Below are 221,240 nucleotides of genomic sequence, written 5' to 3' on the forward strand. Positions count from 1 at the left end.
TTGCCGAACGACGCCGTCTCCGAGGTGAACCTGTCACCCGTCAGCTGCATACCGTCACCGGAGTCACCGGCGAACCGAATGATCACCCGATCGAGTCGGCGGACTTCCTTCTCGTCGCCGTGGTGGGGCGCCGCCGGGGCGCTGCGCTGCTCCCCGACCAGGGCCTCACCGGCCTCGCTACTGACCTGGCTGGTCACTGAACTGGACCTCCCTCGCGGCAAGGGTCTCTCCGCCAGAGGCGGGAGAAGGCTCGCGGGGCGGACGGAGATCCGCCCGGCCCCGTGGCCCACCCTACGACGGTGGGATGGCCCCTCCCGGGACTTCTCGCATCGTGGACCTCGTTTTGAGATGCCCTATTGCCATGAATCGTCACGTTCTGTCTCCCCCCAGAATCTTCCGGAAAGTCGCGTTCCGCTCGTTCTTTGGTCTTAGGTCCAAATCAGGCCATCTGACACGGTGTCAGATAAGCAGGTATTCATGAATTCAGGTAGGTCAGCACGGCGAGCACCCGGCGGTGATCCCCGTCACTCGGCGACAGGCCCAGCTTGAGGAAGATGTTGCTGACGTGCTTCTCCACCGCGCCGTCGCTCACGACCAGCTGTTTCGCGATCGCGGAATTGGTCCGGCCCTCCGCCATCAGGCCCAGGACCTCGCGCTCCCGCGGGGTCAGGTTCGCCAGGACGTCCTGCTTGCGGCTCCGGCCGAGCAGCTGCTGGACGACCTCCGGGTCGAGCGCCGTACCGCCCCTGGCCACCCGGACCACGGCGTCCACGAACTCGCGGACCTCGGCCACCCGGTCCTTCAGGAGATAGCCCACGCCCCGGCTGGATCCGGCCAGGAGCTCGGTGGCGTACTGCTCCTCCACGTACTGCGAAAGGACCAGGACCCCCACTCCCGGGAAATCCTTGCGCAACCGCACCGCCGCCCGGACGCCCTCGTCCGTGTGGGTGGGCGGCATCCGTACGTCCGCCACCACCACGTCCGGCAGCGCGTCCTCGCCCGCCAGCTCGGCCACGGTCTTGACCAGGGCTTCCCCGTCACCCACACCGGCGACGACGTCGTGCCCCCGGTCGGTCAGCAGCCGGGTCAGGCCCTCGCGGAGCAGCACTGAATCCTCGGCGATGACCACACGCACCCTGTCCGCCACGTCTTCCACGACCCTGAAGCCCCCATGTTCCGCTGATCGATCCGGGCTCCAGCATCGCACTCCACGGCCCCGTTGTGGGATATGCCGAAGACAGGGGCGACAGCCCGCCACACGCCGCGCGCGTGGGCGGTCGTCCCGCCGGGCGGATAACGCGCCCGGCGGGACGACCGCCCCCACCGCTCCGACCGGAGGGCTCACGCCCTCCAGGGCAGCTCCGCCGTGATCGTCGTCGGACCGCCCGCGGGCGAGTCCACGGCCAGGATCCCGTCGACCGCGTCGAGCCGCTCCGTGAGCCCGGCGAGCCCCCGGCCCGCCGCCGTCTCCGCGCCGCCCCGGCCGTCGTCCCGCACCTGGAGCAGCAGCCGGTCGCCGACCCGCCACACGTCCACCCAGGCGCGCCGCGCCTCCGCGTGCTTGGACACGTTCTGCAGCAGCTCGGACACGGTGAAGTACGCGATGCCCTCGATCGCGGGCACCGGCCGGGACGGCAGGTCCACGTCGACCGAGACCGGGACCGCGCAGCGCGAGGCGACCGCGGAAAGGGCCGCGTCCAGGCCCCGGTCGGTCAGGACCGCCGGGTGGATGCCCCGGGCCAGGTCCCGCAGCTCCTGCAGCGCCGTCTTCACCTCGCCGTGCGCCTCGTCGACCATCCGCGCCGCCGCCTTCGGGTCCTCCGCGAGCTTCTCCTTCGCGAGCCCCAGATCCATGGCGAGCGCGACGAGCCGGGCCTGCGCCCCGTCGTGCAGATCGCGCTCGATGCGGCGCAGATCGGCGGCGGCGGTGTCCACGACCACGCCCCGGTCCGACTCCAGCTCGGTGACGCGGTTCGCGAGCCGCGACGGGCCGAGCAGCCCGGAGACCATCAGCCGGTCCACCGAGGTCAGCGCGCGGATGATCCACGGCCCGACGAGCACGAACACCAGGCCGACGGCGCTGGTCACGGCGATCTCGAAGGGGGAGTCCAGGTAGAAGGCGTGCGTCCGGTCGCCGTACAGCTGGATGCCGTCCTGCCCCGCGTACATCGGGAAGACCCACTGCCACAGCGGGTACGTGAACATCGCCCAGCCGTACATCCAGAAGGCCACCGAGACCGTGAAGGCGAAGATCGCCCACGGCATGTGCAGCAGCGCGTACAGCAGGTGCCGCCAGGACGCGCCGCTCTTGAGCGTCGCCCCCATCCACGACAGGGCCCCGCCGGTACGGCCCCGGGCCGGCTCGGGCGGCGCCACGTCGAGACCGAGCAGCCCGCGCGCCCGGGCCCGCTCCACGGCACCGAAGCCCCGGCCGAGCGCCAGGGCGCCGGCCAGGACCGGGATGCCGAGGAAGGTGACGAGGAGGCCAGCGCCCGCCGCGACGAGGGCGATGGAGAGGGAGAAGTAGACGCAGCTGAGCGGCAGCCCGAGCAGCAGGTAGCCGAACTCGCGCCAGGTACGGCCGGCGAACGGCGCGCGGATCGCGGCGGGAAGGCGGGAGGAGGCGGCCATCGCGGTGGTCCGTTTCTGCTCGGGAGTGACTCAGGGGTGGAGAGATAAGGGGAAGCGGTACGACACAAGGTTTCCGCGCGGGCGGGCCCGGGACCATGAGGGAGGTGGGCCTCTCGGTGCGGGGGTTTTCCCTACCTAGGGGGCGGCGGCTGGGGCACGGGGCCGGCCCGCCAACGCGGCGGCCCGGGCAGCGACGGAAGACCGTCGCTGCCCGGGCCGTAACTGGGGGGTGTTACGACCCCGTCGGCCGGCCCCGCCAAGGCAGTTCCGCCGTGACCGTCGTCGGGCCGCCCTCCGGCGAGTCGAGGACGAAGAGCCCGTCGACCGCGCCGAGCCGCTCCGCGAGCCCCGACATTCCCGTACCGCCGTCGAGCCGCGCGCCGCCGCGCCCGTCGTCCTGGACCTGGAGGAGCAGCCGGTCGTCGCGCCGCCAGACGTCCACGGAGGCGGACCGGGCCCGGGCGTGCTTGGACACGTTCTGGAGCAGCTCGGAGACGGTGAAGTAGGCGATGCCCTCGATCGCCTCGGCGGGCCGCTCGGTCAGGTCGACCGTGACCTTCACCGGGACGGTGCACCGCGCCGCGATCGACGAGAGCGCCGCGTCCAGGCCCCGGTCGGTGAGGACGGCCGGGTGGATGCCGCGGGCGAGGTCGCGCAGCTCCTGGAGCGCGAGCTTCACCTCGCCGTGGGCCTCGTCGACCATCGCGGCCGCCGCCTCCGGGTCTTCGAGGAGCTTCTCCTTCGCCAGGCCGAGCCCCATCGCGAGCGCGACGAGCCGGGCCTGCGCGCCGTCGTGCAGGTCGCGCTCGATGCGGCGCAGATCGGCCGCGGCGGTGTCGACGACCACGCCCCGGTCGGACTCCAGCTCGGCGATCCGCCGCTCCAGCTCGTCCGAGGGCGACAGCAGCCCGCGCACCATGGCCCGGTCGGCGGTGGACAGACCGCGCGCCACGAACGGCAGCAGCGGCCAGAGCACGATCAGCGAGACGAGCGTGACGGTGAAGGTCACGATGCCCCAGGGCAGCCGGATGAAGCCGTACAGCATCGTCCGCCACGCCACCGGGTCCTTCAGCGCGGTCCAGAGCCAGTTGAAGAAGCCGTGCCTGCGGGGGAGCGGGCTGGGCTCGTCCACCCGTACGGAGAGCAGCGCGCGGGCCCTCGCCCGCTCGGACCGGCCGATCCCGCGCGCCCCGGCGAGGCCGAGCGCGAGCAGCGGCAGGCCGACGACCGTGACGGCCAGGCCCACGCCGATCGCGACCGCCACCACCGTGTAGACGAAGCCGACCAGGGTGGTCAGCAGATTGGAGAGAAGGAAGGAGATCTCCTTCCAGGTCTGCCGGCCGTAGGCGGGGCGGACGGGCGGCAGCGGGGTGTCGGTCTCGGCGCTCATGTGCCAAGCGTGCCGGTCGGCGGGCCCGGCCCGCCATGGGGTACGTAGGTGAAGGAGAGTAGGGGTAACCCCACCGTTCAGTCCGTGACACACCGCTTACGGGATCTTTAGCAGGGCCTAGACTCCCGTGCGTACAGAACGTGCGTGCAGATCACCAGAACGGGCAGGAAGCGAGGGGTGGACGTGCCGGATCCGACCGTGCGGGCGGGAATCGGACTCGCGGCGGACTACTTCGAGTCGTACTCCGTCGTGGGACTCCTCGCCGTCGTCGGCGTGCTCTTCGTCGCCGTGGCGTTCGGCGCGGGCCGGCTGCTGCGGCCGGTCGTCCCGACGCCGGAGAAGCTGCTGACGTACGAGTGCGGTGTCGACCCCGTGGGCGAGGGCTGGGCACACACCCAGGTCCGCTACTACGTGTACGCCTTCCTGTACGTGATCTTCGCCGTCGACTCGATCTTCCTCTTCCCCTGGGCGACCGTGTTCGCCGCGCCCGGGTACGGCGCGACGACGCTGGTCGAGATGTTCATCTTCCTCGGCTTCCTGGCCGTGGGCCTGCTCTACGCGTACAAGAAGGGCGTCCTGACATGGACGTGACCCCGACCCCGCTGCCGGCCCCGACGCTGGGCCCCTTGGCCCGCCTCGCGCCCGAGCCGATGAAGGTGGTCCTGAACTGGGGCCGCCGCTACAGCCTCTGGGTCTTCAACTTCGGCCTCGCCTGCTGCGCGATCGAGTTCATCGCCGCGTCGATGGCCCGCCACGACTTCATCCGGCTCGGCGTGATCCCCTTCGCGCCCGGGCCGCGCCAGGCCGACCTCATGATCGTCTCCGGCACGGTGACGGACAAGATGGCGCCCGCGGTGAAGCGTCTGTACGAGCAGATGCCGGAGCCCAAGTACGTCATCTCCTTCGGCGCCTGCTCGAACTGCGGCGGGCCGTACTGGGACTCGTACTCGGTGACCAAGGGCGTCGACCAGATCATCCCGGTCGACGTGTACGTGCCGGGCTGCCCGCCGCGTCCCGAGGCGCTGCTCCAGGGCATCCTCAAGCTCCAGGAGAAGATCGCGCGCGAGTCGCTGGCGGCGCGGTACTCGGGCCCGTCGGTCGGCCAGCTGACCAGCGGCCTGGTGGCCGCGCCCGAGCCGGGCGGTGAGAAGTGACCGGGAACGCGTACGACGCCCTGCCCGAGGCCGTGACCGAGGTCTTCGGCGAGGAGGCGACGGCGGAGCGGGCGTACGACCTGCTGACGGTGGACGTCCCGGTCGGCTCGTGGATCGCGGCGCTGGAGATCGCGCGGGACAAGCTGGGCTGCACGTACTTCGACTGGCTGAGCGCGGTCGACGAGCCGGGCGTGGGCTTCCGCGTCTGCGCGCACGTCGTGGCCCTCGAGGGCCGCACGGTGCGTCGGCTCCTGGTACGGACGACGGTGAGCCACGAGGCGGCGGTGCTGCCGACGGCGGTGCCGATCTACGCGGGCGCGGAGTGGCACGAGCGCGAGACGCACGAGATGTTCGGCGTCGCGTTCACCGACCACCCCAACCTCGTACCCCTGCTCCTGCCGGAGAACTTCGAGGGCCACCCGCTGCGGAAGGACTTCGTGCTCGCGGCGCGCGTCGCGAAGGCGTGGCCGGGCGCGAAGGAGCCGGGCGAGTCGGACCACGGCGGCCCGAAGCGCCGCCAGATGCTTCCCCCGGGCGTCCCCGACCCCAACGACTGGGGCCCGATGAAGGGCCAACTCCCACCGGCCCCGGCCCGCCCGGCCCGGACGCCGCGTGCGGGTGCTGGCGCGGGCGCTGGAGCGGCCGCGGGTGCCGGCGCTGGTGCGGGTGCCGGTGCCGCTGCAGGCGTGGAGCGCCCGGTGCGCCGTGCCCGCACGGCAGCCGGGGGCTCGGCGAGCCAGGCCCCCGAGACGACGACCCCGGCCGCGGAAGGCGCCCCGGAGGCCGCGGCCCCGGCGCGCCCGCCGCGGCGCAGCCGCTCGGCGGCTGAGGGCTCCGCGAGCCAGGCGGGCACGCCGGCCGAGGAGCAGGTGCCTGGCGCGGCCGAGGGCACCCCGGAGGCCCCGGCGGCCCGTCCGCCGCGCCGCTCCCGCAGCGCGGCCGACGGCTCCGCGAGCCAGGCGGCCACCCCCGAGTCGCCCGCCTCGCCGCCCCGCACCCGGAGCTCGGACGCGCCCTGGCACCACGCCCGCCCGGCGTTCGACGACGAGGCCGCCCAGGCCCCCGAGCCCGCACCGGATGCCGACGCGGCACCCGCCCCCGAAGCGGACGCCGAAACGCGCTCCGACGCCGAGCCCACCGCCCCCGAGCCCACCGACACGAACCCCGCCCCCGAAACCGACACCGACCCCGACGCCGACCCCACCCACCCCGCCGGAGGCGATCCCGCGTGAACGACGTACTGGACGTCGCCCTCCGGCTGCTCGTCGTCTTCGCCGTGTTCCTCGTGCTGCCCCTCGTGGTCGGGCAGACCGAGCACAAGGTCATGGCGCACATGCAGGGTCGCCTCGGCCCCATGTACGCCGGTGGGTTCCACGGGTGGGCCCAGCTCGTCGCCGACGGGGTCAAGTTCGCGCAGAAGGAGGACGTGGTCCCGGCCAACGCCGACCGCCGCGTCTTCCAGCTCGCGCCCGCCGTCGCCCTCCTCCCGTACCTCCTGGTCCTCGTCGCCATCCCCATCGGCCCGAGCGAAGGCGCCGTCGGCCAGGTCGTCGACGCCGGCATCTTCTTCGTGCTCGCGGTCATGGGCGTCGGCGTGCTCGGCAGCCTCATGGCCGGCTGGGCATCGGCCAACAAGTTCTCCCTGCTCGGCGGCTTGCGCACCGCCGCCCAGCTGCTCGCCTACGAGCTTCCGATGCTCCTCACCGCCGCCTCCGTCGCGATGGCCGCCGGCACGGTCTCCCTGCCCGGCATCCTGAACGCCTTCGAGTGGTGGTGGCTGCCCTGGCAGATCGTCGGCGCCCTCGTCTTCTTCGTCGCGGGCCTCGCCGAGCTGCAGCGCCCGCCGTTCGACATGCCGGTCGCCGACTCGGAGATCATCTTCGGCGCGTACACCGAGTACACCGGCCTCCGGTTCGCGCTCTTCCTGCTCGCCGAGTACGCCGGCATCGTCGTCCTCTGCGGCCTCACCACCGTCCTCTTCCTCGGCGGCTGGCACGGCCCCTTCGGTGCCGACGGCCTCGGCTGGGTCTGGACGCTGCTCAAGACCGCGGTCCTCGCCTTCATCGTCATCTGGCTCCGCGTCAGCTACCCGAGGCTCCGCGAGGACCAGCTCCAGAAGCTCGCCTGGACGACCCTCGTCCCGCTCGCACTCGCGCAGATCGCGCTCACCGGCATCGTGAAGGTGGCGATCCAGTAATGCCTCCCATCCCCGGCTCCGGCCTCGCCAAGGGCCTCGCCGTGACGCTCCGTACGATGACGAAGCGCTCGCACACCGCGCAGTACCCGGACAAGCAGCCCGAACTCCCGCCCCGTACCCGCGGTGTCATCGGGCTCTTCGAGGAGAACTGCACCGTCTGCATGCTCTGCGCCCGCGAGTGCCCCGACTGGTGCATCTACATCGACTCCCACAAGGAGACGGTGCCCGCCGCCGCCCCCGGCGGCCGTGAGCGCAGCCGCAACGTCCTCGACCGCTTCGCGATCGACTTCGCCCTCTGCATGTACTGCGGTATCTGCATCGAGGTCTGCCCCTTCGACGCGCTGTTCTGGTCGCCGGAGTTCGAGTACGCCGAGACGGACATCCACGAGCTCACCCACGAGCGCGACAAGCTCCGCGAGTGGATGTGGACGGTTCCGGAACCGCCCGCGCTCGACCCGCGCGCCGAGGAGCCGAAGGAGATCGGCGCGGCCCGCAAGGCGGTCGAGAAGGCCGCCGCCGCGGCCGCCGCGGCCGAGGCCGAGGCCGAGGGGGACCAGGAGTGAACCTCGCCGCCACCCGTGCCGCCGAAGCCGCCACCACCCCCGGTTTCCTCTCGCCCTCCGGCGTCGAGGTCGCCTTCCTGCTCGTCGGCCTCGTCACCCTCGGCGCCGCCGTCGTGACCGTCACCACCCGCCAGCTCGTGCACGCCGCGCTCTGGCTGGTCGTGGCGCTCGGCGGGCTCGCCGTCGAGTACCTGCTCCTGACCGCCGAGTTCATCGCCTGGGTCCAGGTGCTGATCTACGTCGGTTCCGTCGTCGTCCTCCTCCTCTTCGGGCTCATGCTCACCAAGGCCCCCATCGGGCGCTCCCCGGACGCCGATTCGGGCAACCGCCCCGTCGCCCTCGCGGTCGCGCTCGTCGCGGCCGTCTCCCTTGTCTGGGTGGTCGTCGACGCCTTCCGTACGACCTGGATCGACCTGGACGGACCGGCCCAGGGCTCCACCAAGGTGACCGGCGAGATGCTCTTCCGGCACTGGGTGCTGCCCTTCGAGGCGCTCTCCGTCCTGCTGCTCGCCGCCCTGGTCGGCGCGATCGTCCTGTCCCGCAAGAACGCCAAGGAGGCCCGGGACTGATGCATCTCGCCTACCCCGCCGTCCTCGCCGCCCTGCTCTTCTGCGTCGGCCTCTACGGCGTCCTCGCCCGCCGCAACGCGATCCTGGTCCTGATGTCCGTCGAGCTGATGCTCAACGCCGTCAACCTCAACCTCGTCGCGTTCGACGTCTGGCTCCGCGACACCCTGCACGCCGGCCAGGCGCTCACCCTCTTCGTCATCGCCATCGCGGCGGCCGAGATCGGCATCGGCCTCGCGATCGTCCTGATGGTCTACCGCAACCGCGGCACCTCGGACGTCGACCGCCTCCGCGACACAGCCGAGACCGAGACCGGGACGGATCCCGAGGCCGCGGCCACCGCGCCCGACGAGAAGGCCGAGGCCACCGCGTGACCACCACGACCCTCGCCGTCCTCGTCCCCCTCCTCCCCTTCCTCGGCTCGGCCGCAGGCCTGCTCCTCGGCCGGACCGCCCCCGGCTTCGTCCGCCCGCTCGCGGTCCTGCCGACGCTCGCCGCCGCCGTCCTGGCCGCGCTCGTCGCCGTCCGGCAGGGCGGCGGGAAGCCCATCGAGGCCGCCACCCAGCTCACCCCCACCGGCTCGGTCCCCATCGACCTGGCCCTGAACATCGACGGCTTCGCCGCGCTCGTCGCCGTCCTCGTCGGCGTGGTCGCCACCTGCGTGCAGGTCTACTCGACCGGCTATCTGCGCGACGACCCGCGCTACCCCTCGTACGCCGCGCTCGTCTCCCTCTTCACCTCCGCCATGCTGCTCGTCGTCTACTCCGGCGACCTGATGGTGCTCCTGGTCGGCTGGGAGATCATGGGCATCTGCTCGTACTTCCTCGTCGGCCACTACTGGGAGACCCCCGAGGCGCGCGCCGCCTCCCTGAAGGCCTTCCTGGTCACCAAGCTCGGCGACGTCCCCTTCCTGATCGGCCTGTTCGCGCTCGCCACCGACGCGGGCACGTTCCGGATCGACGGGATCCTCGGCGCCGTCGCCGCGGGTGCCCTCGACCACCCCACGCTCATCGCGCTGCTGCTCCTCGCGGGCGTCGCGGGCAAGTCCGCGCAGTTCCCGCTGCACACCTGGCTCCCCGACGCGATGGCCGGCCCCACCCCCGTCTCCGCGCTCATCCACGCGGCGACGATGGTCGCCGCCGGTATCTACTTCGTCGCCCGGCTGCTGCCCGTCTTCGCCGCGTCGGCCGCCGCGATGACGGTGCTCGCGGTGATGGCCGCCGTGACGATGGTCGGCTCGGCGCTCGCCGCGCTCGCCCAGGACGACATCAAGCGCGTCCTCGCCTACTCGACCATCGGTCAGCTCGGCTACATGGCCGGCGCCCTGGCCGTCGGCGACCGCGGCGCCGCCGTCTTCCACTTGATGTCCCACGGCGCCTTCAAGGCCCTCCTCTTCCTCGCCGCCGGCGTCGTCATCCACGCCGCCGGTACGAACTCGCTCTCGGCCATGTCCCGGATGGGCGGCCTGACGAAGCGGATCCCGGACGCGTACTGGACGATGACCGTCGCCCTCCTCGCGCTCGCCGCCCTGCCCCCGTTCGCCGGCTTCTTCTCCAAGGAAGCCGTCCTCGTGGCCGCCGAGCACACCGCCCTCGGGGACCGCACCGTCGCCCCCGCCGGGGCCGGCTGGGCCGTCCTCGTCGCGGGCCTGCTCACCGCCCTCCTCACCGCCGCCTACGCGATGCGGCTCTGGCTCCTGGCCTTCCGCGGCCGAGGCGCCGAGGTCCCGGACCACGGTCGCCAGCCGCTCGCCATGACCGCCGTGCTGTGGGTGCTCGCCATCCCCTCCCTCGGCTTCGGACTGACCGTCACCTACCTCGACGACTGGTTCGACGGCCACGCCCTCACCCCGACCGTCACCACGGCCGTCCTCGGCACGGGCATCGCCCTCGTCGGCGCCGTCGTCACATACGCGGTCTGGCGCACCCTCGCCACGAAGGCCGTCGCCGCCCCGGCCGGCCCCGCCCGCGAGGCGGCCGCAGCGCACGTCGCCCACCCCGACGCCGAAGCGGGCAAGGTCGAGGCCGAGGCGCTGCACCTGCCGCACCCCGCCGAGGACCCGCGCGACCCCGGTCGCGCCCTGCTCGGCCCCCTGCACGCCCCCGCGGCCGCCGGCTTCCACCTGGACGCCCTCTACGCCGCCGTGTTCGTCCGCCCCGTCCTGGCCGCCGCCTCCCTGGTCCGCTTCCTGGACCGCGAGGTCGTCGACACCTACGTACGCGGCGCGGGCACCGGAACCCAGTGGCTCGGCTGGCTCGTCCGCCGCGCCCAGACCGGCAACGTGCAGACCTACCTGAGCGCCCTGCTCGCCGGCTCCGTCGTCCTGGCGATCGCCGCCGTACTCGTCGCCGCCGGAGCGTGAGACGTGATCGATATCAGCGAATCCGTGATGCAGTTCCTTCTCGCGTTGATCGTCGCCGGCCCGCTCCTCGGTGCCGTCGCCGCTCTCCTCCCGGCCCCGCCCGGGCTGAAGGGGAAGTCGCCCGACCAGGCCGTGCTGCGCCACGGCGTGGTCGTGACCGGCGTGATCCTGCTCGCCGCGATCGTCCTCATGCTCGGCTTCGACCACGACCAGCCGTCGAAGATCCAGGCGAGCACGGACATCAAGTGGATCCCCGCACTCGACGTGCGGCTCCACCTCGGTGTCGACGGCATTTCCCTCCCCCTCCTGGTCATGACCGCGCTGCTGACCTTCCTCTGCGCGCTCTACAGCTACTTCAAGATGCCCAGCGGCCCTTCCCCCAAGGGCTTCGTGGCGCTCCTCCTCGTCCTCGAGTCCGGCACCCTCGCGACCTTCGCCGTCCTCGACCTCATCCTGTTCTTCCTGGCCTTCGAGATGGTCCTCATCCCGATGTACTTCCTGATCGCCCGCTGGGGCGGTGCGGGCAGGCAGGCCGCGGCCTGGAAGTTCATCCTCTTCACGCTGCTCGGTTCCGTCGTCATGCTGCTCGGCCTGCTCCTCATCGGCGTGAAGGCGGGCACGTTCGACATGGTGGCACTCGCCTCTGACAACGGCCGTGGGCTCTCCACATCCGTGCAGGTCATCGCCGTTCTCGCGATCGGGATCGGGCTCGCGGTGAAGACCCCGATGTGGCCGCTGCACAGCTGGCTCCCGGACGCGCACACCGCCGCCCCCACCGTCGGCTCGGTCCTCCTCGCGGGCGTCCTGCTGAAGATGGGCACGTACGGCTTCGTGCGGATCCTCCTGCCGATCACCCCGGACGGGATGCGGACCTTCGCTCCGTACCTGGCCGCCTTCGCCGCCGTCGGCATCATCTACGGCTCCCTCGCCTGCCTCGCCCTCACGCGCCCCGGCATCAACGGCGACCTCAAGCGGCTGATCGCGTACTCCTCCGTCGGCCACATGGGCTTCGTGCTCCTCGGCATCGCGACCATGACCCCCACCGGCGTCAACGGCGCGCTCTTCGCCAACATCGCCCACGGCCTCATCACCGGCCTGCTGTTCTTCCTGGTCGGCGCGCTCAAGGACCGGTACGGCACCGCCGACCTCGACACCCTCGCCGGCGCCACCGGCGCCGCCCTCTACGGCCGCGCCCCGCGCCTCGGCGGACTGCTCGCCTTCGCCGCCGTCGCCTCCCTCGGGCTGCCCGGCCTCGCAGGCTTCTGGGGCGAGATGCTCGCCCTGTTCGGCGCCTTCGAACCGGCCGAGGGCCTCAGCCGACCCGCCTTCCTCACCTTCATGGTCATGGGCGGCATCGGCACCCTCCTGACCGCCGCGTACCTCCTCCTCGTCGTCCGCCGCGTCTGCATGGGCGGCCCCCGGCCGAGCGGGGAGAGCGCGATCGCCGACGTCCAGGGGTACGAGTTCGCAGCCTGGACCCCGCTCGTCGCCCTCACCGTCCTCGCCGGCCTCTGGCCCGCGATCCTCCTCGGCCTCACCGACCCGGCCGTGCAGCAGCTCCTCGCGGGAGGAAACTCGTGAACCCCACGAACCTCGTCCAGTCCGTCGACTGGCTCGCGATCGCGCCGCCCACCCTCACCGCCGTGGTCGCGCTCGCCGTCCTCGTCGCGGACCTCTTCCTCCCCGAGCGCCACAAGCAGCTCCTCGGCTGGACCGCGATCGCCGGGCTCGTCGCCTCGATCGCCCTGCTGATCCCGCTGCGCGCCGGGAACCGCTCGACCTTCTGTCTCACCACCGAACCGGCCGCGACCGCCGCCTGCAGCTACACCGTCGACCGCTTCACCCTGGTCATCCAGTTCCTGGTGTTCGGCGGCGCCCTGCTCACGGCCCTGCTGTCGCTCGCGGACACGCGTGACCGGCTGCCGGCGGGGGAGTACTGGTTCCTGCTGCTCTCCTCGGCCGCCGGCGCGGCCCTGCTGCCCGCCTCCCGCGACCTCGCGACCCTCGTCGTCGCCCTCGAAGTGGCCTCCCTGCCCGCGTTCGCCCTGGTCGGCATGCGTCGCGGCGACCGGCGGTCCAGCGAGGCGGCACTGAAGTTCTTCCTGTCCTCGGTCACCGCGACCGCCGTGACCCTGCTCGGCGTGAGCTTCGTGTACGCGGCGACCGGCACCCTCCACCTCACGGAGCTCGCCCAGGCGCTCGACGACGTCCCCGGACAGCTGGAGACCCTCGCCGGGGCGGGCGTGGCGCTCACGCTCGTCGGCTTCGCCTTCAAGACGGCCGCCGTCCCCTTCCACTTCTGGGTCCCCGACACCTACGTCGGCGCCCCGCTGCCCGTCGCCGGCTACCTCTCCGTGGTCGGCAAGGCCGTCGGCTTCACCGGCCTCATCCTGGTGACGGTCGTCGCGTTCCCCTCGTACGCCGACATCTGGGGCCCGGCCCTCGCCGTGCTCGCCGCGCTCACCATGACCGTCGGCAACGTGGCCGCCCTGCGGCAGGTCTCCACACGCGCGTGGAGCGCGGTCCGGCTGCTCGCCTGGTCCTCCGTGGCCCAGGCCGGCTACCTCCTGGTCCCGATCGCCGCCGCCGCGTACTCCAGCGACGACGCGATCGGCGCCACCCTCGCGTACGCCCTGATGTACGCCGTCGTGAACCTCGGCGCCTTCGCGGTCGCCGCCCTGGTCGCCCGTACGCACCCCGAGAACCGGATCGCCGACTACCGCGGCCTCTACGCGGCCAGCCCCCTGCTTGCGCTCACCATGGGCTTCTTCCTGCTGAACCTGGCGGGTCTGCCCCCCGGTATCATCGGCCTCTTCGCCAAGGTCACCGTCTTCTCGGCCGCGGTCGACGCCGGCCTCGGCTGGCTGGCCGTGATCATGGGCGTGAACGTCGTGATCGGCCTCTACTACTACCTGCGGTGGACAGCCCTGCTGTTCCGCGAGCCGGTCGGGGAGCGGCCCCACGCGCGCGTGCCAGCCGCGATCACCCTGGCGGTCGGCCTCGCGGCCGTCGCGGGCGTCGTGCTCTCGGGCTACCCGCAGTTCGTCCTCCGCTTCGCGGCGGACACCCTGTTCTGACCGAGCGAAACCCCCTCATCCCCCCACACAGAATTGCATCAAGGAGCTTCACCCGTGCTGACCGGTTTCAAGGACTTCATACTCCGCGGGAACGTCGTCTCGATGGCCATCGGTCTGGCCGTCGGATCCGCTTTCACCGCCGTCGTGACCGGCTTCAGCAAGGCCTTCATCACGCCGCTCATCGGTCTCGCCACCGGTTCGGTCGGCGACTTCAGCGAGGCGAAGTTCAAGGTCGGGCAGACGATCTTCCCGTACGGCCTGGCCATCTCCGCCGCCATAGCGTTCGTGATCACCGCCGCGGTGCTCTACTTCTTCATCGTCGTCCCCATGACGAAGGTGCAGGAGAAGTTCGCCAAGGAGGAGGCCGCCGAGAAGTTCGAGATGCGCGACTGCCCCCGCTGCTTCACCGAGATCCCGGCCGTCGCCACCCGCTGCGGGCACTGCACCAGCGAGGTCGAGCCCTTCGACGCCGCCCTGGAGAAGGCCGGCCTCCCGGCCCCGCGCTGACCCGGCCACCGCGGGCCTCACCCGTACGGCCCACACCGGCCCCCCGTGGGGGCAAGGGAACCGGAGCATCCCGCCTGGCGTTGACCAGTACGGGAGGTTCCACTGGATGGGGGTCCCCCTGACGAAGTCCAAGGGGAGGACGACCACCGAGCAAAGGGTTCCCCTGCCGCACCACTTGGAGGGCGTACCGTGCACCGCCGGCACAACGGGCTGAGGACCGCCGTACTCCTCGGAGGGCTCTCGGCCCTCATCATCGTCATCGGCAGCTTCTTCGGCCGTACGGGGCTGATCGTCGCGCTCTTCGTGGCGCTCGGCACCAACGCGTACGCCTACTGGAACAGCGACAAGCTGGCCCTGCGGGCCATGCGGGCGCGCCCGGTGAGCGAGTTCGAGGCCCCCGCGCTCTACAAGATGGTGCGCGAGCTCTCCACCCAGGCCCGCCAGCCGATGCCCCGGCTCTACATCTCGCCCACCCAGGCGCCGAACGCGTTCGCGACCGGCCGGAACCCGCGCAACGCGGCCGTGTGCTGCACCGAGGGCATCCTCGCCATCCTGGACGAGCGCGAGCTGCGCGGGGTCATCGGCCACGAGCTGAGCCATGTCTACAACCGGGACATCCTGATCTCCTCGATCGCCGGAGCGCTCGCCTCCGTGATCATGTTCCTGGTCAACTTCGCCTGGCTGATCCCGGTCGGCCGGTCCAGCGACGACGACGGCCCCGGCCTGCTCGGCATGCTCCTGATCATGATCCTCGGCCCGGTCGCCGCCTCGGTCATCCAGCTCTCCATCAGCCGCTCCCGGGAGTACGAGGCGGACGCCTCGGGCGCCCAGCTCACCGGCGACCCGCTGGCCCTGGCGAGCGCCCTGCGCAAGCTCGACGCGGGCACGAAGCAGCTGCCGCTGCCGCCGGAGCCGAAGATCGAGACAGCGAGCCACATGATGATTGCGAACCCCTTCGGAGCGGGCAGAGGCGTATCGAAGCTGTTTTCGACGCACCCGCCGATGGCGGAGCGCATCGCCCGACTCGAACAGATGGCAGGTCACCGCCCGTGAAGACAATTCTGAACATCATCTGGCTGGTTCTGTGCGGCTTCTGGATGTTCCTCGGCTACATGCTGGCGGGCATCCTGCTGTGCATCACCATCATCGGCATCCCCTTCGGGCTCGCCGCCTTCCGGATCGGCATCTACGCCCTCTGGCCCTTCGGCTACACAGTCGTGGACCGGCGGGACGCGGGCGCGCCCTCCTGCGTGGGCAATGTCCTGTGGCTGATCCTCGCGGGCTGGTGGCTCGCGCTCGGCCACATCACGACCGGCATCGTCCTGTGCATCACGATCATCGGCATCCCGCTGGGCATCGCGAACTTCAAGCTGATCCCGGTCTCGCTGCTCCCCCTGGGCAAGGAGATCGTCCCCTCGGACCAGGCGACGTACGGCTACCAGTCCCACTGACGGCGTCGGCCCACGGCCTCACGGACGTGGGCGATGGTGGCGTCGTCCCTGGCTGACCGCGTACGCGACCGTGCCCACCGCGAGGACGCCGAGGCCCGCCAGGACGGCGCCCGGGGGCAGCGCGAAGGCGAGGGCCACGCAGCCGGCCAGGCCCAGGGCGGCGAGGGGGCGGTGGGCGCGGCCCAGGGTCCACGCGGAGGCGTTGGCGATGCCGTAGTAGACGAGCACGCCGAAGGACGAGAAGGCGATCCCGCCCCGCACGTCCGCCGTGGCCGCCACCACGGCCACCACCGCGCCCACCGCGAGCTCCGCCCGGTGCGGCACCTGGAAGCGGGGGTGGACGGCCGCGAGCGCCGCCGGCAGATGGCCGTCCCTGGCCATCGCGAGCGTCGTACGGGACACCCCGAGGATCAGCGAGAGCAGCGAGCCGAGCGCGGCGACGGCCGCCCCGACCACGACGACGGGCACCAGCCACCCCGCGCCGGCCGCCCGGGCCGCGTCGACCAGCGGGGCGGGGGAGTCGGCGAGGGCCTGCGGCCCGAGGACGGCGAGGACGCACACCGCGACGGCCGCGTAGACGGCCAGCGCGATGCCGAGGGCGAGCGGTACGGCGCGCGGGATGGTCCGGGCCGGATCGCGCACCTCCTCGCCGAGCGTGGCGATCCGCGCGTACCCCGCGAACGCGAAGAAGAGCAGCCCGGCGGCCTGAAGCACCCCGCTGACCGTCACCTCGGTGTCGAGCGCGAGGCGCTGGAAGTCGGCCTCCCCCGACCCGAGCACGGTGACGACGAGGGCGGCCAGTACGGCGAGCACGAGCGCCACGACGACCCGTGTCAGGAGCGCGGACTTGTGGACTCCGCCGTAGTTCAGCGCCGTCAGCGCGACCACGGCCGCGACCGCCACCGCGTGGGCCTGTTCCGGCCACACGTACGCCCCGACCGTGAGCGCCATCGCCGCGCAGGAGGCGGTCTTGCCGACGACGAACGACCAGCCCGCGAGGTACCCGAAGAACGGCCCGAGACGTTCGCGACCGTACACATACGTGCCGCCGGAGGCCGGGTAGCGGGCGGCGAGCCGGGCCGAGGCCATCGCGTTGCAGTACGCGACGAGCGCGGCGAGCCCGAGCGCCGGCAGCAGCCCCGCTCCCGCCGCCCCGGCGGCCGGGCCGAGCGCGACGAAGATGCCGGCGCCCACCATCGAACCGAGCCCGATGACGACGGCGTCGAAGACGCCGAGGGAGCGGCGCAGTTCGGGTGTCATGCACGGCACACTACGTGCGGACGGACGGTCGCGTGGACGGGCGTCGGCGGGGCGCCCGTGGGGCGTCGGTGGGGCCCGCCGCAACCGTGCCCGGCGCCCTGGCGTCTTTCCTGCCATGAACGTCATCAGCTGGATCGTCCTGGGCCTGCTCGCGGGCGTCGTCGCCAAGGTCCTGCTCCCGGGCCGCGACCCGGGCGGGCTCATCGGCACGACCCTCATCGGCATAGCCGGCGCCTTCACCGGTGGCTGGATCTCGTCCACGTTCCTGGACCGCCCGATCACCACCGGCTTCTACGACACGGCGACCTGGATCTCGGCCATCGGCGGCGCGCTGGTGCTGCTGATCGCGTACCGCATCTTCTTCGGCCACTCGCGCTCGCGCTGACGCTAGAGCCGCGGGAGCCGCGGGAGCCCCGTCTCGCGGAGGGTGATGTTGAGCCGCCCGCTGAGCCCGAGCGCGGGATCGCCGGTGCCGGGAAGGACCTTGGGGACGCCGTGATAGGCGAACCGCGAGGCCCCACCGAAGACAAAGAGATCCCCGGAAGCCAACTCGACATCCGTATACGGCTTCCCGCGGTTCTCGGTGTTCCCGAACCGAAACACGCAACGATCCCCGAGGCTCAACGAAACGACCGGAGCCCCGGACCGCTCTTCCTTGTCCTGATGGAGCCCCATCCTGGCGCCTGCACCGGCGTCGTAGAAGTTGACGAGACAGGCGTCGGGCGCGAAGGAGGAGTCGACCCCATAGGCCTCACGAACCCCGTCCCGCCCCAAATCACCCAGCCAAGCGGGCAGTTCCACTTCCACGACATCGAGATACCGATACGGAACCCAGCGCCGCCCGAGGCAGAGCGACCGTACGGACATGACGCCGCCGCCCGGCAGCACGGTGTGCTCGTACGTCAGGGGCCCGCGCCCCCACTCCCGGCAGGCCGCCACCAACTCCCGCTGCCGGTCGAGGGAGAGCCACCCGGGCACGTGCACGGCACCGGGGGCGACGACGGCCCGCGCACGCGGAAAGAGCCCGTCCATCAGCCGTCCCGCTCGAGCCCGAGCAGCAACTCCTTGCGCTCCAGGCCGGCCGCGTACCCGCGCAGGCTCCCGTCCGCGCCGACGACCCGGTGGCAGGGCCGCACCACGAGCAGCGGATTGCGCCCGATCGCGGTCCCGACGGCGCGCACGGCGGCGCCGGAGGACCCGACCTTCCGGGCGATGTCTCCGTAGGAGACGGTGGCCCCGTACGGGATCTCCTCCAGGGCATGCCAGACACGCCGCTGGAACTCCGTACCGCCGTCCGCGAACGGGATGTCGAACCGCTCGCGCCGCCCGGCGAAGTACTCGCCCAGCTGCCCGGCGATGCCCTCGAACGCCTCGGGCGCGTGCCGCCACCCGTCCTCGACGGCGGCGCCACCCTTCTGCTCGGGCAACGACAGCGAAACCAACTCGACGCCCCCGCCCTCGCCGCCGTCCCGCCCGACGAGCAGCATCCGCCCCAGGGGCCCGTCGACGTACGCGTACACGGTCATGGCGGTTCCTCTCCTCGCACTCGCTTCCCGTCCAGTGTGCGAGGCTCCACAGGCCCAAAGCTGGCGGTTTTCGGACACGGCTATCGCCGCCCGCCGAACCCCGGGCCCGGGGGAGTCGGACTCAGCGGTAGTTGACGAACTGGATCGCGAAGTCGAAGTCCTTGCCCTTGAGCAGCGCCTGCACCGCCTGCAGGTCGTCACGGCTCTTCGAGCTGACCCGCAGCTCGTCGCCCTGGACCTGCGCCTTGACGCCCTTGGGGCCCTCGTCACGGATGGCCTTCGCGACCTTCTTGGCGTTCTCCTGCGAGATGCCCTCGACGACCGACGCGAAGAGCTTGTACTCCTTGCCGGACAGCTGCGGCTCACCGTCGACGTCCAGCGACTTCAGCGAGATCCCGCGCTTGATCAGCTTGGTCTGGAAGATGTCGAGGATCGCCATCACGCGCTCCTCGCCGTTCGCCTGCATCAGGATCTTCTCGCCCGACCAGGAGATCGAGGCGTTGGTGCCCTTGAAGTCGTAGCGCTGGGAGATCTCCTTGACGGCCTGGTTGAGGGCGTTGTCGACCTCCTGCCGCTCGACCTTGGAGACGATGTCGAAACTGGAGTCGGCCATGACGTGTGGCTCCTTGCGTCGAATGCGTTGCGGTTGCTTGGCGTACGGGCCAAGCCTAGTCAGTCGATCACCCTCGAACCGCTGATCAATCCGGTGGCGAAGCACCCCTGAGGATCAGGTATCGTTTACGTCGTTGCCCCGGAGCACCGCCGAAAAGCGGCTCCGAGCAGCGACATCCCATGGCGGTGTGCCCGAGTGGCCAATGGGAGCGGACTGTAAATCCGTCGGCTTAGCCTACCCAGGTTCGAATCCTGGCGCCGCCACGCGATAGAGAAGGTCCCCGGTGTTCGCACCGGGGACCTTCTTCGTTGTTCGGGGAGCGGGCGGGGTGGGGGTCAGTTGCCGGCCACGGCCTTTACCGCGACCGTTACCGGCGTCGAGCCGCCGATCAGTTCCAGGGTCAGGCCTGCCGTTGCCGGGGTGTCCAGGAGTTCGGAGAGGACCGCTGCCACGTCGTCGCGGGCGATGGGGCCCCGGCCCGTGGCCGCCTCCAGGCGGATCAGGCCCGTGCCCGCGTCGTTCGTCAGCATGCCGGGGCGCAGGATCGTCCAGTCCAGGGCGCCACGCGCGCGTACGTCGTCGTCCGCCGCGCCCTTGGCGCGCAGGTAGGCGTCGAAGATCTCGTCGCCCTGGTGGGACGCGTCCGCGCCCATCGAGGAGACGACGATGTAGCGGCGCACGCCCGCCCGTTCCGCCGCGTCGGCGAAGAGGACCGCCGCCCCGCGGTCCACCGTGTCCTTGCGGTCCACGCCGCTGCCCGGGCCCGCGCCCGCCGCGAAGACCGCCGCGTCCGCGCCCCGCAGAGCCGCCGCGACGTCCTCGACGCTCGCCGACTCCAGGTCCAGGACGATCGGTTCCGCGCCGGCCGCCCGCAGGTCGTCCGCCTGGTCCGGGTTTCTGATGAGCCCCGCGGGCTCGTGCCCCGCCGCCGAGAGCAGCCGCTCCAGACGCAGGGCGATCTGACCGTGTCCTCCAGCGATGACAATGCGCATACTCACGACCGTACGACGGGACCGGCCGGAGGGCTTCCCGGCTCAGGACGTTCCGGCCGCACCTGGCGCGGCAGATCGAGCGCCGCCGCCGAATCGCAGTACTCCCGTACGGCGCTGGTGCGCGCCACCACCCGACCCCGGTGCACCACGATCCGGCTGTACGCGAGCGACAGCACGCCCGAGAGACGCTCACCGCGGACGGCCAGCAGCTCGGCCGGGAACCCGGCCTCCACCCGTACCTCCGCGAGACCCATCGCCGTGCGCGCCGCCGCGCTCACCGCCCCGTACGCGTCCTCGACCGCCATCCCGCCCAGCGAAGCCAGCAGATACGCGGCCTCCAGCGGGTCCCCGCGCCCCACCGGGTTCGAGACGTCCCGCAACGCCCCGCTCCCGGCCGCGAGCCGCACCCCCGCCGACCGCAGCAGCCGCACCGGCGCCGCGCCCCGCCGCTCGGTCGCCTCGCAGCCGCCCTGCGGCAGGCAGACCACCGTCACACCGGCCGCCGCCAACTGGTCCGCGGCCCGCCGCGCCGCGTCCGGGGGCAGCCGGGAGAGGCCCGCGCACGGGCCGATCGTCACGCCGGGCCGCAGCCCGCCCGCCATGGCCGCGAACCGGGCCAGCCGCGCCGGGTCGTCCGCGTCGGTGTGCAGGTCGACCGGGCAACCCTGCTCGGCCGCCACCTCCAGGACCGCCTCCACGTACCCCGCCGGGTCCGGATCGAGGTCCGGGCAGCCGCCCACCACGCTCGCGCCCATCTTCACGGCGTCCCGCAGCATCGCCAGCCCGTCCGCGCCCGCCGTGCCGGTCAGCAGCCGGGGCACCGCGACCGTGGTCAGGTCCACCAGGCCGCGCAACGAGCGCCGGGCCTGGAGCACGGCCTCCAGCGGGCCGAGGCCGTGGACGTCTCCGATCCGGACGTGCGCGCGCTGCGCGGTCGCGCCGTGGCCGAGCTGGAGCAGCGCCGCCTCGGTGGACCGCCGCTGCACCTCGTCGGGGGCGTACGAGACGGGGCCCGGGGAGTCGGCGCTGAGCGCGGTGTCGGCGTGGGCGTGCGGCTCGGCGGGGGCGGGGAGCAGCAGATAGCCGGCCAGGTCCACGCGCGCGCCCACGGCGGTGAGGCTGCCCGCCGTGCCCACGGCCTCGATCCGGCCGCCGACAAGGCGTACGTCGACCGTCCGGCCGTCCGTGAGCCGGGCGTTGGAGAGCAGCAGCGAGGTGGTGTCGGCGGTGGCGGCGGACCGGTCGTCGGGCGGCTGGGGCTGCTTGCTGTCGGCTGACATCGGCCTCCTCAAGGCTCCTCGAGCTCACGGTCAGGTTCAGCTCAAGATCAAGATCACGCAGCGTGGGGCCGAGCCTAGGGGCGGGGCGCCCGCCCTTCGAGGAGGTGGGCAATAGTCGTACTGATGAGTGCCACGTGTGGCGTACGTGTGGCGTACGGGACGGGCGTGGCGAGCACCCGCGCGGGCCCGTTCGAGGCACGCGCGCGTGCCCGTCGGTGGGGCTTCGAAACGGATTTGGGCGATCGGCGGAGGACCGTGTAATGTCTTCATCGCTCGCCCCAATAGCTCAGTCGGTAGAGCGTCTCCATGGTAAGGAGAAGGTCTACGGTTCGATTCCGTATTGGGGCTCTGGTGAGAAGGAACCCACCCTCGGGTGGGAACCGGATCATCAAAGCGGTGTAGCTCAGTCGGTAGAGCAAGCGGCTCATAATCGCTGTGTCACCGGTTCAAGTCCGGTCACCGCTACAGACAGTAGCCCGATTGTGGGGTCGGTCCTTCGATCGGCTACTCTTCTATGCGTTCATCCGTCCATCCGTCCGTCAAGGAGCACTCACGTGGCTGCCACCGACGTCCGCCCGAAGATCACGCTGGCCTGCGTGGAGTGCAAGGAGCGGAACTACATCACCAAGAAGAACCGGCGTAACAACCCGGACCGTCTTGAGATGAAGAAGCACTGCCCTCGCTGCAACTCGCACACTGCGCACCGCGAGACGCGTTAATCAGGCTCGTTCACGAGGCCGTCCCCGCCAGGGGGCGGCCTCGTGTCGTTTGTCGGCAACAAATCCAGGAGGTATCGAGTCCATGGCGCTCGACCAGTCCTTCGTGGGCCGGACCTATCCGCCCACCGCGCCCTACGAGGTCGGCCGGGAGAAGATCCGCGAGTTCGCCGAGGCGATCGGCGACGCGAATCCCGCCTACGTCGACCAGGAGGCGGCGAAGGCCCTCGGCCACCCCGATGTGATCGCCCCGCCGACCTTCCCGTTCGCGATCACGTTCAAGGCGGCCGGTCAGGTCGTCGAGGACCCGCAGCTGGGCCTGGACTACAGCCGCGTCGTGCACGGCGACCAGAAGTTCGCCTACACCCGTCCCGTACGGGCCGGGGACCGGCTCTCGGTCGTCACGACCATCGAGGCGATCAAGTCGATGGCGGGCAACGACATCCTGGACATCCGCGGTGAGGTCCACGACGCGACCGGCGAGCACGTCGTGACCGCCTGGACCAAGCTCGTGTCCCGCGCGCCCGAGGAGGCCTGAGTCATGACCGCGAAGATCGCCTACGACGAGGTCGAGGTCGGCACCGAGCTGCCGGCGGCCACCTTCCCCGTGACGCGCGCCACGCTCGTCCAGTACGCCGGTGCCTCCGGGGACTTCAACCCGATCCACTGGAACGAGAAGTTCGCCCGCGAGGTCGGCCTGCCGGACGTCATCGCGCACGGCATGTTCACCATGGCCGAGGCCGTCCGCGTCGTCACCGACTGGGCCGGCGACCCGGCCGCCGTCGTCGAGTACGGCGTGCGCTTCACCAAGCCCGTGGTCGTGCCGAACGACGACGAGGGCGCCCTGATCGAGGTCAGTGCCAAGGTCGCGGCCAAGCTGGACGACGGACTGGTCCGGGTGGACCTGACCGCGATGTCGGCCGGCCAGAAGGTCCTGGGCATGTCCCGGGCCGTGGTCAGGCTGGCGTAACGCATCGTGACGGGAAGGGGCGGCCGCCTGTGCGCGGTCGCCCCTTCTTCGGGGTTGCGTTGTTAGTGATTGAGTACTAACTTCGAAGTATGGCCAGGATGAGTGCGGAGGAGCGACGCGAGAGCGTGATCCGTGCCGCCATGAGCGAGTTCAGTCGCGGCGGGTACTACGGCACGTCCACCGAGGCCATCGCCAAGCGCGTCGGCGTCTCGCAGCCGTACCTCTTCCGGCTCTTCCCCGGTAAGAAGGCGATCTTCCTCGCCGCCTCCGAACGCTGCATCGCCGACACCATCAAGGTCTTCGCGGATGCCGCCGACGGGCTGTCGGGGGAGGAGGCCATGCGTGCCATGGCCAACGCGTACACCAGGATCATCGCCGAGGACCCGGACCGGCTCCTGATGCAGATGCAGGTGTACGCGACGGTCGCCGCCGCCGAGGCGGCCGGTGACCACGAGTTCGGCGAGGCCGTGCGCGCGGGCTGGATGGAGCTCTGGGAGACCGTCCACCTCGCGCTCGGTGCCGAAGTGACCGAGACCACGACCTTCCTGGCGTACGGGATGCTCATCAACACCCTCGTCGCCATGGGATTCCCGCCCGAGCACCGGGTCTGGGAGGGCCTCTACCCCTCCGCCCGGAGCCTCGGACGGCTGGAGAAGTAGCGCCACGCGTCGTCCATCTCCGCGGATTCTCATGATCGCGGAAGTTAGTCATCAATAACTAAGTGGCGTCGGGAGAGGTAGAGCCATGAACCAGCCCGCAGCCCACCGCGGTTCCGCCGTCTGGGCCCTCGTCATCACCAGCGTCGCCGGATTCATGGCGGCCCTCGACAACCTCGTCGTCACCACCGCCCTGCCCTCGATCCGCGAGGACCTCGGGGGCGCGCTGGACGACCTCGAATGGACCGTGAGCGCGTACACCCTCACGTTCGCCGTCCTGCTGATGTTCGGCGCCGCCCTCGGCGACCGCTTCGGCCGCCGCCGGCTCTTCGTCGTCGGCATCGCGATCTTCACCCTCGCCTCCGCCGGCGCCGCCCTCGCACCCGGCATCGACGCGCTGATCGCCGCCCGGGCCGTCCAGGGCGTCGGCGCCGCGATCATGATGCCGCTCACCCTCACCCTGCTCACCGCGGCCGTCCCGGCCGCCAAGCGCGGGATGGCCTTCGGCATCTGGGGCGCCGTCAACGGACTCGCCGTCGCCTCCGGACCCCTCATCGGCGGCAGCCTCACCGAACACATCTCCTGGCAGTGGATCTTCTGGCTGAACGTTCCGCTCGGCCTCGCCCTGCTGCCGCTCGCCCGACTGCGCCTCGCCGAGTCGTACGGCACCGGCGCCCGCCTCGACGTCGTCGGCACCCTCCTCGCCAGCGGCGGCCTCTTCGGCATCGTGTACGCGCTGATCCGCGGCCCGATCGACGGCTGGGCCTCCGTCACCGTGCTCACCGGGCTCGTCGCCGGCGGCGCGCTCCTCGCCGCCTTCGTCCGCCACGGCATACGCGGCAGGGCGCCGATGTTGCCCATGCGGCTCTTCCGGAACCGCGCCTTCGCCGGGATCAACGCGGCCAGCCTGCTGATGTTCCTCGGCATGTTCGGCTCGATCTTCCTGCTCAGCCAGTACATGCAGGGCGTCCTCGGGTACTCGCCCACCGAGGCGGGGCTGCGGATGCTGCCCTGGACCGGCATGCCGATGCTCGTCGCGCCGATCGCGGGCGCCCTGTCCGACCGGATCGGCGGCCGCCCGGTCGTCGCGGCCGGTCTCGCCCTCCAGGCCCTGGGCCTCGCCTGGTTCGCGCTCGTCGTCACCGCCGACGCCTCGTACGCCGTCCAGCTCCCCGCCCTGATCATCAGCGGCATCGGCATGGCGCTGTACTTCGCCCCGGCGGCGAACCTGGTCATGTCCAGCGTCCGCCCGTCCGAGCAGGGCATCGCCTCCGGCGCGAACAACGCGCTGCGCGAGGTCGGCGGCGCGCTCGGCGTCGCCGTGATGGCCTCGATCTTCGCGGCGCAGGGCGGCTACGGCTCGGCCCAGCAGTTCGTCGACGGCCTGCAGCCCGCCCTCTGGGTCGGCTCGGGCGCCGTCGCCCTCGGCGCGGTGGCGGTCCTCTTCGCGCCGTCGAGGCGGCAGCGGGAGCGGGAGAAGGAGGGGGCGGAGGCGGTCGGCGCCGACGGCGAGGCCGGCGACCGGGACGTGGTCGCCGCCTGACGCCGATCGAGCCGAGCCCGGGCCGCAGCCGATCCGGCTGCGGCCGGGCCCGGCCCGGTTGCTCACGGCAGGGCGCCTCACGGCCGCCCTGCCAGCGGCCCATAACCCATTGCGCGCAATAGGTTATGGGCCGCTCGGCCCTTACCCTTGGGCCCGTGCAGGAACTCCACGACGCCCCCCTCGCCCCCCTGACCACCTTCCGGCTCGGCGGCCCCGCCGCGCGGCTCGTCACGGCCGTCACCGACGACGAGGTGATCGCCGTCGTCCGCGAGGCCGACCGCGCGGGCACCCCGCTGCTGGTCATCGGCGGTGGATCCAATCTGGTCATCGGCGACAAGGGCTTCGACGGAACCGCCCTGCGCATCGCCACCACCGGCTTCACGCTCGACGGTACGAAGCTGGAGCTGGCCGCCGGCGAGGTCTGGACGGACGCCGTCGCCCGGACCGTCGAGGCCGGGCTCGCCGGGATCGAGTGCCTGGCCGGGATCCCCGGCTCCGCGGGCGCCACCCCGATCCAGAACGTGGGCGCCTACGGGCAGGACGTCTCCGCGACGATCACCGAGGTCGTCGCGTACGACCGCCGGGCCGACGAGACCGTCACCCTCACCAACGCCGAGTGCGCCTTCTCGTACCGCCACAGCCGCTTCAAGGACGACCCGGACCGCTACGTCGTGCTGCGCGTCCGCTTCGAGCTCGAGGACGCGGACGGGCTGTCCGCGCCGATCAAGTACGCGGAGACCGCCCGCTCCCTCGGCGTCGAGGCCGGCGACCGCGTCCCGCTCGCCCGGGCCCGGGAGACGGTCCTCGGCCTGCGCGCCGGGAAGGGCATGGTCCTCGACCCGGCCGACCACGACACCTGGTCCGCCGGATCCTTCTTCACCAACCCGATCCTGACGGCGGGGGAGTACGAGACCTTCCTCACCCGCGTCGCCGGGCAGCTCGGCCCGGACGTGACCCCGCCCGCGTACCCGGCGGGCGAGGACGGGCAGGTCAAGACGTCGGCCGCCTGGCTCATCGACAAGGCCGGCTTCACCAAGGGGTACGGCTCCGGTCCCGCCCGTATCTCCACCAAGCACACTCTCGCGCTCACCAACCGGGGCGAGGCGACCACCGAGGACCTCCTCGCGCTCGCCCGTGAGGTCGTCGCCGGCGTGCGGGACGCCTTCGGGGTCACGCTCGTCAACGAGCCGGTGACGGTCGGCGTCAGCATCTGACCCTTTGGATCCCCTACATCGGATCCAATCCCTCTCCTCTTCTCTTTTGGATCCGATGTATTGGATCCAATATTTCCGTGGAACCCTTCGGGTCCCCCACGTTGTCGAGTGAGTGACAGGCTCCCGGGAAGCGGGGCCGCACGCTCGTCGAGGGGGGGAGCCGTGGAGGGGAACAGCCCACCGGAGTTCGCCGACTTCGCGGAGTCGGCGTACGCCTCGCTCCTGCGCACCGCCCGGCTCCTGACCGGGGACCCGCACGCCGCCGAGGACCTCGTCCAGGCGGCGCTGGTCAAGGTCTACCTGCGCTGGGGCGGCGCGGGCCGCTGGGACTCGCCGCAGGCCTACGCCCGCAAGGTCGTCGTCAACCTGTACGCGACCTGGCGTCGGCGCCGCTGGCACACCGAGGTCGTGCGCCCCGGCGACGACGGCGCGTCCGTGCCCGGCGCCCACGACATGGCCGCCGGTGTCGACGCCCGCCTCGAACTGGCCCGCGCGCTCGCGACCCTGCCCCGCGGGCAGCGCGCGGTCGTGGTGCTCCGTTTCTACGAGGACCTGTCCGTGGAACAGACGGCCGCACTGCTCGGCTGCTCGCCCGGCACGGTCAAGAGCCGGACCAACAGGGCCCTGGAACGGCTGCGGGCCGCCGGCGCGCTCGCCGGATACGCGGAAACGGGAAGGGGCGCGTGATGGACGGTTCCGAGGACTCCCTGCGGCGCGGACTGCGCGACCTGGTTGAGGAGACGGACGCGGCCACCGCGGCCGTGAACACGGTCAACACGGAAAATGCGGTCAACACCGTCATCGGACGCGGGCGGCGGATCCGGCACCTGCGGCGCTCCCTCGCCGCCGGCGCGGCGACGCTCGCGATCGCGGGCGGCTCGGTCCTGGGCGTCCAAGGCCAAGGGGCGGACCCGGGCCCGCCGACCGCACCCTCGCCTTCGGAGCCCGTCGCCCCACCCTCGTACCCGTACGAGGGGAAGTACCGGCCCCAGCCGCCGTCGGGCCCCGACGACCCGCTGGACACCGGTCCCCGCGCGCCGGTCGAGAACACGCGCTACCGCTACGACCTGTCCGCCGTCTGCGACCTGCGGTACGCCGTCTTCGGCGGGCGCGTCTGGGAGCGGGTCGACGACGGGGCCGCGGTCACGGTGCGGTGGGCGGGCGACCGCATGCGCGGGTACATGAGCTGGTCGGACGGCCGCAAGGACCGCGCCGAACCCGACACCGCGGTCTTCGAGACCGACACGGCCGACCTGACCGAACTCCGCTTCCGCCTGCTGGCCGGGCCCGCGCCGGAGTGCCTCGGCCAGGAGCCCGCGCGGCGGTACCGGGACGCGCCGGCGGCCACCCTCGGCCCGGAGCGGCCCGAACGGGGTGTGCGGTACCCGTACGACATGACCAAGGAGTGCGACCTGCGGTACGCGGTCTTCGCGGGGCGCCTCTGGCAGGCCGAGAGCGACGGGCGGTCGCAGACGATCGTCGACTGGGCGAACGACCTCCCTCTGGCGGCCTTCATGACCCTGAAGTCCGATCGGCAGGCGGTCCTGGAGTGGCCGGCCGGTGCCGACGAGACCCCGCGCACGACCAACTACCGCCCGGTGGAGGCGCGGGGCGACGACTGCCAGTAGGGCCCGTAAGGGGCGCCCCGCGCTCTCCCGCCTCAGTACGCGACCCCCACGCCCTGCCCGACCGTCGCCCGGTCGTCGATCATCGCCAGCATGGCGTGGGCGACGTCGGCGCGGGCGAGGGAGCGGCCCCGGGGCGGGTTGCCGCCGACGACCGAGCGGTAGCGGCCGGTGACGGGCTTGTTCGTCAGCTTGGGCGGGCGTACGGAGGTCCACTCCGTGGCGCTCGCCGCCACCTCGGCCTCCATCACGCGCAGGTCGTCGTAGATGTCCTTCAGGACCGAGTTGATGATCGCGAGCACGGCCTTGTCGACGACGGTCTGGCCGTCCGGGACGGGGCCGAGCGGCGCGGCGCTGACCACGAGGAGGCGCCGGACGCCCTCGGCGTCCATCGCGGCGAGGACCGAGCGCGTGAGCTTCGCGGCGATTCCGGCGTCGGCGCGGCTGCGGGCGCCGATCCCCGAGAGCACGGCGTCCTTGCCCGCGACCGCTCCGTGCAGCGCGCCGGGGTCCGTGAGGTCGGCGCGGAACACCTCCAGGCGCTCGCCGGTGACGGTGAGCCGTGCCGGGTCGCGGACGACGGCCGTCACCTCGTGTCCCGCGTCGAGTGCCTGGCGGACGATCTCCTGGCCGACTCCGCCGGTCGCTCCGAAGACGGTGAGCTTCATGGCACACCTCGCATTCGATGGGGTGGGTAAGTGTTCACTCACCCACTAGGGTGGGTGAGTACTCACTCACCCGTCAAGTGTGGTTGGAGCCTGCATGGACCAGAAGCCGACCCGTGTCCGGATCATCGACGCGGCCCACAGCCTCATGCGCACCGCAGGCCTGGCCCGCACCACCACGAAGGAGATCGCCAAGGCGGCGGGCTGCTCCGAGGCGGCGCTCTACAAGTACTTCCCGAGCAAGGAAGACCTGTTCGTGACCGTCCTCAACGAGCGGCTGCCCCAGCTCGGCGGACTCCTCGGCACCCTCGTCACCGACCCCGGCGGCCGGAGCGTCGAGGAGAACCTCACCGAGATCGCCCGCCAGGCCGCGCGCTTCTACGAGCAGACGTTCCCGATCGCCGCCTCGCTCTACGCGGAGCCGAGCCTCAAGCGTCGCCACGACGCGGTGATGCGCGAGCTCGGTGTCGGCCCCCACCGCCCGATCGAGGGCCTCGCCGCCTACCTCCGGGCCGAGCAGCAGCACGGCCGCATCGGCCCCACCGCCGACCCGCTGGCCGCCGCCTCCCTGCTCCTGGGCGCCTGTGTCCAGCGCGCCTTCGCCTGGGAGATGACCGGCGACGGCCGGCCCCCGCAGGACGTCGACACCTTCGCGGCCGCGCTCGCCCGCACCCTCATGACGGGGATCAGTTAGCCGGTGTCGCCAGCCAGTCGTCGACGCCCGAGAGCAGCTTCCGCCGTACGTCCTCCGGAGCCGCCGAGGCGCGGATCGACTGCCGGGCCAGCTCGGCCAGTTCCGCGTCCGTGAAGGCGTGGTGGCGGCGGGCGATCTCGTACTGGGCGGCCAGCCGGGAGCCGAAGAGCAGCGGGTCGTCCGCGCCCAGGGCCATCGGGACGCCGGCCTCGAAGAGGGTCCGCAGCGGGACGTCCTCGTGCTTCTCGTAGACCCCGAGCGCCACGTTGGACGCCGGGCAGACCTCGCAGGTCACGCCCTTCTCGGCGAGCTTGCGCAGCACGCGGGGGTCCTCCGCCGCCCGCACCCCGTGGCCGATCCGCGCCGCCCGGAGGTCGTCCAGGCAGTCACGTACGGACGAAGGCCCCGTCAGCTCGCCGCCGTGCGGGGCCGCAAGGAGGCCGCCGTCGCGGGCGATCGCGAAGGCCCGGTCGAAGTCGCGGGCCATGCCCCGGCGCTCGTCGTTGGAGAGCCCGAAGCCGACCACGCCCCGGTCCGCGTACCGCACGGCGAGCCGGGCGAGCGTACGGGCCTCCAGCGGGTGCTTCATCCGGTTCGCCGCCACCACGACCCGCATCCCGAGACCGGTCTCCCGCGCGGCCGAGTCGACCGCGTCCAGGATGACCTCCATGGCCGGGATCAGACCGCCGAGCAGCGGGGCGTACGAGGTCGGGTCGACCTGGATCTCCAGCCACCCCGAGCCGTCCCGCACATCCTCCTGGGCCGCCTCGCGCACGAGCCGCCGGATGTCCTCGGGCTCCCGCAGGCAGGACCGGGCGATGTCGTACAGCCGCTGGAAGCGGAACCAGCCGCGCTCGTCGGTGGCCCGCAGCTTCGGCGGGGTGCCGCTGCTCAGCGCCTCCGGCAGATGGACGCCGTACTTGTCCGCCAGCTCGATGAGCGTCGTGGACCGCATAGAACCCGTGAAGTGCAGGTGCAGATGCGCCTTGGGCAGCAGATTGATGTCGCGGGAAACGTGCTCGGAAACGTGCTCCATTGAAGGATCTTGCCGCACCCGAATGGACGAACACAGCCCCTTTCCCCGATCGGGACCTTGCTAGAACGTAAAAACGGGCCCCTGGTTCCGAAGAACCAGGGGCCCGGGAGCGGAGGCGCGACTAGTCGCGGGCCTCCGCGAGCAGCTTCTGGATCCGGGACACGCCCTCCTTGAGGTCGTCGTCACCGAGCGCGTACGAGAGCCGCAGGTAGCCCGGCGTGCCGAAGGCCTCGCCCGGGACGACCGCGACCTCGGCCTCGTCCAGGATCAGCGCGGCCAGCTCGACCGAGGTCTGCGGGCGCTTGCCGCGGATCTCCTTGCCGAGCAGCCCCTTCACCGACGGGTACACGTAGAACGCGCCCTCGGGCGTCGGGCAGTAGACGCCCTCGATCTCGTTGAGCATGTGCACGATCGTCTGCCGGCGCCGGTCGAAGGCGTGGCCCATCTCCTCGACGGCCTTCAGGTCGCCCGAGACGGCGGCGAGGGCGGCGGCCTGCGCCACGTTGCTCACGTTCGACGTGGCGTGCGACTGCAGGTTCGTCGCGGCCTTCACGACGTCCTTCGGGCCGATGATCCACCCCACGCGCCAGCCGGTCATGGCGTACGTCTTGGCGACACCGTTGACCACGATGCACTTGTCGCGCAGCTCGGGCATGACCGCCGGCAGGGAGACGGCGGAGGCGCCGCCGTAGACCAGGTGCTCGTAGATCTCGTCCGTCAGCACCCACAGACCGTGCTCGACGGCCCAGCGGCCGATCGCCTCGGTGTCGGCCTCGCTGTACACGGCGCCGGTCGGGTTCGAGGGGGAGACGAAGAGGACGACCTTGGTCCGCTCCGTGCGCGCCGCCTCCAGCTGCTCCACCGAGACGCGGTAGCCGGTGGTCTCGTCGGCGACGACCTCGACCGGGACACCGCCCGCGAGCCGGATCGACTCGGGGTACGTCGTCCAGTACGGGGCCGGGACGATGACCTCGTCGCCCGGGTCGAGGATCGCGGCGAAGGCCTCGTAGATCGCCTGCTTGCCGCCGTTGGTCACCAGGACCTGGGAGGCGTCGACCTCGTAGCCGGAGTCGCGCAGCGTCTTGGCGACGATCGCGGCCTTCAGCTCGGGCAGGCCGCCGGCCGGCGTGTAGCGGTGGAACTTCGGGTTCTTGCACGCCTCGACGGCGGCTTCGACGATGTAGTCAGGCGTCGGGAAGTCGGGCTCACCCGCGCCGAAACCGATCACCGGGCGCCCGGCGGCCTTGAGGGCCTTGGCCTTGGCGTCGACGGCGAGGGTGGCGGACTCGGAGATCGCACCGATGCGGGCGGAGACCCGGCGCTCGGTCGGAGGGGTAGCAGCGCTCATACGGCCCATGCTCCCAGACCCGCTTCCCGCCCGGCACACAGGTTTCAGGGAGCGGACAGGAACGGTCATTCCTGGTCGCGGGTGGGGTGGCCGGGACGCTTGGCCGCTTTCTGTTCGACGTGGGGCTCATGAACACGTACACTCACTGCTCGTTGGCCCTCACCGACCACGTCTCACGATGCGGTAGGTTGGGGAAGCCACAAAGGGTCGTAGCTCAATTGGTAGAGCACCGGTCTCCAAAACCGGCGGTTGGGGGTTCAAGTCCCTCCGGCCCTGCTACACACACCGCCAGGATGTGTGCGCATGTACGTACTTCTATGCACCGCCGTGCGGATCCACCCGGCACGGCACTGCCATGACCCGGGATCAGGTGAGAAGCGTGACGGACGCCGTGGGCTCCATCGACATGCCTGATGCCGAGGACGAGGCTCCGGACTCGAAGAAGAAGGCCCGCAAGGGCGGCAAGCGCGGAAAGAAGGGCCCCCTGGGCCGTCTCGCGCTCTTCTACCGCCAGATCGTCGCGGAGCTTCGCAAGGTCGTCTGGCCCACTCGCAGCCAGCTGACGACGTACACCACGGTAGTGATTGTCTTCGTTGTCATCATGATCGGCCTTGTCACCGTGATTGACTATGGCTTCCAGGAAGCAGTCAAGTACGTCTTCGGCTGACTTCTTGTTCCACCCCATCAGTAACCAGGAAGAAGCAGCCACCGTGTCTGACCCGAACCTGAACGAGTCTGTGTCCGAGGACGAGCTCGACATCCTCGAGGCGGCCGACGAGGACCAGGCCGAGGCTGCTGACGCCGCTGCGGGCGAGGCTGCCGAAGAGGCCGCCCTCCAGATCGAGGACGACTCCGACGCGGACGAGTCCGACGACGAGGTCGAGTCCGACGAGGACGACTCCGACGACGAGGACGACTCCGACGACGAGGCCGAGACCGAAGAGGTCGACGAGGTCGTCGAGGTCGAGGACGAGGTCGAGGAGGAGCCCGCCGCTCCCGTCGACCCGATCCAGGCGCTGCGTGACGAACTCCGCGGCCTGCCCGGCGAGTGGTACGTGATCCACACCTACGCGGGCTACGAGAAGCGCGTGAAGGCCAACCTGGAGCAGCGCGCCGTCTCGCTGAACGTCGAGGAGTTCATCTACCAGGCCGAGGTGCCCGAGGAAGAGATCGTCCAGATCAAGAACGGCGAGCGCAAGAACGTCCGGCAGAACAAGCTGCCCGGCTACGTGCTCGTCCGCATGGATCTGACGAACGAGTCCTGGGGCGTCGTCCGCAACACCCCCGGCGTCACCGGCTTCGTGGGCAACGCCTACGACCCGTACCCGCTGACCCTGGACGAGATCGTCAAGATGCTCGCCCCCGAGGCCGAGGAGAAGGCCGCTCGCGAGGCCGCCGAGGCCGAGGGCAAGCCGGCTCCGGCCCGCAAGGTCACCGTCGAGGTCCTGGACTTCGAGGTCGGCGACTCGGTCACCGTCACCGACGGCCCCTTCGCCACCCTGCAGGCCACGATCAACGAGATCAACGCCGACTCGAAGAAGGTCAAGGGCCTCGTTGAGATCTTCGGTCGCGAGACCCCGGTCGAGCTCAGCTTCGACCAGATCCAGAAGAACTGACCCCTACGGGGCACATCTTCACATCGGTTTTCCGACCAGGTCAGAGTGGCTCACAGCCGCTCTGACCTGCTCGGTTTTTAGCCGCACGTCTATACCCGTTATCGTTGTGCGGTATGCCTCCATCCGGATGACCGGATGGCGGGCTGAACACTCTCACTAGGACCCGGAGAGAGCAATGCCTCCCAAGAAGAAGAAGGTCACGGGGCTTATCAAGCTCCAGATCAACGCTGGTGCGGCCAACCCGGCCCCGCCGGTCGGCCCCGCGCTCGGCCAGCACGGCGTCAACATCATGGAGTTCTGCAAGGCCTACAACGCCGCGACCGAGTCGCAGCGTGGCATGGTCGTGCCGGTGGAGATCACGGTCTACGAAGACCGCAGCTTCACCTTCATCACCAAGACTCCGCCGGCCGCCAAGCTGATCCTCAAGGCCGCGGGTGTGGACAAGGGCTCCGGCGAGCCGCACAAGACCAAGGTCGCCAAGCTGACGGCTGCCCAGGTCCGCGAGATCGCCACGGTCAAGCTCCCCGACCTGAACGCCAACGACCTTGACGCCGCGTCGAAGATCATCGCCGGCACCGCCCGTTCCATGGGCATCACGGTCGAGGGCTGATCACCCCCCTCGTGACCTCCAGTGGTAGGGCCTGCGCGGCCCGCACCACGACTCCATACCTGAACCAACAGGAGCAGAAGTGAAGCGCAGCAAGGCTCTCCGCGGCGCGGACGCCAAGATCGACCGGGAGCGTAACTACGCCCCCCTCGAGGCCGTCCGTCTCGCCAAGGACACCGCCACCACCAAGTTCGACGGCACCGTCGAGGTCGCCTTCCGCCTGGGCGTCGACCCGCGCAAGGCCGACCAGATGGTCCGTGGCACCGTGAACCTCCCGCACGGCACCGGTAAGACCGCCCGGGTCCTGGTCTTCGCGACCGGTGACCGTGCCGAGGCCGCAGTTGCCGCTGGCGCCGACATCGTCGGTTCCGACGAGCTCATCGACGAGATCTCCAAGGGCCAGCGCCTGAACGAGTTCGACGCCGTCGTCGCCACCCCGGACCTCATGGGCAAGGTCGGCCGCCTCGGCCGCGTCCTCGGCCCGCGTGGTCTCATGCCGAACCCGAAGACCGGCACCGTCACCCCCGATGTCGCCAAGGCTGTCAACGACATCAAGGGCGGCAAGATCGAGTTCCGCGTCGACAAGCACTCGAACCTGCACTTCATCATCGGCAAGGTCTCCTTCGACGAGACGAAGCTGGTCGAGAACTACGCCGCGGCTCTGGAGGAGATCCTCCGTCTGAAGCCGTCCGCCGCCAAGGGCCGCTACATCAAGAAGGCGACCCTGGCGACGACGATGGGCCCCGGCATCCCGCTGGACTCCAACCGCACCCGCAACCTCCTCGTCGAGGAGGACCCGGCCGCGGTCTGAGCCCCATCGGCTCACTGAGTGGTCAGCCGGCCCCCAGCCCCTCTCCGGAGGGGCTGGGGGCCGGCTTTTTTTCGTACGGGGCTGTCGGCGCGGTGGGATACCGTTCGGATGACCGAGTAGCTGAAGATTTTTTGGGGTGGGGACTCATGCGCAAGACCGCGTGGAAGCGCGCCGGCGTCTCGCTGGTCGCCGTGGCCGTCGTGGCCGGTGTCGCGGGCTGTCAGGACGGCGACGAGGGGAAGAAGAAGGCCGCGGACGCGCCCGCGAAGCCGCAGCTGCAGACCCAGGCGGCCGTCACGAAGGTCATCCAGGCCGCGTACGAGAAGACCTCGGCCGCGAAGTCGGCGAAGGTCAAGATGACCATGACGATGCCGGCCGGCCTCGAGGGCGGCGGCACCATGGAGATGACCGGCGTCCAGGGCTGGGACCCGGCCGCGATGGACATGACGGTCAAGGGCTCGATGCTCGCCGCGGGGGACCCCGACGCCCCCGAGCAGGTCCGCATGATCATGCTCGACGGCGCGATGTACATGGACCTCGGCACCAAGATGGCCGCCGAGACCGACGGCAAGCGCTGGATGAAGCTCGACCTCAAGGCCGCCGCGGACATGTCCGGGGACAAGGACCTCCAGAAGTCGATGACCGGCGGCCTGGAGAACATGAACCAGGACCCGGCCAAGCAGATCGCCCTGATGCTGGACTCGCCGAACCTGAAGCACGTGGGCCCGGAGAAGGTCGACGGTGTGGAGGCGCAGCACTACAAGGGCTCACTGACCCTGGAGCAGATGGTCGCCACGAACAAGTCCCTCGACGTGCTCTCCGAGCAGGAGCGCAAGGACCTGATCGCGAACATCAAGAAGTCCGGCATCACGGGGTACGACACCGAGCTGTGGGTGAACGGCGCCGGCTACCCGGTGAAGATGGACATCGGCATGAAGACGCTGCAGGGCGCGGTCTCGATCGTGGCCCACTACTCGGACTACGGCGCCAAGGCCGCGGTCGAGGCCCCGCCGGCCAAGGACACCGTCGACCTCTTCAAGATGCTCAAGGAGATGGGCGAAGCGGGCGGCGAGGGCGGCGGCGAGGGCGAAGGCCAGGCCTGAGCCGGCTGAGCGCCGACTGAGCCGTACGGGCGGATTTGCTCCCGGCCGCCACCGTCACGTACTCTTCCACAGAAGCCAAAGACCGCTGGTCGTTGCCGTGCTCTCGCAAGAGGGTCCGGTGGCCGAAGGTTCGCTGAGATGCGAACGGCCCGCGTAGGTGATCGTGGAAGAGTTCCCGGTTCGTTTCGATCCGGTCGAGCTGAGCCCCGTGCGCCTGCGCCGGGGCGTTTCTCTTTGTTCAGCCCCTTCTGAGCGGTCCTCATCACCCGGAAGGAGGCCGACGCTCTATGGCAAGGCCCGACAAGGCTGCCGCGGTAGCCGAGCTCAAGGACAAGTTCCAGAGCTCGAGCGCCGTCGTGCTGACCGAGTACCGGGGTCTCACCGTGGCCCAGCTCAAGACGCTGCGCCGTTCGCTCGGTGAGAACGCCCAGTACGCCGTGGTGAAGAACACGCTGACCAAGATTGCGGCCAACGAGGCCGGGATCACCTCGCTCGACGACCAGTTCACCGGTCCGACGGGCGCTGCCTTCATCACCGGTGACCCGGTGGAGTCGGCGAAGGGTCTTCGTGACTTCGCCAAGGACAACCCGAATCTCATCATCAAGGGCGGTGTCCTTGATGGTAAGGCGCTCTCCGCCGATGAGATCAAGAAGCTTGCGGACCTCGAGTCCCGCGAGGTTCTGCTCAGCAAGCTGGCCGGTGCCTTCAAGGGCAAGCAGTCCCAGACTGCTTCGCTCCTCCAGGCGCTGCCGTCGAAGTTCGTCCGCACCGCGGAGGCGCTTCGCGTCAAGCTCGCCGAGCAGGGCGGTGCCGAGTAATTCGGCTCGCGCACTGATCCGCGCCGCCTAGTGCGTGGGTCGTAGCGGGCCGTTACGCCCGCCTCTATATACATCCGGCACCTGCCGATTTAGTGGAAGGATCGCCCATCATGGCGAAGCTCTCTCAGGAAGACCTCCTCGCCCAGTTCGAGGAGATGACCCTCATCGAGCTCTCCGAGTTCGTGAAGGCGTTCGAGGACAAGTTCGACGTCACCGCCGCCGCGGCCGTCGCCGTTGCCGGCCCCGCCGTCGGTGGCCCGGCCGCCGAGGCCGCCGAGGAGCAGGACGAGTTCGACGTCATCCTCGAGGGTGCGGGCGACAAGAAGATCCAGGTCATCAAGGTCGTGCGTGAGCTCACCTCCCTGGGTCTGAAGGAGGCCAAGGACCTCGTCGACGGCACCCCGAAGCCGGTTCTCGAGAAGGTCGCCAAGGAGGCCGCGGAGAAGGCTGCCGAGTCCCTCAAGGCCGCCGGCGCCTCCGTCACGGTCAAGTAAGACCCTGCGAGTCTCCTGACTCGTTCTGGCGCCTCTCAGGCGCCTCGCCAAGGGCGATCACCCATCCGGGTGGTCGCCCTTCGGCGTACCCGGGGACGGGCGTGGCGGCGGGTGTGAGAGCCCTCCCGGGCGGAGTATGGTGATCTTCGCCGTGCGCCCCCGCTGACCGGGGGGCCTTGACGAACCGCACGCAGCGCGCAATTCTCAGGACGCGTCGTCACAACGATCCGTATCCGAGGCATGGATCGACGGCGGAACGGGCAGTATCGAGGTGCGCCGCACGGCGCGAGGTACCGCGGAGTTGAGAACAACGAGGGTCGCGAAAAACTCGCCCTGGACATCAGTGGGCCAAGTGGCTACACTGACCCTTTGCGCTGCCTGTTAGCTGCCCCCTGCCCGTCACCTGGGGCATACCCTCGCGAGAGCATTGTCGGCAGACCTGACCTGACCTGGGCTTTTGACCATATCGGGAAATGTCTGTCCCTCTGCGTCGCTGGGGACCGGTACGCGCGTAGTGAGTCCGAGCCCTCGGAAGGACCCCCTCTTGGCCGCCTCGCGCAACGCCTCGACCAATACGAACAACGGCGCCAGCACCGCCCCGCTGCGCATCTCCTTTGCAAAGATCAAGGAGCCCCTCGAGGTTCCGAACCTCCTCGCGCTGCAGACCGAGAGCTTTGACTGGCTGCTCGGCAACGCCGCCTGGAAGGCTCGCGTCGAGGCAGCTCTCGAGTCGGGACAGGACGTCCCCAGGAAGTCGGGTCTGGAAGAGATCTTCGAGGAGATCTCGCCGATCGAGGACTTCTCCGGGTCGATGTCGCTGACCTTCCGCGACCACCGCTTCGAGCCCCCGAAGAACTCGATCGACGAGTGCAAGGACCGTGACTTCACGTACGGCGCCCCGCTCTTCGTCACCGCCGAGTTCACCAACAACGAGACCGGCGAGATCAAGTCCCAGACGGTCTTCATGGGCGACTTCCCGCTCATGACGAACAAGGGCACCTTCGTCATCAACGGCACCGAGCGTGTCGTGGTCTCGCAGCTGGTGCGTTCGCCGGGCGTCTACTTCGACTCCTCGATCGACAAGACGTCCGACAAGGACATCTTCTCCGCCAAGATCATCCCGTCCCGGGGTGCCTGGCTGGAGATGGAGATCGACAAGCGCGACATGGTCGGTGTCCGCATCGACCGCAAGCGCAAGCAGTCCGTCACCGTCCTCCTCAAGGCTCTCGGCTGGACCACCGAGCAGATCCTGCAGGAGTTCGGCGAGTACGAGTCCATGCGCGCCACCCTGGAGAAGGACCACACCCAGGGCCAGGACGACGCGCTGCTCGACATCTACCGCAAGCTCCGTCCGGGCGAGCCGCCGACCCGCGAGGCCGCTCAGACGCTGCTCGAGAACCTCTACTTCAACCCGAAGCGCTACGACCTCGCGAAGGTCGGCCGCTACAAGGTGAACAAGAAGCTCGGCGCGGACGAGCCGCTGGACGCCGGTGTCCTGACCACCGACGACATCATCGCCACGATCAAGTACCTGGTGAAGCTCCACGCGGGCGAGACCGAGACGATCGGCGAGTCGGGCCGGGAGATCGTCGTCGAGACCGACGACATCGACCACTTCGGCAACCGTCGTCTGCGCAACGTCGGCGAGCTCATCCAGAACCAGGTCCGTACGGGTCTGGCTCGTATGGAGCGCGTCGTGCGTGAGCGCATGACCACCCAGGACGTCGAGGCGATCACGCCGCAGACCCTGATCAACATCCGGCCGGTCGTCGCCTCCATCAAGGAGTTCTTCGGCACCAGCCAGCTGTCGCAGTTCATGGACCAGAACAACCCGCTGTCGGGTCTGACGCACAAGCGTCGTCTCTCGGCGCTGGGTCCCGGTGGTCTGTCCCGTGAGCGGGCCGGCTTCGAGGTCCGAGACGTGCACCCGTCCCACTACGGACGCATGTGCCCGATCGAGACCCCCGAAGGCCCGAACATCGGTCTGATCGGTTCGCTCGCCTCGTACGGCCGCGTCAACGCGTTCGGCTTCATCGAGACGCCGTACCGCAAGGTCGTCGACGGCCAGGTCACCGACGAGGTCGACTACATCACCGCCGACGAGGAGGACCGCTTCGTCATCGCCCAGGCGAACGCGACCCTGAACGACGAGCTCCGCTTCACCGAGCCGCGCGTTCTGGTCCGCCGCCGTGGTGGCGAGGTCGACTACGTCCCGCCGACCGAGGTCGACTACATGGACGTCTCGCCGCGCCAGATGGTGTCGGTCGCGACGGCCATGATCCCCTTCCTCGAGCACGACGACGCCAACCGTGCCCTCATGGGCGCGAACATGATGCGTCAGGCGGTGCCGCTGATTAAGTCCGAGGCCCCGCTCGTCGGCACCGGCATGGAGTACCGCTGCGCCACCGACGCCGGTGACGTGCCGAAGGCCGACAAGGACGGTGTCGTCCAGGAGGTCTCGGCCGACTACATCACCGTCGCCAACGACGACGGCACGTACACCACGTACCGGATGGCCAAGTTCTCCCGCTCGAACCAGGGCACCTCGGTCAACCAGAAGGTCGTCGTCTCCGAGGGCGACCGGGTCATCGAGGGCCAGGTCCTCGCCGACGGTCCGGCCACCGAGAACGGTGAGATGGCGCTCGGCAAGAACCTGCTCGTGGCGTTCATGCCGTGGGAGGGTCACAACTACGAGGACGCGATCATCCTGTCGCAGCGCCTCGTGCAGGACGACGTCCTCTCCTCGATCCACATCGAGGAGCACGAGGTCGACGCCCGTGACACCAAGCTCGGCCCGGAGGAGATCACCCGGGACATCCCGAACGTCTCCGAGGAGGTCCTCGCCGACCTCGACGAGCGCGGCATCATCCGGATCGGTGCCGAGGTCGTCGCCGGCGACATCCTCGTCGGCAAGGTCACGCCCAAGGGTGAGACCGAGCTGACCCCGGAGGAGCGTCTGCTCCGCGCGATCTTCGGTGAGAAGGCGCGTGAGGTCCGTGACACCTCGCTGAAGGTGCCGCACGGCGAGACCGGCAAGGTCATCGGCGTCCGCGTCTTCGACCGCGAGGAGGGCGACGAGCTTCCCCCGGGCGTGAACCAGCTGGTCCGCGTCTACGTCGCCCAGAAGCGCAAGATCACCGATGGTGACAAGCTCGCCGGCCGTCACGGCAACAAGGGTGTCATCTCCAAGATCCTTCCGATCGAGGACATGCCCTTCCTCGAGGACGGCACCCCGGTCGACATCATCCTGAACCCGCTGGGTGTCCCGTCCCGAATGAACCCGGGACAGGTCCTGGAGATCCACCTCGGCTGGCTCGCCAGCCGTGGCTGGGACGTCTCCGGTCTCGCGGACGACTGGGCGAAGCGCCTGCAGGCCATCGGCGCCGACCAGGTCGCCCCGGGCACCAACGTCGCCACCCCCGTCTTCGACGGTGCGCGTGAGGACGAGCTCGCGGGTCTGCTCCAGCACACGATCCCGAACCGCGACGGCGAGCGCATGGTGCTCCCCTCCGGCAAGGCGCGTCTGTTCGACGGCCGCTCCGGCGAGCCGTTCCCGGACCCGATCTCGGTCGGGTACATGTACATCCTCAAGCTCCACCACCTGGTCGACGACAAGCTGCACGCCCGGTCGACCGGTCCGTACTCGATGATCACCCAGCAGCCGCTGGGTGGTAAGGCCCAGTTCGGTGGCCAGCGCTTCGGTGAGATGGAGGTGTGGGCGCTCGAGGCATACGGCGCCGCGTACGCCCTCCAGGAGCTGCTGACGATCAAGTCCGACGACGTGACCGGCCGCGTGAAGGTCTACGAGGCCATCGTCAAGGGCGAGAACATCCCTGAGCCCGGCATCCCCGAGTCCTTCAAGGTGCTCATCAAGGAGATGCAGTCCCTGTGCCTCAACGTGGAGGTGCTGTCCTCGGACGGCATGTCCATCGAGATGCGCGACACCGACGAGGACGTCTTCCGCGCAGCGGAGGAGCTCGGTATCGACCTGTCCCGGCGCGAGCCGAGCAGCGTCGAAGAGGTCTGACGGGAGTCCGGTACGGGGGCTCAGCAATGAGCCCCCGGCCGGCCCCAGGACCCCCGTTTCAGACCCCAAGACTTACAACCCTGAGAGGGATTGACGCATAGTGCTCGACGTCAACTTCTTCGATGAGCTCCGGATCGGTCTGGCCACCGCTGACGACATCCGTCAGTGGAGCCACGGCGAGGTCAAGAAGCCCGAGACCATCAACTACCGCACGCTCAAGCCCGAGAAGGACGGACTCTTCTGCGAGAAGATCTTCGGTCCGACCCGGGACTGGGAGTGCTACTGCGGCAAGTACAAGCGTGTCCGCTTCAAGGGCATCATCTGTGAGCGGTGTGGCGTCGAGGTCACCCGCGCCAAGGTGCGCCGTGAGCGGATGGGCCACATCGAGCTCGCCGCTCCCGTCACCCACATCTGGTACTTCAAGGGCGTCCCGTCGCGCCTCGGATACCTGCTCGACCTCGCGCCGAAGGACCTCGAGAAGGTCATCTACTTCGCCGCGTACATGATCACGTTCGTCGACGACGAGCGTCGTACGCGTGACCTGCCCTCGCTGGAGGCGCACGTCTCCGTCGAGCGTCAGCAGATCGAGAACCGTCGCGACTCCGACCTGGAGGCCCGCGCCAAGAAGCTCGAGACCGACCTGGCCGAGCTCGAGGCCGAGGGCGCCAAGGCCGACGTGCGCCGCAAGGTGCGCGAGGGCGCCGAGCGTGAGATGAAGCAGCTGCGCGACCGTGCGCAGCGCGAGATCGACCGTCTCGACGAGGTCTGGAACCGCTTCAAGAACCTCAAGGTCCAGGACCTGGAGGGCGACGAGCTCCTCTACCGCGAGCTGCGTGACCGCTTCGGCACGTACTTCGACGGTTCGATGGGTGCCGCGGCGCTGCAGAAGCGCCTGGAGTCCTTCGACCTGGAGGAGGAGGCCGAGCGCCTCCGCGAGATCATCCGTACCGGCAAGGGCCAGAAGAAGACCCGTGCGCTCAAGCGCCTCAAGGTCGTCTCCGCGTTCCTGCAGACCGCGAACAGCCCCAAGGGCATGGTTCTCGACTGCGTGCCGGTGATCCCGCCGGACCTGCGTCCGATGGTGCAGCTGGACGGTGGCCGCTTCGCGACCTCCGACCTGAACGACCTGTACCGCCGTGTGATCAACCGCAACAACCGTCTGAAGCGTCTGCTCGACCTCGGTGCCCCCGAGATCATCGTGAACAACGAGAAGCGGATGCTCCAGGAGGCGGTCGACGCCCTCTTCGACAACGGCCGTCGTGGTCGCCCGGTCACGGGCCCCGGCAACCGTCCGCTGAAGTCCCTCAGCGACATGCTGAAGGGCAAGCAGGGTCGATTCCGTCAGAACCTGCTCGGTAAGCGTGTGGACTACTCCGCGCGTTCCGTCATCGTCGTCGGTCCGCAGCTGAAGCTGCACCAGTGTGGTCTGCCGAAGGCCATGGCGCTGGAGCTCTTCAAGCCGTTCGTGATGAAGCGCCTGGTCGACCTGAACCACGCGCAGAACATCAAGAGCGCCAAGCGGATGGTCGAGCGCGGCCGCACGGTCGTGTACGACGTTCTCGAAGAGGTCATCGCCGAGCACCCGGTTCTGCTGAACCGTGCGCCCACGCTGCACCGCCTCGGCATCCAGGCCTTCGAGCCGCAGCTGGTCGAGGGCAAGGCCATCCAGATCCACCCGCTCGTCTGCACCGCGTTCAACGCGGACTTCGACGGTGACCAGATGGCCGTCCACCTGCCGCTCTCCGCGGAGGCGCAGGCCGAGGCCCGCATCCTGATGCTGTCCTCGAACAACATCCTCAAGCCGGCCGACGGCCGTCCGGTCACGATGCCGACCCAGGACATGGTCCTCGGTCTGTTCTTCCTGACCACCGACGGTGAGCTGCGCGACACCAAGGGCGAGGGCCGCGCGTTCGGCTCCACCGCGGAGGCCACCATGGCCTTCGACGCCGGCGAGCTCGCGCTGCAGTCGTCCGTCGACATCCGCTTCCCGATCGGCACCGTTCCGCCGCGCGGCTGGGTTCCCCCGGTCGCCGAGGAGGGCGAGCCGGAGTGGCAGCAGGGTGACTCGTTCCGTCTGCGTACGTCGCTGGGCCGCGCGCTCTTCAACGAGCTGCTGCCCGAGGACTACCCCTTCGTCGACTACTCGGTCGGCAAGAAGCAGCTCTCCGAGATCGTCAACGACCTCGCCGAGCGCTACCCCAAGGTCATCGTGGCGGCGACGCTCGACAACCTGAAGGCGGCGGGCTTCTACTGGGCGACCCGTTCCGGCGTCACCGTGGCCATCTCCGACGTCGTCGTGCCCGAGGCCAAGAAGGCCATCGTCAAGGGCTACGAGGAGCAGGACGAGAAGGTCCAGAAGCAGTACGAGCGCGGTCTGATCACCAAGGAAGAGCGCACTCAGGAGCTCATCGCGATCTGGACCAAGGCGACCAACGAGGTTGCCGAGGCGATGAACGCGAACTTCCCGAAGACGAACCCCATCTTCATGATGGTTGACTCGGGTGCCCGAGGAAACATGATGCAGATGCGTCAGATCGCCGGTATGCGTGGTCTGGTGTCGAACGCCAAGAACGAGACGATCCCGCGTCCCATCAAGGCGTCCTTCCGTGAGGGCCTCACCGTCCTCGAGTACTTCATCTCGACGCACGGTGCCCGTAAGGGTCTGGCCGACACCGCCCTGCGTACCGCCGACTCGGGTTACCTGACCCGTCGTCTGGTGGACGTCTCGCAGGACGTGATCATCCGCGAGGAGGACTGCGGCACCGAGCGCGGTCTGAAGCTGAAGATCGCCGAGAAGGGTGCCGACGGCATCCTGCGGAAGACGGACGACGTCGAGACCTCCGTGTACGCGCGGATGCTCGCCGAGGACGTCGTCGTGGACGGCAAGGTCATCGCGCCGGCCAACGTCGACCTGGGTGACGTGCTCATCGACGCCCTCGTGGGCGCCGGCGTGGAGGAGGTCAAGACCCGCTCGGTCCTGACCTGTGAGTCCGCCGTCGGTACCTGTGCCTTCTGCTACGGCCGTTCGCTGGCCACCGGCAAGCTGGTCGACATCGGTGAGGCCGTCGGCATCATCGCGGCCCAGTCCATCGGTGAGCCCGGTACCCAGCTGACGATGCGTACCTTCCACACCGGTGGTGTGGCCGGTGACGACATCACCCAGGGTCTGCCCCGTGTTGTCGAGCTCTTCGAGGCCCGTCAGCCCAAGGGTGTCGCCCCGATCTCGGAGGCGGCCGGCCGCGTCCGTATCGAGGAGACCGAGAAGACCAAGAAGATCGTCGTCACCCCGGACGACGGCAGCGACGAGACGGCGTTCCCGATCTCGAAGCGTGCCCGTCTGCTCGTGGGCGAGGGCGACCACGTCGAGGTGGGCCAGAAGCTCACCGTGGGTGCCACCAACCCGCACGACGTGCTGCGGATCCTCGGTCAGCGCGCGGTCCAGGTCCACCTGGTCGGCGAAGTCCAGAAGGTCTACAACTCGCAGGGTGTGTCGATCCACGACAAGCACATCGAGATCATCATCCGGCAGATGCTGCGCCGCGTGACGATCATCGAGTCCGGCGACGCGGAGCTGCTGCCGGGCGAGCTCGTCGAGCGCTCGAAGTTCGAGACCGAGAACCGTCGTGTGGTCACCGAGGGCGGTCACCCCGCCTCCGGCCGTCCGCAGCTGATGGGTATCACCAAGGCCTCGCTGGCGACGGAGTCCTGGCTGTCGGCCGCCTCCTTCCAGGAGACGACCCGAGTCCTGACGGATGCGGCGATCAACGCCAAGTCCGACAGCCTCATCGGCCTCAAGGAGAACGTCATCATCGGTAAGCTCATCCCGGCCGGTACGGGTCTGTCCCGCTACCGCAACATCCGGGTCGAGCCGACCGAGGAGGCCAAGGCCGCGATGTACTCGGCCGTCGGCTACGACGACATCGACTACTCGCCGTTCGGCACGGGCTCCGGCCAGGCCGTTCCGCTGGAGGACTACGACTACGGTCCGTACAACCAGTAAGCGAGTCGCTTGATCGACCGAAGGGCGGTCACCCCGTTGCGTACGGGGTGGCCGCCCTTCGGGCTTTCACCGGCTCGCGATCTCCCACAGGGCGAAGCCCAGGCCTGCCGTGGCGGTGAGGGCGGCGACCGAGGCCAGGGGCCAGCGGGCGCGTTCCAGGGCGTCGAGGCGGGCCTCGTGGTCGGCGAGCTGTTTGTCGGTCTGGTCGCTGCGCTGGACGAGGAGGGCGAGCGAGCCGTCGACGCGGGCGAAGCCGGCCTCCAGCGTGCCGCGGAGCCGCTCCAGTTCCAGCGCCACCGCCACCGGGTCGTTCGGATCAGACTCGGTCATCCGCCGCCCCCGGGGTGGTGCGCAGCCAGGAGGGCAGCAGGTTCTGGACGGCCGGTACCGCCATCACCCGGGTCAGGGCGGCGGCGACGGCGAGCGCTCCGGCGACCCAGGGGAGGGTGGCGGGGAGGCCGGAGGCGTCGACGATCGCGGGGAGGACGACGGCGATGCCGACCGCGCTCTGCAGGACGGTGCGGACGGTCCGCTTCGTGTTCTCGGACAGGGCCATGGGGGCTCCTCGGGTTCAGGTGGTGTGGGGGACCTTGAGCGCGTTCCAGGAGGTGGCGCCCGGCCAGCCGTCGGCGTCGGTGCCGCGGAAGCCGAGCTTGCGCTGCCAGGCGGCGTACGACTGGCGGTCGGACTCGGACCAGCGGGGGCTCGGGCCGACCTGGTAGCGGCCGCAGCCCTCGGCCATCAGCCGGCGGCCCATCGCGGTGACGATCGGGGAGCTCGGGTTCGCCTTGAAGAACGCGGTGCCGGGGAACGGCTGGTAGCGCGGCGGGGCGGGCTTCTGCGGGGTGGTCGGGGGCTGCTTCGACGGGGCCGCGCCGAGCCGCTTCTGGACCCGCTCGCGCATGCCCGGCATCGCGAAGCCGCGCGGGTCGCTCTTCCAGTCCGACCACTCCAGGTGGCCGATGACGGACTTGGCGCCCCAGCCGTGGGCGCGGCAGAGCGCGGCGGAGGTCCGTTCGATGGCGTCGAGCTGGGCGGCCGGCCAGGGGTCGGCGCCGTTGCCGAGGTTGATGCACTCGAAGCCGTAGAAGCGGGAGTTGCCGTCGACGGCGCCGGGGCTGCCCTGGTGCATCCGGGGGGCCGGGGGCCGGGCCCCGTACGTCTCGGTGATCACGGCCTGGAGGACCGAGGGGTCGCCGCCGCCGGCGTGGTTGGCGCGGCCGTTGGCGACGAGGTGGACGGTGCCGTCCTTGGCGATCACGCCGTGGCAGAGCGGGCCCGGCAGTCCGGCGTAGCCGTTGTAGCAGAGCTCGACGGACGAGGCGGTGCCGCTGGAGACGGTGTGGTGGATCATCACGCCGACGACGGGACCCCAGGCTCCCGCCTGGTTGCGGTGGTGGGTGCGCCAGCTGTCGTGCTCGACGACCTTGACGCCTTCGGCGCGGAGCGCGGCGACGAGCCGGTCCGCTGTGAGGGGAGTGGCCATGGGTGACCTCCAGGCTTGCGGGCATGAAAAAAGCCCGCTCGGGGCGGGCGTACGTTCGGTGTGGGGAGGGTTCCTACGGAGCGGGCTGCGGGGTCGGTTCCGGCTCGGGCTCCGGCGGGGCCCAGGTCGCGCAGAGCGCGGCGTAGGCGGCGCGCCGGTTCTCGAAGTCGGCGAGGGCCCTGGTGACGGCGCGCTCGACGGCGGTCGGGTCGGGGGTGACCGGTTCGCCGTTCTCGCCGTTGACGACCACCGTCGCGTAGCCGCGCAGGCTGGCGTCCCCGATGCCGCTCTTGCTGGTCTGGACGGTGACGTACACCGACGGGTACTGGCCGGTGACCGGGTCCCGGTCCAGGGTGTTGCCGAGGGTGTTGTCGTACACGCGGACGTCGAGGGTGTGGCTGCCCTCGGTGACGACGGCGCGGCCCGCGTAGTCGATGGCCACGCCCCAGGGCTGTGCGGGGTCGATGATCATGGTGTGCTCCTCGTCAGGTCTGGGTGCCGTAGATCAGGACGGGCTGGGCGTAGACGGTCCCGCCGGTGGCCAGGGCCTGGATCTCGATCAGCATGGTCTGGCCGAACCGGGTGTTCATGTCGCCGGGGATCAGACCGGTGTGGTCGTAGGTCGTGCCGGCGGTGACGGTGGGGCCGAACTGCTGGCCGTCGACGAGGACCTTCACCTGGCCGGTGGCGCCGCTGGACACCGCCGTGTTCACCGAGAGCCGCAGCTTCGGCTGCCAGATGGGGTTGAAGGACCTGGCGACCGTGGTGAAGGCGGCGCTGGTGGTGGCCGGCCAGTGCGCCTTGTCGACGGTCATCGGCGGCATCAGCTGGAGCCAGGGCCGGGCGAGGCCACCGGTCATGATGTCGTCGGCGAAGATCTCGTGGCCGTAGCCGTCGAAGATCCGGAACAGCGGCCGGTTGATGGTGACGCCGCCGGTCTGGGCGGGCGGGCGGATCTCGCTGACCGCAGGCCGGGTGTTGACGGCCGTGGACAGGGCCTTGAGCCGCTTCTCCATCTGGTTGAGCCGGTCGATGATGTCCTCGGGCAGCTGGGGCATCAGGCCTCCTCAAGGTAGAGCTCGGCGGTGTCGGGGCGGCCGCGCTCCGGGGGAGTGACCTTGACGCCGATGATGCGGTAGCGGGAGTCGAGGCCCTCGGAGTACCACTCGTCGGTGATGCGGATGCGGGCGATGCGGCCGATGAGCGCCGGGGGGACGACCCCGCCGAGGTGGATGCTGATCGAGGGGATCACGACGGCGCCCTGGGCCTCGGCGAGTTCCCGCTTGGCCAGCGAGTCGAGGGTGAGCGTGTCGGTGACCTCGTTGTGGTCGGAGGAGAGGTCGATGAGCGGCCAGCCGTCCGCGAGCAGGTCGCTGGCGACCTGCTGGGTGGAGGTGATCGGCCGGGACTCTGTACCGGCGTTGGAGTTCGTCGACGCCCCGCGGGCCAGCGCGGTGGTGCCGCCGCGGGTCGCGTCGTACGGGAAGGAGTACGACAGGATGACGCCGGGCCGGTCGAAGATCAGGTCGGTCGCACCGTTGACGATCTTGGGCCAGCCGAGCCGGAGTTGCCGTACCCGCTTGCCGTCGACCGGGTCGCGGTAGACGAGGATCTGGTGCTCGAAGCCGTTCTGCAGGGAGGCCAGTTGGTCGAGCGCCTCCAGGTAGACGGTCTCGTCGCCCTTGCGCCAGGCGGCCGTCCGGAGGACCTCGGACTGCTCCGTGCCGTAGGTGATCCCGAGGCGGCGCGGCTGCTTCCCGTCGGGCAGGGGCACGGTGGGGTCGTCCTGGGCGTCGAGTTCCTTCCAGAGCCGGCGGGCGATCTCCAGCTGGTCGGTCGGGGTCGTGAACGAGATGTCCGTACGGATGCGGCGGCGGCTCGCGTACGAGTCGAAGGTCGCGGCCTGGACGCCGAGGGTCAGCACCCCGCGCCCGCTGGACTGCAGGGTGGCGGTCCACACGATGCCGCCCCACCACAGGTCGCCGCCGCGCTCCAGGTAGACCGCGGTGCGGCCCTCCTGGACCTTCTTGACCCGGTCGGCGATCTCCTTGTTGGGGATGGGGATGGTGCCGGACAGGGAGCCGGCCTTGCCGATGTAGTCGTCGAAGGAGACGTCCCGCAGGGGCAGGATGTCCAGGGTCTGGTCGGTGATCAGGTCGCAGAAGATCGCCCGGTAGGGCGTTTCGAGTGCCATCGCGGGCTCCTTACTGGACGAAGGTGGCGGTGATGCGCAGGTTCCGGCCGGCGGTCAGGACGCCGTTGCCGGACCAGGTACGGACATGGACCGACCCGCCGGTCGAGAAGGTGAAGGCGCCGGAGCCGTAGAAGTCGGTGCCGGTGGCCTCGTAGTCGAGCGCGGGACGCCAGCCGGCCGGCAGGGTGCACACCAGCTCGTCGGGGCTGAGGTTGCCGGCGGTGGTGGCGGTCAGGTCGGCCCCGCTGCGGACCACCGTCACGGACACGGTGCAGACGCCGCGGGTCTTGCGGCCGACGAAGCCGACCAGCGTCCAGCCGGTGGCCGCGGCCGCCCCGGTGACGGTCGTCTCGACCTCGACCGGCGGCTGGTAGTTCACCCACGCCGTGCCGTTCCAGCGCTGGAGCGTGCCGCCGTTCTCCCGGAACTGCCCGGTGTAGCCGCCGGTGGACACCGTGCCGCTGGGCGCGATGCCGCCGACCTCCTTCGGGTACGCCACCCAGGCGGTGCCGTCCCAGCGCTGCAGGAAGTGGGCGTTGTCGTTGTCCTGGTACTGGCCCGGATAACTGCCCGGCACCGCCGCGTTGTTGTAGACGGGCATGATGCCGCCGACGCCCGCGGTCGTGACGCGCAGGTCGGAGACGGTCCCCGCCGTCGTCCAGGGGATGCCGCCGGTGCCGGCGGAGGCCGCGGCGGGGACCTTGACCGAGAACAGCGTGAGCGAGTGCGCGGGTGCGGCCGGCGGCTCCGGAGCGGCCTTCGCCACGCCCTGGACGATCTCGATCGCGGCCTCGCTCTTCTGCGAGCCGTCGAACTGGTCGTCGTACACGCGCAGGACGACCAGGTCGATGCGCGGGTGGAGCGGGCTGCCGTCGGCGAAGGTGAGGACGGTGTCCGCGTCGAGCGTGACGTGGTACGGGCCCTGGGCGACCGGGCCCTGGACGACGGCCCGGCCGTGGAAGAGGGCGGCGGTCATCGGACCGTTGCCGCTCAGCCACAGGCCGCCGACGCGGTACTTGCCGTCGTACGTGCCGGGCATGACCCCGGAGCGGACGCTGAGCGGCCCGGCGGGGGTGGTGGCACCGATGTCGGTGTGACGGGTGTCGAGGCGGGTCTGCCCGGTGGGGGGCAGCCAGCCGCTGCGAAGCGCCATGGGTGGGTCTCCTGGGGTCGGGCGGTCACGCCTGCGGGTCGACGCGGATGAAGGAGTTGTCGTACCAGGCCTTCAGGCCCGCGTCGCTGGACCGGTAGTAGGCGGTGAGGGTGTAGCTCGCGCCGGCCGTCAGGTTGGAGAGGCGCTGCGTGGTCGAGGCGGAGAAGCCGTCCACGTGCTCGGTCGGCCGCGCCGCCTTCACGGACAGCTCGTCGTCCAACTCGCGCACCACGGTGGCGCCCTGGGTGACGCGGACGCCCATCCAGCCGGTGCCCTTGATGCCGGCCGTGCCGGAGGCGATGTGCAGCTCGATGCGCGAGCCGAAGGTCACCAGGACGGCCCTGGACGGCGGCGCGGTGAAGGTGATCCGCAGCGGGTTGGTGGTGCGCTCGACGAGCGTGTCCACGTAGGTCGTGGACGTGGTGTAGCCGGCGTCCAGCGAGTCGATGAAGTACGGACCCGGTACGGCCGGCGCCCACGCCGTGCCGTTCCAGCGCTGGAGCTGGCCGCCGGTGGAGTCCCGGTACTGGCCGGTGTAGCTGGCCGCGGTGGTGGAGAAGGAGTTCGGGACGATGCCGCCGACCGCCGCCGGGTACGCGACCCACTTGCCGCCGTCCCAGCGCTGGAACTGGCCGTCCGCCGTGTCCTGGTACTGGCCCGGGTGCGTCCCCGGAGCCACCGGCCCCTCGACCGGCAGGATGCCGCCGACGGCAACGACCGGGGTACGCAGGTCCTTGAGCGCGGTCGACCACGGGATGCCGCCGTTGCCCGCGCTGACGCCGGCCGGCACGGTCACCTCGTACAGCGGGAGGCTGCGCGGCGGGACCGGCATCGCCTTCGGCGCCTGCTCGGGCACGCCCTGGATGACCTCGATCACGGCCTCGTTGCGCTGGCCCTCGTAGAGCCGGTCGTAGACCCGCAGGACGACCAGGTCGATCCGGCCGTACTGGGGGTTGCCCGGCGCGAAGGTGACCGTCTCGGAGGCGGGCAGGGTCACCGGGTAGACGCCCTGGGAGATCTCGCCCTGGATGACCGCCCGCCCCTCCGAGACGGTCGCCGACATGGCGGAGGCGCTCGTCATCCAGAAGCCGGAGAGCCGGTGCTGGCCGCTGTAGGAGCCCGGGAGGATGCCGGAGCGGACCTGGACGGGGTTCTGCATGGTGGTGGCACCGGTCTGGGTGAGCCGGGTGTCCTCGCGGGTCTGGCCGGTCTCGGCGACCCAGCTGCTGCGCAGGTTCATGGGGTTCTCCAATCAGAGGAAGGGGCGGCGTCGGGACGTACGGGCGTCAGGACTTCAGCCACTCGGCGGTGAGGGCGCACGCGTAGCCGGAGCCGCCGAGGGTCTTGATCGCGGCGCTGTGGCTGTGGAAGCCCGCCAGCTGGACCGCGTTGCCGGCGTCGAGCCTCATCAGGCCGGAGCCGCCGACGGAGATCGCGCCGTTGCCGGCGGGACCGAGCCAGGTCAGCCGGGACTGCCCGACGCCGCCGACGGTGACGCGGGCGCCGCGCATGCCGGTCTGGCCGTCGTTGGCCCAGGTGACGTGGGCGGCGATCCGCCACATGCCGCTGCGCGGCACGACGTACGTGTGGGTCCCGTTGAAGCTCTTGGTGTCGTCGGCCTCGACGGTCGGCAGATTGATCGGGGTCCACGTGTTGGCCGGGACGCTCTGCTGCTGGGAGGTCGTCCACTGGGTCGCGGCGAACAGGATCTTCCCCGTGCCCTCGACGTACTGCCAGGCCGAGCCGTCCCAGCGCTGCAGGATCCCCGAGTCGTCCCGGTACTGCCCGGTGTAGCCGCCGGTCGTCGCCTGCGCGCCGGGCGCGATGCCGCCGAGCGCCTTCGGGTACGAGACCCAGGTGGCGCCGTCCCAGCGCTGGAGCGTCCCGCCCGCGTCGCGGTACTGCCCGACGTACGCGCCCTTGAAGCCGCTCGTGGGCAGGATGCCGCCGAGCGCCACCACCGGCCAGTGCTGCGGGGTGACCCCGGTCGTGGTCCAGGCGATGCCGCCGTTGCCGGCCGAGATGCCCTTGGGGACCTTGACCGTGTAGAGCGGCAGGGCGCTGCCCGGGCCGGAGGCCGGCGCCACGGGGTTGGCGTGTGGGACGCCCTTGACCAGGCGGATCACGGCGTCGGTCGTGCCGGTCTTGTCGTAGGCGTCGTCGACGACGGCCAGTTCGATCAGATCGATCCGGTCGTACTGCGCGTCGCCGTCCTCGATGGTGAGCGTCTCGGGTGAGATCGCGCTGACCAGGTAGGCGCCCTGACGGGTGTCCTTGCCCTGGACGATCGCGCGGCCCGTGCCGATGGTGCACTGCATCGCGGCGGTCCCGGTGAGGACGAAGCCGCCCGGCACGATGCCCGGCCGGGAACGCAGTGGGGTCTCGTCGGGGGACTGACCACTGGGAGTGAGCAGGGCGGCCAGGGTGAGGCGGGTGTCCTCACGGGTCTGACCGGTCGACTGCAGCCAGGCGGCTCGTACAGTCATGGTTCACCTCTTTCGGTTCAGGGACGGGGGTGGGTCACCACTCGGCGCTGCGCCAGCGGACCGTCATCAGGGCGTCCTCGGTGGCCTCGTCGGGGCGGAAGGACAGCTCGGTGCGCCCCGGTTCGAGCAGGAACAGCTCCTCCGGGCTGGAGTCCGCCATCGCGGTGTGGCGGCGGGAGGCGGTGCCGTTGAGCATCACCGTGGCCGCCGCGGTGTCGACGACGAGCTCCTCGCCCGCGGCCAGGTCGATCGCGTACCGCAGGCGGCGTCGGCTGCCCCGCTCGGTGACGGTCGGCATGGAGCACGGGCCGCGGAAGGTGATCACCGGGTGGGTGGCGGCGGAGCCGGTGTTCTCGGCGACGGCGTCGCCGGTCGACTTGGCCTCGCCCCAGTTGAGCGGCCAGGTCAGCGGCCAGGTGAGGCCGGACTCGGGCTGCGGGGCCGTGGTGGAGGCGACCTGCTCGTTGACGGCGTAGCGGCGCGGGTCGGCCGCGAGCCACTGGATCGACATCTTCGAGCTGCCCTGGGTGGCGAAGCCCTGGTCGGCGGGGACCACGCGCTGGGCGATCCGGGCGCGCACGGTGAGCAGTTCGCCGTGCAGCCGTACGGTCAGCCAGCGCTCCTCGTCGAGCAGGGCGAGGGCCTGACGCAGGGCGCGGACGGCCTGGGTGGCCGCGCTGTACTCCGGCATCAGCACGATGGTGCCGCCGACCTTGCGCGGCTTGGCGTACCGGGAGCCCGGCCAGGCGCCGTGCGAGGTGGGCCGGTCGGCGTCGGAGGAGTCGTACTCGGGCAGGTCCTCCCAGCCGGTGAGACCGGAGCGGTCGACGGCGAAGGGGGTGCCGGGGCCGATGAGCAGCCCGGCCCACTGGATCTGCCCGTCCTGGGTGATCAGCGAGCCGGGCGCGGAGTCGGCGGTGTATTCGTTTCCGGTGGCGTACGGGGTCGTGGTCTCGGCCATGGGGGCCGTCACCTCACTTCTGAGGGGGTGTCAGGTGGGCGGTCGGCGCGGGTGGCCGGCGCTCGGGGTCAGCGGTGGGAGGCCGCGAGGAAGAGCAGGTCCTCGGCGGTCGACCGGGGGCCGGCGCCGGGGTCCTCGTAGAAGTCCCGTATCCGGTGCGGCGGTCGGGGCGGCTCGGTGAGGGCCGGGACGCGACGGTTCTCCAGGACGGCGAGCGAGTCGATGCGCGGGGAGTCGTCGGCGCCGGGGAAGACGACACCGCCGTCGGCGAGCATCGGGATCTTGTCGAGGTCGACGCCGAACTTCTTGCCGAGCAGGTTGAAGCTCAGCTTGTTGAGGCCGTCGATGATCCAGTTGGCGAAGGCGATGAGACCGTTGATCGGCCCTTTGACGACGCCGACGACGCTGCTGAGCGCGCCCTTGATCAGGTCGCCGATCCCGCGCATGGCCCCGCTGACCGCGCTCTTGGCGGTGCGGAAGAAGCCGGGGATCTTGTCGGTGACGAAGGTCAGGATCGGCCGGACGGCGTTCTTGATCCCGCCCATGGTGCTGGAGGCGATCCCGCGCAGGGCGTGGGAGGCGGAGGTGACGGAGGTGCGGACCTTGGAGAGCCCGCCGATGCCGGAGCCGACGATCTTCAGGGCGGTGGTGAACAGGGTCAGGTACGCCTTGAAGTACGTACCGACGGCCTGGCCGAGCACCTTCATGATCGGCTGGAGGAACTTCCACACCGACTGGAAGCCGTTGAGCGCCTGCTGGAAGACCTGCCGCATGATCTTCTGGCCGGTCTCGGAGTTCACCGCGAGCTCGATGAGGTACGCGGCGACGGGCACGATGATGCCGACGAGGAAGCCGATCGGGTTGGCCCGCATGGCGACGTTGATGCCGGTCATGGCGATCGAGGCGACGGTCATGACGGTGCCGTACGTGTCCATCAGCTTGCTGATGACGTCGGTGACGGGGAGCAGCGGCAGGAGGATCGCGAGGAGGCCGCCGACTCCGGTGCCGAGCTTCCCTGCGGCCGTCCTCGCCTTGGCCGCCCGGGCGCCCATCCGCTTGACGCCGTTGGCCGCCTGCGGCCGCTGGAGCTTGCGGACGGAGCCCGCCGCGCCGGACGCGGTGGAGCCGAGGGAGCGTACGGAGCCGCCGGCGTCGCGCAGCACGGCGGCGAACCTGTCCATGCCGCCGCCCGCCCGCTGGGCGTCCTGCCTGAGCCGCTTGAGGGCGTCGGACACACCGCCGACGCCTCGCATCAGGGAGGTCACCGCCGGAGTGACGGCCCCGAACTTCGGCAGGGCGATGGCCGCGGCACTCATCCGCGCGCCTTCGCCAGGTACATCAGCGCGTCGGCCGTCGACTGCGGGTCACTGCCGCGGGCCGCGTGGTAGTGCTCGATGTGCAGCCCGGCGCCCGCGGCGCCGGCCAGGCCGGCCCGGGCCGTCATCTGCGCGCGGCGGGCGGTGAGGGCGAGCAGCCGGTCCAGCTTGGAGAGCGGGAGGACGGCCTCGGCCTCGCCGGCCTCGGCGAGGATCGCCGGGACACCGCCGTTGCGGGGCATGACGACACCACCGGTGGCGAGCATCGGGATGGTCGGGATGTTGACGCCGAAGGTCTTGCCGCCGACGAGCGGCACCCAGCCGGGGACGCTGACCTTGACCCGGTTCAGGCTGCCGATCATCCGGTTGATGAGCCCGATGACGGCGTTGATCGGGCCGGACACACCGCTCTTGATGCCGTCGAACGCCCGGGACGCGATGTCCTTGAGGCCGTTCCAGATCGACGACATCTTGTCCTTGACCGCCTTGAAGGCGTTCGGGATGGCCGTCTTGATCCAGTTGACCACCGGGGTGATGACGGACTTGATGCCGTTCCAGACGGTGCTGATGACGCTCTTGATCGCCTTCATGACCGTGGTGATGACCGTCTTCCAGACGTTCACGTAGGTCTTGATGACGGTGGCGACGGCCTTCACGACGGTGGAGACGGCCTTCTTGATGCCGTTCCAGACCGTCTTGATCAGATCGCCGGCCTTCTTCATGATCGGCCCGATGGCCTTCATGACCGAGCTGATGACGCTCTTGATGGCGCTGAAGGCCTTTTTCATGATCGTCTGCATGGTCTTCGAGCGCGTCGCCATCTCGACGACCTTCTCGATGAGCGGCATGAACAGCTCGATCAGACGGGCGAGGAAGTTGCCCTTCATAGACTTGTTGAGCTTGTCCTGACCCTTGGCGGCCTTGCCGGCGCCGGACTCGTACTTGCCCATCTTGGTGCCGGCGGACTCGGCGGTCCTGCCCGCCTTCGTCATGGACTTCTCGGCCTGGTCCGAGGCCGTCTTGAGGTTCTTGACCTGGGTGCTGGAGCTCTGGGCGTTGCTCTTGAGGTTCTTGAGCTGCCCGTTGGCGGAGTTGCCGGCGTCGCCGACCTTCTTGACCGAGGTCGCGGCGCCGGATGCCTGCGTCTTGAGGTTGCGCAGGGAGTCGGACGCCTTCTTCATGGAGCTGACGAGAGACATGGGTTACCTCCTTTCGTGGTGGGTGGGGATCAGCCGGACATCGCGGAGGCGGCCGCGGCCGCGGCGCTCCTGAGCGAGCGGAACTTCTCGGTGAGGTTCTGACCCGAGCGGGCGAGCCGGTCGGCGGCGTCCGCGGCGGAGGACAGCGTGCGGGCCTTCGGGAGCTTCGCCGGGTCGAAGTGCTTCTGCGCGCCGGCGAGCTTGCCGGTGGCCTTGGCGACCGCGGTGATGTCGTCGGGCTTGGCCTCCGACACGGCCTTGCTCACCTTCTCGACGGCGGTGGCCGTCTTGGTGAGCGCGCTCGCCTTCGGCAGCTTTCCGAACTCGGTGCGGAAGGTGGGCGCGTTGCGGTTGAACTTCTCGAGCTCCGGGTTCAGCTCGGTGAGCTGGTTGCGCAGGTTGTCGAAGTTCGCGGTCGCGGGGAGGTCGGCCAGGCCGCTGCCACCGTTGAAGATCCGGCGCTCCCGATCCTCGACGACATTGCGGTCCTGGAGGCCCAACCCGCCGTTCTCGCTCCGGGCGATGATCCGGCCGCCGGTGATCTTCGCCGTGATGTTCCGGATGATGTTGATCGACATCGCCGCCAGCAGGAGGCCGATCGCGGGGATGGCGAGGCCCAGGAAGGCCGAGGCGAAGTACGGCCAGATGACTCCGAAGTTCTTGCCCTCGGCGATCTTCTCGACGCCGGCGGCGACCCCGCCGAGGCCGGCCGCCTCGAGCCACTCGGTCACGGGGGCCTTCACGGCCTCCTCGTGGATGTCGTCGATCTTCTTGAAGAACGACTCGCTGAACGTCCTCTCCATCCACTGCACGGTCACGACGTGCGGGGACACCGCGATGAGGTGCTCCTTCAGCGCGGAGACCTGCGGGGGCTTCCCGGGCTGGGGCTGCGATTCGAGGAGGGCGGCTCTGAGCTGGGAGAGCTGGAGCGAGATCTCCGCGTTCGATGGATCTGCCATGAGTTACTCCGCTTCCGGCCGGTGACGGCCAAGCGCCAAAAAGCCCCCGCCGACAAGGAACTTCGGCGAGGGCTCGTGCGTAGGGGCGGTGGGGGGATCGGTCAGGCGTCGGCGTCCCGGCGGGGGTCGCGTCGCGTCGTCGCGAGGGCGTCGTTCCAGCCCGCCGTGTACGCGAGGGTCTCGCAGCGGGTGACCTCGGCGTACAGGCTGCCGAGCAACGCTCTCTTGTCGAGGGCGACGGGTCCGTCGAGGAGCTGGCGGAGGCGGTCCTGGAGAGGGGTGTGCGGTCGCGATGCCTCGGCCTGCTGGGTCATGGACGCCTGCCTTCCCTGTACTTGCCCTTGCCTGTGTGGCGGCGCCGCGGAGTGAGGAGCGGGGGCACCACGTGTTCGAACTTCTGTGCGAATAGCAGTGTGGAACACCTGTTCGGTGTTTGTCGAGCGCGAATCGCCTGACGCTCCGTCTGAGTCCACAACGTCGGGTGGGGTTGGTCCGAATCCGGGTGGCTCGGGGCGAGCGGGTACGCTGGATGCACGTTTCCTGGATGGGACCACTTCGGGGAGCCAAGGGTTGTCGGGGGTGCGAGGGGACCCTAGGGGGCGGAAGGCAGTGCTTACGCATGGACAGGGAGCCGAGCGCCGGCCGGCGCGCACCGGTCGTCGACTGGCTGGAGATGAACCCGGATCTGCCTCATCTGTTCGCGCGGGTGTCCGAACTGGTCCATGTCTCCGGATTCGCGCCTGAGGATCTCGTGGTGGTCTCCCGGGCCGAGATCGACCGCCGTGAGACCGCCGCCTTCACCGCCGGCTGGGCCGAGGCCGTCTCGGACGAACTCCCGCGCATACGCCGTGAGTACGAGAGGCGCGTGGCGGACGCCTACGCACAGGGACAGAGTGACGCGCGTGGAATCCGGCGCCCCCAGCGACGGGCGGAGGGCGACCCGGACGGGGCCCGTGTCATCGCGCTGCCCTTCGCCCGGTTCCTCGAACCGCCGGCCGTGGTCCTCCAGGCCGAGGAGCGGGTACGCGGTGAGCGCGAGCGCTTCGAACGGCGGCAGGAGCCCGAGCGGGGGCCCGAGCCGGGACCCGAACCCGAGCTGAGGCCCGACCCGAGGCCCGAACCCGAGCTGAGGTCCGCCCCGGAGCCAGAGTCCGAGCTGAGGCCCGACCCCGACGCGGAGCTCCAGCACGCGACCGCGTCCCCCGGGTCCGAGGACTCCCGCCCCCGCACCGACGAGCCCGGTATCGAACAGGACGGCCCGCCCACCACCCCGGAGGTCCGTACCCGCCGGACCGCCCAGCCGGTACGGAAGGTCGTACGCGGCAAGGGCGGGCGCCCGATAGTGCCGCCGCTCGGCGTCCCCGCCCAGCCGGGACCCGGCACCGACCGCCGCGCGGCGGGGGCCGGTGAACCGGACTCGCGCGCGCAGGGGCGCCGACTGTCGGAACGGGCCAGGGCCCTGGAGGGGGAGCTGGCCGAGCGAGCACAGGAAGCGCCCCCGGAGACCGATCCCTGACGGGAGCGGCTCCGGGGGCCGTGGGGGGTGTCAGCCGAAGAACCGGGCGAGGGCTCCGGGGGAGACCACCTCGCCGGTGTTCCCCTCCTCCGCGGAGTCATCGTCCTGCCCTTCTCCGTCCTCGTCGGTGGCACCCGGACGCGGAACGGGCTTCGGGGGCTCGGGCGGCTCGTCGTCCTCGCCCGTGTTGACGCAGGCGAACATCCAGTTGGCGACGGCCAGATGGTCCACCGCCGCCGCGAGGAGATGGTCGGTGATCGACCACTCCGCGGCCTCGCCGTGCAGCTCCTGCTGCACGGCGCTGTCCCGCGGCAGATGCTTGATCAGCGTCATCACGCGCCGGCTGGAGAGCTCTCCCCGGTGCCAGTCGAGGAGATCGGTGCCGTAATAGCGGAGGAGATCCGCCTCAAGGGCCTCGGCGTGTTCGTCGACGAACTCGACGAGGCTCAGTCTTCCCCCAGGCCGAGCCCGGTCTCGCGACCGTAGGCCTCCAGGATGGCGGCGATGTCCTGCATCGTGATGTCGTGCTGTTCGAACCGGGCGAACTGCTCCTCACCCATCAGGAGCGCGAGCAGGCCGTCCACGTCGTTGTCGTCGAGCTTGCGCAGGCCCTTGGCGGTCGCGCGGGAGAGCTCGGTGGGCAGGGTGTAGGACTCGCCGTCCAGCTCGAAGGACCAGGCGCGGCCGTGGGCCTCCTGTCGCTGGGCGCGGGCGGCGTTGACGTCGAAACGGGCCATGGTGATGCGTACTCCTTGTTCGAGTGAGTGAAGAGGAGAGGGGGCGGGGCGGGACGGCGGTCGGCCGTCCCGCCCCAGGGGGAGAAGGATCAGACGGTCGCGGAGTACTGGCTGTCCTTCATGAGGAAGGTCGCCAGCGGCTTGCCGTCGCCCTTCGACATGGCGGAGAAGGTGATGCCCAGCTGCGAGGCCGCCTTGCGGGCCAGCTTGATGTCGTCGGACGCGGTGACCTGGCCGCGCGGGATGATGAAGCGGTACGTGACCGCGGTCGAGCCGCCGGCCTTGACGTCGGTGAACTCCAGGCCGAGAGCGCGCACGTCCGCGAACGGACGCTCGGCGACCTCGTACTTGTAGGTGTCGGTCGCCGGGGCGCCCACGGCCTCGACCTTGCCGCCGCCCATGAAGAACGGGAGCGTGTTCTCGTTGAACTGGAGCATGGAGAACTTCAGCGAGAGGTCACGGGCCGAGTAGATGTAGTGCACCGGGGAGACCGACTGCCACGAGTCGATGGCCTCCAGCTTGTCCTTCTTCGAGAAGGTGACGCCGTCACCGGTGGTGAAGCCGAGGTCCGTCCAGGACGCCCAGTCGGTGGCGGAGTCGGCGCCGAAGGCCGGGATGTCGGTACCGGCGTTGGCGACGTAGAGCTTGCCGATGCCTGCGACGCGGATCTCGGCGGAGTTGTTTCCTGCCATGGTGGATTTCTCCTTGGGTTGAGGAAGGGGTGGCGGCGCCGCCCCGGGCGTAGGACCCGGGTACGGCAAAGGCCCCGCCGGACGGCGAGGCCTGGTCTGTGGGGTGAGCGTCGGTCGGGGAGGGCCTTAGAAGACGCTCACGGAGAGCTCGATCACGCAGAGGTAGCGGTTGGCGCCGCGGTAGACGTAGTCGGGCAGCCAGCGCGGCCCGTCCTGCTCCTCGACGTCGCTGACGAAGTTGACGCCGATCTTCTTGCCGATGGTGGCGAGCAGCGCGCGCCGGGCGCCGTTGGCGAGCACGTGGGCCGCGTTCTTGGTCGGCCCGTACACCTCGAACTCGATCAGCGGCTTGTCGACGTGCAGATCGCCGATCCAGGCGCCGCCGCGGCGGTTGACCAGGACGGCGCTCTGCGTGCCGTCGAATCCGGCCGGCGCCTGTACGGCGATCACGGCGCCGGCCAGGGCGGGGTCGGCCTTGAGGACGTCGACGACCAGCTTCTCGACGTCCGGGAACGCACTCGGGGGAGTGGTCATGACGGTTCTCCTCGGTGGAAGGGGAGGCGGGGGTGCGGGGCGATGCGGGTGGTACGGGGGCCGTCCGGGGCGCTCGACGCGGGCGAGGGGGAGGGGGCGCGGAGCGCTCCCGGACGGCGAACGGCGGAGCCGCCGCCCGTTGCTCGGGCACAGCTCCGCCGCTGCACCAACTGTGACAGAGAGCGTGCGCGCACGCAACTAATTCGTCGACGGGCTGGGATTCTCCTGGCCGGGAGGGCCCGATCGGGCCGCGGTACGGGGGACGCCGACACCGCCTCCGGGGCGGGCGAGCCGTCGAGCCCCCGCCTTCGACGGGGATCTTCGCCGGCAGTTCCGGACCGTTGGCCCGCGAACGACGAAGCGCCCCGTGTCTCTCCAGGAGACACGGGGCGCTTCGTCGTGCGGTGGTCGCGGGGGCTACGCGGTACGAGGACGGCGGCGGGCGGTTCGTTCCGCGGCGAACACGTCCTCCAGGCGGAACAGTTGGGCCCGGCCCGCCTTGCCGGCCGCTCGCAGGTGGCCGAGCTGGACCCACTTGCGGATCGTCGCCGGGGCGACACCGGCCTCCTCGGCGGCCAGGGGGCCGGGGATCAGGGCCGGCAGGGACAGCGGCATCGAGGTCGAGCTCAGCAAGGGGTCTCCTTCGTCGTGTCCATCGCCGTCTCGATCTCCTCCGTACGGGCGCCCGCCGCGTCCGCCAGCTCGGCCCACTCCGCCTCCGGCCACAGGTGCCGGTACGCCGGGTCGTCCTGGCAGCCGCAGTCGTCCACCGTGCACGTACACGCCGGGTTGACGCACAGCACCGCCCGCCGGTCCGGGAACGCCCGCAGCGACACCGAGTCGCACCACGGGCAGCGGCCCGAGACCCGGACGACGGTCTCCGTGTCGCCGAGCGTCCGCGCGCACCGCCGTGCCATCCGGCGCAGCTCGTCGCGCACGTGCCGGGCCAGGTCGGGGTGGACCGCGATCTCGTCGAGCAGCGCCATGGTCCGCCGCAGCCGCTCCACGACCGGGGCGCGGCCGGGGCGGGGGAGGCCGAGCCGGGCGCGTACCGCCTCCTCCAGCTCCACCACGCCGTCCGTGATGTCCCGGATCGCGTCGCTGACGTGCAGCCGGATCGGCGCGGCGCCGTGGCCCGGGACCACGAGCCCGTGCCGCTGTTCGAGCAGCAGCGCCTCGCGGCGCTCCTCGCGGATCAGTTCGTCGCGGCCGGGGTGCGGCGCGGCGGGCGCCGCACCGGTGGGCGAGCGGCGGCCGGGCGCGAGCTCCTCGGAAAGCTCGGGGAACTGCCGGACGAGGGAGGCGGCCCACAGGGCGATGTCGGTGAGGATCCGCTCGACGGCGGCCTCGGCGGGGAGGCGTTCGGGGGCCGGCCCGGCGAGGGTGCGTTCGGCGGTCGGCTCGGCGGGGGTCCGCTCGGCTGTCGGCTCCGCAAGGACCCCTTCGGCAGTCCGCTCCGCGAGGCTCCGTTCGGCGGCCGGCCCGGCGAGGGCCCGTTCGGCCGTCGGCTCCGCGACCATCCGCTCCCCAGTCGGCTCAGCCACGGACGCCCCCGGCAATCGCCGCGCCCAGGACCTTCGCCGTACGTGCCTCCGGCACCGCGTGGCCGTTGCGCCACAGGCGGCCCGCGCAGACGCCGTCGAAGTAGCTCTCCGCGGGGGCCACGGCGGCCTCGCACTCGCGGCGGACCAGGCAGGCGGCGCAGGCGCGCAGGGCGGGGGCGGCCTGTTGGGGGCGGCGGGCGAAGACGACGGCCGGGGAGAGGCCGACGCACGCGGCGGCGGCCTGCCATGAGGACGAGTCGGGCACGAGCATGGTTCTTCTCTCCACGGTCCGGGGCCACCGAGCCCTGGGGCCGGTGCGACTCCTGGGACTCATGAGGCCGACGAGTGCGACGGCGAGTCAGAGAGTGACATGTTGCGTGCGGGCGCGCAACAAGTTTGGGGAGCGGCGTGAAGCACCCTTCACCGATTCGACACGATTGCGTGCTCAAAAGCACGTAATTCTTTGCGCGCAAGCACGCTAGAGTGTGGTCCCCGGAGGGTGGGGGAGTTAGGGAGCGGTACATGAGCACTCAAGGGCTCGACGAGTTCGCAGGCTGGGTGGAAGGCCTGATGAGAGCGCGCGGCTACGACATCGACAGTCCGCGCGGTGGAGGAAAGTCCCGGATCGCCGACGAGGCCGGCGTCCACCGGGCCGCCGTGACCCGGTTGCTCCAGCGGCAGAGCATGCCCGACCTGGAGACCATGCGCAGGATCGCCCCCCTCCTCGGGGTCTCCGTACGCGACATGCTGATCCGGTCCGGCCGGGTCACGCCCGACGAGCTGCCGCTCGCGGCGGACCTGCTGCCGCCGGGCGACTGGCAGCCCACCATGGAGGACTTCGCCCGCTGGCTCGGCGTACCCGACGAGCGGATGGGCGTGTTCGTCAAGGTCGTCAACCAGTTCCTGGAACCCGGCGATGAGGAGGGCGAGCCACGCGCCCCCGGCGAGCCCCGCCGGGTCGGCCGGGACTGACCCCCACCCCCGCCCGGGCGTGCGACCGGAGCCCGTACCCGCGACGCGGGTACGGGCTCTCCGTCACCGCCGGTTCACCGGCCGTCCCGGGATTCGTTCTCCCACGTCGGCCGGGCCCCGTGCGCGTGGGCATTTGTTTTGACCGGAGTCCATGCGATAGGTACGCTCAGACCTTGTGCCTGGGGTGTGCCTGGGCTCGTGTGCGTGTCCTCAACCGCATGGCGAGTTCGACAACGGCCACCGCAATCTGCGCCTTTTCCGCTTCCGGCGGAGGTCCGCAGTATTCGACACACCCGACCGCGTGGGTCGGTGGCGTGTTTCAGGTTAGTTTTACGACGGCACACAGAAACCGGAGAAGTAGTGCCTACGATCCAGCAGCTGGTCCGGAAGGGCCGGCAGGACAAGGTCGAGAAGAACAAGACGCCCGCACTCGAGGGTTCCCCTCAGCGTCGCGGCGTCTGCACGCGTGTCTTCACCACCACCCCGAAGAAGCCGAACTCGGCCCTCCGTAAGGTCGCGCGTGTGCGTCTGACCTCGGGCATCGAGGTCACGGCCTACATCCCGGGTGAGGGCCACAACCTGCAGGAGCACTCCATCGTGCTCGTGCGTGGTGGCCGTGTGAAGGACCTGCCGGGTGTTCGTTACAAGATCATCCGCGGTTCCCTCGACACGCAGGGCGTCAAGAACCGTAAGCAGGCTCGCAGCCGCTACGGCGCCAAGAAGGAGAAGTAAGAATGCCTCGTAAGGGCCCCGCCCCGAAGCGCCCGGTCATCATCGACCCGGTCTACAGCTCTCCTCTTGTCACCTCGCTGATCAACAAGATCCTGCTGGACGGCAAGCGTTCCACCGCCGAGCGCATCGTCTACGGTGCCATGGAAGGCCTCCGCGAGAAGACCGGCAACGACCCGGTCATCACGCTGAAGCGCGCCCTCGAGAACGTCAAGCCGTCCCTCGAGGTCAAGTCCCGCCGTGTCGGTGGCGCCACCTACCAGGTGCCGATCGAGGTCAAGCCCGGTCGCGCCTCCACCCTCGCTCTGCGCTGGCTCGTGGGTTACTCCCGCGCCCGCCGCGAGAAGACCATGACCGAGCGCCTCATGAACGAGCTCCTCGACGCCTCCAACGGCCTCGGTGCTTCGGTCAAGAAGCGCGAGGACACGCACAAGATGGCCGAGTCCAACAAGGCCTTCGCGCACTACCGCTGGTAGTCGCAACCCACATCGAGACCGAGAGAAGACTGAGCCGATATGGCTACCACTTCGCTTGACCTTGCCAAGGTGCGCAACATCGGCATCATGGCTCACATCGACGCGGGCAAGACGACCACCACCGAGCGGATCCTGTTCTACACCGGTGTTTCTTACAAGATCGGTGAAGTCCACGACGGCGCTGCCACGATGGACTGGATGGAGCAGGAGCAGGAGCGCGGCATCACGATCACGTCCGCCGCGACGACCTGCCACTGGCCGCTCGAGGACGTCGACCACACCATCAACATCATCGACACCCCGGGCCACGTCGACTTCACCGTCGAGGTGGAGCGTTCGCTCCGCGTGCTCGACGGTGCCGTGACGGTGTTCGACGGCGTCGCCGGTGTCGAGCCCCAGTCCGAGACTGTCTGGCGTCAGGCGGACCGCTACGGCGTTCCGCGTATCTGCTTCGTCAACAAGCTCGACCGTACGGGTGCCGAGTTCCACCGCTGCGTCGACATGATCGTGGACCGCCTCGGCGCCGTCCCGATCGTCATGCAGCTCCCCATCGGTTCCGAGATGGACTTCCAGGGTGTTGTGGACCTCGTCCGCATGAAGGCTCTGGTCTGGTCCGCCGAGGCGACCAAGGGCGAGATGTACGACATCGTCGACATCCCGGCCACGCACACCGAGGCCGCTGAAGAGTGGCGCGGCAAGCTGGTCGAGACCGTCGCCGAGAACGACGAAGAGATCATGGAGCTCTTCCTCGAGGGCCAGGAGCCCACCGAGGAGCAGCTGTACGCCGCGATCCGTCGTATCACCATTGCCTCCGGCAAGGGTGGCGGCGAGAAGACGATCACCCCCGTCTTCTGTGGCACCGCGTTCAAGAACAAGGGCGTTCAGCCCCTGCTCGACGCGGTCGTGCGCTACCTCCCCTCCCCCCTGGACGTCGAGGCCATCGAGGGCCACGACGTCAAGGACGCGGAGCTGGTCGTCAAGCGCAAGCCGTCCGACGACGAGCCGCTGTCGGCCCTCGCGTTCAAGATCGCGAGCGACCCGCACCTCGGCAAGCTCACCTTCGTCCGGATCTACTCCGGTCGCCTGGAGGCCGGCACCGCGGTGCTGAACTCCGTCAAGGGCAAGAAGGAGCGCATCGGCAAGATCTACCGCATGCACGCGAACAAGCGTGAGGAGATCGACTCGGTGGGCGCCGGCGACATCGTCGCCGTCATGGGCCTGAAGCAGACCACCACCGGTGAGACGCTGTGCGACGACAAGAACCCGGTCATCCTGGAGTCCATGGACTTCCCGGCGCCGGTCATTCAGGTCGCGATCGAGCCCAAGTCCAAGGGTGACCAGGAGAAGCTGGGTGTCGCCATCCAGCGTCTCGCGGAGGAGGACCCCTCCTTCCAGGTCCACTCGGACGAGGAGACCGGCCAGACCATCATCGGTGGTATGGGCGAGCTTCACCTCGACATCCTCGTCGACCGTATGCGTCGCGAGTTCAAGGTCGAGGCGAACGTCGGCAAGCCGCAGGTCGCGTACCGCGAGACGATCCGCAAGGCCGTCGAGCGCGTGGACTTCACCCACAAGAAGCAGACCGGTGGTACCGGTCAGTTCGCCAAGGTGCAGATCGCGATCGAGCCCATCGAGGGCGGCGACGCCTCGTACGAGTTCGTGAACAAGGTCACCGGTGGCCGCATCCCGAAGGAGTACATCCCTTCGGTCGACGCCGGTGCGCAGGAGGCCATGCAGTTCGGCATCCTGGCCGGCTACGAGATGACTGGCGTCCGCGTCATCCTTCTCGACGGTGCCTACCACGAGGTCGACTCCTCCGAGCTCGCGTTCAAGATCGCCGGTTCGCAGGCCTTCAAGGAGGCCGCGCGCAAGGCTTCCCCCGTCATCCTTGAGCCGATGATGGCCGTTGAGGTCGTCACGCCCGAGGACTACATGGGTGAGGTCATCGGCGACATCAACTCCCGCCGTGGCCAGATCCAGGCCATGGAGGAGCGCAGCGGCGCTCGCGTCGTGAAGGGCCTCGTGCCCCTTTCGGAGATGTTCGGCTACGTCGGAGACCTCCGCAGCAAGACCTCGGGTCGCGCAAGCTACTCGATGCAGTTCGACTCCTACGCCGAGGTTCCGCGGAACGTCGCCGAGGAGATCATCGCGAAGGCCAAGGGCGAGTAACTCACCCGAGTGCACGCTTTAGGCTTGACACCACTCACCGGGGTTCCGACCCCGAAACCCGAGGAATCGGGCCCCGGTGCGTGGCATCCCAGCAAAGATCACCTGGCGCCGATGAAGCAAGGCGTACAGAACCACTCCACAGGAGGACCCAGTGGCGAAGGCGAAGTTCGAGCGGACTAAGCCGCACGTCAACATCGGCACCATCGGTCACATCGACCACGGTAAGACGACCCTCACGGCCGCCATTACCAAGGTGCTGCACGACGCGTTTCCGGACCTGAACGAGGCCTCGGCCTTCGACCAGATCGACAAGGCTCCCGAGGAGCGCCAGCGCGGTATCACGATCTCGATCGCGCACGTCGAGTACCAGACCGAGTCGCGTCACTACGCGCACGTCGACTGCCCCGGTCACGCGGACTACATCAAGAACATGATCACGGGTGCCGCGCAGATGGACGGCGCCATCCTCGTGGTCGCCGCCACCGACGGCCCGATGCCGCAGACCAAGGAGCACGTGCTCCTGGCCCGCCAGGTCGGCGTTCCGTACATCGTCGTCGCCCTGAACAAGGCCGACATGGTGGACGACGAGGAGATCCTGGAGCTCGTCGAGCTCGAGGTCCGTGAGCTCCTCTCCGAGTACGACTTCCCGGGCGACGACCTGCCGGTCGTCAAGGTCTCGGCGCTCAAGGCGCTCGAGGGCGACGCGGAGTGGGGCCAGTCGGTCCTCAACCTGATGGCCGCCGTCGACGAGGCGATCCCGCAGCCCGAGCGTGACGTCGACAAGCCGTTCCTGATGCCGATCGAGGACGTCTTCACGATCACCGGTCGTGGCACCGTCGTCACCGGTCGTATCGAGCGTGGTGTCCTCAAGGTCAACGAGACCGTCGACATCGTCGGTATCAAGACCGAGAAGACCACCACCACGGTCACCGGCATCGAGATGTTCCGCAAGCTGCTCGACGAGGGCCAGGCCGGTGAGAACGTCGGTCTGCTCCTCCGTGGCATCAAGCGCGAGGACGTCGAGCGCGGCCAGGTCATCATCAAGCCGGGTTCGGTCACGCCGCACACCCAGTTCGAGGCCCAGGCCTACATCCTGTCGAAGGACGAGGGTGGCCGTCACACCCCGTTCTTCAACAACTACCGCCCGCAGTTCTACTTCCGTACCACGGACGTGACCGGCGTCGTGACCCTCCCCGAGGGCACCGAGATGGTCATGCCGGGCGACAACACCGCCATGTCGGTCGAGCTGATCCAGCCCGTCGCCATGGAGGAGGGCCTGAAGTTCGCCATCCGTGAGGGTGGCCGGACCGTGGGCGCCGGCCAGGTCACCTCGATCACCAAGTAATTGCTGATCGCTTGACCTGTGCCGCTCCTGACGGAGCGTCATGAGAGGGCCCCCGGCCCGCCGTTCGCGGCGGGACCGGGGGCCCTCTTCTTTGTTCTGCGCGGTTTTCGTTCTGTAGGGGCTGTGCTCCGTACGGGCTGTGCTCCGTCCGGGCTGTGCTCCGTACGGGGTTTGTTCCGTACGGAGCACAGCCCGTACCGGTCTACGAGTGCGAGGTCGCCCCCGAGCGCTGCGCCGGGCGCCACACCCACGGGTGGGCGTCCGCGCCCAGGCCGACCGCGACCGGGCCCTCCGGCAGCAGCCGCAGGACCGAGCTCTGCACGGCCGCCGCTCCCTGCGTACGGGTCCAGAGCCGGCCGCCCCGCCGCAGCTGGACGCGGCCGCGCAGGTCCCGGCCGAGCAGGACCGGGCCGGAGGCGTCGGTCGCGACGGCCACGGGACCGTACCCGTCGAAGGACACGTTCCCGCGACGCTGCGACAGCAGCTCCTTGGCGGCGGGCTTGCGGTAGTACACGTCGAGCCCGGTACGGCCCCGGCCCGGTACGGCGGCGACCGGATCGCCCGAGAGGGGCAGCGGAGCGGACGGCACGGAGTCGATCCAGTGCTGGACGGTCTTGCTGCCCGCGGCCAGGACGTGGACGCGTCCGTCGGTGTCGACCACGACGTCCAGACCGTCCTGGATCTCCTCGGTGACGGGCAGCGCGCGCCACGGGGACCAGTCGCCGTCGGTGGACCGGACGCGCGTCGACACGCCCTTGTCCGCGTTGCGCAGGAAGAGGTGGACCCGGCCGTCGGGGGTGGTCACCGCGACCGGCACGCCCACGCGGCGGCCCCGGTCGTCCTTGCGCTCCGGGTTGCCCAGGCCGCGCCACGCGAGGAAGGGGCCGTCGGGGGAGCGCTGCTCAAGCAGGACGACCTCCCGCTTGTTGGGCCCGCCGCGCCCGGTGAGCGAGGCGATCCGTACGCCGAAGAGCAGGACCCGGCCGTCGGGCAGGGTCGCCGAGCCGAGCGCGGGCACGAGCGGACCGCCGCCCAGGTCCGTCGGCTCGCCCCACACCCCGGTGCCGCGCTCCGTCTCCCGCCAGCGGACCGCGCGAAGGCCGAGCACCCCGTAGGCGTCGAGCCGCCCGTCGGGCCGGGTGACGACGGCCGGGCCCGCGCCGGGCCAGCGGTAGTGGGTGGCCCGTACCCAGCCCTTGGTGTTCTTCAGGGGACGGCCGCCGCCGACGCCGTAGTCGCCGCAGCCCGAGGCGTTGCCGCACTCCCAGTCGGGATTGCCGCCGTACGCGAAGAGGTGGCCGGCCTTCTCCTTGAGGACCTGAGGGGGGAGGTTCTTGGGCCAGTGCCGGTTGTAGTAGCCACGGAAGGCGGTCGCCACGAACGCGGGTATCTGTCCGGGGCCCTTCTGGCCCTCGGCGACCCAGCGTATGAGCGCGGCCCAGGTGAAACAGGCGACCGCGGTGTGGTCGCTGTGGTCGGAGTAGCCGGGCTGCTCGGCGTCGCGCTTGCGGACCGCCTCGGGGCTGACCTGGACGTCCGGGTCGGGGTCGAGGGTCTGGACGACGGTCGGGCGGTAGCGGTCGAGGAGGCCGACGAGGACGTCGATCAGCTGGTCGTGGTCGTAGCTGTCGGAGCGGTCGACGGGGGAGTCCGCGGAGAGGTGCGTACGCAGTTCGAGCGCGCGGTCGCGCCAGAGGGAGGTGAGCGCCAGGTAGCGCCGGGGCGCGTGCTCGGGCAGGTTGAGGAAGATCAGTTCGACCCGTCGGCCGCCGTGGACCAGCGTGTTGATCTCGGCCCGCCGCCCGCCCTGAAGGGTGGTGACGCCCTTCTGCCAGGGCGTGAACATGTCGAGCCCCAAAGCCTTCGCGTACGCCTGGCGCAGGCCCTGGTGGCGCGAGGACGAGTAGGCGGCCCGGTTGGGCGGGGCGGGCGGCATGCCCTTGATCCGGTTCTCACCGAGGTGCTCGCCGGCGGTGACGTAGACGGAGACCAGCGGGACACCGGCGTCGACCATGCGCTGGGTGTCCGGGTTCATGAAGTACAGGTCGTCGTCCGGGTGCGCGGCGAACTGCATGAGCTGCTCGCGCCGGGTGCTGGCGATCGGCACCCCGGGCGCCGGATCGGCGACGGGCTGGGCCCGCCGGGGCGGCTCGGGCACGGAACACCCGGAGAGAACCGTCGAACCGAAGGCGGTGGCACCGAGGGCGGCACCTGCCGCGAGAATCCCGCGCCGACGGAGGAGACCCTTCTTGAGCAGCCCGAAACCGTCCACTGTTGCTTTCCCCCCGTACCACGCGCACGTGCCCTGGAATCCGCGGGAGGCCTGCTCCAGGCCCGCTGCCGCGACTGGCTAGACGGGAATTCGAACGGGGAGGTTGCCCGGGAATTCGCTCATGTGCCCGGAGGGTGAAGAAGGTTGGGGGTGGGGTGAACGGCCAGGTCACAGGAAGATCAACAGTTCTGCCCCGCGCGCGTCGGGCGACGGGTGCCGTGAAACTCTCCGGTCCGTAGGTGTGTTGAGGGGTGGGGGAGCAGCATGAGCGAGAAGGATCCGTCGGTCTCGGACGAGGAGTGGGCGGCGTTTGTCGAGGCGGCGAAGAAGGACGGGGTGGGGGGAGGGGGCGGGGGCGGTACGGGTTCGGGGAGGCGCGCTTCTCCGGCTCAGGAGCCCGAGGGCTGGCGCACCGGCCCGGCCTGGCAGGAGCGGAACGGACGTGCCCGGCGGAAGCGCCAGGTGAAGGGGGTCCTGGGCTTCGCCGCGGCCGCCGCCGTGCTGCTCGTGGCCTTCCGCCCGCAGCTCGTCACCGACCATCTGCCCGAGGCGCTCGGGGGCCCGGGGGAGACCACGCCGCTCGCGGCCGAGAGCGCCCGCCCCACGGCGGCGCCGTCCGAGGAGGCGTTCGCGGAAGAACCCACGCTGCGCGAGCCGTTCCGCGGCTCCCCGGCGCTGCGGTGGACCGACGGGGCCGCCGGGATCGAGACGCCCCAGGCCACGGCTGTCGGCTGGATGTCGAAGAACCAGGTCGGGGCCGCGCTGAAGTCGGCGAAGGACTTCCTCGTCGCCGCCAACCTCGACCCCGCCGTGGTCAACGGAGGCAGGCCGAAGGCCGCGCTGGCGCTGCTCGACCCGCACCAGCCCGATGTCCTCCCCGCCATGGAGAAGGGCCTGACCAAAGCCACCGAGAAGAACGACCCCACACTTCTCTTCAGCCGGTTCAGCCCGGCCGAGGCGAAGCTCGTCGGGTCCGTGGTGAAGGTCAGGGGGCGGATGACCCTGGAGAACGGCAAGGGCGCGTACGCCAACTACGTCCTGATCCACACGGACTACACCTTCGTCTACCCGGTGGTGAAGGTGCGCCCGGGCGCCGACGAGGTCGCGCGGACGGTCGCGCGCCGCCAGATCACCTTCGCGCTGCCCGACCCGGACGTGTACCGGGCGACCAAGGGCAAGCTGTCGGTGAGCCGGATGAACTCGAGCGTCGGCAACGACGCGTGCGACGGGCCGAAGGACGGGTTCTTCCACCCGATCTTCGCCGAGGACCGCACGGCGTCACCGGGCACGGACCCCTCGGGCCCGGCCACGGACCCGTACGACCGCAGCAAGGACCTCGCGGACCTCCCGCAGGAGTGCGGACGGCTCACGCGGAGCTGAGCTGGGGGGCTTCGGTGGCCGAGGTCACCTCTCCACTCCCGAGCGCGACGGTCGCCCGGACCAGCATCGGACCGTCCTCGCGGCGGGACAGCAGTACGACGTCCCTGACCCGGGCGGTCGCGCTGCCGAGGAGGGCCTCGGCGGTGGTGGCGAGGGTGTGCGGGTCGCGGCTGCGGCCGAGGGAGAGGTGCGGGGTGAAGCCCCTGCCCCGGTCCCCGCACAGCGGGAACCGGGCCTCCAGGCCCTCCCGCAGCCGGGCCCACGGCTCCTCGCCGTCCGCGCAGGGATCGAGCCATACGGTGGCGTCCTCACGGTGCCCGAACCAGTGCACGCCCTCCAGCCGGGCCCGGAACGGCGGCACCTGCCGCGCCGCCGCCGCGACGAGCGGGACCGCCCGCGCGAAGTCGGCCTCCGGTACGAAGCCGAAGAGGACGTTCACGTGCGGCGGCCAGCGGTGGACCTGGCGGTCGTGGGCGCGGCGGACATGCTGGATGGCGGGCCACAGCCGGCGGGGCGGGATCCACGCGACGGCGGTCCTGGCGGTCGGCGGCACGGCGAGCACCTCCCCGGGCGGCACGGGCCCCTCGACCCGGGCCGGCAACACGGCATCGAGCCGGTCGACCCCGGTGCCCCGGTCCCAGACGACGCGCCCGTCGACCTCGAAGAACACCACCCGATGCCAGGGCACGTCCCCACCGGGCACGAAGTCGGGAAGCGCGACGCGCGCCGGCTCGTCGGTCCCACGCTCGTGGATCCCCATGACGAACCGCTCGGGATCGAACCGGTCGTCCCACAGGACCCGGTGGTAGATCTCGTCACTCGTATGCACGCTGGGCGACTGCCCGGGAGGGGTGGGGGCTACTCGGGTGGGGGCTTGGGGTGGGGCGGGGCTTGGGGTGGACGCACACGCGGGCTTCTGGTTCGGCCGCCCTCGTTCTGAGTGTGGCGGCCGGAGGGGGTGCGTCAAGGGCGCTCCCTGCGGTCGCGTCGGCTCCGCCGATTCCACCCTTGACCCACCACCTCCGGCCGCCTGCTTTTACTCGGGGGGCGGCCGGGGGCGTGGCCACGGGGGAGGCCGGGGATCGCTGCGGTCGCGGGTCCGCCTGCGGCCCGGTGGGTGGGGGGGCCGGGTATCGCTCCGGTCGGGAGCTTGGATTCCGGCTGGTGGGTGGGGGCTCGGTTTGTGGCGGGGGTGGGGAGTTGGTGCGGGTTGGCTCTGGGTGCGCGGCAGTGGGATGGGGCGGTGACGGCACCGGCTCAGCGACTGACGGCAGGTGTCCGGCTGGGCTTCACGCCCGGCTGATTGCTCCCGGTGGGTCCCAAATCCCCTGCGGGAGCCACTGTTGAGCCCTAAGTGCAGCGAACTTCGAGTATCCGCACGCAAGCAGTGAACGAAGTGGGGTATATCGGGCGCTGGCTTCGACTTCGGGGGCAAACGTGCAGTTGGTTGGGGGTGGTGTTGGTCCGTGGGTCGTAGTCGGCAGGATTCCGGCCGTTCGGGCGGGGGAGTGCGAGTCGGGCTCTGGACTCGCATCCGGGAGTCGCTTTTCTGTGCGGCGCGACGGCCTAGAGGTGGCACCCTTCGCCCTGCGCCGGGGCGGTGGGCTCCTCCTCTTTCGGGTCGTGATCACTTCCGAGCCGGCCAGCGTCGACACGTCGGTGCATAGCGCTGACCAGGGGAGATGGGCACGCGCTTGAGGCTTGACTGAAAGCGCCCAGGTGTAGCGGGCCCACCCTGGTCGATCACACTCCGTGTCTGGCTGAATACCGAGCGTTCTCAACTCCGTTCGCTCGAAAGGGCACAGCCATGACGACGAAGACCTCAGTGGTACGGCGGCTGGTCGCTGCGGCCGCCGTGCTGGGCAGCTGCCTGGCGCTCGCCGGTCCGGCAGGCAATGCCGGCGCGGCACCGACCGATCCCGTACCGACCGTCTTCTTCGGCGACTCCTACACCTCCAACTTCGGCATCGCTCCCTTCCATCAGGAGGGCGAAAGGGCCTTCTGCTTCCAGGCGGAACAGAACTACCCCGCCGTGGCTACCCGGCGCCTCGCGGACAAGGGCATCACCCTCGATGTCCAGTCGGACGTCTCCTGCGGAGGCGCACTCATCCGGCACTTCTGGGAAGAGCAGGAGACGCTGCCCGGCACCGGCCTGAAGGTCCCGCCGCAGCAGGACGCGCTCAAGCAGGACACCCAGCTGGCCGTGGGCAGTATGGGAGGCAACACGTTGGGCTTCACTCGCATCCTGAAGCAGTGTTCCGACAAGCTCCGGGGCCAGGAGCACGCCCTGCTGCCCGGGGAACCGGTGGACGCGGACCAACCGGCCGCCACGTGCGGTGAGTTCTTCGCGTCCGGCGACGGAAAGGCATGGCTGGACGCTCAGTTCGAGCAGGTCGGATGGGAGCTTGAGGAGCTGCTCGACCGCACCGCCTACTTCGCCCCCGACGCGAAGCGCGTTCTGGTCGGCTACCCCAGGCTCGTACCCGCAGACACGAACAAGTGCCTGGCCCCGGCACCCGGCCAGACCGAGCTGCCGCTCGCCGACATCCCACAGGACGCCCTGCCGGTTCTGGACCAGATCCAGAAGCGGCTGAACGACGTCACCAAGAAGGCCGCCACTGACGCCGAAGGTGGCGCCGACTTCGTCGACCTCTACGCCCACACGGGCAGCAACACGGCCTGCGACCGAGCCGACCGGGGTATCGGCGGCCTTCTGGAGAACTCCCAGGTCAAGCTCGGCGACTACACGCTCCCCTGGTACGCACACCCCAACGAGAAGGGCCGCGACATCCAGGCCCAGCACGTGGCCGACAAGACCGAGGAGATCCTCAACCGGTAGCAGGCACAGCCCACGGACACGTAGCCCCAGGTCACCGGCCTGGGGCTACGCCATGCGGCCCCACACCCACCCGGAATGACCAGCCGGGCACGAAGCCCAGCTGCCCGCCCGACGTCAGCCGCTGAGCCGGGGCCGTCACCGCCCCATCCCACTGCCGCGCACCCCGAGTCGACCGGCACCGACGCCCTCACCCCCGCCGCAAACCAAGCCCCCACCCACCTGGGGGAAGGGACCCGTCCGACCGGAGCGATACCCGGCCCCCCACCCACCGGGCGCAAGCCGGACTCGCCGCCGGAGCGATTCCCGCCGTTCCCCGTGGCCACGCCCCCGGGGCGCCCTCCGAGAGTGTTTTCGCGCCTGGAGGCGTCGGGTCAAGGGTGGCCGTAGGCCATCGCGGAGCGACGCGACCGTAGGGAGCGCCCTTGATGCGGCGGTGGAAGGTGCGACTCTCGGAGAGAGGGCGGCCCCACCAGAGGCTCACCGGCGCCAGGGCCTCGACCGCTCAGGCAGCCCGCGCTGCGAAGGCCGGTCGGCACGCGCGGCAGTCCGGCGAAGGCGCCCGCCAGGGCTGCGATGGAGTCGGAGTCGCCGGAGGAGTGCGCGGCGCGCCGGAACGGCCCGCGAGGAGCGCGCACGCCCCTGTCGGCGGCGGGCGGGGTGATCGTTCGCGTTTTAGGGTCCGGGTATGAAGCCCAGGGCCGGGGGCGTGCTCACCTCGATCATGGTTGTGCTCACGATGACGACCGGGATGATCGAGGCCGTCAGCTTTCTCGCGCTCGGGCCGGTCTTCACCGCGATGCAGACCGGGAACCTGCTGCTGCTCGCGTTCGCGCTCACCGGGGCCGCCGGGCTCTCGCCGGCCGCTGCCGGGGTGTCCTGTGCCGGGTTCGTGGTCGGGGCGGTGCTCGGGTCGTTGCTGGAGTCGAGTGTGGACGCGCGTGAGCGGCGGTGGTTCGCTCCCGCGCTGCTCGCCGAGGGGGTGCTGTTGGGGGGCGGGGCGCTCGTCGCCTGGCACGGCGGGGTCGACGGGCCGCCGGCCGGGCCCGTGGACGGGCACCATTTCGGGGTGATCGCGCTCGTCGCCGCCGCCATGGGGGTTCGTAACATCACCACCCTGCGGGTGCGGGTCCCTGACGTGCCCACGACGTTGTCCACCCGTGCCCTGACCGCCTTCGTCGGCGGTCTGCCGCACGTCGCCGACCCGCGCATCGGAGCGGGGGCCCGGCACGAAGGGCGGCGGTTCGCCTCGATCGGCGCCATGTTCGCTGGGGGTCTGGTCGGCGGCTGGCTGCTGCACGAGGGGGTGCGCCCGGCCGTGGTGCTGGGGGTTCCGTGTGGGCTGGTGCTGCTGCTCGGTTTCGCGTCCTGGGCGGTGCCCGCGCGGCGTACGACCGAGCCCGGATGACCTCCGCGTGAGTGGGCGGCGGCGCGGCCCGACCGCACCCGAACGGCACGGCACAGACCCCTGAGCAGCATCGACCCGCCCCACTCGGAGGGTCGGCGTTTGACTTGCGTCACGTGCGGGGTATTCTCTCGGGCTCGATTGGCCAGGCCCGCATCCCGTATGGCAGACTGTCGGGGTTGCTCGGTTGAGTGCCGATGCTGCGCGCCTCCCGTCGGGAGGACCGGAAGCGAGTCCCACAGTACTCGTCGACCCCTCGGGTCGGACGTACGGGAATCTTCCGGGAAGCGTCAGCGGGGTGCCGGCCAGGCGCTCGGGTGGTGTTCTGCCCCCCGGCTTCGCGGTTCATGGGAACCGCACCCCCTTGGTTGGGAGATCCCTAGGGATTTCTGCGTAGAGGGAGTGCGACACGCCCGACCGCGTGGGTCGGAGGCGGAGTCAAGAGATCCCCCGAGTACCAGAGCGTTAACTAGACAAAGGACTACTGAGTAGCCATGGCGGGACAGAAGATCCGCATCCGGCTCAAGGCCTACGACCACGAGGTCATCGACTCCTCGGCGAAGAAGATCGTCGAGACGGTGACTCGCACTGGTGCGTCGGTCGCGGGCCCGGTGCCGCTGCCCACTGAGAAGAACGTGTACTGCGTCATCAAGTCGCCGCACAAGTACAAGGACTCGCGCGAGCACTTCGAGATGCGCACGCACAAGCGCCTCATCGACATCCTCGACCCCACGCCGAAGACGGTTGACTCGCTCATGCGCCTCGACCTGCCGGCGGGCGTCGACATCGAGATCAAGCTCTGAGGTGACGCGCGAGATGGCTAAGAACATCAAGGGCATCCTGGGCGAGAAGCTCGGCATGACGCAGGTCTGGGACGAGAACAACCGGGTCGTCCCGGTGACCGTCGTCAAGGCCGGTCCGAATGTCGTGACCCAGGTGCGTACGAACGACATCGACGGCTACGAGTCGGTCCAGATCGCCTTCGGCGAGATCGACCCGCGCAAGGTGAACAAGCCCCTCAAGGGCCACTTCGCCAAGGCCGACGTCACCCCGCGCCGCCACCTGGTGGAGCTCCGCACCGCTGACGCCTCCGAGTACACGCTCGGCCAGGAGATCACCGCCGAGGTCTTCGAGGCCGGTGTGAAGGTCGACGTCACCGGTAAGAGCAAGGGCAAGGGCTTCGCCGGTGTCATGAAGCGCCACAACTTCCGTGGTGGCAAGGCCTCGCACGGTGCCCACCGCGTGCACCGCAAGCCCGGTTCGATCGGTGGCTGCGCCACCCCGGGCCGTGTCTTCAAGGGCATGCGCATGGCCGGCCGCATGGGTAACGAGCGCGTGACCACCCAGAACCTGACCGTTCACGCCGTTGACGCGGAGAAGGGCCTGCTCCTGATCAAGGGCGCGGTTCCTGGTCCGAACGGCGGCCTCGTCCTGGTCCGCACCGCGGCCAAGGGGGCCTGAGGATATGAGCACCATTGACATTCTGTCGCCCTCCGGCGACAAGACCGGGACCGTCGAGCTCCCGGCCGAGATCTTCGAGGCCAAGATCAGCATCCCGCTGATCCACCAGGTCGTCGTCGCGCAGCTGGCCGCCGCCCGTCAGGGCACGCACAAGGTCAAGTCGCGTGGCGAGGTCCGCGGTGGTGGCAAGAAGCCGTACCGCCAGAAGGGCACCGGCCGCGCCCGTCAGGGTTCGACCCGCGCCCCGCAGTTCGCCGGTGGTGGCGTCGTGCACGGTCCCGTGCCGCGTGACTACTCGCAGCGCACCCCCAAGAAGATGAAGGCCGCCGCCCTCCGCGGTGCCCTCTCCGACCGGGCGAACCACTCCCGCATCCACGTCGTCTCCGGCGTGGTCGAGGGTGACATCTCCACCAAGGCCGCCAAGACGCTGTTCGGCAAGATCTCGGAGCGCAAGAACCTGCTCCTGGTCGTCGAGCGTTCCGACGAGGCCGCGTGGCTGTCCGCCCGCAACCTGCCCCAGGTGCACATCCTGGAGCCGGGCCAGCTGAACACGTACGACGTGATGCGATCCGACGACGTGGTCTTCACCCAGGCCGCCCTCGAGTCCTTCGTGTCTGGCCCCAAGGCCGCTGACAACGAAGGGAGCGAGGCCTGATGTCCGAGGCCACGATCACCAGCAAGACCTTCACGGACCCGCGTGACATCCTCGTCAAGCCGGTTGTTTCCGAGAAGAGCTACGCGCTGCTCGACGAGAACAAGTACACGTTCATCGTTGCGCCCGGCGCCAACAAGACCCAGATCAAGCAGGCCGTCGAGGCGGTCTTCTCGGTCAAGGTCACCGGGGTCAACACGATCAACCGTCAGGGCAAGCGCAAGCGCACCCGCACCGGTTTCGGCAAGCGCGCCAACACCAAGCGCGCCATCGTGACCCTTGCCGAGGGCAACCGTATCGACATCTTCGGCGGCCCGACCGCCTGACGGCGGTCGAGTCGTCCGGAATCGGACGAGGACTGAGAAATGGGAATCCGCAAGTACAAGCCGACTACGCCGGGCCGTCGTGGCTCCTCCGTAGCCGACTTCGTCGAGATCACGCGGTCCACGCCGGAGAAGTCGCTGGTCCGCCCGCTGCACAGCAAGGGCGGCCGTAACAACGCCGGTCGTGTGACCGTTCGCCACCAGGGTGGTGGACACAAGCGCGCCTACCGCGTGATCGACTTCCGTCGTCACGACAAGGACGGCGTGCCGGCCAAGGTCGCGCACATCGAGTACGACCCCAACCGCACCGCGCGCATCGCGCTGCTGCACTACGCCGACGGCGAGAAGCGCTACATCATCGCGCCGCGCGGTCTGCAGCAGGGTGACCGGATTGAGAACGGCCCTGGCGCCGACATCAAGCCGGGCAACAACCTCGCGCTCCGCAACATCCCGGTCGGTACCACGATCCACGCGATCGAGCTCCGTCCCGGTGGTGGCGCCAAGTTCGCCCGTTCCGCGGGTGCCTCGGTGCAGCTGCTCGCGAAGGAGGGCACGATGGCCCACCTTCGTATGCCTTCCGGTGAGATCCGCCTGGTCGACGCGCGCTGCCGCGCGACCGTCGGTGAGGTCGGCAACGCCGAGCAGTCGAACATCAACTGGGGCAAGGCCGGCCGTATGCGGTGGAAGGGCGTTCGCCCGACCGTCCGTGGTGTCGCGATGAACCCGGTTGACCACCCGCACGGTGGTGGTGAGGGCAAGACCAGCGGTGGTCGTCACCCTGTGTCCCCGTGGGGCAAGAAGGAAATGCGTACTCGCGACCGTAACAAGGCCAGCGACAAGTACATCGTCCGCCGCCGCAAGACGAACAAGAAGCGCTAGGAGCGGGTTTAGATGCCGCGCAGTCTCAAGAAGGGACCCTTCGTTGACGGCCACCTCGTAAAGAAGGTGGACGCTCAGAACGAAGCCGGTACCAAGAACGTCATCAAGACCTGGTCCCGTCGCTCGATGATCATCCCGGCCATGCTCGGCCACACGATCGCGGTGCACAACGGCAAGACCCACATTCCGGTGTTTGTCACCGAGTCGATGGTCGGCCACAAGCTCGGCGAGTTCTCGCCGACGCGCACCTTCCGGGGTCACGTCAAGGACGACCGGAAGTCGAAGCGCCGCTAGTAGCGGGGTGGAATGACCATGACAGACACTGGAAGGACAACCATGGAAGCCAGGGCCCAGGCGCGGTACATCCGCGTTACGCCCATGAAGGCCCGCCGCGTGGTGGACCTTATCCGTGGCATGGATGCCACGGAGGCTCAGGCGGTCCTGCGTTTCGCCCCGCAGGCCGCGAGCGTGCCGGTCGGCAAGGTGCTTGACAGCGCCATCGCCAACGCCGCGCACAACTACGACCACAGTGACGCCTCTTCGCTGTACATCAGCGAGGCGTTCGTGGATGAGGGCCCGACCCTGAAGCGGTTCCGTCCGCGTGCTCAGGGCCGTGCCTACCGGATCCGTAAGCGGACCAGCCACATCACCGTGGTCGTCAGCAGCAAGGAAGGAACCCGGTAATGGGCCAGAAGGTTAACCCGCATGGGTTCCGGCTCGGCATCACCACGGACTTCAAGTCCCGTTGGTACGCCGACAAGCTGTACAAGGACTACGTCAAGGAAGACGTCGCCATCCGTCGGATGATGACGTCCGGCATGGAGCGCGCCGGCATCTCGAAGGTTGAGATCGAGCGCACCCGTGACCGCGTGCGGGTGGACATCCACACCGCGCGTCCGGGCATCGTCATCGGCCGCCGTGGCGCCGAGGCCGACCGCATCCGCGGCGACCTCGAGAAGCTCACGGGCAAGCAGGTCCAGCTGAACATCCTCGAGGTCAAGAACCCCGAGATGGACGCTCAGCTGGTTGCTCAGGCCGTTGCCGAGCAGCTCTCCTCCCGCGTCTCCTTCCGTCGCGCCATGCGTAAGAGCATGCAGGGCACGATGAAGGCCGGCGCCAAGGGCATCAAGATCCAGTGCGGCGGTCGCCTCGGCGGCGCCGAGATGTCCCGCTCGGAGTTCTACCGCGAGGGCCGCGTGCCCCTGCACACCCTCCGTGCGAACGTCGACTACGGCTTCTTCGAGGCCAAGACGACCTTCGGCCGCATCGGCGTGAAGGTCTGGATCTACAAGGGCGACGTCAAGAACATCGCCGAGGTCCGCGCCGAGAACGCCGCTGCCCGCGCCGGCAACCGTCCGGCCCGCGGTGGCGCTGAGCGCCCCGCCGGCCGTGGTGGCCGTGGTGGCGAGCGTGGCGGTCGCGGCCGCAAGCCGCAGCAGTCGGCTCCCGCCGCCGAGGCCCCCAAGGCCGAGGCTGCCGCCGCTGCTCCGGCTGAGAGCACCGGAACGGAGGCCTGACCGAAATGCTGATCCCCCGTAGGGTCAAGCACCGCAAGCAGCACCACCCGAAGCGCAGCGGTATGTCCAAGGGTGGTACGCAGGTTGCGTTCGGCGAGTACGGCATTCAGGCCCTCACTCCGGCGTACGTGACCAACCGCCAGATCGAGGCGGCTCGTATCGCGATGACCCGCCACATCAAGCGTGGCGGCAAGGTCTGGATCAACATCTACCCGGACCGTCCGCTGACCAAGAAGCCTGCCGAGACCCGCATGGGTTCCGGTAAGGGTTCGCCGGAGTGGTGGATCGCGAACGTCAAGCCCGGTCGGGTGATGTTCGAGCTGTCCTACCCGAACGAGAAGATCGCGCGCGAGGCCCTGACCCGTGCGGCCCACAAGCTGCCGATGAAGTGCAAGATCGTTAAGCGCGAAGCAGGTGAGCTGTGATGACCGCCGGTACGAAGGCGTCCGAGCTGCGCGAGCTGGGCAACGAGGAGCTTGTCGCCAAGCTCCGCGAGGCCAAGGAAGAGCTGTTCAACCTCCGCTTCCAGGCGGCGACGGGCCAGCTCGAGAACCACGGTCGGCTCAAGTCCGTCCGTAAGGACATCGCCCGGATCTACACCCTGATGCGTGAGCGCGAGCTGGGCATCGAGACGGTGGAGAACGCCTGATGAGCGAGAGCAACGTGACTGAGAACAGCGAGCGCAACGCCCGCAAGGTCCGCGAGGGCCTCGTCGTCAGCGACAAGATGGACAAGACCGTCGTCGTCGCTGTCGAGGACCGCGTCAAGCACGCGCTGTACGGCAAGGTCATCCGCCGTACGAACAAGCTCAAGGCTCACGACGAGACCAACGCTGCCGGCATCGGCGACCGTGTCCTCCTGATGGAGACCCGGAAGCTGTCCGCCACGAAGCACTGGCGCGTCGTCGAGATCCTCGAGAAGGCCAAGTAATTACTTGAAGGGGTAACCCTTCGAGTTTCGTTCCGCCAGGCTCGGTGGGGGCCACGCCTCGAAAGAGGACGGCCCCCGCCGGGAACCGGCAGACAATCAGGAGATAGACGTGATCCAGCAGGAGTCGCGACTGCGTGTCGCCGACAACACTGGTGCCAAGGAGATCCTTTGCATCCGTGTTCTCGGTGGTTCCGGTCGCCGCTACGCGGGCATCGGTGACGTCATCGTCGCCACCGTCAAGGACGCGATCCCCGGTGGCAACGTGAAGAAGGGTGACGTCGTCAAGGCGGTCATCGTTCGCACCGTCAAGGAGCGCCGCCGCCAGGACGGCTCGTACATCCGCTTCGACGAGAACGCCGCTGTCATTCTCAAGAACGACGGCGACCCTCGCGGCACCCGTATCTTCGGCCCGGTCGGCCGTGAGCTGCGCGAGAAGAAGTTCATGAAGATCATCTCGCTCGCGCCGGAGGTGCTGTAAGCATGAAGATCAAGAAGGGCGACCTGGTCCAGGTCATCACCGGTAAGGACAAGGGCAAGCAGGGCAAGGTCATCACGGCCTTCCCCCGCGAGAACCGCGTCCTGGTCGAGGGTGTCAACCGGGTCAAGAAGCACACCAAGGCCGGCCCCTCGCAGGCCGGTGGCATCGTCACGACCGAGGCGCCCGTCCACGTCTCCAACGTCCAGCTGGTCGTTGAGAAGGACGGCAAGAAGGTCGTCACGCGCGTCGGTTACCGCTTCGACGACGAGGGCAACAAGATCCGCGTTGCCAAGCGGACGGGTGAGGACATCTGATGGCTACCACCACCACTCCGCGTCTCAAGACGAAGTACCGCGAGGAGATCGCGGGCAAGCTGCGTGAGGAGTTCTCGTACGAGAACGTCATGCAGATCCCCGGCCTCGTCAAGGTCGTGGTCAACATGGGTGTGGGCGACGCCGCCCGCGACTCCAAGCTGATCGAGGGCGCCATCCGCGACCTCACCACGATCACCGGCCAGAAGCCGGCCGTCACCAAGGCCCGCAAGTCCATCGCGCAGTTCAAGCTGCGTGAGGGCCAGCCGATCGGTGCCCACGTCACCCTCCGTGGCGACCGCATGTGGGAGTTCCTGGACCGCACCCTGTCGCTCGCGCTTCCGCGCATCCGCGACTTCCGTGGTCTGTCCCCCAAGCAGTTCGACGGCCGTGGCAACTACACCTTCGGTCTCACGGAGCAGGTCATGTTCCACGAGATCGACCAGGACAAGATCGACCGTGTCCGGGGTATGGACATCACCGTGGTCACCACGGCGACCAACGACGCTGAGGGCCGCGCCCTTCTCCGTCACCTCGGCTTCCCCTTCAAGGAGGCGTAAGCGAGATGGCGAAGAAGGCTCTCATCGCGAAGGCTGCCCGCAAGCCCAAGTTCGGCGTGCGTGGCTACACGCGCTGCCAGCGCTGTGGTCGTCCCCACTCCGTGTACCGCAAGTTCGGCCTGTGCCGCGTGTGCCTTCGTGAGATGGCTCACCGTGGCGAGCTGCCGGGCGTGACCAAGAGCTCCTGGTAATCCCTGTAATTCAGGGATGACCGGAGTCTCTCGGTAAGCAGAGGGTTGGCGGAGGCCCACCTCTCCATGGCTTAGGCTAGGAGGGTTGGGCGTCCGCCGCCCGTACGACTTACTACGCCGTAGGTCCCCGCGCCGCACCCGTCCCGCCCCTGTGTGGGGAGAGGGATGGCGCATACAGGAAACCCCGGCGAGAGAGGCCGAAGGCCAATTCATGACCATGACTGATCCCATCGCAGACATGCTCACGCGTCTGCGTAACGCGAACTCGGCGTACCACGACACCGTGACGATGCCGCACAGCAAGATCAAGTCTCACATCGCGGAAATCCTCCAGCAGGAGGGCTTCATCACGGGCTGGAAGGTCGAGGACGCCGAGGTCGGCAAGAACCTCGTTCTCGAGCTCAAGTTCGGTCCGAACCGTGAGCGCTCCATCGCGGGCATCAAGCGGATCTCGAAGCCGGGCCTCCGGGTTTACGCGAAGTCCACCAACCTGCCGAAGGTTCTCGGCGGCCTGGGCGTGGCGATCATCTCCACGTCCCACGGTCTCCTGACCGGCCAGCAGGCAGGCAAGAAGGGCGTAGGTGGGGAAGTCCTCGCCTACGTCTGGTAGTCGGGAACGGAGGAATAGCTAATGTCGCGTATTGGCAAGCTGCCTATCCAGGTTCCCGCCGGCGTGGACGTCACCATCGAGGGCCGCTCGGTCACGGTGAAGGGTTCCAAGGGCACCCTGAGCCACACCGTTGCCGCGCCGATCGAGATCGTGAAGGGTGAGGACGGCGTTCTGAACGTCACCCGCCCGAACGACGAGCGTCAGAACAAGGCCCTTCACGGCCTGTCCCGCACGCTGGTGGCCAACATGATCACCGGTGTGACCCAGGGTTACGTGAAGGCGCTCGAGATCAGCGGTGTCGGTTACCGCGTTGCCGCGAAGGGCTCCAACCTGGAGTTCCAGCTCGGCTACAGCCACCCGATCCTGGTCGAGGCGCCCGAGGGCATCTCGTTCAAGGTCGAGTCCCCGACCAAGTTCTCGGTCGAGGGCATCGACAAGCAGAAGGTCGGCGAGGTCGCGGCGAACATCCGCAAGCTGCGGAAGCCCGACCCGTACAAGGCCAAGGGCGTCAAGTACGCCGGCGAGGTCATCCGCCGCAAGGTCGGAAAGGCTGGTAAGTAAGCCATGGCATACGGTGTGAAGATCGCCAAGGGCGACGCTTACAAGCGTGCGGCCAAGGCTCGCCGCCACATCCGCATCCGCAAGAACGTGTCGGGTACGGCGGAGCGTCCGCGCCTCGTCGTGACGCGTTCCAACCGCGGTATCACCGCTCAGGTCATCGACGACCTCAAGGGTCACACCCTTGCGTCCGCGTCGAACCTGGACGCGTCGATCCGCGGTGGCGAGGGTGACAAGTCGGCCCAGGCCAAGCAGGTCGGCGCTCTTGTCGCCGAGCGCGCCAAGGCCGCGGGTGTCGAGACTGTCGTGTTCGACCGTGGTGGCAACAGGTACGCCGGGCGCATTGCCGCTCTGGCTGACGCCGCCCGCGAAGCCGGGCTGAAGTTCTAAGCCCCGGTTCCGGGACTAACGGACGTAACAGAGAGAGGTAATCCAATGGCTGGACCCCAGCGCCGCGGAAGCGGTGCCGGTGGCGGCGAGCGGCGGGACCGGAAGGGCCGCGACGGTGGCGCTGCCGCCGAGAAGACCGCGTACGTTGAGCGCGTTGTCGCGATCAACCGCGTCGCCAAGGTTGTCAAGGGTGGTCGTCGCTTCAGCTTCACCGCGCTGGTCGTGGTGGGCGACGGTGACGGCACCGTAGGTGTCGGTTACGGCAAGGCCAAGGAAGTTCCCGCGGCCATCGCCAAGGGTGTCGAGGAAGCCAAGAAGAACTTCTTCAAGGTTCCCCGCATCCAGGGCACCATCCCGCACCCGATCCAGGGCGAGAAGGCGGCCGGCGTTGTCCTGCTGAAGCCTGCTTCCCCCGGTACCGGTGTTATCGCCGGTGGCCCGGTGCGCGCCGTTCTGGAGTGCGCCGGCGTTCACGACATCCTGTCGAAGTCGCTCGGCTCCGACAACGCGATCAACATCGTGCACGCGACCGTGGCGGCCCTCAAGGGCCTGCAGCGTCCCGAGGAGATCGCGGCTCGCCGTGGTCTGCCGCTCGAGGACGTCGCCCCCGCGGCTCTGCTTCGTGCACGTGCGGGAGCGGGTGCGTAATGGCCCGTCTCAAGATCACGCAGACGAAGTCGTACATCGGTAGCAAGCAGAACCACCGCGACACCCTGCGTTCGCTCGGGCTCAAGCGCCTGAACGACGTGGTCGTCAAGGAGGACCGCCCCGAGTTCCGCGGAATGGTGCACACCGTCCGCCACCTCGTGACGGTCGAGGAGGTCGACTGACATGGCGGAGAACAACCCGCTGAAGGTCCACAACCTCCGTCCCGCCCCGGGCGCCAAGACCGCCAAGACCCGTGTGGGTCGTGGTGAGGCGTCGAAGGGTAAGACGGCCGGTCGTGGTACCAAGGGCACGAAGGCCCGTTACCAGGTTCCGCAGCGCTTCGAGGGTGGGCAGATGCCCCTCCACATGCGTCTGCCGAAGCTCAAGGGCTTCAAGAACCCGTTCCGCACCGAGTTCCAGGTCGTGAACCTGGACAAGCTGGCCGCGCTCTACCCGCAGGGTGGCGAGGTCACGGTGGCCGATCTGGTCGCCAAGGGTGCGGTTCGCAAGAACCAGCTCGTCAAGGTGCTCGGCACCGGCGAGATCACCGTGGCGCTGCAGGTTTCGGTTGACGCCGTCTCCGGCTCCGCCAAGGAGAAGATCGCCGCCGCTGGTGGCACCGTCACCGAGCTCGTCTGAGTCTCGGCCTGACAGCACGGAGCCCGGCCGGTTCCCCCTCGGGGGAGCCGGCCGGGCTTCTGTGCGTCCGGGGTGGGCCTTCCGTGTGACGGGGGCCGTGGCGGCCGCTCGGTCCGCCGTCGTGAGGTCGTTCGTCCGGGTTGCCGCCCCTTCGTAGCCCCTACGCCGACCCACCGCGCCGTCCGGGCCCCTGAGGGCATGTCAACGGCCGTACGGGACTCCCGTACCCGGCCCTGGGGGCACGATCCGCTCGAACGGTGGCCGATACCGGGTTGACGTGCCTGGGAGACGTTTCCCGCTGGCTGTAGGGGCGGGTATGGTAGCGGCTGTTAGCTTCCCCGGCAGTCTGCGCTTGTGGCGTGCGGCTGCCGTGTTCTGTAATTGCTCACATTCAAACCGTCACCCTCACGCGCGTAACGCGGGGGTCGCAGGAGGCACCGTGCTCACCGCGTTCGCCCGGGCGTTCAAGACGCCCGACCTGCGCAAGAAGCTGCTCTTCACACTCGGCATCATCGTGCTGTACCGGCTCGGGGCACACATCCCCGTACCCGGTGTCAGTTACCAGGCCGTCCAGCAGTGTGTGGACCAGGCGAGCCAGGGCAACAACTCCCTGTTCGGCCTGGTGAACATGTTCTCCGGCGGGGCGCTGCTGCAGATCACCATCTTCGCGCTCGGCATCATGCCGTACATCACGGCGAGCATCATCCTGCAGCTGCTGACCGTGGTGATCCCCCGCCTCGAGGCCCTCAAGAAGGAGGGACAGTCGGGCACCGCCAAGATCACGCAGTACACGCGTTATCTGACGATCGCCCTCGCCGTCCTCCAGGGCACCGGCCTCGTCGCCACGGCCAAGAGCGGTGCGCTGTTCAGCGGCTGCACGGTCGCCAACCAGGTCGTTCCGGACCCGTCGATCTTCACCATCGCCACCATGGTCATCACGATGACCGCCGGTACGGCCGTCGTCATGTGGCTCGGTGAGCTCATCACCGACCGCGGCATCGGCAACGGCATGTCGATCCTGATGTTCATCTCGATCGCCGCCGGCTTCCCGGGCGCGCTGTGGAAGATCAAGGTCGAGGGTGACCTGGCCGACGGCTGGATCGAGTTCGGCACCGTGATCCTCGTCGGATTCGCGATGGTCGGCCTCGTCGTCTTCGTCGAGCAGGCCCAGCGCCGCATCCCGGTGCAGTACGCGAAGCGGATGATCGGCCGCAGGTCCTACGGCGGTACGTCCACATACATCCCGCTCAAGGTGAACCAGGCAGGTGTGATTCCTGTCATCTTCGCCTCGTCGCTGCTCTACATCCCGGCCTTGATCGCTCAGTTCTCGAGTTCCACCGCAGGGTGGAAGACCTGGATCGAAGCCCACTTCGTCAAGGGTGACCACCCCTACTACATCGCTACGTACTTCCTCCTGATCGTGTTCTTCGCCTTCTTCTATGTGGCGATCTCGTTCAACCCCGAGGAAGTCGCGGACAACATGAAGAAGTATGGTGGCTTCATCCCGGGTATCCGGGCTGGTCGACCTACTGCCGAGTACCTGAGCTACGTGCTCAACAGGATCACTTGGCCGGGCTCGCTGTATCTGGGTCTGATCGCTCTTGTGCCGACGATGGCGTTGGCGGGCTTCGGCGGTGCCAATGCCAACTTCCCCTTCGGTGGGACGAGCATCCTCATCATCGTGGGTGTGGGGCTGGAGACCGTGAAGCAGATCGAGAGCCAGCTCCAGCAGCGCAATTACGAAGGGTTCCTCCGCTGATGCGAATCGTCCTCGTCGGACCGCCCGGGGCCGGGAAGGGTACGCAGGCCGCGTTCCTTGCCAAGAACCTGGACATTCCGCACATCTCCACGGGTGACCTGTTCCGTGCCAACATCTCGCAGGGCACGGAGCTGGGCATGAAGGCCAAGGCGTTCATGGACGCCGGCGACCTCGTGCCCGACGAGGTGACCATCGGGATGGCCAAGGACCGCATGGAGCAGCCGGACGCCGTCAACGGTTTCCTGCTCGACGGCTTCCCGCGCAACGTGGTCCAGGCCGAGGCGCTGGACGTGGTCCTGAAGGCCGAGGACATGCAGCTGGACGCGGTCCTGGACCTGGAGGTCCCCGAGGACGAGGTCGTGAAGCGGATCGCGGGTCGCCGCATCTGCCGCAACGACAGCGCGCACGTGTTCCACGTGACGTACAACGCTCCGAAGACCGCGGGCGTCTGTGACGTCTGCGGCGGCGAGCTCTTCCAGCGCGACGACGACTCCGAGGAGACCGTCCGCCGGCGCCTGGAGGTCTACCACACGCAGACCGAGCCGATCATCGACTACTACCGGGCGCAGAACCTGGTCGTGACGATCTCGGCGCTCGGCAAGGTGGACGAGGTCACCGCGAAGGCGATGGCCGCGCTCAAGAAGTAACCCTGGTTCGTACGACACGGCCGCGGTGCCCCTGGGGGGCGCCGCGGCCGTATCGTTGTTCTGTCCGTGTACTCGCAAGGAAAGGCCCCCGTCACGATGGTGCAGATCAAGACCCCTGAGCAGATCGCGAAGATGCGCGAGGCGGGGCTGGTCGTCGCAGCCATCCACGCGGCCACGCGTGAGGCGGCCGTGCCGGGCGCGACGACGAAGGACCTGGACGAGGTCGCCCGCAAGGTCATCGCGGACCACGGCGCGAAGTCGAACTTCCTCGGGTACGGCGGCTTCCCCGCGACCATCTGCACCTCGGTGAACGAGGTCGTCGTCCACGGCATCCCGGACGAGAGGACCGTCCTGAAGGACGGCGACATCATCTCCGTCGACGCCGGCGCGATCATCGACGGCTGGCACGGCGACGCCGCGTACACCGCCTTCGTCGGCACCGGTCACTCCCCGGAGCTGGTCGAGCTCTCCCGGGTGACCGAGGAGTCGATGTGGGCCGGTATCGCCGCGATGAAGGCCGGCAACCGCCTGGTGGACATCTCCCGGGCGATCGAGACGTACATCCGCCGCCAGCCGAAGCCCGGCGGCGGCAAGTACGGCATCGTCGAGGAGTACGGCGGCCACGGCATCGGCACCGAGATGCACATGGACCCCCACCTGCTGAACTACGTCACCCGCAAGCGCGGCAAGGGCCCGAAGCTGGTCCCCGGCTTCTGCCTGGCGATCGAGCCGATGGTCGCGCTCGGCACCCCGCACACGGAGGTCCTGGCGGACGACTGGACGGTCGTCTCCACGGACGGCACCTGGTCCTCCCACTGGGAGCACTCGGTAGCCCTGACGGAGGAGGGCCCCCTGGTCCTCACCTCCCCGGACGGTGGCAAGGCCAAGCTCGCCGAGCTGGGCGTCGTGGCGGCGCCGGATCCGTTGGCGTAAGGGCTTCGTAGTGCGGCGTGGCTCCTTGCGTAAGGATCTTTCCGGGTGGGCAAACTTTCCGGATTCGTCTTTTCCAGGGGCCTGACGTAGACTGATGCGTCGGCTCTCGTGTACCCGTGTGTCCGCACACGGATCGGGAGTCGATCAAGGTAGCCGATTCGAAAGGCGAAGCGTGGCCAAGAAGCAAGGTGCCATCGAAATCGAGGGCACCGTGATCGAGTCCCTCCCGAACGCCATGTTCAAGGTGGAACTCCAGAACGGTCACAAGGTCCTCGCGCACATCTCCGGCAAGATGCGGATGCACTACATCCGAATCCTTCCGGACGACCGGGTCGTGGTGGAGCTCTCTCCCTACGACCTGACGCGTGGCCGGATCGTCTACCGGTACAAGTAGATCTTGCCCGCACCCCGGCATCGCCGCGGGTGGTGGCACTGACCCGGAGAACCTCACATCCCATGAAGGTCAAGCCGAGCGTCAAGAAGATCTGCGACAAGTGCAAGGTGATCCGCCGTCACGGCCGGGTCATGGTCATCTGCGACAACCTGCGCCACAAGCAGCGCCAGGGCTGACGCACGCCGACCGACCTGCACCCCGCAGTTCTTCGCGCGACGCAAGCAATTCGTACATACGCAGAGCCCGCCCAGCCCGCAAGGGTCGGCGGCACCTCCGGCGGGGGCCGGAGACCCGATTCGTACCTCATACGGCGAATGGGGAGCGGCTCTGCGGAAGACCCCCGAACACACAGGAGCCATTGAATGGCACGCGTTTCCGGTGTTGACATCCCGCGCGAAAAGCGCGTGGAGATCGCACTCACCTACGTCTTCGGCATCGGGCGTACCCGGTCCAAGGAGATCCTCGCCTCGACCGGCGTCGACCCGAACACCCGCGTTCGTGACCTGGCCGAAGAGGACCTCGTCAAGATCCGCGAGTACGTGGACGCCAACCTCCAGACCGAGGGTGACCTCCGCCGCGAGATCCAGGGCGACATCCGCCGCAAGATCGAGATCCAGTGCTACCAGGGCATCCGCCACCGTCGTGGCCTGCCCGTGCACGGACAGCGCACCAGCACGAACGCCCGTACCCGCAAGGGCCCGCGTCGCGCCATCGCCGGTAAGAAGAAGCCGGGCAAGAAGTAGTCCTCAGCGGACGCTTGACCAAGCGGTCTTCGCTGTAGGACCGACCACCTCCCGTAGGAGTAATAGATGCCCCCCAAGGGTCGTCAGGGCGCTGCCAAGAAGGTGCGCCGCAAGGAAAAGAAGAACGTCGCTCACGGCCACGCGCACATCAAGAGCACGTTCAACAACACGATCGTCTCGATCACGGACCCCTCGGGCAACGTGATCTCCTGGGCCTCCGCCGGCCACGTCGGCTTCAAGGGCTCGCGCAAGTCCACCCCGTTCGCCGCGCAGATGGCCGCCGAGTCGGCCGCTCGCCGCGCGCAGGAGCACGGCATGCGCAAGGTCGACGTCTTCGTCAAGGGTCCCGGCTCCGGCCGTGAGACCGCGATCCGCTCCCTCCAGGCCACCGGCCTCGAGGTCGGTTCGATCCAGGACGTCACCCCCACGCCGCACAACGGCTGCCGTCCGCCGAAGCGTCGTCGCGTCTGACGCTCCGCGTCCGATGTACGACCGGCAACGGTTGGTTTGAGGGATGGGCGGTACGGCTCTTCGGAGGCGTGCCGCCCGTACCCTTGCAGTACGTAGTACCCGTCGGGCGTCAAATAGTGGGCGTCCACGACTGAAGGAACACACACCATGCTGATCGCTCAGCGTCCCTCGCTGACCGAAGAGGTCGTCGACGAATTCCGCTCGCGGTTCGTCATCGAGCCCCTGGAGCCGGGCTTCGGCTACACGCTCGGCAACAGCCTCCGTCGTACGCTCCTCTCCTCGATCCCGGGTGCGGCTGTCACGTCCATCCGCATCGACGGTGTCCTGCACGAGTTCACCACCGTGCCGGGCGTCAAGGAGGACGTCACCGACCTCATCCTGAACATCAAGCAGCTGGTCGTCTCCTCGGAGCACGACGAGCCGGTCGTGATGTACCTGCGCAAGCAGGGTCCCGGCCTGGTCACCGCTGCTGACATCGCCCCGCCGGCCGGTGTCGAGGTGCACAACCCCGACCTGGTGCTCGCCACGCTCAACGGCAAGGGCAAGCTGGAGATGGAGCTGACCGTCGAGCGCGGTCGCGGCTACGTCTCCGCCGTGCAGAACAAGCAGGTGGGCCAGGAGATCGGCCGTATCCCGGTCGACTCCATCTACTCGCCGGTGCTCAAGGTCACGTACAAGGTCGAGGCGACCCGTGTCGAGCAGCGCACCGACTTCGACAAGCTGATCGTCGACGTCGAGACCAAGCAGGCCATGCGGCCGCGCGACGCCATGGCGTCCGCCGGTAAGACGCTGGTCGAGCTGTTCGGTCTGGCGCGCGAGCTCAACATCGACGCCGAGGGCATCGACATGGGTCCGTCCCCGACGGACGCCGCCCTGGCCGCCGACCTGGCGCTGCCGATCGAGGAGCTCGAGCTCACCGTTCGTTCGTACAACTGCCTCAAGCGTGAGGGCATCCACTCCGTGGGTGAGCTCGTGGCGCGCTCCGAGGCCGACCTGCTCGACATCCGCAACTTCGGTGCGAAGTCGATCGACGAGGTCAAGGCGAAGCTGGCCGGCATGGGCCTGGCCCTCAAGGACAGCCCGCCCGGATTCGACCCGACCGCCGCCGCGGACGCCTTCGGCGCCGATGACGACGCGGACGCCGGGTTCGTCGAGACCGAGCAGTACTAAGAGCTCGGGACCGTCAGGTCTCGTTCTTGCTGCGGGCCGGCTTCGGCTGGTCGCGCAGTTCCCCGCGCCCCTCACCGGGCGCGGGTCTCCGACGGGTAACCGCCCGCTCGGACACTGACACCGGTACCTCATACGGCCGGTGCAGATCACAAGGAGAAACACCATGCCGCGTCCCGCCAAGGGTGCCCGCCTCGGTGGCAGTGCCGCTCACGAGCGTCTGCTGCTCGCCAACCTGGCGAAGTCCCTCTTCGAGCACGGCCGCATCACCACGACCGAGGCCAAGGCTCGCCGCCTGCGTCCGGTCGCCGAGCGCCTGATCACCAAGGCGAAGAAGGGCGACATCCACAACCGTCGCCTGGTGCTGCAGACGATCACGGACAAGGGCATCGTCCACACGCTCTTCACCGAGATCGCCCCGCGCTACTCCGAGCGCCCGGGTGGCTACACCCGTATCACCAAGATCGGCAACCGTCGTGGCGACAACGCCCCGATGGCTGTGATCGAGCTGGTCGAGGGCGAGATCGCCAAGAAGGCGACCGTCGCCGAGGCCGAGGCCGCTGCCAAGCGCGCCGTCAAGGAGGCCGACGAGGCCGCCAAGGTCGAGGACACCAAGGTCGAGGACGCCGCTGAGGCTCCGGCCGAGGAGTCGAAGGACGCGTAAGCGTTCCGACGATCTCGTGGGCGGGCCCGCACCCTCAGGGGTGCGGGCCCGTTCCCGTGTCTTGAGAGGCTTGAGAGGATTTACGGCGTGAGTGACTTCGTGCAGCCCGGGTTCGTACGGGTACGGCTTGACCTTTCCTACGACGGCAAGGACTTCTCCGGCTGGGCCAAGCAGGCCAACGGGCGGCGGACCGTGCAGGGCGACATCGAGGACGCCCTGAAGACGGTCACCCGCTCCAAGGAGACGTACGAGCTGACCGTCGCAGGGCGTACGGACGCCGGTGTGCACGCACGCGGCCAGGTCGCGCACGTCGACCTGCCCGTCGAGCTGTGGGCCGAGCACCGCGAGAAGCTGCTGCGCAGGCTCGCGGGGCGGCTCTCGCACGACGTACGGGTCTGGCGGCTCACCGAGGCCCCCAGTGGCTTCAACGCGCGGTTCTCGGCGATCTGGCGGCGGTACGCCTACCGCGTGACCGACAACCCCGGCGGGGTCGACCCGCTGCTGCGCGGGCACGTCCTGTGGCACGACTGGGCGCTCGACATGGACGCCATGAACGATGCCGCCGAGCGGCTCGTCGGCGAGCACGACTTCGCCGCGTACTGCAAGAAGCGCGAGGGCGCCACCACCATCCGTACGCTCCAGGAGCTGCGGTGGGAGCGGCGGCCCGGCGGCATTCTCGAAGCGACCGTGAAGGCCGACGCCTTCTGCCACAACATGGTCCGCTCGCTGGTCGGCGCGCTGCTCTTCGTCGGCGACGGCCATCGGCCGGTGGACTGGCCGGGGAAGGTGCTCGCCGCGGGTGTGCGGGACTCCGCCGTGCACGTCGTACGGCCGCACGGGCTGACGCTGGAAGAGGTCGGCTACCCGGCCGACGAGCTCCTGGCCGCCCGGAACCTGGAGGCCAGGAACAAGCGGACACTGCCGGGCGCCGGCTGCTGCTGAGCCCGCGCCCGATCCGGCCGCGCTCCCGCTACTGGCCGGGGGCGCCGGCCGCGGCGGCCGCCTGGGACTTGCCGCGGGCGTAGATCTGGTTGAAGGCGAAGGTGCCCAGGTCGTCGCTGGCCCGGAAGACGGCCTGGTCGGACTTGGTGACCTTCTTGCCGTCGAGGAAGCCGGCCTGGGTGAAGTACGCGTACCGGCCGATCGAGTTCGCCCGGCGCAGACAGACCGTCGCGCGGCAGAAGTCCTTCACACCCGCCCCGGCCAGCGGAGCGATGCCGCCCGTGGCCTGGTTCTTCGCCTTCAGCGCCGCCGCCTCGTTCGGGAACACGGCCACGCCGACCGTGAGGGCGACCCCGTCCTGCACGTACGTGGCGCGGATCACCCGGTCGCAGCCGTTCTTCTTCAGGACCGCGCCGAGGCCGGCCTCCCCGACGCTCGCGCAGTCGGTCGTCGAGGACGTGGCGCCCTTGGTGTAGGCGCGGCCGTTCATCGTCAGCTTCTTGCCCGGGAAGAGCCCCTCGGCGCTGAGCGGGGCCTTGTCCTTCTTCTCGTCCGAGATGAAGTCCTTGGGGTTCGGCGGGGGCGGCGGGGCGACGGAGGAGAACGTCGGGCCGGGCGTGGGGGAGTCGCTCGGGGCGGCGGAGCCGGTGGGGGTGACCGTGCCGTTCTTCCCCGTGTCGTCGGTCTTGCCGCTCTTCACGACCGCCGTGGCGACGATCGCGCCGACGACGAGGGCCGCGAGCGCGCCGCCGCCGATCACGAGCCAGCGCTTACGCCGGCGGCCCGCCGCGGAGGCGTCGGCGAGGGCACCCCAGTCGGGTGTCCCGTCGGCCGTCGCGCCCGGGAAGGGGCTGGGCTGCTGCCCGTACTGGTTTCCAGGCTGCTGCTGGCCGTATCCCTGGCCGTACTGCTGCTGTGCCGGCTGCTGTCCGTACGGCTGCTGACCCGGCTGCTGCGGCTCCTGCGGCCACTGCGGTCCCCCAAAGCTCATGCCGCGCATCCTAAACCGGTTGGGGCCGAGCCATGCGGGCGGTGACAATGGCCCGCATGGGACACGTCGAGGCCGCGCATCTGGAGTACTACCTTCCCGACGGGAGGGTCCTGCTCGCGGACGCCTCCTTCCGGGTCGGGGAGGGCGCCGTCGTCGCCCTGGTCGGGGCCAACGGCGCCGGGAAGACCACGCTGCTGCGGATGATCTCCGGAGAGCTCCAGCCGCACGGCGGCTCGGTCACCGTGAGCGGCGGGCTCGGCGTGATGCCGCAGTTCGTGGGCTCGGTGCGGGACGACCGTACGGTCCGTGACCTGCTGGTCTCGGTCGCCCAGCCGCGGATCCGGGAGGCCGCGAAGGCCGTCGACGCGGCCGAGCACCTGATCATGACGGTCGACGACGAGGCCGCGCAGATGGCGTACGCGCAGGCGCTCAGCGACTGGGCCGAGGTCCAGGGGTACGAGGCCGAGACCGTCTGGGACATGTGCACGATGGCCGCCCTGGGCATGCCGTACGACAAGGCGCAGTTCCGTGAGGTCCGCACGCTCAGCGGCGGCGAGCAGAAGCGCCTGGTCCTGGAGTCGCTGCTGCGCGGCACGGACGAGGTGCTGCTCCTGGACGAGCCGGACAACTACCTCGACGTGCCCGGCAAGCGGTGGCTGGAGGAGCGGCTGCGGGAGACCCGTAAGACCGTGCTCTTCATCTCGCACGACCGGGAGCTGCTCGCCCGCGCCGCGCAGAAGATCATCGCGGTGGAGCCGGGTCCGGCCGGGTCGGACGTCTGGGTGCACGGCGCCGGCTTCGAGACCTTCCACGAGGCGCGGCGGGAGCGGTTCGCCCGCTTCGAGGAGCTGAAGCGGCGCTGGGAGGAGAAGCACGCGCAGCTGAAGAAGCTGGTGATCAATCTGCGGGCGGCGGCGGCGGTCTCCCACGAGCTGGCGTCCCGGTACGCGGCGGCGCAGACCCGGCTGAAGAAGTTCGAGGAGGCCGGCCCGCCGCCCGAGCCGCCGCGCGAGCAGGACATCCGGATGCGGCTGCGTGGCGGCCGTACCGGCGTACGCGCTGTGACCTGCGAGAACCTTGAGCTGACCGGTCTGATGAAGCCGTTCTCGCTGGAGATCTACTACGGGGAGCGGGTCGCCGTCCTCGGTTCGAACGGCTCGGGCAAGTCGCACTTCCTGCGGCTGCTCGCCGGGGACCCGTCGGTGGCGCACACCGGCGAGTGGAAGCTGGGCGCCCGGGTCGTCGCGGGCCACTTCGCGCAGACCCACGCGCACCCGGAGCTGCAGGGGCGGTCCCTGGTGGACATCCTCTGGTCGGAGCACGCCAAGGACCGGGGCGGGGCGATGTCGGTGCTGCGGCGGTACGAGCTGGAGGGGCAGGGGGACCAGCCCTTCGAGAAGCTGTCGGGCGGGCAGCAGGCCCGTTTCCAGATCCTGCTCCTGGAGCTGTCCGGCACGACGGCGCTGCTGCTGGACGAGCCGACGGACAACCTGGACCTGGAGTCGGCGGAGGCGCTGCAGGACGGTCTGGAGTCGTACGACGGGACGGTGCTTGCCGTCACGCACGACCGGTGGTTCGCGAAGACCTTCGACCGGTATCTGGTGTTCGGTTCGGACGGGGTCGTGCGGGAGACGAGCGAGCCGGTGTGGGACGAGCGGCGGGTCGAGCGGGCGCGCTGACCTGGCGTCCCGCGGCGTTTTGACCCGTCGGGGGTGGCGCGGGTACTGTTGCGGTTTGTTATGTGTATGGGTTTCGTCGTTCTCGACGAAGGACCCTTACGCAAGTTCCCTGGAGCAGTTACCAGTGGCTCGCATACGGGCGGTGTTCCCGGCAGTGCAGGCCCCAGCTGCATGATCGCTTCAGGTGTGTCTGGACTCCATCCACTGAAGAAGCGAAGGCTACGAAGTGCGTACGTACAGCCCCAAGCCCGGCGATGTCACTCGCCAGTGGCACATCATCGACGCCCAGGACGTTGTCCTCGGTCGTCTGGCGACGACGGCTGCGAACCTCCTCCGGGGTAAGCACAAGCCGGTCTACGCCCCCCACATGGACATGGGCGACTTCGTCATCATCATCAACGCCGACAAGGTGCACCTGTCCGGCAACAAGCGTGAGCAGAAGCTCGCCTACCGCCACTCCGGCTTCCCGGGTGGTCTGCGCTCCGTCCGTTACGACGAGCTGCTGGACAAGAACCCCGAGAAGGCCGTCGAGAAGGCCATCAAGGGCATGATCCCCAAGAACACCCTGGGCCGTCAGATGATCTCGAAGCTGAAGGTCTACGCGGGCGAGAACCACCCGCACGCTGCCCAGCAGCCGGTCCCGTTCGAGATCACCCAGGTCGCGCAGTAGTTCCGGCCACATCCCCCTAAGAACGAAAGAAATCTGAGGAGCATCGTGGCCGAGACCACTGTTGAGAACCCCATCGAGGGCGAGGAGACCTACGCCGAGGTCACCACCTTCGAGTCCGAGGTCCCCGTCGAGGGCGAGTACACCTCGGAGTCCATGGCGTCGCGCTTCGGCGACCCGCAGCCGGCCGCCGGCCTGGGCCGCCGCAAGAACGCCATCGCCCGCGTCCGGATCGTCCCGGGCACCGGCAAGTGGAAGATCAACGGTCGCACCCTTGAGGACTACTTCCCCAACAAGGTGCACCAGCAGGAAGTCAACGAGCCCTTCAAGGTGCTCGAGCTCGACAACCGCTACGACGTCATCGCCCGCATCTCGGGTGGCGGCGTCTCCGGCCAGGCCGGCGCCCTGCGCCTCGGCGTGGCCCGTGCGCTGAACGAGGCGGATGTCGAGAACAACCGCCCGGCGCTGAAGAAGGCCGGCTTCCTCTCCCGCGACGACCGTGCGGTCGAGCGCAAGAAGGCCGGTCTCAAGAAGGCCCGTAAGGCCCCGCAGTACAGCAAGCGTTAATCGCCTGCTCGGTCTGCTTTGCACGTACGCCCCGGCGGCACTGCCCGTGCTGCCGGGGCGTACGTCTTTTCCTCCCCTTGAGGCCTTTCGGTCAGCTTCGGCGCGAAAACGGGCATCAGGCGTTCAGGGGTTCGCACTTTTTCGGAGCAGTTTCGGAGGACAGCTGTGGGACGACTCTTCGGCACGGACGGTGTACGCGGTGTGGCGAACGCGGATCTGACGGCGGAGCTCGCGCTCGGCCTGTCGGTCGCGGCGGCGCACGTGCTCGCCGAGGCGGGGACCTTCGAGGGCCATCGGCCGACCGCGGTGGTCGGGCGTGACCCCCGTGCGTCGGGAGAGTTCCTGGAGGCCGCCGTCGTGGCGGGCCTCGCGAGCGCGGGCGTCGACGTCCTGCGCGTCGGCGTCCTGCCCACCCCGGCGGTGGCGTACCTCACCGGAGCGCTCGGCGCGGACCTCGGTGTGATGCTCTCCGCGAGCCACAACGCGATGCCCGACAACGGCATCAAGTTCTTCGCGCGCGGCGGCCACAAGCTCGCCGACGAGCTGGAGGACCGGATCGAGTCCGTCTACGAGGAGCACCGCACCGGCGCCCCGTGGCAGCGGCCGACCGGCGCCGGCGTCGGCCGGGTCCGTGACTACGACGAGGGCTTCGACAAGTACGTCGCCCACCTCATCGCCGTCCTGCCGAACCGGCTCGACGGGCTCAAGGTCGTCCTCGACGAGGCGCACGGCGCGGCCGCGCGCGTGTCGCCCGAGGCGTTCACCCGGGCCGGTGCCCAGGTCGTGACGATCGGCGCGGACCCCGACGGCCTCAACATCAACGACGGCTGCGGCTCCACCCACCTCGGCCTGCTGAAGGCCGCCGTCGTCGAGCACGGTGCCCACTTCGGTATCGCGCACGACGGCGACGCCGACCGCTGCCTCGCCGTGGACGCGTCCGGCGAGGAGATCGACGGCGACCAGATCCTCGCCGTCCTGGCGCTCGCCATGCGCGAGGCGGGGACGCTGCGCGGCGACACCGTCGTCGCGACCGTGATGTCCAACCTGGGCTTCAAGCTCGCCATGGAGCGCGAGGGGCTCCAGCTGGTGCAGACGGCGGTCGGCGACCGGTACGTCCTGGAGTCGATGAAGGAGCACGGCTACGCGCTCGGCGGCGAGCAGTCCGGGCACGTCATCGTCCTCGACCACGCCACCACCGGCGACGGCACCCTGACCGGTCTGATGCTGGCGGCGCGGGTCGCGGCCACCGGCAAGTCCCTCGCGGAGCTGGCCGCCGTGATGGAGCGCCTCCCGCAGGTCCTCATCAACGTGCCCGACGTCGACAAGTCCCGGGTGAAGACCTCCGCCGAGCTGGCGACCGCCGTCGGTGACGCCGAGCGCGAGCTGGGCTCGACCGGCCGCGTCCTGCTCCGCCCGTCGGGCACCGAGCCGCTGGTCCGGGTCATGGTCGAGGCCGCCGACATCGAGCAGGCGCGGGCCGTGGCCGGCCGGCTCGCCGACGCGGTGAAGTCCGCGCTCGGCTAGAGCTCGGACTTCGAGGCGTCTTGGCGTCTCAGTGCTTTCGTGGCGCACCCGGCGGGCGGGTCATCCGTGCCCGCTGGGTGCGCCACAGCAGTTTCCAGGCGACGAGCGTGAGGACGCCGGCGACGATGATGCCGGTCAGGTTGAGCAGCAACTGCTCCAGGGAGCCCCACATCTGGGCGAATTCGCCGTAGCTGAGGGCCACGGCGGCGTTGGCCGCCGCCGGGACGGTCGTCACCGAGATCGCGACGCCGACCAGGACGCCCGCCTTCGACGAGGTCAGGGAGACCACGCCGGCCACGCCGGCGAGGAGCGCCACGATGAAGGAGAACGGGTCGGGCTGGAAGATGAAGCCGGTGTTCGGGCGGGCCGCGTCGAGCATGCTCTGCTCGAACTGGCCCATGGCGTCCATCACCAGGCTGAACAGGGTCGTCGCGACGATCGCCGCGGCGAAACCGACCACCAGCGCGACCGACGAGCGGAAGGCGGCCCGCGGGTCGCGCCGCACCAGGCCCGTACTGATCCCGGCGAGCGGGCCGAACTCGGGGCCGACCGCCATGGCGCCCACGATCAGGATCGCGTTGTCCAGGACCACACCGCAGGCCGCGATCATCGTCGCCACGATCACCAGGGCCGCGTAGGTGATGGTGAGGGTGGACTCCTCCTGGGCGGTCCCCGTGAGCTGCTCCCAGATCACCGCGTCCGCGGCCTCGCCCGGCGCCTCCTCCTCCGCCTTCTCGGCGCGGTCGGAGATCGACAGGTCGACGTTGTCGACGGCGATCGAACCGACCTTGTCGATGTCCAACTGCCGCAGCCCGTACAGGAGTTCATCACCCGCCTCGCGTGCCACGTCGACCATGACGATGTCGCCCTGGGGCTCGCGGGCGACGCCCTTGAGCACTGCCAGGTGGGTGGTGCCCACGGTCCGGTCGATCAGGTCGAGGACGGCGTCCGTGCGGACGGACGGGGTGATGATCCGCAGATGCAACATGGCCGCACCTTAACGGGATTCATAGTTTGCGCAGGGACAGACGCTGCACCTTGTGGTCCGGGCCCTTGCGGACGACGAGGGTCGCCCGGCCGCGCGTCGGCGCCACATTCTCCAGCAGGTTCACCTTGTTGATGGTCCGCCACATCGTGCGGGCGTAGTCCAGGGCCTCCTCCTCGGAGACCTGGGTGTACTTCTGGAAGTACGAGAACGGGTTCTGGAACGCGGTCTCGCGCAGCCGGCGGAACCGGTTGAGGTACCAGGCCTCGATGTCCTCGGGCCGGGCGTCCACGTACACCGAGAAGTCGAAGTAGTCGGCGAGGCCCACGCGCGTGCGGCCGTCCTTGCCGGGCAGGGCCGGCTGGAGGACGTTGAGCCCCTCCACGATCAGGATGTCGGGGCGGCGGACCACGAGCCGCTCGCCCGGCACGATGTCGTAGATGAGGTGGGAGTAGACCGGGGCGGTGACCTCGTCCTTGCCGGCCTTGATGTCGGCGACGAACCGGGTCAGGGCCCTGCGGTCGTACGACTCGGGGAAACCCTTGCGGGACATCAGGCCGCGCGCCTTCAGCTCCTCCATCGGGTAGAGGAAGCCGTCGGTGGTGACCAGCTCCACGCGCGGGTGCTCCGGCCAGCGGGCGAGGAGCGCTTGGAGGAGACGGGCCACGGTGGACTTGCCGACGGCGACGGAGCCGGCGACCCCTATGACGAAGGGCGTCCCGCGCTGCTCCGCCTTCTCCCCGAGGAAGGTGTTGAGCGCGCCGCGCAGCCCGCTGGTCGCCTGGACGTACAGATTGAGCAGCCGGGACAGCGGCAGATAGATGTCCCTGACCTCGTCGAGGTCGATGACGTCACCGAGTCCCCGGAGCCGCTCGACCTCCTCGGCGGAGAGCGGCAGCGGTGTCTTGTCCCGCAGCGCGCTCCACTCGTCCCGGGTGAGGTCGACATAGGGCGTGGCCTCGGGAGGCCGGCGCTGGCTTCGTGGCGGCGAAGTGATCACCCCGCCATTGTCGGTGCTGCGGGGTGGTTGTGGGCCGTGGGCTCGGTCACGCGGAAATCCTGTTGTCGGACCCTTGCTCTACCGTGAGCATGCACATGGCCGCGTGGGCTGTGGACTTCACGCGGGGGGACGCCGCCCGGGGCGGCACAAAGGGACAGAAGGTTACATCCGTATGCGTACGTCCATCAGAATCGCCGCCGCCACCGTCACCGCCGCCTCGCTCGGGCTGCTGCTCACCGCCTGCGGCGGGGACGCGAACGACGGCAAGCTGAAGGGCGACAACGACGCCTCCGCGTCCGCCGACGCGGCTCCCGACGTGAAGGCGCTCTCCGCCGCCGAGTTGGAGAAGCTCATCGTCGAGCAGGCCGACCTCAAGGGCCACCAGGTGCAGAAGGCCAAGCCGGCCGAGGTGCTGAACACCGGGGACGTCGGCGCCGACAAGGCGGCCTGTGAGCCGCTCGCCGAGGCCGTGTCGTCCGTCGCTCCCGGGGACCCGGGCGCCAGCGTCCACCGCAAGACGATCGAGGCGCGCAAGGACACCTCGGCTTCGCCGGAGGACATCATGGGCGCGCTCGCCGCCCCGGTGACCTCCGTGACCCTCGGTTCGTACGGTGGTCAGGGTGCCGAGAAGGCCTTCGCCTCCCTCAAGACCGCCGGGACCGAGTGCGCCGCCGGGTTCACGGTCAACGCGAGTGGCGAGAAGACCAAGGTCACCAAGGTCGCCCCGGAGGCCGTGGCCGCCGGTGAGGAGGCGCAGGCCTGGACCGTCACCGTCGACATGGAGGGGAAGCCGTTCGTCACCAAGCTCGTCGTCTTCCGCAAGGGCAACACGCTGGCGTCCCTCTCCACCATCAGCCTCGGCGGTCAGGTCAAGGCGCTCCCCAAGGCCGTCATCGACGCGCAGGCGGCCAAGCTCGGCTGAGTCGGGACGTCCGCCCCTTTTCGGTCGTAGGCTGCCGTCATGTGCGGAATCGTGGGGTACGTCGGCGGGCAGTCGGCGCTTGATGTGGTGATCGCGGGCCTCAAGCGGCTCGAGTACCGGGGCTACGACTCGGCCGGTGTCGCGGTGCTCTCCGACGGAGGTCTCGCCGCGGCCAAGAAGGCGGGCAAGCTCGTCAACCTGGAGAAGGAGCTGGTGGACCGGCCGCTGTCGAGCGGCTCCACCGGTATCGGACACACCCGCTGGGCCACCCACGGCGGGCCGACCGACACCAACGCGCACCCGCATCTCGACAACGCGGGACGGGTGGCCGTCGTCCACAACGGGATCATCGAGAACTTCGCCGCCCTGCGCGCGGAGCTGGAGGAGCGGGGGCACGATCTCGCGTCCGAGACGGACACCGAGGTCGTCGCCCATCTGCTCGCCGAGGAGTTCTCCTCCTGCGGGGACCTCGCGGAGGCGATGCGGCTGGTGTGCCGGCGGCTCGACGGGGCGTTCACCCTGGTCGCCGTGCACGCGGACGAGCCGGACGTCGTCGTCGGGGCCCGGCGGAACTCGCCCCTGGTCGTGGGCGTCGGCGAGGGCGAGTTCTTCCTCGCCTCGGACGTGGCCGCGTTCATCGCGCACACCCGCGCGGCCATCGAACTGGGCCAGGACCAGGTCGTGAAGCTGACCCGGGAGGGCGTCGAGGTCACCGACTTCGCCGGCACCCCCGCCGACGTACGGGCGTACCACGTCGACTGGGACGCCTCGGCCGCCGAGAAGGGCGGCTACGACTACTTCATGCTCAAGGAGATCGCCGAGCAGCCGAAGGCCGTCGCCGACACGCTGCTCGGCCGCATCGACGGGGAGGGCCGGCTCCGGCTCGACGAGGTGCGCATCCCCGACGCGGTCCTGCGCGAGGCCGACAAGATCGTGATCATCGCGTGCGGCACGGCCTTCCACGCCGGGATGATCGCGAAGTACGCCATCGAGCACTGGACCAGGATCCCCTGCGAGGTGGAGCTGGCCAGCGAGTTCCGCTACCGCGACCCCATCCTCGGCCAGCGGACCCTCGTCATCGCGATCTCCCAGTCCGGCGAGACCATGGACACGCTCATGGCGCTGCGCCACGCGCGCGAACAGGGCGCCAAGGTACTCGCCGTCTGCAACACCAACGGGTCGACCATCCCGCGCGAGTCCGACGCCGTGCTCTACACACACGCGGGGCCCGAGGTCGCCGTCGCGTCGACGAAGGCGTTTCTGACCCAGCTCGTGGCCTGCTATCTGCTCGCGCTGTACCTCGGGCAGGTGCGCGGGACCAAGTGGGGCGACGAGATCCACGCCGTCATCCGCGACCTCGCCCGGATCGCCGACGAGGTCGAGCGCGTCCTGGAGACCATGGAGCCGGTGCGCGCCCTCGCCCGCTCGCTCGCCCACAAGGACACCGTGCTCTTCCTCGGCCGGCACGTCGGCTACCCCGTGGCCCTCGAAGGCGCGCTGAAGCTCAAGGAACTCGCGTACATGCACGCCGAGGGCTTCGCGGCGGGCGAGCTGAAGCACGGGCCGATCGCCCTCATCGAGCAGGACCTGCCGGTGGTGGTGGTCGTGCCGTCACCGCGCGGGCGGTCGGTCCTGCACGACAAGATCGTCTCCAACATCCAGGAGATCCGGGCGCGCGGAGCGCGGACCATCGTGATCGCGGAGGAGGGCGACGAGACCGTCGTCCCGTACGCCGACCATCTGATCCGCATCCCGGCAACGCCTACGCTGCTTCAGCCGCTGGTCTCCACCGTGCCGCTGCAGGTCTTCGCCTGCGAACTCGCGACCGCGCGGGGCAACGAGGTGGACCAGCCGCGGAACCTGGCGAAATCTGTGACCGTGGAGTGAGCGAATGATCATCGGGGTGGGGATCGACGTGGCGGAGATCGACCGCTTCGCGGCGTCGATCGAACGGACGCCGGGGCTGCTGCGCCGTCTCTTCGTCGAGCGCGAGCTGATGCTGCCGAGCGGCGAGCGGCGCGGCACCGCGTCCCTCGCGGTCCGCTTCGCCGCCAAGGAGGCCGTGGCCAAGGCCCTCGGCGCGCCGGCGGGCCTGCACTGGACGGACGCGGAGGTCTACGTCGAGTCCAGCGGCCAGCCCCGGCTGCGCGTCCGTGGCACGGTCGCGGCCCGCGCGGCGGAGCTGGGCGTCCGCCACTGGCACGTCTCGCTCAGCCATGACGCGGGCGTCGCGTCGGCGGTGGTGATCGCGGAGGGGTGAGCGCCGGGGCGGGGTGAGGGCGTGGGTCCGGGGGCCCTGCCTGGTCGCCTATCGGCCGGGCAGGGCCCCCGGGTTCGCGCGCGGACCGGGGCCACGGGAGTGGGCGCGCGCGTTCGTGGCCGCCTGCCTTAGGGCCGCTTGGGCTTCCGTCGGGTGCGGTGGCGGGTGAGCAGGACGGTGGCTCCGCCGAGGACGGCGAGAGCGGTGGCGGCGAGGGCGGTCGGGAGGACGGTGCTGCCGGTTGCGGCGAGGCTGTTGGTGCCGTCACCGCCGCCTACGGTGCCGGTGCCGGTGTCGGGTGGTGCTGGTGTGGACGGCGGTACGGGCGTCGTGGAATCCGTGGGCTGTGTCGGCTCTGTCGGCTCTGTGGGGGCCGGGCTGCTCGGGTCGGTGGTGGGCGTGGGCGCCGTCGGTGTGGGAGTCGGGGTCGTCGGCGTCGGCTCAGGCTCCGGTTCTGGTGTGCGGCGTTGGGTCTGGGTGATCGAGCCTCCCGCCACCGTGTAGAGCGTGTGGGCCTCCGTGTCGAGTGCCAGGGCCGACGGGCGTTCCCCTGTCGTGATCGTCTCCGTCACCGCCGCCCGCTCCGGGTCCACGACCGCCACCGCGGAGGCGCCGGTCTGGGCCGCGTACAGGGTCTTGGTGCCCGGGTCGTACGCGAGGGCCTTCGGGTTGCCCTCGACCGGGATCGTGCCGGTCACCTTCTGAGCCGTCAGGTCGACGGCCGAGACCGTGCCGGCCGCCAGGTTCGCGACGTATCCCGTGCGGGTCGTCGGGTCGACCGCCACGCCCATGCTGCCGAGCGCCGTCGAGCCGAGGCTCACCGTGCCCGTGAGGCGTCCGGTCGTCCCGTCGACGGCGTTGAGGACGTTCTTGTAGACGACGGAGCCGTTCTCCATCGCGCCGCCCACGTACGTCGCGTACCCGGTGTGGTGGACCGTGTCGACGGCCAGGCCCGCGGGGTGGAACGGCAGGACCACGGGCTCGGCGACCGCCCGGGCCGTTCCGGTGTCGTACACCGTCACCGACTTGGCGGCCTGGTTGCCGACGTAGAGGCGTCCCTGCCCCGGGTCCGCCGCGAGCAGCGAGACGCTGCCCGTGACCGGGACGACGTCGTCCGCGAGTGTGCGGCTCGTCGGGTCGTACGCGGCGATACGGGTGGACAGGCCCAGGTACAGCCGGCCGGAGCCGCCGAGGGCGAGCACCGTGGCCGGGGCGGGGAGGGCGACGGGTTCGCCGACGAGGGTGCCGGTGGCCGTGTCGTACGTGCTGAGGCGGTGGGCCGTGCCGTCGCTGCTGCTCACGTAGAGGCGGTCGGCGGCCGGGTCGACCTCGGCGTCGAGGGCGTCGCCGAGGGGCGGGCGGATGGTGCGTACGTTCTCGTGCGTCGCGGGGGCGGTGGTGGTCGACGGGGCGGGCGCCGCCACCGCCGTGCCCGTGAGGGCGACGGCGACGGCGGCGGCCAGGGTCAGGGCGTTTCTCACTGGAAGGTCACCGGGATGTAGACGTCGTACTTCCGGTCCGCGCTGTCGTAGTGGTCCGCGCGGGTGACGATCGCGCAGTTCACGCCGGACTGGCCGCAGGTGACGGTGTCGGAGATCTTCGCCTTGACGTGGATCTGGACGCTGAACGAGCCGAGGCCGGCCGATTCCGTGTACGGGGAGGAATTGGAGGGCGAGAGCCAGTACCAGTCGCTGTTCACCCAGTGCGACGCGCCGGTCGTGCCCGACTGGTCCTGGCCGCCGAGGCAGGGTGTGGGCTTGCTGTTCCAGGTGGCCGGATCGGCCGGGTTCACCCCCGCGGGTATCGCGCAGAGGCCGACGTAGACGCCCTGGTCGGGGTTGTAACCGGAGCCGCTGACGGTGACGTTGGCGCCGGCCGCGGGGGCGGTGGCGGGTGCGGTGAGGGAGAGGTTGTAGGTGCGGGAGCCGTCGGTGACGGTCCGGCCTGCGGTCGCGGCGGAGGCGGTGGAGGCGAGGCCGAGGGTGAGCGCGGCGGCGGAGGCGAGGGTGAGCGCGGTGCGGCTGATGGTGCGCATGGCGGAGGAGGCCTTCCCTGAGCGAGGTGTGATGCCTGGTTAGGTAAGGCAAACCTAAGTTGATCGGTGAGGGGGCGTCAACCCTCGCTTCCGGGACGGGGCTTGGCGGGTGGGGCAGACTGCGGGCATGCGTACCGCTTACCGCGTGGAGACCGTACGGGCCGCCGAGGCCGAGCTGATGGCAGCGCTGCCCGAAGGCGCGCTCATGCAACGGGCGGCGGCGGGGCTCGCCGCCGCGTGCCTGTCGCTGCTCGGCCGGGGCCATGTGTACGGGGCCAGGGTCGTGCTGCTCGTCGGCAGCGGGGACAACGGCGGCGACGCCCTCTACGCGGGCGTCCGGCTCGCGCGGCGCGGGGCGGGTGTGACGGCCGTCCTGCTCGGCGCGCGGGCCCACGAGCGCGGGCTCGCCGCGCTGCTCGCCGCCGGGGGGCGGGTGGCGGAGGACCCGTTCGAGGCGCTCGCCGTGGCCGATCTGGTCGTCGACGGGATCACCGGGATCGGCGGGCAGGGGGGCTTGCGTCCGGACGCGGTCCCGGTCGCGCGGGCCGCGCGCGGCTCGGACGCGGTCGTGGTCGCCGTCGACCTGCCGAGCGGCGTGGACGCCGACACGGGGCGGGTCGCGGGGGAGGCGCTGCGGGCGGACGCGACGGTGACCTTCGGGGCGTACAAGCCGGGTCTGCTCATCGACCCGGCGCGCGAGTACGCGGGGGCGCTGCGGCTCGTGGACATCGGGCTCGGGGAGACCCTGCCGTCGGTGCCGGACTTCGAGGCGCTGCAACACGAGGACGTGGCACGGCTGTTGCCCGTGCCGGGCGCGGAGAGCGACAAGTACCGGCGCGGTGTGGTCGGCGTCGTGGCCGGCTCCGCGCGCTACCCGGGCGCGGCGGTGCTCGCGGTGACCGGCGCGCTGCGGGGCGGTGCGGGGGCGGTGCGGTACGTGGGGCCGGCCGGGGACGCGGTGATCGCGCGCCACCCGGAGGCGCTGGTGCAGGCGGGGTCGCCCGGGAAGGCGGGCCGGGTCCAGGCGTGGGTGGTCGGGCCGGGCCTCGGCGACGAGCGGTCGGGGGTCGCGGAGGTCCTCGCCTCGGACGTACCGGTCCTGGTGGACGCGGACGGGCTCGCGGGCCTCGACGCGACGGCGGTACGGGCGCGCACGGCACCGACCCTGCTCACCCCGCACGCGGGCGAGGCGGCGGCGCTGCTGGGTGTCTCACGGGAGTCGGTGGAGGCGGAGCGCCTCGCGGCCGTACGGGAGCTGGCGGGGCGCTTCGGGGCGACGGTGCTCCTGAAGGGCTCGACGACGCTGGTGGCGGACGAGTCGGGTCCGGTACGGGTGAACCCGACGGGCACGTCCTGGCTGGCGACGGCGGGCAGCGGCGACGTCCTGTCTGGCCTGGCGGGCTCCCTACTGGCGGCGGGCCTGCGTGCACGTGACGCGGGCTCGGCGGCGGCGTACCTCCACGGGCTGGCGGCGCGGCGCGCGTCGGCCGGGGGCGTGTCGGGGGGCATGTCGGGGACGTCGGCCGGTACGTCGGCCGGCGCGCCGATCGTGGCGGGCGACGTGGCGGAGGCCCTGCCGGCCGCGTGGCGCGACGTGGTGTCCGGGTAGGAGGCCCCCACCCCACCCCTTCCCGAAACCCTGCCGGGGGCTGGGGAGGGGCGGGGTGGGGGTGGGGCTGTGCCCCGGGCCCCCTGAGGGGGCGCGGCGGCTTCGCGCCGCGGTGGGGGTTACGGTCCTGAGTCCCTGCGGGGCGCGCGGGGTGGGTGTGGGGTGTACGGCCCCGGACCCCTGCGGGGGACGCGGCGGCTTCGCGCGCCGCGGTGGGGGAGGGGGCACGGCCTCGAACCTCTCCGGGATCGCGGCGGCTTCGGGCCGGGGTGGGGGCACGGCTCTGACTCCCGCACGGATGTGGCGGCTTCGCGCCGCGGTGGGTGTGGGGGGCGCGCTGCGGAAGGCGCGGCGGCTTCGCAGGGGCCGGGGCACGGGCCCCGAACCCCTGCCGGGGCGCGGCGGGTTCGTGCCGTGGATCGGGGTAGGGGCATCGGCTGTGGGCGGGGCCCGTTGCGTGGTGCCGCGCAGGTCCGGTTGGCCCGTCGGTAAGCGTGGGGGCGGCGGCTGAGCCACGCCGAGGGGTGTAAGGGTGACCGGGGCTACAGCGGAGGTAAGCGGCCCTGGAGCTGACACCTGAGAGACTGGGCGCGATGACTGAGACACCGCCGCCCCGACGAGCCCGCGCCGAGATCGACCTCGGTGCGCTGCGTGCGAACGTTCGTACGCTGCGTGCCCGCGTCGCGCCCCACGTCCAGGTGATGGCCGTGGTCAAGGCCGACGCGTACGGCCACGGCGCCCTCCGCTGCGCCCGCGCCGCGCTCGAAGCGGGCGCCACCTGGATCGGCACCGCCACCCCGCACGAGGCGCTCGCGCTGCGGGCCGCCGGGATCACCGACGCGCGGATCCTGTGCTGGCTCTGGACCCCGGGCGACCCCTGGGCCGAGGGCATCGAGGCCGGGCTCGACATGACCGTCAGTGGGATGTGGGCCCTTCGGGAGGTTGTCCAAGCCGCACTGGAGTGCGGGACGCCCGCTCGTATTCAGCTCAAGGCCGATACCGGGCTCGGGCGCAACGGGTGTCAGCCCGCCGACTGGCCCGAACTCGTCGGTGAGGCCCTCAAGGCCCAGAAGGACGGGCTCGTCACCGTCACCGGGCTCTGGTCGCACTTCGCCTGCGCCGACGAGCCCGGCCACCCCTCCATCGCCTCCCAGCTCGACGTCTTCCGCTCGATGCTCGACTACGCCGAGAAGGCCGGCGTCGAGCCCGAAGTGCGGCACATCGCCAACTCCCCGGCCACCCTCACCCTCCCCGAGACCCACTTCGATCTTGTTCGGCCCGGGATCGCCATGTATGGCGTATCGCCCAGTCCCGAAGTCGGCACCCCTGCCGACTTCGGGTTGCGGCCCGTCATGTCGCTCATCGGCAGCGTCGCGCTCGTCAAGGACGTGCCCGCCGGGCACGGGGTCAGTTACGGGCACCACTACGTCACCCCGAGCGAGACCACCCTCGGGCTCATCCCGCTCGGGTACGCCGACGGCGTCCCGCGCCACGCCTCCGGACGCGGCCCCGTCCTCGTCGGCGGCCGGATCCGGCGGGTGGCCGGGCGGGTCGCCATGGACCAGTTCGTCGTCGACCTCGGCGGCGACGCCGTCGAGCCCGGTGCCGAGGCCGTGCTCTTCGGCCCCGGCGACCGGGGCGAGCCCACCGCCGAGGACTGGGCCCAGGCCGCCGACACCATCGCGTACGAGATCGTCACCCGCATCGGCGCCCGCGTTCCGCGCGTCTATGTGAACGGGTAAGCGAACGAGTAAGGACCTATCCAACAGGGAGCGTCAGTGAGTGAGTCCAGCACCGACAACTGGCGGCGTGCCGGGCTCGCCGGTGCCGCGATAGGCGTCCTGGCCGCCGGCGCGGCGGCCGGCGTGGCCATCGAGCGGCTCACCGTCGGGCGCGGCATGCGGCAGAAGGCCCGGCTCGCCCTCGACGCCTCCGCGCCCTACGGCTCCCTGCGCGGCACCCCCGGCAAGGCGCCCGCCGACGACGGCACCGCGCTGTACTACGAGGTCGACGAGGTCGAGTCGGACGCCCCCGCGCCCCGCCGCCGGCGGCTCTTCGGCCGCAAGGCGCCCGCGCCCGTCACCGTCGTCTTCAGCCACGGCTACTGCCTCGGCCAGGACTCCTGGCACTTCCAGCGCGCGGCCCTGCGCGGCCTCGTCCGTACCGTCTACTGGGACCAGCGCAGCCACGGACGGTCCGAGCGCGGCCGCGCCCAGTCCGGGCCCGACGGCCTGCCGGTCTCCATCGACCAGCTGGGCCGCGACCTCAGGGCCGTCATCGACGCCGCCGCCCCCGAAGGACCCCTGGTCCTGGTCGGGCACTCGATGGGCGGCATGACGATCATGGCGCTCGCCGACCGCTACCCGGAGCTGATCCGCGAGCGGGTCGTCGGCGTCGCCTTCGTCGGTACGTCGGCGGGGAAGCTGGGCGAGGTGAACTACGGACTGCCGATGGCCGGGGTCAACGCGGTGCGGCGGGTCCTGCCGGGCGTCCTGAAGGCCCTCGGTTCGCAGGCGGAACTCGTCGAGCGGGGGCGCAGGGCCACGGCCGACCTGTTCGCCGGGCTGATCAAGAAGTACTCGTTCTCGTCCCGCGAGGTCGACCCCGCCGTCGCCCGCTTCGCGGAGCGGATGATCGAGGCCACCCCGATCGACGTGGTCGCGGAGTTCTACCCGGCCTTCGCCGAGCACGACAAGGCGGCCGCGCTCGCGGCCTTCCGCGACCTGCCCGTCCTCGCCCTCGCCGGTGACCGCGACCTCGTCACCCCCAGCTCGCACACGGAGGCCATCGCCGATCTGCTCCCGGACGCCGAGCTGGTCATCGTGCCCGACGCCGGGCACCTGGTGATGCTGGAGCACCCGGAAGCCGTGACGGACCGGCTCGCCGACCTCCTCGCGAAGGTCGGAGCGGTGCCCGCGACGGCGGCGAACGCGGGGGCCGGCAACAGCTAGGTTGGGCCGTATGGAAGAACCGCACGCCGTGGAAACCCCGCACTCCACCGCCCACCTCGACATCGACTCGCCCGAGGCGATGCAGGAGCTCGGCCGCCGCCTCGCCAAGCTGCTCCGCCCCGGCGACCTCGTCATGCTCACCGGCGAGCTCGGCGCCGGGAAGACCACCCTCACCCGCGGCCTCGGCGAGGGCCTCGGCGTGCGCGGCGCCGTCACCTCCCCGACCTTCGTCATCGCCCGCGTCCACCCGTCCCTGGTCGGCGGGCCCGCGCTGGTCCACGTCGACGCGTACCGCCTGGGCGGCGGCCTCGACGAGATGGAGGACCTCGACCTGGACGTCTCGCTGCCCGAGTCCGTGGTCGTCGTGGAGTGGGGCGACGGCAAGGTCGAGGACCTCACGGACGACCGGCTGCACGTGCTCATCCACCGGGTCGTCGGCGACACGGACGACGACCGGCGCACGGTGGTGCTGCGCGGGATCGGTACGCGGTGGGCGACGGAGGACCTCGCGCTGAGCTGAGTCCCGAGGCGCGACCCGGTGCGAGTCCCGAGGTGACCGCTTTGAGCTGAACGTACGTAGGTTCCGACAAGGTGTCGGCAAGATGTTGCGTCGGCCCCACGCGCCGTGGTGACATGGATGCACGAGCTGGTTAGGTGAACCTAACCTACGGGAGGCATGCATGGCGACGCCGGAGCGCGAGCACGCGGAAGCGCGGCCGCGGAGGGGCACGTCGATGAGCGAGCTGCTGGCGTCCTGTGCCGCGGCGGAAGCGGTGTCGACACCCCCGCGCACCCCCGAGCACACGCAGGAAACGGACGCCGCCGAGCCGTCGCGCGAGCAGGGGATCCTCGGGGCCGAGCGCGAGGCTGCGTAACCCGTACGGGTGAGGCCAGTCCCGTAAGACGTCAAGCGTCCTACGGAACGACGACGACCTTCGCGCCGATCGACGCGAACGTCCACATCGCGTCCCCGTCCGCGCGCTTCATCCGGATGCCGCCCGTCTTCCGCGTCGGGTCCGGCTTGGGCAGTGTGCCGTCGACTGCCGCGCTGAAGCCGATCGAGACGTCCTGCTCCGTCGTGAACCGCACCACGTGCTCGATCTGCACGCCGTCCGAGCCGGTGACCGAACCCGAGCGGGACGTCACCTTGTACGCCCCCGGGGCCGGGTGGACCGTGCTCGGCATGACCGAGAAGGACGACGTGGCCTGGCCCTTCGCGTCCACCAGCCACACCCGGCGCTCGGTGAGCGCGTACACCACGCGCGCGCCGGTGCCCGAGTCAGCCGGAACGGCGAGCGGGTCCTTCACGGGCTTCTTGGGGCCGCCGGTCGGGGCCGTCGAGGGCGCCGTGCTCGGGGCCGTCGGCTTGGCCGAGACGTCCGCCGGAGCGTTCGCCGACGCCTGGTAGGCGAGGAAGGCGACCGCGGCGATCGCCGCCGCCGTGAGCCCGGCCACGAATCCCGAGCTGCTCCGTGCCACCCTGCTGCCCACCTTTCGTACGTACGTATCGGTCGTGACGGTAGCAGTCGCGGGCCACCGGGACGGGGCGCCGTGCGGACCGCCCGGGAGCCGTAGGCTGTTTGCGTGCTCTTGCTCGCCATGGATACCGCCACACCCGCCGTCACCGTCGCCCTCCACGACGGCGACTCCGTCGTCGCCGAGTCGCGGCAGATCGACGCCCGCCGCCACGGGGAGCTGCTGCTGCCCGCCGTCGACCGGGTCCTCGCCGAGGCCGGGCTGAAGCTCGACGCGGTCACCGGCATCGTCGTCGGCGTGGGGCCGGGGCCGTACACCGGACTGCGCGTCGGGCTCGTCACGGCCGCGACCTTCTCCTCCGCCCTCGGCGTGCCCGTGCACGGCCTGTGCACGCTGGACGGGCTCGCGTACGCCTCCGGGATCGAGGAGCCGTTCGTCGTCGCGACGGACGCGCGCCGCAAGGAGGTCTACTGGGCGCGGTACGAGAACTCTCGTACGCGCGTCACCGACGCGGCCGTCGACCGGCCCGCCGAGATCGCCGAGCAGGTCGCCGGGCTGCCGGTCGTCGGCGCGGGCGCCCGCCTGTACCCCGAGGTCTTCCCCGACGCCCGCGACCCCGAGCACCAGTCGGCGGGCGCGCTCGCCGCCCTGGCGGCGGAGCGGATCGCCGCGGGCGGCGACGGCTTCCTCGACCCGCTGCCGATGTACCTGCGCCGCCCCGACGCCCAGGTGCCGAAGAACTACAAGGTGGTCACGCCCAAGTGACCGCCGTGACGTCCACGAGCGGCGCCGTCCTGCGCGAGATGCGCTGGTGGGACATCGCGCCCGTGCTCGTCCTCGAACACGAGCTGTTCCCCGAGGACGCCTGGTCCGAGGGGATGTTCTGGTCCGAGCTGGCCCACGCACGCGGGCCCGCCGCCACCCGCCGCTATGTGGTGGCGGAGGCCGAGGGGAAGCTCGTCGGGTACGCCGGGCTCGCCGCCGCCGGCGGCCTCGGCGACGTCCAGACGATCGCCGTCGCCCGCGACCAGTGGGGCACCGGGCTCGGCGCCCGGCTCCTCACCGACCTCCTCCAGCACGCCACCGCGTTCGAATGCGACGAGGTGCTGCTCGAGGTACGGGTGGACAACACCCGGGCCCAGAAGCTGTACGAGCGCTTCGGCTTCGAGCCGATCGGCTTCCGGCGCGGCTACTACCAGCCGGGCAACGTCGACGCGCTCGTCATGCGACTGACCGTCCAGGCAACCGAGACCGAAACCGAAACTGGAACTGAGACTGATTCCGATGGCTGCTGACGAACCGCTCGTACTCGGCATCGAGACCTCCTGCGACGAGACCGGCGTCGGTATCGTCCGGGGGACGACGCTGCTCGCCGACGCCATCGCCTCCAGCGTCGACACCCACGCCCGCTTCGGCGGCGTCGTGCCCGAGATCGCCTCCCGCGCGCACCTGGAGGCCATGGTCCCGACCATCGAGCGCGCCCTGAAGGAAGCCGGCGTCTCGGCCCGCGACCTCGACGGCATCGCCGTCACCGCCGGCCCCGGCCTGGCCGGTGCGCTGCTCGTCGGCACCTCGGCGGCGAAGGCGTACGCGTACGCGCTCGGCAAGCCGCTGTACGGCGTGAACCACCTGGCCTCGCACATCTGCGTCGACCAGCTGGAGCACGGCCCGTTGCCCGAGCCCACCATGGCGCTGCTCGTCTCCGGCGGGCACTCCTCGCTGCTGCTCGCCCCGGACATCACCGCCGACGTCCGGCCGATGGGCGCGACCATCGACGACGCGGCCGGCGAGGCCTTCGACAAGATCGCGCGCGTCCTCGACCTCGGCTTCCCCGGCGGCCCGGTCATCGACCGGCTCGCCAAGGAGGGCGACCCGAAGGCGATCAACTTCCCGCGCGGCCTGTCCGGCTCCAAGGACCCCGCGTACGACTTCTCCTTCTCCGGCCTGAAGACCGCGGTCGCCCGCTGGATCGAGGCCAAGCGCGCGGCGGGCGAGGAGGTGCCGGTACGGGACGTGGCGGCGTCCTTCCAGGAGGCCGTCGTCGACGTGCTCACCCGTAAGGCCGTACGGGCCTGCAAGGACGAGGGCGTCGACCACCTGATGATCGGCGGCGGGGTCGCGGCCAACTCGCGGCTGCGTGCGCTGGCGCAGGAGCGGTGCGAGCGGGCCGGTATCCGGCTGCGGGTGCCCCGGCCCAAGCTGTGCACCGACAACGGCGCGATGGTGGCGGCCCTGGGCGCGGAGATGGTCGCCCGCAACCGGCCGGCCTCCGACTGGGAGCTGTCGGCGGACTCGTCGCTTCCGGTGACGGACCCGCACGTGCCGGGCGCGGCTCACGGGCACGCGCACGACCACGACCACGTGCACGAGACCAGCAAGGAGAACCTCTACTCATGAGGGTCGCCCTGATGTGGGAGGCGCGGGCCGTCCAGGGCCGGGGCGCCGAGCTCCTGGAGTGGGCGCGGGCGCAGGAGCTCGCCCACGAGCCGCTGCGCCGCGAGTCCTTCCGCGCCCCGCAGGACCGGGTGCTCGTCCTGACCTGGTGGGACGCGGAGGCGCTCGACGCCGAGCTGCCGGAGCTGCCCGAGCCGGCGGCGGACCTGGTCACCCGGCCGGTGCACCGCTGGCGCTTCGAGGCCGTGGACTGAGGGAACCCGCAGGTCCCGTATCGCATCCTCCACGGCGTGACTCTCGGCGTGGACAAGAAGATCGTGACCTGGGCGGCACTGACCGCCGCCGCACTGCTCATATCCGGCTGCGGCGGCACGGCCGGAGCGGACACCGCGACCGCTCCCACGAGACCGGCCTCGCCCACGACGGCCCCCGCCGACGGCAAAGCCCCCGATCAGGCCGCCCAGGCCTCCGCCGCGTACAAGAAGTGGGGCCTGAAGCCCTTCGCCGCGCCGCCCGCCCCGCCGCGGACCAAGCCGGTGACGCGGAAGCCCGGGGAGCCGGTCCCCGTCATCAGCGACATACCGACCGAGGACAAGGTCGTCTTCATCACGATCGACGACGGGGCCGAGAAGGACCCCGAGTTCGTGAAGATGATGGAGGAGCTCAAGGTTCCGGTGACGATGTTCCTCACCGACTCCGCGATACGCGCCGACTACGGCTACTTCAAGCCGCTCACCGCCCTCGGCAACGGCGTCGCCAACCACACCCTCACCCACCCCAATCTCCGCACCCTCGGCCGGTCCGCCCAACAGCACGAGATATGCGGCCAGCAGACGAAGCTGGAGAAGGAGTACGGGACGACCCCGCGCCTCTTCCGCCCGCCCTACGGCAACTGGAACGAGGACACCCGCGCGGCCGCCGGCGCGTGCGGCGTGGACGCGATCGTGCTGTGGCGCGAGTCGATGCAGATCAAGAACATGCAGTACCAGCGCGGCGACAAGAAGCTGCACCCCGGCGACATCATCCTGGCCCACTTCCGGGGCCCGGCCGAGCTCAAGGGCACGACGATGACCCGGATGACGGCCAACATGCTCCGCCACATCCAGGAGCAGGGCTTCACGGTGGCCCGCCTGGAGGACTACGTCTAAAAAGATTTCTCCTCGTGGTGTCGATGCGGGCCGAGCCCGTTCGACGTATGAGTGAAAGGCGGGGAACGGCCCCGCCCGCCACGCAAGGAGAACGACCATGCCCCGCTACCTGACGATGATCCGGATCGAAGAGGGCTCCTTCGAGATGGAGGACGCCGACCCCGGGTTCGACGAGCGCATGGGCGCGCTCTTCGAGGAGATCACCAAGGCCGGCGTGATGCTGGAGACGGCCGGGCTGAAGCCGACCAAGGAGGGCAAGCGCGTCGTCTGGGAGGGCGGGACGATCTCGTACACCGACGGCCCGTTCACCGAGACCAAGGAGGTCATCGGCGGCTACTCGATCACCCAGTGCCGTGACCTGGCCGAGGCGACCGAGTGGGCGAAGCGGTTCCTCGAGGTCCACCCGCCGCAGTGGAAGGTGGGCTGCGAGGTGCGCGAGATCGAAGAGATGTGACGCGGCCGGGGCGGGTGGTGTCATGGTTGATCCATGACCGCACCCGCCCCCGGCGCCGTCGAGACCGTCTTCCGGATGGAGTCGCCGCGGATCATCGCCGCCGTCGCGCGGATCGTCCGTGACGTCGGCATCGCCGAGGAGATCGCCCAGGACGCCTTCGTCGCCGCCCTGGAGCAGTGGCCCCGCACGGGCGTGCCGGACCGGCCGGGGGCATGGCTGACGGCCGCCGCGAAGAACCGTGCCGTGGACCTCGTACGGCGCCGTGAGACGTACGCGCGCAAGCTGGCCGAGGTCGGCCGGGAGCTGCCGGAGGCCTCCTACGACCCGGAGCCGTCCGGGCCCGGTGACATCGACGACGACCTGCTGCGGCTGATCTTCACCTCCTGCCACCCGGTGCTCACCGCGGAGGCGCGGACCGCGCTGACCCTGCGGCTCGTCGGCGGCCTGCGCACGGACGAGATCGCCCGCGCCTTCCTCGTACCGGAGGCGACGGTCGCGCAGCGGATCGTCCGGGCGAAGCGGACGCTGGCGAAGGCGGGCGTGGAGTTCGAGGTGCCGTACGGGGAGGAGCGGGCGGCCCGGCTCGGCTCGGTCCTGGACGTCATCTACCTGATCTTCAACGAGGGGTACGCGGCGACGGCGGGCGACGACCTGCTGCGCCCCGCGCTCTGCGAGGACGCGCTGCGCCTCGCCCGGGTGCTCGCGGGGCTCATGCCGAAGGAGGGCGAAGTCCACGGCCTGGCGGCCCTGTTGGAGATCCAGGCCTCGCGGACGGCGGCCCGGACGGGGCCGGACGGGAAGCCGGTCCTGATCGCCGAGCAGAACCGGAGCCGCTGGGACCGGCGGCTCATCCTCCGCGGCTTCGAGGCCCTCGCGCGGGCCGCCGAGTGCGGTCCGTACGGTCCGTACGCCCTCCAGGCCGCCATCGCCGCCTGCCACGCGAAGGCGGCCACGTACGAGGAGACGGACTGGCGGACGATCGCCGGTCTCTACGGGCGGCTCGCGGCCGTCGCGCCGTCCCCGGTGGTCGAGTTGAACCGCGCGGTCGCCGTCTCGATGGCCGAGGGGCCGGAGGCCGGCCTCGCCCTCGTCGACGCCCTGGCGGCCGAAGGCGCCCTGACCGGCTACCACTTGCTGCCGAGCGTCCGCGGCGACCTGCTGTCCCGCCTCGGCCGACCGACCGAGGCCCGCGCCGAGTTCGAACGGGCGGCCTCGCTGACCCGTAACGAGCGGGAGCGGGAGCTTCTGCGGGAGCGGGCGGAACGTGCGGATCCGAAGCGGGCTGCGGATCGGGTCGAACGGGCGGACGGGCGGGGCGCGTCGGAGGCTCGATAGGGTCGGCGGTATGTCCCCACGCGCCCCCCTGCCTCCCCCTCCGCCGCCCGCCGAGATACAGAGCTGGCCCGACCGTGAGGCCCGACTGGCCGACCGGGGGCGGGCGATGGCCGAGCTGAACCGCCGTCTGCTGGGCGGAGCCCGGCTGTCGGTCTTCCTGGCGTGGGTGGCGACCCTCCAGCTCGGCTGGGGGATCTGCGGCGCCGGGTTCATCATGCTGGACGAGTCCCTCGACCCGTTCTCGGGCCTGTTCGCCTGCTTCTTCGTGGCCTTCGGGCTCTGTGCCGTGGTCCCCGCCGTCTTCTTCCTCGCCCGGGGCTTCCGCCGCGACCGCCAGGCGCGGGAGCGGCTGGTCCTGTGGGCCGCCCTGGACGGCGACCGCGAGGCCGACGCGCGGCTGCGCGAGCCCGTGCTGAGCACGGTCTGGCTGCTGGTCTCGTTCGCCTTCTGCGCCGTCGGCCTCTGGGTCTCCCTTGCCGCGCCCGCGGAGCTGGTCGGCCCGGGACGCGGCGGATACGGGCTGGTCACCTACCTCATGGGGGCGGCGCTCGGACTCTGGATCAACGGCCTGATCGGCGCGACGAAGGCGATCAACCACTACCGGCTGGCGGTCCGGCTGGTGGCCTAGGGCCTACGCCGGAGCCCAGGGCTCAGGCTTTCGCCGGTCCGCCGATCAGCATCGTCGGCGCGCCCGCGACGCGGGTCAGGAAGACCGTGGCGGCGTTCGGGCCCTTCGGCTTGACCCGGCGGCGGATCTCCTCCGGCTCGACCGCCGAACCGCGCTTCTTCACCGTCAGCGTGCCGACCTCGCGCTCGCGCAGCAGGGCCTTCAACTTCTTCAGGTTGAAGGGGAGTTCGTCGGTGATCTCGTACGCCGTGGCGAACGGGGTCGGCGTGAGGGCGTCCGCCGTGACGTACGCGATCGTCTCGTCGATCAGGCCGCCGGACAGCTCTTCGGCGACCTCCGCGACCAGGTGCGCGCGGATGACGGCGCCGTCCGGCTCGTAGAGGTACCGCCCGAGCGGGCGCACCGCCGGGTCGGGCAGGCCGCGCCCGGTCAGGCTCGCGCCGGCGGGCAGGAGGGTCGCGCGGCGCGCGCCGGGGGAGGTGCCGAACCAGAGCACGGCCTCCTTCACGTCCCCGCCGTCCGAGATCCACTCCGCCTCGGCCTCCTCCGGCACCGCCTCGTGCGGGATGCCCGGGGCGATCTTCAGCGCCGCGTGCGGGGCCTTGCGGGCGGCCTCGACCGCCCAGGAGAGCGGCGGCGAGTACGCCTCCGGGTCGAAGATCCTGCCCCGGCCGCCACGCCGCGCCGGGTCCACGAAGACGGCGTCGTACGGGCTCGTGTCGATCTCGGTCACGTCCGCGCACCGCACCTCGATCAGCTCGGCGAGCCCGAGCGCCTCGGCGTTGGCGCGGGCGGCCGCCGCCGTCAGCGGGTCGCGGTCGACGGCCAGGACCGCGATCCCGGCCCGGGCGAAGGCGAGGGCGTCCCCGCCGATCCCGCCGCACAGGTCGGCCACCGAGCGCACCCCGAGCGCGCGGAGCCGCTCCGCGCGGTAGGTCCCGACCGTCGCCCGGGTCGACTGCTCTACGCCGTGCGGGGTGAAGTACATCCGGTACGCGTCCTCGGCGCCGAACTTCGCCACCGCGCGCTGCCTCAGCCGGGCCTGCCCGAGGGCGGCCGAGACCAGTTCGGCGGGGTGCTCGCGGCGCAGCCGGGAGGCGACGGCCAGCTCCTGGGCGGGGTCGTAGTCGCGCAGGGCGGCGAGCAGCGTCTGGCCCTCGGGGGCGAGCAGGGCGGTGAAGTCGGCGAGGTCGGTCACCCGTCCCATTGTGGGCCAGCCGGGGGATGGTGCGGGTCGGGTGGCGGTGTCGACGGCCGTGCGGGTCGATCCGCTGACAGGATGCGGCGCCATGCAGCTAGTACGACAAGCAGAGGAAATGCGCTCGAAGCGGGCGGCGGCGCGCCTCCGCCGCTCGATGGGCGCCGCACTGGTCGTCGCCGCGCTCGGGTCCGCGTGCGCGGGCCCCTCCGGCGACGGGGGGAACGCCGGGGACGGCCGCAAGGGCCCCGAGCATCCCGCCGCCGGTCAGCCGCAGGCGCCGGGCGCGGCCGCCGCGCTCGACGCGTACGTCGAGAAGGTCCGCGAGCGCCGCGCCGCGCGGATCGTCGCCGCCAAGAAGTGGGGCCTGGACCGGCCGCCCCTCGAAGCGCCCGCCCCGCCCGCCGTGAAGCCGAAGATCACCACCCGCAAGGGCTTCGAGACGGACGGCGAGGGCCTGCCGCCGGTCTTCACCACGGTGCCGACGAAGGAGAAGATCGTCTTCCTGACGATCGACGACGGCGCCGAGAAGGACCCGGAGCTGCTGCGCATGATGAGCGAGCTGAGGATCCCGTACAGCGCCTTCCTCAGCGACTACCTCGTCAAGGAGGACTACGGCTACTTCAAGAAGATGCAGGACGCCGGGGTCTCCCTGCACAACCACACCCTCAACCACCGCTACCTGCCCGGGCTCTCGTACAGCGCGCAGAAGCGGGAGATCTGCGGGATGCAGGACGTCATCGAGAAGCGGTACGGGAAGCGGCCCCCGCTCTTCCGGCCGCCGTACGGCAACTACAACGAGGACACCCTGCGCGCGGCGGGGACGTGCGGCGTGAAGGCGGTGCCGCTGTGGGCCTCGGAGGCGTTCCCGGACCGGATGGAGTGGCGCGAGTGGGACCGGGACCTGCACCCCGGCGACATCGTGCTCACGCACTTCCGGGGCAAGGGGGACTGGAAGGGCTCGATGCCCGACATGGTGCGCCGGGTGATGAAGACGATCACGGCCAAGGGGTACGCGGTCGCGAAGCTCGAGGACTACGTGTGAGCCGGGCGCGCCGGCCGCTGCTCGGCCTCGCGCTGGCCGGCGCGCTCCTGGCGATCTCGGGGTGCGCGTCCTCCGTGGACCCGATCGAGCGCCTGGGCCGCAAGGCGGCGCAGCGGCTCGACACCCGCGTGGGGGAGCGCGGCGAGGGCGGAGCGCTCTCGGGGACGGCGGCCCGGGTCCTGCACCGGCTCGCGCGGCTCGACGACGGCTTCGTCGACTCAGGGCAGGACCGGCAGCGCGCCGGACATCGCGAGGGGCGATGACCCGCGGTCCGCCGCGGTAGGGGCGGACGCGGGCGTGGACGGGGAGCCGGGCGTGGATGCGGGTGCGGAGATCGGGTTGGGCGCGGGTTCCGGGTCGGGATGGGCGTACGACCACTCCTCCGCCGCGATGAGCAGCGTCGCCAGGCCGAGCAGCCCCATGGCGAGGAACTGACCCCCGGCCGTCCAGACCCAGCCGCCCCGCAGCATCGCGACGGCGAGGAGCAGGGCGGCGCCGGTGACCACGCCGAAGACGATCACGGGCACCCAGTCCATCGGCGGCTCCGGAGTCGCCGGATCCAGCCGGCCGGCGCCCAGCTTCCGCGCGGCCAGGAAGACGGCCGCGGCGAACGCGAGCACGCACTCCAGGACCAGGAACACCACTCCGGTGGCGATGTCGACTCCCGTGCGGACCGGGCGGCGTGAGGTTGTCATGTCCGCACCTTCGTACGGAACCTCCGGGTCCGCCGAGCCGTTTCCCGTACCGAGACCGAATCGAACGCGACGCGGTACGGAACCGCCGCGCGGCCGCCACGCGGCACTGAATTGGCACTCCGCTTGACCGAGTGCTAATCGCGGTCATAGTCTCGGCTCTGGCACTCCCCACTGGAGAGTGCCAACACAGCGACGGGCAGGTCCGGCACCCGCGACGACGGATCCACCTGGTCGCCACCTCAGACAGTTAACCCCGTGAGATCTCCGAAGGGGGAGGTCGGATCGTGACGACCACCAGCTCCAAGGTTGCCATCAAGCCGCTCGAGGACCGCATCGTGGTCCAGCCGCTCGACGCCGAGCAGACCACCGCCTCTGGCCTGGTCATCCCGGACACCGCGAAGGAGAAGCCCCAGGAGGGCGCCGTCCTCGCCGTGGGCCCGGGCCGCTTCGAGAACGGCGAGCGTCTTCCGCTCGACGTCCAGGTCGGCGATGTCGTGCTGTACAGCAAGTACGGCGGCACCGAGGTGAAGTACAACGGCGAGGAGTTCCTCGTCCTCTCGGCTCGCGACGTGCTCGCGATCATCGAGAAGTAATTCACCGAAGTATCTGAAACAGATGCTTTGAGCTGCGCCCCTGACCCCGCACCGGGCGTCCGGGGCGCAGTTCGTTTCACCAGTTTCACCACGAATTCCGAGAGGGCTGAATCGCTCCCATGGCGAAGATCCTGAAGTTCGACGAGGACGCCCGTCGCGCCCTTGAGCGCGGCGTCAACAAGCTTGCCGACACGGTGAAGGTGACGATCGGCCCCAAGGGCCGCAACGTCGTCATCGACAAGAAGTTCGGCGCCCCCACCATCACCAACGACGGTGTCACGATCGCCCGCGAGGTCGAGATCGAGGACCCGTACGAGAACCTCGGTGCCCAGCTGGTGAAGGAGGTGGCGACCAAGACCAACGACATCGCGGGTGACGGCACCACCACCGCCACCGTGCTCGCCCAGGCGCTCGTCCGCGAGGGTCTGCGCAACGTCGCCGCCGGCGCCTCCCCGGCCGCCCTGAAGAAGGGCATCGACGCCGCGGTCAAGGCCGTCTCCGACGAGCTGCTCGCGACCGCCCGTCCGATCGAGGACAAGTCCGACATCGCCGCCGTGGCCGCGCTCTCCGCGCAGGACCAGCAGGTCGGCGAGCTCATCGCCGAGGCGATGGACAAGGTCGGCAAGGACGGTGTCATCACCGTCGAGGAGTCCAACACCTTCGGCCTGGAGCTCGACTTCACCGAGGGCATGGCCTTCGACAAGGGCTACCTGTCCCCGTACATGGTGACCGACCAGGAGCGTATGGAGGCCGTCCTCGACGACCCGTACATCCTGATCAACCAGGGCAAGATCTCCTCGATCCAGGACCTCCTGCCGCTCCTCGAGAAGGTCATCCAGGCCGGCTCCTCCAAGCCGCTGCTGATCATCGCCGAGGACGTCGAGGGCGAGGCCCTGTCGACCCTGGTCGTCAACAAGATCCGTGGCACCTTCAACGCCGTGGCCGTCAAGGCCCCCGGCTTCGGCGACCGCCGCAAGGCGATGCTCGGCGACATGGCCACCCTCACCGGTGCCACCGTCATCGCCGAGGAGGTCGGCCTCAAGCTCGACCAGGCCGGTCTGGACGTGCTGGGCACCGCCCGCCGCGTGACGATCACCAAGGACGACACCACCATCGTCGACGGTGGCGGCAACTCCGAGGACGTCGCGGGCCGCGTCAACCAGATCAAGGCCGAGATCGAGTCCACCGACTCCGACTGGGACCGCGAGAAGCTCCAGGAGCGCCTCGCGAAGCTGGCCGGCGGCGTGTGCGTGATCAAGGTCGGCGCCGCCACCGAGGTGGAGCTGAAGGAGAAGAAGCACCGTCTGGAGGACGCCATCTCCGCGACCCGCGCCGCGGTCGAGGAGGGCATCGTCTCCGGTGGTGGCTCCGCTCTGGTCCACGCCGTCAAGGTCCTCGAGGGCAACCTCGACAAGACCGGCGACGAGGCCACGGGTGTCGCGGTCGTCCGCCGCGCCGCCGTCGAGCCGCTGCGCTGGATCGCCGAGAACGCCGGCCTCGAGGGCTACGTCATCACCTCGAAGGTCGCCGAGCTCGACAAGGGCCAGGGCTTCAACGCCGCCACCGGCGAGTACGGCGACCTGGTCAAGGCCGGCGTCATCGACCCGGTCAAGGTGACGCGCTCCGCGCTGGAGAACGCCGCCTCGATCGCCTCCCTCCTCCTCACCACCGAGACCCTCGTGGTGGAGAAGAAGGAAGAGGAGCCGGCGGACGCGGGCCACGGCCACGGCCACGGTCACTCGCACTGACGCGACGCGCGGCCGATCGCTCGCTCGTAGCTGATCACTGAGGTCCGGTGTCCCCGAGAGGGGCGCCGGACCTCGGCGTTTTCCCCGCTCCTCTTTCTCGCTCCTACCCTTCCACCGCGCCGAGCTGCCCCATGAGCCCGAGCAGGTCGTACTGCCACCAACCCTCCGTGATCTTGCCGTCCTCGCGGCACTGGTGGATGGTCGTGCCGGTCATGGAGACCTTCATGCCGGTGGGCTGGAGCCCCATGAAGTCGCCGGTGTGCGTGCCGATCCAGGTCCACCGGGTGCACACGCGGTCGCCCTCCGCGATCTGGTCGTTGATGGTGAAGGCGAAGTCGAAGCCCGCCCGCCACATCTCCACCTCTCGGCGGACCGCGTCCATGCCGATGACGTCCTGCTCGTTGGTCGGATCGTGGTCGTGGTACCCCTCCGCCAGCACCTCGTCGAGCGGCGGCAGCTCGCCCTCGGAGGCCATGAGCTCGAAGAGGCGGCGCGCGTTGGACTTGTACAGCTGCTCGTCCCGGATGATGTCGAGATCCGTGAACGTCGGCATCTCGTCACAGAGCGCGACCATCTCCCGGAAGATGCGATCCGTCTCCGGGAGCTGTGAGTTGGTCATCGCGACCTCGTAGGAGGGGAACTCCACGATCTCCACGAGGTGGGACGAGTCCGAGCGGTCCTTGCCGATGACACTGTGCGTGGCCGTCCGCTTGCCCTTGGTCTGTTCGACCCACTTGTCCATGAGCCGGTTCAGGTCGTCGAACCGACTGGTCTTGCAATCGATTATCTGTACGAAAGTCATGGTGCCTCCCGGACCGGGTGGGACACCTCCAGTCTAGGTCCGGGGCCGTCCCGGGCCCTGGCAACATGGGCGCCATGCAGCAGGCGCGGGGGAAGCGGTCGGTGGCGGTCGGGGGCGATGCCTGGATAGTCGTCACCGGCGACCACAACCAGGTCGTGACGGCGCCGCCGGTCAGATCGGCGTACTGGGAGCAGGTTCGCCGGATCGCCCCGGCGGAACTGGTGGACCGGGAGTCGGAGTTGGCCGCGCTGGCGGCCTTCTGCACCGCGCACTCCGGCCCCACGTACGCGTGGTGGCGGGCGGAGGCGTGGGCGGGCAAGACGGCGCTGCTGTCCTGGTTCGCGCTGAACCCGCCGGCGGGGGTCCGGATCGTCCCGTTCTTCATCACCGCCCGCCTGGGCGCGCAGAACGACGTCGTGGCCTACGTGGACGTGGTCCTGGAACAGCTCGCCGAGCTGGCCGGCGAAGGACTCCCCGTCCACCTGACGGCCGCGACCCGCGAAGCCCATCTGCTCCGCCTCTACGGGGAGGCGGCGCGCTCCTGCGCCGAGAGGGGCGAACGGCTGGTCCTGCTGGTCGACGGCCTGGACGAGGACCGGGGCGTCACGACGGGGCCGGACGCCCACTCGATCGCGAGCCTGCTGCCGGGCTCCGACGTCCTGCCCGTCATCGTCTCCGGCCGGCTGAACCCTCCCGTACCCGTCGACGTTCCCGCCGGCCACGCGCTCCGCGACCCCACGATCGTCCGCACCCTGGAGCCCTCGTCGCACGCCCGCACCATCCGGGCCGAGGCGGAGCGCGAACTGAAGCGCCTCCTGGAGGCCGGAGGCCTGGAGTACGACCTCCTGGCCCTGCTGACCGCCGCCGGAGGCGGCCTCACGGCGAACGACCTGGCCGAGCTGACGGGAGCGGTGCCCTATGGCGTACGCGACGTCCTGCGAACGGGCTCGGGCCGCACGTTCGCCCGCCGGACGGACGCGTACCTCCTCGCTCACGAGGAACTCCAGGTCCGGGCCGAGGAGATGCTGGGCGCGCGTGAGCTGGACCGGTACCGGCGGATGGTGCACTCCTGGGCGGAGGAGTGGCGGTCACGTGGCTGGCCGGTGGGTACGCCGGAGTACCTCCTGCGCGACTGGTTCCCGATGCTGAGGGCGGCGGGCGACCTGGAGCGGATGGTGGGGTGCGCGACGGACGCCGTGCGACAGGACCGCATGCTGGACGTCGCGTTCGGCGACTTCGCGGCGCTCGGCGAGATCCACGCCACCGAGGAACTGATCATCGCGGCCGGGGTTCCGGACCTTCTGGACAGCGTACGACTGGCCTTTCGCCGCACCGCGCTCGAAGGCCGCAACTCACGTGTGGACGTCTCTCTTCCGCATGCCTGGGCGGCATGCGGCCACTTCGGCCGCGCCGAGGCGCTCGCCCGCAGCATCCCCGAACCGGACGACCGGGCGGACGCGCTCGTCCGCGTCGCCGAGGAGTTCATCGAGCACGGAGATCCCGGTTCCGCCGTCCGGTTGATCGAGGTCGCGGAGAACACCGCGCTGGGATACGAAAGCGACGGACGGCGCCGGTCCGATGTCCTGGCGCGGACGGCCCGCGCCTGGCTGCGCGCCGGATCGCCGGAGCGGGCCGGTGCCTTGGTCCGGCTGATCGAGGGCGTGTCGGAGAGGGAACTGCTGGTTCCCGACATCGCCCGGCAGTGGGTCAGAGCGGGCGAGTCCGCACGGGCCGAAGCCCTGGCTCTGGCCGAGCCGGATCAGCGCGCCCGTGCCCTGGGCCTGGCGGCCGTGGCAGAGGCGTGGGCCGAAGCCGGCGACGTCGAACAGGTCAGGACCTTCCTCTCCGCCGTGGACCCCGAGGCCGCCCCTCTCGCGCGGGTGAGTGCCGCGGCCGCTCTCCTGGCCGCGGGGCGCCGGACAGAAGCGGACCACCTCGCGGAAGGCATCGAAGAGGGACTGTCGGCGGAGTCGCCGGTCGTCGCCGATGTGATCGGTCTCCTGGCGCGTGCGGGTTGGTGTGATCGCGCGCTGGCCGTCGCGTCCGGGATCGACGACATCCGGTCCCGGGAGGCAGCCATGATCGGGGTGGTTCGGGCCATGGCGGCGGCCGGCGCGTACGAGGAGGCCGAGGCGCTCGCCCGCGCCATCGAGGACTCGGACCGTCGTGGGGACGCGCTGCTCGGGGTCGTCGTCGAACTGGCGGATGCGGGGCGGTGGGACGAGGCGGAGCACCTGGCTCGATGCATGTCCCGCCCGTACCTGCGCTATGCGGCACTGAGTTCGCTGGTCGGACGGCTTGCGGACATGGGCGAGTTCGACCGGGCAGAGGCACTCGCGCCCGAATGCGGCGCCGACGAGTACGGCCCGCTGTGTCTGGTCGTCGAAGCGCTCGCGGCAGCGGGTGAGTTCGTCCGGGCGGAGCACCTGGCCCGGACCGTCGAACACGACGAGGGGCTCGTCGCGCTGGTGCGCGGTGTGGCGGTCTCCGTCGACCGTGGTGTTCGGGCGACGAGCCTGCTGGCCGCGGTGGAGGCGGAGGTCAGGGTGGCGTACCAGCCCCGGCTACTGAGGGACCTGGTCGAGTTCGCAAGCGTCCTCGTGGACGCAGGGCACGGTGCGGCCGCCCTGCCGCTGGTGGAGGACGCCGAGGCGCAACTGCCCGATCTGCCGGGGCCCGACGCACCAGAAGTCGATTCGTACCGGCGGGACATCATGATCGATGCGACGGCCGAGGTCTACGCCCGCATCGGGGAGGTGGACCGCGCGGAAGCGCTGTTGCGCACGTGCGGGCTATGGGCCCACAAAGGGTGGCCGTCCGTCGTGGAGGCGCATGCCCGCGCGGGGAACGGACAGCGGCTGAGCGCCGCCTTGGAAGGTCTCGACACCGGGGACAGCACACGGAGCATGATGTCCCCGCGGCTGGCCGCCGCCGGGGAAGTGGACCTGGCGTTCTCCCTCGCCGCGGGGGTGGAGTCCCCGGACGAACGGCTGCGGGCCTGGGCGGAGACCGCGGCGGTGCTCGCCGCGGCGGGGGAGGAGCGGCAGGCCCGAGCTGCCCTGGCACACGCCGAGTCCGTCGCCCCGAGCGCGTACATGCCGCTCATGGCGAGCAGCGGCATGCTCAAGGCGTACGTACGGCTCGGGCAGGACGAGAAGGCCGACCGGGTCCTCGCGGAGATCGAGGCGTACTCGGACTCCGAGGTGGACTTCAGGGGGTCCCTCGTACGAGGCCTCGTGGAGCTCGGACGGTACGACCGTGCCGAGGCGGTCGCCCGACGCGCCGGAGACCCGGCCGGGGCGGCCGGACGACACGGCCTGGTGACAACGCTGGTGGTCGCGTTGGTCGACGCGGGTGAGCATGACCGGGCCGCCCGCGCGGCCACGCACCTGCCCGAGCCCAGGAGCGGGCAGACAGCCGCTTGGGCGGCGCTGGCGCCCGTCGTCGAGCCGCGGCGCGGCCGGGTCCTGGCCGCTCGTGTCCTGCAGGCCGCTGACCTGCGCCAGGCGTTGCCCGCTGCCCTGCGCCTCGAACCCCGCGCCGTCCCCGTCGTCGTCGAGGCCCTGCGCCGACCGCGTCAGGTGTGACAACCGCACCGGATCCGCGAACGGCCCGGGGCGGTCACGTCCAGGGCCGCGTGGCGTCAGAGGTCGCCGCCAGGAGCGCCGTCGGAGGCCCCATGCGGAGCCCCGGCCGAAGCGTCGGCCGCCCCGCACGAGGACCGGACACGCAGCCGCGGCAGCAGGCTCAAGTGGCGCCGCGCGGCGTCCTCCGCGCGGTCCTCCGTCAGCCGCTCCACCAGCAACTCCATGGCGTGCCGACCCACTTGGCGCTTCGGCGGGGCGACCGCCGTGAGCGGGGTGTCGGCGAGGGCGGCGACCTCGTCGTCGTACGCGATCACGGCCAGGTCCTCCGGCACCTTCACGCCGAGCTCCGCCAGGCGCCGCACGATCTCGATCGCGTCCACGTCGTTGTGGACCAGGGCCGCGCTCGCCCGGCCCGTGCTCACCGCCTCGTACAGCGCCCGGACCGCGCGCTCGAAGCCCGCCGGGTCCTGGTCCGCCGGTACGGAGTCGACCACAGGGCCCGGCGCGGTCAGGTCGAGCGTGGCCAGCGCCTCGGCGTACCCGGCGCGCACCGCGAGCGCGGTCGGGCTGTCGCCGCGCGCGACGAGCAGCGGGGTGCCGTGGCCGAGGCCGAGCAGGTGGCGCAGGGCGAGCAGGACGCCGTGGCCGTGGTCGGAGACCACCCGGTCCAGGGCGTCGAGCGGGCTGCCGGGCTCGGCCCTGCGCTCCAGGAGCACGGCGGGCACGGGGAGTTCGGCCAGCCAGGTCCCGTACGCGGGCCGGTCCTCCGGGCCCCGCCAGCCGGGCGCGACCAGCACCCCCTGGGCGCCGGCCGAGAGCAGGCCCTCGGTGCGCGCGCGGTCCTCCTCGGGCCGGTAGTCCGAGATCCGCAGGATCAGCCGGGCCCCCGCCCGCGCCGCCGCCTCGTGCGCGCCCCGGATGACCTCGGCGAAGTAGTACGTGGCGGAGGGCGCGAGCAGCCCGAGGACCAGGCCCTCGCCGGAGCGCCGCGCCGCAGCCGGGCCGCCCGCCGCACCCGGGCCACCCGCGCCGCTCGCCCCACCCGTGCCGCCCGGTTCGCCCCGCCGCCCGGGCCAGGACACCTGGCCGTGCACCCGGTCGAGCCGCCCCTGGGCGGCCAGCGCCTCGACGTCACGGCGGGCGGTCACGGCGGAGACGCCGAGCAGGTCGGCCAGTTCGGCGACGCGGGCGGTGCCGCGCTCGCGCACCAGGGCCAGGAGTCGGTCGTGTCGTTCGGCGGCACTCTCGCGCACGGTGCATCCCCTCGCGGTGGGTCGGGCCGGCGGGACGCCGGACCCCGCGCCGGAGCCTACGCCAGAATGATCGAACGCAAGGAGTTTCGATCATTCGCTCCGATCTCATTGACGTTCGATCGAAGGCTGTTCATGATTCCCGGCGACGACGTCCGCCTCAGGGACCACTCAGGGAGCATCAGCAACATGGCCATGCCGCCCGAGAACCGTGAGCTCAGTCCGTTCACCGGCTGGACCCGCGCCCACTGGGAGGACGCGGCCGACCGGCTCCTCCTCGCCGTCCGGCCGTACGCCTCACCCCGCCACGGCCGCTTCGACCTGCCGGGACCCCGCCCCAGCTGGTCCGGCGTCCGCTCCGACGGCCTCGAAGGCCACGCCCGTACGTTCCTGCTCGCCGCCCTGCGCGTCGCGGGCGCGGGCGGCGCCGACCCGCGCGGACACCTGCCCCGCTACGCCGAGGGCCTCACCGCCGGCACCGAGGCACCGGCCGCCGAGCCACCCGGTGCCCACGGGCCCGATTCCTGGCCGCTCCTCACCGACGTGCGCCAGGCCGTCGTCGAGTCCGCCTCCGTCGCCCTCGGGCTGCGGCTGACCCGACCCTGGCTCTGGGACACCCTGGACGACCGCACCCGACAGCACGTCGTCGACTGGCTGCGCCCCGCCCTCGACCCCTCCCCGGTCGACAACAACTGGTGGCTCTTCGGCCTCACCGTCGCCGGCTTCCTCCAGGACGCCGGCATCGAGACCGACCGCGCGGCCCGCACGATCGAGCGCTCCCTCGACCGGATCGAACCGTGGTACCGCGGCGACGGCTGGTACAGCGACGGCGACAACCGCGCCTTCGACCACTACAACGGCTGGGCCCTGCACTTCTATCCCGTCCTCCACGCCCACCTCGCCGGCGACCGGGACCTCCTCGCCCGCTACGGCCCCCGACTGCGGGCCCATCTCGCCGACCACGTCCACTTCTTCGACGCGACCGGCGCCCCGCTCCCGTACGGGCGTTCCCTGATCTACCGCTTCGCCGCGGCCGCCGCGCCCTGGCTCGGCGCTCTCACCGGGCACACCCCGCTCACCCCGGGCGCCACCCGCCGCCTGGCCTCCGGGGCGGTGCGGTACTTCCTCGACCGGGGCGCGTGCGACGAGCGCGGGCTGCTCACGCTCGGCTGGCACGGCCCGTACCCGCCGGTCGTCCAGGACTACTCGGGACCCGCCTCCCCCTACTGGGCGGCCAAGGGTTTCCTCGGCCTCCTCCTGCCCGCCGACCACCCGGCCTGGACCCACCCCGAGGAACCCCTCCCCGCCGAACGCGCCGACACCGTACGGGCCGTGGCCCCGGCCGCGCTGCTCCTCCAGACCACGGCCGCCGACGGACTCGTACGCCTCCACAACCACGGCAGCGGCAACCAGACTGCGGGCGCCTCGGCGGCCGAGGACGACCCCGGCTACGCCCGCTTCGCGTACTCCACCCGTACGGGACCGACGGCCGCCCCCGACACCGCCGACAACCACTTCGCCCTCGTCGTCGACGGCCGGGTCACCCGGCGCGGCCCCGCGACGCCCCTGGGCACGGGCCCCGACTGGGCCGCCTCGCTCCACACCCCGCTCCCGGGGATCCGCGTCCTCTCCGCGACCGTGGCCCACGGCCGCGCCGAGGTGCGCGCCCACCTCGTCCTCGGCGCCCCGGACGGAACTCCCGTACGCCAGACGGGCTGGGCCACCACACCGGACGGACCGACCGCCCAACTCCACGCCGTCCACGGCTACCCGCCCGCGACCGACACCGTCCCGCTCGCCACGGGCGCCACGCTCCAGGCCGGCCCGGCCTCGCGCACGGCGGCCCTGCACGGCACCACCGCCGGCCCCGGCTCCCTCTTCGTGGCCCTGGCCTCGCTCACCGCCGAACCGGACCCGGCCCCCGTCACCACCCTCGCGACCGTCCGCATCACCGCCCGCACCGTCCACGTGACGTGGCAGAACGGCACCACGACCGAACTCGACCTCGCATCCCTGCTCGACGTCGAAACCCTCGCCGACTAGCCGGCGCCGGTGCTCACTTCGGGCCGTACTTGCGCCCCGCCTTGGAGGAGACCCCGCCGAGCAGGCCGCGGGGCGCCAGCTTCACCACGCCCATCAGCGCCTTGTAGCGGGGGTCGGGGATGGACAGCGACTTGCCGCGCGCCAGATCGCTCAGCGCCTCGGTCACCAGCTTGTCCGCGTCGAGCCACATCCAGCCCGGGATGTTGTCCGTCCCCATCCCGGCCCGCTCGTGGAACTCGGTCCGTACGAAGCCCGGGCAGAGCGCCATGAGCCGTACGCCGCTGCCCGCCAGGTCCCGCGCCGCGCCCTGGGTGAACTGCACGACCCACGCCTTCGACGCCCCGTAGGTGCCGCGCGGGACGAAGGCCGCCACCGAGGCCACGTTGACGACCCCGCCCCGGCCGCGGGCGCGCATGGACTCCGCCGCCGCCGAGGTCAGCCGGAGCACCGCCTCGCAGTGCACGGTCAGCATCTTCAACTCGTCAGCCATGGAGACCTCGAGGAACCGGCCCTTGTTGCCGAACCCGGCGTTGTTCACCAGCAGGTCCACCGGCTGCTTGGGGTCGGAGAGCCGGGCTTCGACGGCCGCGATCCCCTTCTCCTCGGACAGGTCGGCCGCGAGGACCTCGGCCTCGATGCCGTGCCGGTCGTGCAGTTCGGTCGCCTGCTCCCGCAGTCGCGTCACATCGCGGGCGACGAGCACGACATCGTGTCCGTCCGCCGCCAGCTTCCGCGCGAACGCGGCCCCGATCCCCGCCGTCGCGCCCGTAATCAGTGCAGTCGTCATACGGGGCAACGTTAGTGCCCCGCTCGACGGCGCCGGAGGTCAGGAGCCTGTGCCGTACTTCTCCACGTAGCCGCGCGCCTTGCGCAGAGTGTCCGGGTGCAGCGCGTCCCCGGCGGCGAGCACGCGCGGCAGCAGGGGCCGTTCGGTCGTGACGGCCCGGAACTCGAAGGCCACGGTGACCTCGTGGTCCGGTCGGTGCACCACCTGGATCGCGTCGCCCTGCCGGATCTCGCCCGGCTCGACGACCCGCAGATACGCGCCCGGCACGGCCTCCCCGGTGAACCGCTTGACCCAGCCCTTCTCGTCCAGGTGCCCCTGGAAGGTCCGGCACGGGATCCGGCTGGAGGAGACCTCCAGGAGCAGGTCGGGGCCGATCCGCCACCGCTCGCCGATCAGTGCGCCGGAGACGTCGACGCCCGCGGTGGTGAGGTTCTCGCCGAAGGCGCCGCTCGGAATCGGGCGGTCCAGGAGCTTCTCCCAGGTGTCCAGGTCCTCGCGCGCGTACGCGTAGACCGCCTGGTCGTTGCCGCCGTGGTGCCGGGTGTCGCACACGGTGTCCCCGGCGACCCCGCTCGCGCCGATCCCCTTGGGGCCGGGCGCGGCCACCCGCACGGGCCCGGTCACCGGCCGCTTGTCGATGCCGGTCACACCCTGGGGGTGGTCGGTGTACGCGACGGTCTTCGGGCGGCCCAGGTTCAGGGACAGGAGCTTCATGAGGGAACAATAGGCGACCTCACTCAAAGCGTCGAGCGAATATTCGCCCGAAGGTCCAAGCTTCACTTATGCTTGAGCCATGATCGAGGCCCGTCATCTCCGCGTCCTGCGCGCCGTCGCCGCGACCGGCTCCTTCTCCGCCGCCGCGCGTGAACTGGGCTGCACCCAGCCCGCGGTGAGCCAGCAGATGAAGGCGCTCGAGACCTCCGCCGGCACGCCCCTGCTGATCAGGACCGGCCGCGAGATGCGCCTCACGCAGGCCGGCGAGGCCCTCGTCCGGCACGCCTCCGGCATCCTCGCGGGGCTCACCGCCGCCGAGGAGGAGGTCGCCGCGATCGCCGGGCTCCGCGCCGGCCGCGTCCGGCTCGTCTCCTTCCCCAGCGGCAGCTCCACGCTGGTCCCCACCGCCCTCGCCGCCCTGCGCGCGGCGCACCCGGGCACGCGCGTCTCGCTGGTCGAGGCCGAGCCGCCGCGCTCGATCGAGATGCTCCGCGAGGGCGACTGCGACGTGGCCCTGGCGTTCCGTTACGGAGCGGGGCAGGCCGAGTGGGACGACCTGATCGTCCGTCCGCTCCTCGCCGACCGCCTCGTGGGCCTGGTCCCCGAAGGGCACCGGCTCGCCGACGCGGAGGCCGTGTCCATCGCCGAACTGGCCGAGGAGTCCTGGATCGCGGGCTGCCCGCGCTGCCGGCGCCAGTTGGTGGACGTGTGCGAGGAGGCGGGGTTCGTCCCGCGCATCGACTTCGCCACCGACGACTACCCGGCCGTGGTCGGGCTCGTCGGCGCCGGCCTCGGTGTCGCGGTCCTGCCGCAGCTCGCCATCGAGTCCGTACGCCCCAAGGGGGCCAGGACCGTGGTCGTGGAGCCCGCCGTGGAGCGCGAGATCGTCGCCCTCACGCTGCCCGACCTGGCCCAGGTCCCGGCGGTCGCCGCCACCCTGGACGAGCTGACCCGCGCGGCGGGCCGGGCGGCCACGCGCGCGTAGCGGCTGTACCGGCCGGTCTTGTGGCTGTCCGGCCCGGCCCGGCCGGTGCCGCTCCGCACGCCCCCGGGCCGCGTGCGGCACGGCGCCGTACCCGGCCGTCACCGCCCGAGCAGAAACGTTCCTTCAGATCGTCGTGTCCCCAGGTTCAGGCTCGCCCCAGACCTGCCGGACCCGCTGTCGACGCCGTCGCCGGCCGTGGCGGCGAGGTCGTGGCCGAAGCCGTGATCAGGCGATTGCGGGCTCGTCCCATGAGCTCTTCGCGTTCGTCCTCGGTGAGGCCGCCCCATACGCCGTAGGGCTCGCGTACGGCGAGTGCGTGTGCCGCGCACTCCGCGCGTACCGGGCACCGCATGCAGACCTCTTTCGCCGAGTTCTCACGCGCACTCCGTGCCGCGCCGCGCTCTCCCTCGGGGTGGAAGAACAGGGAGCTGTCGACTCCGCGGCAGGCCGCGAGCAGTTGCCAGTCCCACAGATCGGCGTTGGGTCCGGGAAGGCGGGAGAAATCTGCCATTGCGCTTGTCCCCTTGAAACCGTGTCGAACGGATTGGTTGGGCGGGTGGATGGCCGATGAGCCGGGGGCCCTTCACCCCCCGTGGGTCTCGCGTACCCGCTGCCGCGGGCTTGATCCGACCGTACAACTACTGTCTAAGTAGATGTAAATATGACTCATTGCGAATCTAGCCACAGACACCTCAAAAAGGGAAGAAATCCCGCTAAATGGGGCATAGCTTCCACTGAAGGACGGATGACCTGCGGCGCTCTCCTCCGCGTTCGCTCCCTCACGTAGAGTGCCGAAGGCGGCCGTCCGACCCGTAACTCTTTCGAGTGACCGTCGTTGAGAGTGCGGAGGCGGTTGAAGGAACAAGTGCTCGGGCAGGTGTCCGAGGGCGTCAACCGCACAGGTGACGATACGTACCAGCCCTGGAGGCTTTAGGTGACGTGCAACAGCTGCGGAGGGCGGCCATGACATCCGTCCTCGTCTGCGACGACTCCCCGCTTGCCCGAGAGGCTCTTCGCCGCGCGGTCGCGACCGTGCCCGGTGTGGAGCGCGTGACCACCGCGGCCAACGGCGAGGAAGTCCTCCGCCGCTGGGGCGCGGACCGCTCGGACCTGATTCTGATGGACGTACGCATGCCCGGTCTGGGCGGCGTCGAGACCGTCCGCCGGCTGCTCTCCGCGGACCCGGGCGCCCGCATCATCATGCTGACCGTCGCCGAGGACCTGGACGGGGTCGCGCTCGCGGTCGCCGCCGGTGCCCGCGGGTACCTGCACAAGGACGCCTCGCGCGCCGAGCTGCGGGCCACGGTCACCCAGGCGCTCGCCGACCCGACCTGGCGGCTCGCCCCGCGCCGGCTGCGGTCGGCCGAGATGGGCGCGGCGCCGACGCTCACCGCGCGCGAGATCCAGGTGCTCGAAGGCATGAGCCACGGCCGATCCAACGCGGAGATCGGGCGCGAGCTCTTCCTCTCCGAGGACACGGTGAAGACCCACGCGCGACGGCTGTTCAAGAAGCTGGGCGCCTCGGACCGGGCGCACGCCGTCGCCCTCGGCTTCCGTTGGGGCCTGGTCCGCTAGGACCTCGCGTGCCGACGACAGGCCGCGTCCCCGTCCGCCGAACGCGGGCGGGGCGGCAGTCCGGGGCACCGCTACGACGGCGGCCCGGATCTCCGATTACGACGGCTTGTGTCACTTCCGCGCGGGATGCCGCATCCTTGATGGTGTGGAGTTCCTCGGGGACGAGTCGATCGAGCGGAAGGGGAGGGCGCAGGAGATGAGTTCCAGCGCACCTGCTCATAACGCTTCGGTGCACAACTATGGACGCGGTGCCACGGATTCTGAGGCGTCAAGGCACCATGGAGCGATGCGCGACGACGAGACCACGGTGATCGGTGCACTCGTTCACCGTGCCGTCGAGGGCGACGCACAGGCCACGCACGACCTTCTGGCGCGCGTGCACCCCCTCGCCCTGCGCTATTGCCGTACGCGACTGAACCGGCTGCCCGGTGATGCTCGCCACTTCGTCGAGGACCTCGCGCAGGAGGTCTGCGTCGCCGTCCTGATGGCGCTGCCGCGCTACAAGGACACGGGCAGGCCCTTCGAGGCCTTCGTCTTCGCCATCGCCGGACACAAGGTCGCCGACCTCCAGCGCGCCGCGATGCGGCACCCGGGCTCGACGGCCGTCCCGTCCGACGAGATGCCCGAGCGGCCCGACGACTCCCTGGGCCCCGAGGAACGTGCCCTGCTCAGCGACGATGCCGAATGGGCCAAGAAGCTCCTCGCCAACCTTCCGGAGAACCAGCGGGAGCTGCTGGTGCTGCGGGTGGCGGTGGGGCTCACGGCCGAGGAGACCGGCCAGATGCTCGGGATGTCCCCGGGGGCGGTACGGGTCGCGCAGCACCGCGCGCTCAGCCGGCTGCGGGCCCTGGCCGAGCAGTAAGGGTCGACGAGGGCCGGTGGCCCTCACGTACACGTACGAACGTCCAAAGCTGCTCTCTGATCTTGATCGTGGAATGAGACACCGTCGAGGCCCGTTAGCATGGACATCCGCACCGATCAAGGCCATCTGGGGAAGGTGTCATGACTGCCAACGTCGACGGAGTGCCCGAGAAATTCGCGACACTCGGGCTGACCTACGACGATGTGCTGCTGCTGCCAGGCGCGTCGGAAGTGCTGCCGAACGCGGTCGACACCTCGTCCCGCATCTCGCGCAATGTACGGGTGAACATCCCCCTGCTCTCCGCCGCGATGGACAAGGTCACCGAGTCCCGCATGGCCATCGCCATGGCGCGGCAGGGCGGCGTCGGCGTGCTGCACCGCAACCTGTCCATCGAGGACCAGGTCAACCAGGTCGACCTCGTGAAGCGCTCCGAGTCCGGCATGGTGACCGACCCGATCACCGTGAACCCGGACGCCACGCTCGCCGAGGCGGACGCGCTCTGCGCCAAGTTCCGGATCAGCGGTGTCCCGGTCACGGACGGCTCGGGCAAGCTGCTCGGTATCGTCACCAACCGCGACATGGCCTTCGAGTCCGACCGCGCCCGTCAGGTCCGCGAGGTCATGACGCCGATGCCGCTCGTCACCGGCAAGGTCGGCATCAGCGGTGTGGACGCCATGGAGCTGCTGCGCCGCCACAAGATCGAGAAGCTGCCGCTCGTCGACGACGCCGGTGTGCTCAAGGGCCTCATCACGGTCAAGGACTTCGTGAAGGCCGAGCAGTACCCGCACGCGGCCAAGGACTCCGAGGGCCGGCTGATCGTCGGTGCCGCCGTGGGCGCCAGCCCGGAGGCCCTGGAGCGGGCCCAGGCGCTGGCCGCCGCCGGTGTGGACTTCCTGGTCGTGGACACCTCCCACGGCCACAACAGCAACGCCCTGAGCTGGATGGCGAAGATCAAGTCCACCGTGAACGTGGACGTGATCGGCGGCAACGTGGCGACCCGTGACGGCGCCCAGGCCCTGATCGACGCCGGTGTCGACGGCGTCAAGGTCGGCGTCGGACCCGGCTCGATCTGCACCACGCGCGTGGTCGCCGGTATCGGCGTCCCGCAGGTCACCGCGATCTACGAGGCCGCGCTCGCGGCCCGCGCGGCCGGGGTCCCGGTCATCGGCGACGGCGGCCTGCAGTACTCCGGCGACATCGGCAAGGCGCTCGCCGCCGGTGCCAGCACGGTGATGCTGGGCAGCCTGCTCGCGGGCTGCGAGGAGTCGCCCGGCGAGCTCCAGTTCATCAACGGCAAGCAGTTCAAGTCGTACCGCGGCATGGGCTCGCTCGGCGCCATGCAGTCGCGCGGCCAGGGCCGCTCGTACTCGAAGGACCGCTACTTCCAGGCCGAGGTCGCCTCCGACGACAAGCTCGTGCCCGAGGGCATCGAGGGCCAGGTGCCCTACCGCGGCCCGCTCGCCAACGTGCTGCACCAGCTCGTCGGCGGTCTGCGCCAGACGATGGGCTATGTGGGCGCCGCCACCATCGACGAGATGGAGTCCAAGGGCCGCTTCGTCCGGATCACCTCGGCGGGCCTCAAGGAGAGCCACCCGCACGACATCCAGATGACGGTCGAGGCGCCGAACTACAGCAGGAAGTAACGCGGCGCGACGCGTGGGGCGGTTCCGGCATGCGGCCGGAACCGCCCCACGCGCGTGTGTCGGGGATACTGGTAGGCGCAGACGTAGAGGGAAAGGCCACACATCGTGACTGAGATCGAGATCGGGCGCGGCAAGCGCGGCCGCAGGGCGTACGCGTTCGACGACATCGCCGTCGTACCGAGCCGGCGCACCCGGGACCCGAAGGAGGTCTCGATCGCCTGGCAGATCGACGCCTACCGCTTCGAGCTCCCCTTCCTGGCCGCCCCCATGGACTCGGTCGTGTCGCCGCAGACCGCCATCCGGATCGGCGAGCTGGGCGGCCTCGGCGTCCTGAACCTCGAAGGCCTGTGGACCCGGTACGAGGACCCGCAGCCGCTGCTCGACGAGATCGCCGAGATGGACGAGGCCACCGCGACCCGCCGTCTCCAGGAGATCTACGCCGCTCCGATCAAGGAGGAGCTGATCGGGCAGCGCATCAAGGAGGTGCGCGACTCGGGCGTCGTCACCGCCGCCGCGCTCTCCCCGCAGCGCACCGCGCAGTTCTCCAAGGCCGTCGTCGACGCCGGCGTGGACATCTTCGTCATCCGCGGCACCACGGTCTCCGCCGAGCACGTCTCCGGCGCGGCCGAGCCGCTGAACCTCAAGCAGTTCATCTACGAGCTCGACGTCCCGGTCATCGTCGGCGGCTGCGCCACGTACACCGCGGCCCTGCACCTGATGCGCACCGGCGCGGCGGGTGTCCTGGTCGGCTTCGGCGGCGGCGCGGCGCACACCACGCGCAACGTGCTGGGCATCCAGGTCCCGATGGCGACCGCGGTCGCCGATGTGGCCGCGGCCCGCCGCGACTACATGGACGAGTCCGGCGGCCGGTACGTCCACGTGATCGCCGACGGCGGTGTGGGCTGGTCGGGCGACCTGCCGAAGGCGATCGCCTGTGGCGCCGACTCGGTCATGATGGGCTCCCCGCTGGCCCGCGCGACGGACGCGCCGGGCAAGGGCCACCACTGGGGCATGGAGGCCGTCCACGAGGACGTGCCGCGCGGCAAGCTGGTCGACCTGGGCATCGTCGGTACGACCGAGGAGATCCTCACGGGCCCGTCGCACTCCCCGGACGGCTCGATGAACTTCTTCGGCGCCCTGCGCCGCGCGATGGCGACGACGGGTTACAGCGAGCTCAAGGAGTTCCAGCGCGTCGAGGTCACGGTCGCGGACTCGCAGCACAAGCGCTGACGCGTTCTCGTTCGTAGGCGCTTCTCGTACGTACGGAGAGGGGCCCCGCACCGGGTGGTGCGGGGCCCCTCTCCGTCTTTTTGGCGGGTGTCAGAGGCGGTGGGCCGCGCCCGCCGGGGTGGCGCCGCGGGTGTCGAGGAGGAGCTGGGCCTTGACCGCCAGGCCCTGGAGGTCGTACGTGCGGTGGTGCTGCAGAAGCACCGTCAGGTCGGCGTGGGCGGCGGCCTCGTAGAGCGAGTCCGCGCGGGGGACCGGGAGGTCGCGGACGCGCCAGTCCGGGACGTGTGGGTCGTGGTAGCTGACCACGGCGCCCAGGTCCATGAGGCGGCGGGCGATCTCGTCGGCCGGGGAGCTCTCGCGGTCGGCGAGATCGGGTTTGTACGTGACGCCCAGCAGAAGCACCCGGGCGCCCCGGGCGGACTTGCCGTGCTCGTTGAGGAGGGTCGCCGAGCGCTGGACGACGTAACTCGGCATGCGGTCGTTGACCTGGCTCGCCAGCTCGACCATGCGGAGCGGGCGGTGGGGGCCGATGGTGTCGACGGGGACGCCGTGGCCGCCGACGCCGGGGCCGGGGCGGAAGGCCTGGAAGCCGAAGGGCTTGGTCTCGGCGCAGCGGATGACGTCCCAGAGGTCGACGCCGAGCTCGTGGCAGAGCACCGACATCTCGTTGACCAGGGCGATGTTGACGTGCCGGAAGTTGGTTTCCAGGAGCTTGACCGTCTCGGCCTCGCGCGGGCCACGCGCGCGTACCACCTTGTCGGTGAGCCGGCCGTAGAAGGCGGCTGCGGACTCCGTGCAGGCGGGGGTGAGGCCGCCGATGACCTTGGGGGTGCCCGCGAAGCCGTGGGCGCGGTTGCCGGGGTCGAGGCGGCCGGGGGAGTAGGCGAGGTGGAAGTCGCGGCCCGCGCGCAGCCCGGAGCCCTCCTCCAGGACGCCCCGCAGCACACCTTCGGTGGTGCCGGGGTGGACGGGCGATTCGAGCAGCACCGTCGTGTGGGGGCGCAGCCGGGCGGCGAGGGCGCGGGCGGCGTCGAGCACGGCGGTCAGGTCGAGGGTCCGGTCAGGGCCGAGCGGGGTCGGGGCGCAGATGACGGCGGTACGGACCCGGCCGAGTTCGGCCGGGTCGGTGGTGGGCCGGAAGCCCCCCGAGAGCATCCGGCGGATCTCCGATGCGGTGAGCGAGCCGTCGACGGGCGAGCGGCCGGCGGAGAGTTCGGCGACGGGGCGCGGATCGGTGTCGTAGCCGATGGTGTTGACGCCGGCGGCGATCGCGGCCTGGGCGAGGGGGAGTCCGATGTGGCCGAGGCCGATGACGGCGAGGTCAGCGGGCATGGGGGGTGGGCCGTCCTTCCCTGTAGCCGGAGGGGACGAGACGCGCAAGCCCGGTGGACAGAATGGGGCGAACGCAATGTCAGACTAGGCGTAAATATGACCGATATGCCGCATTGCGGGGCCAAAGGTCGCCGAGTGTTATCCACAGGCGGTGGCTGAAGTCGGAGGGCCGGGCCAGAATCGAGTCTGTGGTGCCCGATCACGCGGGGGACGACGGGAGGCAGCGGTGAGGACAGCGACACTGGGACCGGCCGAGCGCGCCGAGGCGCTCGCGGCGATGGCCGAGCGGGAACTGGACGTGCTGGTCGTCGGAGCCGGAGTGGTCGGCGCGGGGACGGCCCTGGACGCGGTCACGAGAGGACTCTCGACGGGGCTCGTCGAGGCCCGGGACTGGGCGTCCGGCACGTCGAGCCGGTCGAGCAAGCTGATCCACGGCGGCCTGCGCTATCTGGAGATGCTGGACTTCGCGCTGGTGCGGGAGGCGTTGAAGGAGCGCGGCCTGCTCCTGGAGCGGCTCGCCCCGCATCTGGTGAAGCCCGTGCCCTTCCTCTACCCCTTGCAGCACAAGGGCTGGGAGCGGCTCTACGCGGGCTCGGGCGTCGCGCTGTACGACGCGATGTCCCTCTCCTCGGGCCACGGCCGAGGCCTCCCGGTGCACCGCCACCTCTCGCGGCGCAACGCCCTGCGGGTGGCCCCCTGTCTGAAGAAGGACGCCCTGGTCGGCGCGTTGCAGTACTACGACGCCCAGATGGACGACGCCCGCTTCGTCGCCACCCTCGTCCGGACGGCCGCGAGCTACGGCGCGAAGGTCGCCAGCCGCGCGCGGGTCGTCGGCTTCCTGCGCGAGGGCGAGCGGGTGGTCGGCGCCCGGGTCCAGGACGTCGAGGCGGGCGGCGAGTACGAGATCCGCGCGAAGCAGCTCGTGAACGCGACCGGGGTGTGGACGGACGACACCCAGGCGCTCATCGGGGAGCGCGGGCAGTTCCACGTCCGGGCCTCGAAGGGCATCCATCTGGTCGTGCCCAAGGACCGGATTCACTCCAACAGCGGACTGATCCTGCGGACCGAGAAGTCCGTGCTGTTCGTGATCCCGTGGGGACGGCACTGGATCGTGGGCACCACCGACACCGACTGGGACCTGGACAAGGCCCACCCGGCCGCCTCCAGCGCCGACATCGACTATCTCCTGGAGCATGTGAACAGCGTCCTCGCGGTGCCGCTCACCCGGGACGACGTCCAGGGCGTCTACGCGGGCCTGCGGCCCCTGCTGGCCGGCGAGTCGGACGCCACGAGCAAGCTCTCGCGCGAACACACCGTCGCGCACCCGGTCCCCGGCCTGGTCGTCGTGGCCGGCGGGAAGTACACCACCTACCGGGTGATGGCCAAGGACGCCGTGGACGAGGCCGTGCACGCGCTCGACCAGCGGGTCGCCGCCTGCGTCACCGAGGACATCCCGCTCCTGGGCGCCGAGGGGTACAAGGCGCTGTGGAACGCCCGGGCCAGGATCGCCGCCAGGACCGGCCTCCATGTCGTGCGCGTCGAGCATCTGCTCAACAGGTTCGGTTCGCTGACGGAGGAGATCCTGGAGCTCATCGCCGCCGACCCCGGCCTCGCCGAGCCCCTGGCGGGGGCCGAGGACTATCTGCGCGCCGAGATCGTCTACGCCGCCTCGCACGAGGGCGCCCGGCACCTGGACGACGTTCTGACCCGGCGCACCCGCATCTCGATCGAGACCTTCGACCGCGGCACGCGCAGCGCGCGGGAGTGCGCCGAGCTGATGGCGCCGGTGCTCGGCTGGGACGAGCGGCAGATCGAGAAGGAGGTCGAGCACTACGAGAAGCGGGTGGAGGCTGAGCGCGAGTCGCAGCGGCAGCCGGACGACCTGACGGCGGACGCGGCCCGGCTCGGCGCCCCCGACATCGTGCCGATCTGACCCGTTCGGGCGGGTCCGGTACGAACTCCGCGTCCGGGAGGGGACGTTGAGGGCGGGGTGCGGCATCCTGTCCGTACGGGTGTGGAACCCGAAGGGGGCGCGCCCGCGTCGGGTGTCGGAGTGGGAGCGCTTTCCCGCGGGGCCGTCCTCTCGGAGTGCGGACCCGGGAGCGGGAACGGTCCCGGGGTGAGAGACAATGGGCTCTCTTCCAGGGCGGGTTACCGCATCGCGCGGCAAGCGGCGGACGCGGGCGAAGATCAGGGATCGCAGAGGGGACGCATGTCGGAGGCGGAGCAGTCGCGGGACACGGCGCGGGACCCTCGGCGGGACGCCGGCGCGGGTGCCGGAACCGACGGCGACCGGGGCGTGGTCCCCGCGGCACGTGAGGCGGAGCCGGACGTGAAGTCCGGCACGGACGCGGGCACGGACGCGGGTCCGGGCACGGAGTCGGCCGCGGCCGAGAGCGCGGCCGAGGCCGCGCCCGGCGGCGCGGAGAAGACGCCGGAGCCGGAGAAGAAGCCGGAAGCCGAGAAGAAGCCGGAGGCCGAGCGGAAGTCCGCTGCGGCGAAGGCTGACGCGGTGAAGGCCGACGCGGTGAAGGCTGACGCGCCGGGTGCGGAGTCGAAGGCGGCGAAGGCGAGGGCCTCCGAGCCGGCCGACGGCGTGCCGTCTGACGCGCGGCCCGCCGGCGACGAGCGGTCCGAGGCTCGACGCGCCGACGGCGAGTCGTCCGGCGACGCGCAGCCCGCCCGCGGCGGTGGGGCGGCGTTCCGGAAGTCCGGTGCGGGGGCGAGTGGGGGAGTGCCCGCCGAGGGGCGGTTGCTCGCCGGGCGGTACCGGCTCGACGGGGTGCTCGGGCGCGGCGGCATGGGCACGGTGTGGCGCGCGGTCGACGAGACCCTCGGCCGGACCGTGGCCGTCAAGGAGCTCCGCTTCCCCAACAGCATCGACGACGACGAGAAGCGACGCCTCATCACCCGGACCCTGCGCGAGGCCAAGGCCATCGCCCGGATCCGTAACAACGGCGCCGTGACCGTCTACGACGTCGTCGACGAGGACGACCGGCCGTGGATCGTCATGGAGCTGATCGAGGGCAAGTCCCTCGCCGACGCCGTCCGCGAGGACGGCACGCTCACCCCGCACCGCGCCGCCGAGGTCGGCCTCGCCATCCTCGACGTGCTCCGCTCCGCGCACCGCCAGGGCATCCTGCACCGCGACGTGAAGCCGTCCAACGTCCTGATCGCCGAGGACGGCCGGGTCGTCCTCACCGACTTCGGCATCGCGCAGGTCGAGGGCGACCCCTCGATCACCTCCACCGGCATGCTCGTCGGCGCGCCCTCGTACATCTCGCCCGAGCGGGCCCGCGGCCACAAGCCGGGCCCCGCCGCCGACATGTGGTCGCTCGGCGGCCTGCTGTACGCGAGCGTCGAGGGCAGCCCGCCGTACGACAAGGGCTCCGCGATCGCGACGCTGACCGCCGTGATGACCGAGCCCGTCGACCCGCCGAAGAACGCCGGGCCGCTGCTCGAGAAGGTCATCTACGGTCTGCTGGCCAAGGACCCCGACCAGCGCCTCGACGACGCCGGTGCGCGCGTGCTGCTGCGCGCCGTGCTCGACGCGCCCGCGCCGGTCGCCGAGCCGGAGCCGTCGGTCGAGGCCACCAGGGTCGTACCGCTGCCGCCGGTTCCCCCGGAGCCGCCGCGGCAGGCGCCGACCGCCGCCAGGGAGAAGGGTCCGGACGCTGGCGCCGAGCGGATGCGCGGCGCGCTGAAGTCCGTACGGAACGCGGCCGCGACGTCGCGTTCCGAGCCGCGGCCCAAGCCGGAGCCGATCCAGGGGGCGAACAGGCCTGCGCAGCCGCGGGCCTCGCTCACCGACGTCGTACCGCGCCGCACGCTCGTCATCATCGCGGGGATCGTGGTCCTCGCCCTGCTCGGCACCATCCTCGCCGTCGCCCTCGGCGGCGGTGACGACGCCAAGGACAACAAGGGCGGCGGCAAGGGCTCCGACAAGACGGCCTCCGCGGGCGCCACCGCCGGCAACGGCGACACCGCCAACCAGGGCAAGGGCCAGACCCCGAGCGACCCCGGTCAGCAGGGCGGCGAAAAGACGGCCGACCCGGGCTCCGGCTCGGGTTCGGGCGGGCAGACCGGTACGCCGTCCGGGAAGCCCGGCACGGGCGCGCCCGGGACGCAGCTGCCGGCCGGCTACACCATGGTGACGAACAGCCGGTTCCACTTCTCCATGGCGATGCCGTCCACGTTCCGGCTCAACGCCATAGCGGGCCGGAACTCGGGTGGGATCTTCAACGCCGACGGCGGGTACCCGCGCGTTCAGGTCGACTACAACGACAGCCCGAAGGACGACGCGGCCGCCGCGTGGAGCGCGGCCGTGGCCGCCGTCTCCGCCAGCAGCAACGGCTACAAGCACATCGGCATCAAGTCGGTCTCGTACAAGGGGTACCCGACGGTCGCCGACTGGGAGTTCGAGCGCACCGAGAAGGGCATGCGCGTCCGGATACTGAACCGGGGCTTCAAGGTCGACGCCACCCACGGCTACTCGATCATGATCACCTGCAAGGCGGACGAGTGGGACGGCCCCGCGTGCAAGACCCTGCGGGACACGGCGTTCGCCACGTTCAGCCCCAAGGACTGACCGGCGCCACGTATCGTGAGAGGTCGTGGACCGTACGCAGCCGAAAACCATCGCCAACTGTGCGGTCCAGGATCGGAATTGATGGTTTCGCGCGGTCCGCGCGATTCATGAGCTGAGCGGGATCCGTGCGACCCGGGGGACAGCGCGCTCGGTGGGGAGGCGTCGTGGACGACTACGCGGGAAGGGTGCTCGCCGACCGCTATCGCCTGCCCGTACCGCCCGAGGACGCGTACGAACTCGTCGAGACCCGCGCCTTCGACACCTACAGCGGCCAGGAAGTCCTGGTCCACCAGGTGCCGTTGCCCGAGGTGATCGACGCCGAAATGGTCGACGAGGACGGCCGGGGATACGCCCCGCACCGAGCGAGTTCCGGCCGGGCGACCCGGCGGCCCACCGACCCCGCGGTGCGCCGTGCGGTCGAGGCGGCCCAGGCCGCCGCGCAGATCCCCGACCACCCCAGGCTCGACCAGGTCTTCGACGTGTTCGCGGAGGCCGGTTCGCTGTGGATAGTGAGTGAACTGGTCGCGGCCAGGCCGCTCGCCGCGCTCCTCGCGGAGGGGCCGCTGACCCCGTACCGCGCGGCCGAGATCGGTTCCGACGTCCTCACCGCCCTGCGCGCACTGCACGCCCACGGCTGGACCCACCGGAACATCACGCCGAGGACCGTCCTCGTCTGCGACGACGGACGCGTGGTCCTGACCGGCCTCGCGGCGGGCGCGGCGGAGGAGGCCCTGTGCGGCTACGCGCCGGTGCCTTTCGCCGACGAGGACGAGGGCGAGGCGGAGGGCGCGGAGTGGCCCGTCGCCGGGGAGGAGCCGGAACCGGAAGCGGAGGGCGCCGATACCGCCTTCGCCGCGGAGGCGGAGGCGGAGGCGGGTGCGGCTGCGCCCGTCGCGCGCCCCGAGCTTCCCGCGGGTGCCGCCCCGCCCGCCGCCGACGTACGGGCCGCCCGTGCGGGCGCCATCGCGGCGTACCGGGCGGGTGCCCGCGCCGCCGCGCACATCGGCGAGACCGGGGTCGTCCCGGTGCAGCGCCCGACCCCCGAACCCGCCCCCGAGGCCGAACCTCCGTCGCCCTACCCGCCGATGCCACCGGCGCCCGCCCCCGTGCCCGCGCAGGGTCTCGGGCCCGAGCCGCACTGGTGGTCCCAGACCGGGGACGACGAGGACGAGGACGACGTCGACGAGGACGAGTACCCGGCGCCGTACCGCAAGGGGTACGGAGACGAGGGCGGCGGCCCCACGCGCGCGATGCTCGCCGGGACCTGGAGCGACGGCCCGCACGCCTCGCGCGACGGCTCCGGTTCCATCCCCGCGGGCGGCAGCCCCGCGCTGCCCGCGCTCCCGGCCGGCTACACCCCCGCGCAGCTCCCGGACCCCGAGCCCGTCCCCGTGCCCGCACCGGCCTCCGGCGGCTGGGACGGAGCGGCGGCCGCGCCGGGCGACGCGCCCCTGGCCGACTACCGGGGCCCCGCCACCCGGCTCGCCGCCGAACGGGCCCGCCAGGCACGGATCGCCGTCGTCGGCGCCGTCACCGAGCGGTGGGCGCCCGAGCAGGCGGGACCGGTCCACGAGAATTGGCGTCTGGCCCCGCCCATCGGCCCCTCCACCGACCTCTGGGCGCTCGGCGCGCTGCTCTACCGTTCCGTCCAGGGCCACGCCCCGTACCCCGAGGACAACGCCGCCGAGCTCGTCCAGCTGGTCTGCGCCGAGCCCCCGGCCTACGCCGAGGAGTGCGGCCCGCTGCGGCCCGTCGTCGAGTCGCTGCTCCGCCAGGACCCCACCGAGCGCCCCGACTTCGAGGAGCTGAGCGGCTGGCTCCGCTCCCTCGTCCGCTCCGCCCCCGAGCCCGACGCGGGCGTCGGCGTCATACCGCTGCCGTCCGTCGACGAGACGAAGCTGCCGATCGTACGGCGCCGTGGCGAGCTGGTCCGCAGGCGCCGAGGGGGAGCGGCGGGCGGCCGTCACCGCCACCGGAAGGGCGGCGGCCGGCAGGACGTCGGCACCCGCGAGGAGCCGCGGGAGGAGCAGCGCGAAGGCCGGCGACGGGAGTCCCGGCAGGAGTCCCGGCAGGACTTCCGGCAGGAGTTCCCGCAGGAGCACTTCCACGAGGAGCTTCCGCAGCGTGCCCCACGCGCCCCGCGCCCGCCCCGGGCCCCGCGCGGTGCGGGCGCGGGCCCCCGTTCCCCGCGCTCCCTCGGCCTGACGCTGCTCCTGGCGATCCTGCTCCTGCTCGTCGGCGTGATGGCGTACGCCGTGCTGTTCCTGCCCAAGGACGGCAAGGACGGCGCGGACGGGCAGGGGCCCGCCGGGCAGTCCGTGACGCCGACGGGCGGACCGACCTCGGCACCGACCCCCGGGCCGACCGGTTCCAAGCCCGGTTCCACGCCCAGCGCCAAGCCGAGCACCGCGAAGACGACTCCGCCGGCCACCACCGCCAACCCCGGCGCCGCCGGTCTCGCCGCCGGGTACACCCTCCGCAAGGACCCGGAGGGCTTCGAGGTCGGTGTGGCCGAGGGCTGGCGCCGCAGCCCGATCAACGACGCCGGACAAATCCGGTACACAGGGGGCGATTTCGTCCTCGTCGTCGTCCCCGGCCGGGACACCGTGCAGGCCAACGGCTCGGACCCGATGGCGTACCAGCGCACCAAGGAGCGCGAGCTCCAGCCGTGGCGGGACTCCTCCTGGTCGAGTGCGTCCGGTCTGCGCCGCATCGAGGTGGGGCAGCAGGTCATGGCGGTGGGCCAGTTCACCTGGCAGGACACCACGGGGCGTGAGGTCTTCGTCCGCAACCTCGCCCTGATCGAGGGCGGCCGCTACCACGTCGTGCAGGTCATCGGCCCGGAGAGCGAGCGCGACAAGGTCTCCGAGATCTACGACCAGGCGGTGAAGGTCTACCGCGCAACCCGCTGAACCGCTCCCCTCCGAACCGCCGTCGAGCCCCCGTCGGGCCGCCGAAACCGCTCCCCGCCGGTCACAGTGCGGTTCCTTTGCGAGCCCCGAGGTTCCGTCCCCCGTCTCCCCCTCCGTAACCTGTCTTCCGAAGGAACGGGCGGGGGACTGTGGAACATTCTCAGGGCACGGACACGAGCGCGGGGCTGCTGCTGGCCGGACGGTACAGGCTGGGCGAGACCATCGGTCGCGGCGGCATGGGCAAGGTCTGGCGGGCGCACGACGAGGTCCTGCACCGAGTCGTGGCGGTCAAGGAGTTGACGGCGGGTCGGTTCGTCGCCGAGGCCGACCGGCTCGTGCTGCACGCCCGTACGCAGAAGGAGGCCCGCGCCGCCGCGCGGATCACCCACCCGGGCGTCGTCACGGTCCACGACGTGCTCGAGCACGACGACCGGCCGTGGATCGTCATGCAGTACGTCGACGGGCCCTCGCTCGCGGACGCCGCGAAGGAGGCCGGCACGATCGAGGCGCGCGAGGCGGCCCGTATCGGGCTGCACGTCCTCGGGGCCCTGCGCGCCGCGCACGCCGCCGGAGTGCTGCACCGGGACGTCAAGCCCGGCAACGTGCTGCTCGCCCGCGACGGGCGGGTCCTGCTCACCGACTTCGGTATCGCGGCGATCGAGGGCGACTCGACGATCACCCGGACCGGCGAACTCGTCGGCTCCATCGACTATCTGGCGCCGGAGCGGGTACGGGGCGGCGATCCCGGCCCGGCCTCGGACCTCTGGTCCCTCGGCGCGACGCTGTACACGGCGGTGGAGGGCACCTCGCCGTTCCGGCGGACCTCGCCGATCAGCACCATGCAGGCGGTCGTGACCGAGGAGCCGCCGCACCCGGCGAAGGCGGGCGCGCTGGCCTCCGTCATCGTCGCCCTGCTCCGCAAGGACCCGGCGGAGCGGCCGGGTGCCGACGAGGCCGAGCGGATGCTGCTCGACGCCATGGAGGGCCGTACCCCGGAGGCGGCCCAGGCGTACGTACCGACGCAGACGGTCGGGCGCGACGAGCTGACCTCCGCCACCACCCCGCTCCCGGCCACCCAGGACGACCCGGCGTCCACGGCCACCCCCGGGCCCGCCACCGTGCCCCAGCTCGCCGGTCCCGGCCGCCGTCCCGGTCCCGAGCCCAAGAGCCGTGGCCGGTGGCGTACGGCGGTCCTGGCGGCCGTCCTCGCCGGACTGGTCGCCGGTGGAGCCGTCTTCGCCGCCATGAACTACTCGGGCGGCGGCAAGGGCGCACAGGGCGGCGGCCAGAGCACGCAGCCCTCCGTGACGCCGACGAAAAAGCAGGACACCGTGCCGGCCGGCTGGCGCCGCGTCGAGGACCGCAAGGGCTTCAGCCTGGTGGTGCCCGACGGCTGGAAGCGGCGGGAGGACGGCGACAACGTCGACTACACGCCGGACAACGGCCGCCACCGGATCCGGATCAGCATCGACCCCACGCCCGACTTCGAGAACCCGTACGTGCACGTGCTCGACCTGGAGAAGACGCTGAAGAAGCGGTCCCAGTACCAGCGCGTCTGGCTGAACCAGAACACGTACCGCGACCAGGTCCGTTCCGCCCGGTGGGAGTTCACCTGGCTCGAGAAGCAGAACTTCCCGGGCCCGAGGCACGCCATCGACCAGCTGTACTTCGGGGACGACGGCACCGAGTACGCCATCTTCATGGCCTCGCCGGAATCGAGCTGGGAGACGACCCGGGAGCAGTTCGACGTCGTCCTGCGGCACTGGCGGGCCCCGGGCGAGAAGACGGACTGAGGGATACGGAGCGCGCGGAAATCGCACTCCCGGCCGACCGTAAGCCCCTGATCAGGGCTTATATGCCAGCGATCGCTGGCGCGATTGTGCGCACCCGGTGAAAACGCATTACCGACGGGTACCCAAAGGGCGTTCCGCGGCCTACCCTCGCCCTCATGACGGACTCGCAGGCACTCACCACCCCGGCCACCGCCGCCGGCACGAACCCCCTCGCGCCCTCGCCGGCCGGTGCCCGCACCGCCGCCGACGTGGTCACGCCGGAGGTGGTCGCCCAGCTCACCCGCGGCGTCGCCGGTTCCGGCCGCACCGCGAACCACACCCCCTTCACCGGGGAGAAGCTGGCCGACCTGCCCGAGTCCACCCCCGAGGACGTCGCCGAGGCCTTCGCCCGCGCCCGCGCCGCCCAGGGCGCCTGGGCCGCGACCCCCGTCAAGGCCCGCGCCGCCGTGCTGCTCCGCTTCCACGACCTGATCCTCGAGCGCCAGGCCGAGGTCCTCGACCTCATCCAGCTGGAGACCGGCAAGGCCCGGCTGCACGCCCACGAGGAGATCCAGTCGGTCGCGGTCGCCGCCCGCCACTACGGCCGCAAGGCCGCCTCCTACCTGCGCCCCAAGCACCACACCGGCGTGGTGCCGACCCTCACCAAGGTCACCGAGCTGCGCCAGCCGCGCGGTGTCGTCGGCCAGATCGCGCCCTGGAACTACCCCCTGGAGCTGTCCGTCGGCGACGCGCTGCCCGCCTTCGTCGCCGGCAACGCGGTCGTCATGAAGCCCGACACCGAGACCGCGCTCACCGCGCTCTGGGCCCGTGACCTGCTCATCGAGGCCGGTCTGCCCGCCGAGGTCTTCCAGGTCGTCATCGGTGAGGGCCCGGTCGTCGGCCCCGAGGTCGTCAAGCACGCCGACTACGTCTCCTTCACCGGCTCCACCCGTACCGGCCGCCAGGTCGCCCAGGGCGCCGCCGCCCGGCTCGTCGGCGTGACCCTCGAACTCGGCGGCAAGAACGCCATGCTCGTCCTCAAGGACGCCGACATCGAGAAGGCCGCCGCCGGCGCCGTCCGCGCCTGCTTCTCCTCCGCGGGCCAGCTCTGCATCTCCATCGAGCGGCTGTACGTCCACGAGTCGATCGCCGACGACTTCGTCGCCCGCTTCGCCGCCCGTACGAAGGCGATGCGCCTCGGCAACTCCCTCTCCTACGGCGCCGACATGGGCTCCCTCGTCGGCGAGCGGCAGCTGGAGACGGTCACCAAGCACGTCGAGGAGGCCGTCGCCAAGGGCGCCAAGCTCGTCGCGGGCGGTGTCGCGCGCCCCGACATCGGCCCGCTCTTCTACGAGCCGACCATCCTCGACGGCGTCGAGGCCCCGATGGCCGTCTGCACCGAGGAGACCTTCGGCCCGGTCGTCTCCATCTACCGCTTCAAGGACGAGGACGACGTCGTCGAGCTGGCCAACGGCACCCCGTACGGCCTCAACTCCTCCGTCTGGACGAAGGACTCCCGGCGCGGCCACGCCGTCGCCGCCCGGCTGCGCACCGGCACCGTCAACATCAACGAGGGGTACGCGCCGGCGTACGGCAGCGTCCAGGCGCCGATGGGCGGCATGAAGGACTCCGGGCTCGGCCGCCGCCACGGCTCGGAGGGCATCCTCAAGTTCACCGAGGCCCAGACCGTGGCCCAGCAGCGGCTGCTGCCGCTCGCGCCGTCCTTCGGGATGGACGACGAGAAGTACGCCGCCTTCATGAGCCTGTCCCTGAAGGCGATGAAGGCCCTGCGCCTGCGCTGACGCCCACCTGCGCCGACGCGCACCGCCCGATTCCGCACCTTTTCGTACGAGGAGAGCCATGACCGCGGTACCCCCTTCCCAAAATCGGGAGCAGGAAGAGGACGACGCGTACGACTACGACGTCATCGTCGTCGGCTCCGGCTTCGGCGGTTCGGTCACGGCCCTGCGCCTGACCGAGAAGGGCTACCGGGTCGGCGTCCTGGAGGCGGGCCGCCGCTTCACCCGTGCCGAGCTGCCCAAGAACTCCTGGGACCTGAAGAACTTCCTCTGGGCCCCGGCCCTCGGCCTCTACGGCATCCAGCGCATCCACCTGCTGGGCAATGTCATGGTCCTGGCCGGCGCGGGCGTGGGCGGCGGCTCGCTGAACTACGCCAACACCCTCTACGTACCGCCCACGCCGTTCTTCGAGGACCCGCAGTGGCGGGACATCACGGACTGGCAGGAGGAGCTGGCCCCGTACTACGACCAGGCCAAGCGGATGCTGGGCGTCCGGCTCAACCCGACCATGACCCCCTCGGACGTCCACCTGAAGGCGACCGCGCAGGCCATGGGCATCGGCGACACCTTCCACATGGCGCCGGTCGGGGTCTTCTTCGGCGACGGCGAGGATGCCGAGGGTACGTCGAAGGCCGCGCCGGGCAAGGAGGTCGCCGACCCGTACTTCGGCGGCGCGGGGCCCTCCCGCAAGGCCTGCACCGAGTGCGGCGAGTGCATGACCGGCTGCCGGCACGGCGCCAAGAACACCCTCAACGAGAACTACCTCCACCTCGCCGAGAAGGCCGGCGCCGTCGTCCACCCCATGACCTCCGTCGTCGCCCTGACCGAGGACTCGCGGGGCGGGTACGCCGTCAAGACGCTGCCGACCGACAACCGTAAGAAGGGCAAGGGGCGTACGTTCAGGGCCCCGCGGGTTGTCGTCGCGGCCGGTACGTACGGCACGCAGACCCTGCTGCACCGGATGAAGGACACCGGGCTTCTGCCCCGGATCTCGGCCCGGCTCGGCGAGCTGACCCGTACCAACTCGGAGGCCCTGGTCGGCTCCCAGACCACCGACCGGCGCTACCGCAGGAAGCACGGCGCGGAGAAGGCCGACTTCACACGCGGAGTCGCGATCACCTCGTCCATCCACCCGGACGAGAACACCCACATCGAGCCGGTCCGCTACGGCAAGGGCTCCAACGCCATGGGCGGCATGACGATCCTCCAGGTGCCCTACGGGGCCCATCGGGTACGGAACTGGCTCCTGGAACTGATCAAGCACCCCACCCTCGCCGCCCGCTCCCTCTCCAACCGCCGCTGGTCGGAGCGGACCATCATCGGGCTCGTCATGCAGTCCCTGGACAACTCCCTGACGACGTACCGCAAGCCGGGCGGCCTCGGAAAGGGCCTGCTCACGGCCCGGCAGGGGCACGGGGCGCCGAACCCGAACCAGATCCCCGAGGCGACCCGGGCCGCGTCCCTGCTCGCCGAGGAGATCAACGGCTTCGCCGGCTCCAACATCGGCGAGCTGATGGGCACCCCGCTCACCGCGCACTTCCTGGGCGGCTGCCCGATCGGCGCGGACGCGGAGTCCGGTGTCATCGACCCGTACCACCGGCTCTTCGGCCACCCGGGCATCTCGGTCGTCGACGGTGCGGCGGTCTCCGCCAACCTCGGCGTCAACCCGTCGCTGACGATCACGGCGCAGGCGGAGCGGGCGATGTCCTTCTGGCCCAACAAGGGCGAGGCGGACCCGCGCCCGGGCCAGGGGGAGACGTACGTCCGTGTCGGGGCCGTCGCCCCGAAGGCCCCGGTGGTCCCGGCGGACGCGTTCGGCGCGTTGAAGCTGCCGTTCCTGGGGATTCCGGTGGTGCCGCCGAAGAAGGCGTAGCCGCAGGCGGTGAAAACGGAAGAGGCGCTGCACCCCCCTCCGAGTGCAGCGCCTCTCCAGCTTCTGGGTGGTGCTGCATGCATGACCTGTGGCCAGGGGGATTGGTTGTAGGCCGGAACAGGAAATGTCATGTGACGCCTGTCACATGACCATGCGGAAGTGTGCGCGGGCATGCGGGCGCCTGGGCGGCTCTGGACGCGCGCAAGGGCCCCGCGGCGCGATTCCGGTCGCGCGGCGGGGCCCTTGGAGGTCGGCACCGGTGTCAGGGCAGCGGCGGTGCCGAGGGGAGCGCGGCGCCGGGGGGTGCGCCGTGCGGGGTGTGTGGGGAGGAGGGGACGGGTGGTGTGGGGGTGTGTTCGTCTGGACCGGTTGCGGTCGGCCCCGGGCGTCCCCGGGGCCGACCGCCCTTTTGGGTGACCGGGCTGCTGTCCCCTGCCGTCCGGTCACACGCGCTGGGGCGAGGTCCCACGACGTACTTGCGGTACGTCACACGCCCCAGCGAAGCCACGCGTGGTTTTTTCGGGCCCGCCCCTGGGTGGCACGGACAACGGGACCAACGAAGGGGTGCGGGAGCCGGTCACGCGCCGTACGGGTGAGAGCGGGCCCGAACTCAGGTCCGTACCGACGCCCGCTTGCGGGAGGCGCTCAGATGCGGCCGCGGCACAGCTCCAGCATCGTCATCGCGAGCGCCGTGCCCGGCTTGCCCAGCGCGTCCCTGTAGTGGCCGAGCACCTCCATCTCGCGCGCGAGGTTCACCCGGCGGCCGCCCGAGCCGATGCGGGCCTCCTGGATCACGGCCGAGACGGCCATCCGTTCCTGGATCAGGCCGATGATCCGGTCGTCGAGCGCGTCGATGCGCTCGCGCGCGTCGCCGATGAGCGCGGCCGCCTCGTCGGTGCGGGCGCCGGTCTTCTCGGTGGTGGTGGCGGTCATGGTGGGGCTCCTCGGGGTGTCGGATGCCCCGGAGCGACTCGGCCCGGAAACGACAGAACGCCCCGGGCCTTGTCGGCCCGGGGCGCCTGGGAAGTCGCTTGTCAGTTGCTCAAGCAGCACGACCATGGCAGCCGGACGGGCCGGTGCCATAGGTAAAGACGAAGGTCGAGAGCTTGCGCATGCGGACAGTATGTCCCCTCGTGCGGGACCGGGGACAACCCGGGTTCGGATGGTGAGACGAAAAGTGGCACCGCCGCGCCGGTAGAATCGACAAATAGCCCCCGTTCGGGGGACCCCTCGGACCCCCTCCCTACCGCCGGAAGGCCGCCGTAGTGTCATCAGCGACTCCCGCTGCCGCGCCCGACGTCACCAACCCGGACGTAGTCCTCGTTGTCGACTTCGGCGCTCAGTACGCCCAGCTCATCGCCCGTCGCGTCCGTGAGGCGCGGGTCTACAGCGAGATCGTCCCGTCCACCATGCCGGTGGCCGAGATGCTGGCCAAGAAGCCCAAGGCGATCATCCTCTCCGGCGGCCCGTCCTCCGTCTACGCGGAGAACGCCCCGCGCCTCGACCGCGCGCTCTTCGAGGCCGGCGTCCCCGTCTTCGGCATGTGCTACGGCTTCCAGCTGATGGCGACCACCCTCGGCGGCACCGTCGACAACACGGGCGCCCGCGAGTACGGCCGTACGCCGCTGCACGTCTCCAAGGCCGGTTCGACCCTCTTCGAGGGCACCCCGACCGAGCAGTCCGTGTGGATGTCGCACGGCGACGCCTGCTCCGCCGCCCCCGAGGGCTTCACCGTCACCGCGTCCACGGACGTCGTGCCGGTCGCCGCCTTCGAGAACGACGCGCAGAAGCTGTACGGCGTCCAGTACCACCCCGAGGTGCTGCACTCCACGCACGGCCAGCAGATCCTGGAGCACTTCCTCTACCGCGGCGCCGGCATCGAGCCGTCGTGGACCACGGGCAACGTGATCGAGGAGCAGGTCGCGGCCATCCGCGAGCAGGTCGGCAGCAAGCGCGCCATCTGCGGTCTCTCCGGCGGCGTCGACTCCGCCGTGGCCGCCGCGCTCGTGCAGAAGGCCATCGGCTCGCAGCTGACCTGCGTCTACGTCGACCACGGTCTGATGCGCAAGGGCGAGACCGAGCAGGTCGAGAAGGACTTCGTCGCCGCGACCGGCGTCCAGCTGAAGGTCGTCGACGCGCAGGAGCGGTTCCTCACCGCGCTCGCCGGGGTCTCGGACCCCGAGGAGAAGCGGAAGATCATCGGCCGCGAGTTCATCCGCGTCTTCGAGCAGGCGCAGGCCGAGATCGTCGCCGAGTCGGCGGGCCACGGCGAGGACGTCGCCTTCCTCGTCCAGGGCACGCTCTACCCGGACATCGTCGAGTCCGGCGGCGGCACCGGCACCGCGAACATCAAGTCCCACCACAACGTGGGCGGCCTCCCCGAGGACCTGGAGTTCGAGCTCGTCGAGCCGCTGCGCCAGCTGTTCAAGGACGAGGTCCGCATGGTCGGCCAGGAGCTCGGCCTGCCGGAGGAGATCGTCCAGCGGCAGCCGTTCCCCGGCCCCGGCCTCGGTATCCGGATCGTCGGCGAGGTCACCAAGGACCGTCTGGACCTGCTGCGCGAGGCCGACGCCATCGCCCGCGAGGAGCTGACGGCCGCCGGTCTCGACCGCGAGATCTGGCAGTGCCCGGTGGTCCTGCTCGCCGATGTGCGCTCCGTGGGCGTGCAGGGCGACGGCCGGACGTACGGCCACCCGATCGTGCTTCGCCCGGTCTCGTCCGAGGACGCGATGACGGCGGACTGGACGCGGATGCCGTACGACGTGCTCGCGAAGATCTCGACGCGGATCACGAACGAGGTCGCCGATGTGAACCGCGTGGTGCTCGACGTGACGAGCAAGCCGCCGGGCACCATCGAGTGGGAGTAGTCGCTCCCGTACGTGTGTGAAACCGCCGCCCCCACCATCCGGGGGCGGCGGTTTCGTCGTGTCGGTCGTTGTCGGTCGTGTGATCTGTCTGGTCAGTTGCGGGGCCCGGCGTTACCTTCCCGCGCATGAGCGAGACACCGGCCTCCGTACCCGCCCCCGTACCTGTCGATCGGCTGCATGTCGCGATGCCTCCCGTCCACGGGACCGTCGAGGAGGAGCGGACGTACCGCAAGCGGAGACTCGCGGGCGCGCTCCGGCTCTTCGCCCGGTTCGGGTACGAGGAGGGCGTCTCCGGTCATGTGACCGCCCGGGACCCCCAGTACGCCGACTGCTTCTGGGTGAACCCCTTCGGTGCGCCCTTCGCCGAGCTGACCGCGAGCGACCTCGTCCTGGTCAACGGGGACGGGCAGGTGGTCCAAGGCGGCGAACACGTCAACCAGGCCGCCTTCGCCGTCCACGCCGAGGTCCACCGGGCGCGGCCGGACGTCGTCGCCGTCGCGCACAGCCACTCCGTCCACGGGCGGGCGCTCGCCGCGCTCGGCGAGCTGATCGAGCCCATCACGCAGGAGGCCTGCGCCTTCTACCAGGACCACGCGCTCTACGACGCGTACACCGGTGTCACCGTCGACCGCGAGGAGGCGCGGCGCATCGCCGTCGCCCTCGGCCCGTACAAGGGGATCGTGCTGCGCAACCACGGGCTCCTGACCGTCGGGACCTCGGTCGACGCGGCGGCCTGGTGGTTCATCGCCATGGAACGGTGCGCCCAGGTGCAGCTGACCGCGCGGGCGGCGGGCAAGCCGGTGCCGATCGGGCACAAGGACGCGGTCGCCACCCGGGAGCAGCTCGGCGCCGATCTCGCCGCCTGGATCAACTACCAGCCGCTCTGGCGCAGGATCAGCCGCACGGAGCCCGAACTGCTGTCGTAACACGGTGTCCTCAGCTGTCTTTACGTCAATGTGATGACGGTTCAATCACCCCCGCGCGGGGCGCTCGGAGCGCGTGGGAGGCGTTTCGGTACGGCACAATTCCCCATACTCAAGGGTCAGTTGACGAAGGGTCGACGGACGGTCGGACGGATCGGGAAGTGAGCGCCGTGGCGGTGCAAGAGGCGAGACAGTGCCATGACCACGCGGGGTGCGCGGAGAGCGGGCGCACGGGTCACCGGCGTGCGGTCGCCGCCTTCCTCGCCCGGCGGGACGAACTCGCCGTCGGCGAGGGCGTGCCCGCCGCCGTCGCGCACTCGCCGGGTGCCTCGCGGCAGTGGGTCTCCGACGCGCTCGCCCAGTCGGCGCGCGCGGTCGCGGCGGGCGGGCGCGGTGCGGGCGAGGCCTGGCTGCGGCGGGTCAGGTCCGGGACGCTGGGCGTCGTCTGGGGCGGGGTCGTCGCCCTGCTGCTCGCCCAGGCGCTCACCGCGATCGGTGCGGGCTGGACCGGGCCGCGCACGGCCGGCCTGGTCGCCGCGCTCGCCCTCGCCGTCCCGCTCACCTTCGCCGCCCACGCGCACCGGGCGCGCGGCGGGGTCCTCGCCCCGCTGATCGGGGAGGACAACCGGCTCTCCACCTCCCGCGCGGTCGCCGCCGGCTGGCTCCTCCTCGCCGTCTACACCGTGCTCTTCCTGGCCCTGCGGCTGGCCACCGGCGACGTCGAGCGGGTCGGCCTGGGGGTGCGGCACGGCGCCGGGCTGCTCACCGTCTTCGCGCTGACGGCGGCCGTCGCCGTCGCGGCCCGGCGGATCGTGTGGGGCCGGGTGGTCGGGCAGCGGCTGCAGAAGGTGCGGGCCGACCGGCCCCGCGCCGCCGACCTGCTGTGCGACGACGACGGCCGCGCCGCTCTTGGGGATGTCGCCTACGTCCTGGCCTCCGGCGCCGCCCTCGTCCTCGCCGCCGTGCGGCTCGCGCGCGAGCCGGGCCGGCTGCCCGAGGTGCCCTGGGCGCTCGTGCTCCTCGTCGCCGTGGCGGCGGCCGGCTACGTCGCCGCCCTCTGCGTCCAGGGCGGCCGGCCCGTCGTCCTCTCGGTCGTCCGCTCCCGCGAGGCCGGCGACCTGGACGCCCCGATCCGTACGGGCGACGACATCGAGATCCGGGGCGCCGGATTCGTACCGCCGGGGGCCTCCGGCCCGGACGCGTTGACCCGACTGGTCGTGCGCGTCGGCGCCGTCCACGCCCACGTTCCGCTGGTCCCGGTCCCGGGCGGTTTCGCCAACCCCACGGACTCGTCCCTCACCGTCCCGCTCCCGGTCGACGTGGAGCCGGGGCGGGTCGAGGTGTGGGTGGTGACGGCCTCGGGCGTGGAGACCAATCGGGTCACCATCGACGTCGTCGACTGAACACGCGCGGCGTTCTCCACGTATCCACACGGCGGGGCTCCGGGGACAATCGGTTCTGCGGACAGTGGCGTGGAGAGGCAGGCCGACGATGTCACAGCACAGCGCGGGACCGACGTGGGCGAGAACGGCGGGGACGGGCGGGCGGTTCGCCGCCTGGAAGGAGGCCGGGTCGCGGTACGCGCTGCTGCCGCTGCGCGTCTTCCTCGGCGTCACCTTCATCTACGCCGGGCTCGACAAGCTCACCGACTCCGCCTTCATGGCCGACACCGGGAGCGGGTCGATCGGCGAGATGATGCGCGGCGTCCGGGACACCTCGGCCATCCCGGCCCTGGTCGACCTGGCGCTCAAGAGCCCGGTCGGCTTCGGCTACGCCATCGCCTTCGGCGAGCTGGCCGTCGGCATCGGCACCCTGGTGGGCCTGTTCGCCCGGGTCGCCGCGCTCGGCGGCGCGCTGATCTCCCTGAGTCTCTGGCTGACCGTGAGCTGGCAGGTCAACCCGTACTACTACGGCAACGACCTCGCCTATCTCATGGCCTGGCTCCCGCTCGTGCTGGCCGGCGCCTCGTCCTTCTCGCTCGACGCCGTCCTCGCCGCGCGACGGCGCACCCGGTAGGCGACCCAGGTCACCAGGGCGGCCACGCCCAGGCCTCCGCAGAGCACCGGGATCACTCCGTACCAGGGGATCGCCCAGGCGTTCGCGGCGTCGCCCGCGTACATCACGGCGAGGGCGACGGCCGTCCCGCCGGCGACCAGCCGGCCCGGTCGGAACTCATGAAGCAGCACGGGTGACCTCCACCTGTCCGAGACCTATCTCCAGCGAGAGCTCCACCGTCCCACCGGGTGTGGTGCCCGCCGGCGGGGCCAGCGTCCGGCTCTCGTCGATGTCGGGTGCGATGTCGATGTCCTCGGCGCGCTGCTGCGGCAGCTGCACATCGCCCAGGCCCACCTGCGCCCGCAGCTTCACCGTCACGTTCTTCGGCACGATCACCTCCAGCTTGCCCGCGCCGACCTCTGCCTCGGCGTCGACCGTGGTGCCCGCGGGGACGGCGAGCTGGGACAGGTCGAGCGTGCCGACGCCCGTGCCCAGTTCGTACCGGGGCTGGACGGCGGCGACCGAGGCCGGCTTCCAGGTCGTCCGGACCCACTCCGTGGAGATGTCCTTGGGCAGCGCCGCCGCCGCCGCGAGCAGGCCCGCGGTGACCACGGTCAGGAAGATCGTCCCGAACCCGGTCCGGCCGAGGAAGCTGCTGATCACCAGACCCAGGCCGAACACCGCGAGCGCGGCGACCAGGCCGATCTGCAGGCTCGTCCCGAACGGCTGGGTCTCCCACGACAGGCCCGTCCCGAGCCCGCCCGCGAGGAGCGCGAGGAGGAAGACCGGGCCGCCGATGGAGCGCGGTCCGCGCCGGACCGTGGAGGCCTGCGGCCGCCGCGCGGCCGCCGAACCGTCCGAGCCCCACTGGCTTCCGGGCACCGGGACCTCGCCGCTCGGGAGCCGGCCCTCCGCGTCCGCGCCGTGCGGGCCCCAGAGATAGCCGACGGCGATCCTGCCGGTCGAGCCGTCCTTGACTATGGGGTCCTTCCACCAGGACGGGAACTCCACCAGCGGAGGAGCCTTCGCCTCCGGCGGGGCGTCCGCGACGGTGGCCGCCGTCGCCGCGTCCTTCCGGCCCTCGGTGTCACCGGCGGAGACCTGCGCACGCCGCTGGGACCAGACCGCCGCGCCGCACACCGCTATCGACAGCATCACCGCGAACGCGAGCGTCCCGCCGTTGCGCAGCATCGACAGGAAGACACCACAGCCCACCAGGGCCATCAGCACCGCCGCAAGCGCGGCCCCGTCGACGCGGCCGGAGAGCAGTCTGCGGCCCTCGTTCTCCTCCTCGCCCCCGGCCGGGATCAGCAGCCACGCGAAGCCGTAGAAGATCAGCCCGAGGCCGCCGGTCACGGACAGCACGCCGATCGCGATACGGAAGATCACCGGATCGAGGTCGAAGTGCCGGCCGAGACCACCGCACACACCGGCCACGACCCGGTGCTGCCGCGAACGGCGCAGGGACGCGAACGGTGGGGCCTCCGCCGGCGGCGGGGCCTCGTGCGAGGAAGGCGTGGAACTCGTCATGCGTCCATGGTGACCGCCGCCGTCCCGCCGCGGCACCGGGATCGACCCTGGCCCGACCCTGATATTCCGGCGCCGGTCCACCCCGAGAGCCTCCTAGGGGGCGCTTCCTAGGGGCGATCTCAGGGACCGACCCTGATGTGCCGCCCGGGCCGGACGTGTGACGATCGGTGCATGCCAGCAGCCGCCCGCGTTCCGGAGACCGACGAACCGCCCGTGCGCAAGCTCTACCGGAGCGCCGACGGACGGTGGCTCGGCGGTGTCGCGCGCGGCCTCGCGGGCCATCTGGGACTGCCCGTGGTCTGGGTCCGCGTGCTGTTCGTGGGCCTCCTCCTCGCGGATGGCCTCGGCGCCCTGCTCTACGCGGTGTTCTGGATCGTCGTCCCGCTCGGCGTCGGCGGCCGCAGCGCGCCCCGCCCGGTCTTCGAGACCACCCCGGACGGCCGCCGCCGGCTGCGCAAGCCCGACCGGGGCCAGATCTTCGCGCTGATCGCGCTGGCCGTCGGCGCCGCGGTCTTCGCGGGCAACATCGACTGGGGCAACCGGACCGACCGCTATGTCTGGCCCACCCTCCTCATCGGCGTCGGCGTGGTCCTCGTCTGGCGGCAGGCGGACAACGCCCGCCGGGCCAGCTGGACCGAGGCCGGCCGCCGCCGGCGCACCCTCCAGCTCGCCCGCGGCTTCGCGGGCGTCGCCCTCGTCGGCATGGGCCTGACCGTCTTCATGGTGGTCCGGGGCTCGGCGGCCCAGCTGGGCACGGCGCTGACCGCCGCGATAGCCGTCCTCACGGGCATAGCCCTGCTCGCCGGACCGTGGCTGGTCCGGATGTCGCAGGACCTCTCCGAGGAGCGGACCATGCGCATCCGCGCGCAGGAGCGCGCCGAGGTCGCGGCCCATGTCCACGACTCCGTCCTGCACACGCTCACGCTGATCCAGCGCAACGCGGACGAGCCCGGCGAGGTGCGTCGGCTGGCCCGCGCGCAGGAGCGGGAGCTGCGGAACTGGCTGTACAAGCCGGAGGGCACCGGCAAGGACGAGGGCGAGGAGCCCGAGACCCTCGCGGAGGCGGTCAAGCGGGCCGCCGCCGAGGTGGAGGACCAGCACGGCGTCCCCCTGGAGGTCGTGGTCGTGGGCGACTGCCCGCTCGACGAGAAACTGACCGCGCAGATGCAGGCCGCGCGCGAGGCGATGGTCAACGCCGCCAAGTACGGTGGCGAGGGCGGGGCCGTTCAGGTCTACGCGGAGGTGGAGGGCCGTACGGTCTTCGTCTCCGTGCGGGACCGGGGACCGGGCTTCGACCTCGACGCGGTGCCCGAGGACCGGATGGGCGTACGAGAATCGATCATCGGCCGGATGCAGCGCAACGGCGGTTCGGCCCGGCTGCGGTCCGTGCCGGGCGGGGGCACCGAAGTGGAGCTTGAGATGGAGAGGGCGGACGGATGAGCGACGAGACCGGGACCGGGACGACGGCGGAGCCGAGCGCGGAGCGTCGGGTGCGGGTCGTGCTCGTCGACGACCACCGGATGTTCCGTACGGGCGTGCAGGCGGAGATCGGCCGGACCGACGTCACCGGCGTCGAGGTGGTCGGCGAGGCCGCCGATGTCGACCAGGCGGTCACGGTGATCACCGCGACCCGCCCCGAGGTCGTCCTCCTCGACGTCCACCTGCCGGGCGGCGGCGGGGTCGAGGTGCTGCGCCGCTGCACGAACCTGATGACGGCGAGCGAGGACCCGGTGCGGTTCCTGGCCCTGTCGGTATCGGACGCCGCGGAGGACGTGATCGGGGTGATCCGCGGCGGCGCCCGCGGCTACGTGACGAAGACGATCACGGGCACCGACCTGGTCGACTCGATCTTCCGGGTCCAGGAGGGCGACGCGGTGTTCTCCCCCCGCCTGGCCGGCTTCGTCCTCGACGCCTTCGCCTCCACCGACGCCCCACCGGTGGACGAGGACCTGGACCGCCTGACCCAGCGCGAGCGCGAGGTCCTGCGGCTGATCGCCCGTGGCTACGCGTACAAGGAGATCGCCAAGCAGCTCTACATCTCGGTGAAGACGGTCGAGTCCCACGTCTCGGCGGTCCTCCGCAAGCTCCAACTCTCCAACCGCCACGAACTCACCCGCTGGGCAACCGCCCGCCGCCTGGTCTGAGCCCCGGCGGGGTCGACCGCCCGCAAGTCCCGCGAGCCCCGGCAGGTTCCTGCCGGGACTGCCGCTGCACCCCTTCACGCATGGCTCACGCCGTCATCCCGCCATCTTCCCCGACCAGGAAGTGTCGGGTCGCGCAGCCTTCTCCACCACCCCGCCGGTGAACGGCTGTTGACCGCGATGCGCCGCCCTAATGGCTGTCCCGTCAGAGGTGCCGCTGGCATGATGGCGGTCATGACCGCAAACCGAAGGGCCGATGCCGCGTAGACGGCCTGGCACGCTGCGTGCCCAACAACATGGTCCTCGCATCTGGGAGGCCCCGCCGCCGAGTCGGATCCACGGGCTCTCCGCCCGTACGAGCCTGGCGATACATCGAGTGGAGCGCCTCTCGGGCGACTACTACGTCTTCCCCGGCGCCACGGTCCGCGCGCTGCGGCGCTATCAAGCCTTCTTGGAACCGCCGGGGCGGCGGCCCTTGTATCCCCAGGACTCCCACTGCTCGTGTCGCGGCTGTTCCTTCGACGATGTCAGGCATGCCCGTGACGTGCTTGAGGGGGTTCTGCAACAGTTGTCCTCCAGGCACCGCGCCGAGCTGAAGCAGCAAGTCGCCTCCCTGGACGCCGCTTACCTCGAGCGCACTCTTCCTGACCCCTTCGCCGAAGGCCGGCAGTGGCGTGCTGACCTCTGGTGGCGCCGCCGTCTCGCAGTGGGCGGGGAGAGCATGTGAGGTTCGTGCTCCCTTGCCTTGCGTTCCCGCGTTCAGCCCTGGTGCTCCGGTCCGCCGGGGGTGCCCGACGCCGCCTCCGCCGCCTGGGCCGTGAGGCGTTGTTTGGCCTCGTTCCAGGTGATGGGCAGCTGGTCCGCCGGGGTTTGCCAGAAGGTGAAGGTGGAGGCGCGCATCGTGGGGCGTAGGGCGGTTGTGATCGAGCGGTGGGGTTCGGTGCGGGCGTAGGTGTAGAGGGCGTCGCGGTTCTCCCAGGCCGAGAGGGTGTAGAAGGTCCGCTTCAGGGGCTGGGCGATCAGGGAGGCGCCCAGGGCGCCGGGGGCCGACTTCACCTGGCGCCAGGCGGCGAGGGACTTCAGGAAGAACCGGGGGACGTCCGCCAGGGAGCGCACCTCGAAGCGTGAGGCCATGACGTAGGCCTCGGTGCCGGGGCGGGCCTGGTTCGGAACGGTCCAGGGGAGGGTGGGCATGGCGTGTCCTCCATGTATGGATAGTGGCGCTACCTATACAAGTAGATAGCGCCGCTATCCAAAGGTCAAGCCGTTTCGGCCTCGGCGCGTCATCCCACCCGCGTCGCCCCCGCGAAAGGCATCTCGTCGATCGGGGCGACCCGCACCGGCGCGCCCGGGCGGGGCGCGTGGATCATCTGGCCGCCGCCGATGTACAGGCCGACATGGCTGATCCCCGAGTAGAAGAACACCAGGTCGCCCGGGGCGAGTTCGGAGCGGGAGACGCGCTTGCCGGCGTTGATCTGGGTGTACGTCGTCCGGGGCAGCGCCACCCCGGCCGCGCGCCAGGCGGCCTGCGTCAGGCCCGAGCAGTCGTACGCCGACGGGCCCGTGGCGCCCCACACGTACGGCTTGCCGAGCTGGTTCCGGGCGAAGGAGATCGCCTCCGCGGCGCGGGCGTTCGGTGCCGCGATCGGTCCACGAGGGCTGCCCGCATCCCGGTCGGCCCGGTTCGCGGAACCGGTGTCGCTCCGGCCCGAGCCGGCCACCGCCGCCTCGTAGCGGGACCGTTCCTCCGCCGTCAGACGGGCCAGCAGTGTGCGTGCCTCCGCGAGCTTGGTCTGCACGGCAGCCTTCTGCGTCCGCAGATCCGTCTCGTGTCCGCGCAGTTGGGACAGGCGCTCGTCCGCCTCGGATCGCAGCTGCCTGAGGCCGGTGAGCTCACGGCGTACCGAGGTGATCGCCGCCGCCTGCCGCTCCCCGGCCTTCTCGGCGATCGCGGCGCGCGCCAGGTACTGCGCGGGGTCGGAGGTGAGCGCGAGCTGCACCGCGGGGTCCAGGCCGCCGGAACGGTACTGCGCGGTGGCGATGGAACCGAGCCCGTTGCGCACGGTGTTGAGCCGCTCGGTCCTGCGGGCCGACTCGTCCCGCAGTCGGTCGAGCGCGTTCCGGGCCGCGTCCGCCTTCTCCTTCGCGCCGTTGTACTTCTCGGTGGCCACCTCGGCCTCCTGGTACAGCCGGTCCACCTTCGCCTTGACCTGAGCGGGCGTGAGCCGGGGCTCGGCGTGCCCTGAGCCCTCGAAGACGGTCGCCGTCGCCGCGGAGGCGAGGGCGAGCGTGGCGGCGGTCCGTGCCGCCTGGCCGCCGAGGGGGGAGTGCTTGGGCTTCCGGTGCGCTGCCACGAGGGCGGGTCACATCCTCTCCCTGTGGGGGTCGATGCCCACCGGGTCCGGCGATGGGCCGCACAGGGGAGACGGCCCACCGGCGGATTTTCTCGGCGGGGGCGACCGACTGCCGCCGGAAGGACCGACGGTGGTGGGGAGCCGGCCACCTGGGGGAGGACGCTAAACCTGCCCCTCACCCGGGGGCGGGGAGTTGATCGCTATTGGCGTCAGTTGATGCTTGGGGACCGTTCCCGTCCGGCCGCCGCGACGGGAGGACACCGCATTGCGGCCCGCGCCTGACCGAACGGCCCGAGGAACTGGACCCGGCCGAACGCGGGTGCTATGCCCCGGTTAGGCTCCGCCCCATGGACGTACTCATCAATGTCTTCGTCGCCCTGCACATCATCGGAATCGCCGCGCTGCTCGGTGGATTCCTCACGCAGATGAAGGCGATGGGCGCGGGTACGGCCCGCTTCAGCCCCGCCATGCTGCACGGTGCGCTCACGATGCTGGTCACCGGTATCGCGCTGGTCGGCCTCAACCAGGCGGACGACCAGACGGTCAACAACGTGAAGGTCGGCATCAAGATGGCCGTCCTCGTGGTCATCCTCGCGCTCGTGTACGTGAAGCGGGACGAGGAGACGGTCGACAAGGGGCTCTTCGCCGCCGTCGGTGGCCTGACCGTCGCGAACATCTTCATCGCGACGCTCTGGACCTGATCGCCGCCCACCACCCGCCGCGGCACAGCCCGTTGTCAGACCCGGGTGAGATGCTTGTGATCATCGGCGGCGGACACCACCTGCCGCCGACCGTCTCAGGGGGGACTTCATGATCTTCAATCGACGTCCGCGTGCGCTCCGGGGCGCACTCGCCACCACCGCCGTCGTGGCCGCCCTCGCCGCCACGGCCGGCACCGCCTTCGCCTCCGGCGACCCGGCCGGCGCGGCCGAGCGGGCCTCCGCCGCGGCCGAGCAGCGGGCCCAGGAAGGGCGTAGCCAGGCGCCCCGCGCCGCCGCGACCGCCGACGCTCCCGTGGAGACGCCGACGTTCACGATGACGGCTGTCCAGACGCAGGACGGAGAGCTGTTCCACTACTACCCGAACCGGCAGGGCGGGTTCGACGACCGGTACGACGTGGGGGTCGCCTTCGACGCCTTCGCCGACGTGATCAACGTCGACAACGACAAGGACGGGTGGAGCGATGGCACCTGGTACCTCGACAAGAACGGCAAGCTGGACTACAGCTACATCGACGACAACCTCGAGCACCACAGCAAGCAGGTCGGCACCGGCTGGAACATCTACACCGCCGTCCTGTCCCCCGGCTCCCTCGGCGGCGCCCAGGAGGCCGACCTCATCGGTCTCGACAAGGCCGGTGTCCTGTGGGGGTACCTCGCGTACCCGGACGGCTCGCTGACCTCGCGCTTCCGCATCGGCGGGGGCTGGGGGCAGTACACCCAGCTCGCCGGCCAGGGAGACCTGAGCGGTGACGGCAAGGCCGACATCGTCGCCCGCGACACGTCCGGCGGCCTGTGGCTCTACAAGGGCACCGGCGACTACAAGGCCCCCTTCGAGACGCGTACGAGGATCGGCGGCGGCTGGAACACCTACGACCGGCTGCTGTCCGTGGGCGACCTCGATGCCGACGGCCGGTCGGACCTGATCGCGCGCAAGCCGAACGGCGACCTGTTCCGCTACTCGGGCACGGGCGACGCCCAGGCCCCGTACAAAGCGCCGGTCAAGATCGGCTGGGGCTTCCAGATCTACAACCTGCTGTAGTCGGGCACGCGGGCCGGCCTCGTCGGAACGAAGGGCCGGCCCGCGTGTGACTACGCCGGGCGCACGCTGCCGTAGATCGGCATGTAGTAGATCGACTCCTCGCGCACGTTCGCGCCCGGCTTCGGCGCGTGGATCATCTTCCCGCCGCCGATGTACAGGCCGACGTGGCTGATGTCGTCGTAGAAGAAGACGAGGTCGCCCGGGAGGAGATCGTCCGTCGCGATCCTGGTCCCCACCTCCACCTGGTCCCAGGTGGTACGGGGCAGGTCGACGCCCGCGGCCTTCCAGGCGGCCTGCGTCAGGCCCGAGCAGTCGTACGAACTGGGGCCCGTCGCGCCCCACACGTACGGCTTGCCGATCTGGGCCCGGGCGAACGCCAGCGCCTTCTCCGCCTTCGCCGCGTACGTCGAGCCGCCGTTCGCCGGGGGCTGGACGGGCTCGGTCGGCTGCGTCCTACGGGCCTCCTCCTGGCGCTGCCGCTCGGCCTCCGCCGCCTTGGCCCTGGCCTCGGCCTCCGCCTTGGCCCGCGCCTCCGCCTTGCGGCGCGCCTCGGCCTCCCGCTTGGCCTCCAGCTCCGCGAGCCGCTTCTTCTCCTCGGCCGTCAGCCGGGTCAGCAGCGTCCGCGCCTCGCCCAGCTTCCGCTGGACGGTCTCCTTGGTCGTGCGCAGGGTGGCCTGGGACTCGGTCAGCGTCTCCAGGCTCTTCGTCGCCTCCGCGCGCTGCTTCGCCGCGGCGACGCGCTTGCCCTCGTAGTCCGCCACCGCGCTGCGCTGGCGCTCGGAGAGCCGGTCCATGAGGTGGGTCTGGTCGAAGTACGACTGCGGGCTGTCCGCGAAGATCAGCGCGGCGGTCGGGCCGACGGCCCCCGCCCGGTACTGCGCCGCCGCGTAGGAGCCGAGCGCCCGCCGGGACTCGTTGATCTCCTCCGTGCGCTTCGCCACGTCGTCGAGCAGCCGGTCGACCTTGCGGCGCTGCTCGTCGGTGGACTCCTTGGCCTTGTTGTACTGCTGCGTCGCCGTGCCGGCCTGCCGGTAGAGGTCGTCGACCTTCTTCTGGACCTCCTCCACCGTGGGCTTCGGCGGGGAGGTGGGCACGGCCTGGGCGCTCTGCGAGGTCAGCAGGGTGACCCCGGCGAGTGCGGCCGTCGTGACCCCGACGGCGGGGGAATGCGGGCGTGTGGGGCGCGGCTTGCGATGGGACGCCAAGACCGGCATCTCCTTCCGTGGCCGCCGAGGGTGACGACCGGCGTCGACTGCCGGAAGGCAGGGCCGGGTTCGGCGTGAGCTGCCCGCTCGGCGCGTTTCGCCGCCGGAGAGGAACGGGCTGCCTGGGCGAGCACGCTAGCCAACCCGTGGGGCGGCTGGGAAGGGCGATGTTCGATATGCCCGATACATTTTCGTGACCTGAAGCGGACTGTCACCCTCCGTAAGATTCGGGTCACTTCGGGAGGTGGCAGCGGGCTGTCAGTGCGGCGGCCTAGACTCGATAGGCGATGAGCAGCCTCTTTGACGACAGCTTCCTGGCGAGCCTCCAGAACCACTCCTCGGAGGAGCCCCCGCCCCCGCCCGAGGACGACGAGCACCACCCCCACGGCGCCCAGGCCGCGGAGGAGGTCCCGCACGACCTCTTCGAGGGCCGCTTCGACGCGCCGTCGAACCGGGACGCCTACTACCGCGACGGAGCCGCCCGCCCCGTCGTGGACGCCGCCGCGCTCCTGGACGGGCTGAACGAGCAGCAGCGCGCCGCCGTCGTCCACACCGGCTCCCCGCTGCTCATCGTCGCGGGCGCCGGCTCCGGCAAGACCCGGGTGCTCACCCACCGCATCGCCCACCTCCTGGGGACGCGGCACGTCCACCCCGGCCAGATACTGGCGATCACCTTCACCAACAAGGCCGCCGGCGAGATGAAGGAGCGCGTCGAGCAGCTCGTCGGCCCGCGCGCCAACGCCATGTGGGTCATGACCTTCCACAGCGCGTGCGTCCGCATCCTGCGCCGCGAGAGCAAGCGCCTGGGCTTCACGTCCTCGTTCTCGATCTACGACGCCGCCGACTCCAAGCGCCTGATGGCGCTGGTCTGCCGCGACCTGGACCTCGACCCGAAGAAGTTCCCGCCGAAGTCCTTCAACCCCAAGGTCTCCAACCTCAAGAACGAGCTGATCGACGAGGAGACCTTCGCCGACCAGGCCGCCGACGGCTTCGAGAAGACGCTCGCCGAGGCGTACCGGATGTACCAGGCGCGGCTGCGCGAGGCCAACGCCCTGGACTTCGACGACATCATCATGACGACGGTCCACCTGCTCCAGGCGTTCCCGGACGTCGCCGAGCACTACCGCCGCCGCTTCCGCCACGTCCTCGTCGACGAGTACCAGGACACCAACCACGCGCAGTACACCCTCGTACGGGAACTGGTCGGTACGGGCTACGACGACCTGGACCCGGCCGAGCTGTGCGTCGTCGGTGACGCGGACCAGTCGATCTACGCCTTCCGCGGCGCGACGATCCGCAACATCCTCCAGTTCGAGGAGGACTACCCGAACGCGACGACGATCCTCCTGGAGCAGAACTACCGCTCCACGCAGACGATCCTCTCCGCCGCCAACGCCGTCATCGAGCGCAACGAGTCCCGCCGCCCCAAGAACCTGTGGACGAACGCGGGCGCGGGCGCGCAGATCACCGGCTACGTCGCGGACACCGAGCACGACGAGGCCCAGTTCGTCGCCGACGAGATCGACCGGCTCACGGACGCGGGCGACGCGAAGGCCGGCGACGTCGCCGTCTTCTACCGGACGAACGCCCAGTCCCGTGTCTTCGAAGAGATCTTCATCCGCGTCGGCCTGCCCTACAAGGTGGTCGGTGGTGTGCGCTTCTACGAGCGCAAGGAGGTCCGTGACGTCCTCGCCTACCTGCGCGTCCTCGCCAACCCCGAGGACAACGTCCCGCTGCGCCGCATTCTGAACGTGCCCAAGCGCGGCATCGGCGAGCGCGCCGAGGCGATGATCGACGCCCTCTCCCTCCGGGAGAAGATCACCTTCCCGCAGGCCCTGAAGCGGGTCGACGAGGCGTACGGCATGGCGGCCCGCTCCGCCAACGCGGTCAAGCGCTTCAACACCCTCATGGAGGAGCTCCGTACGGTCGTCGACTCCGGCGCGGGCCCGGCCGTCGTCCTCGAAGCCGTACTGGAGCGCACCGGGTACCTCGCCGAGCTGCAGGCGTCCACCGACCCGCAGGACGAGACCCGTATCGAGAACCTCCAGGAACTGGCCGCCGTGGCCCTGGAGTTCGAGCAGGAGCGCGGCGAGGAGGGGACCGGCACGCTGGCCGAGTTCCTGGAGAAGGTCGCGCTCGTCGCCGACTCCGACCAGATCCCCGACGAGGACGAGGAGGGGTCGGGAGTCATCACGCTCATGACCCTGCACACCGCCAAGGGCCTCGAATTCCCGGTGGTGTTCCTGACCGGCATGGAGGACGGCGTCTTCCCGCACATGCGCGCGCTCGGCCAGGCCAAGGAGCTGGAGGAGGAGCGGCGCCTCGCGTACGTGGGCATCACGCGCGCCCGCGAGCGGCTCTATCTGACGCGTTCCTCGATGCGCAGCGCCTGGGGCCAGCCCTCGTACAACCCGGCGTCGCGCTTCCTGGAGGAGATCCCGCCGACGTATCTGGAGTGGAAGCGCACCGGCCCCATGGCCAAGCCCGCCGGGCCGACCTCGGGGATCACCTCCTCGCTCTCCTCCTCCCGTGCGCGCTCGGGCCCCTCGGGCTTCGCCACCCGCCGGACCAGCGACAAGCCGGTCATCAACCTCCAGGTCGGCGACCGGGTCACGCACGACCAGTTCGGCCTCGGCACGGTCATGCAGGTCACGGGCGCCGGATCCGACGCGCAGGCGACCATCGACTTCGGCGACGAGAAGCCGAAGCGGCTGCTGCTGCGGTACGCGCCGGTCGAGAAGCTGTAGGACGGCGGACATGCGAGAGGGCCCCGGCTTCGGCCGGGGCCCTCTCGCATGGTCGGTGCTGGTGTCGGTCTCAGCCCGTCGGGTTGAGACCGTGGCTGCGCAGCCACGCCTCGGGGTCGATCGCCGCGCCGCCGCCCGGACGGACCTCGAAGTGGAGGTGCGGACCGGTGGAGTTGCCCGAGTTGCCCGAGTACGCGATGACGTCGCCGGCCTGGACCTTGCCCGAGCGGATCTTGGTGCTGCTCAGGTGGCAGTACCAGGTCTCGGTGCCGTCCGGCGCGGTCACGATCGCCATGTTGCCGTAGGCGCTGTTGTACTGGGTGCGGACCGTGCCGTCCGTCGCGGCCATGACCTTCGTGCCGTACTGGACGGGGAAGTCGATGCCGGTGTGCACGGACATCCAGTTGACGCCCGCCTGGCCGTAGCTCGCGCTGAGCTGGTGCAGCTTCACCGGCAGCGCGAACTTGGGGCGCAGCGCCTCCTTGCGGGCCGCCTCCTCCTCGCGCTTCTTCCGCTCCGCCTCCTGGCGGGCCTTGAGGTCGATGCGCTCCTGGGTGCGGCTGGCGCGGTCGCCGAAGTCGCGGGCGTCGGCGCTCAGTGCGGCGAGCTGGGTGTCCAGCTTGTTGTTGGCGGCGACCGGCTTCACGGAGGCGGGGTCGGCGGCGGCGAGCGCCGTCGTGTCGTCCTTCGTGCCGGCGCCGGTGTCCGACAGGCCGCCGACCGAGGCGGCGGCGATCCCGGCGACGCCCATGACACAGGCGGACGGAACGGCGACGGTCAGCAGCGCGGAGCGCTTCGCGGGCGTACGGCGGCGGCCTCGGCTGCCGCCGGAGGAACGGCGCACGGGTCGGCCGGCGGCGGATGCGGCGGCCGGCGCGGGAACGGCCGGAGACTCGGTGAGGGTCTCGACGGCGGGGTCCTCGGCGTCGTGCTCGTACGCGTACTCCTGGTCGTAGTCGTCCTCGTAGGACTCGTACGAACCGTGGGACTCGTGGGTCTCGTACGACTGGTGCGTCTCGTGCGAGGAGTCGACTTCGTACGCGGTGGTGGATTCGGTCGCGTAGGTGACGTCCTCGTAGGCGACTTCTTCGTACGTGACTTCTTCGTACGCGGCGGGCTGCTCGGGGACGTACTCGTACTCGGGGGTGTACTGCTGCGGAACGACGGGCTCGGCCTGGTTCCAGGCGGTGGCGTCGTACGTACCCGTCTCGAAGGAGGGGTTCGTCCACTGGCCCGTGGTGTCGTACGAGGCGAAGTGCGCGGTCTCGTACTGGCCGGTCTGCTGGGCCTCGTTCCAGGCGGAGGCGTCCCACTGGCCGGTGGTGTCGTACTGCGCCGCGTCGTACTGAGCGGTGACGGTGCCGTACTGGGCGGCGGTGGTGTCGTACTGCCCGGTGGTGTCGAACTGGCCCGTGGTGTCGTAATGCGTGGTGGCGCCGTACGCGGTGGTGTCCCACTGCTGGGTGCCGGTCCACTGGGTGCTGTCGTACTGGCCGCTGTGACCGGCGTCGTAGCCGCCCGGGAGGGCGCCGAAGAGCGGGTCGGTGGCGAAGCTGCCGGTGCTGTGGGCGTCGTCTCCGACGTACCCGGCGTGGGGGTGCTGGTCGTTCACCAACTTCTCTCTCGCCTCGGCGGCAGGGCCAGTCCGGGGCGGGCCCGACGAGGGTGTCCCGGGTTAAAGCAGTGGCGCGACTGTACCCGGCGGTATACGCAAGCGACAATCTTCCGAGGGTTTTGGTTCCACAGGAAACGGGCAATCGGCCGTGTTTCGGCGACCTCGGGGGAGAGCCTTGGCCCTGTGTTCGAGGAACGTTCGAAGAACAGACACCTTCTGGCGGGTCGTCAGGGGCGCCGGGTCATGCCACGGAGGCGGCTCCGGGTTCGGTGGCTTCGGTGTCGTCGTCGGCATCGAGCGCTTCGCGGATCCCTGCCGCCACGGTCGGATGCACCGGCAGGGCGAGATGACCGATGCCGCTGACCCGAACGTTGTGCACGCGCAGATCGGGGTGGTCGAGCCGGGCCGTCTCCACCGGGACCATCACCTGGTCCAGGTCGCTCCAGAAGCTGACGCAGCGTGTCCGGCAGTCGGGGGCTGGTTCGGCGAGCTCCTGGAGCACGTCCGAACCGGGGCGCATCTGGCGCACCAGGGGGTGGGCGCCGGCCCAGGGGGCGGCGGTGGTGCCGGAGTGCGGGGTGCCGAGCATGACGAGCGTGCGCACGCGCGCGTCACCGCCCTGGCGCTGTACGTAATGACGGGCGATGAGGCCGCCCAGGCTGTGGCCGACGATGTCCACCTCGTGGTGGCCGGTCCGGGCGCACAGCTCCTCGACGTGGCGGCCGAGCAGCTCGGCGGCGACGCGCAGGTCATTCGTGAGCGGAGAGTAGTTGAACGACTCGACCGGGTGACGGCCGTGGCGGACCAGGGAGCGGCGGAGCAGGACGAAGACGGAGCGGTTGTCGGCGAAGCCGTGGAGGAGGACCACGGGCCGTCCGGTCCCGGGCCGCCGGTTCGCGCCGTCCTCGCCGACCGTGTCGGTCTCGGGGCGCTCGGCGACCATTCCGGAGGGGTAGAGGAGCAGGTGGCCGGTGAGGATGGCCAGCTCCAGGGCGTTGGCCTTCAGTGCGGTCGTGACCTTGGTGAGCCTGGTGAGCTCCATCGTCGGCCTCCCGAACGGCACGCGGGGCCGAACGGCAGTGCGGTGAGCCGTACGTCCGGACCTGCGGCTGCGGCCCGGACGTACGGCTACCCCGTAGCGGCTCCCTTTGCGCACGACCCTTTGCGGCTGGTGGGCCCAGGAGGAGGGCCCGGGCGGGTCCGGCGCAGAGCGAACAATGTCCCACGTGTGATTTCCCCCTCGGAGTCCTCCGCGAAACAGCAGGGTGCGGGATGCTGGCGATAACGTTCGTTCACCTCCCCGGCAATGAAGCGCGGGGGTCGCATGTGGAGGCAGAGATGGGTGTGACCGGTCCGATCCGCGTGGTGGTGGCCAAGCCGGGTCTCGACGGCCACGATCGCGGGGCCAAGGTGATCGCGCGGGCGCTGCGTGACGCCGGTATGGAGGTCATCTACACGGGGCTGCACCAGACGCCCGAACAGATCGTGGACACGGCGATCCAGGAGGACGCCGACGCGATCGGCCTGTCCATCCTCTCGGGCGCGCACAACACGCTGTTCGTGAAGGTGCTGGAGCTGCTGAAGGAGCGCGACGCGGAGGACATCAAGGTCTTCGGCGGCGGCATCATCCCGGAGGCGGACATCGCCCCGCTGAAGGAGAAGGGCGTGGCGGAGATCTTCACCCCGGGCGCGACGACCACGTCCATCGTCGACTGGGTGAACAAGAACGTCCGCGTCGCCGCGTAGCCGGTCGGCGACGTCCCCCGCCCCGCGCGGACCCCGGCACGCCGGGGTCCGTTCCGTGCGTGGTGTCAGCCGGTCCGCTGGAGGCGGGCGGACCATTCGCCGCTACCCGCACTGTTGATCTCGGCGACAGTCCACGTGCCGTTGGCCAGGGCGAACTCGGCTCCCAGGGGCAGGGTCTGTGCTCCGCTCACGCCGCCCGGTACATCGATGAAGAGCCTCACCTGTGCAGGCTGCCCCTCCTGCGCGGCAATCGCTCCGACGCCTCCGACGGTGCCGAAGGGCAGTCGCATGATCTGACCTCCCCTGACCGTGAATTCGCGGTCGATTTCAGGCATTTCATTCCCCTAGCGAAGCGCTATGTACTGCCCCGGATATCCCTTGGGCTGACAGTATTCTATGATTTCGTCCGCCGTCAGTGGCTCCGGCTGGTGGCTGTTCCAGGGGTTGTGCAACGTGAAGGTTCCGTCGTCGGCGTCATAGGACACGATCTCGTACGCGTGACCACCGACCAGGTCCTTCGGTAGCAGGCTCTCCCCGTTCGCGGCATCCGCCCCTCGCGTCGCCGCGATGACGGCCTTCCCTTCGGAGAGCTTCGACTTGATCTGCTCCTCGAGCACGTCCGCCGCCCCTTCCCCCTGGGGGAACGTGACCAGGTCGGTGGGCTCACCCGTGAGCTGGGTCAGGAGTTCGGCCTGGTTGTAGTACGGGGTTCCCTGGTTCAGCCGGCCGTACCCCGAGGGAGTAGGGCCTTCCAAGTCCTCCGCATTCACCGTCTCGTCGTACTGGACCTTGTAATCCGTCTGGTTCGACCAATCCCGCTCCCAAACGTCACGGCGCCCTTCCGGCCACGTCTCGTCAATTCCGGCTGCCGCCTTCTCCAGCAGCGCCGGCCAGGCCGCTTGATTGACCGAGACGAACGCGGCGTTCTCCGGATATCCCTTGAGGACGGGGAGGTCCGGAGTGACGGACAGTTCGACACGATCACCGGGCACGTAGCCATTGCCGTCGTAGTGCGCCTCGTGAACCGTGATGGAGTACGTACCGTCCTCGTTCTCCTTGATGTTCTCCTTGATGACCTCCGGGCGTGCCGATGCGGCCGCCCCGATGACGGAGACGATTCCGCAGTCGCTGAGACTGCCCTGCGCCACTTGATCCCGGCCCGGCTCACCCTGGAACAGGGGGACGCCGAGTTCCTTGATGGGGTCCCCGTACTCCACTGCCGCAGCGCCCTTGTCATACATGCGGTCGATGTCCGGGCGCTCGATCCGCACAGCCGTCTCGTCGACCTCTTGGGTCTCGGCCTCAGGTGCGTTCAGCTGTTCCGTTCCGTCCGTAGCGGATGTCGCCTCGGATGCGGCTTCGGATGTGGCCTCTGATGTGGTCTCGGACGTCACTTCGGCGTCCGGGACCGGTTCCTCCTGCTGGTCCGGGGCGGGATCCGATTGCACGTCGTCCACGTCCGCTTCCGTGACGTTCTCGGGCTCCGACGTGGAGGTCTCGGACGGTTCCGTACTCTCGTCCACGGCCGCGGGCTCGACAGGTTCCTCGGCGTCGGCGCCCTCTTGGGCGGAGTCCGCCGCCACCTCCGGCATCTCGGGTTCGTCGACGTCAGCCCCGTCTTCAAGGGGCTCCGGGCCAGCCGCCGTTTCAGCCGCCGCCTCGGAGTCCTCGGGTTCGGCTGGCTCTTGCGGGTCGTCGGCATCCATCTCCGGGGCAACCGGCTTCAGTTGATCGGCCGACTCGTCCGGGCCCTCAGGGAAGTCCCCGGGTTCTGCCGGCTCGACGGGTTCGCAGAACGTGTCGCTGTCGGCAGACTTCTGGGGCGCGGGGACATCCTTGATCTCCGGTTCCACCGTGTCCGTACTCGTACCCGTATCCAGCTCGCTCATGCGGCGCCCCCCCAAGACCGTGTCCGACTTCGGTCCCTCTGGTCGACCGGTGATCCGAACGTCACCCTAGTCGCGCGGAGCGGAGCCCGAACGGGTGCCTTCACGTCCGACCCGGGCGCCGCTGCGACTGCCCCAGGAGGCGGTGCGGCGGGGGTATCAGCTCGGCGGGGGTGTCAGTTCCGTCTGCATCTGGGATCTCAGGCGGAGGGTGGAGACCAGGCGTTGGAAGGCCTCGGACCAGTAGCCGCCGGCTCCTGGGGAGGCGTCTTCCGGTTCTGTGGTGAGGGCGGTCAGGGACTCCAGTTGGGGGGCCGACTCCGGGGAGAGGCAGCGCTCGGCCAGGCCCATGACGCCGCTGAAGCTCCAGGGGTAACTGCCCGCGTCGCGGGCGATGTCGAGGGCGTCGATCACCGCGCCGCCCAGCGGCTCCGACCAGGGCACCGTGCAGACGCCGAGGAGTTGGAAGGCCTCCGACAGGCCGTGCGCCGCGATGAACGAGGCGACCCAGCGGGCCCGTTCCTCGTCCGGGAGCGTCGACAGCAGCTGCGCCCGCTCCGCCAGGGACGACGTGCCCGGGCCGGTCGCCGGCGGGGTCGCGGGGGAGCCGAGCAGGGCGCGTGACCAGTCGGCGTCCCGCTGGCGGACCGCCGCGCGGCACCACGCCGCGTGCAGCTCGCCCGCCCAGTCGTCCGCGACCGGCAGCGCCACGATCTCCTCGGCCGAGCGGCCCCCGAACCGCGCCGGCCAGCACGACAGTGGCGCCGAGTCGACGAGCTTGCCCAGCCACCAGGACCGCTCACCGCGGCCCGCAGGCGGGGTGGCGACGACGCCGTCCCGCTGCATCCCGGCGTCGCATTCGTGCGGCGCCTCGACCACGATCGTCGCGCTCCCTTCCGTACGGTCGAGGGAGACGCAGGAGGTCGCCCGGTCCGCCATCCGGCCGGCGAGCGCCGATCCGGCCAGGGCGGAGAGCAGTTCGGCGGCGGTCGAGCGGACGTTACGGCTCCGGTCGGACAGGGCCTCCTCCAGGAACTCCTCGTCCGCGCCGGAGAGTCCGGCCCGCAGCGAGTCCAGGAACATCAGCCGGTCCTCGGCCCGCTCCGCCGCCCAGGTCGAACGCAGCAGAGCCAGCGCGGCCGCCGGGTCCTCGGCCCGTACGGCGGCGAGCAGCGCGACCCGCTCGGCGAACAGGCCCTCGTCCCACAGGGACTTGACCGCCTCGCCGTCCCCGGGGTCGGGGAGCGCGGCACCACTCGCCGCGCCGCGCAGGGCGAACTTCCAGTCCGGGTTGAGCCCGGCCAGCCACAGGCCGCGCGGCCCGGCGAGGGCGAGCGCCTGGGGGCGCAGGTCCGTCCGGGCGCGGGCGGCGTCGAGGAGGGCGGGCAGCGCGGACGCCGGTGCCCGGTAGCCGTGTTCGTTGGCGGCGGCGAGCCACTGGGGGAGCAGCTCGGCGAGGTCGGGCGCGGCCCCGCGCCGACCGCCGGACGGGGCGGGGGCGGCCCGGCCCGCGAGGAGCAGGCCGAGCCGGTGGCGGGCGGCCGCGGGCAGCGGCTTGCGGTGGTCGTGCGGGGCGGGCTCGGGTGCGGCGGCCGCGGGCCCGGGCCGCAGGCCCGCCCTTCTCCGTACGGTGTGCAGCGCGGCGACGTCGAGCAGGGCTACGGGAGCGTTGCCCGCGCCCGAGCCCGCGTCGGAGGGCGCGCAGCGCGTCGTGCGCGCGGGGAGCGTCGGCGGGCGGCGGTCCGTGCCGAGCAGCGCCGAAGTGACGAGTTCTTCCCAGGCGTCCATGGAGGCCTCCAGGCCGTCGTGCCGATCGAGGTTCAGTGGAGCGGGACCGTCTCGCCCGGGGCGTCGGCCGACCAGGCGGCGAGCGGGGTGAACCCGCGGTGCCCGCACTCCCCGAAGACGGTCACCGGGCCGCCCCCGGAGAGCGCGGCGAGCCGCCACAGGCCGGGCCGCCCGAGCGCGGCACCGCTCAACGGCACCGCCTCGCCGGGGGCCGCGTCCGGGGCGGCGCCCAGCAAGGGCGCCGCGTCCGCGAGCTGCCAGCCGTGCTCCGTAGGCAGGGGGACGACATCGGTGAGTGTCACCGGCCACGAGTCCAGCCAGGGGTCCTCCCGCAGCGCGAGCCCGTAGGCGGTGAGCGCGTCGCCGACCGTGCCGCCCGGGGGCGGGGCGTCGAGCGGGGCCGGGGCGGCGAACTGCTCGCCCAGCTCCGCGCGGAGCGCCCCCGCGCCCGCGTGGAGCACGAGCGCGGCGTCGACGACCACGCCCACCGGCAGGGCCAGTTCGGGCGCGCGGCCGGCCGCCCCGAAGGAGAGGAGCAGCGCCGTGCGCCCGGTGGCCCGGCCGTGCAGCCAGATGCGGCGGGTCGTCAACTTGCCGTCCCCCGTGTCGTACTGGGCGAGGACCAGCCAGTGGTCCCGCACCGAGGGGCCCTCCGCGGGCGTGGTCAGGCCCACCCGGGTCCGTACGGTCGCCGCCAGCGGATCCGGGAGCCGGTCGACGGAGAGCCAGGCCCGGTCGAGGAGGTGCGTCAGCGCGCACTCCTCCAGGAGCCGAACCGGCCAGCCGGGCCCCGAGCCCGGTATCGACCCCAACTCCCGCACCCGTCCCGCGAGTCCCGGTGCCTGGGCGTCGACCATGCGCGCCGCCGTCTCCTCCCACAGGGCGTACCCGGCCTGCTCCGCCGAGGCCAGGCCGCCGCGCAGCAGGTCGGCCAGGCGCTGCTCCAACTCCTCCGCGCCCGAGGTGATCCGGGCCGCGCGCCGCTCCGCCCTGCGCCGGGCGGCCTCGGGATCGGCGGTGGCGGCCGGCCCCGTCCCCTCCGCGCCGCGCGTGCGGGCGGCGGCGCGCTCGCGCCGGCCCGTCAGCCACGTCGCCGCCCAGTCGGGCACGTCGGCGCCGGCGGCGAAGGCCTCGGCGTCCCCCGCCCAGAGCAGCAGGAGCCCCAGCGCGTGCTTGCACGGGAACTTCCGGCTGGGGCAACTGCACGAGTACGCCGGGCCCGTGGTGTCGACGACCGTGCGGTACGGCTTGCTGCCGCTGCCGCGGCACAGCCCCCAGACGGCCCCCTCGCCGCCCGTGCCCGTACCGGACCACGGCCCGGCCGTGCCGAGCTTGCTTCCCGCTTTGCGCGAGGCGTCGTCAGGAGCCAGTGCCAGCACCTGATCCGCCGTCCAGCGCACCCCCTGTGTGTCCATGCCCTCGACCGTAGGGGGCGCCACTGACAACGGAGTTGACCTGCGCCTTTTCGGGTCGGGGCCGGCTCGGTCCCGACCGGGTGACAACGGCGTGGCGGCATTTGACTTTGCCTGCTCTTTACGATTGTCTGCCGAAGCCGAACCACCGACCTTCACTGGGGGACCCACCATGAACCGCACCATCCGCACCGCCGTCGCGACGCTCGCCGTCACCGGCCTGGCGTTCGGCCTCGGCGCCTGCGCGGCCGCGGAGAAGGCCGCCGACCAGGCCGACAAGGCCGTGAACGAGACCTACGAGGTCACGTACGAGGTCACCGGCAAGGGCGTCGAGTCGATCCAGTTCCACGGCGGCAGCGGTTCGGCCATGGAGCCGAAGCTGGAGACCGAGGCGAAGCCGACGACGCCGTGGAAGAAGACGGTGACGCTGAAGGGGATCATGCCCCCGGCCGTCATGCCGATGGCGCTCGACCCGGCCGACCTCACCTGCAAGGTCATCCACGACGGCAAGGTCATCAAGGAGGCCAAGGGCCAGGACGCGATGGCCGGCGGCTGCGTCGCGGTCTCCCCGATCGCCGGCTGACACCCGTACGCGCCACTGGAGTTCGCCGCTGACCTGCGGCGACGGCCGACTGTCAGTGGCATGGTGCACGGTGGATCCCACATCAGGTCGAACGATCTGGAGGGGGATCCATGACCGTGTCCGAAACCATCGCGAGCACCGTCCCCGGTGCCGGAACCGACACCGGGACGGGCGCCGCGGCGCTGCCCGCCCAGGCCGCGCCGAGCGGCCCCGACCTCGGCTCCGAGGCCCTGCGGCCGCATGCCGAACACGCCTTCGCGGACGAACTCAAGGCGCTCGCCGCCGCCGACGACCGGCCGCGGCCCGCCCGTTGGCAGCTGTCCCCGTGGGCCGTCGCCACCTATCTCCTCGGCGGGACGCTCCCCGACGGCACGGTGATCACACCGAAGTACGTCGGGCCGCGCCGGATCGTCGAGGTCGCCGTCACCACACTCGCCACCGACCGGGCCCTGCTGCTGCTCGGCGTCCCCGGCACCGCCAAGACCTGGGTGTCCGAGCACCTCGCCGCGGCCGTCAGCGGCGACTCGACCCTGCTCGTGCAGGGCACGGCCGGCACGCCCGAGGAGGCGATCCGGTACGGCTGGAACTACGCCAAGCTGCTCGCCCACGGCCCCAGCCGGGACGCGCTCGTGCCCAGCCCCGTCATGCGCGCCATGTCCGAGGGACTGACCGCCCGCGTCGAGGAGCTCACCCGCATCCCGGCCGACGTGCAGGACACGCTCATCACGATCCTGTCCGAGAAGACCCTGCCGATCCCGGAGCTCGGCCAGGAGGTCCAGGCGGTACGGGGCTTCAACCTGATCGCCACCGCCAACGACCGCGACCGGGGGGTCAACGACCTCTCCAGCGCACTGCGCCGCCGCTTCAACACGGTCGTGCTGCCGCTGCCCGCGACCCCGGAGGCGGAGGTCGACATCGTCGCGCGCCGCGTCGACCAGATCGGCCGCTCGCTCGACCTCCCGGCCGTGCCGGAGGGGGTCGAGGAGATCCGACGGGTCGTCACCGTCTTCCGCGAGCTGCGCGACGGGGTGACCGCGGACGGCCGCACGAAGCTCAAGTCCCCTTCGGGGACGCTCTCCACGGCCGAGGCGATCTCCGTCGTCACCGGCGGCCTGGCGCTCTCCGCCCACTTCGGCGACGGCGTCCTGCGCTCCGCCGACGTCGCCGCCGGCATCCTCGGCGCGGTCGTCCGCGACCCGGCGGCGGACCGCGTCATCTGGCAGGAGTACCTGGAGACGGTCGTCCGGGAAAGAGACGGCTGGAAGGACTTCTACCGCGCTTGCCGCGAGGTGAGCGCATGACGGCGGGGCCCCTGTTCCTCGGCGTACGCCACCACGGGCCCGGCTCCGCCCGGGCCGTGCTCGGGGCGCTGGAGACACGGCGGCCCGCAGCGGTCCTCGTCGAGGGTCCGCCCGAGGCCGACGGGATCCTCGCGCTCGCCGGGGACGACGCGATGCGGCCGCCGGTCGCGCTGCTCGGCCACGCCGTGGACGACCCAGGCCGCGCCGCGTTCTGGCCCTTCGCCGAGTTCTCGCCCGAGTGGGTGGCGATCCGCTGGGCCCTCGCCCACGGCGCCGCCGTCCGGTTCATCGACCTGCCCGCCGCCCACACCCTCGCCGCCACCGACCCCACCTGGGGCGACGGCGAGGGCGACGAACCCGAGGCCGACCAGGGCCCGCGCGTCGACCCGATCGCCGAGCTCGCCCGGGCCGGCGGATACGACGACCCCGAGCGCTGGTGGGAGGACGCCGTCGAACTGCGCGGCGCCGCCGACCCCGTCGCCCCCTTCGAGGCGCTCGCCGACGCCATGGGCGCCCTGCGCGAGACCCACGGCCACGGCGGCCACGCCCGCGACCTGATCCGCGAGGCGTACATGCGGCTCCAGCTGAGGGCCGCGCGCAAGGAGTTCGGTGACGAGGTGGCCGTCGTCTGCGGCGCCTGGCACGTGCCCGCGCTGACCGCTACGACGACCGCCACCGCCGACCGCGCCCTGCTCAAAGGCCTGCCCAAGGTGAAGACCGAGATGACGTGGGTGCCCTGGACCCACCGCCGCCTCGCCCGCCGCTCCGGCTACGGTGCCGGTATCGACGCCCCCGGCTGGTACGGACACCTCTTCGCCGCCCCCGACCGCCCGATCGAGCGCTGGATGACCAAGGTCGCCGGCCTCCTCAGGGACGAGGACACCTTCGTCTCCTCCGCCCACGTCATCGAGGCGGTCCGGCTCGCCGAGACCCTCGCGGCGATGCGCGGCCGGCCCCTCGCCGGGCTCGGCGAGACCACCGACGCCGTCCGCGCCGTGATGTGCGACGGCTCCGACGTCCCGCTCGACCTCGTGCGCGACCGCCTCGTCGTCGGCGACGTCCTCGGCGAGGTCCCCGACGACGCCCCCGCCGTCCCCCTCCAGCGCGACCTCGCCCGGCTCCAGAAGAGCCTGCGGCTCAAGCCGGAGGCCCAGGAGCGGGAGCTCGAACTCGACCTGCGCAAGGACAACGACGCCGCCCGCAGCCAACTCCTGCACCGCCTGCGGCTGCTCTCCGTCGAGTGGGGCACGCCCGTCGCCGGACGCGGCAGCACCGGCACCTTCCGCGAGACCTGGCGGCTGCGCTGGCAGCCCGAACTCCACGTCCGGGTCGCCGAAGCCGGCGTCTGGGGCACCACGGTCGAGTCCGCCGCCGTCGCCAAGGCAGAGGCCCGCGCCCAGGAGGCGACCGCGCTCGCCGACGTCACCGCGCTCGCCGAGCAGTGCCTGCTCGCCGGACTCGGTGCCGCCCTCCCCGTCGTCATGACCGCCCTCGCCGACCGCGCCGCGCTCGACACGGACGTGGCCCACCTCGCCCAGGCCCTGCCCGCGCTCGCCCGCTCGCTGCGCTACGGCGACGTCCGGGCCACCGACACCGCCGCGCTCGGCGAGGTCGCGGCCGGGCTCGCCGAGCGGATCTGCGTCGGCCTGCCGCCCGCCTGCACCGGCCTCGACACCGACGCCGCCACCGAGATGCGCGGCCACCTCGACGCCGTCCACGGCGCGCTCCCCCTGCTCCCCGACAGCGACAGCACGGACAGCGAGGGCACGGCCGCCCGGTGGACCGGCGTCCTGCGCGGGCTCGCCGCCCGCGACAGCGTGCCCGGCACCATCCGGGGCCGGGCCGCCCGACTCCTCCTCGACGAGGGCGGGCTCGACGAGGAGGAGGCCGCGCGGCTCATGGGCCTCGCCCTCTCGCCCGGCACCCCGCCCGCCGACGCCGCCGCCTGGATCGAGGGCTTCGTCGGCGGCGCCTCCGGAGGAGGCATGCTCCTCGTCCACGACGAACGGCTGCTCGCCCTCGTCGACACATGGCTGACCGGCGTGACGGCGGACGCCTTCACCGACGTCCTGCCCCTGCTGCGCCGCACCTTCTCCGCGTACGAACCAGGCGTGCGTCGCACCCTGGGCGAGCTGGTCGCCCGCGGCCCGTCCGCCACCGCCGCGAACCGTACGGACGCCGCCGTACCCGGCTTCGGCACCGCGCTCGACGAGGAACGGGCCGACGGAGTCCTGCCCGTGCTCGAACTGATCCTGGGACCGACCGACCTCGTGGGGATGGACCGATGACCGCGACGACCGACAGCCCGGCCGCGGCCGGAGCCGGGCACGACGAACGGCTGCGCCGCTGGCGCATGGTCCTCGGCGGCGGCGAGGCCGACGGCACCGGCTGCGCCCTCACCGGCACGGACGCCGCCATGGACGGAGCCCTGACCGCGCTCTACGGACGGAGCGACGGCCGCACCGACCGCCGCGCCGGCGAGCGCGACAGGTCCGCCGGACTCGGCGCCTCCGCGCCCTCCGTGGCCCGCTGGCTCGGCGACATCAGGACGTACTTCCCCAGCTCCGTCGTCCAGGTCATGCAGCGCGACGCCATCGACCGCCTCGGGCTCTCCACCCTCCTCCTGGAGCCCGAGATGCTGGAGGCCGTCGAGGCCGACGTCCATCTCGTCGGCACGCTGCTCTCCCTCAACAAGGCCATGCCCGAGACGACCAAGGAGACGGCCCGCGCGGTCGTCCGCAAGGTCGTCGAGGACCTGGAGAAGCGCCTCGCCACCCGCACCCGGGCCACGCTCACCGGCGCGCTCGACCGCTCCGCCCGGGTCAGCCGCCCGCGCCACCGGGACATCGACTGGGACCGGACGATCCGCGCCAACCTCAAGAACTACCTGCCCGAGTACCGCACGGTCGTCCCCGAGCGCCTGATCGGCTACGGCCGCGCCGCCCAGTCGGTCAAGAAGGACGTCGTCCTCTGCATCGACCAGTCCGGCTCCATGGCCGCGTCCGTCGTCTATGCCTCCGTGTTCGGCGCGGTCCTCGCCTCCATGCGGGCCATCGCGACCCGGCTCGTCGTCTTCGACACGGCCGTCGTCGACCTGACGGACCAGCTCGACGACCCGGTCGACGTCCTCTTCGGCACCCAGCTCGGTGGCGGCACCGACATCAACCGCGCCCTCGCGTACTGCCAGTCCCAGATCACCCGCCCGGCCGACACGGTCGTCGTCCTCATCAGCGACCTCTACGAAGGGGGCATCCGCGACGAGATGCTGAAGCGGGTCGCCGCGATGAAGGCCTCCGGGGTGCAGTTCGTCGCCCTGCTCGCGCTCTCCGACGAGGGCGCCCCCGCCTACGACCGCGAGCACGCCGCCGCCCTCGCGGCGCTCGGCGCGCCGGCCTTCGCCTGCACCCCCGACCTCTTCCCCGAGGTGATGGCGGCGGCGATCGAGAAGCGCCCGCTGCCCGTGCCGGACACGGCACAGGGACCGCGGAATCCGTAGCGCCGCGGGTCAGGAATCCGTAGCCCCGGCACCACCCGAGCGGACGCGTCCGGACGCACTGAGTCCCATATCACACCTCGGCCGCCCGGACCCTCACTTCGGGGCCGGGCGGGTCGTGAGGCGGCCGGAGCCCAGTTCCCACCTGTGCCGGGGGCGCCGGGCCCATCGGCCCGGTACTCCACGGACCGCCCCCGTACCCCTACGATCTGTGACCCGTATCACCGCTCCGGTGTGACCTGCGATTTAGGGACCAACGTCCTGCGGGGATAACCTGCGGGACGGACATGCCGCGTCCACGGACACCGTGTACGCCTCCCTTGTGACAGCGCAGTCACGTTGCCCTTCGCGGCACGCCCACGCAGACAACGAACCGCGATCATCAGAAAAGGGACGGACGCGCGTGGACCTGTTCGAGTACCAGGCGAGGGACCTCTTCGCCAAGCACGGAGTACCGGTGCTGGCCGGTGAAGTCATCGACACGCCTGAGGCCGCGCGCGCCGCGACCGAGCGCCTCGGCGGCAAGTCCGTCGTCAAGGCCCAGGTGAAGGTCGGCGGCCGCGGCAAGGCCGGCGGCGTCAAGCTGGCGGCCGACGCGGACGAGGCGGTCGCCCGTGCGACCGACATCCTCGGCATGGACATCAAGGGCCACACGGTCCACAAGGTGATGATCGCCGAGCTGTCCCCGGAGATCGAGGCCGAGTACTACGTCTCGTACCTCCTCGACCGCACCAACCGCACCTTCCTCGCGATGGCGTCGGTGCAGGGCGGCATGGACATCGAGGAGGTCGCGGAGAAGACCCCCGAGGCCCTCGCGAAGGTCCCGGTCAACGCCGTCGACGGCGTGAGCATCGAGAAGGCCCGCGAGATCGTGGCCCTGGCGAAGTTCCCGGCCGACGTGGCCGAGGGTGTCGCCGAGGCCCTGGTGACCCTGTGGAAGACCTTCGTCGCCGAGGACGCGCTCCTCGTCGAGGTCAACCCGCTGGTGAAGACCAAGGACGGCCGCATCCTGGCCCTGGACGGCAAGGTGTCTCTCGACGAGAACGCCGACTTCCGTCAGCCGGAGCACGAGGCGCTCGAGGACAAGGCCGCAGCCAACCCGCTCGAGGCTGCCGCCAAGGCCAAGAACCTCAACTACGTCAAGCTGGACGGCGAGGTCGGCATCATCGGCAACGGCGCCGGCCTGGTCATGTCGACCCTGGACGTCGTCGCGTACGCCGGTGAGAACCACGGCGGCGTGAAGCCGGCCAACTTCCTCGACATCGGCGGCGGCGCCTCCGCCGAGGTCATGGCGAACGGCCTGGAGATCATCCTGGGCGACCCGGACGTCAAGTCCGTGTTCGTCAACGTCTTCGGTGGCATCACCGCCTGTGACGAGGTCGCCAACGGCATCGTCCAGGCCCTGGAGCTCCTCGCCTCCAAGGGCGAAGAGGTCACCAAGCCGCTGGTCGTGCGCCTCGACGGCAACAACGCGGAGCTGGGTCGCAAGATCCTGTCGGACGCGAACCACCCGCTCGTGCAGCGTGTGGACACCATGGACGGCGCGGCCGACAAGGCCGCCGAGCTCGCGGCTGCGAAGTAAGGGACGAGGTCAAGCACACCATGGCTATCTTCCTCACCAAGGACAGCAAGGTCATCGTCCAGGGCATGACCGGTGCCACGGGCATGAAGCACACCAAGCTCATGCTGGGTGACGGCACCAACATCGTCGGTGGCGTCAACCCCCGCAAGGCCGGCACGTCCGTCGACTTCGACGGCACCGAGGTCCCGGTCTTCGGCTCCGTCGCCGAGGCGATGGAGAAGACGGGCGCCAACGTCTCCGTCCTCTTCGTCCCGCCGGCCTTCGCCAAGGCCGCCGTGGTCGAGGCGATCGACGCCGAGATCCCGCTCGCCGTGGTCATCACCGAGGGCATCGCCGTCCACGACTCCGCCGCCTTCTGGGCGTACGCGCAGTCGAAGGGCAACAAGACCCGCATCATCGGCCCGAACTGCCCCGGTCTCATCACCCCGGGCCAGTCCAACGCCGGCATCATCCCGGGCGACATCACGAAGCCGGGCCGCATCGGCCTGGTCTCGAAGTCCGGCACGCTGACGTACCAGATGATGTACGAGCTCCGTGACATCGGCTTCTCGTCCGCCGTCGGCATCGGTGGCGACCCGGTCATCGGCACCACGCACATCGACGCCCTCGCGGCGTTCGAGGCCGACCCCGACACCGACCTGATCGTCATGATCGGCGAGATCGGCGGCGACGCCGAGGAGCGTGCGGCGGACTTCATCGCGAAGAACGTCACCAAGCCGGTCGTCGGCTACGTCGCGGGCTTCACCGCGCCCGAGGGCAAGACCATGGGCCACGCCGGCGCCATCGTCTCCGGCTCCTCCGGCACCGCCCAGGCGAAGAAGGAGGCCCTCGAGGCCGCCGGTGTCAAGGTCGGCAAGACGCCGACCGAGACCGCCAAGCTGGCGCGCGCGATCCTCGCGGGCTGAAGCAGCTGAGCGGCATCGTCTGAACCGCACAGGTGGGCCCCGCCCCCTCCCGGGAAACCGGGCAGGGGGCGGGGCCCACTCGCGTACGCCCGCACGCGGCGTACGGCCGCGCTACTGCGTGTCGGGGATGAGCCGCTCCGGGCCGTGGTGGGGCCGGGAGCGGAGGCTGTCGCGCAGCTCCACGTCCTCCGGGGTGAGCTTCTGCGAGCCGCCGCGCACCGGCACGCCGTTGACGGTCTCGCCGGGGTGGTTGACCGGCAGGTACCGCGTCGGCGCGGTCGCGGCCGTGAAGGCCGTGACCCCGATGAGCGCCGCCGTCACGGCGAGGACCGCGCGCGTCCACATCCGCGCCTGCCGCTCGCTGCCCGTCCGTACGCTCCTGGCCTCCGCGAGCGTCGCCGTCGGCGCCTCCTCGACCAGCGCGCCGAGGCGCCGGTGGAGGGCGTCGGGGTCGGCCAGTTCGGGCACGCGCTCCCCGATGACGGTACGGGCGTGCAGCAGCCGGTTGGCGGCTGCGGGGGTGCTCGCCTCGGTCTCGGCGGCCGTGTCGGGCAGGTCGAGACCGAGCCCGTCGTAGAGCAGGACGGTACGGCGGTACGGCGGCGGCAGTTCGAGCAGCGCCGCGAGCAGGTCCCGCCGCCCGGCCTCGGTGGGCGGGGCGTCCGGGTGCTTGTGGCCCCGGCGCAGCCGGTGCCAGGGGGAGAGCGCGTACTCGTACGCCGCCGCCCGCACCCAGCCCACCGGGTCACGGTCGACCGCGACCTCGGGCCAGTGCTGCCAGGCGTGGTGGAAGGCGTGCTCCACGGCCTCCCGGGAGAGCCGGCGGCGGCCGGTGAGCAGGTACGTCTGGTGGACGAGACCGGGCGCGGCGTGCGCGTAGAGGGCGTCGAAGGCCTCTTCCGGGGTGAGCGAGGGCTCGATGGGGCCTTCGAGGGCTTCGGGGGCCGGGGGTTCCGCAGTGGGCATGGGCTCGACCGGTTTCAGCTTCTCCAGGGGCTGCTGGGCGGCGGCCCAGCCCGCCCGGACGGCGCGGGGGGCCTTCTGACCGGTGCCGGAGCCGGGGGCGGCCGCCGCAGGGGTCTTGGGCGGCTTCGCGGCGCGCTTGGCCGCGGCTCTCGGGCGGGTGTTCGCGGTGGGCGCCGCGCCGGCGGTGGCGGGCTTGGCCACGTGCGTCGGGGGTTCCACGTGCTTCGGGGGCTCGGCCACTCGGGTGGGCGGCTCGGCGGGTGTGGGTGGCGTGGGCGGCTCGGCGGGGGGCGCGGACTCGGGGGCGGGGGCGCCCTGGTCCTCGTACGCGCCGATCAGCTTCGCGTACGCCTCCTGCTTCCGCCCCCGTGGTGTGGTGCGGCCGGTCTCCCAGGACCTGACCGTGGCCCGCGTGACCCCCATGGCCTCCGCGACCTGGTCCTCGCTCAGTCCCCTGGCCTCGCGCAGTCTGCGCCGCTCCTTGGGGGAGGGCATGCTCCGGTTCATCGGCGACGACCTCCCGCAAGGGCGTTCCGGGCGGAAAAGTACATAAACGTATCTTGAGCGACACAACGGCGTTTTGCCTGTTACGCGAGAAAAGCGCGTGTCGTTGGCAGCATGGGCGCGTGACCCACCTGACCGAGCACACCCCCGCGCTGCCGGCCGAGCCACTGGTCCAGGGCGGCCGGTCCGCCGCTCTCGGGGCCGCGTTCGTGCGCGGCGGGGTCGCGGCGGGGCTCGGGCTCGGCGCCCTCGCGGTCCTGGTGACGGCGGCGTGGATCAGCTCGCCGTACCCCGACAGCGGTCCCGGCGAGGCGCTGCACACGGCCGCCGGTCTTTGGCTGCTCGCCCACGGCGTGGACCTGATCCGCACGGACACCGCCTCGGGCCTGCCTGCGCCGCTCGGGATCACCCCGCTGCTGCTCATGGCGCTGCCGGCCTGGCTCCTGCACCGGATCGCGCGGGGCGCCCTGGAGCCGTACGCGGAGGAGCGGGCGGCCGGAGTGGCGGCCGGAGTGGCGGCCGTGACGGCCGTGTGCGCCGGGTATCTGCTGGTCGCGGCCGGTGTGGTGCTCTACTCGGTGAGCGGTTCGCTCCCCGCCGACCTGCTGAGCGCCGGCCTGTGGCTGCCCCTGACGGTGGCTGCCTTCGCCGGGCTCGGCGCGTGGACGGCGGCAGGACGGCCCCTCCCGCGCCAGGAACACGCGGCCGTGGCGCTGCGCTCGGTGGCGCCCGCGCTCGTGGTCCTGCCGGCCGGCGGGGCGGCGGTGTTCGGGGCCTCGCTGGTCTGGCACGCGGCCGCCGCGCAGGAGTCGTTCGCCGGGCTCGCGGGGGAGTGGTCGGGGCGCGCCTCGGTCCTGCTCCTTGCCGTCGCGCTGGTGCCGAACGCGGCGGTGTGGGGGGCTTCGTACGGCCTCGGGCCGGGGTTCGCGCTCGGTACGGGAGCCTCGGTGACCCCGCTGGGCCTCACCGGCGCGGCGGCCGTCCCGCCCTTCCCGCTGCTTGCCGCGCTGCCCGGCGCGGGACCGGGCGGCTGGGTCCACTGGGCGGCGGCGACGGTCCCGCTCGTGGCGGCCGTGGTCCTCGGCGCGGGCGTCGGCCGGTCGGCACGGGCCTGGACGGCCCGGGAGGCGGCGCTGACGGCCCTGATCGGCGCCTGGGTGTGCGGGGCGGTGACGGCCCTCCTCGCGGGGGCCGCCGGAGGGCCCCTCGGCGCGGGCCGGCTCGCGGCGTTCGGCCCGGTGTGGTGGCAGACCGGGGCGGCGGCGGTGCTGTGGTGCGCGGCGGTCGGGGTGCCGGTGGCGCTGGGCGTACGGGCCTGGGGCCTGCGCGGCACGAAGTCGGCGCCGGCCGTGACGGCGGGGCCGTGGGCCGAGGCCGAGGCGGAGCCGCTGCCGCCGGTGCAGGCGCCGACCCCGACCCCGGTCGTCCCCGTACCGACTCCTGCCCGCGAGGTCGAGGTCGAGGCCGAGGACGACGACGCGTACGACGACACCGGGTTCGAGTCGTACGACTTCCTCCCGGCGGCCTGGGAACCGGCCCTTCCGCCTCCGCCACCTCCGCCGCCCCCGCCGGCGGCCCCTGAGGCCCCGGCGAAGGACGGCGAGGACTAGCCGCTCCTCCCGACCGGCCCGCTACTCCCGGACGCCGATGACGTCCCGCAGCGGCTTGGGCAGCAGGTCGTTGCAGGCCAGCTGGCCCGACTTGGTCAGGGCGTCGTCGGCGCAGGTGTAGAAGTCGCGGTAGACGAGCTGGAGCGTGAAGCTGCCCGCGACGATCAGCAGGGACAGCGAGGCCGCGATCAGACCGCTGACCGCCGCCGTGCGCTGCGTACGGGCGGCCAGGCCGGACGGGGCTCCGGTCTTCGCGGGCGGCTGCTGAGCGGCCGCCGGGCTCTGCGGCTGGTCGAAAGCGGTCGCCTGCGCCGGGGCCTGCGCCTTCGGCTTGGCGCGCAGCGCGCTGATCGCCCAGTACAGACCCAGGGCGCCCAGGAGCAGCGCCAGCTCCGGGATCTCGAAGAGGGCGAAGAAGAAGCCCCACATGCCCGCGAGCAGCGAGTACCGCGCCCGCCGCTGCATCGGATCCTTCGGGTCCCAGCGGGGCCCGGGCTCCTGGCCCTGTCCGTCGGGGCCGGAGGGGCGCTCGGGGCGGCGGCCGAAACCGTCGGAGGAGCGGCCGGGCTGGCGGCTGCTCCAGCGGCCTCCGGAGCGGCCGGAGCCGTCGGCGGGTCCGGACGACCCGGACGACGCGTCGTCGTCCGAGCCCTCCGGCCGCCGCGGCTGCCACGGCTGGTCCGGCTGCCCCTCGGGCGGCGGCGCGAACGGGTTGTTGTCGTCCGTGGACTGGCGTTCCGGCATCTGCTGAACGTCTTCCCTCTGTCGTCGCAACTGCTGTCTCAACTGCCGTCTCAAGTTACGGGCTCAACTGTCGTGAACCCGACGCTACCCCGCGGCCACGCCCCCGTCCCGTGGGGGCCTTCCCGTGTGCCGGTATCGTTGCTGACGGTCGGGACCTTCGTAGGGTTCCCCGTATCCAGAGGCACGATTCGTTCGTGCGACCGTACAAACACCACGGAAAGAGTGACCCTGTGGCCGCCGCCCGCCTCGTCGTCCTGGTCTCCGGCTCCGGCACCAACCTCCAGGCCCTGCTCGACGCGATCGCCGCCGACCCCGAGAGCCCCGAGGGCTACGGCGCCCGGATCGTCGCCGTCGGCGCCGACCGCGACAACATCGCCGGTCTGGAGCGGGCCGAGCGCGCGGGACTGCCCACGTTCGTGTGCCGGGTGAAGGACCACGCGACCCGCGAGGAGTGGGACCGCGCCCTGACCGAGGCCACCGCCGCGTACGAGCCCGACCTCGTCGTCTCGGCCGGCTTCATGAAGATCGTCGGCAAGGAGTTCCTCGCCCGCTTCGGCGGCCGGGTCGTCAACACCCACCCGGCGCTGCTGCCCAGCTTTCCCGGTGCCCATGGAGTGCGGGACGCACTCGCGTACGGCGCGAAGGTCACCGGGTGCACCGTCCACTTCGTCGACGACGGCGTCGACACCGGACCGATCATCGCCCAGGGCGTGGTAGAGGTCCGGGACGAGGACGATGAAGCCGCGCTCCATGAGCGCATCAAGGAAGTCGAGCGCTCGCTGCTCGTCGAGGTCGTGGGGCGTCTGGCCCGGCACGGCTACCGCATTGAGGGACGAAAGGTAACAATCCCGTGACCGCCGAAGGTACGAAGCGCCCCATCCGCCGCGCACTCGTCAGCGTCTACGACAAGACCGGCCTTGAGGAGCTGGCCCGCGGCCTGCACGAGGCGGGTGTCGCCCTCGTCTCCACCGGCTCCACCGCCTCGAAGATCGCCGCGGCCGGCGTCCCGGTCACCAAGGTCGAGGAGCTCACCGGCTTCCCCGAGTGCCTGGACGGCCGGGTGAAGACCCTGCACCCGCGCGTGCACGCCGGAATCCTCGCCGACCTGCGTCTGGAGGACCACCGCAACCAGCTCGCCGAGCTGGGCGTCGAGCCCTTCGACCTGGTGGTCGTGAACCTGTACCCGTTCAAGCAGACCGTCGCCTCCGGCGCCACCCCTGACGAGTGCGTCGAGCAGATCGACATCGGCGGCCCGTCGATGGTCCGCGCCGCCGCCAAGAACCACCCGTCCGTGGCCGTGGTCACCTCCCCGGAGCGGTACGCCGACGTCCTCGCGGCGGCCAAGAGCGGTGGCTTCGATCTGACCGCCCGCAAGCGCCTGGCGGCCGAGGCCTTCCAGCACACGGCCGCGTACGACGTGGCGGTCGCCTCCTGGTTCACCGACAGCTACGCGGCCGACGAGGACGCGGAGCTGCCGGAGTTCCTCGGCAAGACGTGGGAGCGCAAGTCGTCCCTGCGGTACGGCGAGAACCCGCACCAGAGCGCCGCGCTCTACACCGACGGCCTTCGTGGCGGACTCGCCAACGCCGAGCAGCTGCACGGCAAGGAGATGTCCTTCAACAACTACGTGGACACCGAGGCCGCCCGGCGCGCCGCCTTCGACCACGACGCGCCCTGTGTCGCGATCATCAAGCACGCCAACCCGTGCGGCATCGCGCTCGGCGCGGACGTCGCCGAGGCGCACCGCAAGGCGCACGCCTGCGACCCGCTGTCGGCGTTCGGCGGCGTCATCGCCGTGAACCGTCCGGTCTCCGTCGCGATGGCCGAGCAGGTCGCGGAGATCTTCACCGAGGTCATCGCGGCCCCGGACTTCGAGGACGGCGCGGTCGAGATCCTGGCGCGGAAGAAGAACATCCGCGTCCTGAAGGTCGACGGCTACCCCGCCGCGATGATCGACGACATCAAGCCCATCTCCGGTGGCGCGGTCGTCCAGCACATCGACCTCTTCCAGGCCGAGGGCGACGACCCGGCGAACTGGACGCTCGCGACCGGCGAGGCGCTGTCGGCCGACGACCTTGCCGACCTCGCCTTCGCGTGGAAGGCCTGCCGGGCCGTGAAGTCCAACGCGATCCTGCTCGCCAAGGACGGCGCCTCGGTCGGCGTCGGCATGGGCCAGGTCAACCGCGTCGACTCGGCGAAGCTCGCGGTCGAGCGCGCCGGCGAGGAGCGGGCGCGCGGCGCGTACGCGGCCTCGGACGCGTTCTTCCCGTTCCCGGACGGCCTGGAGATCCTCACGGCGGCCGGCATCAAGGCGGTCGTGCAGCCGGGCGGCTCGGTCCGCGACGAGCAGGTGATCGAGGCCGCGAAGAAGGCGGGCGTGACGATGTACCTCACGGGCACGCGCCACTTCTTCCACTGACGGCGAGGTCGGCACAGGCCGACACCCCGGGGCCCGCCGGTCTTCACCGGCGGGCCCCGCCGCCTGCCCCCGTACCGTCGCTCCGGTCGGCCGCCGCCGGCGCTCTGGTCTAATGGGTTGCTCTTTTGTCGGCGGCTCTAGGTGGGGGCGCGATGTTGGAAGTACAGAACGGGGTGCCGGCCCAGGCCGCCGCCCCGGAGGCCGAGCGCGCCGGAAGGGCCGGGCCGGCCGAGCACGCCGAGCGTGACCTCGCCGCCGCGCCCCTGCTCCCGTACGCCCTGGTGGCGGGCGTGCTCTGCGCGCTCTACTTCGCCTACTCCTGGGTCCAGTACGCGCACTTCCGTACGCCCTCCTGGGACCTCGGGATCTTCAACCAGTCCGTCCGGGCCTACGCCGAGTTCAGGGCCCCGATCGTCGACATCAAGGGCCCCGGCTTCCTCATACTCGGGGACCACTTCAGTCCCGTGACAGCGCTCCTCGCGCCCCTGTACTGGATCTGGTCCTCCCCGCTCGCCCTGCTCTTCGCACAGGCCGCGCTCTTCGCCGCCTCGGCCGTCGTCGTCGGCCGCACCGCCCACCAGGTGCTCGGCAGCCGCGCCGCAGGACTCGGGCTCACCGTCGCCTACGGCCTGTCCTGGGGCCTCCAGGAAGCCGTCAAGTCCGACTTCCACGAGATCGCCTTCGCCGTCCCGCTGCTCGCCCTGACCTGCCGCGCCCTGCTCCTCGGGCGCTGGACGGCGGCCGCCGCCTGGTCCGCGCCGCTGGTCCTGGTCAAGGAGGACATGGGGCTCACCGTCGCCATGGTCGGCGCCGTCCTCTTCCTCAAGGGGCAGAAGCGGCTCGGCGCGGCCCTGGCCGCCTTCGGCGCCGCGTTCTTCGCCCTCACGGTGCTGGTCCTGATTCCGGCGGCGAGCCGGGTCGGCCAGTACGACTACTGGGCCAAGATCGAGAAGACCGGCGAGGGCGCGGACGTCTCCTTCGCCCAGGTGCTCCTCACCTCGCTCGGCTCCGACGTGAAGTGGGAGATGGTCTTCTTCCTCGTCGGCATCACCGGCTTCCTGGCGCTGCGCTCCCCGCTGATGCTGCTCGTGCTGCCGACGCTCGGCTGGCGCTTCCTCTCCCAGGACCCGAACCACTGGGGGATGATCTGGCACTACAGCGCCATCCTGATGCCGATCGTCTTCCTCGCCCTGGTCGACGCGGTCCGCACCGTCCGCACCTCGCCGCGCGCGTGGCTCGTGTCGTACGGCAAGGTCGTCGTCCCGATCGTCACGGCCGTCGCGATCGTGCTCGCCCTCGACCTGCCGCTGCGGGAGCTGCTGCGCTCGGAGACGTACCGTACGGACGCCCGGACGCTGGAGGCCCGGCGCGCGGTCGACGCGGTGCCGACAGGGGCGAGCGTCGAGACGAACGTGCCGCTCATGGCGCACCTCACCGCCGACCGCACGGTCTACTGGGTCGGCGGGGCGAAGGGGGTCAGCCCGGACTACCTCGCCCTCGACCTCTCCTCCGGCTGGTCCCAGCCGGTCACCGACCCGGTGCAGCTGGCGTCCCAGCTGCACCCGGAGGCGCGGTACGAGGTGTCGGCGCAGGCGGGACAGTTCGTGGTGCTCAAGCGGAGCTGATCGCGGGCGCGCACGCCGAAGGGGCCCGGTTCCGAGAACGGAACCGGGCCCCTTCGGTGTGGCATGACCGCCAGTGGCAGCGATCAGCAGTGATCAGTACTGCTGCTTCTGGCGGTTGAACCAGGCCGCGCCGTCCGCCTTCGCCACGAAGACGATGATCAGGATGCCGAGCACCAGGCTGATGATGCCCGCGGGCAGCGAGAAGATGCTGAACAGCACCATGAACGACGCGTAGACGATGGTGCAGACGCGAACGCCGCTGCCGCCCGTCTTGAACTTGGCGGCGAGCACCATGCCGAGAACGCCGATGATCGCCGAGAAGATGCCGAGACCGATCAGCACGCCCTGGCCCAGGTCCGCGAACATCTCGGCGTCGGCCGACGAGGCGCCGGACCGCTCGAGCTCGCCCTCGATCGCGAACGACATGGCGATGATGGCGAGCGCGCCGATCACGTTGAGGCCGCTGACGATCCAGAGGATCACGCGCGCCGACTTCACACCGCCCGGCATCTCCATGGCCATGCCCGGGTAACCGCCCGCGCCGTACGGCTGCTGGATCGGGGGAGCCTGCGGGTAGCCGTAGCCGGGCTGCTGGCCCGGCTGCTGCTGGGGGTAGCCGTAGCCCGGCTGCTGCCCCTGCGGCTGCTGGCCGTAGGGGTTGTTCGGTTCGCCGAAGCTCATCGCGGGATTCCTCCGTTGGTCTGTGCGGGGACGACGCGGCCCGCGCGGAGGAACTTTCACGGCATATGAGCGGTTCGCCCCCCGGCACTGCCCGCGGCACTTCGCCGACATCGTCGTCGTACCGTCGACTTTTTGTCCAGTCGGTAGTCGGTGCGTTGTGCGAGTGCAACCTTCCCAGAACCGTTCCCTCCGCCTCCGCGCGGTCCGCGTCCAGGCGAATTGGAACTAGCGAGGGGTCATCCGGGAGGATGGGCCCATGAGCGCCCAGATTCTCGATGGCAAGGCCACCGCAGCCGCGATCAAGACCGAACTGGCCGTCCGCGTGGCGGCCCTGAAGGAGCGGGGCGTCACGCCCGGCCTCGGCACGATCCTGGTCGGCGACGACCCGGGCAGCCAGAAGTACGTCGCGGGCAAGCACCGCGACTGCGCGCAGGTCGGCATCGCCTCGATCCAGCGCGAGCTGCCCGCGACCGCCACGCAGGAGGAGATCGAGGCGGTCGTACGGGAGCTCAACGAGGACCCCGCGTGCACCGGGTACATCGTCCAGCTCCCGCTCCCCAAGGGAATCGACGAGAACCGCGTCCTGGAGCTGATGGACCCGGCCAAGGACGCCGACGGTCTGCACCCGACGAACCTGGGCCGCCTCGTACTGAACGAGCCGGCGCCGCTCCCGTGCACCCCCAACGGCATCATCACGCTGCTGCGCGGCCACGGCGTGGAGATCAACGGCGCGGAGGTCGTGGTCGTCGGGCGCGGCGTCACGATCGGCCGCCCGATGCCGCTGCTGCTCACGCGGCGCTCGGAGAACGCGACCGTCACGCAGTGCCACACCGGTACGCGCGACCTGTCCGCGCACCTGCGGCGGGCGGACATCATCGTCGCGGCGGCGGGCGTGCCGCACCTGATCAAGCCGGAGGACGTGAAGCCGGGCGCGGCCGTCCTGGACGTCGGCGTCTCGCGCGACGGCGAGGGCAAGATCCTCGGCGACGTGCACCCGGGGGTGACCGAGGTCGCGGGCTGGATCTCCCCGAACCCCGGCGGCGTCGGCCCGATGACCCGCGCGCAGCTGCTCGTCAACGTCGTCGAGGCCGCCGAGCGCGCGGCCGAGGCGCTCTGACGATGACGTCGAAGGTCGTGGGGGGCGACACACCGGGCGCCGAGGGCGCGGAAGGCGCCGAGGGCGCCGAGGGGGTTACGGCCGACGCGGAGGGCGCGCCGGTCGGGTCTTCGGGTGCCGAGGGCGGCGAAGGCGTCGAGGGCGGCGAGGGCGTCGAGGCCGCCGAAGGTACGGCGTCGGCCCAAGCGGACTCCGATGCCGACTCCCGTACGGACTCCGGTACGGCGGCGGGTGCCGCGGCCGGTGCCGCGACCCCCGTCCCGCCCGGCCGTCGGCGGCGGCCCCCGTCGCTCACGACCGACACCGCGCGCCCCGAAGGGGGCGGGCGGGCCGCCGCGGGGGACGCCTCCGCCCCCGCGCGTCAGTGGCCGCTCCTGACGGTGCTCGGGCTCGCGGCGCTGGGGCTGTTGATCGTCGGGACGGACCTCTTCGCGCAGTCGTTCCGGGTCGGGACGATGCTCGTCGGTGTCGCGCTGCTCGTCGGCGCCTGTCTGCGGCGCACGCTGCCGTCGGTCGGCATGCTCGCCGTGCGGTCGCGGTTCACCGACATGGTCACGTACGGCGTCATGGGCGGGCTCATCGTGCTGCTGGCGCTCATGGTGCAGCCGAATCCCTGGCTGAGGATCCCGTTCCTGGAGGACATCCTCCATCTGACGATCACTTAGGCCTCAGGGCTTTGAGGCCGGCGCCCGCCCTCTCCCCCGTGGGAGGGCGGGCGCCGTCCCTCTTTGAGGGTCATGTACGTGCCAACGATGGTTCAAGGTCCGTCTGCGCGCTGTGGCACGGAAGTGACCATTCCGGAACTCCGTCACTCCCGCCCGCCCCAGGAAGCTGCCATCCTGAGCGGGAGGATCCCTCCGGGGGTCGCGAGGAGGCGAGGGGGAACCGTACATGCCTCGTTGGCAGGCGCTGCCTGACGAACTCGACCCGCGCGTGCGCGAGTTCGCGGGCCGGTTACGACGCCTCGTCGACCGCAGCGGACTGAGCCTCGCCGCCGTCGCCGACCGCACCGGCTACAGCCGGGCCGCCTGGGAGCGGTTCCTCGACGGCCGCGTCCTCGCGCCCAGGGCCGCCGTCCTCGCCCTCGCCGAGGTGACCGGCACCGATCCCGTACGGCTCACGGCGGAGTGGGAGCAGGCCGAGCGCGCCTGGAAGGGCGCCGGGCAGGGCCCCCGGGACGCCGCCGGCACCACCGACGCCGCTCCCAGCGCGAACGCCTCCACGGAGACCAGCGTCAGCAGCCACCACAGCGCGACCGGCAGCACGGGAAGCGCCGGAGGCACCGGGAGCATCGGAAGCTCCGGAAGTCCCGGAAGCGCCGCCCCCGCGCCGCAGCCGGAGCCCCCGGCCGCCCCCGCATCACCCCGCCCCCGCCCCGCCCTTCGCGTACTCCTGCTCCTCACCGGCGTCCTCGGCGCCCTGCTCGTCGTCACCGCCGCCGTCCTCCTCGCCGACCTCGGCGGCGGAGAGGGCTCCACCGACGACCGGGGCGGCGCGGCCACCCGTACGCCCACCACCGCCCCCGGGTCCCCCGGCGCAGGGCCGAGCGCGACGACCCTCCCCGCCGGAGTGAAATGCTCGGGCGCCGGATGTACGGGCCAGGACCCCGAAGTCATGGGCTGCGGCGGCACGTTCGCCACCACCGTCTCCCGCGCGCCGGTCGGCTTCGCCGGGCAGGTCGAGGTGCGGTTCAGCAGGACCTGCGGCGCCGCCTGGGCGCGCGTCACCGGTGCCTCGCCCGGCGACACCCTGCACGTCACCGCCGCCGGGAGCAGCCAGGACGTGACCGTGGGCGCGGATCCGGACGCGTACACCCCGATGGTCGCGACGACGGACGCGGCGGACGCGCGGGCGTGCGCGACGCCCGTGAACGGCACGCGGACGTGCACCGGCGGCCGCTGACCCCAGTCGGGTGGCAGTGAGCCGGACCACAAGGGGGTGGGGGTTCGACCCGTCCCGGGTCGGATAGCCTGACCGCTGGAAATATCTCTTCACGTCGAGACACCGATCGATCAAGAAGAGTTGTCCAGCACCCGGGGCAGGGACCCCCACCCGCCAGCTGTCTTACGGAGATCGCCATGACCCGCACTCCCGTGAATGTCACCGTGACCGGCGCGGCCGGCCAGATCGGCTACGCGCTGCTGTTCCGCATCGCCTCCGGCCACCTGCTCGGCGCGGACGTGCCGGTCAAGCTGCGCCTCCTCGAGATCCCGCAGGGCGTCAAGGCCGCCCAGGGCACCGCCATGGAGCTCGACGACTGCGCCTTCCCGCTGCTCAAGGGCATCGACATCTTCGACGACCCGAACCAGGGCTTCGACGGTGCCAACGTCGCGCTGCTCGTCGGCGCCCGCCCGCGTACCAAGGGCATGGAGCGCGGCGACCTGCTCGCCGCCAACGGCGGCATCTTCAAGCCGCAGGGCAAGGCCATCAACGACCACGCCGCGGACGACATCAAGGTCCTCGTCGTCGGCAACCCGGCCAACACCAACGCCCTGATCGCCCAGGCCGCGGCCCCGGACGTGCCGGCCGAGCGCTTCACCGCGATGACCCGCCTGGACCACAACCGCGCGCTGTCGCAGCTGGCCCAGAAGACCGGCGCGTCGGTCGAGGACATCAAGCGCCTCACCATCTGGGGCAACCACTCGGCGACCCAGTACCCGGACATCTTCCACGCGGAGATCGCCGGCAAGAACGCCGCCGAGGTCGTCAGCGACGAGGCGTGGCTGGCCGACACCTTCATCCCGACCGTCGCCAAGCGCGGCGCCGCGATCATCGAGGCCCGTGGCGCGTCCTCGGCCGCCTCCGCCGCCAACGCCGCCATCGACCACGTCCACACCTGGGTCAACGGCACCGCCGAGGGCGACTGGACCTCCATGGGCATCCCGTCGGACGGCTCCTACGGTGTCGCCGAGGGCCTCATCTCCTCGTTCCCCGTCACCTGCAAGGACGGCAAGTACGAGATCGTCCAGGGCCTGGACATCAACGAGTTCTCCCGCGCCCGCATCGACGCCTCCGTGCGCGAGCTGGCGGAGGAGCGCGACGCCGTTCGCGAGCTCGGCCTCATCTGAGCCTGAGAGAAACCACCGCACCGCCCCGGCCGCTTCGGCCGGGGCGGTGCGCTTTTCGGTTCCCGCTTCTCCTTGAATCCCGCTGACTACTTGAACTGGCCCGGCGTGTAGTGGCCCGGCGTCATGCGCGTGGTCACCGCGATGCGGTTCCAGGCGTTGATGACGGTGATGGCGCTGATGACCCGCGCCAGCTCCGTCTCGTCGAAGTGGGCGGCGGCCCGCGCGTACACCTCGTCCGGGACGAAGCCGTCGGTGAGGACGGTGACGGCCTCGGTCAGCTCGAACGCGGCGAGCTCGCGCTCGGTGTAGAAGTGCCTCGACTCGCGCCAGGCGTTGAGCTGGACGATCCGCTCCACGGACTCGCCCTCGGCGAGAGCGTCCTTGGAGTGCATGTCGATGCAGAACGCGCAGTGGTTGACCTGCGAGGCCCTGAGCTTGATCAGGTGGAAGAGGGTCGGGTCGATGTCCTTGGCCGCGGCCTGCTCGAGCCGCAGCATGGCCCGGTAGAACTCGGGGACGCGCTCGCCGAAGTTGAGGCGGGGAGCGTGCTCGTGGGCGTACTCGGGCTTCACGGATTCAGTGGTCGTCGTCGTCATGTCTCTCACCGTACGAGCTGGATGGCACAGGAGTATGGTCCATTCGTATGGCAGAAGAGTGGGCCACTTTTGGCGCCGACCTCCACCTCGACCTGCGCGATGCGGGGCAGCGTACGGGGCTGCGCGCGGCGCTGATGGACGCGCTGCGGGAGGCGGTGCGCAGCGGGCGGCTTTCGGCGGGTGTGCGGCTGCCGTCCTCCCGGACGCTCGCCGCGGACCTGGGGATCGCCCGGAACACGGTCGCCGACGCGTACGCCGAGCTGGTCGCCGAGGGCTGGCTGACCGCCCGGCAGGGCTCAGGGACGCGGGTCGCCCAGCGGTCGGTGCCGCGCCGCCGGACCGGTTCGGGCGGGCCGGGAGGGCAGGGCCGGCCGGGCGGCGCGCGGCAAGGGGCGGCGGCCGCCCGCAGGGCCCGCGCCAGGCCGACGTACGACCTCAAGCCGGGCATGCCCGACCTCGGCTCCTTCCCGCGCGCCGAGTGGCTCAAGGCCTCCCGGCGGGCGCTGACGGCGGCGCCCAACGAGGCCTTCGGCTACGGCGATCCGCGCGGCCGGATCGAGCTGCGCACGGTGCTCGCCGAGTACCTCGCGCGGGCGCGGGGCGTGTACGCGCGGCCGGAACGGATCGTGATCTGCTCGGGGTTCGTGCACGGGCTCTCCCTCATGGGGCAGGTGCTGCGCGCGCGGAGGGTGCGGGAGGTGGCGGTCGAGGCGTACGGACTTGAGGAGCACTGGCGGCTGCTGACCCGTTCGGGGCTGCGGCTGCCCGCCCTGCCGTACGACGAGCTCGGCACGAGGACCGACGGGCTGCCCGGGATGAAGGGGGTCGGCGCGGTGCTGATGACGGCCGCCCACCAGTTCCCGCTCGGCGGCGCCCTCCACCCCGACCGCCGGGTCGCGGCGATCGACTGGGCGCGGGCCTCGGGCGGGCTCGTCCTGGAGGACGACTACGACGGGGAGTTCCGCTACGACCGCCAGCCCGTCGGCGCCCTCCAGGGCCTCGACCCGGAGCGGGTGGTGTACCTGGGTACCTCCAGCAAGTCCCTCGCGCCCGGGCTGCGGTTGGGGTGGATGGTGCTGCCGGAGAGCCTCGTGGACGAAGTGGTCGAGCTGAAGGGCCACATGGACTGGACGGGCAGCGCCCTGGACCAGCTGACGTTCGCGGAGTTCCTCGAATCGGGGGCGTACGACCGTCATGTACGGGCGATGAGGCTGCGCTACCGGCGGCGCCGCGACGAGCTGGTGGCGGCCGTGGCCGCGCACTCGCCGCAGACCCGGGTGAGCGGCATCGCGGCCGGCCTCCACGCGGTCCTGGAACTCCCGGCGGGCCAGGAGCCGGAGGCCCTGCGCTCCGCCGCCTGGCAGGGCCTCGCGGTCCTCGGCCTCAACCGCTTCCGCCACCCGGACACCGCCCCGGCCCAGGACGGCCTGGTGGTCGGCTACGCCACGCCCCCGGACAGCGCCTGGTCGGGCGCCCTCGCCGCCCTCTGCCGGGTCCTGCCGGCGCCGTGACGCGCGCGATGGCCGGGCGAAGACGTGACGCGCGCGATGTCGGGGTGCTTCAGGGCGCCGGGCTCTCCGTCCTGGCCTCCTCCTCGGGTACCGGCGCCTCGCCGAACCGGGCCAGGACCAGCGCCCCCGCGACCGCGATCGTGAAGCCGAGGATCGCCAGCCAGGCCAGGCCCTCCCGCGTCTTGTCGCCCAGCCACACCACCCCCACCAGCGCCGGGCCGATCGTCTCGCCGAGGACTGCGCCCGCCGTCGCCGTCGTCACCGAACCCCGCTGCAACGCCGACGTGAGCAGCAGGAAGGCGGCCCCGCCGCCGACCAGCAGCCCGTAGAACGCGGGGTTGGTCAGATCGATCCCGTCGATGAGCCGGACCGCCACCTCCACCACCCCGAAGCCGAACCCGGCCCCGAGGCCAAGCGCGAGCGCCCGCGGCCCCTCCGGCAGCCGCCCGGCCAGCATGCCGACCCCGAGGACCCCGAAGGCCGTCGCCAGCATCGCCCACTCCAGCGCGTCCGAACCGGTCTTGTGGCCCTCCGTCCCCGAGGAGACGGCCAGCATGGCGAGACCCCCGCAGACGACGGCCACCGCGGTCCACTCCACCCGGCTCAGCCGGACTTTCAGAAGCCACGAGGCGACCACCGCGGTCACCGCGAGGCTGGCCGCGAGCGCCGCGCCCACGGTGTAGATGGGCAGGGTGAGCAGGGCGACGATCTGGAGGCCGAAGCCGATCCCGTCCAGCGAGAGTCCGGCCAGATATCGCCACTGCCGCACTGCTCGCAGAAACAGGGCGACGTCGACGCCCGCGCCCGTCCCGGGCGTCGCCGCCCGGGCGCCGAGCGCCTGCAGAACCGACGCCGTACCGAAGCAGACCGAGGAAGCCAGCGCGCAGATCATCCCAAAGAGCACGAAAGGACTCTAGTGCGGGGCCGCTCGAACAGCGGCTTAAACTGTGCGGTCGCGACCACGGGATGGGGAGGCAGATTCATGCGCAGGCTGAGGTCGAGCACGGTCGTGCTCGGCGGTATGGGGGTGCTCGCGGCGACGATCACGTCCTGCGGATCCGAGCCCGACAAGCGGTGTGTCGACCCGCTGACGCGCGAGAAGCTCCCGAGCTACGAGTGCGAGAGCGGTAACGGCAGCGGGAGCAGCGGCAGCGGCACGGCCCGCGGCTCGTACTACTACGGCGGCAGCGTCAGCGACAACAAGGTCAGCGGCGGCAGCTTCGACAAGAAGGCCGTGGACACCGGCGGCTTCGGCTGCTCCGGTTCCAGCGGCGGCTGAGCGGGCGGACGGACGGGCGGACAGGGACCATGCGGCGGCACACGATCGAACCCCGGCCGGGGTGGCAGCAGACGGTGGAGGAGCAGGGGCTCGTCTACCCCCTGACCCGCTACCCCGACGACTCCCTGCGCCCGTACTGGGACGAGAGCGCGTACTACTCCTTCACGCTGCCCGAGGTCGAGGCGCTGGAGGAGGTCGTCGAGGAGCTGCACGCGATGTGCCTGGCGGCAGCCGCTCACATCGTCGAGCGGGAACGGTTCGCCGACCTCGGACTCACCGATCCCCGGCTCGCCTCGCTCGTCGCCGAGTCCTGGCGTCGCCGCGCGGAACTGCCCTCGCTCTACGGCCGGTTCGACCTCCGCTACGACGGCACGGGCCCGGCCAAGATGCTGGAGTACAACGCCGACACGCCGACCTCGCTGGTCGAGGCCGCGAGCCCGCAGTGGTTCTGGATGGAGGACCGGTTCCCCGGTGCCGACCAGTGGAACTCCCTGCACGAGCGGCTCGTTGACGCCTGGAAGCGCCAGGCCCCGCTGCTGCCGCCCGGCAGCCCTGTGCACTTCGTCCACTCCGAGGGGGACGAGCTCGGCGAAGACCTGATGACGGTCGCGTATCTGCGCGAGACCGCCCAGCAGGCCGGGCTCGACACGGAGGCGCTGTCGGTCGAGCAGATCGGCTGGGACCGGCTCTCGGGCCGGTTCGTGGACGACCGGCTGCGGTTCATCCGCAGCTGCTTCAAGCTCTATCCGTGGGAGTGGCTGGCCACCGACCGCTTCGGCCCGTACGTCCTGGACACCCTCGACAACGGCGGCGGTACGGGCACGACCTGCTGGATCGAGCCCGCCTGGAAGATGCTGCTCTCCAACAAGGCGCTGCTCGCGATCCTCTGGGAGCTGTACCCGGACCATCCGAACCTGCTGCCGGCCTACCTCGACGGCCCGCGCGAACTCGCCACGCGCGGCGGCTATGTCGCCAAGCCGCTCCTCGGCCGCGAGGGCGCGGGCGTCACCGTCCACGAACCGGGCTCGGCGCCCGTCCTTCGTGAAGACCCCTGCTGCTACCAGGAGTTGGCCCCGCTGCCCGACTTCGACGGCAACCGGGTGGTGCTCGGCGCGTGGGTCGTCGAGGACGAGGCGGCGGGGCTCGGCATCCGGGAGTCGGCGGGCCTGATAACGGACGAGTACGCCCGCTTCCTGCCGCACGTCATCCTCTGAGTCCTGGTGACGGCTACTCGGGTACGTACTCCCTGAGCGGCGCGGGCTTCAGACCGGCCGCCTCGGCGGCGGCCAGGGCGCGCGTGAGGTCCTGCTCCAGCGTCTCGTTGAAGTGCAGCAGGATGATGTCGCCGGCCTTCAGGGTGGGGGTCGGCGGGGTCCACTGGCCCCAGGTGGTCAGGTCGTACGTCCAGGTCACCAGGGCCTTCGCGCCGCACGCGCGGGCGGTGGTGCGGGTGGTCTCGTCGTACGTGCCGTATGGCGGGCGGAGCAGGCGCGGGCCGTCGCCGAACTCGGCGAGGTGCTGGTCGCGCGCGCCGCAGACCTCCGCCTTCTGGCCGGCCGCGTCGAGCCCGGTGAGGTCCGGGTGGCTGACGGTGTGGTTCTCGACCCGGGAGCGGCCGTGGTCGAGGAGCGCGTGGAAGTAGCCGGAGTCGTACGAGTAGGCGCCCGGGAGCAGGAACAGCGAGGCGGGCACCCGCCGGTCGATGAGGATCTTGGCGGCGGCGGGGTCGTGGAACCAGCCGTCGTCGATGGTGATGAAGACGACCGGGTCGGTGGTCTCGACATGGGAGACGACGGGGACGGGCGCGGGCCAGACCGCCTTGGGGGCGGCCTGTGCTGGGCCCGCGAACGCGCCCAGCAGCGCGAGCGGGACGAGAACGGCGAGTGCGCCACGCAGCGCGCGGCGGGGGCGGGGTCTCGGCATGGCGGCATCATTGGCCTAGACCAACTGCGCTGTCAATGCCCCGAGTTGCCCCACCCTCCACCCCACGAACCGGACCGAACCGGTCCGCCGACGCCCGCCGGTCCGTCCGGTCCGCCGTCCGCCGGTCCGGCCGGCCCCGGCGGACAGGACGGACCCCGTCAGCCCGCCAGTACGGCTCGCAGTTGCTCCAGGCCCCAGTCCAGGTCCTCCTTGCTGATCACCAGGGGTGGGGCGATCCGGATCGTCGAGCCGTGCGTGTCCTTGACCAGCACGCCCCGCTCCATCAGCTTCTCCGAGATCTCCCGGCCCGTGCCCCGCGACGGCGCGATGTCCACCCCGGCCCACAGGCCGCGCCCCCGCACCGCCTCGACCGCGCCTCCGCCGACGAGCAGCCCCAGCTCCGCGTGCAGGTGCTCGCCCAGCTCCGCCGCCCGCTGCTGGTACTCGCCCGTCCGCAGCATCGCGATCACCTCCAGGGCCACCGCGCACGCCAGCGGGTTCCCGCCGAACGTCGACCCGTGCTCGCCCGGCCGGAACACCCCGAGCACGTCCCGGTCCGCCACCACCGCCGAGACCGGGACGACACCGCCGCCCAGCGCCTTGCCCAGGACGTACACGTCCGGCACCACGCCCTCGTGCTCGCACGCGAACGTCCGCCCGGTCCGGCCGAGGCCCGACTGGATCTCGTCCGCGATGAACAGCACGTTCCGCTCCCGGGTCAACTCCCGTACCCCGCGCAGATATCCGGCAGGCGGGACGAGGACCCCCGCCTCGCCCTGGATCGGCTCGATCAGCACCGCCACCGTGTGCGCGGTGACCGCGGCCTCCATCGCCGTCAGATCGCCGTACGGGACGATCTCGAAGCCCGGCGTGTACGGGCCGTAGTGGTCACGGGCCTCGTGGTCCGTGGAGAAGCTGACGATCGTCGTCGTCCGACCGTGGAAGTTGTTCGCCGCGACCACGATCTTCGCGTGCCCGTCCGGCACGCCCTTGACCTCGTACCCCCACTTCCGGGCGGTCTTCACCGCCGTCTCGATCGCCTCCGCGCCCGTGTTCATCGGCAGGACCATGTCCTTGCCGCACAGCTCCGCGAGCCGGGTGCAGAACTCCGCGAAGCGGTCGTGGTGGAACGCCCTCGACGTGAGCGTCACCCGCTCCAGCTGCGCCCGCGCCGCGTCGATCAGCCGGCGGTGGCCGTGGCCGAAGTTGAGCGCCGAGTACCCGGCGAGCATGTCGAGATAGCGGCGCCCCTCGACATCGGTCATCCAGGCCCCGTCGGCCGAGGCGACGACGACGGGCAGGGGGTGGTAGTTGTGCGCGCTGTGCGCCTCCGCGGAAGCGATCGCGTCTTGCGTACTCGACACGGGATCTCCGTTCGTCCTGCGGCCAGGGGCGGGTGTGGCTCCCTTTCCTATCGTCGCTCGGATACCGGACGAAGAAACCTTGAACGACGGCGCGCCCGCTAATGTGGAAACACGCACGGCGACTGGCGTACGGGGAATCGACCCTGGGGGAGCCGTGCGCGGCAGACCACACGCGGTGCCGCCCGCCTGGGCACCACAAGGACCCCGTCCCGTGTGGTGCCGCGCCGAGCCGCACCGCTCCGGGACCCGCCGCCGCAACGCCCGGAGGAACGCCATGAGCGACATCGCGACCGACGCCACCAGCAACGCCCCTGTCCAGCACCCCGCCCTCGCCGCGGCCGACCCCGAACTCGCCGCGCTCGTCGGCGCCGAGGAGCGGCTGCAGGCCGAGACCCTGCGGATGATCCCCAGCGAGAACTACGTCTCCGCCGCCGTCCTCGAGGCCTCCGGCACGGTCCTGCAGAACAAGTACAGCGAGGGCTACCCCGGCCGCCGGTACTACGAGGGCCAGCAGAACATCGACCAGGTCGAGACCCTCGCCGTCGAGCGCGCCAAGGCCGTCTTCGGCGTCGACCACGCCAACGTCCAGCCCTACTCCGGTTCCCCCGCCAACCTCGCCGTCTACCTCGCCTTCGCCGAGCCGGGCGACACCGTGATGGGCATGGCCCTGCCCATGGGCGGCCACCTCACCCACGGCTGGGGCGTCTCCGCCACCGGCAAGTGGTTCCGCGGCGTGCAGTACGGCGTACGCCAGGACAACGGGCTCGTCGACTTCGACCAGGTCCGCGAGCTGGCCCTCAAGGAGCGCCCGAAGCTGATCTTCTGCGGCGGCACCGCGCTGCCCCGCACGATCGACTTCGCCGCCTTCGCCGAGATCGCCCGCGAGGCCGGGTCCGTCCTCGTCGCCGACATCGCCCACATCGCCGGCCTCATCGCGGGCGGCGCCCACCCCTCACCGGTCCCGTACGCCGACGTCATCTCGACGACCACCCACAAGACCCTGCGCGGCCCGCGCGGCGCCATGCTGATGTCCCGCGAGGAGCACGCCAAGGCCCTCGACAAGGCCGTCTTCCCCGGCCTCCAGGGCGGCCCGCACAACCAGACCACCGCCGCCATCGCCGTCGCCCTGCGCGAGGCGTCCCAGCCCTCCTTCCGCGACTACGCCCACGCGGTCGTCGCCAACGCCAAGGCCCTCGCCGAGGCGCTCCTCGCCCGCGGCTTCGACCTGGTCTCCGGCGGCACCGACAACCACCTGATCCTGATGGACCTCACCCCCAAGGAGGTCCCCGGCAAGGTCGCCGCCAAGGCCCTCGACCGCGCCGGGATCGTCGTCAACTACAACACCGTCCCCTACGACCCCCGGAAGCCCTTCGACCCTTCCGGCATCCGCATCGGCACCCCCTCCCTCACCTCCCGGGGCCTCGACGCCACGCACATGACCCAGGTCGCCGACTGGATCGACCGGGGCGTCGCGGCCGCCGGCTCCGGCGACGAGGACGCGCTCCGCACGATCCGCGCCGAGGTCGCCGAGCTGATGGCCGCCTTCCCGGCGCCGGGCCTCCCGGTCGGCTGACCCGCCGGTGCTGATCTGAGCCAAAGGCAGTCGTCCGGCGCTCAGCCCGCCGACTCGGCTATGCGGCGGGCCTCCTCCATGGACGGCTCGCCCTCGAGGCGCAGGGTCAGGGCTCCCGCGTTCCTCGTCCAGAGGAGCGTGGGGCCCGCCGTGCGTATGGAGTGGGTCCAGGTCCGCCCGCTCGCGTCCAGCATCGGGACGCTCAGCAGGTGCGGCTCGGCGAACCAGTAGCCCTCCGCGCCGTCCGGCAGGTCGACCCACTCCGGGTGCGTCCGCACCTGCTTGGCGAAGCCCGGCTCGAGCCGGGCGGGGAACTCGTCCAGCCGGACCGTCCCGCCGTCCTTCCCGCGCCAGCACAGGCTGATCACCGCCCGCCCCAGCTCCGCCGAGCCGGTCACCGAGACCGCGTCCGGCGTGCCGAGCGCGCTCGGTATCAAGGGCTCGAATCCCGCCCTGCGCCCGGCCTCTGCCGGCGGGACCGCCCCTTCGGTGCACCCGGGGACCGCCGCACCCGGCGCCGGACGCGCCCCGGGGTCGTACCGGACCTCGACCCCGCCGAAGCCGAACCACTCCGCCACCGTCGCCCGCACCGGAGGCGTGAGCACCAGGACCATCAGGACCCCGGAGACCGCCGCGAGCAGCGCCTTCCAGCGCCTGCGCACGGAGCCGCGCAGCGACTCGAAGCGGCCAGGGCGCCGCACCGGCGTCTCCACCCGCTCCGCCAGGAGCTGAGCGAGCACCCGCTCGGCCATGGTCTCCCCGCCGACGTCCGGCACCTTCAGCCGCCGCCCCAGCTCCCGCAGCTCCTCCGGCAGGTCCTCCGGCAGCTCCGCCCCGCGCCTGCCCGCGGACCCGTCACCGGCCCTCCCGTCCGTCTCGTCCCTCTCCTCCGTCATGCTCCTCACCTCCCTCCAGCACCAGTCCGAGCTTCTTCAGCGCCCGGCTCAGCCGGGACTTCACCGTCCCGCGCGGCCAGCCGAGCGCGGCCGCGGTCTCCGTCTCGTCCAGCTCCAGCAGATAGCGGTGGATCACCACCTGGCGGTGGTCCTCGCTCAGCCCGTCCAGGGCCCCGAGCAGCTGACGCCGTCTCTCCCGCTCCTCGGCCGCGACCGCCGGGTCCGCCTCTTCCGGTATCAGCGGCTCGGCCGCGAGCAGCTCCGCCTCCCGCCCCGCGACCGCCCGCTGCCGGCCCGCCGCGCGCACTGTGTTCCTCGTCTCATTGAGCACGATCCGCAGCAGCCACGGACGGAACGCGGCCCCCTCCTTGAAGCGCCCCAGCGACCGGTACGCCTTGAAGAAGGCCTGCTGCACCACGTCCTCGGCCTCCGCGCCCGCGCCGTACGCCACCGCCGCCCGCAGCGCGACCGCCGTGTGCGCGCGGACCAGCGACGCGTACGCCTCCGGCTCCCCGGCGCGTACCCGTGCGATCACCGCGGCCTCTGCCTCGTCTCCGACGACCCGGCCCCCCTCCAGCGTCCTCACACCTTGAATACACCGGCCGAACCGGATCGGTTCCCTGCTCCAGGGAAGTCCGGGATCGCCTCCCGCACCTGAGAGAATGTGGAGCATGGCCTCTGATCGTCCCCGTGTGCTCTCCGGAATCCAGCCCACCGCAGGCTCGTTCCACCTCGGCAACTACCTCGGTGCCGTCCGTCAGTGGGTCGCGCTGCAGGAGTCCCACGACGCCTTCTACATGGTGGTGGACCTGCACGCGATCACGGTCCCGCAGGACCCGGCCGAGCTCCGCGCGAACACCCGGCTCGCCGTCGCGCAGCTGCTCGCCGCCGGTCTCGACCCGGAGCGCTGCACCCTCTTCGTCCAGAGCCACGTGCCCGAGCACGCGCAGCTCGGCTGGGTCATGAACTGTCTCACCGGCTTCGGCGAGGCCTCCCGCATGACCCAGTTCAAGGACAAGTCGTCCAAGCAGGGTGCCGACCGGGCCACCGTCGGCCTCTTCACGTACCCGATCCTCCAGGTCGCCGACATCCTCCTCTACCAGGCCGACCAGGTCCCGGTCGGCGAGGACCAGCGCCAGCACATCGAGCTGACCCGCGACCTCGCGGAGCGCTTCAACGGCCGCTTCGGCGAGACGTTCACGATCCCGGCGCCGTACATCCTCAAGGAGACCGGGAAGATCTACGACCTGCAGGACCCGACGATCAAGATGAGCAAGTCGGCGTCCACGCCGAAGGGTCTGATCAACCTGCTCGACGAGCCGAAGGCGACGGCGAAGAAGGTCAAGAGCGCGGTCACCGACACCGACACGGTGATCCGCTTCGACCCGGAGAACAAGGCCGGCGTCTCCAACCTGCTCTCGATCATGTCCACGCTCACCGGGACGAGCATCGCCGACCTGGAGAAGAGCTACGAGGGCAAGATGTACGGCGCCCTGAAGACCGACCTGGCGGAGGTCATGGTGGACTTCGTCACTCCGTTCCGGACCCGTACGCAGGAATATCTGGACGACCCGGAGACGCTGGACTCGCTCCTGGCCAAGGGCGCGGAGAAGGCGCGGGCGGTCGCCGCCGAGACCCTGGCGCAGACGTACGAGCGGGTGGGCTTCCTGCCCGCCAAGCACTGAGTCCAAGGACCCTGGCACAAGGGGTGGTGCAGGCCGCACACTGGCGGCTGCACCACCACCAGTCCTGAATCGACACGACAACGGAGGAGAACGACGTGGGGACCGTAACGCTCGGCGTTTCGATCGCGGTCCCGGAGCCCTATGGCAGCCTGCTCCAGGAGCTGCGCGCCGGCTTCGGGGATCCCGCCGCGCACGGCATCCCCACGCACGTCACGCTCGTCCCGCCGACCGAGGTGGACGCCGAGCGGCTCCCCGCGGTCCAGGCGCACCTCGCCGAGGTCGCCGCGGGCGTCCGCTCCTTCCCGGTCCGCCTGAGCGGCACGGGAACGTTTCGCCCGCTCTCCCCGGTCGTCTACGTGAGGCTCGCCGAGGGCGTCTCCTCCTGCGGCTGGCTCCAGGAGCGCGTCCGGGACGAGTCCGGGCCGCTCGTGCGCGAGCTGCAGTTCCCGTACCACCCGCACGTCACCGTCGCCCACGGCATCGCCGAGGAGGCGATGGACCGGGCGTACGCCGAGCTGGCCGACTTCGAGGCCGCCTGGACCTGCGCCTCCTTCGCCCTGTACGAGCAGGGCGAGGACGGGGTGTGGCGCAAGCTCCGCGTCTTCGAGTTCGGCGACGCCCGCAACGCCTCCGGGGTCCCGGCCCAGGGCTGCGCGCCCGTCGACGAACCCACCCCGACGGCCGGCTGACCCCCCCAGGCCCCCGCGCCCTCTCAGACCGGCAGACGGCGGAACAGCGGCCTCGGCACGTGCCGCAGGGCCGACATCACCATCCGCAGCGCGCCCGGCACCCACACCGTCTCCGAGCGCCTCCGCAGCCCCAGCTCGACGGCCCGGGCGACCTCCTCCGGAGTCGTCGCCAGCGGCGCCTCCTCCAGGCCCGCCGTCATCCGCGACCGTACGAATCCGGGGCGTACGACCATCACGTGCACCCCCGTCCCGTGCAGCGCGTCCCCGAGCCCCTGGGCGAACGCGTCGAGGCCCGCCTTGGACGAGCCGTAGATGAAGTTCGCGCGCCGGGCGCGCTCGCCGGCCACCGACGACAGCACCACCAAGGAGCCGTGCCCCTGCGCCTGGAGCGCCGCCGCGCAGATCAGGCCCGCCGAGACCGCGCCCGTGTAGTTGGTCTGGGCGACCCGGACGGCGGCGAGCGGATCGGCCTCGTCGTGCGCCTGGTCGCCGAGGATCCCGAAGGCGAGCAGCACCATGTCGATGTCGCCCTCGGTGAAGATCTTGCCGAGCCGCTCCGGGTGCGACTCGGTGTCGAGCGCGTCGAACGCCACCGTGCGCACCTCCGCGCCCAGCGCGCGCAGCGAGTCGGCGGCGGCCGCCAGGGCGGGCGTCGGGCGTCCGGCGAGCCAGACCGTACGGGTGCGGCGGGCGATCAGCCGGCGGGCCGTGGCGAGCCCGATCTCGGACGTGCCGCCGAGCAGGAGCAGGGACTGCGGGGTGCCGAAGGCGTCCTTCATGACGATCAAACTCCTCGGAGAGAACGATTCACAGGGCGAGGCGACGGGAGAGGTCGGACGTGAACACGGACCGCGGGTCGAGCGCGGCGCGCAGCGCGCGGAAGTCGGCGAGCCTCGGATACATCGCGTCGAGCAGCTCGGGCCGCACGCGCGCGTCCTTCGCGAGGTAGACCCGGCCGCCCGCGTCCGCGACCTCCTCGTCCAGCTCGTCGAGGAACGCGCCGAGACCGGAGAGCCGCGTCGGGATGTCGAGCGCCAGCGTCCAGCCGGGCACCGGGAACGACAGCCAGCCCGGGTCGCCGGCACCGAAGCGCTTCAGGACGGCGAGGAACGACGGGCAGCCGCGCCGCGCGATCCGCCGCACGATCCGGCGCAGGGTCTCCTCGTGCCCGTGACCGACGACGAACTGGTACTGGACGAAGCCACCGCGCCCGTAGATCCGGTTCCAGTGCGGGACGCCGTCCAGGGGGTGGAAGAACGTGGAGATCCGCTGGAGTTCGCCGGTGCGGCGGCGGGGCGCCCTGCGGTACCAGAGCTCGTTGAACAGGCCCACGGCCGTGCGGCCGAGCAGCCGCTCGGGGACGAACGAGGGCGCGGCGGGCAGCTGCCCGGGGCGGAACGCGAGGGGCGCGCGGCGCGCGCGGCGGTCCCGGACCGGGATCGCGTCGTACGGGGCGTGGTCGCCGCGCGTGAGGACGGCCCGGCCGGTGGCGGCGCCGCGCGCGAGGAGGTCGATCCAGGCGACCGAGTAGCGGTACCGGTCGTCGTCGGCGGTGAGCCGGGCCATCAGGTCGTCGAGGTCCGTGGCGCGCTCGGTGTCGACGGACATGAAGGAGGTCTCGACGGGCAGCAGCCGGAGGGTCGCGGACAGGATGACGCCGGTCAGGCCCATGCCGCCCGTGGTGGCGTCGAAGAGGTCCGTGCCGGGGACGACGGTGTGGATCTCGCCGTCGGCGGTGAGGAGTTCGAGGGAGGCCACATGGCGGCCGAAGGAGCCGGAGACATGGTGGTTCTTGCCGTGGATGTCGGCGCCGATCGCCCCGCCGACCGTGACGTACCTGGTCCCGGGGGTCACCGGGACGAACCAGCCGAGCGGGAGCAGGACCTCCATCAGGCGGTGCAGGCTGACCCCCGCCTCGCAGTCGACGGTGCCCGCGAGGGCGTCGACGGAGCGGATCCGGTCGAGCCCGGTCATGTCGAGGACGGAGCCGCCGGCGTTCTGCGCGGCGTCGCCGTAGGCGCGGCCGAGGCCCCGCGCGATGGAGCCTCGGGCGCCGCAGGCGCGGACGGCCTCGGAGGCCTCCTCGTAGGTGCGGGGACGGTGCACGCGCGCGAGGGTGGGGGCGGTGCGGCCCCAGCCGGTGAGGGGCTCGTCGTCGGTGTGGGCAGCCATGGAGGCGACCGTATCGCCCTGTATGCGCGATATGACGGGTATGCAGGGGTGTTGAGCGAAATGGGTGATAAAAGGAGTGTCAGGAAAGAATGCCGTGCGGTCGGCGAGCCGCCGCGCCAGAGTCGTCTCCGGTCGGCTGTCAGCGCGACCACAGCTCGACCGGGTCGACGGCGTCGGTGGCGTCGCCGGCCCGGCATCCGGGGAGGCGGAGCCGATGCGACACGTGGACGTGGCCGGGGCCGAGAGGCGGCTGCTGGCGGCCCTGCGCGGCTGCGGGCACCGCCCGCCGGTGGCGACGGCCGCCCGCGCGCTGTCCTTCGGCGGCGAGCACGGCGCCCTCTGGCTCGCCGCCGGGCTCACCGCCGCCGCGGTCGACCCGGAACGGCGGGCGGGCTGGCTGCGCGGCACGGCCCTGATCGCCGGGGCACACCTGGCCAGCATGGGCGTCAAGCGGGTGGTACGCCGGCCACGACCGGCCACCGCGGAGTACGCGCCCCTGGTCCGCACCGCCGGACGGCACTCCTTCCCCAGCTCCCACGCGACCTCCGCCGTCGCCGCCGCCGTCGCCTTCGGCGCCCTCCACCCGACGGCCCGCCGCCTCGCCGCCCCCGTGGCCGCCGCGATGTGCGCCTCCCGCCTGGTCGTCGGCGTCCACTACCCGACGGACGTCGCGGCGGGCGCCCTCCTGGGCGCCGTGACGGCCACCCTCGGCCGCGCCTGGCTCCGGGCACCAGGACCCGCCTGCACCCCGCCCCACGCGCGCGTGGCACCCGTACCCCTGGCGGCGCCGAACCTCGTCAAGGGCGCCGTCACCCTCCGCGGCGGTGGCCGTGACTGACCGCGCCACCGGCCTCGCCGCCGTCCTCGACACCCCCGCCCCCGTACGGGAACGGCAGCCCCGGCACCCCGGCCGGCAGGCGGCCGCGACGGCCGCCGGGCTCGTCAGGACCGCGCGGCCCCGCCAGTGGATCAAGAACGTCCTCGTCCTCGCCGCCCCCGTCGCCGCGGGACAGCTCGCCTCCTGGCACACGGCCGCCCGACTCGCCCTCGTCTTCGCCCTCTTCACGGCCGCGGCCTCCGCCGTCTACCTCGTCAACGACGCCCGCGACGCCGCCGCCGACCGCGCCCACCCCGTCAAGCGCCACCGCCCGGTCGCCGCGGGACTCGTCCCCGTACCCCTCGCGTACGCCACCGGCGCGCTCCTCGCCCTCGGAGCGGCCTGCGCGAGCGCGGTCCTGTGCAACCCCATGACCGCCGCGCTCCTCGTCGCGTACCTCGTCATGCAGTTCGCGTACTGCCTGCGCCTCAAGCACGTCCTCGTCGTCGACCTCGCCGTCGTCACCACCGGCTTCCTGATGCGCGCGATGATCGGCGGGGTCGCGCTCTCGATCCCGCTCTCCCGCTGGTTCCTGATCACCACCGGCTTCGGCGCCCTCTTCATGGTCGCCGCCAAGCGCTACTCCGAGGCCGTCCGGATGGAGGCCGCACAGGGCGCCACGCGCGCGTTGCTCACCCAGTACACGACCGGATACCTCCGCTTCGTCTGGCAGTTGGCCGCCGGCGTCGCGGTCCTCGGCTACTGCCTGTGGGCGCTGGAGAGCGGCGGCGTCGCCACCGGCACGCTGCTGCCCTGGCGCCAGCTCTCCATGATCGCGTTCATCCTCGCGGTCCTGCGCTACGCCGTCTTCGCCGACCGGGGCGCCGCCGGAGCCCCCGAGGACGTCGTCCTGCGCGACCGCCCGCTCGCGGTCGTCGGCCTGGTCTGGGCGGCGATGTACGGCATGGCCGTAGCGGACGTGTGAGGCCGCCGGCCGCACACGGTATCTGTACGAGATCAAGGGGTACGCGTACGACATGGACTGGCTGACCAAGCTCCCCGTCATCGGACCCTGGGTCACACGGCTCATGAAGACGCACGCCTGGCGTTCGTACGAGACCCTCGACGCCGCCCACTGGACCCGGCTCGCCGCCGCCATCACCTTCATCAGCTTCCTGGCCCTGTTCCCGCTGATCGCCGTCGCCGCGGCGGTCGGCGCCGCGCTGCTCAGCAAGGAACAGCTCGACAAGATCGAGGACAAGATCTCCGACCAGGTCCCCGGCATCTCCGACCAGCTCAACATCGGCGGGCTCGTGGACAACGCGGGGACGATCGGTCTCATCGCCGGCGCCCTGCTGCTCTTCACCGGCATCGGGTGGATCGGCTCGATGCGGGACTGTCTGCGCGCGGTGTGGGGGCTCGACGACCAGGACGAGGGCAACCCCTTCGTACGCAAGGGCAAGGACGCGCTCGTCCTGTTCGGGCTCGGCGCGGTCGGGCTCTGCTCGCTCGCCGCGTCCTGGCTCGGCTCCACAGCCGTCGGCTGGAGCGCGGACCGGGTGGGAATCTCCGGCGAAGGGGCCACCGGGATCCTGCTCCAGGTGGCCTCCGTCGCCGTCGCCGCCGTCGCGGGCTTCCTCGTCCTGCTGTACCTGCTGACACTGCTCCCCGGCGTCCATCCGCCGCGCCGCCGCCTCGTGGTGGCGGCGGTGATCGGCGCGATCGGCTTCGAACTCCTGAAGCTGCTGATCGGCGGCTACATGCGGGAGGTCGCGGGCAAGTCGATGTACGGCGCGTTCGGCGTCCCGGTCGCGCTGCTGCTCTGGATCAACTTCACCGCGAAACTGCTGCTGTTCTGCGCCGCATGGACGGCTACGGGGTCACGCTCGGCTCAGAGCTCTCCGACTCCTGCTCCGGAGCGTCCGGCCGAGGGCGGCGCAGCGGCCAGCGACGGTTGACGAGGAACACGGCCCCCGCGAGCACCACCAGCACCCCGCCGATGACGGCGAGGGCGGTCCCCACGCCCCCGGACTTCGCCGCCGCGACGTTCGAAGCGGTGTCCGGCGCGTTCTTGCCCGGCGCGGGCGTCGAACCGCCGCTCTCGGTGCCCGGCGTCGTCCGCGCCGACTTCGGCGGGACCAGCTCGCCGACCGGCGTCACCTTCCCGGTCGCCGCGAAGCCCCAGTCGAGGAGCCGCGCGGTCTCCTTGTAGACGGCGTGCTGCTCCTTGGAGGACGGGTTGAGCACGGTCACCAGCAGGACCTTGCCGTTGCGCTCCGCGACGCCCGTGAACGTGGAGCCGGCGTGCGTCGTGTTGCCGTTCTTGACGCCGGCGATGCCCTGGTACGCCGGGACACCGAGGTCTCCGGTCAGCAGCCGGTTGGTGTTCTGGATCTCGAAGGTCTCGCGCTTCTTGCCCGGCTTCTGCTCGCCGGGGAAGGCGGCGCGGGCGGTCGCGGCGTACTCCCGGAAGTCCGCCTTCTGCATGCCGCTGCGGGCGATCAGCGTGAGGTCGTACGCGGAGGAGACCTGGCCCGGGGCGTCGTAACCGTCCGGCGAGACGACGTGCGTGTCGAGGGCCTGGAGCTCGTCGGCGCGGGCGTTCATGTCCGCCACGGTCTGCGGGATGCCCTGGTTCATCGAGGAGAGCACCCGCACCGCGTCGTTGCCGGAGCGAAGGAAGACGCCGAGCCAGAGGTCGTGGACGGTGTAGGTCTGCTTCTCCTTGATCCCGACCAGACTGGAGCCCGAGCCGAGCCCGGCCAGGTCCTGGGCCGTGACGGTGTGCGTCGCCGTCCTCGGGAACTTGGGCAGGACCGTGTCCGCGAAGAGCATCTTGAGCGTGGACGCGGGGGCGAGCGGCCAGTGGGAGTTGTGCGAGGCGAGCACCTGCCCGCTCTCGGCGTCCGCGACGATCCACGACCGCGCACTCAGCTCCTTCGGCAGCACCGGCGCCCCGGGCCCGAGGTTCACCTGCGTACCGGGCCTGCTGAGCAGCGACCCGCCGACGGAGGACATGAGGGCGGGCGGCTTGGGCTGCTGGTCCTCCTTGTTGTCCACCGTGTCCGCGTGCGCGGGGGCGGTGGCGAGGAGGGGGAGCAGCGCGGCAGCAAGGACCGCGCGAGCGGTCTTCTTCGAAGCAGACACGATCGAAAACGTACAGGCACCACCGAACGAACCGAACCCCGCCCGGCGCTTCCCCCGAACCCGACCACCCGGACGCACACGCACCCGCTCCGCCCGGCCCTCCACCCCCGACCGCCCCGCCGCCGGGGCTTGTGCGGCGGGCGGTGATACTGGGGCCATGAAGCTCAGCCGGCCGGTCTCCTGGTTCCTGCTCGCCTTCGGAGTGTGGAGCTGGTTCATCTGGATCACTTTCGTCAAAAATCTGTGGAACGACGGGAGCGGTCTCGCCTTCGACGACGCGGGCGATCCGACGGCCTACTTCTGGGTTCATCTGCTGCTCGCCATCACGTCCTTTGTCCTGGGGACGGTGGTCGGTGCGATCGGGTTGCGTGGCGTGCGCGCTTTGTGGCGCGTACGCGGATAGGGGTGGGGCGCGTGCTCGGGTTTCTGGTGGGGGCTGTCGTGGTCCTCGGCCTGCTGGGCGGGGTTCACTGGTATGTGTGGCGGCGCCTGGTGCGCGATGTCACCGTGCGGGGGAGCGTCGCGAGGCGGCTGGGGACGGCCGCTGCGTTCGTGCTCCCCGCGTTGGCCGTCGGTGCCCTGGTCTCCTCACGGGCGGGCGCCCCGTTCTGGCTCCAGCAGGTCGTGGCCTGGCCCGGGTACCTCTGGCTGGCCCTGCTGCTGTACCTGACGCTCGCCCTCGTCGTGGGGGAGGCTGTCCGGCCCCTTCTGCGGCGCGTGCTCGAGCGCCGGGCCCCGGCCGCCGCGGCTCCCGCGCCCGCCCCGAGCGCCGTCGAAGCTCCCGCGACCGTGCCCGCTTCCGCGCCCGCCCCGGCGCCGGAGGTGCCCGAGGTGCCGGAAGCGCCCGAGCCGGTCGGCACCGGTGCCACCGCCGTGTCCCGGCGGCTGTTCGTGTCGCGGGTCGTCGGCGGGGCCGCGGCCGCCGCCGCCGTGGGGACCGTCGGGTACGGGACGTACGGCGTGCTGCGCGGGCCCAGCGTCAAGCGGGTGACCGTGCCGCTGGCCAAGATTCCGCGCGCGCTGCACGGGTACCGGATCGCCGTCGTGTCCGACATCCACATCGGGCCGATCCTCGGCCGCGCGCACACCCAGCGCATCGTGGAGACCATCAATTCCACCCAGCCCGACCTGATCGCCGTCGTCGGCGACCTCGTCGACGGCACCGTCGAGAACCTGGGCTCCGCCGCCGAGCCCCTCGCGCGGCTCCGGGCCCGGCACGGCTCGTTCTTCGTGACCGGCAACCACGAGTACTTCTCCGGCGCCGACGCCTGGGTCGACCACGTCCGCGAGCTCGGCCTGCGCCCGCTGCGCAACGCGCGCCTGGAGATCGCGGCCGGCTTCGACCTCGCCGGGGTCGACGACATCGCCGGCGAGGCCGAGGGCCAGGGCCCCGACTTCGCCGCCGCGCTCGGCGACCGCGACCGTGCGAAGGCCGCCGTCCTTCTCGCGCACCAGCCGATCGTGATCGACGACGCCGTCCGTCACGGCGTCGACCTCCAGCTCTCCGGCCACACCCACGGCGGCCAGCTCTGGCCCGGCAACTACCTCGCCGAGCTGGCCAATCCGACCGTCGCCGGGCTCGAGCGGTACGGCGACACCCAGCTGTACGTGTCGCGCGGCGCGGGCGCCTGGGGCCCGCCGGTCCGGGTCGGCGCGCCCTCCGACATCACCGTCGTCCAGCTCGCCTCCCTGCAGGCATGACCGGCCTGGGCGAGCGGAAGGTGTCACTCATCGCGCCGGGGGTGATACGTACCGTTCGACCTCCGGATTCTCATCCCGGACATATACCTGCATCGTGAAGGTTTCCTCTTCCACTTGTGAAGCCCGTGTGATTGGGTGACGCCATCGCGGCATGGCTCGGCGCCGTCGCGGCAGGGGTGGGCTCGAAAAAAGGAAGCACGGCGATGCGGTCGACGGTCCGTCTTCGGATCCTCATCACTTGTGGAGTTCTGGTGGTCGCCGGGGTGGGCGGCTGGCAGCTGCTTCCCTCGGACGATGTCAGGACCGATCCGATCACCATCGGCACCACGGACGAGGTGACCTCGCTCGATCCGGCCGCCGCGTGGGACGCCGGTTCCTGGGCGATGTACAGCAACGTCTACCAGACGCTGCTCAGCTTCAAGCCGGGTGTCATCACGCCGGTCCCGGACGCCGCCGAGAACTGCAAGTTCGTCGGCGCGAGGCTCACCACGTACCAGTGCGAGCTCCGGGACGACCTCACGTTCTCCAACGGCCGCAAGGTGACCGGCGAGGACGTCAAGCACTCCTTCGAGCGGATCCTGGCCATCAAGTCGGACACGGGTCCCGCGCCGCTCTTCCCGACCCTCAAGAACGTCGTGGCCGACGGGCAGAAGGTCACCTTCAACCTGAACAGCCGGGACGCGACCTTCCCGTTCAAGCTCGCCACGGGCGCCGGCTCCATCGTCGACAGCAGCCAGTACCCGGCCAAGAAGGCGCGCGAGGGCGTCACGGCCGACGGTTCGGGGCCGTACGTCCTGAAGGAGTTCAAGCCCGGCGAGAGCGCGCGTCTCGAGCCCAACCCGAAGTACCGGGGCGCGGCCAAGGCCGGCCATACGGTCGTCGTGAAGTACTACAAGGAGTCCGAGCAGCTCGCGGCCGCCTGGAAGGCCAAGCAGGTCGACATCACGCACCGCCAGATGCCGCCGGAGTTCCTCTCCCAGGCGGGCGACGGCAAGGACTCCGCCCGGATCACGGAGGCGCAGACCGCCGAGATCCGCAATCTCTACTTCAACGTGAAGCCCGGCTCGCCGATGGCCAAGAAGGAGGTCCGGCAGGCCGTCGCCGCCGTCATCGACCGCCCGGCCATCGTCACCGGCGCGTACCACGGCACGGTCGAGCCGCTGTACTCCCTCATCCCGCAGGGCTTCAACGGCCACAACACCTCGTTCTACGACGCCTACCCCGAGCCGTCCAAGAAGAAGGCCAAGAGCCTCCTCAAGGACGCGGACATCGAGACGCCGGTGAGCTTCACCCTCGGCTACCGCAAGGACGCCACGTACGCGGCCGAGGCGAAGGAGCTGCAGCGGCAGCTGGAGTCGACCGGTCTGTTCAAGGTGGAGCTGGTCGCGGCGGAGTGGCAGGAGTTCCAGAAGGCGTACGCGAAGGGCGAGTACGACGCGTACCCGGTGGGCTGGCTGCCCGACTTCCCGGACTCCGACAGCTTCACCGCCCCGCTCGTGGGCGCGGGCAACGCCATGCACAACGGCTTCGCCAGCAGCAAGATCGACTCGCTGATCTCGGCGACGCAGCAGTACAGCGACCGGGCGGCGGCCGCGAACGACTTCGAGGACATCCAGACGGAGGTCGCGAAGGACGTGCCGCTGGTTCCGCTCTGGCAGAAGAAGGACTACGTGCTCGCGACGACGGAGGTCGCCGGCTCGCAGTACCTCACCGACGGCACCGGGGTCTGGCGGCTCTGGGAGCTGAGCTGGATCTGACGTCCGTCTGCCCTGAAGCCCGAGGGGCCCCGAGCCGTGCACCGGCTCGGGGCCCCTCGGCTGTTCCTCGTCGTCCCTCAGGACTCCTTGGCGGTCTTGGTGCGCTTGGGCTTGCCCGAGGCCGCCATGCCGGCCGCCGTCGGCATGAAGTCGGCGAGCAGGTC

218 protein-coding genes, 4 tRNA genes, 1 pseudogene and 1 riboswitch (1 of these 224 running past the window's edge) are annotated in these 221,240 nt (G+C 71.1%); of the genes and pseudogenes, 149 read left to right on the forward strand and 74 right to left on the reverse strand.

What is annotated here, in order from left to right:
- From ACWCO8_RS13830 to ACWCO8_RS13845, 4 genes are all read right to left on the reverse strand, one after another.
- Window positions 1-197: hypothetical protein (locus ACWCO8_RS13830; protein ID WP_362016990.1), on the reverse strand; the 197-nt coding region annotated here is incomplete at its 3' end.
- Window positions 198-475: 278 nt separating this feature from the next.
- Entirely contained in the window at window positions 476-1,135 is a 660-nt protein-coding gene (locus ACWCO8_RS13835; protein WP_362016996.1) for a response regulator transcription factor, read from the reverse strand.
- A 206-nt stretch (window positions 1,136-1,341) separates the two neighbouring features.
- Window positions 1,342-2,631 carry a sensor histidine kinase gene (locus tag ACWCO8_RS13840; RefSeq protein ID WP_451032415.1) on the reverse strand — a complete coding sequence of 430 codons (1,290 nt, stop codon included), beginning with the start codon at window positions 2,629-2,631 and terminating at the stop codon, window positions 1,342-1,344.
- A 232-nt stretch (window positions 2,632-2,863) separates the two neighbouring features.
- Window positions 2,864-4,021 (reverse strand): sensor histidine kinase, encoded by a 1,158-nt coding sequence (locus ACWCO8_RS13845; protein ID WP_451032416.1) that lies wholly within the window; start codon window positions 4,019-4,021, stop codon window positions 2,864-2,866.
- A gap of 150 nt (window positions 4,022-4,171) precedes the next feature.
- Between ACWCO8_RS13845 and ACWCO8_RS13850 the strand changes: the two genes are divergently transcribed.
- The 13 genes from ACWCO8_RS13850 to ACWCO8_RS13910 all read left to right on the forward strand — a co-directional run bounded on the left by ACWCO8_RS13850 (window position 4,172) and on the right by ACWCO8_RS13910 (window position 15,898).
- Complete coding sequence (locus ACWCO8_RS13850; protein ID WP_451032840.1) at window positions 4,172-4,612, forward strand: NADH-quinone oxidoreductase subunit A; 441 nt, start codon at window positions 4,172-4,174, stop codon at window positions 4,610-4,612.
- The gene (locus tag ACWCO8_RS13855; protein WP_362016984.1) at window positions 4,603-5,175 is read left to right on the forward strand and encodes an NADH-quinone oxidoreductase subunit B; all 573 of its coding nucleotides are present in this window, start codon (window positions 4,603-4,605) and stop codon (window positions 5,173-5,175) included. Before ACWCO8_RS13850 ends, ACWCO8_RS13855 begins: the two co-directional genes overlap by 10 nt.
- Window positions 5,172-6,407, forward strand: coding sequence for an NADH-quinone oxidoreductase subunit C (locus tag ACWCO8_RS13860; protein ID WP_451032417.1), 1,236 nt, complete (start codon window positions 5,172-5,174; stop codon window positions 6,405-6,407). Before ACWCO8_RS13855 ends, ACWCO8_RS13860 begins: the two co-directional genes overlap by 4 nt.
- The gene (locus ACWCO8_RS13865) at window positions 6,404-7,372 is read left to right on the forward strand and encodes a complex I subunit 1/NuoH family protein (RefSeq protein ID WP_451032418.1); all 969 of its coding nucleotides are present in this window, start codon (window positions 6,404-6,406) and stop codon (window positions 7,370-7,372) included. Before ACWCO8_RS13860 ends, ACWCO8_RS13865 begins: the two co-directional genes overlap by 4 nt.
- A complete protein-coding gene (locus ACWCO8_RS13870; RefSeq protein ID WP_451032419.1) occupies window positions 7,372-7,935 on the forward strand; it encodes a NuoI/complex I 23 kDa subunit family protein in 564 nt (187 codons plus the stop codon). The genes ACWCO8_RS13865 and ACWCO8_RS13870 overlap by 1 nt, the downstream gene beginning before the upstream one ends.
- Complete coding sequence (locus ACWCO8_RS13875; protein ID WP_451032420.1) at window positions 7,932-8,504, forward strand: NADH-quinone oxidoreductase subunit J family protein; 573 nt, start codon at window positions 7,932-7,934, stop codon at window positions 8,502-8,504. The genes ACWCO8_RS13870 and ACWCO8_RS13875 overlap by 4 nt, the downstream gene beginning before the upstream one ends.
- Window positions 8,504-8,875, forward strand: a complete 372-nt coding sequence (nuoK, locus tag ACWCO8_RS13880; RefSeq protein WP_362016975.1) for an NADH-quinone oxidoreductase subunit NuoK — start codon at window positions 8,504-8,506, stop codon at window positions 8,873-8,875. The genes ACWCO8_RS13875 and nuoK overlap by 1 nt, the downstream gene beginning before the upstream one ends.
- On the forward strand, window positions 8,872-10,863 hold the full coding sequence (locus ACWCO8_RS13885) for an NADH-quinone oxidoreductase subunit 5 family protein (RefSeq protein ID WP_451032421.1): 1,992 nt from the start codon (window positions 8,872-8,874) through the stop codon (window positions 10,861-10,863). Before nuoK ends, ACWCO8_RS13885 begins: the two co-directional genes overlap by 4 nt.
- Window positions 10,864-10,890: 27 nt before the next feature.
- Complete coding sequence (locus tag ACWCO8_RS13890) at window positions 10,891-12,444, forward strand: complex I subunit 4 family protein (RefSeq protein WP_451032841.1); 1,554 nt, start codon at window positions 10,891-10,893, stop codon at window positions 12,442-12,444.
- Window positions 12,441-13,940 (forward strand): NADH-quinone oxidoreductase subunit N, encoded by a 1,500-nt coding sequence (locus tag ACWCO8_RS13895; protein ID WP_451032422.1) that lies wholly within the window; start codon window positions 12,441-12,443, stop codon window positions 13,938-13,940. Before ACWCO8_RS13890 ends, ACWCO8_RS13895 begins: the two co-directional genes overlap by 4 nt.
- 54 nt (window positions 13,941-13,994) lie before the next feature.
- Window positions 13,995-14,447, forward strand: a complete 453-nt coding sequence (gene mscL / locus ACWCO8_RS13900) for a large conductance mechanosensitive channel protein MscL (protein ID WP_451032423.1) — start codon at window positions 13,995-13,997, stop codon at window positions 14,445-14,447.
- Window positions 14,448-14,636: 189 nt separating this feature from the next.
- Window positions 14,637-15,500: a zinc metalloprotease HtpX gene (gene htpX, locus ACWCO8_RS13905; protein WP_362016967.1), complete on the forward strand. Its 864-nt coding sequence runs from the start codon at window positions 14,637-14,639 to the stop codon at window positions 15,498-15,500.
- Complete coding sequence (locus tag ACWCO8_RS13910; protein WP_451032424.1) at window positions 15,497-15,898, forward strand: YccF domain-containing protein; 402 nt, start codon at window positions 15,497-15,499, stop codon at window positions 15,896-15,898. The genes htpX and ACWCO8_RS13910 overlap by 4 nt, the downstream gene beginning before the upstream one ends.
- Window positions 15,899-15,916: 18 nt before the next feature.
- Here the strand turns inward: ACWCO8_RS13910 and ACWCO8_RS13915 are convergent, their stop codons facing one another.
- The gene (locus ACWCO8_RS13915) at window positions 15,917-17,158 is read right to left on the reverse strand and encodes an APC family permease (protein WP_451032425.1); all 1,242 of its coding nucleotides are present in this window, start codon (window positions 17,156-17,158) and stop codon (window positions 15,917-15,919) included.
- A 115-nt stretch (window positions 17,159-17,273) separates the two neighbouring features.
- Here ACWCO8_RS13915 and ACWCO8_RS13920 point away from each other — a divergent pair, with 115 nt between their 5' ends.
- A complete protein-coding gene (locus ACWCO8_RS13920; RefSeq protein ID WP_451032426.1) occupies window positions 17,274-17,543 on the forward strand; it encodes a GlsB/YeaQ/YmgE family stress response membrane protein in 270 nt (89 codons plus the stop codon).
- A gap of 2 nt (window positions 17,544-17,545) precedes the next feature.
- On the opposite strand, the gene ACWCO8_RS13925 is transcribed toward ACWCO8_RS13920, so the two are convergent.
- The 3 genes from ACWCO8_RS13925 to ACWCO8_RS13935 all read right to left on the reverse strand — a co-directional run bounded on the left by ACWCO8_RS13925 (window position 17,546) and on the right by ACWCO8_RS13935 (window position 19,297).
- Window positions 17,546-18,190 (reverse strand): alpha-ketoglutarate-dependent dioxygenase AlkB family protein, encoded by a 645-nt coding sequence (locus tag ACWCO8_RS13925; protein WP_451032427.1) that lies wholly within the window; start codon window positions 18,188-18,190, stop codon window positions 17,546-17,548.
- On the reverse strand, window positions 18,190-18,684 hold the full coding sequence (locus tag ACWCO8_RS13930; RefSeq protein ID WP_451032428.1) for a methylated-DNA--[protein]-cysteine S-methyltransferase: 495 nt from the start codon (window positions 18,682-18,684) through the stop codon (window positions 18,190-18,192). The genes ACWCO8_RS13925 and ACWCO8_RS13930 overlap by 1 nt, the downstream gene beginning before the upstream one ends.
- 121 nt (window positions 18,685-18,805) lie before the next feature.
- Entirely contained in the window at window positions 18,806-19,297 is a 492-nt protein-coding gene (locus ACWCO8_RS13935; protein ID WP_451032429.1) for a YajQ family cyclic di-GMP-binding protein, read from the reverse strand.
- Window positions 19,298-19,478: 181 nt separating this feature from the next.
- Here ACWCO8_RS13935 and ACWCO8_RS13940 point away from each other — a divergent pair.
- Window positions 19,479-19,560: transfer RNA gene (locus ACWCO8_RS13940), tRNA-Tyr, on the forward strand.
- Window positions 19,561-19,632: 72 nt separating this feature from the next.
- Here the strand turns inward: ACWCO8_RS13940 and ACWCO8_RS13945 are convergent.
- Both ACWCO8_RS13945 and ACWCO8_RS13950 read right to left on the reverse strand, forming a co-directional pair.
- Complete coding sequence (locus ACWCO8_RS13945; protein ID WP_451032430.1) at window positions 19,633-20,289, reverse strand: SDR family oxidoreductase; 657 nt, start codon at window positions 20,287-20,289, stop codon at window positions 19,633-19,635.
- 2 nt (window positions 20,290-20,291) lie between these two features.
- Window positions 20,292-21,569 (reverse strand): amidohydrolase family protein, encoded by a 1,278-nt coding sequence (locus tag ACWCO8_RS13950; protein ID WP_451032431.1) that lies wholly within the window; start codon window positions 21,567-21,569, stop codon window positions 20,292-20,294.
- A gap of 275 nt (window positions 21,570-21,844) precedes the next feature.
- Between ACWCO8_RS13950 and ACWCO8_RS13955 the strand changes: the two genes are divergently transcribed.
- The 10 genes from ACWCO8_RS13955 to ACWCO8_RS14000 all read left to right on the forward strand — a co-directional run bounded on the left by ACWCO8_RS13955 (window position 21,845) and on the right by ACWCO8_RS14000 (window position 28,296).
- Window positions 21,845-21,917, forward strand: a tRNA-Thr gene (locus ACWCO8_RS13955).
- 44 nt (window positions 21,918-21,961) lie between these two features.
- A tRNA-Met gene (locus ACWCO8_RS13960) sits at window positions 21,962-22,034 on the forward strand.
- Window positions 22,035-22,123: 89 nt separating this feature from the next.
- Window positions 22,124-22,288 (forward strand): 50S ribosomal protein L33, encoded by a 165-nt coding sequence (gene rpmG, locus ACWCO8_RS13965; protein WP_003956487.1) that lies wholly within the window; start codon window positions 22,124-22,126, stop codon window positions 22,286-22,288.
- Window positions 22,289-22,370: 82 nt separating this feature from the next.
- Entirely contained in the window at window positions 22,371-22,823 is a 453-nt protein-coding gene (locus ACWCO8_RS13970; protein WP_451032432.1) for an FAS1-like dehydratase domain-containing protein, read from the forward strand.
- 3 nt (window positions 22,824-22,826) lie between these two features.
- Window positions 22,827-23,255, forward strand: a complete 429-nt coding sequence (locus tag ACWCO8_RS13975) for a MaoC family dehydratase (protein WP_451032433.1) — start codon at window positions 22,827-22,829, stop codon at window positions 23,253-23,255.
- Window positions 23,256-23,344: 89 nt separating this feature from the next.
- Entirely contained in the window at window positions 23,345-23,914 is a 570-nt protein-coding gene (locus tag ACWCO8_RS13980; protein ID WP_451032434.1) for a TetR/AcrR family transcriptional regulator, read from the forward strand.
- A gap of 85 nt (window positions 23,915-23,999) precedes the next feature.
- A complete protein-coding gene (locus ACWCO8_RS13985; protein WP_451032435.1) occupies window positions 24,000-25,454 on the forward strand; it encodes an MFS transporter in 1,455 nt (484 codons plus the stop codon).
- Window positions 25,455-25,609: 155 nt separating this feature from the next.
- The gene (locus ACWCO8_RS13990; RefSeq protein WP_451032436.1) at window positions 25,610-26,668 is read left to right on the forward strand and encodes a UDP-N-acetylmuramate dehydrogenase; all 1,059 of its coding nucleotides are present in this window, start codon (window positions 25,610-25,612) and stop codon (window positions 26,666-26,668) included.
- A gap of 162 nt (window positions 26,669-26,830) precedes the next feature.
- Window positions 26,831-27,355, forward strand: coding sequence for a SigE family RNA polymerase sigma factor (locus ACWCO8_RS13995; protein WP_451032437.1), 525 nt, complete (start codon window positions 26,831-26,833; stop codon window positions 27,353-27,355).
- Window positions 27,355-28,296 (forward strand): hypothetical protein, encoded by a 942-nt coding sequence (locus ACWCO8_RS14000; RefSeq protein ID WP_451032438.1) that lies wholly within the window; start codon window positions 27,355-27,357, stop codon window positions 28,294-28,296. Before ACWCO8_RS13995 ends, ACWCO8_RS14000 begins: the two co-directional genes overlap by 1 nt.
- A gap of 32 nt (window positions 28,297-28,328) precedes the next feature.
- Here the strand turns inward: ACWCO8_RS14000 and ACWCO8_RS14005 are convergent, their stop codons facing one another.
- Complete coding sequence (locus ACWCO8_RS14005; protein WP_451032439.1) at window positions 28,329-28,961, reverse strand: NAD(P)-dependent oxidoreductase; 633 nt, start codon at window positions 28,959-28,961, stop codon at window positions 28,329-28,331.
- 94 nt (window positions 28,962-29,055) lie between these two features.
- Here ACWCO8_RS14005 and ACWCO8_RS14010 point away from each other — a divergent pair, with 94 nt between their 5' ends.
- Window positions 29,056-29,652: a TetR/AcrR family transcriptional regulator gene (locus ACWCO8_RS14010; RefSeq protein WP_451032440.1), complete on the forward strand. Its 597-nt coding sequence runs from the start codon at window positions 29,056-29,058 to the stop codon at window positions 29,650-29,652.
- Here the strand turns inward: ACWCO8_RS14010 and ACWCO8_RS14015 are convergent.
- Both ACWCO8_RS14015 and ACWCO8_RS14020 read right to left on the reverse strand, forming a co-directional pair.
- Window positions 29,645-30,688 carry an adenosine deaminase gene (locus ACWCO8_RS14015; protein WP_451032441.1) on the reverse strand — a complete coding sequence of 348 codons (1,044 nt, stop codon included), beginning with the start codon at window positions 30,686-30,688 and terminating at the stop codon, window positions 29,645-29,647. The genes ACWCO8_RS14010 and ACWCO8_RS14015 overlap by 8 nt on opposite strands.
- Before the next feature lie 121 nt (window positions 30,689-30,809).
- Window positions 30,810-32,036, reverse strand: coding sequence for a pyridoxal phosphate-dependent aminotransferase (locus ACWCO8_RS14020; protein WP_362016935.1), 1,227 nt, complete (start codon window positions 32,034-32,036; stop codon window positions 30,810-30,812).
- 203 nt (window positions 32,037-32,239) lie between these two features.
- Here ACWCO8_RS14020 and ACWCO8_RS14025 point away from each other — a divergent pair.
- The 10 genes from ACWCO8_RS14025 (at window position 32,240) to ACWCO8_RS14070 (ending at window position 45,512) form a co-directional block, all read left to right on the forward strand.
- Window positions 32,240-32,312: transfer RNA gene (locus ACWCO8_RS14025), tRNA-Trp, on the forward strand.
- A 103-nt stretch (window positions 32,313-32,415) separates the two neighbouring features.
- Window positions 32,416-32,703 (forward strand): preprotein translocase subunit SecE, encoded by a 288-nt coding sequence (secE, locus tag ACWCO8_RS14030; RefSeq protein WP_137993978.1) that lies wholly within the window; start codon window positions 32,416-32,418, stop codon window positions 32,701-32,703.
- A gap of 43 nt (window positions 32,704-32,746) precedes the next feature.
- Window positions 32,747-33,652 carry a transcription termination/antitermination protein NusG gene (gene nusG, locus ACWCO8_RS14035; RefSeq protein ID WP_451032442.1) on the forward strand — a complete coding sequence of 302 codons (906 nt, stop codon included), beginning with the start codon at window positions 32,747-32,749 and terminating at the stop codon, window positions 33,650-33,652.
- A 175-nt stretch (window positions 33,653-33,827) separates the two neighbouring features.
- Window positions 33,828-34,262 carry a 50S ribosomal protein L11 gene (gene rplK / locus ACWCO8_RS14040; protein ID WP_030318720.1) on the forward strand — a complete coding sequence of 145 codons (435 nt, stop codon included), beginning with the start codon at window positions 33,828-33,830 and terminating at the stop codon, window positions 34,260-34,262.
- 79 nt (window positions 34,263-34,341) lie between these two features.
- Window positions 34,342-35,070 carry a 50S ribosomal protein L1 gene (gene rplA / locus ACWCO8_RS14045; RefSeq protein ID WP_362016932.1) on the forward strand — a complete coding sequence of 243 codons (729 nt, stop codon included), beginning with the start codon at window positions 34,342-34,344 and terminating at the stop codon, window positions 35,068-35,070.
- A gap of 146 nt (window positions 35,071-35,216) precedes the next feature.
- Entirely contained in the window at window positions 35,217-36,173 is a 957-nt protein-coding gene (locus tag ACWCO8_RS14050) for a hypothetical protein (RefSeq protein ID WP_451032443.1), read from the forward strand.
- A gap of 287 nt (window positions 36,174-36,460) precedes the next feature.
- Window positions 36,461-36,991: a 50S ribosomal protein L10 gene (gene rplJ, locus ACWCO8_RS14055; RefSeq protein ID WP_352188356.1), complete on the forward strand. Its 531-nt coding sequence runs from the start codon at window positions 36,461-36,463 to the stop codon at window positions 36,989-36,991.
- Between the two features lie 110 nt (window positions 36,992-37,101).
- Window positions 37,102-37,485 (forward strand): 50S ribosomal protein L7/L12, encoded by a 384-nt coding sequence (rplL, locus tag ACWCO8_RS14060; protein WP_451032444.1) that lies wholly within the window; start codon window positions 37,102-37,104, stop codon window positions 37,483-37,485.
- Between the two features lie 544 nt (window positions 37,486-38,029).
- Window positions 38,030-41,512 (forward strand): DNA-directed RNA polymerase subunit beta, encoded by a 3,483-nt coding sequence (gene rpoB / locus ACWCO8_RS14065; protein ID WP_362016926.1) that lies wholly within the window; start codon window positions 38,030-38,032, stop codon window positions 41,510-41,512.
- A 100-nt stretch (window positions 41,513-41,612) separates the two neighbouring features.
- A complete protein-coding gene (locus ACWCO8_RS14070; protein WP_451032445.1) occupies window positions 41,613-45,512 on the forward strand; it encodes a DNA-directed RNA polymerase subunit beta' in 3,900 nt (1,299 codons plus the stop codon).
- 66 nt (window positions 45,513-45,578) lie between these two features.
- Here ACWCO8_RS14070 and ACWCO8_RS14075 read toward each other — a convergent pair whose 3' ends face one another.
- From ACWCO8_RS14075 to ACWCO8_RS14140, 14 genes are all read right to left on the reverse strand, one after another.
- Window positions 45,579-45,842, reverse strand: a complete 264-nt coding sequence (locus ACWCO8_RS14075) for a hypothetical protein (RefSeq protein WP_315891558.1) — start codon at window positions 45,840-45,842, stop codon at window positions 45,579-45,581.
- Window positions 45,829-46,068, reverse strand: coding sequence for a hypothetical protein (locus ACWCO8_RS14080; protein WP_451032446.1), 240 nt, complete (start codon window positions 46,066-46,068; stop codon window positions 45,829-45,831). Before ACWCO8_RS14080 ends, ACWCO8_RS14075 begins: the two co-directional genes overlap by 14 nt.
- A 15-nt stretch (window positions 46,069-46,083) precedes the next feature.
- Window positions 46,084-46,998 (reverse strand): peptidoglycan-binding protein, encoded by a 915-nt coding sequence (locus ACWCO8_RS14085; RefSeq protein WP_451032447.1) that lies wholly within the window; start codon window positions 46,996-46,998, stop codon window positions 46,084-46,086.
- Between the two features lie 73 nt (window positions 46,999-47,071).
- Complete coding sequence (locus ACWCO8_RS14090) at window positions 47,072-47,470, reverse strand: ATP-binding protein (protein ID WP_451032448.1); 399 nt, start codon at window positions 47,468-47,470, stop codon at window positions 47,072-47,074.
- A gap of 13 nt (window positions 47,471-47,483) precedes the next feature.
- Window positions 47,484-48,056, reverse strand: a complete 573-nt coding sequence (locus ACWCO8_RS14095; RefSeq protein ID WP_451032449.1) for a hypothetical protein — start codon at window positions 48,054-48,056, stop codon at window positions 47,484-47,486.
- Window positions 48,056-49,192 (reverse strand): hypothetical protein, encoded by a 1,137-nt coding sequence (locus ACWCO8_RS14100; RefSeq protein WP_451032450.1) that lies wholly within the window; start codon window positions 49,190-49,192, stop codon window positions 48,056-48,058. Before ACWCO8_RS14100 ends, ACWCO8_RS14095 begins: the two co-directional genes overlap by 1 nt.
- Before the next feature lie 10 nt (window positions 49,193-49,202).
- On the reverse strand, window positions 49,203-50,345 hold the full coding sequence (locus tag ACWCO8_RS14105; RefSeq protein ID WP_451032451.1) for a hypothetical protein: 1,143 nt from the start codon (window positions 50,343-50,345) through the stop codon (window positions 49,203-49,205).
- Between the two features lie 25 nt (window positions 50,346-50,370).
- Window positions 50,371-51,585: a hypothetical protein gene (locus tag ACWCO8_RS14110; protein WP_451032452.1), complete on the reverse strand. Its 1,215-nt coding sequence runs from the start codon at window positions 51,583-51,585 to the stop codon at window positions 50,371-50,373.
- A gap of 46 nt (window positions 51,586-51,631) precedes the next feature.
- Complete coding sequence (locus tag ACWCO8_RS14115) at window positions 51,632-52,831, reverse strand: hypothetical protein (RefSeq protein WP_451032453.1); 1,200 nt, start codon at window positions 52,829-52,831, stop codon at window positions 51,632-51,634.
- A gap of 34 nt (window positions 52,832-52,865) precedes the next feature.
- On the reverse strand, window positions 52,866-53,792 hold the full coding sequence (locus ACWCO8_RS14120) for a phage distal tail protein (RefSeq protein WP_451032454.1): 927 nt from the start codon (window positions 53,790-53,792) through the stop codon (window positions 52,866-52,868).
- 68 nt (window positions 53,793-53,860) lie between these two features.
- Window positions 53,861-55,108 carry a tape-measure protein gene (locus ACWCO8_RS14125; protein WP_451032455.1) on the reverse strand — a complete coding sequence of 416 codons (1,248 nt, stop codon included), beginning with the start codon at window positions 55,106-55,108 and terminating at the stop codon, window positions 53,861-53,863.
- Window positions 55,105-56,307: a phage tail protein gene (locus ACWCO8_RS14130; RefSeq protein ID WP_451032456.1), complete on the reverse strand. Its 1,203-nt coding sequence runs from the start codon at window positions 56,305-56,307 to the stop codon at window positions 55,105-55,107. Before ACWCO8_RS14130 ends, ACWCO8_RS14125 begins: the two co-directional genes overlap by 4 nt.
- Window positions 56,308-56,336: 29 nt before the next feature.
- Window positions 56,337-57,266, reverse strand: coding sequence for a hypothetical protein (locus ACWCO8_RS14135; protein WP_451032457.1), 930 nt, complete (start codon window positions 57,264-57,266; stop codon window positions 56,337-56,339).
- Window positions 57,267-57,367: 101 nt separating this feature from the next.
- Window positions 57,368-57,580, reverse strand: a complete 213-nt coding sequence (locus ACWCO8_RS14140) for a hypothetical protein (protein WP_451032458.1) — start codon at window positions 57,578-57,580, stop codon at window positions 57,368-57,370.
- A gap of 305 nt (window positions 57,581-57,885) precedes the next feature.
- Here ACWCO8_RS14140 and ACWCO8_RS14145 point away from each other — a divergent pair, with 305 nt between their 5' ends.
- Complete coding sequence (locus ACWCO8_RS14145; RefSeq protein ID WP_451032459.1) at window positions 57,886-58,782, forward strand: hypothetical protein; 897 nt, start codon at window positions 57,886-57,888, stop codon at window positions 58,780-58,782.
- Between the two features lie 30 nt (window positions 58,783-58,812).
- Here ACWCO8_RS14145 and ACWCO8_RS14150 read toward each other — a convergent pair whose 3' ends face one another.
- The 7 genes from ACWCO8_RS14150 to ACWCO8_RS14180 all read right to left on the reverse strand — a co-directional run bounded on the left by ACWCO8_RS14150 (window position 58,813) and on the right by ACWCO8_RS14180 (window position 62,560).
- Entirely contained in the window at window positions 58,813-59,115 is a 303-nt protein-coding gene (locus ACWCO8_RS14150) for a hypothetical protein (RefSeq protein WP_451032460.1), read from the reverse strand.
- A 113-nt stretch (window positions 59,116-59,228) separates the two neighbouring features.
- Window positions 59,229-59,519 (reverse strand): hypothetical protein, encoded by a 291-nt coding sequence (locus tag ACWCO8_RS14155; protein WP_362016893.1) that lies wholly within the window; start codon window positions 59,517-59,519, stop codon window positions 59,229-59,231.
- Window positions 59,520-59,608: 89 nt separating this feature from the next.
- Window positions 59,609-60,211 carry a phage tail tube protein gene (locus ACWCO8_RS14160; protein WP_362013621.1) on the reverse strand — a complete coding sequence of 201 codons (603 nt, stop codon included), beginning with the start codon at window positions 60,209-60,211 and terminating at the stop codon, window positions 59,609-59,611.
- 126 nt (window positions 60,212-60,337) lie between these two features.
- Window positions 60,338-60,745, reverse strand: a complete 408-nt coding sequence (locus ACWCO8_RS14165; RefSeq protein ID WP_451032461.1) for a hypothetical protein — start codon at window positions 60,743-60,745, stop codon at window positions 60,338-60,340.
- Between the two features lie 417 nt (window positions 60,746-61,162).
- Window positions 61,163-61,360, reverse strand: coding sequence for a MerR family transcriptional regulator (locus tag ACWCO8_RS14170; protein ID WP_362013884.1), 198 nt, complete (start codon window positions 61,358-61,360; stop codon window positions 61,163-61,165).
- An 11-nt stretch (window positions 61,361-61,371) separates the two neighbouring features.
- A complete protein-coding gene (locus ACWCO8_RS14175) occupies window positions 61,372-62,289 on the reverse strand; it encodes a hypothetical protein (RefSeq protein WP_451032462.1) in 918 nt (305 codons plus the stop codon).
- Window positions 62,282-62,560 carry a WhiB family transcriptional regulator gene (locus ACWCO8_RS14180; RefSeq protein ID WP_451032463.1) on the reverse strand — a complete coding sequence of 93 codons (279 nt, stop codon included), beginning with the start codon at window positions 62,558-62,560 and terminating at the stop codon, window positions 62,282-62,284. The genes ACWCO8_RS14175 and ACWCO8_RS14180 overlap by 8 nt, the downstream gene beginning before the upstream one ends.
- Window positions 62,561-62,811: 251 nt before the next feature.
- Here ACWCO8_RS14180 and ACWCO8_RS14185 point away from each other — a divergent pair, with 251 nt between their 5' ends.
- The 5 genes from ACWCO8_RS14185 to tuf all read left to right on the forward strand — a co-directional run bounded on the left by ACWCO8_RS14185 (window position 62,812) and on the right by tuf (window position 67,980).
- Entirely contained in the window at window positions 62,812-63,261 is a 450-nt protein-coding gene (locus ACWCO8_RS14185; RefSeq protein ID WP_384518713.1) for a helix-turn-helix domain-containing protein, read from the forward strand.
- A gap of 360 nt (window positions 63,262-63,621) precedes the next feature.
- Window positions 63,622-63,993, forward strand: a complete 372-nt coding sequence (rpsL, locus tag ACWCO8_RS14190; RefSeq protein ID WP_003948652.1) for a 30S ribosomal protein S12 — start codon at window positions 63,622-63,624, stop codon at window positions 63,991-63,993.
- Window positions 63,994-63,995: 2 nt separating this feature from the next.
- Complete coding sequence (gene rpsG / locus ACWCO8_RS14195; protein ID WP_003966970.1) at window positions 63,996-64,466, forward strand: 30S ribosomal protein S7; 471 nt, start codon at window positions 63,996-63,998, stop codon at window positions 64,464-64,466.
- 39 nt (window positions 64,467-64,505) lie between these two features.
- Window positions 64,506-66,635 carry an elongation factor G gene (gene fusA, locus ACWCO8_RS14200; protein ID WP_362013629.1) on the forward strand — a complete coding sequence of 710 codons (2,130 nt, stop codon included), beginning with the start codon at window positions 64,506-64,508 and terminating at the stop codon, window positions 66,633-66,635.
- A gap of 151 nt (window positions 66,636-66,786) precedes the next feature.
- A complete protein-coding gene (gene tuf / locus ACWCO8_RS14205) occupies window positions 66,787-67,980 on the forward strand; it encodes an elongation factor Tu (RefSeq protein ID WP_362013630.1) in 1,194 nt (397 codons plus the stop codon).
- 202 nt (window positions 67,981-68,182) lie between these two features.
- Here the strand turns inward: tuf and ACWCO8_RS14210 are convergent, their stop codons facing one another.
- On the reverse strand, window positions 68,183-70,252 hold the full coding sequence (locus ACWCO8_RS14210; protein ID WP_451032464.1) for a PIG-L family deacetylase: 2,070 nt from the start codon (window positions 70,250-70,252) through the stop codon (window positions 68,183-68,185).
- A 264-nt stretch (window positions 70,253-70,516) separates the two neighbouring features.
- On the opposite strand from ACWCO8_RS14210, the gene ACWCO8_RS14215 reads away from it, so the two are divergent.
- On the forward strand, window positions 70,517-71,632 hold the full coding sequence (locus tag ACWCO8_RS14215) for a hypothetical protein (RefSeq protein ID WP_451032465.1): 1,116 nt from the start codon (window positions 70,517-70,519) through the stop codon (window positions 71,630-71,632).
- On the opposite strand, the gene ACWCO8_RS14220 is transcribed toward ACWCO8_RS14215, so the two are convergent.
- Window positions 71,619-72,461, reverse strand: coding sequence for an RNA repair domain-containing protein (locus tag ACWCO8_RS14220; RefSeq protein WP_451032466.1), 843 nt, complete (start codon window positions 72,459-72,461; stop codon window positions 71,619-71,621). The genes ACWCO8_RS14215 and ACWCO8_RS14220 overlap by 14 nt on opposite strands.
- A 978-nt stretch (window positions 72,462-73,439) precedes the next feature.
- Here ACWCO8_RS14220 and ACWCO8_RS14225 point away from each other — a divergent pair.
- From ACWCO8_RS14225 to truA, 33 genes are all read left to right on the forward strand, one after another.
- A complete protein-coding gene (locus ACWCO8_RS14225) occupies window positions 73,440-74,471 on the forward strand; it encodes an SGNH/GDSL hydrolase family protein (protein ID WP_451032467.1) in 1,032 nt (343 codons plus the stop codon).
- Window positions 74,472-75,156: 685 nt separating this feature from the next.
- The gene (locus ACWCO8_RS14230; protein ID WP_451032468.1) at window positions 75,157-75,876 is read left to right on the forward strand and encodes a YoaK family protein; all 720 of its coding nucleotides are present in this window, start codon (window positions 75,157-75,159) and stop codon (window positions 75,874-75,876) included.
- A gap of 491 nt (window positions 75,877-76,367) precedes the next feature.
- A complete protein-coding gene (gene rpsJ / locus ACWCO8_RS14235) occupies window positions 76,368-76,676 on the forward strand; it encodes a 30S ribosomal protein S10 (RefSeq protein WP_003948644.1) in 309 nt (102 codons plus the stop codon).
- A 13-nt stretch (window positions 76,677-76,689) separates the two neighbouring features.
- Window positions 76,690-77,334, forward strand: a complete 645-nt coding sequence (gene rplC, locus ACWCO8_RS14240) for a 50S ribosomal protein L3 (protein WP_361965481.1) — start codon at window positions 76,690-76,692, stop codon at window positions 77,332-77,334.
- Between the two features lie 4 nt (window positions 77,335-77,338).
- Window positions 77,339-77,989, forward strand: coding sequence for a 50S ribosomal protein L4 (gene rplD, locus ACWCO8_RS14245; RefSeq protein WP_362013643.1), 651 nt, complete (start codon window positions 77,339-77,341; stop codon window positions 77,987-77,989).
- On the forward strand, window positions 77,989-78,312 hold the full coding sequence (rplW, locus tag ACWCO8_RS14250) for a 50S ribosomal protein L23 (RefSeq protein ID WP_352188385.1): 324 nt from the start codon (window positions 77,989-77,991) through the stop codon (window positions 78,310-78,312). Before rplD ends, rplW begins: the two co-directional genes overlap by 1 nt.
- A 39-nt stretch (window positions 78,313-78,351) precedes the next feature.
- A complete protein-coding gene (gene rplB, locus ACWCO8_RS14255) occupies window positions 78,352-79,188 on the forward strand; it encodes a 50S ribosomal protein L2 (protein ID WP_362013644.1) in 837 nt (278 codons plus the stop codon).
- Between the two features lie 12 nt (window positions 79,189-79,200).
- Window positions 79,201-79,482, forward strand: a complete 282-nt coding sequence (gene rpsS, locus ACWCO8_RS14260) for a 30S ribosomal protein S19 (RefSeq protein ID WP_015035577.1) — start codon at window positions 79,201-79,203, stop codon at window positions 79,480-79,482.
- Window positions 79,483-79,524: 42 nt separating this feature from the next.
- Window positions 79,525-79,872, forward strand: a complete 348-nt coding sequence (gene rplV, locus ACWCO8_RS14265) for a 50S ribosomal protein L22 (protein WP_041662774.1) — start codon at window positions 79,525-79,527, stop codon at window positions 79,870-79,872.
- Window positions 79,872-80,705 (forward strand): 30S ribosomal protein S3, encoded by an 834-nt coding sequence (gene rpsC / locus ACWCO8_RS14270; protein WP_356886096.1) that lies wholly within the window; start codon window positions 79,872-79,874, stop codon window positions 80,703-80,705. The genes rplV and rpsC overlap by 1 nt, the downstream gene beginning before the upstream one ends.
- 5 nt (window positions 80,706-80,710) lie before the next feature.
- Window positions 80,711-81,130 (forward strand): 50S ribosomal protein L16, encoded by a 420-nt coding sequence (gene rplP, locus ACWCO8_RS14275; protein ID WP_015035580.1) that lies wholly within the window; start codon window positions 80,711-80,713, stop codon window positions 81,128-81,130.
- On the forward strand, window positions 81,130-81,354 hold the full coding sequence (gene rpmC / locus ACWCO8_RS14280) for a 50S ribosomal protein L29 (protein ID WP_361445390.1): 225 nt from the start codon (window positions 81,130-81,132) through the stop codon (window positions 81,352-81,354). Before rplP ends, rpmC begins: the two co-directional genes overlap by 1 nt.
- Window positions 81,354-81,635, forward strand: a complete 282-nt coding sequence (rpsQ, locus tag ACWCO8_RS14285) for a 30S ribosomal protein S17 (RefSeq protein WP_362013647.1) — start codon at window positions 81,354-81,356, stop codon at window positions 81,633-81,635. The genes rpmC and rpsQ overlap by 1 nt, the downstream gene beginning before the upstream one ends.
- A 109-nt stretch (window positions 81,636-81,744) precedes the next feature.
- On the forward strand, window positions 81,745-82,113 hold the full coding sequence (rplN, locus tag ACWCO8_RS14290; RefSeq protein WP_003956455.1) for a 50S ribosomal protein L14: 369 nt from the start codon (window positions 81,745-81,747) through the stop codon (window positions 82,111-82,113).
- A gap of 2 nt (window positions 82,114-82,115) precedes the next feature.
- Window positions 82,116-82,427, forward strand: a complete 312-nt coding sequence (gene rplX / locus ACWCO8_RS14295; RefSeq protein ID WP_015035583.1) for a 50S ribosomal protein L24 — start codon at window positions 82,116-82,118, stop codon at window positions 82,425-82,427.
- A complete protein-coding gene (rplE, locus tag ACWCO8_RS14300) occupies window positions 82,427-82,984 on the forward strand; it encodes a 50S ribosomal protein L5 (protein ID WP_260229393.1) in 558 nt (185 codons plus the stop codon). Before rplX ends, rplE begins: the two co-directional genes overlap by 1 nt.
- A gap of 5 nt (window positions 82,985-82,989) precedes the next feature.
- Window positions 82,990-83,175, forward strand: coding sequence for a type Z 30S ribosomal protein S14 (locus tag ACWCO8_RS14305; RefSeq protein WP_003948630.1), 186 nt, complete (start codon window positions 82,990-82,992; stop codon window positions 83,173-83,175).
- Between the two features lie 211 nt (window positions 83,176-83,386).
- Window positions 83,387-83,785: a 30S ribosomal protein S8 gene (rpsH, locus tag ACWCO8_RS14310; protein WP_030209003.1), complete on the forward strand. Its 399-nt coding sequence runs from the start codon at window positions 83,387-83,389 to the stop codon at window positions 83,783-83,785.
- A gap of 21 nt (window positions 83,786-83,806) precedes the next feature.
- Window positions 83,807-84,346, forward strand: coding sequence for a 50S ribosomal protein L6 (rplF, locus tag ACWCO8_RS14315; protein ID WP_362013648.1), 540 nt, complete (start codon window positions 83,807-83,809; stop codon window positions 84,344-84,346).
- Window positions 84,347-84,349: 3 nt separating this feature from the next.
- Window positions 84,350-84,733: a 50S ribosomal protein L18 gene (gene rplR, locus ACWCO8_RS14320; RefSeq protein WP_351793016.1), complete on the forward strand. Its 384-nt coding sequence runs from the start codon at window positions 84,350-84,352 to the stop codon at window positions 84,731-84,733.
- Window positions 84,734-84,778: 45 nt separating this feature from the next.
- On the forward strand, window positions 84,779-85,381 hold the full coding sequence (rpsE, locus tag ACWCO8_RS14325) for a 30S ribosomal protein S5 (RefSeq protein WP_017239585.1): 603 nt from the start codon (window positions 84,779-84,781) through the stop codon (window positions 85,379-85,381).
- Window positions 85,381-85,563, forward strand: a complete 183-nt coding sequence (rpmD, locus tag ACWCO8_RS14330) for a 50S ribosomal protein L30 (protein WP_005313525.1) — start codon at window positions 85,381-85,383, stop codon at window positions 85,561-85,563. The genes rpsE and rpmD overlap by 1 nt, the downstream gene beginning before the upstream one ends.
- Window position 85,564: 1 nt before the next feature.
- Window positions 85,565-86,020, forward strand: coding sequence for a 50S ribosomal protein L15 (gene rplO, locus ACWCO8_RS14335; RefSeq protein ID WP_362013650.1), 456 nt, complete (start codon window positions 85,565-85,567; stop codon window positions 86,018-86,020).
- A 439-nt stretch (window positions 86,021-86,459) separates the two neighbouring features.
- A complete protein-coding gene (gene secY / locus ACWCO8_RS14340) occupies window positions 86,460-87,779 on the forward strand; it encodes a preprotein translocase subunit SecY (RefSeq protein WP_260229390.1) in 1,320 nt (439 codons plus the stop codon).
- Complete coding sequence (locus ACWCO8_RS14345) at window positions 87,779-88,426, forward strand: adenylate kinase (protein ID WP_451032469.1); 648 nt, start codon at window positions 87,779-87,781, stop codon at window positions 88,424-88,426. Before secY ends, ACWCO8_RS14345 begins: the two co-directional genes overlap by 1 nt.
- A 96-nt stretch (window positions 88,427-88,522) precedes the next feature.
- The gene (map, locus tag ACWCO8_RS14350) at window positions 88,523-89,359 is read left to right on the forward strand and encodes a type I methionyl aminopeptidase (RefSeq protein ID WP_451032842.1); all 837 of its coding nucleotides are present in this window, start codon (window positions 88,523-88,525) and stop codon (window positions 89,357-89,359) included.
- Window positions 89,360-89,531: 172 nt separating this feature from the next.
- Entirely contained in the window at window positions 89,532-89,753 is a 222-nt protein-coding gene (infA, locus tag ACWCO8_RS14355; RefSeq protein WP_003956442.1) for a translation initiation factor IF-1, read from the forward strand.
- A gap of 62 nt (window positions 89,754-89,815) precedes the next feature.
- Window positions 89,816-89,929 carry a 50S ribosomal protein L36 gene (rpmJ, locus tag ACWCO8_RS14360; protein ID WP_003956441.1) on the forward strand — a complete coding sequence of 38 codons (114 nt, stop codon included), beginning with the start codon at window positions 89,816-89,818 and terminating at the stop codon, window positions 89,927-89,929.
- A 186-nt stretch (window positions 89,930-90,115) separates the two neighbouring features.
- Window positions 90,116-90,496, forward strand: a complete 381-nt coding sequence (gene rpsM, locus ACWCO8_RS14365; RefSeq protein WP_030201533.1) for a 30S ribosomal protein S13 — start codon at window positions 90,116-90,118, stop codon at window positions 90,494-90,496.
- A 66-nt stretch (window positions 90,497-90,562) separates the two neighbouring features.
- A complete protein-coding gene (gene rpsK / locus ACWCO8_RS14370) occupies window positions 90,563-90,967 on the forward strand; it encodes a 30S ribosomal protein S11 (RefSeq protein WP_003956432.1) in 405 nt (134 codons plus the stop codon).
- A gap of 147 nt (window positions 90,968-91,114) precedes the next feature.
- Window positions 91,115-92,137 carry a DNA-directed RNA polymerase subunit alpha gene (locus ACWCO8_RS14375; protein ID WP_003966937.1) on the forward strand — a complete coding sequence of 341 codons (1,023 nt, stop codon included), beginning with the start codon at window positions 91,115-91,117 and terminating at the stop codon, window positions 92,135-92,137.
- Between the two features lie 163 nt (window positions 92,138-92,300).
- Window positions 92,301-92,798 carry a 50S ribosomal protein L17 gene (gene rplQ, locus ACWCO8_RS14380; protein WP_362013653.1) on the forward strand — a complete coding sequence of 166 codons (498 nt, stop codon included), beginning with the start codon at window positions 92,301-92,303 and terminating at the stop codon, window positions 92,796-92,798.
- Between the two features lie 87 nt (window positions 92,799-92,885).
- Complete coding sequence (gene truA / locus ACWCO8_RS14385) at window positions 92,886-93,740, forward strand: tRNA pseudouridine(38-40) synthase TruA (RefSeq protein WP_451032470.1); 855 nt, start codon at window positions 92,886-92,888, stop codon at window positions 93,738-93,740.
- Window positions 93,741-93,768: 28 nt separating this feature from the next.
- Here the strand turns inward: truA and ACWCO8_RS14390 are convergent, their stop codons facing one another.
- Complete coding sequence (locus ACWCO8_RS14390; RefSeq protein ID WP_451032471.1) at window positions 93,769-94,731, reverse strand: hypothetical protein; 963 nt, start codon at window positions 94,729-94,731, stop codon at window positions 93,769-93,771.
- Between the two features lie 56 nt (window positions 94,732-94,787).
- Here ACWCO8_RS14390 and ACWCO8_RS14395 point away from each other — a divergent pair, with 56 nt between their 5' ends.
- The 4 genes from ACWCO8_RS14395 (at window position 94,788) to glmM (ending at window position 99,168) form a co-directional block, all read left to right on the forward strand.
- A complete protein-coding gene (locus tag ACWCO8_RS14395; RefSeq protein WP_451032472.1) occupies window positions 94,788-96,410 on the forward strand; it encodes an ABC-F family ATP-binding cassette domain-containing protein in 1,623 nt (540 codons plus the stop codon).
- Between the two features lie 226 nt (window positions 96,411-96,636).
- On the forward strand, window positions 96,637-97,080 hold the full coding sequence (gene rplM / locus ACWCO8_RS14400; RefSeq protein WP_362013657.1) for a 50S ribosomal protein L13: 444 nt from the start codon (window positions 96,637-96,639) through the stop codon (window positions 97,078-97,080).
- A gap of 45 nt (window positions 97,081-97,125) precedes the next feature.
- Entirely contained in the window at window positions 97,126-97,644 is a 519-nt protein-coding gene (gene rpsI, locus ACWCO8_RS14405) for a 30S ribosomal protein S9 (protein ID WP_362013659.1), read from the forward strand.
- A gap of 165 nt (window positions 97,645-97,809) precedes the next feature.
- Entirely contained in the window at window positions 97,810-99,168 is a 1,359-nt protein-coding gene (glmM, locus tag ACWCO8_RS14410) for a phosphoglucosamine mutase (RefSeq protein ID WP_451032473.1), read from the forward strand.
- A gap of 28 nt (window positions 99,169-99,196) precedes the next feature.
- On the opposite strand, the gene ACWCO8_RS14415 is transcribed toward glmM, so the two are convergent.
- Entirely contained in the window at window positions 99,197-100,156 is a 960-nt protein-coding gene (locus ACWCO8_RS14415; RefSeq protein ID WP_451032474.1) for a DUF389 domain-containing protein, read from the reverse strand.
- A 19-nt stretch (window positions 100,157-100,175) separates the two neighbouring features.
- A complete protein-coding gene (coaA, locus tag ACWCO8_RS14420) occupies window positions 100,176-101,153 on the reverse strand; it encodes a type I pantothenate kinase (RefSeq protein ID WP_451032475.1) in 978 nt (325 codons plus the stop codon).
- Between the two features lie 172 nt (window positions 101,154-101,325).
- On the opposite strand from coaA, the gene ACWCO8_RS14425 reads away from it, so the two are divergent.
- Genes ACWCO8_RS14425 through ACWCO8_RS14435 form a run of 3 tightly spaced genes read left to right on the forward strand, consistent with a single transcriptional unit; the run spans window position 101,326 to window position 104,335 of the window.
- The gene (locus ACWCO8_RS14425; protein ID WP_451032476.1) at window positions 101,326-102,075 is read left to right on the forward strand and encodes a hypothetical protein; all 750 of its coding nucleotides are present in this window, start codon (window positions 101,326-101,328) and stop codon (window positions 102,073-102,075) included.
- Window positions 102,076-102,114: 39 nt separating this feature from the next.
- The gene (gene glmS, locus ACWCO8_RS14430; protein WP_451032477.1) at window positions 102,115-103,962 is read left to right on the forward strand and encodes a glutamine--fructose-6-phosphate transaminase (isomerizing); all 1,848 of its coding nucleotides are present in this window, start codon (window positions 102,115-102,117) and stop codon (window positions 103,960-103,962) included.
- Between the two features lie 4 nt (window positions 103,963-103,966).
- Window positions 103,967-104,335, forward strand: coding sequence for a holo-ACP synthase (locus ACWCO8_RS14435; RefSeq protein WP_362013670.1), 369 nt, complete (start codon window positions 103,967-103,969; stop codon window positions 104,333-104,335).
- A 128-nt stretch (window positions 104,336-104,463) separates the two neighbouring features.
- On the opposite strand, the gene ACWCO8_RS14440 is transcribed toward ACWCO8_RS14435, so the two are convergent.
- Window positions 104,464-105,816 (reverse strand): YncE family protein, encoded by a 1,353-nt coding sequence (locus ACWCO8_RS14440; RefSeq protein WP_451032478.1) that lies wholly within the window; start codon window positions 105,814-105,816, stop codon window positions 104,464-104,466.
- Window positions 105,813-106,370 (reverse strand): hypothetical protein, encoded by a 558-nt coding sequence (locus ACWCO8_RS14445; RefSeq protein WP_451032479.1) that lies wholly within the window; start codon window positions 106,368-106,370, stop codon window positions 105,813-105,815. The genes ACWCO8_RS14440 and ACWCO8_RS14445 overlap by 4 nt, the downstream gene beginning before the upstream one ends.
- Before the next feature lie 127 nt (window positions 106,371-106,497).
- On the opposite strand from ACWCO8_RS14445, the gene ACWCO8_RS14450 reads away from it, so the two are divergent.
- From ACWCO8_RS14450 to ACWCO8_RS14470, 5 genes are all read left to right on the forward strand, one after another.
- A complete protein-coding gene (locus ACWCO8_RS14450) occupies window positions 106,498-107,979 on the forward strand; it encodes an NAD(P)H-hydrate dehydratase (RefSeq protein ID WP_451032480.1) in 1,482 nt (493 codons plus the stop codon).
- Window positions 107,980-108,572: 593 nt separating this feature from the next.
- Entirely contained in the window at window positions 108,573-109,721 is a 1,149-nt protein-coding gene (gene alr, locus ACWCO8_RS14455) for an alanine racemase (protein WP_451032481.1), read from the forward strand.
- A gap of 36 nt (window positions 109,722-109,757) precedes the next feature.
- Window positions 109,758-110,930, forward strand: coding sequence for an alpha/beta fold hydrolase (locus tag ACWCO8_RS14460; RefSeq protein ID WP_362013678.1), 1,173 nt, complete (start codon window positions 109,758-109,760; stop codon window positions 110,928-110,930).
- A gap of 10 nt (window positions 110,931-110,940) precedes the next feature.
- Window positions 110,941-111,450 (forward strand): tRNA (adenosine(37)-N6)-threonylcarbamoyltransferase complex ATPase subunit type 1 TsaE, encoded by a 510-nt coding sequence (gene tsaE, locus ACWCO8_RS14465; protein WP_451032482.1) that lies wholly within the window; start codon window positions 110,941-110,943, stop codon window positions 111,448-111,450.
- Window positions 111,451-111,664: 214 nt separating this feature from the next.
- Complete coding sequence (locus tag ACWCO8_RS14470; protein WP_451032483.1) at window positions 111,665-111,805, forward strand: hypothetical protein; 141 nt, start codon at window positions 111,665-111,667, stop codon at window positions 111,803-111,805.
- A gap of 40 nt (window positions 111,806-111,845) precedes the next feature.
- Here ACWCO8_RS14470 and ACWCO8_RS14475 read toward each other — a convergent pair whose 3' ends face one another.
- Window positions 111,846-112,409: a hypothetical protein gene (locus ACWCO8_RS14475; RefSeq protein ID WP_451032484.1), complete on the reverse strand. Its 564-nt coding sequence runs from the start codon at window positions 112,407-112,409 to the stop codon at window positions 111,846-111,848.
- A 105-nt stretch (window positions 112,410-112,514) separates the two neighbouring features.
- Here ACWCO8_RS14475 and tsaB point away from each other — a divergent pair, with 105 nt between their 5' ends.
- From tsaB to ACWCO8_RS14515, 8 genes are all read left to right on the forward strand, one after another.
- A complete protein-coding gene (gene tsaB / locus ACWCO8_RS14480) occupies window positions 112,515-113,171 on the forward strand; it encodes a tRNA (adenosine(37)-N6)-threonylcarbamoyltransferase complex dimerization subunit type 1 TsaB (RefSeq protein WP_451032485.1) in 657 nt (218 codons plus the stop codon).
- Between the two features lie 38 nt (window positions 113,172-113,209).
- Window positions 113,210-113,701 (forward strand): ribosomal protein S18-alanine N-acetyltransferase, encoded by a 492-nt coding sequence (rimI, locus tag ACWCO8_RS14485; RefSeq protein WP_362013890.1) that lies wholly within the window; start codon window positions 113,210-113,212, stop codon window positions 113,699-113,701.
- Entirely contained in the window at window positions 113,691-114,803 is a 1,113-nt protein-coding gene (gene tsaD, locus ACWCO8_RS14490) for a tRNA (adenosine(37)-N6)-threonylcarbamoyltransferase complex transferase subunit TsaD (RefSeq protein ID WP_451032486.1), read from the forward strand. Before rimI ends, tsaD begins: the two co-directional genes overlap by 11 nt.
- On the forward strand, window positions 114,800-115,054 hold the full coding sequence (locus tag ACWCO8_RS14495; protein WP_362013688.1) for a hypothetical protein: 255 nt from the start codon (window positions 114,800-114,802) through the stop codon (window positions 115,052-115,054). The genes tsaD and ACWCO8_RS14495 overlap by 4 nt, the downstream gene beginning before the upstream one ends.
- A 36-nt stretch (window positions 115,055-115,090) precedes the next feature.
- Window positions 115,091-115,948, forward strand: coding sequence for a polysaccharide deacetylase family protein (locus ACWCO8_RS14500; RefSeq protein WP_451032487.1), 858 nt, complete (start codon window positions 115,091-115,093; stop codon window positions 115,946-115,948).
- Between the two features lie 97 nt (window positions 115,949-116,045).
- Window positions 116,046-116,402, forward strand: coding sequence for a YciI family protein (locus ACWCO8_RS14505; RefSeq protein WP_362013692.1), 357 nt, complete (start codon window positions 116,046-116,048; stop codon window positions 116,400-116,402).
- Window positions 116,403-116,435: 33 nt separating this feature from the next.
- Window positions 116,436-117,737 carry an RNA polymerase sigma factor gene (locus ACWCO8_RS14510; RefSeq protein WP_451032488.1) on the forward strand — a complete coding sequence of 434 codons (1,302 nt, stop codon included), beginning with the start codon at window positions 116,436-116,438 and terminating at the stop codon, window positions 117,735-117,737.
- A gap of 10 nt (window positions 117,738-117,747) precedes the next feature.
- Window positions 117,748-118,365 (forward strand): hypothetical protein, encoded by a 618-nt coding sequence (locus ACWCO8_RS14515; RefSeq protein ID WP_362013696.1) that lies wholly within the window; start codon window positions 117,748-117,750, stop codon window positions 118,363-118,365.
- Between the two features lie 22 nt (window positions 118,366-118,387).
- Here the strand turns inward: ACWCO8_RS14515 and ACWCO8_RS14520 are convergent, their stop codons facing one another.
- On the reverse strand, window positions 118,388-119,572 hold the full coding sequence (locus ACWCO8_RS14520) for a THUMP-like domain-containing protein (protein WP_451032489.1): 1,185 nt from the start codon (window positions 119,570-119,572) through the stop codon (window positions 118,388-118,390).
- A 109-nt stretch (window positions 119,573-119,681) separates the two neighbouring features.
- On the opposite strand from ACWCO8_RS14520, the gene ACWCO8_RS14525 reads away from it, so the two are divergent.
- Window positions 119,682-120,608 carry a polysaccharide deacetylase family protein gene (locus ACWCO8_RS14525; RefSeq protein ID WP_451032490.1) on the forward strand — a complete coding sequence of 309 codons (927 nt, stop codon included), beginning with the start codon at window positions 119,682-119,684 and terminating at the stop codon, window positions 120,606-120,608.
- Complete coding sequence (locus ACWCO8_RS14530) at window positions 120,605-120,871, forward strand: hypothetical protein (RefSeq protein ID WP_451032491.1); 267 nt, start codon at window positions 120,605-120,607, stop codon at window positions 120,869-120,871. Before ACWCO8_RS14525 ends, ACWCO8_RS14530 begins: the two co-directional genes overlap by 4 nt.
- Here the strand turns inward: ACWCO8_RS14530 and ACWCO8_RS14535 are convergent.
- Window positions 120,827-121,303 carry a DUF6234 family protein gene (locus ACWCO8_RS14535; protein WP_451032492.1) on the reverse strand — a complete coding sequence of 159 codons (477 nt, stop codon included), beginning with the start codon at window positions 121,301-121,303 and terminating at the stop codon, window positions 120,827-120,829. The genes ACWCO8_RS14530 and ACWCO8_RS14535 overlap by 45 nt on opposite strands.
- A gap of 284 nt (window positions 121,304-121,587) precedes the next feature.
- On the opposite strand from ACWCO8_RS14535, the gene groES reads away from it, so the two are divergent.
- Window positions 121,588-121,896 (forward strand): co-chaperone GroES, encoded by a 309-nt coding sequence (gene groES, locus ACWCO8_RS14540; protein ID WP_024756677.1) that lies wholly within the window; start codon window positions 121,588-121,590, stop codon window positions 121,894-121,896.
- Window positions 121,897-122,015: 119 nt separating this feature from the next.
- Window positions 122,016-123,644 carry a chaperonin GroEL gene (groL, locus tag ACWCO8_RS14545; protein ID WP_362013704.1) on the forward strand — a complete coding sequence of 543 codons (1,629 nt, stop codon included), beginning with the start codon at window positions 122,016-122,018 and terminating at the stop codon, window positions 123,642-123,644.
- Between the two features lie 103 nt (window positions 123,645-123,747).
- On the opposite strand, the gene ACWCO8_RS14550 is transcribed toward groL, so the two are convergent.
- A complete protein-coding gene (locus ACWCO8_RS14550; protein ID WP_362013706.1) occupies window positions 123,748-124,446 on the reverse strand; it encodes an ester cyclase in 699 nt (232 codons plus the stop codon).
- A 74-nt stretch (window positions 124,447-124,520) separates the two neighbouring features.
- Between ACWCO8_RS14550 and ACWCO8_RS14555 the strand changes: the two genes are divergently transcribed.
- A complete protein-coding gene (locus ACWCO8_RS14555) occupies window positions 124,521-128,033 on the forward strand; it encodes a hypothetical protein (RefSeq protein WP_451032493.1) in 3,513 nt (1,170 codons plus the stop codon).
- Between the two features lie 56 nt (window positions 128,034-128,089).
- Here ACWCO8_RS14555 and ACWCO8_RS14560 read toward each other — a convergent pair whose 3' ends face one another.
- A complete protein-coding gene (locus ACWCO8_RS14560) occupies window positions 128,090-129,286 on the reverse strand; it encodes a substrate-binding domain-containing protein (protein ID WP_451032494.1) in 1,197 nt (398 codons plus the stop codon).
- Between the two features lie 186 nt (window positions 129,287-129,472).
- Here ACWCO8_RS14560 and ACWCO8_RS14565 point away from each other — a divergent pair, with 186 nt between their 5' ends.
- Window positions 129,473-131,326 carry a DUF2264 domain-containing protein gene (locus ACWCO8_RS14565; protein ID WP_451032495.1) on the forward strand — a complete coding sequence of 618 codons (1,854 nt, stop codon included), beginning with the start codon at window positions 129,473-129,475 and terminating at the stop codon, window positions 131,324-131,326.
- Window positions 131,327-131,339: 13 nt separating this feature from the next.
- Here ACWCO8_RS14565 and ACWCO8_RS14570 read toward each other — a convergent pair whose 3' ends face one another.
- Complete coding sequence (locus ACWCO8_RS14570) at window positions 131,340-132,113, reverse strand: SDR family NAD(P)-dependent oxidoreductase (RefSeq protein ID WP_451032496.1); 774 nt, start codon at window positions 132,111-132,113, stop codon at window positions 131,340-131,342.
- Between the two features lie 39 nt (window positions 132,114-132,152).
- Window positions 132,153-132,827 carry an MOSC domain-containing protein gene (locus tag ACWCO8_RS14575; protein ID WP_451032497.1) on the reverse strand — a complete coding sequence of 225 codons (675 nt, stop codon included), beginning with the start codon at window positions 132,825-132,827 and terminating at the stop codon, window positions 132,153-132,155.
- Window positions 132,828-132,906: 79 nt separating this feature from the next.
- On the opposite strand from ACWCO8_RS14575, the gene ACWCO8_RS14580 reads away from it, so the two are divergent.
- Complete coding sequence (locus ACWCO8_RS14580; RefSeq protein ID WP_451032498.1) at window positions 132,907-133,812, forward strand: LysR family transcriptional regulator; 906 nt, start codon at window positions 132,907-132,909, stop codon at window positions 133,810-133,812.
- Window positions 133,813-133,957: 145 nt separating this feature from the next.
- On the opposite strand, the gene ACWCO8_RS14585 is transcribed toward ACWCO8_RS14580, so the two are convergent.
- Window positions 133,958-134,323, reverse strand: a complete 366-nt coding sequence (locus ACWCO8_RS14585; protein WP_451032499.1) for a WhiB family transcriptional regulator — start codon at window positions 134,321-134,323, stop codon at window positions 133,958-133,960.
- Between the two features lie 452 nt (window positions 134,324-134,775).
- On the opposite strand from ACWCO8_RS14585, the gene ACWCO8_RS14590 reads away from it, so the two are divergent.
- The 4 genes from ACWCO8_RS14590 to ACWCO8_RS14605 all read left to right on the forward strand — a co-directional run bounded on the left by ACWCO8_RS14590 (window position 134,776) and on the right by ACWCO8_RS14605 (window position 139,122).
- The gene (locus ACWCO8_RS14590; RefSeq protein ID WP_003948568.1) at window positions 134,776-135,387 is read left to right on the forward strand and encodes a response regulator transcription factor; all 612 of its coding nucleotides are present in this window, start codon (window positions 134,776-134,778) and stop codon (window positions 135,385-135,387) included.
- Window positions 135,388-135,673: 286 nt separating this feature from the next.
- Window positions 135,674-136,249 (forward strand): sigma-70 family RNA polymerase sigma factor, encoded by a 576-nt coding sequence (locus tag ACWCO8_RS14595; RefSeq protein WP_362013722.1) that lies wholly within the window; start codon window positions 135,674-135,676, stop codon window positions 136,247-136,249.
- A gap of 140 nt (window positions 136,250-136,389) precedes the next feature.
- Window positions 136,390-137,892 carry an IMP dehydrogenase gene (gene guaB / locus ACWCO8_RS14600; RefSeq protein WP_362013724.1) on the forward strand — a complete coding sequence of 501 codons (1,503 nt, stop codon included), beginning with the start codon at window positions 136,390-136,392 and terminating at the stop codon, window positions 137,890-137,892.
- Between the two features lie 105 nt (window positions 137,893-137,997).
- Window positions 137,998-139,122: a GuaB3 family IMP dehydrogenase-related protein gene (locus tag ACWCO8_RS14605; RefSeq protein ID WP_315891650.1), complete on the forward strand. Its 1,125-nt coding sequence runs from the start codon at window positions 137,998-138,000 to the stop codon at window positions 139,120-139,122.
- A 90-nt stretch (window positions 139,123-139,212) separates the two neighbouring features.
- Here the strand turns inward: ACWCO8_RS14605 and ACWCO8_RS14610 are convergent, their stop codons facing one another.
- Window positions 139,213-140,454 carry a nucleotide sugar dehydrogenase gene (locus tag ACWCO8_RS14610; protein ID WP_451032500.1) on the reverse strand — a complete coding sequence of 414 codons (1,242 nt, stop codon included), beginning with the start codon at window positions 140,452-140,454 and terminating at the stop codon, window positions 139,213-139,215.
- Between the two features lie 226 nt (window positions 140,455-140,680).
- On the opposite strand from ACWCO8_RS14610, the gene ACWCO8_RS14615 reads away from it, so the two are divergent.
- The 6 genes from ACWCO8_RS14615 (at window position 140,681) to ACWCO8_RS14640 (ending at window position 153,398) form a co-directional block, all read left to right on the forward strand.
- Window positions 140,681-142,387 carry a glycerol-3-phosphate dehydrogenase/oxidase gene (locus tag ACWCO8_RS14615; RefSeq protein ID WP_451032501.1) on the forward strand — a complete coding sequence of 569 codons (1,707 nt, stop codon included), beginning with the start codon at window positions 140,681-140,683 and terminating at the stop codon, window positions 142,385-142,387.
- 279 nt (window positions 142,388-142,666) lie between these two features.
- A complete protein-coding gene (locus ACWCO8_RS14620; RefSeq protein WP_451032502.1) occupies window positions 142,667-145,042 on the forward strand; it encodes a protein kinase domain-containing protein in 2,376 nt (791 codons plus the stop codon).
- Between the two features lie 164 nt (window positions 145,043-145,206).
- Complete coding sequence (locus tag ACWCO8_RS14625; RefSeq protein WP_451032503.1) at window positions 145,207-147,954, forward strand: protein kinase; 2,748 nt, start codon at window positions 145,207-145,209, stop codon at window positions 147,952-147,954.
- A gap of 149 nt (window positions 147,955-148,103) precedes the next feature.
- Entirely contained in the window at window positions 148,104-149,747 is a 1,644-nt protein-coding gene (locus ACWCO8_RS14630; protein ID WP_451032504.1) for a serine/threonine-protein kinase, read from the forward strand.
- A 155-nt stretch (window positions 149,748-149,902) separates the two neighbouring features.
- Window positions 149,903-151,528 (forward strand): succinic semialdehyde dehydrogenase, encoded by a 1,626-nt coding sequence (locus ACWCO8_RS14635; protein ID WP_362013736.1) that lies wholly within the window; start codon window positions 149,903-149,905, stop codon window positions 151,526-151,528.
- A 58-nt stretch (window positions 151,529-151,586) separates the two neighbouring features.
- Window positions 151,587-153,398, forward strand: a complete 1,812-nt coding sequence (locus ACWCO8_RS14640) for a GMC oxidoreductase (RefSeq protein ID WP_451032505.1) — start codon at window positions 151,587-151,589, stop codon at window positions 153,396-153,398.
- Between the two features lie 645 nt (window positions 153,399-154,043).
- Here the strand turns inward: ACWCO8_RS14640 and ACWCO8_RS14645 are convergent.
- Window positions 154,044-154,331, reverse strand: a complete 288-nt coding sequence (locus tag ACWCO8_RS14645) for a chorismate mutase (protein WP_451032506.1) — start codon at window positions 154,329-154,331, stop codon at window positions 154,044-154,046.
- 332 nt (window positions 154,332-154,663) lie between these two features.
- On the opposite strand from ACWCO8_RS14645, the gene guaA reads away from it, so the two are divergent.
- The 4 genes from guaA to ACWCO8_RS14665 all read left to right on the forward strand — a co-directional run bounded on the left by guaA (window position 154,664) and on the right by ACWCO8_RS14665 (window position 159,204).
- On the forward strand, window positions 154,664-156,265 hold the full coding sequence (guaA, locus tag ACWCO8_RS14650) for a glutamine-hydrolyzing GMP synthase (protein ID WP_451032507.1): 1,602 nt from the start codon (window positions 154,664-154,666) through the stop codon (window positions 156,263-156,265).
- Window positions 156,266-156,390: 125 nt separating this feature from the next.
- Window positions 156,391-157,191: a class II aldolase/adducin family protein gene (locus tag ACWCO8_RS14655; RefSeq protein ID WP_451032508.1), complete on the forward strand. Its 801-nt coding sequence runs from the start codon at window positions 156,391-156,393 to the stop codon at window positions 157,189-157,191.
- 167 nt (window positions 157,192-157,358) lie between these two features.
- Complete coding sequence (locus ACWCO8_RS14660) at window positions 157,359-158,591, forward strand: hypothetical protein (RefSeq protein WP_451032509.1); 1,233 nt, start codon at window positions 157,359-157,361, stop codon at window positions 158,589-158,591.
- Between the two features lie 88 nt (window positions 158,592-158,679).
- Window positions 158,680-159,204 (forward strand): DoxX family protein, encoded by a 525-nt coding sequence (locus ACWCO8_RS14665; RefSeq protein WP_362013748.1) that lies wholly within the window; start codon window positions 158,680-158,682, stop codon window positions 159,202-159,204.
- Window positions 159,205-159,360: 156 nt separating this feature from the next.
- Here the strand turns inward: ACWCO8_RS14665 and ACWCO8_RS14670 are convergent, their stop codons facing one another.
- Window positions 159,361-160,713, reverse strand: coding sequence for a PspC domain-containing protein (locus ACWCO8_RS14670; RefSeq protein ID WP_451032510.1), 1,353 nt, complete (start codon window positions 160,711-160,713; stop codon window positions 159,361-159,363).
- A gap of 171 nt (window positions 160,714-160,884) precedes the next feature.
- Here ACWCO8_RS14670 and ACWCO8_RS14675 point away from each other — a divergent pair, with 171 nt between their 5' ends.
- Window positions 160,885-162,153, forward strand: a complete 1,269-nt coding sequence (locus tag ACWCO8_RS14675; RefSeq protein ID WP_362013752.1) for a PspC domain-containing protein — start codon at window positions 160,885-160,887, stop codon at window positions 162,151-162,153.
- Window positions 162,150-162,857 (forward strand): response regulator transcription factor, encoded by a 708-nt coding sequence (locus ACWCO8_RS14680; protein WP_362013754.1) that lies wholly within the window; start codon window positions 162,150-162,152, stop codon window positions 162,855-162,857. The genes ACWCO8_RS14675 and ACWCO8_RS14680 overlap by 4 nt, the downstream gene beginning before the upstream one ends.
- Before the next feature lie 756 nt (window positions 162,858-163,613).
- Here ACWCO8_RS14680 and ACWCO8_RS14685 read toward each other — a convergent pair.
- Both ACWCO8_RS14685 and ACWCO8_RS14690 read right to left on the reverse strand, forming a co-directional pair.
- On the reverse strand, window positions 163,614-164,048 hold the full coding sequence (locus ACWCO8_RS14685) for a DUF3291 domain-containing protein (protein WP_451032511.1): 435 nt from the start codon (window positions 164,046-164,048) through the stop codon (window positions 163,614-163,616).
- Window positions 164,049-164,137: 89 nt separating this feature from the next.
- A complete protein-coding gene (locus ACWCO8_RS14690; RefSeq protein ID WP_362013758.1) occupies window positions 164,138-165,208 on the reverse strand; it encodes a C40 family peptidase in 1,071 nt (356 codons plus the stop codon).
- A gap of 347 nt (window positions 165,209-165,555) precedes the next feature.
- Here ACWCO8_RS14690 and ACWCO8_RS14695 point away from each other — a divergent pair, with 347 nt between their 5' ends.
- Together ACWCO8_RS14695 and ACWCO8_RS14700 are read left to right on the forward strand one after the other, a co-directional pair.
- On the forward strand, window positions 165,556-165,909 hold the full coding sequence (locus ACWCO8_RS14695) for a hypothetical protein (protein ID WP_451032512.1): 354 nt from the start codon (window positions 165,556-165,558) through the stop codon (window positions 165,907-165,909).
- A gap of 109 nt (window positions 165,910-166,018) precedes the next feature.
- Window positions 166,019-166,969 (forward strand): FG-GAP repeat domain-containing protein, encoded by a 951-nt coding sequence (locus ACWCO8_RS14700; protein ID WP_451032513.1) that lies wholly within the window; start codon window positions 166,019-166,021, stop codon window positions 166,967-166,969.
- Window positions 166,970-167,019: 50 nt separating this feature from the next.
- Here the strand turns inward: ACWCO8_RS14700 and ACWCO8_RS14705 are convergent, their stop codons facing one another.
- Window positions 167,020-168,183: an NlpC/P60 family protein gene (locus ACWCO8_RS14705; protein WP_451032514.1), complete on the reverse strand. Its 1,164-nt coding sequence runs from the start codon at window positions 168,181-168,183 to the stop codon at window positions 167,020-167,022.
- 278 nt (window positions 168,184-168,461) lie between these two features.
- Between ACWCO8_RS14705 and pcrA the strand changes: the two genes are divergently transcribed.
- Window positions 168,462-170,921, forward strand: a complete 2,460-nt coding sequence (pcrA, locus tag ACWCO8_RS14710; protein ID WP_451032515.1) for a DNA helicase PcrA — start codon at window positions 168,462-168,464, stop codon at window positions 170,919-170,921.
- Window positions 170,922-170,991: 70 nt separating this feature from the next.
- Here pcrA and ACWCO8_RS14715 read toward each other — a convergent pair whose 3' ends face one another.
- Together ACWCO8_RS14715 and ACWCO8_RS14720 are read right to left on the reverse strand one after the other, a co-directional pair.
- Entirely contained in the window at window positions 170,992-172,533 is a 1,542-nt protein-coding gene (locus ACWCO8_RS14715) for a M23 family metallopeptidase (protein ID WP_451032516.1), read from the reverse strand.
- Between the two features lie 244 nt (window positions 172,534-172,777).
- A complete protein-coding gene (locus ACWCO8_RS14720) occupies window positions 172,778-173,578 on the reverse strand; it encodes an esterase/lipase family protein (protein WP_451032517.1) in 801 nt (266 codons plus the stop codon).
- Between the two features lie 296 nt (window positions 173,579-173,874).
- Between ACWCO8_RS14720 and ACWCO8_RS14725 the strand changes: the two genes are divergently transcribed.
- Window positions 173,875-174,282: a cobalamin B12-binding domain-containing protein gene (locus ACWCO8_RS14725; RefSeq protein WP_362013769.1), complete on the forward strand. Its 408-nt coding sequence runs from the start codon at window positions 173,875-173,877 to the stop codon at window positions 174,280-174,282.
- Window positions 174,283-174,347: 65 nt separating this feature from the next.
- Here ACWCO8_RS14725 and ACWCO8_RS14730 read toward each other — a convergent pair whose 3' ends face one another.
- The 4 genes from ACWCO8_RS14730 to ACWCO8_RS14745 form a co-directional block, all read right to left on the reverse strand.
- Complete coding sequence (locus ACWCO8_RS14730; RefSeq protein WP_451032518.1) at window positions 174,348-174,617, reverse strand: DUF6406 domain-containing protein; 270 nt, start codon at window positions 174,615-174,617, stop codon at window positions 174,348-174,350.
- 9 nt (window positions 174,618-174,626) lie between these two features.
- Entirely contained in the window at window positions 174,627-176,171 is a 1,545-nt protein-coding gene (locus ACWCO8_RS14735; protein ID WP_451032519.1) for a hypothetical protein, read from the reverse strand.
- A 156-nt stretch (window positions 176,172-176,327) separates the two neighbouring features.
- Window positions 176,328-177,956: a DUF5691 domain-containing protein gene (locus ACWCO8_RS14740; RefSeq protein ID WP_451032520.1), complete on the reverse strand. Its 1,629-nt coding sequence runs from the start codon at window positions 177,954-177,956 to the stop codon at window positions 176,328-176,330.
- A gap of 32 nt (window positions 177,957-177,988) precedes the next feature.
- Window positions 177,989-179,371, reverse strand: a complete 1,383-nt coding sequence (locus ACWCO8_RS14745) for an SWIM zinc finger family protein (protein ID WP_451032521.1) — start codon at window positions 179,369-179,371, stop codon at window positions 177,989-177,991.
- 169 nt (window positions 179,372-179,540) lie between these two features.
- Here ACWCO8_RS14745 and ACWCO8_RS14750 point away from each other — a divergent pair, with 169 nt between their 5' ends.
- From ACWCO8_RS14750 to sucD, 6 genes are all read left to right on the forward strand, one after another.
- Window positions 179,541-179,951, forward strand: a complete 411-nt coding sequence (locus ACWCO8_RS14750) for a hypothetical protein (RefSeq protein ID WP_362013774.1) — start codon at window positions 179,541-179,543, stop codon at window positions 179,949-179,951.
- Between the two features lie 110 nt (window positions 179,952-180,061).
- A complete protein-coding gene (locus tag ACWCO8_RS14755) occupies window positions 180,062-181,252 on the forward strand; it encodes an ATP-binding protein (protein ID WP_451032522.1) in 1,191 nt (396 codons plus the stop codon).
- Window positions 181,249-183,540, forward strand: a complete 2,292-nt coding sequence (locus tag ACWCO8_RS14760; RefSeq protein WP_451032523.1) for a DUF5682 family protein — start codon at window positions 181,249-181,251, stop codon at window positions 183,538-183,540. Before ACWCO8_RS14755 ends, ACWCO8_RS14760 begins: the two co-directional genes overlap by 4 nt.
- Window positions 183,537-184,748, forward strand: coding sequence for a VWA domain-containing protein (locus ACWCO8_RS14765; RefSeq protein ID WP_451032524.1), 1,212 nt, complete (start codon window positions 183,537-183,539; stop codon window positions 184,746-184,748). Before ACWCO8_RS14760 ends, ACWCO8_RS14765 begins: the two co-directional genes overlap by 4 nt.
- Window positions 184,749-185,148: 400 nt before the next feature.
- Window positions 185,149-186,327: an ADP-forming succinate--CoA ligase subunit beta gene (sucC, locus tag ACWCO8_RS14770; protein ID WP_362013780.1), complete on the forward strand. Its 1,179-nt coding sequence runs from the start codon at window positions 185,149-185,151 to the stop codon at window positions 186,325-186,327.
- 20 nt (window positions 186,328-186,347) lie between these two features.
- A complete protein-coding gene (sucD, locus tag ACWCO8_RS14775; protein ID WP_260229316.1) occupies window positions 186,348-187,232 on the forward strand; it encodes a succinate--CoA ligase subunit alpha in 885 nt (294 codons plus the stop codon).
- Between the two features lie 111 nt (window positions 187,233-187,343).
- Here the strand turns inward: sucD and ACWCO8_RS14780 are convergent, their stop codons facing one another.
- Window positions 187,344-188,693 carry a sigma factor-like helix-turn-helix DNA-binding protein gene (locus ACWCO8_RS14780; protein WP_451032525.1) on the reverse strand — a complete coding sequence of 450 codons (1,350 nt, stop codon included), beginning with the start codon at window positions 188,691-188,693 and terminating at the stop codon, window positions 187,344-187,346.
- A gap of 131 nt (window positions 188,694-188,824) precedes the next feature.
- Here ACWCO8_RS14780 and ACWCO8_RS14785 point away from each other — a divergent pair, with 131 nt between their 5' ends.
- A complete protein-coding gene (locus ACWCO8_RS14785) occupies window positions 188,825-190,312 on the forward strand; it encodes a cell division protein PerM (RefSeq protein WP_451032526.1) in 1,488 nt (495 codons plus the stop codon).
- 21 nt (window positions 190,313-190,333) lie between these two features.
- Here ACWCO8_RS14785 and ACWCO8_RS14790 read toward each other — a convergent pair whose 3' ends face one another.
- Complete coding sequence (locus ACWCO8_RS14790; protein ID WP_362013785.1) at window positions 190,334-191,056, reverse strand: hypothetical protein; 723 nt, start codon at window positions 191,054-191,056, stop codon at window positions 190,334-190,336.
- Window positions 191,057-191,286: 230 nt separating this feature from the next.
- Here ACWCO8_RS14790 and purN point away from each other — a divergent pair, with 230 nt between their 5' ends.
- From purN to ACWCO8_RS14805, 3 genes are all read left to right on the forward strand, one after another.
- Entirely contained in the window at window positions 191,287-191,910 is a 624-nt protein-coding gene (gene purN, locus ACWCO8_RS14795; RefSeq protein ID WP_451032527.1) for a phosphoribosylglycinamide formyltransferase, read from the forward strand.
- On the forward strand, window positions 191,907-193,475 hold the full coding sequence (purH, locus tag ACWCO8_RS14800) for a bifunctional phosphoribosylaminoimidazolecarboxamide formyltransferase/IMP cyclohydrolase (protein ID WP_451032528.1): 1,569 nt from the start codon (window positions 191,907-191,909) through the stop codon (window positions 193,473-193,475). Before purN ends, purH begins: the two co-directional genes overlap by 4 nt.
- 152 nt (window positions 193,476-193,627) lie before the next feature.
- A complete protein-coding gene (locus tag ACWCO8_RS14805) occupies window positions 193,628-195,100 on the forward strand; it encodes a DUF2079 domain-containing protein (protein WP_451032529.1) in 1,473 nt (490 codons plus the stop codon).
- A 93-nt stretch (window positions 195,101-195,193) separates the two neighbouring features.
- Here ACWCO8_RS14805 and ACWCO8_RS14810 read toward each other — a convergent pair whose 3' ends face one another.
- Entirely contained in the window at window positions 195,194-195,781 is a 588-nt protein-coding gene (locus ACWCO8_RS14810) for a hypothetical protein (protein WP_451032530.1), read from the reverse strand.
- A gap of 256 nt (window positions 195,782-196,037) precedes the next feature.
- On the opposite strand from ACWCO8_RS14810, the gene ACWCO8_RS14815 reads away from it, so the two are divergent.
- The 4 genes from ACWCO8_RS14815 (at window position 196,038) to ACWCO8_RS14830 (ending at window position 199,966) form a co-directional block, all read left to right on the forward strand.
- A complete protein-coding gene (locus tag ACWCO8_RS14815; RefSeq protein ID WP_362013792.1) occupies window positions 196,038-196,898 on the forward strand; it encodes a bifunctional methylenetetrahydrofolate dehydrogenase/methenyltetrahydrofolate cyclohydrolase in 861 nt (286 codons plus the stop codon).
- Between the two features lie 2 nt (window positions 196,899-196,900).
- Window positions 196,901-197,563, forward strand: a complete 663-nt coding sequence (locus ACWCO8_RS14820) for a DUF3017 domain-containing protein (protein ID WP_451032531.1) — start codon at window positions 196,901-196,903, stop codon at window positions 197,561-197,563.
- A gap of 226 nt (window positions 197,564-197,789) precedes the next feature.
- The gene (locus tag ACWCO8_RS14825; RefSeq protein WP_451032532.1) at window positions 197,790-198,800 is read left to right on the forward strand and encodes a DUF2690 domain-containing protein; all 1,011 of its coding nucleotides are present in this window, start codon (window positions 197,790-197,792) and stop codon (window positions 198,798-198,800) included.
- 176 nt (window positions 198,801-198,976) lie between these two features.
- A complete protein-coding gene (locus tag ACWCO8_RS14830; RefSeq protein WP_451032533.1) occupies window positions 198,977-199,966 on the forward strand; it encodes a malate dehydrogenase in 990 nt (329 codons plus the stop codon).
- An 86-nt stretch (window positions 199,967-200,052) separates the two neighbouring features.
- Here the strand turns inward: ACWCO8_RS14830 and ACWCO8_RS14835 are convergent, their stop codons facing one another.
- On the reverse strand, window positions 200,053-200,562 hold the full coding sequence (locus ACWCO8_RS14835) for a carboxymuconolactone decarboxylase family protein (RefSeq protein WP_451032534.1): 510 nt from the start codon (window positions 200,560-200,562) through the stop codon (window positions 200,053-200,055).
- 47 nt (window positions 200,563-200,609) lie between these two features.
- On the opposite strand from ACWCO8_RS14835, the gene pdxR reads away from it, so the two are divergent.
- Window positions 200,610-202,073: a MocR-like pyridoxine biosynthesis transcription factor PdxR gene (pdxR, locus tag ACWCO8_RS14840; protein WP_451032535.1), complete on the forward strand. Its 1,464-nt coding sequence runs from the start codon at window positions 200,610-200,612 to the stop codon at window positions 202,071-202,073.
- 49 nt (window positions 202,074-202,122) lie between these two features.
- On the opposite strand, the gene ACWCO8_RS14845 is transcribed toward pdxR, so the two are convergent.
- Entirely contained in the window at window positions 202,123-202,965 is an 843-nt protein-coding gene (locus ACWCO8_RS14845; protein WP_451032843.1) for a hypothetical protein, read from the reverse strand.
- A 90-nt stretch (window positions 202,966-203,055) separates the two neighbouring features.
- Here ACWCO8_RS14845 and ACWCO8_RS14850 point away from each other — a divergent pair, with 90 nt between their 5' ends.
- The gene (locus ACWCO8_RS14850; RefSeq protein WP_362013802.1) at window positions 203,056-203,352 is read left to right on the forward strand and encodes a hypothetical protein; all 297 of its coding nucleotides are present in this window, start codon (window positions 203,056-203,058) and stop codon (window positions 203,350-203,352) included.
- Between the two features lie 29 nt (window positions 203,353-203,381).
- Window positions 203,382-204,566: a glutathionylspermidine synthase family protein gene (locus tag ACWCO8_RS14855; RefSeq protein ID WP_451032536.1), complete on the forward strand. Its 1,185-nt coding sequence runs from the start codon at window positions 203,382-203,384 to the stop codon at window positions 204,564-204,566.
- Between the two features lie 13 nt (window positions 204,567-204,579).
- Here the strand turns inward: ACWCO8_RS14855 and ACWCO8_RS14860 are convergent, their stop codons facing one another.
- Both ACWCO8_RS14860 and rocD read right to left on the reverse strand, forming a co-directional pair.
- Window positions 204,580-205,275: a polysaccharide deacetylase family protein gene (locus ACWCO8_RS14860; protein WP_451032537.1), complete on the reverse strand. Its 696-nt coding sequence runs from the start codon at window positions 205,273-205,275 to the stop codon at window positions 204,580-204,582.
- A 158-nt stretch (window positions 205,276-205,433) separates the two neighbouring features.
- Complete coding sequence (gene rocD, locus ACWCO8_RS14865) at window positions 205,434-206,639, reverse strand: ornithine--oxo-acid transaminase (protein WP_451032538.1); 1,206 nt, start codon at window positions 206,637-206,639, stop codon at window positions 205,434-205,436.
- Window positions 206,640-206,747: 108 nt separating this feature from the next.
- A riboswitch (ZMP/ZTP riboswitch) is annotated at window positions 206,748-206,838 on the forward strand.
- Window positions 206,839-206,913: 75 nt separating this feature from the next.
- Between rocD and ACWCO8_RS14870 the strand changes: the two genes are divergently transcribed.
- Entirely contained in the window at window positions 206,914-208,212 is a 1,299-nt protein-coding gene (locus ACWCO8_RS14870) for a serine hydroxymethyltransferase (protein WP_451032539.1), read from the forward strand.
- 41 nt (window positions 208,213-208,253) lie between these two features.
- Here ACWCO8_RS14870 and ACWCO8_RS14875 read toward each other — a convergent pair whose 3' ends face one another.
- Window positions 208,254-209,108, reverse strand: coding sequence for a hypothetical protein (locus ACWCO8_RS14875; protein ID WP_451032540.1), 855 nt, complete (start codon window positions 209,106-209,108; stop codon window positions 208,254-208,256).
- Window positions 209,068-209,694, reverse strand: a complete 627-nt coding sequence (locus ACWCO8_RS14880) for an RNA polymerase sigma factor (protein ID WP_362013811.1) — start codon at window positions 209,692-209,694, stop codon at window positions 209,068-209,070. The genes ACWCO8_RS14875 and ACWCO8_RS14880 overlap by 41 nt, the downstream gene beginning before the upstream one ends.
- Window positions 209,695-209,779: 85 nt before the next feature.
- On the opposite strand from ACWCO8_RS14880, the gene trpS reads away from it, so the two are divergent.
- Window positions 209,780-210,793, forward strand: coding sequence for a tryptophan--tRNA ligase (trpS, locus tag ACWCO8_RS14885; RefSeq protein ID WP_451032541.1), 1,014 nt, complete (start codon window positions 209,780-209,782; stop codon window positions 210,791-210,793).
- A gap of 95 nt (window positions 210,794-210,888) precedes the next feature.
- On the forward strand, window positions 210,889-211,482 hold the full coding sequence (locus ACWCO8_RS14890) for a 2'-5' RNA ligase family protein (RefSeq protein ID WP_451032542.1): 594 nt from the start codon (window positions 210,889-210,891) through the stop codon (window positions 211,480-211,482).
- 23 nt (window positions 211,483-211,505) lie between these two features.
- Here ACWCO8_RS14890 and ACWCO8_RS14895 read toward each other — a convergent pair whose 3' ends face one another.
- Both ACWCO8_RS14895 and ACWCO8_RS14900 read right to left on the reverse strand, forming a co-directional pair.
- The gene (locus ACWCO8_RS14895) at window positions 211,506-212,261 is read right to left on the reverse strand and encodes a decaprenylphospho-beta-D-erythro-pentofuranosid-2-ulose 2-reductase (protein WP_451032543.1); all 756 of its coding nucleotides are present in this window, start codon (window positions 212,259-212,261) and stop codon (window positions 211,506-211,508) included.
- 28 nt (window positions 212,262-212,289) lie between these two features.
- On the reverse strand, window positions 212,290-213,654 hold the full coding sequence (locus ACWCO8_RS14900) for an FAD-binding protein (protein ID WP_451032544.1): 1,365 nt from the start codon (window positions 213,652-213,654) through the stop codon (window positions 212,290-212,292).
- 214 nt (window positions 213,655-213,868) lie between these two features.
- Here ACWCO8_RS14900 and ACWCO8_RS14905 point away from each other — a divergent pair.
- The 3 genes and pseudogenes from ACWCO8_RS14905 to ACWCO8_RS14915 all read left to right on the forward strand — a co-directional run.
- Window positions 213,869-214,381 (forward strand): annotated as a pseudogene (locus ACWCO8_RS14905) (phosphatase PAP2 family protein); the annotation flags it as partial.
- 103 nt (window positions 214,382-214,484) lie between these two features.
- A complete protein-coding gene (locus ACWCO8_RS14910; RefSeq protein WP_451032844.1) occupies window positions 214,485-215,456 on the forward strand; it encodes a decaprenyl-phosphate phosphoribosyltransferase in 972 nt (323 codons plus the stop codon).
- Window positions 215,457-215,508: 52 nt separating this feature from the next.
- Entirely contained in the window at window positions 215,509-216,429 is a 921-nt protein-coding gene (locus ACWCO8_RS14915) for a YihY/virulence factor BrkB family protein (RefSeq protein WP_451032545.1), read from the forward strand.
- Here ACWCO8_RS14915 and ACWCO8_RS14920 read toward each other — a convergent pair.
- Window positions 216,344-217,618 (reverse strand): D-alanyl-D-alanine carboxypeptidase family protein, encoded by a 1,275-nt coding sequence (locus ACWCO8_RS14920; protein ID WP_451032546.1) that lies wholly within the window; start codon window positions 217,616-217,618, stop codon window positions 216,344-216,346. The two genes, ACWCO8_RS14915 and ACWCO8_RS14920, sit on opposite strands and share 86 nt — an antisense overlap.
- Before the next feature lie 157 nt (window positions 217,619-217,775).
- Between ACWCO8_RS14920 and ACWCO8_RS14925 the strand changes: the two genes are divergently transcribed.
- The 3 genes from ACWCO8_RS14925 to ACWCO8_RS14935 all read left to right on the forward strand — a co-directional run bounded on the left by ACWCO8_RS14925 (window position 217,776) and on the right by ACWCO8_RS14935 (window position 221,076).
- Entirely contained in the window at window positions 217,776-218,021 is a 246-nt protein-coding gene (locus ACWCO8_RS14925; protein ID WP_451032547.1) for an SCO4848 family membrane protein, read from the forward strand.
- 11 nt (window positions 218,022-218,032) lie between these two features.
- The gene (locus ACWCO8_RS14930) at window positions 218,033-219,319 is read left to right on the forward strand and encodes a metallophosphoesterase (RefSeq protein WP_451032548.1); all 1,287 of its coding nucleotides are present in this window, start codon (window positions 218,033-218,035) and stop codon (window positions 219,317-219,319) included.
- Window positions 219,320-219,522: 203 nt separating this feature from the next.
- Window positions 219,523-221,076: an ABC transporter substrate-binding protein gene (locus tag ACWCO8_RS14935; RefSeq protein ID WP_451032549.1), complete on the forward strand. Its 1,554-nt coding sequence runs from the start codon at window positions 219,523-219,525 to the stop codon at window positions 221,074-221,076.
- 77 nt (window positions 221,077-221,153) lie between these two features.
- Here the strand turns inward: ACWCO8_RS14935 and ACWCO8_RS14940 are convergent, their stop codons facing one another.
- On the reverse strand, window positions 221,154-221,240 hold the end of the coding sequence (locus tag ACWCO8_RS14940; protein WP_451032550.1) for a TetR family transcriptional regulator. It continues 699 nt past the right edge of the window; only the last 87 of its 786 coding nucleotides appear in the window; the start codon falls outside the window, past its right edge — the gene reads right to left on this strand; the stop codon is at window positions 221,154-221,156.

This window comes from Streptomyces sp. NPDC001927, from assembly GCF_053594455.1.

What these genes read in the sequence shown, in the direction of transcription:
- ACWCO8_RS14550 (WP_362013706.1), bottom strand. Translation starts at nt 124,446, where the DNA reads ATGACTTTCGTACAGATAATCGATTGCAAGACCAGTCGGTTCGACGAC.
- ACWCO8_RS13935 (WP_451032429.1), bottom strand. Translation starts at nt 19,297, where the DNA reads ATGGCCGACTCCAGTTTCGACATCGTCTCCAAGGTCGAGCGGCAGGAG.
- pdxR (WP_451032535.1), top strand. Translation starts at nt 200,610, where the DNA reads ATGGCAGAAGAGTGGGCCACTTTTGGCGCCGACCTCCACCTCGACCTG.
- ACWCO8_RS14570 (WP_451032496.1), bottom strand. Translation starts at nt 132,113, where the DNA reads ATGACGACTGCACTGATTACGGGCGCGACGGCGGGGATCGGGGCCGCG.
- ACWCO8_RS14445 (WP_451032479.1), bottom strand. Translation starts at nt 106,370, where the DNA reads ATGCGCACCATCAGCCGCACCGCGCTCACCCTCGCCTCCGCCGCCGCG.
- ACWCO8_RS13915 (WP_451032425.1), bottom strand. Translation starts at nt 17,158, where the DNA reads ATGACACCCGAACTGCGCCGCTCCCTCGGCGTCTTCGACGCCGTCGTC.
- ACWCO8_RS14160 (WP_362013621.1), bottom strand. Translation starts at nt 60,211, where the DNA reads ATGGCAGGAAACAACTCCGCCGAGATCCGCGTCGCAGGCATCGGCAAG.
- ACWCO8_RS14640 (WP_451032505.1), top strand. Translation starts at nt 151,587, where the DNA reads ATGACCGCGGTACCCCCTTCCCAAAATCGGGAGCAGGAAGAGGACGAC.
- rplF (WP_362013648.1), top strand. Translation starts at nt 83,807, where the DNA reads ATGTCGCGTATTGGCAAGCTGCCTATCCAGGTTCCCGCCGGCGTGGAC.
- ACWCO8_RS14450 (WP_451032480.1), top strand. Translation starts at nt 106,498, where the DNA reads ATGCGTACCGCTTACCGCGTGGAGACCGTACGGGCCGCCGAGGCCGAG.
- ACWCO8_RS14230 (WP_451032468.1), top strand. Translation starts at nt 75,157, where the DNA reads ATGAAGCCCAGGGCCGGGGGCGTGCTCACCTCGATCATGGTTGTGCTC.
- rpsQ (WP_362013647.1), top strand. Translation starts at nt 81,354, where the DNA reads ATGAGCGAGAGCAACGTGACTGAGAACAGCGAGCGCAACGCCCGCAAG.
- ACWCO8_RS14635 (WP_362013736.1), top strand. Translation starts at nt 149,903, where the DNA reads ATGACGGACTCGCAGGCACTCACCACCCCGGCCACCGCCGCCGGCACG.
- ACWCO8_RS14125 (WP_451032455.1), bottom strand. Translation starts at nt 55,108, where the DNA reads ATGAGTGCCGCGGCCATCGCCCTGCCGAAGTTCGGGGCCGTCACTCCG.
- ACWCO8_RS14095 (WP_451032449.1), bottom strand. Translation starts at nt 48,056, where the DNA reads ATGCCCCAGCTGCCCGAGGACATCATCGACCGGCTCAACCAGATGGAG.
- ACWCO8_RS14925 (WP_451032547.1), top strand. Translation starts at nt 217,776, where the DNA reads ATGAAGCTCAGCCGGCCGGTCTCCTGGTTCCTGCTCGCCTTCGGAGTG.
- ACWCO8_RS14875 (WP_451032540.1), bottom strand. Translation starts at nt 209,108, where the DNA reads ATGACGGAGGAGAGGGACGAGACGGACGGGAGGGCCGGTGACGGGTCC.
- ACWCO8_RS14155 (WP_362016893.1), bottom strand. Translation starts at nt 59,519, where the DNA reads ATGGCCCGTTTCGACGTCAACGCCGCCCGCGCCCAGCGACAGGAGGCC.
- rpsH (WP_030209003.1), top strand. Translation starts at nt 83,387, where the DNA reads ATGACCATGACTGATCCCATCGCAGACATGCTCACGCGTCTGCGTAAC.
- ACWCO8_RS14470 (WP_451032483.1), top strand. Translation starts at nt 111,665, where the DNA reads ATGAGCGAGCTGCTGGCGTCCTGTGCCGCGGCGGAAGCGGTGTCGACA.
- ACWCO8_RS14735 (WP_451032519.1), bottom strand. Translation starts at nt 176,171, where the DNA reads ATGAGCGAGCTGGATACGGGTACGAGTACGGACACGGTGGAACCGGAG.
- ACWCO8_RS14425 (WP_451032476.1), top strand. Translation starts at nt 101,326, where the DNA reads ATGCGTACGTCCATCAGAATCGCCGCCGCCACCGTCACCGCCGCCTCG.
- guaB (WP_362013724.1), top strand. Translation starts at nt 136,390, where the DNA reads ATGACTGCCAACGTCGACGGAGTGCCCGAGAAATTCGCGACACTCGGG.
- ACWCO8_RS14375 (WP_003966937.1), top strand. Translation starts at nt 91,115, where the DNA reads ATGCTGATCGCTCAGCGTCCCTCGCTGACCGAAGAGGTCGTCGACGAA.
- ACWCO8_RS14705 (WP_451032514.1), bottom strand. Translation starts at nt 168,183, where the DNA reads ATGCCGGTCTTGGCGTCCCATCGCAAGCCGCGCCCCACACGCCCGCAT.
- ACWCO8_RS14135 (WP_451032457.1), bottom strand. Translation starts at nt 57,266, where the DNA reads ATGGCAGATCCATCGAACGCGGAGATCTCGCTCCAGCTCTCCCAGCTC.
- ACWCO8_RS14675 (WP_362013752.1), top strand. Translation starts at nt 160,885, where the DNA reads ATGCCAGCAGCCGCCCGCGTTCCGGAGACCGACGAACCGCCCGTGCGC.
- rpmD (WP_005313525.1), top strand. Translation starts at nt 85,381, where the DNA reads ATGGCCCGTCTCAAGATCACGCAGACGAAGTCGTACATCGGTAGCAAG.
- rpsC (WP_356886096.1), top strand. Translation starts at nt 79,872, where the DNA reads ATGGGCCAGAAGGTTAACCCGCATGGGTTCCGGCTCGGCATCACCACG.
- rplR (WP_351793016.1), top strand. Translation starts at nt 84,350, where the DNA reads ATGGCATACGGTGTGAAGATCGCCAAGGGCGACGCTTACAAGCGTGCG.
- ACWCO8_RS14870 (WP_451032539.1), top strand. Translation starts at nt 206,914, where the DNA reads ATGAGCGACATCGCGACCGACGCCACCAGCAACGCCCCTGTCCAGCAC.
- ACWCO8_RS13925 (WP_451032427.1), bottom strand. Translation starts at nt 18,190, where the DNA reads ATGGACGGGCTCTTTCCGCGTGCGCGGGCCGTCGTCGCCCCCGGTGCC.
- ACWCO8_RS14565 (WP_451032495.1), top strand. Translation starts at nt 129,473, where the DNA reads ATGGCCATGCCGCCCGAGAACCGTGAGCTCAGTCCGTTCACCGGCTGG.
- fusA (WP_362013629.1), top strand. Translation starts at nt 64,506, where the DNA reads ATGGCTACCACTTCGCTTGACCTTGCCAAGGTGCGCAACATCGGCATC.
- ACWCO8_RS14085 (WP_451032447.1), bottom strand. Translation starts at nt 46,998, where the DNA reads ATGGCCACTCCCCTCACAGCGGACCGGCTCGTCGCCGCGCTCCGCGCC.
- ACWCO8_RS14140 (WP_451032458.1), bottom strand. Translation starts at nt 57,580, where the DNA reads ATGACCCAGCAGGCCGAGGCATCGCGACCGCACACCCCTCTCCAGGAC.
- ACWCO8_RS14100 (WP_451032450.1), bottom strand. Translation starts at nt 49,192, where the DNA reads ATGGCACTCGAAACGCCCTACCGGGCGATCTTCTGCGACCTGATCACC.
- ACWCO8_RS14755 (WP_451032522.1), top strand. Translation starts at nt 180,062, where the DNA reads ATGACCGTGTCCGAAACCATCGCGAGCACCGTCCCCGGTGCCGGAACC.
- ACWCO8_RS14115 (WP_451032453.1), bottom strand. Translation starts at nt 52,831, where the DNA reads ATGACTGTACGAGCCGCCTGGCTGCAGTCGACCGGTCAGACCCGTGAG.
- ACWCO8_RS13970 (WP_451032432.1), top strand. Translation starts at nt 22,371, where the DNA reads ATGGCGCTCGACCAGTCCTTCGTGGGCCGGACCTATCCGCCCACCGCG.
- ACWCO8_RS14215 (WP_451032465.1), top strand. Translation starts at nt 70,517, where the DNA reads ATGAGCGAGAAGGATCCGTCGGTCTCGGACGAGGAGTGGGCGGCGTTT.
- ACWCO8_RS14130 (WP_451032456.1), bottom strand. Translation starts at nt 56,307, where the DNA reads ATGTCTCTCGTCAGCTCCATGAAGAAGGCGTCCGACTCCCTGCGCAAC.
- ACWCO8_RS14760 (WP_451032523.1), top strand. Translation starts at nt 181,249, where the DNA reads ATGACGGCGGGGCCCCTGTTCCTCGGCGTACGCCACCACGGGCCCGGC.
- ACWCO8_RS14580 (WP_451032498.1), top strand. Translation starts at nt 132,907, where the DNA reads ATGATCGAGGCCCGTCATCTCCGCGTCCTGCGCGCCGTCGCCGCGACC.
- ACWCO8_RS14645 (WP_451032506.1), bottom strand. Translation starts at nt 154,331, where the DNA reads ATGACCGCCACCACCACCGAGAAGACCGGCGCCCGCACCGACGAGGCG.
- ACWCO8_RS14745 (WP_451032521.1), bottom strand. Translation starts at nt 179,371, where the DNA reads ATGGACACACAGGGGGTGCGCTGGACGGCGGATCAGGTGCTGGCACTG.
- ACWCO8_RS14695 (WP_451032512.1), top strand. Translation starts at nt 165,556, where the DNA reads ATGGACGTACTCATCAATGTCTTCGTCGCCCTGCACATCATCGGAATC.
- ACWCO8_RS13855 (WP_362016984.1), top strand. Translation starts at nt 4,603, where the DNA reads ATGGACGTGACCCCGACCCCGCTGCCGGCCCCGACGCTGGGCCCCTTG.
- ACWCO8_RS14000 (WP_451032438.1), top strand. Translation starts at nt 27,355, where the DNA reads ATGGACGGTTCCGAGGACTCCCTGCGGCGCGGACTGCGCGACCTGGTT.
- pcrA (WP_451032515.1), top strand. Translation starts at nt 168,462, where the DNA reads ATGAGCAGCCTCTTTGACGACAGCTTCCTGGCGAGCCTCCAGAACCAC.
- ACWCO8_RS14535 (WP_451032492.1), bottom strand. Translation starts at nt 121,303, where the DNA reads ATGACAACCTCACGCCGCCCGGTCCGCACGGGAGTCGACATCGCCACC.
- ACWCO8_RS13840 (WP_451032415.1), bottom strand. Translation starts at nt 2,631, where the DNA reads ATGGCCGCCTCCTCCCGCCTTCCCGCCGCGATCCGCGCGCCGTTCGCC.
- rpsG (WP_003966970.1), top strand. Translation starts at nt 63,996, where the DNA reads ATGCCTCGTAAGGGCCCCGCCCCGAAGCGCCCGGTCATCATCGACCCG.
- ACWCO8_RS14780 (WP_451032525.1), bottom strand. Translation starts at nt 188,693, where the DNA reads ATGCCCTCCCCCAAGGAGCGGCGCAGACTGCGCGAGGCCAGGGGACTG.
- ACWCO8_RS14585 (WP_451032499.1), bottom strand. Translation starts at nt 134,323, where the DNA reads ATGGCAGATTTCTCCCGCCTTCCCGGACCCAACGCCGATCTGTGGGAC.
- ACWCO8_RS14225 (WP_451032467.1), top strand. Translation starts at nt 73,440, where the DNA reads ATGACGACGAAGACCTCAGTGGTACGGCGGCTGGTCGCTGCGGCCGCC.
- ACWCO8_RS14020 (WP_362016935.1), bottom strand. Translation starts at nt 32,036, where the DNA reads ATGAGCGCTGCTACCCCTCCGACCGAGCGCCGGGTCTCCGCCCGCATC.
- rplX (WP_015035583.1), top strand. Translation starts at nt 82,116, where the DNA reads ATGAAGATCAAGAAGGGCGACCTGGTCCAGGTCATCACCGGTAAGGAC.
- ACWCO8_RS14150 (WP_451032460.1), bottom strand. Translation starts at nt 59,115, where the DNA reads ATGACGCTGATCAAGCATCTGCCGCGGGACAGCGCCGTGCAGCAGGAG.
- rplV (WP_041662774.1), top strand. Translation starts at nt 79,525, where the DNA reads ATGGAAGCCAGGGCCCAGGCGCGGTACATCCGCGTTACGCCCATGAAG.
- ACWCO8_RS14815 (WP_362013792.1), top strand. Translation starts at nt 196,038, where the DNA reads ATGAGCGCCCAGATTCTCGATGGCAAGGCCACCGCAGCCGCGATCAAG.
- ACWCO8_RS14145 (WP_451032459.1), top strand. Translation starts at nt 57,886, where the DNA reads ATGGACAGGGAGCCGAGCGCCGGCCGGCGCGCACCGGTCGTCGACTGG.
- ACWCO8_RS14305 (WP_003948630.1), top strand. Translation starts at nt 82,990, where the DNA reads ATGGCGAAGAAGGCTCTCATCGCGAAGGCTGCCCGCAAGCCCAAGTTC.
- rplJ (WP_352188356.1), top strand. Translation starts at nt 36,461, where the DNA reads ATGGCAAGGCCCGACAAGGCTGCCGCGGTAGCCGAGCTCAAGGACAAG.
- groL (WP_362013704.1), top strand. Translation starts at nt 122,016, where the DNA reads ATGGCGAAGATCCTGAAGTTCGACGAGGACGCCCGTCGCGCCCTTGAG.
- ACWCO8_RS14700 (WP_451032513.1), top strand. Translation starts at nt 166,019, where the DNA reads ATGATCTTCAATCGACGTCCGCGTGCGCTCCGGGGCGCACTCGCCACC.
- ACWCO8_RS13945 (WP_451032430.1), bottom strand. Translation starts at nt 20,289, where the DNA reads ATGCGCATTGTCATCGCTGGAGGACACGGTCAGATCGCCCTGCGTCTG.
- ACWCO8_RS14520 (WP_451032489.1), bottom strand. Translation starts at nt 119,572, where the DNA reads ATGGGACGGGTGACCGACCTCGCCGACTTCACCGCCCTGCTCGCCCCC.
- rplW (WP_352188385.1), top strand. Translation starts at nt 77,989, where the DNA reads ATGTCCGAGGCCACGATCACCAGCAAGACCTTCACGGACCCGCGTGAC.
- rplE (WP_260229393.1), top strand. Translation starts at nt 82,427, where the DNA reads ATGGCTACCACCACCACTCCGCGTCTCAAGACGAAGTACCGCGAGGAG.
- rplP (WP_015035580.1), top strand. Translation starts at nt 80,711, where the DNA reads ATGCTGATCCCCCGTAGGGTCAAGCACCGCAAGCAGCACCACCCGAAG.
- ACWCO8_RS14010 (WP_451032440.1), top strand. Translation starts at nt 29,056, where the DNA reads ATGGACCAGAAGCCGACCCGTGTCCGGATCATCGACGCGGCCCACAGC.
- rplB (WP_362013644.1), top strand. Translation starts at nt 78,352, where the DNA reads ATGGGAATCCGCAAGTACAAGCCGACTACGCCGGGCCGTCGTGGCTCC.
- ACWCO8_RS14390 (WP_451032471.1), bottom strand. Translation starts at nt 94,731, where the DNA reads ATGAGCTTTGGGGGACCGCAGTGGCCGCAGGAGCCGCAGCAGCCGGGT.
- ACWCO8_RS14555 (WP_451032493.1), top strand. Translation starts at nt 124,521, where the DNA reads ATGCAGCAGGCGCGGGGGAAGCGGTCGGTGGCGGTCGGGGGCGATGCC.
- map (WP_451032842.1), top strand. Translation starts at nt 88,523, where the DNA reads ATGGTGCAGATCAAGACCCCTGAGCAGATCGCGAAGATGCGCGAGGCG.
- ACWCO8_RS13890 (WP_451032841.1), top strand. Translation starts at nt 10,891, where the DNA reads ATGCAGTTCCTTCTCGCGTTGATCGTCGCCGGCCCGCTCCTCGGTGCC.
- ACWCO8_RS14850 (WP_362013802.1), top strand. Translation starts at nt 203,056, where the DNA reads ATGCGCAGGCTGAGGTCGAGCACGGTCGTGCTCGGCGGTATGGGGGTG.
- ACWCO8_RS14180 (WP_451032463.1), bottom strand. Translation starts at nt 62,560, where the DNA reads ATGCTCGTGCCCGACTCGTCCTCATGGCAGGCCGCCGCCGCGTGCGTC.
- rpsE (WP_017239585.1), top strand. Translation starts at nt 84,779, where the DNA reads ATGGCTGGACCCCAGCGCCGCGGAAGCGGTGCCGGTGGCGGCGAGCGG.
- ACWCO8_RS14015 (WP_451032441.1), bottom strand. Translation starts at nt 30,688, where the DNA reads ATGGAGCACGTTTCCGAGCACGTTTCCCGCGACATCAATCTGCTGCCC.
- ACWCO8_RS14435 (WP_362013670.1), top strand. Translation starts at nt 103,967, where the DNA reads ATGATCATCGGGGTGGGGATCGACGTGGCGGAGATCGACCGCTTCGCG.
- rpsK (WP_003956432.1), top strand. Translation starts at nt 90,563, where the DNA reads ATGCCCCCCAAGGGTCGTCAGGGCGCTGCCAAGAAGGTGCGCCGCAAG.
- ACWCO8_RS14590 (WP_003948568.1), top strand. Translation starts at nt 134,776, where the DNA reads ATGACATCCGTCCTCGTCTGCGACGACTCCCCGCTTGCCCGAGAGGCT.
- ACWCO8_RS13845 (WP_451032416.1), bottom strand. Translation starts at nt 4,021, where the DNA reads ATGAGCGCCGAGACCGACACCCCGCTGCCGCCCGTCCGCCCCGCCTAC.
- ACWCO8_RS14080 (WP_451032446.1), bottom strand. Translation starts at nt 46,068, where the DNA reads ATGGCCCTGTCCGAGAACACGAAGCGGACCGTCCGCACCGTCCTGCAG.
- ACWCO8_RS14120 (WP_451032454.1), bottom strand. Translation starts at nt 53,792, where the DNA reads ATGGCCGAGACCACGACCCCGTACGCCACCGGAAACGAATACACCGCC.
- rpsM (WP_030201533.1), top strand. Translation starts at nt 90,116, where the DNA reads ATGGCACGCGTTTCCGGTGTTGACATCCCGCGCGAAAAGCGCGTGGAG.
- rplO (WP_362013650.1), top strand. Translation starts at nt 85,565, where the DNA reads ATGGCGGAGAACAACCCGCTGAAGGTCCACAACCTCCGTCCCGCCCCG.
- ACWCO8_RS14525 (WP_451032490.1), top strand. Translation starts at nt 119,682, where the DNA reads ATGCGCTCGAAGCGGGCGGCGGCGCGCCTCCGCCGCTCGATGGGCGCC.
- ACWCO8_RS14790 (WP_362013785.1), bottom strand. Translation starts at nt 191,056, where the DNA reads ATGCCGGAACGCCAGTCCACGGACGACAACAACCCGTTCGCGCCGCCG.
- alr (WP_451032481.1), top strand. Translation starts at nt 108,573, where the DNA reads ATGACTGAGACACCGCCGCCCCGACGAGCCCGCGCCGAGATCGACCTC.
- ACWCO8_RS14610 (WP_451032500.1), bottom strand. Translation starts at nt 140,454, where the DNA reads ATGCCCGCTGACCTCGCCGTCATCGGCCTCGGCCACATCGGACTCCCC.
- ACWCO8_RS14720 (WP_451032517.1), bottom strand. Translation starts at nt 173,578, where the DNA reads ATGGAGCTCACCAGGCTCACCAAGGTCACGACCGCACTGAAGGCCAAC.
- ACWCO8_RS14810 (WP_451032530.1), bottom strand. Translation starts at nt 195,781, where the DNA reads ATGAGCTTCGGCGAACCGAACAACCCCTACGGCCAGCAGCCGCAGGGG.
- ACWCO8_RS13985 (WP_451032435.1), top strand. Translation starts at nt 24,000, where the DNA reads ATGAACCAGCCCGCAGCCCACCGCGGTTCCGCCGTCTGGGCCCTCGTC.
- rplC (WP_361965481.1), top strand. Translation starts at nt 76,690, where the DNA reads ATGGCTAAGAACATCAAGGGCATCCTGGGCGAGAAGCTCGGCATGACG.
- ACWCO8_RS14665 (WP_362013748.1), top strand. Translation starts at nt 158,680, where the DNA reads ATGTCACAGCACAGCGCGGGACCGACGTGGGCGAGAACGGCGGGGACG.
- ACWCO8_RS14900 (WP_451032544.1), bottom strand. Translation starts at nt 213,654, where the DNA reads ATGGCTGCCCACACCGACGACGAGCCCCTCACCGGCTGGGGCCGCACC.
- ACWCO8_RS14345 (WP_451032469.1), top strand. Translation starts at nt 87,779, where the DNA reads ATGCGAATCGTCCTCGTCGGACCGCCCGGGGCCGGGAAGGGTACGCAG.
- ACWCO8_RS13950 (WP_451032431.1), bottom strand. Translation starts at nt 21,569, where the DNA reads ATGTCAGCCGACAGCAAGCAGCCCCAGCCGCCCGACGACCGGTCCGCC.
- ACWCO8_RS13930 (WP_451032428.1), bottom strand. Translation starts at nt 18,684, where the DNA reads ATGACCGTGTACGCGTACGTCGACGGGCCCCTGGGGCGGATGCTGCTC.
- tsaD (WP_451032486.1), top strand. Translation starts at nt 113,691, where the DNA reads ATGGCTGCTGACGAACCGCTCGTACTCGGCATCGAGACCTCCTGCGAC.
- ACWCO8_RS14855 (WP_451032536.1), top strand. Translation starts at nt 203,382, where the DNA reads ATGCGGCGGCACACGATCGAACCCCGGCCGGGGTGGCAGCAGACGGTG.
- ACWCO8_RS14830 (WP_451032533.1), top strand. Translation starts at nt 198,977, where the DNA reads ATGACCCGCACTCCCGTGAATGTCACCGTGACCGGCGCGGCCGGCCAG.
- ACWCO8_RS14895 (WP_451032543.1), bottom strand. Translation starts at nt 212,261, where the DNA reads ATGAAGGACGCCTTCGGCACCCCGCAGTCCCTGCTCCTGCTCGGCGGC.
- ACWCO8_RS14845 (WP_451032843.1), bottom strand. Translation starts at nt 202,965, where the DNA reads ATGATCTGCGCGCTGGCTTCCTCGGTCTGCTTCGGTACGGCGTCGGTT.
- ACWCO8_RS14505 (WP_362013692.1), top strand. Translation starts at nt 116,046, where the DNA reads ATGCCCCGCTACCTGACGATGATCCGGATCGAAGAGGGCTCCTTCGAG.
- ACWCO8_RS14185 (WP_384518713.1), top strand. Translation starts at nt 62,812, where the DNA reads ATGAGCACTCAAGGGCTCGACGAGTTCGCAGGCTGGGTGGAAGGCCTG.
- ACWCO8_RS14820 (WP_451032531.1), top strand. Translation starts at nt 196,901, where the DNA reads ATGACGTCGAAGGTCGTGGGGGGCGACACACCGGGCGCCGAGGGCGCG.
- ACWCO8_RS14730 (WP_451032518.1), bottom strand. Translation starts at nt 174,617, where the DNA reads ATGCCTGAAATCGACCGCGAATTCACGGTCAGGGGAGGTCAGATCATG.
- ACWCO8_RS14090 (WP_451032448.1), bottom strand. Translation starts at nt 47,470, where the DNA reads ATGATCATCGACCCCGCACAGCCCTGGGGCGTGGCCATCGACTACGCG.
- ACWCO8_RS13980 (WP_451032434.1), top strand. Translation starts at nt 23,345, where the DNA reads ATGGCCAGGATGAGTGCGGAGGAGCGACGCGAGAGCGTGATCCGTGCC.
- ACWCO8_RS14860 (WP_451032537.1), bottom strand. Translation starts at nt 205,275, where the DNA reads ATGCCGAGACCCCGCCCCCGCCGCGCGCTGCGTGGCGCACTCGCCGTT.
- nuoK (WP_362016975.1), top strand. Translation starts at nt 8,504, where the DNA reads ATGCATCTCGCCTACCCCGCCGTCCTCGCCGCCCTGCTCTTCTGCGTC.
- trpS (WP_451032541.1), top strand. Translation starts at nt 209,780, where the DNA reads ATGGCCTCTGATCGTCCCCGTGTGCTCTCCGGAATCCAGCCCACCGCA.
- ACWCO8_RS14655 (WP_451032508.1), top strand. Translation starts at nt 156,391, where the DNA reads ATGAGCGAGACACCGGCCTCCGTACCCGCCCCCGTACCTGTCGATCGG.
- rplQ (WP_362013653.1), top strand. Translation starts at nt 92,301, where the DNA reads ATGCCGCGTCCCGCCAAGGGTGCCCGCCTCGGTGGCAGTGCCGCTCAC.
- rplK (WP_030318720.1), top strand. Translation starts at nt 33,828, where the DNA reads ATGCCTCCCAAGAAGAAGAAGGTCACGGGGCTTATCAAGCTCCAGATC.
- ACWCO8_RS14680 (WP_362013754.1), top strand. Translation starts at nt 162,150, where the DNA reads ATGAGCGACGAGACCGGGACCGGGACGACGGCGGAGCCGAGCGCGGAG.
- ACWCO8_RS14515 (WP_362013696.1), top strand. Translation starts at nt 117,748, where the DNA reads ATGTCCCCACGCGCCCCCCTGCCTCCCCCTCCGCCGCCCGCCGAGATA.
- glmS (WP_451032477.1), top strand. Translation starts at nt 102,115, where the DNA reads ATGTGCGGAATCGTGGGGTACGTCGGCGGGCAGTCGGCGCTTGATGTG.
- ACWCO8_RS14915 (WP_451032545.1), top strand. Translation starts at nt 215,509, where the DNA reads ATGGACTGGCTGACCAAGCTCCCCGTCATCGGACCCTGGGTCACACGG.
- ACWCO8_RS14050 (WP_451032443.1), top strand. Translation starts at nt 35,217, where the DNA reads ATGCGCAAGACCGCGTGGAAGCGCGCCGGCGTCTCGCTGGTCGCCGTG.
- ACWCO8_RS14595 (WP_362013722.1), top strand. Translation starts at nt 135,674, where the DNA reads ATGCGCGACGACGAGACCACGGTGATCGGTGCACTCGTTCACCGTGCC.
- ACWCO8_RS14765 (WP_451032524.1), top strand. Translation starts at nt 183,537, where the DNA reads ATGACCGCGACGACCGACAGCCCGGCCGCGGCCGGAGCCGGGCACGAC.
- ACWCO8_RS14750 (WP_362013774.1), top strand. Translation starts at nt 179,541, where the DNA reads ATGAACCGCACCATCCGCACCGCCGTCGCGACGCTCGCCGTCACCGGC.
- ACWCO8_RS14620 (WP_451032502.1), top strand. Translation starts at nt 142,667, where the DNA reads ATGTCGGAGGCGGAGCAGTCGCGGGACACGGCGCGGGACCCTCGGCGG.
- ACWCO8_RS14510 (WP_451032488.1), top strand. Translation starts at nt 116,436, where the DNA reads ATGACCGCACCCGCCCCCGGCGCCGTCGAGACCGTCTTCCGGATGGAG.
- ACWCO8_RS14740 (WP_451032520.1), bottom strand. Translation starts at nt 177,956, where the DNA reads ATGGACGCCTGGGAAGAACTCGTCACTTCGGCGCTGCTCGGCACGGAC.
- ACWCO8_RS14110 (WP_451032452.1), bottom strand. Translation starts at nt 51,585, where the DNA reads ATGAACCTGCGCAGCAGCTGGGTCGCCGAGACCGGCCAGACCCGCGAG.
- tsaE (WP_451032482.1), top strand. Translation starts at nt 110,941, where the DNA reads ATGGAAGAACCGCACGCCGTGGAAACCCCGCACTCCACCGCCCACCTC.
- ACWCO8_RS13920 (WP_451032426.1), top strand. Translation starts at nt 17,274, where the DNA reads ATGAACGTCATCAGCTGGATCGTCCTGGGCCTGCTCGCGGGCGTCGTC.
- rpsS (WP_015035577.1), top strand. Translation starts at nt 79,201, where the DNA reads ATGCCGCGCAGTCTCAAGAAGGGACCCTTCGTTGACGGCCACCTCGTA.
- ACWCO8_RS14075 (WP_315891558.1), bottom strand. Translation starts at nt 45,842, where the DNA reads ATGACCGAGTCTGATCCGAACGACCCGGTGGCGGTGGCGCTGGAACTG.
- rpsJ (WP_003948644.1), top strand. Translation starts at nt 76,368, where the DNA reads ATGGCGGGACAGAAGATCCGCATCCGGCTCAAGGCCTACGACCACGAG.
- rimI (WP_362013890.1), top strand. Translation starts at nt 113,210, where the DNA reads ATGCGCTGGTGGGACATCGCGCCCGTGCTCGTCCTCGAACACGAGCTG.
- ACWCO8_RS14935 (WP_451032549.1), top strand. Translation starts at nt 219,523, where the DNA reads ATGCGGTCGACGGTCCGTCTTCGGATCCTCATCACTTGTGGAGTTCTG.
- ACWCO8_RS14685 (WP_451032511.1), bottom strand. Translation starts at nt 164,048, where the DNA reads ATGCCCACCCTCCCCTGGACCGTTCCGAACCAGGCCCGCCCCGGCACC.
- ACWCO8_RS14835 (WP_451032534.1), bottom strand. Translation starts at nt 200,562, where the DNA reads ATGACGACGACGACCACTGAATCCGTGAAGCCCGAGTACGCCCACGAG.
- ACWCO8_RS14415 (WP_451032474.1), bottom strand. Translation starts at nt 100,156, where the DNA reads ATGTTGCATCTGCGGATCATCACCCCGTCCGTCCGCACGGACGCCGTC.
- ACWCO8_RS14825 (WP_451032532.1), top strand. Translation starts at nt 197,790, where the DNA reads ATGCCTCGTTGGCAGGCGCTGCCTGACGAACTCGACCCGCGCGTGCGC.
- rpmJ (WP_003956441.1), top strand. Translation starts at nt 89,816, where the DNA reads ATGAAGGTCAAGCCGAGCGTCAAGAAGATCTGCGACAAGTGCAAGGTG.
- ACWCO8_RS14005 (WP_451032439.1), bottom strand. Translation starts at nt 28,961, where the DNA reads ATGAAGCTCACCGTCTTCGGAGCGACCGGCGGAGTCGGCCAGGAGATC.
- rplD (WP_362013643.1), top strand. Translation starts at nt 77,339, where the DNA reads ATGAGCACCATTGACATTCTGTCGCCCTCCGGCGACAAGACCGGGACC.
- ACWCO8_RS13870 (WP_451032419.1), top strand. Translation starts at nt 7,372, where the DNA reads ATGCCTCCCATCCCCGGCTCCGGCCTCGCCAAGGGCCTCGCCGTGACG.
- ACWCO8_RS14165 (WP_451032461.1), bottom strand. Translation starts at nt 60,745, where the DNA reads ATGACCACTCCCCCGAGTGCGTTCCCGGACGTCGAGAAGCTGGTCGTC.
- ACWCO8_RS14805 (WP_451032529.1), top strand. Translation starts at nt 193,628, where the DNA reads ATGTTGGAAGTACAGAACGGGGTGCCGGCCCAGGCCGCCGCCCCGGAG.
- ACWCO8_RS14575 (WP_451032497.1), bottom strand. Translation starts at nt 132,827, where the DNA reads ATGAAGCTCCTGTCCCTGAACCTGGGCCGCCCGAAGACCGTCGCGTAC.
- ACWCO8_RS14495 (WP_362013688.1), top strand. Translation starts at nt 114,800, where the DNA reads ATGAGGGTCGCCCTGATGTGGGAGGCGCGGGCCGTCCAGGGCCGGGGC.
- rplL (WP_451032444.1), top strand. Translation starts at nt 37,102, where the DNA reads ATGGCGAAGCTCTCTCAGGAAGACCTCCTCGCCCAGTTCGAGGAGATG.
- ACWCO8_RS13975 (WP_451032433.1), top strand. Translation starts at nt 22,827, where the DNA reads ATGACCGCGAAGATCGCCTACGACGAGGTCGAGGTCGGCACCGAGCTG.
- ACWCO8_RS14725 (WP_362013769.1), top strand. Translation starts at nt 173,875, where the DNA reads ATGGGTGTGACCGGTCCGATCCGCGTGGTGGTGGCCAAGCCGGGTCTC.
- ACWCO8_RS14395 (WP_451032472.1), top strand. Translation starts at nt 94,788, where the DNA reads ATGGGACACGTCGAGGCCGCGCATCTGGAGTACTACCTTCCCGACGGG.
- ACWCO8_RS14670 (WP_451032510.1), bottom strand. Translation starts at nt 160,713, where the DNA reads ATGACGAGTTCCACGCCTTCCTCGCACGAGGCCCCGCCGCCGGCGGAG.
- rpmC (WP_361445390.1), top strand. Translation starts at nt 81,130, where the DNA reads ATGACCGCCGGTACGAAGGCGTCCGAGCTGCGCGAGCTGGGCAACGAG.
- ACWCO8_RS14105 (WP_451032451.1), bottom strand. Translation starts at nt 50,345, where the DNA reads ATGGCGCTTCGCAGCGGCTGGCTGCCCCCCACCGGGCAGACCCGCCTC.
- sucD (WP_260229316.1), top strand. Translation starts at nt 186,348, where the DNA reads ATGGCTATCTTCCTCACCAAGGACAGCAAGGTCATCGTCCAGGGCATG.
- ACWCO8_RS14170 (WP_362013884.1), bottom strand. Translation starts at nt 61,360, where the DNA reads ATGCCGCTGTCCCTGCCGGCCCTGATCCCCGGCCCCCTGGCCGCCGAG.